The organism is Streptomyces sp. NPDC002276 (assembly GCF_053891435.1).
In genome coordinates, this window is record NZ_JBSFCQ010000014.1 from 1 (window position 1) to 222683 (window position 222683).

The following is a 222683-nucleotide window of genomic DNA, read 5'->3' on the forward strand; positions in this document are numbered from 1 at the left end:
GGGGTTTCCGTTGCGGGGGTGTTTGGCTTCGGGGGGGGGGGGAGGGGTTGGGGGTCCGGGACTTTTTTCGCCCCCGCCGCCCCTACCCGTCCCGTCACTGGGGGCTGCCGCCCCCAGACCCCCGCTTCGGCCTGGACGGCCTCGTCCTCAAACGCCGGACGGGCTGGTTTCGCCGACCGGCGTGGAGAGGTGCCGGGCGGGCTGGGTGATGCGGGCCGGTATCCAGAAGTGCCGGGCGGACTGGGCGGTGCCGACCGGCGTTGGAGAGGTGCCGGACGGGCTGAAAGTGCCCGTCCGGCGCTAGGTGCGAGGTCAGCCGCAGTGGCCCGAGTCGCCGGCCTTGGCTGTGCCGATTACGCCGTACCAGATGGCGCAGTAGCCGCGGGCGGACATGTAGACGGGGCCGGCGTACGACGTGTACTGGCCGCTGTCGACGACCGGGTTGTGCTCGTAGTTGACGTCGATGTTCAGCTCGACGGCCATGTGGATCTTCGCGCCGGGGGTGTTGCGGATGGTCACGGCGCAGTTCTTGCCGGTCGACTCGTTCCAGGTGAGGAAGACCTTGCCGACGTTGCCTACCGGCGTGGAGTCGATGACCTTGTAGCCGGTGCCGCAGGCGCCGTTGTAGGTGGCGGTGGCTGTCGCTGCTTTTGTGGTGGTGGCCGCGGACGCGGGAGCCGTGGCTGCGATCGTGCCGGCCAGCGCCAGGGTGCCGAGGGCGGTGGCGGTCGTGGTGCGGCGGGACAGCTTCGTGTTCATCTTCATTGTGGTGATCCCCCTGTTGGCGTGCGTGCTGGTCAACTTGCTTGGGACGGTTGGTCGTTCCGTCCACGCAGAGTGAGACCCGGGGAGCCGTACGACAGTTGTGGGGGCTTTTGTCACTGTTCTGTCACCGGTGTTACGCCAACGGTGCGGTGTTTCAGGGGTTCCGGCAGTCGGTGGTGCCCGGGGGCGTCACCATCGGGCTCGTGTTGACCACCGGCGCGCTCCGCGCGCATCTGCTGGCCGCTCGGCTGGCCGGACCCGTGGCCACCTCGCGGGAGGAGAGCCTGCGGAGTTATCGGGCTTTTGCTGCCCGTGATCCCCGGGTGTTGATCGGGCTCGATCCCGAATGGACATGGGGGCAAGGGGATTTGATCGGTCTCATGGCGGACAAGTGTGGGGTTTCGGCCGACCCGCGACATGTTTCCGGGCATGATGTGATCGACCCGGAGCGGACTTTGAGCGCTCTGGACGCCTTCGCGGACCGGCTGGGTGCGGTGGCGGAGCGCAACGGACCCGTGCTGCTCGGTACCGGGCACCCGCACCGGCTGCTCGGGTTCTACGCCGCGTTGGCGGACGCGTTGTCGGCGGCGGGATGTGCTGTTCTCACCCCTGCGCATGGTCGCTGTATCGACATAACGACCCGGTTCGGTCTACGCACGTACAACCTCGCCTACGTACGAGGCGTCGCCCTCGTCCGTGATCCGGGCCCCGAACGCCCCGGTTGTGAGCCCGGCGCACACACGCACTCACCGCTCCCGGTTCGTACCGTGCTGGGTGCGGCGGCGGAGGCCGGCGGGGTGCTTCCGGAGCTGGTGATCGGGGACCACGGATGGGTCTGCGGGGCAGGTCAGCTGGGGTTCGAGGCGATTGGTCTTGCCGATACCGACGACCCCGCGCTGTTCGTGGGGGAGGCCGAGGGGTCGGTGTCCGTGGCAGTTCCACTTGATGACGCCGTGCGGTCCGATTACTACCGCCCGCTTACCCGCTACGTACTCAATCGAGCGTGTCTGTCACAGTAGGCCGCCGATGGGTGCACCTCTTCCCCACTCGCATCACCCGCCCCTACATTGGGGAGTGAGCACGCAACGACGAAGAGTCACCGGAAGGGGAAGCCGGTGACCGTCGAGTGCGGAAGGTTCAGGTGTGTCATGGCTGCAGCTGGCGAGAGGCCTCTGAACGAGGTTCAGTTCCTTACCGTGGCGGAGGTCGCCTCGGTGATGCGAGTGTCGAAGATGACCGTGTACCGGTTGGTGCACAGCGGTCATCTGCCCGCTATCCGGGTGGGGCGGTCCTTCCGCGTCCCCGAGCAAGCGGTACACGAGTACCTTCGCGAGAGTTATGTGGGGGTGGAGACCGCCTGAGGCGAACCCTCGATTACGACCTCAGCGCTCGGACGGGTAGGCTGGCCCCTTGTAGGTCGTATGGGCCCATGATGCCCAGCACCGAGTGATGAGAAGTGAGCGAGGGTAGTCGTGGGCTCTGTTATCAAGAAGCGGCGCAAGCGGATGGCTAAGAAGAAGCACCGCAAGCTGCTGAAGCGCACGCGCGTGCAGCGTCGTAACAAGAAGTAGGCGACGCGGCGCCGCGAGAGCGTCTCCTGTGGCCCCCCATCGGTATCCGGTGGGGGGCCACAGTTATGTTCCCGGCATGTGCCCGTTTGCGTGTACTCGTGACTTCGTGCGTCAGGCGGTCATCACAGCGCAACACCTAACCGCTAGGTTGGCCGCACACGGGTAACTCGGAAGGAAGGCGCTGATCTTGGGGAAGGTCGTGCTCGTGACCGGAGTGGCCCGCCAGCTGGGGGGCCGGTTCGTACGACGCATTCAGCGTGACCCGGAAGTGGACCGGGTGATCGCCGTGGACGCGGTGCAGCCCGGGCATCATCTGGGGGGCGCGGAGTTCGTCCAGGCCGACATCCGGCAGCCCACCATCGCGCGGGTGCTCGCCGAGTCGGGCGCCGACACGGTCGTCCACATGGACGTGACGGGCACCGCGCTGGGCAGCGGCAGCCGGACCACGGTCAAGGAGACCAACGTCATCGGCACCATGCAGCTCCTCGGCGCCTGCCAGAAGTCGCCGGTCGTCAAGCGCCTGGTGGTGAAGTCCAGCACCAACGTCTACGGCTCCGCCCCGCGCGACCCGGCCGTTTTCACCGAGACGACCCCGCCGAAGTCCCTGCCGAGCGGCGGCTTCGCCAAGGACACCGTCGAGGTCGAGGGGTATGTGCGCGGCTTCGCCCGGCGGCGGCCCGATGTCGCCGTGTGCGTGCTGCGGTTCGCCAACATCCTTGGTCCTACGGCGGATTCGCCGCTCGCCTCGTACTTCTCGCTGCCGGTCCTGCCGACCGTGTTCGGCTACGACCCGCGGTTGCAGTTCGCGCACGAGGACGATGTGATCGAGGTGCTGCGGATCGCCTCGCACGAACCGGAGCGCGGCACGCTGAACAGCGGCACCTTCAACATCGCCGGGGAAGGCGTCCTGCTGCTCTCCCAGTGCTCGCGGCGGCTGGGGCGGCCGACCGTGCCGTTGCTGCTGCCCGCGGTCACCTGGGCCGGTTCCCTGGTGCGGACGCTGGGGATGACGGACTTCTCCCCGGAGCAGATCCGGCTGCTCACCCACGGCCGGGTCGTGTCGACGGTGCAGATGCGCGAGACATTGGGGTACCAGCCCAAGTACACGACCGCCGAGACCTTCGCGGACTTCGCGCGGAGTCAGGGTCCGGGGCTGCTGCCGCCGGAGGCTCTCGCGGGGGCCGTCGACCGGATCGCCGCGCTGTCCCGGCCGGACAGTGGCCACCCCCCGACGCCGAGCGCCAACTGAGGAGCGCATCAACGATGGCGGATGCCAAGGTCATTCCGTTCGACGACGACCGGTCCCGCGCGGGTGCCGTGCAGCGGCCACAGCGGCGCCGTAGCGCGGGAAGCCGGCGCAAGAACGGCGAACCCGCGCTGTTCCGTGAGGTCCAGCCCCTGCCGGGCCGGGGCTTCGCGCAGGATGATGTTCCTGTGACACGTGAGGAGCAGGAGCCGGAGCGGCCGCGGAACGAGGGCGGCGAGGTGGGCGAGAGCGGCCAGGGCGACCAGGGGGGCCTGGAGCGCCGTATCGCTCATGGCCTGTCCTTCCTGCGCCGCCGGCTGACCGGGGACTACGAGGTCGACGACTTCGGCTACGACGAGGAGCTGACCGACGAGGTCCTCATGCCGGCGTTGCGCCCGCTGTACGAGAAGTACTTCCGGGTCGAGGTCAAGGGCATCGAGAACATCCCGGCGGACGGTGGCGCGCTGATCGTCGCCAACCACTCCGGGACGATTCCGCTGGACGGCGTGATGATGCAGATCGCCGTCCACGACAACCACCCCGCGAACCGCCATCTCCGTCTCCTCGCGGCGGACCTGGTGTTCATGCTGCCGGTCGCCAACGAGCTGGCCCGCAAGGCCGGTCACACGCTCGCGTGCGCGGAGGACGCGGAACGGCTGCTGGGGCGCGGTGAGTTGGTGGGTGTGATGCCGGAGGGCTTCAAGGGCATCGGCAAGCCGTTCAGCGAGCGCTACAAGCTCCAGCGGTTCGGGCGGGGCGGGTTTGTCTCGACGGCTCTTCGCAAGGGCGTGCCGATCATCCCCTGCTCGATCGTCGGGGCGGAGGAGATCTACCCGATGATCGGCAACTCCAAGACGCTGGCCCGGATCCTGGGCTTCCCGTACTTCCCGATCACGCCGACGTTCCCGTGGCTTGGCCCGCTCGGCGCGATCCCGCTCCCCACGAAGTGGACCATCCAGTTCGGCGAGCCGATCCCCACGGACGGCTACCCGCCGGAGGCGGCCGAGGACCCGATGCTGATGTTCAACCTCACGGACCAGGTGCGGGAGCAGATCCAGCACACGCTGTACAAGTTGCTGGTGCAGCGGCGGTCGGTGTTCTTCTGAGGGCGAAGGTTTTTTCGCGGGCTTCGTCTGAGAAAGCTGACATGCACCTGTGGGGCTACGGGGAACTCCCCGTAGCCCCACAGGTGTTGATCGTCTAGTTCGCGTCCTCGCTGTCGATGCCCAAGCCGGGCAACAGGCCCGGCAGGAGCGGTGGGAGTGTGACGTCCGGTGCGGGGATCGACGGCTTGCCCGTGGTCGGGGAAGCCGTGCCGGAGGACTTCGGGGGGTCCAGGAGGCCGCCCGTGTTGCCGCCGAGGAGGCCGTCGCCGTCGGTCGCGGACTCGGTGGGGGAGCTGGAGTGGCTGCCCTTGCTCTCGGGGGAGTCCGCCGAGGTGCTCGGGGTCGTCGAGCGGTGCGAACCCGTGGAGCCGGTGGACCCCGTGTCGGGAGCGCGGTGCCTGCCGGTGCCGCCGCCGGTCTTGGCCGGGGGCTGCGGGAGCAGCGACTGGAGCGGGGCGACCTCTTCGTCTATGGCGTCGAAGACCGAGGAGACCTGGTCGCTGACGTCGCCGAGCTGGACCGGCAGACGGTCGCGCAGCGCGCCCCAGGCCTCGCGGTGCGAGCGGGAGAACGCGGAGAGGGCCTGGATGGGGCCCAGCGAGTTCGGGTCCTGCTCGTAGGCCTGGTGCAGCAGCCGGTGGCCCTCGGACGCGTCGTGCGTCATCCCGGCGAGCGTGCGGCGGATCTCGCCGAGCTGCTCGTGGTCGAGGTGGCCGCCGCGGTCCCGCTCGATCAGCCGGCGTGCCTCGCTCAGGCGGTTGGACGCCTGGTCGAGGTAGGACACTCCGCGCTGGTCGTCGCCGTCGGACAGGTAGTTGAGCTTGAAGTCCTCGATGCCGCGCTTCAGGCCGTACAGCCCGTCGCCGGGCAGGGCGTCCGAGCTGGCGGCGGCGACTCCGCCGAAGGCTCCGGCGGCGACTCCGACGCTCAGGCCGCCGGCCGCGAGGCCCTTGCTGAGCCGGGACCGGGGTCGCAGTTTGCCCAGTCCGGTGGCCCGGTGGGTGCCCCGGGACCGGTGGGATCGCTGCTCCGGTACCGAAGGTTGTGGTGCCTCGCCTCCTTGCAGCATGGCCTCGAACGCGGCGACCAGCTGAGCCCGCTGGACGACCTTGACCTCAGGGTCCAGCACGGGTTTGGGCAGCTCGCCGAGACCGGTGGCGAAGGCCAGCATGCGGCCCTGCTCGGTCTGTTCCGCAGCAGCCGGGGCCGGTGCCGGTCCTTCGGACTGCTCGGCCGCCGTGCCCCGGTCGGACTGCTCCTCTTCCAGGGCCTGGGCGAAGGCGTTCGCCCGCCGGTGCGCCGATACGTTCGCGATCACTGGCGGCACCTCCTCTCGTCATGACGGTCGACTCCCCAGGGGGTCCTGAGGGTTGCACCTCCTGACCGCATCCACACGATCGAGTGATCGGAGAGGGTCAGGGTGTGACCACAGGGAGCCTGTATCCCGCACAACGAGTGGCGCGGCACTTGGGTTACGGACGACGGATGATCCGACCGCGAACTCAACGGACTTTCACTGAGCGCGAGTTGGGCGTTACCGAGCGTGTGCCGTCAGCGGGCGTCGTCCGGCAGAAGCCGGGCGAGCGTGCGCACGGCGCGGTACTGGAGGGTCTTGATCGCGCCCTCGTTCTTGCCCATCACCCGGGCGGTCTCCGCGACGGAGAGGCCCTGGAGGAAGCGGAGCGTGACGCACTCCTGCTGCTGGGGGTTGAGCCGTCGTACGGCGTCGAGGAGTGCGGCGTTCGAGAGGGACTCCAGGACGGAGTCCTCGGGGGAGCGGGCGACCTCGTTGGCGTCGAGCATCTCGCCGGTGGTCACTTCCAGCCGGAAGCGGCTCGACTTGAAGTGGTCGGCGACCAGGTTGCGGGCGATCGTCACGAGCCAGGCGCCGAAGTCCCGACCCTGATAGGTGAATGTGCCGATGCGGCGCAGGGCGCGCAGAAAGGTCTCGCTGGTGAGGTCCTCGGCGGTGGCTTTGCCTCCCACTCGGTAGTAGATGTACCGGTACACAGTGTCGCTGTACTGGTCGTAGAGGCGGCCGAAGGCGTCGGCTTCGCCGGCCTGGGCACGCTCCACGAGGTCCATCATCCGGGCGCTGTCGCTGTCAGCGGCCGGACGTCGTGCGGTGGCGGCGCCGGCCGAGCGCCCTCGTCTGCCAACAGCGGCGCCGCCGTCGGCCAGTGCGTAGCACGGACCGACGGGTGCGGTGGTGGCGAAGGCGGCGGGGACGGCGTACGCGGTGGGGACGAAGCCGCGCAACAGGTCTTGGACCGTTGCGCGCAGCGTAGCCAGGCCCGAGGCGTCAACCCCGACGTGTGGGTACACGGGACTCCCAGAGGCAGAGCTTCCATCACGTGCAGTACCGGAACGTTCACCCGTCGTAGCGACAGAGAGGTGCCGGATTGCGTCTGAGGAGAATAACGCTTCGTGCAGGCGCTGCTACACCCAGTTGCTCAAATCATCGATTACGTCGCTTCTGTAACCGATTGACGCTCGATCAAGTACCGCAGAGTGAACGGTTGTTGATCAGAACGGTCCGAATTCAGTCAGGGAGCAGGGCGTGTTGTGGCCGTGTGCAGCCAACGTGACTGGACAGGCGGTTACGCGGGTACGACCCGTGGATTGGCTGCGTTTACCGCGTCACCGGCGTCGGCGATGCAATGCGATCGCCGCGGCCGTGCCACCCGCCACCGCGCCCACGCCGGCCGCCGCCGGGATGCCTACCTTGGCCGCCTTGCGGGCCGTGCGGTAGTCGCGCAGCCGCCAGTCCAACTGCCGGGCGTGCTTGCGCAGCTTGGAGTCCGGGTTGATGGCGTAGGGGTGCCCGACCAGCGAGAGCATCGGGATGTCGTTGTGCGAGTCGCTGTAGGCGGCGCACCGGGAGAGGTCCAGGCCCTCCGCCGCGGCCAGTGCCTTGACCGCCTCCGCCTTGGCGGGGCCGTGCAGCGGTTCGCCGACCAACTTGCCGGTGTAGACGCCGTCGACGGACTCGGCGACCGTGCCGAGCGCGCCGGTCAGGCCGAGGCGGCGGGCGATCACGTTGGCGATCTCCACCGGCGCCGCTGTGACGAGCCACACCTTCTGGCCCGCGGCGAGGTGCGCCTCGGCGAGGGCGCGGGTGCCGGGCCAGATGCGCTCGGCCATGTACTCGTCGTAGATCTCCTCGCCGATCGACTGGAGTTCGGCGACGCGGTGGCCCTTGACGATGGACAGCGCGGAGTCGCGCGCCTCCTGCATGTGCTCGGGGTCCTCGGAGCCGGCGAGCCTGAAATAGGCCTGCTGCCAGGCGAACTTGAGGAGGTCGCGGGTCTCGAAGAACTTCCGTTTGTGCAGGCCCCGGCCGAAGTGGAAGATCGACGCGCCCTGCATGACGGTGTTGTCGAGGTCGAAGAAGGCCGCGGCTCTGTCGTCGCCGAGGACCGGGAACTCCGGTTCCTGTGTTGCCTCTTCCGCGAGGGCGTCCTCTATGTCCTGGACATCCTGCGACGACTTGCGCGCTGCCTCCGCAGAGGCCTCGCCTGCCAACACGCTCCGCGCCGTGGCGGAGCGCCTACGGGGAGTGAGCCATCCGAGAGCGGCCATGTCGTGAGCATAGCCAGTTTGTTCGGTGGTTCCGGAGCCGAGAGGTTCGGAGGCTGTGAACTCTCCGCGACCTGGCCGTTAAAGAAGTGGCCTGAGGGCGTGAGAATGGGGTGCATGAGTCATCTCGTCACCCTCATCGGGAAGCCCGGCTGCCATCTGTGCGAGGACGCGCAGCTCGTCGTGGAGAAGGTCTGCGCCGACCTCGGGGTCCCCTGGGAACAGAAGGACATCACCGTGGACCAGCGGCTGCACGACGAGTACTGGGAGCAGATCCCGGTGGTCCTGGTGGATGGGAAACAGCACACTTTCTGGCGGGTGGACGAGGGCCGTCTGCGCCGGGAACTGACCAAGTAGTTCAACGCGCACCCGAACGTCGCTTAGGATCGACGGCGGTTTGGTCTCGGGGGCGGGAATTACGAGGAGTGTGGCGGTTTTGCCCCCTGGAATGCGTCGGGAACGCGTGTGCGTGACCCCGGTCACGTTGGGTGGGCAAATCGGACACCATCTTTGTGCACGCGTTCACAAAGACATAGCCTGCTTCCGACGGGGCGGTCTGGGTTCGTGTGACCGCCCACAGCCCCGCTCTACCCGCAGGAGCACCGTGGCAACTGGCCGAACTCACCGACCGGCGACCCGTAGCCGAGGGATTCCCGAGGCCACCGTCGCCCGTCTCCCGCTGTACCTCCGCGCGCTGACCGGACTCTCGGAGCGCTCGGTACCCACGGTCTCCTCCGAGGAGCTGGCCGCCGCCGCGGGCGTCAACTCCGCGAAGCTGCGCAAGGACTTCTCCTACCTCGGCTCCTACGGCACCCGTGGTGTGGGCTACGACGTCGAGTACCTCGTGTACCAGATCTCCCGCGAACTGGGTCTGACCCAGGACTGGCCGGTCGTGATCGTCGGTATCGGAAACCTCGGCGCCGCCCTCGCCAACTACGGCGGGTTCGCCTCGCGCGGATTCCGCGTCGCCGCCCTCATCGACGCCGACCCGGCGATGGCCGGCAAGCCCGTCGCGGGCATCCCGGTGCAGCACTCGGACGAGCTGGAAAAGATCATCAGCGAGAACGGCGTCTCCATCGGCGTCATCGCGACCCCGGCCGGTGCCGCCCAGCCCGTCTGCGACCGGCTCGTGGCCGCCGGTGTCACCTCCATCCTGAACTTCGCGCCGACCGTGCTGACCGTCCCGGACGGCGTCGACGTCCGCAAGGTCGACCTCTCCATCGAGCTCCAGATCCTCGCCTTCCACGAGCAGCGCAAGGCCGGCGAGGAGGCCGCGGCGGCCGACGGCGCGCACCCGGCCGCCAAGCGCCGCGCCGACTCCACCGAGCAGGGCCCTGACGGGGACGTCCCCGCCGTGATGCCGGCATGAGTCTCCTCGTCGTCGGGCTGAGCCACCGCAGCGCCCCGGTCAGCGTCCTGGAGCGGGCCACGCTGAACGAGGACGCCCAGATCAAGCTCCTCCAGGACACGGTCGCCGCCGAACCGGCCACCGAGGCCGCCGTGTTGGCCACCTGCAACCGCATCGAGCTGTACGCCGACGTGGACAAGTTCCACGCGGGCGTCGCCGAACTCTCCACCCTGCTCGCCCAGCACAGCGGCGTCGGCCTGGACGAACTCACTCCTTATCTCTACGTGCACTACGAGGACCGGGCCGTCCACCACCTCTTCTCGGTGGCCTGCGGCCTCGACTCGATGGTGGTGGGCGAGGGCCAGATCCTCGGCCAGATCAAGGACTCCCTCGCCAAGGCGCAGGAACTGCACTCCGCCGGGCGGCTGTTGAACGACCTGTTCCAGCAGGCCCTCAGAGTCGGCAAGCGCGCCCACTCCGAGACCGGCATCGACCGCGCGGGCCAGTCCCTGGTCACCTTCGGCCTTCAACAGCTCTCTTCCGGTACGGCAGTCGAGGCCTGGGCGAAGGGGAAACGCGCCCTGGTCATCGGCGCGGGCTCCATGTCGTCGCTGGCCGCCGCGACCCTCGCGCGTGCCGGGGTCGCCGAGATCGTCGTCGCCAACCGCACCTCCGACCGCGCCGAGCGGCTCGCCCAGATCATCACCGAGAGCCCCGAAACGGACGTGTCGGCCCGCGCGGTACCGATGGATTCGTTGCCGTTCGAGCTGACACGTGCCGATGTCACCGTGTCCTGCACGGGAGCCACGGGCCTGGTCCTGACGGCGGACGCGGTGGCCGAGGCGATGGCGGGCCGGGTGTCGCAGGACGCGACGACAGGTCGTACGGCCGCGCGGGACGTCGTACGCGAAGAGCTTCCGCCGACCTCCGTCGGGGCCGAGGACGGCTGTCCGCTGGACCTTTCCGCGGTGCAGGGCTCGACCGGCTTCTCCGTGATGGGGGACGCCGCCGTGGCCGGGCTGGACGCGGCGGCGCTGGAGCAGCACGCGGCCTGGGTCGCCGGGGCCGGTGTCGACCGGCGCGAGAGCGGCCGTCGTACGCCCGAGGCGGAGGCGGAACTCATCGCCGAACTCGCCACCATGGCCGTGACCGTGGGCCGGATCCCCGAGCGCCGCAGGCCCGAGCCGCTCGCCCAAGTCCCGCGCCCCGCACCGGTGTTGTCGGTCCTCGACCTCGCGATGCCGCGTGACGTGGACGCCGCCGTGCACCGGCTGGCCGGGGTGCGGCTCGTCGACATCGAGACGCTGGCCGAGGCCTCGGCGGACGCTCCGATGGCGGCCGACGTGGACGCGGTACGGCGTATCGTCTCCGACGAGGTCGCGGCCTTCGGGGCAGCCCTGCGGGCCGCGCACATCACGCCGACCGTGGTCGCCCTGCGCGCCATGGCCGCCGAGGTCGTCGCGGGCGAGATCGCCCGGCTCGACGGACGGCTGCCCGGCCTCGACGACAAGCACCGCGCCGAGATCACGCAGACCGTACGACGGGTCGTCGACAAGCTGCTGCACGCGCCGACCGTGCGGGTCAAGCAGCTCGCGGCCGAGCCCGGCGGCGCCGGGTACGCGGACGCGCTGCGCACCCTGTTCGACCTCGACCAGGAGACGGTGGCCTCCGTCTCCCGGGCCGAAGAAGACTCTGAGAACGAGATCAGCAAGAACCGAGGGCCCGCATGAGTAGCAAGGCACTGAGACTGGGGACAAGGCGGAGCAGACTCGCCCTGGCCCAGTCCGGGTTGGTGGCGGACGCCGTGAGACAGGTGACCGGACGGCCCGTCGAACTGGTCGAGATCACCACCTACGGCGACACCTCCCGCGAGCACCTCGCCCAGATCGGCGGCACGGGAGTCTTCGTGACCGCGCTGCGGGACGCGCTGCTCGGCGGTGAGGTCGACTTCGCGGTTCATTCGCTGAAGGACCTGCCGACCGCGCAGCCCGAGGGGCTCGTCCTCGCCGCCGTACCCGAGCGCGAGGACCCGCGGGACGTGCTCGTCGCGCGTGACGCCCTGAAGTTCACCGACCTGCCCCGCGGGGCGCGCATCGGTACGGGCTCCCCGCGGCGCACGGCCCAGCTGAACGCGTACGCGCGCGGCCACGGCCTCGACATCGAGACGGTCCCGATCCGGGGCAACGTCGACACCCGGATCGGCTTCGTGCGGGACGGTGAGCTGGACGCCGTCGTCCTGGCCGCCGCCGGACTGAGCCGGATCGGCCGCCTCGACGAAGTGACCGACTTCCTGTCGGTCGACACTGTTCTGCCCGCCCCCGGCCAGGGGGCCCTGGCGATCGAATGTGCCGCGGACAACGCGGACCTGATCGCGGCACTCGGCGAACTCGACGATCCGTTCACGCGGATCGCCGTGACCGCCGAAAGGTCCCTGCTCGCCGCCCTGGAGGCCGGCTGCTCCGCCCCTGTGGGCGCGCTGGCCGACCTTCTGGCCGACGGGCAGATTGTCAAGGAAATGCGCCTGCGCGGAATAGTCGGCACGACCGACGGTTCGCGTACGGTGCAGCTGTCCACCACCGGTCCCGTGCCCGAGACGCATGACCAAGCACTGACGCTCGGTCGCGAACTCGCCGCCGAGATGCTAGCCCAGGGCGCGGCCGGTCTCATGGGGGAGCAAGCCAAGTGAGCCCCACCACTCTTCCCGCCGCCGGTCCGGAACACGGGCACGTCACCTTCCTGGGTGCCGGACCCGGAGATCCGGGACTGCTCACACTGCGCGCCGTAGAGGCGCTCGCGAACGCGGACGTACTCGTCGCCGAGCACGAGGTGCTCGACGTCGTACGTGCGCACGCCCGATCGGGCGTGGCCGTCGTGCACCCGGATCCGAGTCCTTCTTCGGGCTCGCTCCCGGGCACAGGCACGCCTCAACTAACGGTTGTCGACGGTGCGTCAACAACCGTTGGCCTACCCGCTGTGCGGGATGCGGCACATCTTGTCATGGAGGCCGCGCGGGGCGGCAGGCGGGTCGTACGTGCGGTGTCCGGGGACCCCGGACTAGATACGTACGCCGCCGAGGAAATGCTCGCCTGTGTCGCCGCGGGTGTGCCTTTCGAGGTCGTCCCGGGTGTCGCCGCGGCCGTCGGCGTGCCCGCGTACGCCGGTGTCCCGCTGCGGGACGCGCAGGGCGCGGACGTCCGCTTCGTGGACGCCCGCACCGCGTCGGACCGCTGCTGGACGGAGGTGGGGGCGTCGGACGGCACGGTGGTCGTGTCGACGTCGCTGGACTCGGTCGCTTCGGCCGCGGGCGAACTGGTGGCGGCGGGCCGTAAGCCCGACACCCCCATGACGGTCACAGTGGCTGGTACGACCACTCGTCAGCGGACCTGGTCCGCGACGCTCGGCACGATCGCGCAGACGCTGAAGCAGGCGAAGGTGCTGCCGTCCCCGGACGGTGGTCGGCCGGTGATAGCCGTGGTCGGTGAGCGTTCCGCCGCCGCCCAGCGCGACCAGTTGTCGTGGTTCGAGTCCAAGCCGCTGTTCGGCTGGAAGGTCCTCGTCCCGCGCACGAAGGAGCAGGCGGCCTCGCTCTCCGACCAACTCCGGTCCTACGGCGCCGTTCCGCACGAGGTGCCGACGATCGCCGTCGAACCGCCGCGGACGCCCCAGCAGATGGAGCGGGCGGTCAAGGGCCTCGTCACCGGCCGCTACGAGTGGATCGCCTTCACGTCGGTCAACGCGGTGAAGGCCGTGAGTGAGAAGTTCGAGGAGTACGGGCTCGACGCGCGTGCCTTCGCGGGCATCAAGGTCGCGGCGGTCGGCGAACAGACCGCGAAGGCGCTGATCGCGTTCGGTGTGAAGCCGGACCTGGTCCCGAGCGGTGAGCAGTCGGCGGCCGGTCTGCTGGAGGACTGGCCTCCTTACGACCCCGTCTTCGACCCGATCGACCGGGTGTTCCTGCCGCGTGCCGACATCGCTACGGAGACGTTGGTCGCCGGGCTGATCGAGCTGGGCTGGGAGGTCGACGACGTCACCGCCTACCGGACGGTGCGGGCGTCGCCGCCGCCGGCGGACACGCGCGAGGCGATCAAGGGGGGTGGCTTCGACGCCGTTCTCTTCACGTCGTCGTCCACGGTGCGGAACCTGGTCGGCATCGCGGGCAAGCCGCACAACGTGACCGTGATCGCGTGCATCGGTCCCGCCACGGCGAAGACGGCCGAGGAGCACGGGCTGCGGGTGGATGTGATGGCTCCGGAGCCGTCCGTGCACAAGTTGGCCGAGGCGTTGGCGAACTTCGGGTTGCGGAGGCGCGCGGCGGCGGAGGAGGCCGGGGATCCGGTTACTCGGCCGAGTGAGCGTCGGCCTGGGGCTCGGCGTCGTCGTACGACCTGAGGTTGAGTGTCGGCTTGAGGTGAGTGGGGGCGGGCGTCCGTGGGGCGCTGCGCCCCCACACCCCCGCTTCGGCCCCGAAAGGGCCTCGTCCTCAAACGCCGGACGGGCTGGATATTGGCGGCCTACGTTGGGAAGACACCGCACAGGCTGAGGACAGGCGGCCCGGGTCGCCGCAGTTCAGCTCGCGCTCGGCATTCTGATCTCTCTGGCGGCTAAGAACGCCGGTCGCACCATCCCAGCCCGTCCGGCCGCCCTCACTCACCGCAAGGCGAAATGCGCACCGACTCACCGTCGGCAAAGGTGCCCCTGGGGCGGGCGTAGCGTAGACGGCATGACGACGTACGGATCCTTCCCCGGCTCGCGCCCGCGGCGGCTGCGGACCACCCCCGTCATGCGGCGGATGGTGGCCGAGACTCGCTTGCACCCGGCCGACTTCATTCTCCCGGCATTCGTGCGGGAGGGGATCGGTGAGCCGGTGCCGATCGCGGCCATGCCCGGGGTTGTGCAGCACACGCGGGACAGTCTGCGGAAGGCCGCCGCCGAGGCCGTGGCCGCCGGGATCTCCGGGATCATGCTGTTCGGGGTGCCGGAGGAGAGCAAGAAGGACGCGCTCGGGACGCCGGGGACGGATCCGGACGGGATTCTCCAGGTCGCGTTGCGGGATGTGCGGGCCGAGGTCGGGGACGAACTCCTCGTCATGTCCGATCTTTGTCTCGACGAGACCACCGATCATGGGCATTGTGGCGTGCTTGATGACCAGGGGCGCGTCGACAATGACGCCACCCTTGAGCGGTATGCCGAGATGGCTCAGGTGCAGGCCGACGCCGGGGCTCATGTCGTCGGGCCCAGCGGGATGATGGACGGGCAGATCGGGGTCGTACGGGACGCGCTCGATCAGATCGGGCGGGAGGATGTCGCCATCCTCGCGTACACCGCCAAGTACTCGTCCGCGTTCTACGGGCCGTTCCGCGAGGCCGTCGGGTCCTCGCTCAAGGGGGACCGCAAGACGTACCAGCAGGACCCTGCCAACGCCCGTGACGCGATGCGGGAGTTGGCGCTCGATCTCGAAGAGGGCGCCGACATGGTGATGGTCAAGCCGGCCGGGCCCTATCTCGACATCCTCGCCAAGGTCGCCGAGGTCTCGGACGTTCCCGTCGCCGCCTATCAGATCTCCGGCGAGTACTCGATGGTCGAGGCCGCCGCCGAGAAGGGCTGGCTGGACCGGGACCGGGCGATTTTCGAGACGCTGACCGGGATCAAGCGGGCCGGGGCGCGGAACATCCTGACCTACTGGGCGGTCGAGGCAGCCCTTAAGCTGCGCGACTGAGGGAATGGCGAGAGCGGGATCACCCGGGCGGGCAGGGGGCGGCTGTGCACTGGTTCGTTGAGGCGATGCGGAAGTACGCCGACTTCGGCGGGCGCGCGCGGCGCCTGGAGTACTGGGTGTTCGTGGCGTTCGTCTACGTCGGCTACGTCCTGCTGGTCGGGTTCGGCGCCGCGGGGAGGTCGCCCGTGCTCGTCGCCATCGCGTTCGTCTTCAGCGTGATGCTTCTGCTGCCGGGGCTGGCGGTGACCGTCCGGCGGCTGCACGACACGGACCGTTCGGGGTGGTGGGTGCTCGTCGGGCTCGTGCCGTTCGTCGGGACCGTCGTGATGCTGATCTTCACGCTGACGGAGAGCGAGCCGGGCGAGAACCGGTTCGGTCCGTGTCCGAAGCGGATCCCGGCGCACGCCTGACCGCCCTCAACGCGAGGACTGGGTGGGGGTCGTGCCCGACGGGCCCTCGTCGCGTACGCCCATGCCGTCCTTGCAGCCCGTGAGCAGCAGCGCGGCGAGCACGGCCGCCGTCGCGGAGACGGCCAGGCGGCGGACGCGGATCGTGCGGACGGGCATGGGTCCCCCTGTCGGAACGAAGTGTTGGTGCGTGCAGCTTGGGCGGTCCGGCCCCGCCCGCGCTACGGCTGCTGCCGGATTCGGGACGACTGGATCGTCCCGCCCTCGCTGACCTGCGAGGACGCCGTCCCTCCCGGGCGCGGTACGGGACGCCGGGAGCATCCCGGGACCCTTCCTCCCACTTGGGCACCATCAAGTCCCGCCGGGAGTTAGGTTGTTGACCACTGCACTGAGCACTGCTCCGGTTGTCCTTCGCATGACCCACTCTCCTGGGAGACACGCATGTCCGGCGACGCCCTCAGCCAAGATCCCGCCGAGCTGAGAAGGAGGATCGACACCACCAAGGCGCACCCGGCCCGCGTCTACGACGTCTTCCTCGGCGGCAAGGACAACTACCCCGTCGACCGCGAGGCAGCCGCCGCCGCGCTCGCCCACAACCCGCGCGGCTATCTCGACGTCCGGCACAACCGCGACTTCATGCGCCGCGCGGTGACCCGGCTGTCGCAGGAGCACGGGGTCCGCCAGTTCCTCGACATCGGCACCGGGCTGCCCACCGCGGAGAACGTGCACCAGATCGCCCAGGGCATCGCCCCCGAGTCGCGGATCGTGTACGTCGACAACGACCCGGTGGTCCTGGCGCACGCCCGCGCGCTGCTCACCAGCACGGACGAGGGCCGTACCGACTACATCGACGCCGACCTGCGCCGCCCGGACGACATCCTCGAACAGGCCGCCAAGACCCTCGACTTCAACCAGCCGATCGCGCTGCTGCTGGTGGCGATCCTGCACTTCGTCGAGGACGAGGAGGCGTATCCGCTGGTGCGCGAGCTGGTGGACGTGCTGCCGTCCGGCAGTCATGTCGTGCTCAGCCATCTCACCGACGAGATCCACCCGATCCCGACCCGCGCGGTCCAACGGACGTACACGGAGCGGGGGTTCACCTTCGTGTTCCGTACGAAGGACGAGGTCGAGCGGTTCTTCACCGAGACCCCGGGGCTGACCCTGGACGAGCCCGGTGTGATCCCCGCCCACCAGTGGCACCCCGGCCCGGCGCCCGCGCCTCCGGTCGTGGAGCAGGCGTACTTCGACAGCCTCGACGACATCGAGAAGATCACCTACCGGGACATCAACGATGTGACGGACGACGACATCAACGTGTACGGGGCGACGGGCAGGAAAGCCTGACCGGGGCGACGGGCACGAAGGCCTGACCGGGGCAAGGGCGACCGTCCGGATCGCGGAAACCTGTTTGTAGGCGGCAGGTACTTTTCTACGCTGCCGGACATGGCCATCACCGAGTCAGTCCCCGCCTCCCTCTCCCTTGCCCCGCTTCCGCCGCTCGCCGCGCGGGCCCGTGCGATCGGCGGTTCGCCGGTGCGGGACATCCTCGCCGTCACGGCCCGCCCCGAGGTGATCAACTTCGCGGGCGGGCTCCCGGCCCCCGAACTCTTCGACGCCACCGGTATCGCGGCGGCCTATCAGGCGGTGCTCACCGAGACGCCGGCGCGGGCGTTGCAGTACGCGACGACCGAGGGCGAGCCGGTGCTGCGGGCCGCGCTCGCCGGGCGGACCTCCGTCCGCGGGCTGCCCACCGACGCCGACGACCTGCTCGTCACCACCGGTTCGCAGCAGGCGCTGTCGCTGCTGGCGACCGCGCTGCTGGAGCCGGGGGACGTGGTGCTGGTCGAACGGCCCTGTTATCTGGCGGCACTTCAGGTGTTCGCGTTCGCCGGAGCGCGGATCGTCGCCGTGCCGGGGGACGAGGAGGGCATCGATCCCGAGGCGCTGGACGAACTCGTCGTCCGTGAGCGGCCCAAGCTGTTCTACACCGTGCCGACCTTCCAGAACCCCACCGGCCGCACCCTGCCCGCCGCCCGCCGGGCCGCGGTCGCCGCCGTCGCCGCGCGGCGCGGGCTGTGGATCGTGGAGGACGATCCCTACGGCGAACTCCGCTTCGAGGGCGAGCGGTTGCCGTGGATCGCGGCCCACGAGGGCGCGGCGGACCGTACGGTCCTGCTCGGCTCCTTCTCCAAGGTGATGGCGCCGGGGCTGCGGCTGGGCTGGCTGCGGGCGCCAAGGGACCTGCTGCGGGCGTGTGTTGTCGCCAAGCAGGCCGCCGACCTGCACACCCCGACCGTCAACCAGCTCGCCGCGGCACGGTACTTGGCGGACAACGACCTCGACGCGCATGTGGCGGGGGTGGCCGCCGTCTACCGGGAGCGGCGGGACGCCATGCTCGGGGGGCTTGCCAATTCGCTTCCGGAGGGGTCGAGTTGGGAGCGGCCCGAGGGTGGCATGTTCCTGTGGGCGCGGCTTCCGGAGTCGTACGACACGACGGAGCTGCTGGCGCGGGTGGTGCGGCAGGACGTGGCCTATGTGCCGGGGGCACCCTTCTACGCCGGGGAGCCCGACCGTTCGACGATGCGGTTGTGCTTTGTGACGCAGACGCCGGGGGAGATCCGGGAGGGGCTGAGGAGGCTGGGGGAGGGATTGAGGGCTGGTGCCTGAATTCCCTTGGTAACGGGTCGAGTTGGGCTCTGGAATACTTGATCACGCAAGAATAGAGTCGATTGTCACAGCGCTGCTGATGTCATCACCCGTGAAAATCCTGGTGATCCAGGAACTCCTGGAAGGAAGTGCCATGGCACCGGTGCTCGTCGGACGCGAAGGCCTGCTCGCGGGAGAGCGCATCCCGATCGTCGACACCCGCGTCACCTTCGGACGCAACGCGGGGAACACGGTCGCCATCGCCAGCCCGAGTGTCTCGCGCTTCCATGCGGAGATCGTCTTCGACCAGGACACGGGATACGTCCTGAGCGACCTCGGCAGCAGCAACGGCACGCAGGTCAACGGCGAGGAGATCGAGTCCCGGCTGCTCCAGGCGGGGGACGAAATCACCATCGGGGACCAGGAGTTCCGCTTCGAGGTCGCGGACGCCATGCAGACCCTCATGGCGCTCAACCTGCCCCGCTCGGTGACCCACCCGGAGGAGAGCGACGGCTCGGAGCTGCGGGTCACCGTCGTCGGCGGGGGCCCGGTCGGTCTCTCCATGGCGCTGCTGCTTGAGCACTTCCTCGGCGCCCAGGTCAAGATCACCGTGTTCGAGGGCCGTTGGCGCAGGCAGGGCCGTACCGTCGTCTGGAAGGGCGCGGACGAGGGCAACGTGCGGCGCCAGCAGGTGGTGACCGTGCAGAGCCGGCAGTACCTCGCCTGGCCGCAGTACGTGCAGGACCGGCTCTTCGACCCCGAGAACTACACCGAGATGTGGCCGTCGGGCCCGGACTCGATCGGCGACCACCACCCGCGCAACATGCGGATCGCCTACATCGAGGACAAGCTGCTGGAGCTGGCGAACGAGAAGCGGGACCGAATACGGCTGATCCCCGCCAAGTTCGACCCGGCGGAGCAGCGTGACGAGCTGGCCTCGCAGCATGTGCTCGCCATCTGCGACGGCGGCCGGTCGCGCACGCGCGAGCACTTCGCGGCCCGCTTCGGCAAGGCCGACGAGTCGATCTACTCCCTCGACGGGGTCCATCTGCGGGACGTCGTCCTCGGGCTGAGGGTGAAGTCGGAACTGCCGGACCCCATGGCGATCCTGCTGACGGTCGCTCAGAACCGTTTCCTGCTCAACTCGTTGCGTGGCGAGGGCTTCCTCAACATGCGGCTGACGGACTCCGAGTTGACGGAGGTCATCGGCATCGACCCGGTCCGCCGGGTCTTCGAGGAGTGCATCGCCTCCCGCCCGTGTCTGATGAACCGCGACGAGCACGGCGACTTCCAGTGCGCCACCCACGGCACGCTGTTCCTGCCCGCCCTCATCAAGGGCTCGCCCCTGTGGAAGCGGGTGCACGAGGGGCTGCGGCTGTTCAACGTTCAGGACGGGGACCTGAGCGCGGTCACGAGTTTCCGCCTCGACATGGTCCAACGCCCGCGCTTCTCGGCCGAGTTGCTGCCCCCGACCGTCAACACCCCCGGCACGTACGGCTTCCTGCTCGGTGACGCGGCCAACTCCATCCACTTCTGGCCCGGCCGTGGTCTCAACAGCGGTCTGGCGTCCGCGATTTCACTGGCCCGCTCCCTCAACAGCGCCTGGAACGGCCGTCCGTTCCGCGACGCGGACTTCCTGCGGCACGAAGCGGCCATGTCGATGCTCCAGTACCGGCACAAGAGCCGCGCCTGGAAGGCGATGGTCACCACCGACGACCAGGGCGTCACCTGGGCCATCAAGGACATCATCGACCACGGCATCGACGGCATCGCCGAGGAACCCGACCGCGAGGCGGACACGGCGACGCTGCTGGCACGCATGGCGGCGATCCGGGACAGGCTGGCGCCCCGCCTGGCCGGCATGCCGGACGACGAGGCGATCCTCGAACGCCTCGCGACCCTGGAGGACCGCACCCTGCGCATGCTGGTCCTCAGCGGCGCGTGGGACACCCTGACCATGGGCGGCGAGGAGGTCGACATCGACATCTTCTACGGCCCCGACTCCTCGGCCGCCGCTGCGGCGGTGGAAGCGCTGGAGCCGGCCACGCAGCAGTGAGCGGAGGGATCCGTCGTGTTGCCTAGGCTGGGCGCATGTCCGACAGTGATGGCTTCGACCTCGACGCATACCTCGCGCACCTCGGGTGGGCGGGGGAGCGGCGGCCCGACACGGCGACGCTGAAGGGGGTGCACCTCGCGCATATGCGGGGCATCCCCTTCGAGAACCTCGACGCGCTCCGCCGTACCGCTCCCTCCCTCGAACTGCCCGATCTGACGGCCAAGTTGCTGCGGAGCAGGCGCGGTGGCTACTGCTACGAGCAGAACACGCTGCTCGCCACCGCGCTGCGGGCGCTCGGCTTCGGGGTGACCCTGCTGACGGCGCGGGTCGTCGTGGGAGCGGACCGGATCGAGAGCCGCCCGCGCACCCATATGACACTCCGGGTCGAAGTGCCGGGCGATCCGCAGCCCTATCTGGCCGACGTCGGGTTCGGGGCGATCGGGGCGCTGCTGGAACCGGTGCCGCTGGTGCTCGGCGGGGAGTTCGAGGACGCGGGGCGTCGGCACAGGTTCGTGCGGGTGCCGCACCGGGGGCCGTTGGACATGTGGATGCTGGAGGCCCACGGCGCCGACGGATCCTGGCAGGCGCAGTACGCCTTCACCCTGGAGCCCTTCGAGCACGTCGACTTCGAGGTCATCAACTGGCACATCGCCACGAACCCGCGCTCCCCCTTCACGCAGCGCCTGTTCGTCCAGCGGGTCGCCCCCGACCGCCATCTCCTGCTCCACGGAAGCCTGTTGACGGAGACGCGGGCCGACGGGCAGGTGCACAAGCGGGAGTTGGCCGACGAGGGTGACGTGCGGCGGCTGCTGGACGAGGAGTTCGGGATCGAGGCGCCGGAGGGGATGAAGCTGCTGACCTGAACGGTCAACGGTCACGGTCAACGGTCATTGGGGCAGCAGTTGTTGACCGCCGTCGATGTCGTAGGCCGCGCCCGTCAGGGCCTCGTTGCGCATGATGTGTACGGCCAGGGCGGCGACGTCCGCCGGGCCGACGACCCGGCGGATGGGGAGTGAGGCGCGGAGTTCTTCCCGGCGCGCTTCGAGCCGGTCGCCCAGGAGTGAGGCCGACAGCGGGGTGTCGACGAATCCGGGGGCGATGACGTTCACCCGGACCGGGGCCAGTTCGAGGGCCAGGTTGGCGGTGAGGGCGGGGAGGGAGGCGGTCATCGCGGCGATGACGGACATGCCGACGCCGGGGCGGCGACCGCCCGTGCCGCCGATGAACAGCAGCGTGCCCCTGTCCCGGACCTTGCCCCGCCCGTACTTGGCGATCCCGAGCACCATGGCGATGCGTTCGCCGAAGTACCGGCCGGTCTCCGCCAGGTCCAGGTCGTCCAGGGGCCCGTACAAGGGGCCGCCGACGGTCGACAGGACGTGGTCGACGGGATGGGGAAGGTCGCCGAAGAACTCCTGGAGCCGGTCCGGGTCGGTGGCGTCGAGGATCGCCGTGCTCAGCGGACGGATCTCCTCGGCGGCTCGCTCCAGTCGCTGCGGATCCCGCGCGGCCATGATGACCTGGCCACCGGCGGCACGGACCTGGCGGGCGGTTTCGAGCCCGATGCCCGAGCTGGCGCCGATCACGACGACGGTCTGACCGGCCAGCTCCCGCGGCCGGTCCGGCTCGCTTCCGCTCATCACAGCCTCCGGTGGGCGACAAAAGGGACGGGCCTCCCGAACCTATCCCGGGCCGCGGGCCCCCACCACCGGAGTGCGGTGACGCCTCAGGCCCGGGTCAGTCCCACCAGAAGTACCAGACCAGTTGGCCGAGCACCTCCTGCCGGGCGTACGAGCGCAGCGTCTCGACGTCGCCCTCGGTGATGTTGTCGGGGCAGAAGGCGAAGTGCTCGGCGGCCACGGCCTCGGCCTGTTCCGGTGTGGTCGGCGGGGCCGCGACCGACAGCACCAGCCGGTCGAAGGTCAGGGCCACGACCCGTATGCCGAAGCGGTCCTCCCAGGAGCGCAGCACGGCGCACAGACGTGCCACGTCGCCCTCGTAGTTGACCGGACCGCTCCAGCCGATCGCCGCCGGGATGTCCGCGCTGCGGCGGGCCGGTACCAGCGCGAGGTGCGGCTCCTTGAGCGGCGACTCGTCCTCCGCGAGGAAGTCGGCGATCTCGGTGGCGCGGTCGTCCGGGTCGGCGTCCGGTTCCGTGGCGGGCGCGAGCCCCGGCCACTCGGCGTCGTACGGCGCGACCGTCTCGTCGCGCAGCGCCTCCTCGCCGAAGAGTGGGCCGACGGCCTCGACGGCGGCCTGTCTGGCGGCGGGGTCCTGGGCCGGGGCGAGTTCGTCGGCCGCGTACTCCTCCCAGAACTCCTCCAGCACCTCTTCGGCGTCGTGGTCCCCGGGATACGACACCTCGTCGGGCCGCAACTCCCAGTTGTCCAGGCCGCCTTGGGCGCTGCCGAGGTCCAGCAGCACCGGCAGCAGTCCCGCGGCCCGGCGCGCGGGCTGGAGCACGGCCCAGTCGCCGGGCTTCGCCGGATCGTCCGCGCACCACAACAACGGTTCGTCCGACGGGACTTCGGCCGTCACGTCGAACAGTCTCCCGGGAGGGAGTTCAAGCCCGAACGAGCTGCCGCTCGGGTCGGCCGCCAGCTTCGGCAGCGGGTTGGGAAGAGTCGCCATGCCGGAGACTTTAGAGGCGGCCACTGACAGCCGGGACCGGCCCTTCGCCGAAGCCCTTCCGGAGGGGACCTGCTCCGTGGAAGTGTGACGGTTTGGGGGTGGAGTGTCATCGTTTGGCGGGTGGTGGGGGTGTCGGGCGGGGTGGGTTCCGGGGTCAGTTTCCGAAGGCCGGATATCCCGGCAGCGGAGCCACCCCCCCCCCAGCCTCCGGCGACCTGACCCACCAACAACCGCATCGTCTCCGCGAACGCCGGGAACTCCTCCAGCGTGCTCGCCATCTCCCAGCGGTGGCGCAGCACTTGACGCCTCGTCGGGACCGGGCGCCGGGTCCGGTGCAGCGGTTCGTCCTCCGCGGTGCGGGGCAGCATCCGCACGGTCGCGTCCACCGTCCAGACCGCCACGGCCTGCCGCATGCCGGCCTGCCGCACCTCGTCATCGGCCAGTTCCGGGTACACCCCGACGACCTGCGCGCGATACGTCCGCTCGATCTCCGCGGCCGTCAGGAACACCGACTGGTAGCAGGCCGCCTCGAAGTCGATCAGCCGCAGCCCCTGTGCGGCGAGCAGGTTGTTGTCGGGGCAGGTGTCACCGGGAGTGAAGGCCGGATACGTCTCCCCACCCGCCGTCCCGATCCGGTCCAACTCCCCTGCCAGGCCTGCCGGAACCGCGATTCCGGCGCCGTCGAGCAGCACGAGCAGCACGAGCAGTTGGGCGGCCCGCCGCGCGATCCAGGGTTCGTCGCCCCACGACAACATGCCCTTGTCGTACCGCGACCACAGCCGCGCGAGATCGGCACGCCGGTCCACCGACACGGCGGCCAGCCGCCCGAGCCCCCGTGCCCAGTGCAGCAACCCGCGCTCCGCGACCACCGGATCACTCCCGAGCAGAACGTCCGCCAGGGTAGGGGCGTCGCCCAGATCCGCCATCACCAGCAGCGGAACCTCGGGGTCCACCCCCAGCACCTCGGGACCGGCGATCCCGAGCGACAGCCCGGCGGCCTCGGCGGTGAAACCCCGCAGGGACTCCGGCTCGTTGCCGAACGCCTTGACGATCACACTGCCGCCACCGGCTGTCGCACACCGCAACACAGTGCTGCGCGAACTGCCCCGCCGACTAACGGCTTGCGGTGAACGCGGCCCAGGCGGAGGGCGCGAGTTGGAGCGTGGGGCCGGTGTCCGCCGGGTTCTTGGAGTCGCGGATGTGGATGGTGTGGGGGCAGGTGGCGACCTCGACGCACTGCCCGCCCTCCTCGCTGCTGTAGCTCGACTTCCGCCAGGCGTAGGCGACTTCGAGGCAGGCGCCGCCTTCGCTGCCGCTGTAGCTCGACTTGAACCACTGAAGTGCGGTGCTCATTGGTCTCCTAGGAGGCTGCTGAGTGCGTTGTGAAGGCGGTCCAGGCGGTGGGCGAGACGGTGAGGGTGGGGCTGGTGTCTGCGGGGTTCTTGGAGTCGCGGATGTGGATGGTGTGGGGGCAGGTGGCGACCTCGACGCATTGACCGCCTTCGCCGCTGCTGTAGCTCGACTTCCGCCAGGCGTAGGCGACTTCGAGGCAGGCGCCGCCTTCGCCGCTGCTGTAGCTCGACTTGAACCACTGAAGTCCGGTGCTCATTGCTCTCCTAGCAGACGGTCCAGCAGGCTTCGTGAGTCCTCGATTGTGAGGGCCTCCGTCCGCAGCATCGCATATTTGCGGGTCAGGATGGATACCTCATCCGCGTCGGAGACCCACTGACTGCCGCGCTGCGACTCCGTGTAGGCGAGGTGCTGGTGATCAGGTGTCTCCAGGAGAATGAAGGAGCCTGCCTCCCCCGCGTGGGATGTCCGGTTCAGCGGGTGGATCTGGAAGGACAGGCCCGGGAGTTCGGAGTACTCGCGCAGTGCGTGCAGTTGCTCGCGATGCACTTCGCGGCCTCCGTTGGGCCACAGCAGCGCGGGCTCCCAGACGACGAAGCTCATCGTCGGCGGAACCTTGCGTTGCAGGATCTCCTGGCGGCTGATGCGGCCCGCCAGGAGCGTCTCCAACTCGTCCTCGTCGTACGCCGGAAGGCGACTGCTCAGCAGCCCGCGGGCGTACTCCTCGGTCTGGAGGAGGCCAGGGACGACCAGCGCGTCGTACCAGGACAGGGCGATGGCATCCCGCTCGTGCAGCATGTACTCCTCTGCGAACAGCGGATATTGGTCGATGTCCGGCAGATTGTCGACCCCCGCCGCCAACGTGCCCTTCGTGTCGAGGATCAGATCCAACGTCTTGGCCAGCCCGATCATGAGCCGTCGCCTGCCCTGCTCGATCGACGCGATGGTCTCCTCGTCGACCATGGCCCGTTCGGCGAGTTGACGCTGTGTCAGACCTGCGGCCATGCGCGCCGCTTTGACCTGTGAGCCCAGTAGCCGCATCGTCGAGCGGTTCTTCTTGGAGTTCATGCTGTGGTGCTCCCCACATCCACCCGTTTCGGACCCCGCACCGACCCGTACTCCGCCCGTACAAAAACGGATCCAGGCCTCACGCCCTGTCAACAGTAGTGACGCTCAGCAACTCTTGTCTCGTGAACCCGAGTCAGAAGTTCTTCCGGCGCGAACGCCGGTCCGTTCCCGCCGCCAGGCGCTTCGCGCACGCGTTCCTCGCCGAGTGCGGGCTCGCGGGGGCCGAGCGCGGCGGTGATGTGCTGTTGTGCGTCAGTGAGTTGGCGACCAACGCGTTGGTGCACGGGGTGCCGCCGGGACGGCAGTTCCGGGTGTTCCTGTGCTACGACGGCCACCTGCTGCGGGTCGAGGTGCACGACAGCGGGGGGCGGTGTCCCGCACGTGGACGAGGCCGACGACGGCGACGAGGGCGGGCGCGGGCTGTTACTCGTCGCCGCGCTGGCCGACAAGTGGGGCGTGGGGGAACGGGACTTGGGCAAGGTGGTGTGGGCGGAGTTCGGATGCGATGCCACGCTGTCCGCCGGAGTGGGAACCGCGGAGAGATAGGCGTCGGGCGTGGGATACGAGGGATCGTTCTCCGGGCTTGAACCGGCTGAACTGCTCAGCTTCGTCAGGAGCCGGGCGCGCGATGCGCTCGGTGGTGAAGGGAACGCCTGGATCCGGCTGGTGGACGTCGCCGCGGCCGGTATGAGAAGGAGCCCGCGGGCTGAGGACCGTGCGCTCTACGCGGAGGCGGCGATCGGTGCGCTTGACGGGATGCGGGTTTCTTCAGCGGTTCCGGACGAGAGATGGGCGGTCATGGCGGTCAAGGTCCGCGTGGACTGGACTCTGCTGTCCGACCGTCCGGACCCGGAGAAGAATCTCGACGCGTCCGCCGCATACGACATCGCGCTGGGGCGGTCGCATGCGCCCGACATCAAGCGCATGGCAGTACAGCTTGCCCGCGTGGAGGAGCATCTGACGGCTGAGCAGCGTGAAACGGTCAGGACTTGGGCTGATCCGTGAGGCGGTAGTCGGATCGCGTGGTTCCGTGCGGATCACGGGAGACGAGGCATGTGTATTCGATGCCGAGCAGTGAACCGGCGTCTGTTCCGAGGTTGGTGGCGAGGACCCGAGTGGGCAGTGGATGCTGGTCGTTCGGATCGTCGACCGCGACCGAGTCGGCCAGAATGCCGCGAATTCTGACTACCTTGTATCTGACCTCCATGTTCCCGATGCTATCCGCGAGCGCTGGGTGCAAGGGGCGACGAGGGCGAGCGCGTGCTGTCGCTCGCCCCCGCCGCCCCGAGGTCAGTTGGCGAGGCTGAAGTCGCCGCCCACCGGTGCGGCGATCTTGTCGACGCCGGTCAGGGCCGTGAGCGTGGTGACCGGGGTGCTGCTGTCGGTGGTGGTGCCGCTACCGAGCTGACCGGAGCCGTTGGCGCCCCAGGAGCGGACCGTGTTGTCGCCGAGCAGGGCCATGGTGTGTTCCCGGCCGCCGGCCACCAACTGGACGCCCCTCACGCCCGGCACCGTGACCGGAGTGATCCGGTAGTCGGTCGTGCCGTCGCCGAGTTGACCGGACGTGTTCTGGCCCCACGCCTTGAGCTTGTTGTCGGTGTCGGTCACGGCCAGGCTGTGGTTGCAGCCCGCCGCGATCTGCGAGACCCCGCCGGTCCAGATGCCCTGGGTGTCGACCGGGGCGTAGCGGCTGATCGTGCTGTTGTCGCCGAGCTGGCCGGTGGCGTTGTAGCCCCACGCCTTCACCGCGTTGCCGACGAGGGCGAGGTTGTGGTTGCAGCCCGCCGCGATGCGGGTGACTCCGGTCAGGTTCGTGACCTGGGAGGGGACGTTACGACTCGCCGAAGTCCCGTCCCCCAGCTGGCCGTTGATGTTGTAGCCCCAGGCCCACACCGTGCCGTCCTCGCGCAGCGCGAGGCTGTGGTTGAGGCCCGCCGCGATCGCGATCACCTTGTTGAGGCCCTCGACCCGGACCGGGACGCTGCTGTCGTAGTTGGTGCCGTTGCCGAGCTGGCCGTAGTTGTTGCGGCCCCAGGCGACCACGGTCTGATCGGCCAGCAGGGCGAGACTGTGCGCGCCGCCCGCCGCGATGTCGGTGGCGTTGGACAGGTTCACCACCTGGCCGGGAGCGTTGTGCGAGAACACCGAGCCGTCACCGAGCTGGCCCGAGCCGTTCGCGCCCCAGGACTGCACGGTCCGGTCGGTCAGCAGGGCCAGCCCGTGCCCGTTGGTCGGACCGGCTCCGCCTGCCGCGATCTTCACCACCTCGGCGCTGGTCAGCCCGAGCACGGTCGTCGCCGTGGTCCGGAAGTCGGTCCAGGTGCCGTCACCGAGCTGCCCGGAACGGTTGTTGCCCCACGACTTCAGCCGCTTCTCCTGCTTGGCCTGGGCCTGGGCCTGGGCCTGAGCTTGGGCCTGGGCCTGGGCCTGGGCCTTGTGGGGAGCCGCCGCGTGCGCGCTGAGCGGGACGAGGAGTACGGCGAGCGAGCAGAGCGCGGCGGCGAGTTTGTGCCGGGTACGAAGGGGGTGCAAGGACAGCTCCATCCGGGGATTCCGAGGATCACGAGATTCCGACGATCATGAATCGGTTCGTGATCTTCGTAGCCGCCCTCGACCCGGACCGGGGCGCGGCTCGGCAGCCGTGTCACCCGGTCGGCTCGGAGAGGTAGGGGAAGTGGTCCATGAGTGGCCCGTGTTGGAGGCCCGCGCCGTGGGGAAGCGGTGGGGGCCGTGGCCGTAGGTTCCACCGGCCTCGACGACCGCCCCGATGTTGTCCCTGACCTGGCCCCAGATCCCCGAGGCGGGGGCGGTCGCGGGGTGGGCGGGCCTGCCCTTGAGGTCGTCCGTGGGGACGCTCGCGTTGTAGTCGACGTGCGCCGAACCGCCCGCGAAGTCGAAGAACGTGGTCATGACCACATCCGCCCTGCGCGGCAGGTGAACCCTCAGCGCCCCAACAACCGCCGTACCCGCCGCACTTGACGGTTGTCCGCCACCGCGTCGAGGAACCGCCGCCCACCGGCCGCCTCGTACGCCGGGCCCTCCACCCGGAGCACCGTGCCGTCGCCGACGACCGCGTACGCGAGCGGCTTGGCGGTGTTCGGGAGGTTGACCGGGTGGCGGCCGGAGGGGAGCTTCAGGCGGGCGGGGAGGCGGAGTCGGGCCGTGTCGGTGCCGGGGGTCGGGAGCAGTTCCGCCTGTACTCCCAGCGTGCCCACGGTGACTTTGACGCCGACGGGCGCGCTGTCGGCCGTAGCGGAGACGTATGGCAGCGGGAGTGAACTGCCCTCGCCGCGAACGGAGTTGGTCGCGGCCACCGTCGACGTGTCCTGGCCCAGTTTGCGCTGGCGCTGGTCCACGTCGAGGGCCAGCTGGCCGCTGCCGGTCCAGTACGGGAGGGACAGCCTGCCGCCGGTCAGTGCGGGGCCGGCGGCCGGGGTGCCCGGCGTGGCCTCGCCCGTCACGCGCACCATCCGGTCCACGCCCAGGAGTTGGACGTAGGCCCACACATCGTGCACCCCGCGCTCCAGCGGACGTCCGCCCGCCAGCCGCTCCGGGTCGAGGAACAGCCGTCCGGAGGCGACCAGTTGGGCGCGGCCCTCGCCGAGCGGTCGTAGGCGAAGGTCGAGGTCGCCCTCCGGGTACCACCAGTCCTCGCGGTCGCGGTCCTTGACGATCAACTCCGCGTACGCCAGGCGGAAGGGGTCCGGGACCTCCCAGCCGTCCGCCGTGCCCGGGACGTCGGCGAGCAGGTCCGGGTCCAGCCACTGCTTGCCGTCGCGCTCGACCAGGGTCAGGGGTTCGCCGTCGCCGCGCAGGAGTTCCAGCGTGATGTCGGCGACCAACCGGCCGTTCTCCCAACGGGGTTCGCCGACCGTGGTGCGGGGCTTGATCTCGCGGACGCGCTCGGCGAGCGTCACCGCGCCGTCGAAGTCACCCGCCTCCAGCAGCTCCGCCCGCAGGCGTGAGACGGCGGGCAGGCCCTCGCGGACCGCCGCCGGGAACTCCTCCACCGCCACCTCCCGCGCCGCCTCGAAACGCTGCCGCTGCTCCGTGGGGTCCTCGCGCAGGATCTCGGGCTCGCGGGTCCGGGAGAGGACCTCTACGTGGTACAGGCGGTGGAGGAGACGGTTCTGGAGGCCGTCGATGTCGTCGGAGGCAGGGGTGCCGTCCTTGATCTGGCGGGCGATCGTGCGGGTGTTGGCCCAGAAACCGTGCCGGGGGTCGAAACGGTGCTGGGTGTTGTTGCCGCCGTCGTCGCGCTTCATCCAGTAGTAGACCGGATAGTCGGCGAGGATCGCGATCCGCTCCGCCCTGAGGTACGCGGCGCTCACGAACGCCAGGTCCTCCAGGATCCACGGCCCCTCGGGGAACCGCAGCCCGTGCTCCTCGACGAACGCCCGCCGGAACATCTTGTGCGGCGACATGCTCTGCATCAGCTCGTCGTTCTCGATCGTGCAGGCGTCCACCGTGTGCCGGAACAGCCGCCTCGGCCGCACCATCGTGCTGGACATCTTGCCGAGGACGACATCGGCGTCGGTGCGCTTCGCGTGCTCGTACAGCCGCTCCAGCGCCTCCGGCCCCAACTTGTCGTCATGGTCGACGAATTGGATGTACTCGCCCTGCGCGTGCCGCATACCGAGATTGCGCGGGGCGCCCGGCCAGCCCGAGTTGGGCCGCGTGTGCACCTGGACGTTGGGGTGCTCGGCCGCGATCTTCTCCAGGCGGCTCAATGTGTCGTCGGTCGAGCCGTCGTCGACGTAGACGACCTCGTACTCGTCGGCGGGCAGACTCTGCCCCAGCAGCGATGGCGCGCACTCGTCGACGTACTTCCCGGTGTTGTAGACGGGAACGATCACACTGACCTTGACTCTGGGCATTCAAGGACACTACACAGCTACGTCACACGCCCGTCAAAGCACTCCCTTTTTCCCGACCCGGTGGATTTCCCCGACCCGGTGGATTTCCCCGACCCGGTGGATTTCCCCGACCCGGTGGATTTCCCCGACCCGGAAGATTTCCCCGACCCAGAGGATTTTCCCGGCCCGGGGGATTTCTTCGTGCCCGTCGGCAGGAAGCAGGCGCGGACCAAGGTTCCGGGGCGGGTCACGGTCATCATCGTGTAGACGTACGTGTCCGCCTCCTCCGACGTCCTGACCCGCGTACCCCGGACCGCGCCCGCCCGGTCGGCCACATCCAGCTCGATCCGGTCGCCGATCCGCCCGCCCCACATCCGCGCCCAACTCGTCCCGCACTCGCCGCTGTGCCGCAACTGCACCCACGCCCCCGTGGCCGTCCGATGCGTGACCAGGGTGTCCGGCTGGGCGGCGCAGCGCATGGTCAGCGGGCTCCGGCCCTCGCAGCCCGCCCCGAGGCACCGCGGGCCGCCGACGACGCCGGACGAGGACGAGGACGGGAGCGTGGAGGAGGAGGTGGTGGAGGTGGAGGCGGTGTGGTGGGGGAGGAGGAGCAGGGCGACCGCCACGCCCCCGACCGCCACGGCACAGACCGAGCCGAGCACGGCCAGGACGGCCATGCCCCGGCGATGTCCGGCTTCCACGGCCTCCGAGACGTCCGCCGCAGGGGGCGGCGGGGGTGGCGTGGACGGCGCGGTCGGGGTCCCGCCCTCCGACAGGCCGCGTCCGCTCGCCTCCGCCTCCGCGATCTCCCACAGCGCGACGCACCGGCCCACCGGCTCCCCGGCCAGTCGGCACAGCTCCTCCACCGCCTCCCGCGGCGGCAGCGTCCTGCCGTTGAGATACCGCTCCCACGACGACTTGCTGTACGTCGTCTTCGCGGCCAGCCCCACCAGACTCAGCCCGGTGCGCGCCTTCAACTCCCGCAGCGAGGAGGCAAGTTGGTTCATCTCCGGAGGGCTTTCCAGGTCTGCGGCCCGATCATCCCGTCGCCGCGCAGCCCCGCGTGCCGCTGGAGCGCCCTGACCGCGCCCAGGGTCAGCGGACCGAAGTCCCCGTCGATCCCGCCCGGCGAGAACCCCGCCCGCCGCAGCAGACACTGCGCCTCGGCCACCTCCACCCCCTTGTTGCCGTACGCCACGGCGTCCTCCCGGGTGCGGCTGTTCCCCGCGTACCAGAGGCCGTCGACCCGCTTCAGACGGCAGGTGTACGACAGTTGCGGCGGCGCGGGTGTGAGGGTGGCCGGGGCGGCGAGCGGGGCGGTGGAGGCGGTGGCGCTGCCGCCGGTGTCGGCGTTCGGGTCGCCGCCGTCGCCGTCGTTCATGATCCGTACGGTGATGAGGACCGCCGAGGAGACGGCCAGCACGAGGGTCACCGCGCCCGCGATGAGGGCGATGAGGAGAGAACGCCCGGGAGAGGCTGGGCTGTTGGCGTCGGACCTGGCCGGGAGGAGTTCCATGCCGGACTCGGACTCGGACCCGGACTCGGACCCGGACCCGGGCACCGGCTCGGCGGCCGGGCGCGGTGGTGCCGCCCACCCTTCCGCCGCGACCTCGCGCAGTGCGAGGAGCCGGGTCGGATCGGCGTCGCCCGCGATCCGGGCCAGGGCCTCGACGGCCGCCGGGGGTGGCAGGGTCCGGCCGCTCAGATAGCGCTCCCAGGACTTCGGGCTGTACCCCGTCCTCGCCGCGAGCTGACGGATGCTCAGTCCGCCGTGGTCCTTCAGCCGACGCAGTTGGATCACCAACTGCCGTACACGCGGGTCGAGTTCAGCGGGCAGTTTCTTCCAACGCGACATGTATCCCCCACTCGCGTTCAGTTCAGGGCGACTGCGGTCAACAGCCCCTGTTCCCCGTCGCATTGTGCACGAGCAACGGCGGGTCGCGGTTCCCGCGCCGGTCGGGAACCGGCCACCTCGCGTCCCGCCCGTCCCGCCGTACCGTCCCGGCGCACCGCGTCCCCGCAGGCCGGAGGAGGGGACGTCCCGCGCGGGCGTCACTTCGGCGGCGACTGTGGCCGCCCCCGCTGCCCGGCCCGCATGGTCATGTCGTCACCCGGCGCCGACACCGTCCGGCGCCGATCCACGACCCGAGGGGGAACAATGCGATCCAGTACTGTCGCGAAGGCGCTCGTCAGCGTCACCGCCGTCGTCGGCATCGCCGTCGGCAGCCTGGCCGGTGCGAGCGGGGCCTTCGCCGCCACGGACACCACGAAGCCGGCCGCGATCACCCAGCCTGTCCAGATCCAGGCGACCGTCAACCTCGGTCTGAGCATCGCCCAGGCCAAGGGCGTCCAGCACTGGCTGGCGCAGAACTACCAGTACACCGACACCATCGACGGCCAGCTCGGCACCCACAGCTGGCAGGCCATGCAGCGCTTTCTGAAGGCGCACCACGGCTACACGGGGAACATCGACGGCATCGTCGGCGGCGGCACGGTGTCCGCGCTCCAGCGCTTCCTGCGGGACAACGGCTGGGGCTACACGGGCAACATCGACGGCATCGCGGGCTCCGGCACCCAGGCGGCGTTCGCGACCTTCGCCAACTGGTGCGTGAGCGTCTACGGAAGCTGACGGGAGTCGACCGACAGACCGAGGCCCGTCCTTCCCTCGGGGAGGACGGGCCTCGGCCTGTGTGTCCACGGGCGCGTCTAGAGCTTGTCCGGCGTCCGGATGCCCAGCAGGGCCATGCCCCGGTGCAGGGTGCGGGCCGTGAGGTCCACCAGCAGCAGACGGTTCTCCTGCTGCTCGGGCGTATCGGCCTTCAGGACCGGACACTGGTCGTAGAACGTCGTGAGCAGGGACGCCAGTTGGTACAGGTACGCCGTCAGCTTGTGCGGGGCGTACTCCTTCGCCGCGTCCGCCACGACCTCGCTGAACTGGTCCAGGTGCAGGCCCAACGCCCGCTCCGCAGCGGTCAGTTCCAGCTCCGGGTGAGCCAGCGGCCGGGCCTCGCCCGCCTTGCGCAGGATCGACTGGATACGGGCGTACGCGTACTGGAGGTACACCGACGTGTCACCGCTCAGCGACACCATCTGGTCCAGGTCGAACTTGTAGTCCCGCACGGCGGACGTCGACAGGTCGGCGTACTTCACGGCGCCGATCCCGACGTACCGCCCGTTCTCGACGATCTCCTCCTCCGTCAGGCCCACCTTCTCGGCCTTCTCCCGGACGACCGCGGTCGCCCGCTGCACCGCCTCGTCGAGCAGGTCCTCCAGCTTCACCGACACGCCCTCACGCGTCTTGAACGGCTTGCCGTCCTTGCCGAGGATCGTGCCGAACGCCAGCTGGAACGCCGACACGTCGTCGTTCAGCCAGCCCGCCCGCCGCGCGGTCTCGAAGACCATCTTGAAGTGCAGGGACTGCCGGACGTCGACCACGTACAGCAGGCTGGTCGCCTTCAGGTTGAAGACCCGGTCCCTGATCGCGGACAGGTCCGTCGCCGCGTAGCCGTAGCCGCCGTCGGACTTGCGGACGATCAGCGGGGTCCGGTTGCCGTCCGGGCCCTTGATGTCGTCGAAGAACACGCACAGCGCGCCGTCCGAGATCTCCGCGACCCCGGACTCCTCCAGCAGCCGGCAGGTCTCGTCCAGCATGTCGTTGTAACCCGACTCGCCGACGATGTCCGCGTCCCGGATCTCCATGTCCAGCTTCTCGAAGACGGAGAAGAAGTAGATCTTCGACTCGTCCACGAACTTCTGCCACGCGGCGAGGGTCTGCGGCTCTCCCGCCTGAAGGTCCACGACCCTGCGCCGGGCCCGCGTCTTGAACTCCTCGTCGGAGTCGAAGAGTTTGCGCGCCGCCTTGTAGAGGCGGTCGAGGTTCGACATCGCCTCCTCGCCGGAGACCTGCGCGTCGCCGTGGTCCAACTCGCCCGGGTGCTCGTCCAGATACTGGATCAGCATCCCGAACTGCGTTCCCCAGTCGCCGATGTGGTGCCGCCGGACCACCGACTCGCCGGTGAACTCCAGGAGTTGGACGAGGGCGTCGCCGATCACCGCGGAACGGAGGTGGCCTACGTGCATCTCCTTCGCCACGTTCGGCTGCGCGTAGTCGATGACCGTCGTGCCCGGGTGCTCGGCCATGGGCACGCCGAGGCGGGCCTCGTCCGCGTAGCGCGCGGCCAGGTTCTCGGTGATCGCCCTGTCGCCGACCGTGATGTTCAGGAAGCCGGGGCCGGAGACCTCGACGTCCTGGATCACATCGCCGGTCGTGATGTGCGAGACGACCTGCGTCGCCAGCTCCCGGGGGTTGGCCTTGGCCTTCTTGGCGAGGGCGAGGATGCCGTTCGCCTGGAAGTCCGCGCGGTCGCTACGTCGCAGCAACGGGTCCGCGTCCGCGTCCGCCTCCGGCAGGGTGGCCGAGAGGGCGTTCGCGAGGCGCTGGTGGACTAGGTCGGTGAGCGACGTGACCGGAGCCATGGGGTGGGAGCCGTTCTCCTCGTGGGTTTGGTAGACACGGTCAGTATCCCACGGGGGGTAAAGCGAGTTTCTCGGGCGCGGGCCCGGTGGGGGTTGGCCGCGCAGTTCCCCGCGCCCCTAGGAGGCGGCTGCGCCGCTGTCCAAGCCTCTTCGGGCTCCGCGCGCCTGGGAGGCGGGTGCGCCGCCGTCCAAGGGGCGTGGGGGCTGGGGTCTGGACGGCGGCGGAGCCGCCTCTCAGGGGCGCGGGGAACTGCGCGGCCAGCCCCCACCGGGCCGCGGTCAAAAAACCGCCACCCCCCGGGCCAGCCCCGCGCTTCAGAGTCACGGTCTTGGAAAAGCCGTTTTCGTGGATGTCGGGTCGCCTGGGACAATGGCAGGGTCAGTCGTGCGACCGTACCGGCTGCCCGTGCAGAACTGTCAGAAAAAGAGGACGTGCCGATCGTGGCTCAGAGCACCGAGACCACCGACTGGGTCTCCCGTTTCGCGGATGAGGTCATCGAGGAGTCGGAGCGTCGGGCCCCGGGCAAACCGGTCGTCGTCGCGTCCGGGCTGTCCCCGTCGGGGCCCATCCACCTCGGCAATCTGCGTGAGGTGATGACTCCGCACCTCGTCGCCGACGAGATTCGTCGGCGGGGGCACGAAGTGCGGCACCTCATCTCCTGGGACGACTACGACCGGTACCGCAAGGTGCCGAACGGGGTCGAGGGGACCGACGGCAGTTGGGCCGAGCACATCGGCAAGCCGTTGACCTCCGTGCCCGCCCCGGCCGGATCGGCGTACCCGAACTGGGCCGAGCACTTCAAGGCCGCCATGATCGCCTCGCTCGCCGAACTGGGCGTCGAGTTCGACGGGATCAGCCAGACCGCCCAGTACACCTCCGGCGTGTACCGCGAGCAGATCCTGCACGCCATGAAGCACCGCGGCGACATCGACGCCATCCTTGAGCAGTACCGCACCAAGAAGGCCCCGCCCAAGAAGCAGCAGCAGAAGGCCGTCGACGCCGCCGAGCTGGAGGCCGAGGAGGGCTCGGGGGCCGCCGAAGAGGACGACGGCAGCTCCGGGTCCGCCGGATACTTCCCGTACAAGCCCTTCTGCGGCGCCTGCGGCAAGGACCTCACCACGGTCACGGCCTACGACGACGACACCACCGAGCTGACATACGTCTGCACCGAGGACGGTTTCACCGAGACCGTCCTGCTGAGCGAGTTCAACCGCGGCAAGCTGGTCTGGAAGGTCGACTGGCCGATGCGCTGGGCCTATGAGGGCGTGATCTTCGAGCCCTCCGGTGTCGATCACTCGTCCCCCGGGTCCTCCTTCCAGGTCGGTGGCCAGATCGTCGGGATCTTCGGCGGCGAGCGGCCCATCGGGCCCATGTACGCCTTCGTCGGCATCAGCGGCATGGCCAAGATGTCCAGCAGCAAGGGCGGGGTCCCCACCCCGGCCGACGCGCTCCAGATCATGGAACCGCAGCTCCTGCGCTGGCTCTACGCCCGCCGCCGCCCCAACCAGTCCTTCAAGATCGCCTTCGACCAGGAGATCCAGCGCCTCTACGACGAGTGGGACAAGCTCGACGGGAAGGTCGAGGACGGCTCCGCGCTGCCCGCCGACCTCGCCGCGCACGCGCGTGCCGTGCGCACCGCCGCCGGTGAACTGCCCCGCACACCCCGCCCGTTGCCGTACCGGACCCTCGCGTCCGTCGCCGACATCACCGCCGGGGCCGAGGACCAGACGCTGCGCATCCTCGGCGAACTCGACCCCGCCAACCCCCTGTCCACCCTCGACGAGGTCCGCCCCCGGCTGGACAAGGCCGAGGCGTGGATCAACACGCACGTACCCGCCGACCAGCGGACCATCGTGCGCGACGAACCCGACATCGACCTCCTCAAGTCCCTCGACGAGCCCGCCCGCCAGTCCCTGCGACTGCTCACCGACGGACTCGCCGACCACTGGTCCCTGGACGGCCTGAGCCACCTCGTCTACGGCGTCCCGAAGGTCCAGGCCGGCTTCTCCGCCGACGCGACCGCGAAGGAACTCCCGCCGGAGATCAAGACCGCCCAGCGGACCTTCTTCGCCCTCCTCTACCACCTGCTCGTCAGCCGCGACACCGGCCCGCGCCTGCCCACGCTGCTCCTCGCGGTGGGACAGGAACGGGTGCGGAGCCTGCTCGGCGAGTAAGCGGCCGTTCTACGACGAAGGGCCCTCTTGCGAGGGCCCTTCGTTCGTTTCGCCGCTCAGGCGATGTGGTCCTCCTGGAGCTCCGCCGTGTGACGGTTCGTGAAACGGTTGACCATCCGGTCCGCCTCGCGCTGCGGGAGCGTGACGCCGTACGTGGCCTCCACGTCACCCCGGAACTGGCCCGAGGTCGGATAGCTGCCGTCTATCGACTTCTTGAAGACCAGGTAGTAGTCCTCCTCGGACAGCTCCGTACCGCCGCCCGCACCCATCTCTCGGGTACGGCCAGGACCGGCCGGGATCGGGAACGTACCGGTGTCCTCCGGCGAGGGCTCGGGCTCCGGCTGCTGCTCCTCGTACCGCTGCTGCTGTTGCGGGAACTGCTGCTGCTCCTGGAACTGCCGCTGCTCGAACCGCCGTTGCTGCGCGAACTGCTGCTGTTCTTCCTCGTACTGCTGGAACTGCTCGGCCTGCGGCTCTTCCTCGTACCACCCGGAGTACACAGGCTCCGGTTCGTACGTCGGGTCGTAGCCGCCCTGGTACGCCACCGCCTGGGGATCGCGCGCCTGGAGCCACTGGCTCTGCGGCTCGACGTACTCCGGCTGTTGCTGTTGCTGTTGCTGTTGTTGCGGCTGCTGGGGCTGCTCGTTCGCCGCGGGGGCCGGGAGCTGCTGGACCGGTGCCGGGTTCTGCACGGCCGCAGGCGTCGGCTCCGGCTCCCGCGCCGGCTCCAACTGCGGGGCGGGGGGCAGCAGTACGGGCTCGATGCCCGCCGCCGCCAGACCCGAGGGGGCCGTCTGCGCGAGCGGGACGCCGTAGCGGGCCAGGCGCAGCGGCATGATGGACTCCACCGGGGCCTTGCGGCGCCACGCGCGGCCGAAGCGGGAGTGCAGCCGCGCCTGATAGACGAGGCGGTCCTGCTCCAGCTTGATGACCTGCTCGTAGGAGCGCAGCTCCCACAGCTTCATCCGGCGCCACAGAAGGAACGTCGGGATGGGCGAGAGCAGCCAGCGGGTGAGGCGGACGCCCTCCATGTGCTTGTCGGCCGTGATGTCGGCGATCCGGCCGATCGCGTGCCGGGCCGCCTCCACGGAGACCACGAACAGGATCGGGATCACCGCGTGCATACCGACACCGAGCGGGTCGGGCCAGGCCGCCGCGCCGTTGAACGCGATCGTCGCGACCGTCAGCAGCCACGCCGTCTGGCGCAGCAACGGGAAGGGAATCCTGATCCAGGTCAGGAGCAGGTCCAGGGCGAGCAGGACGCAGATACCCGCGTCGATACCGACCGGGAAGACATACGCGAAGTTGCCGAAGCCCTTCTTCAGGGCGAGTTCGCGTACGGCGGCGTACGAACCGGCGAAGCCGATACCGGCGATGACCATCGCACCGGAGACGACCACGCCGATGAGCACCCGGTGCATACGTGTGAGCTGAATGGGCGCGGACACCCGTACTCCCCTCCCCTTGCATGGTGTTGCGCGGAACAGGGTGGCACATGTGTGCGGCGTCCCGGGTGCCGGTCCGACAGGAGTCCGGCACCCGGGAGGGGCCGGACTCCGTCAAAAGGCTTGGCTGACCTGCGAGTTGAGGGTCAAGAACGGTGTGGATGTGACGGTCAGCTCTTCTTGCTCGCGGAGGGTGAGGGAGAGGCCTTGGACGCCGTCTTGGAGGGCGACGCGGAGGGAGACGCCGACTTGGAAGGGGCCTTCGACGCGGACGCGGAGGGTGCGGCGCCGCTGTCACCGCTCCCGCTGCCGTTGGCCGACGTGACCGCCGCCACGACCTCCTTCACGGCCTTCTCCGCCGCCTTCGTCAACGCGGCGGCGTCCGGCGTCTTGTCGCCCGCCAGACCGGCGCCGTTGTAGTCGATCGTGACGACCACGTTCTCGACCCGCGCCACCACCGTCTGCTGCCTGAAGGCGCCTTCCTTCTTCTTCAGGTCGTAGCGCACCGCCGTCGCCTGCGCGCCCGCTCCCGCGACCGGCTCCAACTTGACGTTCTTCGCGCCGGTGACCGACTGCGCCTCCTGCACCTGCTTCGTGAAGTACGACGCCGCCAGCTGGTCGCCCTCGCCCTGCGTCTGCGAGGAGTCGAACCGCAGCAACGACACGTTCAGCCAGCGGAACTGCGAACCCTTGACCCCGTTGTTGTCCAGGCTCGTCCAGGAGCAACTGCTCCGCGCCGCCGTGTCGCTCGACGTACCCTCCTTGCCCGATTTGGCCCCCTCCGGGACCAGATCGGTCAACGTCTTCTTCGACAGCACCGCACACGGCTCCGGCAACTTCTTGTACGCCGCCGCCTGCACCGTCGGAGCGGCCGTCGCGTCGGCGGAGGTCGTCGCGCCGGGACCGCTCGTGTCCTTGCCCGCGCTGTCCCCCGAACCGGAGTCCGAGGAGCAGCCGGCCGCGATCAGCATCACCGGGACCGCCGCCGCGCAGACAAGGACGCGGTGAAGACGCTTCGCTCGCTGGTGGTCCCGCCGGTCGCGCTGTGCTGGTTGATGCATGGTTCCTTCACTCATGACGCTCGTGGTTCCTGCCGTCGGATCGGGTCCGAGGGGCCACGGTACGCGGTGAGTCAGCTGTGCGGTCTCCGTTCACGGGCTTTGAACGGGGGCTCGGAAGCGGCCGTCCGAGCCCCTAACCGTTGAGCGAGTCGGCCAGTTGCGAGGCCAGTTTCCGCGCCCTGTCCTGCATCTTCTGGCTGTCCGGGACCACCCCGACCGTCGCCGGCTGCTCCTCGTACTCGATGGTCACAATGACGTTGGACGTGCGAAACACCACAGTCACCGTCCGCTGCTTGGCCGTCGAACCGGAGCTGCTCAACGCGTCGTCGACGAACGCCTCGTCACCGAGATCGGAGAGCGTGCGGGGCTGGAGGGCGGTCGGGGTGGTGGAGGCGGAGGAGGACGCGGAGGACGACGAGGAAGAAGAAGAGGTGGGGGTGGCCGAGGGAGTCGCGGAGCCGGAGGTCGAAGGGGTCGCCGAGTCCGACGCGGTGTTGGTGCCGGTGCTCGTGCTCGCGCTGGCGGCCGGTTCCGGGAGATCCGCCGCCAACTCCTTCGTCGCGAAGATCGTCTTCGCCTCGCTGTCGTCGCTCACCGCGTTGTCGTACGACACCACCCGCTCGAAATCGACCAGCAGATGGTCGGTCGCGTCCGTGGACTCCACCTTCCAACGGCAGCCCACCTTGCGGTCCGTGTCGAACGTCAGGGTCGCCTCGCCCGCGTAGGCGGCCGCGCGCTGGTCCGCGTCCGTGATCAGCTTGATGCCGGGGAGCAGGGAGTCCAGCGTGCCCTGGCCGACGGCACCGCAGGGCTCCGGAAGCGTGCGGTACTTGCCCGGCTGGGCCACCGCGGTCGCCGTACCGGCCTCGCCCGGGTTCGCGTCGTCCGTGGTACCACCATCGCCCGAACCGCTCGTACAGCCGGCCAGCAGCGCCACGAGGAGCGCGGCGGCGCCGGGTACGTATGCCTTCCGCTGCACGGTCGGGTTCCTCTCGACGACGATCAAGGGTCCTGGACGATGATCAAGGGTCCTGCCAGTGTCCCCGCTGGTTAATCGCTTGCCGCACCGGGGGACCCCCTGGAGACAATGTGTATCGCACGCACAGCCGTGAACGCCGGTCCGCTGTCCCTTTCGTTGACCTTGGCGCCGGTTTTGCGATTTTAGACTTCTGTTGTTTTCCGGGGGAATGAGGACGAAATGTCATACGTAGAGATACCGGGGGCGAAGGTCCCCATCCGCATGTGGACCGACCCGGCGTCGGTCGAGGAGGGCGCGCTCCAGCAGCTCCGCAACGTGGCCACCCTCCCCTGGATCAAGGGCCTCGCCGTCATGCCCGACGTCCACTACGGCAAGGGCGCGACGGTCGGCTCGGTCATCGCGATGCGGGGCGCGGTCTGCCCGGCGGCGGTGGGCGTCGACATCGGCTGCGGAATGTCCGCGGTCAAGACCTCCCTCACGGCCAACGACCTCCCCGGCGACCTGTCCCGCCTGCGCTCGAAGATCGAGCAGGCGATTCCGGTGGGGCGGGGGATGCATGACAGTCCGGTCGAGCCTGGGCGGATGCACGGGTTCGCGACTGCGGGGTGGGACGAGTTCTGGGGGCGGTTCGAAGGGGTCGCCGAATCGGTCAAATTCCGTCACGAGCGCGCACAAAAGCAGATGGGAACGCTCGGATCCGGAAACCACTTCACGGAAATTTGCATCGACGGCGACAGTTCGGTGTGGCTCATGCTCCACTCCGGATCCCGCAACATCGGCAAGGAACTGGCCGAGCACCACATCGGCACGGCCCAGAAGCTCCCGCACAACCAGGGCCTGGTCGACCGCGACCTCGCCGTATTCATCGCGGACACCCCGCAGATGGCGGCGTACCGCAACGACCTCTTCTGGGCGCAGGAGTACGCGAAGTACAACCGCACGATCATGATGGCGCTCCTGAAGGACGTGATCCGCAAGGAGTTCAAGAAGGCGAAGCCGACCTTCGAGCCGGAGATCTCGTGCCACCACAACTACGTGAGCGAGGAGCGGTACGAGGGCATGGACCTGCTCGTCACCCGCAAGGGAGCGATCCGCGCCGGCTCCGGCGAGTACGGGATCATCCCGGGCTCGATGGGCACGGGTTCGTACATCGTGAAGGGCCTCGGCAACGAGAAGTCCTTCAACTCGGCCTCGCACGGCGCCGGTCGGCGCATGAGCCGCAACGCGGCCAAGCGCCGCTTCTCGACCAAGGACCTGGAGGAGCAGACGCGGGGTGTGGAGTGCCGCAAGGACTCCGGTGTCGTGGACGAGATCCCGGGTGCGTACAAGCCGATCGAGCAGGTCATCGATCAGCAGCGGGACCTCGTGGAGGTCGTGGCCAAGCTGAAGCAGGTTGTGTGCGTGAAGGGTTGAGAAGTCAGTGTCAATGCGCCGGCCGCTCTGAAATCCTTCTGAGATCGCTGTGAATTCGAGCCCTATTTCTGTGAATTCCAGCGGTTGGCGCATTTCAATTGGTGTGCCGTTTGTGAAAGCATTGGTTGCGCACGTTCCTTATTGCTGGCCTCGAATTTCGCTGTGATGCTGCCTGGGTGTTTCGCCAAACCCACCCGCAGCGTCTCGGAGGACAGCACATGTCTGAGCGGTACCAGAATCAGAATCGGAGCGAGTTGAGTCGGCGCGCCGTCGTGGCCGCCGGTGCGGTGACCGCACTCGCGGGGACCGTGGTCGGCGGGGCCACCTCGGCCCAGGCAGCTACCGGCACGAAGGCGGCGGCCGGGCTCAAGGTCGGCGCCGGAAAGGCCGCGTTCACCCCTGCGGCCTCGCTCCTGCCGCTGGACAACTTCACCGCCGTGCACGACGACCTCAACGTCCGTGTCCTGCTGGTGGAGTCCGGCTCCCGCCGGATCGCCCTGGCCGTGCTGGACCTGACCTCGATCAGCGCGGAGGCGATCGCGCTGATGCGGACCGCCATCACCGCGGCCAGCGGTGTCACCGCCGCGAACATCATGGTCACCGTCACGCACTGCTTCTCCGCGCCGCACGTGCAGGCGAGTTCGTCCTCGGCCGGTGCCGCCGCCTACGTGCAGAACATCGTCGCCGCGACCAAGTCCGCCGTCGCGGACGCCGTCAAGAACCTTCAGGACGCCGAGGTCGGCTACGGCACCGGCCGTTCCGACGTCAACGTCAACCGCAACGTCTCCACCGCCGACGGCTACTGGCTCGGCGTCAACGAGCAACTCCCCTCCGACAAGGGCGTGTACGTCGCCCGCTTCAACGATCTCGACGGCAACCCGATCGCCGTCCTGACCAACTACAACGTCCAGTCCTGCGTGATGCAGGACTCCGTCATGGCCGACGGCACCCTGCCGATCACCGCCGACCTCGCGGGCGCGGCCGCCGCGCACGTCGAGACCCAGTACCCCGGCGCCGTCGGCTTCTGGCTGGTCGGCGCGTGCGGCGACCAGTTCCCGGCCTACCGTTCGAAGCGGTACACGATCGACAAGGACAAGGGCTGGACCTACGGCGTCGATCTGCACGACGCCGGCTTCGCGCTGCTCACCGCGCAGGGCGAGCGGCTCGGCAACGAGATCGTGCGGGTCGCCCAGGGGATCACCAAGTACGAGAGTGGCAAGAAGGTCGCGGTGCGGCTGGTCACCGACGACATCACCACCACCCAGGTCACGGGACCGCAGGCCGGCGCGCCGACCAAGACCGTCACCTTCACCCCCACCGGCTCCGCCCAGGTACCGATCTGGGTCTTCCAGGTCGGCAAGGGCGTCTTCGCCGGTGTGGAACCGGAGTTGTCCACGACCACCGCGAACGCGATCCGCGAGAATTCGTCGTTCTCCAGCACTTTCGTCATGTCGATGTTCGAGGGCGGCGCCAAGAACATGCCCGACAAATGGAATTTCGACCACGTCACCTACGAAGCGGTCGACGGCTTCTACATCCAGGGCACCGCGGAGAAGGCCGCCACTCGTATCGGGCGCATTATCAAGTCCCTGAACTGAGGTGGGGAAAATGACGACAAGGCGTGCATTCTTAGCGCGGGTTGTGGGGGTGGGGACAACAGCGGTGGTCGCCGTGTCGGGCCTCGCGGCCTGCGATTCCGACAGTGACAGTGACAGTGACGGCGACAGCGACAGCGGCAGTAGCAGTAGCAGTGGTGGCGGGCAGGTGAAGAGCGCCACCGCCATCACCCAGGTCTACGGCGACGGGCAGAAGTTCGTCGCCGTTGCTGTCGAGTACGACACCGCGATCGACACGTCCGCGCTCACGAAGACGTCGTTCACCGTCGAGGGGCGGACCGTCACCAAGGTCTACGCCAACACCGGCGCGGCCCTCGCCGACGAGGGCGAGGACGGGCCGTACGTCGTCGTGGAGCTGTCCCCGGACGACGACGGCGCGTTGTTGTGGGGAGGCGTGGGCGGGGGCGGGAACCCGGCGGGGACCACTCAGCCGTCGGCGTCCGCCTCCGGAAGCCCCTACGTCATCCCCGGCCCCCAAGTCGGCTCGACCGGCGGCCCGGCCACCATCAAGGCGGCGAAGGGCACGGTCGTCCAGTCCGGCACCGTCACGACCACCGGAGGCACCCGCTACGCCGCCGCGGCCGGCACCAAGGTCGCCACCGGACACACCGTGAACCTGATCGTCGACGACTTCCAGCAGTTCACGTACAAGGACCCGAGGACCGGCAGGTCGCTGCCGTACAACCTCTACGTCCCGAAGGGCTACGACCGGACCAAGTCCTATCCGCTGGTCCTCTTCATGCATGACGCGAGCCTGATCAGCACGACCGTGCGGGCGACGCTGGTGCAGGGGCTCGGCGCGGTGTGCTGGGCCGCTCCCGAGGAGCAGGCGGAGCGGCCGGCGTTCGTGCTGGCGCCGCAGTACCCGGAGGTGGTCGTGGGCGACGACTACAAGCCGACGTCGCTCTTCGACACCACCGCCGACCTGGTCCGGGAGTTGACCGGCAAGTACAGCATCGACACCGGACGGCTGTACTCCACCGGCCAGTCCATGGGGGCGATGATGACCCTCGGCCTGAACATCAAGTACCCCGATCTCTTCGCCGCTTCGTGGGTCGTCGCCGGGCAGTGGCCCGCCGCCCAGGCCGCGCCGCTGGCGAAGAAGAACCTCTGGGTCACCGTCTCGCAGGGCGACACGAAGGCCTATCCCGGGGAGAACGCCATCATGGCCGCCGTCGAGAAGGCCGGGACGAAGGTGAGCCGCGCGGTCTGGGACGGGCAGTCCACGGCGGCGGAGTTCGCCGCGGACGTCACGGCCATGGCGGCCAGGGGCACCACGGTCAACTACGCGACGTTCAGGAAGGGTTCGACCCTGGCCGGAGGCCTGGCCAACGCGCACGGCGTCGAGCACAACTCCACCTGGCCGATCGCGTACACCATCGAAGGCGTCCGGGAGTGGATCTTCCGCCAGCGCAAATAGCCCCCCGGCCAGGGCAGTTGATCTGGTTCAGCCGCCGAGCCGCTTCTCCATCAGCGTCACCGCGTACGGGCTCCCCAACCCGCCGTCCTTCGCCCGCTGTTCGCCTACGACGGCGTAGCCCGCCGACTCGTAGTAGGCGCGCAGGCGGGTGTTGGCGGCGAGACAGTCGAGGCGGGCGTACGGGCGGCCCGTCGCGGTGATACGGGACTCCGCCCGCGCGAGCAGTCGGCGTCCCGTGCCGGGCGGTGCCGTGTGCGGGGTCGTCATCAGGCGGTGGACGTAGCCCGCGTCGGGCGGGCGCGGGCCCCAGGCTGCGGGGTCGTTCCACCAGAGTTCGCAGGCACCGGCCAGGGTCCCGTCGGCGTACGCCAGCCACACCTCGCCCTCGCCCTCGTCCTCGCGCACGCGCCGCAGGAAGTGGGCCTCGTCCTTCTCGCCCGGCTTCCACTGGTCGATGCCCCGGGCGAGTTGCCACAGGGCCGCGCTGTCCCGGAGGCGGACGAGCGTGACGGCATCCGCCTCGACGGCCTTGCGGTACGTCAACTCCGGCCAGGCGGTGGGCTGTTCCTCAAGCAGCTTGTCGCGCAGGGTGGTTGAGAGGGCGGTGACGTCCAAGGGCAGGGCCTTGGTCACATAGCCCTCGACCGAGCCGTAGCGGCTGGCCAGTCCGGCGAGGAACAGGCGCATGACCGCTGCCGGGGCGTGGCCCCAGGACGGCCAGGCCGGGCTACGGCCGCCGTTGCGGGCCCGCCAGGCCAACAGGAGTGCGGGGGTGGCGAGTTCGGTGAGGGTGAAGTCCTCGACGATCGTCTCCTCGGGGACGCCGAGCAGGCCGAGGACCAGTGCGGCGAGCAGGCCGGTGCGGTCCTTGCCGGACGCGCAGTGGAAGACGAGGGGGTGTGCCGCTCGGCCGCCTCCGCGATTCCTCACTTGTTCGGTGCGTGCTTCACCGCGTAGATCATCACGAACGCGACGATGTGGATGCCGAAGAGGAAGTAGGCGAGGAAGTACCAGACCTTGCGCTCGTTCCTGGTCTCCTCGGCCAACCGGCGCTTGTCCAGGGCCTCTTGGGAGTTGTCCGGGTCGCCCTCCGCGTCCGGCATCACAGCTCCCGGTGGACCTTGGTGTTCGAGGCCTGGGCGCGCGGGCGGACGACGAGCAGGTCGATGTTGACGTGGCTGGGGCGGGTGACCGCCCAGGAGATCGTGTCGGCCACGTCGTCCGCCGTGAGCGGTTCGGCGACGCCCGCGTAGACCTTCGCCGCCTTCTCCGCGTCCCCGCCGAACCGGGTCAGCGCGAACTCGTCCGTCTTGACCATGCCGGGCGCGACCTCGATGACCCGGACCGGGGTGCCGACGATCTCCAGGCGCAGCGTCTCGGCGAGGACGTGGGCGCCGTGCTTGGCGGCGACGTAGCCCGCGCCGCCCTCGTACGTGCCGTGGCCCGCCGTGGAGGAGACGACCACGACCGTGCCGTCGCCGCTCGCGGTGAGGGCGGGGAGCAGGGCCTGGGTGACGTTCAGCGTGCCGAGGACGTTCGTCTCGTACATCGTGCGCCAGTCGGCGGGGTCGCCGGTCGCGACCGGGTCGGCGCCGAGCGCGCCGCCCGCGTTGTTGATCAGCACGCCGATCGTCTTGAAGGCGGTCGCGAACTCGTCGACCGCGGCCCGGTCGGTGACGTCGAGTTCGTACGCCGTCGCCTTGTGGCCCGCCTTGTTGATCTCCTCGGCCAGCGCCTCGATGCGGTCCTTGCGGCGGGCGGTGAGGACGACGCGGTAACCGGCCGCGGCGAGCCTGCGGGCCGTGGCGGCGCCGATGCCGCCGCTCGCCCCGGTGACGACCGCGATACGGGAGGCGGCGGACGGTGCGGCGGTGGCCATGGACTGCTCCTCGGGAGGGATCAACTGGTTCGTGCGTACGACTCGGTGCGTACGACTCGGTGCGTACAACTCCGTGCGTAAGGCTCCGTCCAGGATAGGCGGGCCCGGCGGCGGCTCAGTTTCCGCGCGGTGCCCACATGATCACGGCCATCCCGGCCAGGCAGATCAGGGCGCCGGTGATGTCCCAGCGGTCGGGCCGGTAGCCGTCCGCGACCGCGCCCCAGGCCAGCGAACCGGCGACGAAGATCCCGCCGTACGCCGCGAGGATGCGGCCGAAGTGGGCGTCGGGCTGGAAGGTGGCGACGAAGCCGTAGACGCCGAGGGCCATGACCCCGCCGCCGATCCAGAGCCAGCCGCGGTGTTCGCGCACCCCCTGCCAGACCAGCCAGGCGCCGCCGATCTCGAAGACGGCGGCGAGGACGAAGAGGGCCGCGGAGCGCAGTACGAGCATGACGGCCACCCCATCACACGGGTGCCGCCCGATCACACGGGTGTCACCTGATGGACGGCGCCTGTCGCGGGCTCCGCGTGGGATACATCCGTACGACCCCAGCGGTGGTGCTCGGGCGTACAGAGGAGTGGATGGCATGCGAGCAGTCGTACGGGTACTACGGGTACTACGGGTACTACGGGTCGGCGCCGTAGTGGGTGCCGCGTTCGCGGTGATGGGCGCGGCGCCCGGGCTTCCCGGCTCGTCGGCTCCGGAGGCGGACCTCTCCTACCACGGCTCCGTCGCGATGACCGGCGGCCAGGTCGACGTGCGGTTCACCCCGCGCAACCACGGCCCGTCCGCCGTCCCCGACGCGACCGTACGGCTGCGCTGGTCGAAGCCGCTCGCGAACCGGCAGACGTTGCCGGAGGGGTGCGCGCGGTCGGGGGAGCGGGCGGTGGTGTGCCGGACGGGGGCGCTCGCGGCGGACGAGGTGGGCGAGCGGATCGAGCTGCGGGCAGTGCTGCGGGACGCGTCCTCCGAGGTGCTGCTGGAGCTGGACACGGTGTGGGGCGGCGGCGCGGTGGACGGGAACCGGGCCAACGACCAGCAGCGGGTGCTCGTCCTGGACACCGGTGACACCTACTACTTCTGAGCCACGCCCGTAGTACCCCTGAGCCACGCGGCCGACCTCGTCGTACGATCTCGATCTCCGCACGGCACAGGCGACGAGGGGTACGACATGTCCGGGAACGCGCGGGCGCGGCTGCTGGACGAGTTGTCCACCGTCTCGCGCCGGTACATGGCGTCGTACGCCCTGTTCAACCAGGCCGTCGCCGACCGCCTCGGGCTGCACCCCACCGATCTGCAATGTCTGAACCTGCTCACGCTGGAGGCGGGGCCGGTGACGACGGGCCGGATCGCCGAGCTGACCGGGCTGACGACCGGGTCGGCGACGCGGCTCGTGGACCGGCTGGAGCGGGCGGGGTACGTCGTCCGGGAGCGGGACGCGGAGGACCGGCGGCGGGTGCTGGTGGCCACCGTCCCGGAGAAGATCACCGAGTTCGGCCGGATGTGGAACCGGCTGGGCGGCGGCTGGTTCACGCTCTTCGACGACCTCGCCGACGCCGAACTCGCCGTGATCGTCGGGCACATGAGGCGGACGGTGGAGTTCAGCGGCAAGCAGATCGCCCGGTTGCGGGCGGGCGAGGTCTAGGGCCTGCCCGGTCGGGAGAGCCCAGGCGGCCGCGTCGTCACTCGTCCCCGTCGTAGCGCCCCCGCGCCTCGTGGACCTCCTCGATGTGGGTCTCCGCCCAGTCCTTCACGGCGAGCAGGAGCATGCTCAGGCTGGTGCCGAGCGGGGTGAGTTCGTAGTCGACGCGGACCGGGACGGACGGGGTGACCGTGCGGGAGAGGATGCCGTCGCGTTCCAGTGAACGGAGCGTCTGCGTCAGCATCTTGGGGCTGACGCCGGCGATCTTGCGGGCGAGGTCGCTGTAGCGCATCGGGCCCGAGGCCAGGGCGGCGACGACCAGGCTGACCCACTTGTCGCTGATGCGGTCCAGCAGTTGGTTGGTGGGGCAGCTGCGGATGAACGCGTCGTACTCGACACGTGCCTGTTCGCGCCGCTGGGCCGCTGTCATGGTCGCCATGGGCCGTGGCCTCCGTTCGTTTCCGCCTGGTCGCGCTCACTTGCGGGGTAGGTACGCACCTACAGGTAACTACTTCCCGTTGGATAGTAGCTCTTCCTAGGGTTGTCGACAGCTGAGGAGATACCGAAGCGAACACCCCATACGAGGAGCTGTCCGGCATGCGTGCTGTAGTGGTGACGACGTTCGGCGGGCCCGACGCGGTTCGGGTCGTGGAGACGGAAATTCCCGAGCCGGGCGCCCGGCAGGTGCGGATCAAGGTCGCGGCGGCCGCGCTCAACCCGGTGGACGCCGGAGTGCGCGCGGGCGCGTTCGGGGGCGCGGGCAAGCGGCTCGGATTCGGCTGGGACGTAGCCGGGACGGTGGACGCGACCGGCGTCGCCACCGCGTGGCAGCCCGGCGACGAGGTGGTCGCCCTGCACTACGGCATGGTCAAGCCGCTGGGCACGCACGCCGAGTACGTCGTCGTCGACGCGGACGCGGTGGCGAAGGCGCCGGAGGGCGTGGACGCGGTGCACGCCGCCACCCTCCCGCTGAACGCCCTGACCGCCGTACAGGCCCTGGATCTACTGGAGTTGACGCCGGGTCAGACGCTGTTGGTGACCGGTGCGGCGGGGGCCGTCGGCGGCTTCGCCGTCCAACTCGCGGCGCAGCGCGGGGTGTTGGTGACCGGGCTCGCCCGCGCCGGTGACGAGGAGTTCGTACGGGCCCTGGGCGCCGCCGAGTTCACGAGCGAGGGCGTGCCGCCGGGGAGCGTCGACGCGGTGCTGGACGCGGCGGTCCTCGGGGAACGGGCGCTGGCGTGGGTGCGGGACGGGGGCGTGTTCACCGGGGTGATTCCGCAGGCCGCGCCGGTCCCGGAGCGCGGGGTGCGGACCGGGGCGGTGGAGGTGAGCGCGGACGGCGCCCGGCTCGCCGAGCTGGTCGCCCTGGTGGAGAAGGGCGTACTGACGCTGCGGGTGGCGGACACGTACCCCCTCGCGGACGCGTCCGGGGCGCACGCGCGACTCGCGGAGGGCGGGGTGCGGGGGCGGCTGGTGCTGGTGCCGTAGGGGATTCGGTCCGGGATTCGGTCCGGGATCTGGTTCGGGGTCTGGTTCGGGATTCGGTCCGGGATCCGGTTCGGGATTCGGTCCCCATGGTCTCCGTGCGGTGCCCGGTCCGGGATTCGGTCCCGATGGTTTCCGTGCGGTGTCCGGCGTCCGGTGTTCGTCTCCTCGTTCCCTGGCACCCGGCCCCCGAGTTGCCCCTAGGGGAAGGCTCCACCCTGCGTCTCCACCCGGATTTCCACCCGTGGGTCCGGGAGCTTTTCCGGTTTCGGCGGGAGAGTCGATCTCAGAAAACGCGTGGCGGGGCGACCGCCGGAGACCGAGGAGTGGGACGTCATGACGGACATGGAGCAGGCGCTGACGATCAGCGGGGGCATCTTCGCGGTGATGATGCTGACGCAGTACGGGCGCCGGAAGTACGACCTGCACAAGGTGCTGATGCCGATCGGCACGGTGTCCGCGGTCGGCTACTTCTATCTGAAGGGGACGCCCACCCAGACCGTCGACATCGTGGTCTATCTGGTGGGTGCCGCGATCGGGCTCGCCTGCGGTGTCGTCGCCACGTTCACCACCGGTGTGGAGCGCGACCCGGCCTCGGGCAAGGTCCACACCCGCTGCGGCGCGGGTTTCGTGGCGATCTGGACGGCGGTGGTCGGCCTGCGCATAGCCTTCATCTACCTCGCCGAGCACAACACCTGGTTCCGCGACCACCTCGGCACGTTCATGGCGGAGCACCACATAGTCCAGGACGCCATCGCACCGTTCTTCGTCATCATGGCGCTGGCCATGGTCCTCACCCGGGTGTTCCTGCTCCTGGCCCGCGTACGCCTCCTGGCACCGGCCAGGGCCCAGGGGCCGGCCCTCACCCGGGTGTCTTGACCAGTCCGTGGATGAACGCGTACTTCACGGCATGCGCCCGGTCCCGCAGATGAGCCTTGGAGAAGAGGTTGTTGATATGGGTCTTCACCGTGGCCTCGCTCACCACCAGCCGCTCGGCGATGCCCCGGTTGGTGAGCCCCTCACCGATCAGCGTGAGCACCTCCACCTCCCGGGGGGTGAGGTCCGGGGCGAGTCCGCTGCCCGGCCGCTCGACGGGGGCACCGCCCCGCGCGGCGGCGGCGACGAGCCGGTCCCGTACGGCGGGGTCGAGCACGGACTGCCCGGCCGCCGCGGCCCGCACCGCGCGGGTGATGTCCTCCCGGCCGGACTCCTTGGTCAGGTAACCGCGGGCACCGGCACCGAGCGCGGCGAGGATGTACTCCTCGTCGGCGAAGGTGGTGAGCACCACCACGGCGACCCCGGGGAAGCGCTCGCCGATCAGCCGGGTGGCCTCCACCCCGTCCATCCGGGGCATGTTGAGATCCATCAGGATCACATCGGGCGCGTGCTCCTCGGCCGCCCGCACGGCCTCCCCGCCGTCCCTGGCGGTCGCCACGACCTCCACACCGGACTGAAGATCCAGCACGGTCGCCAGCGCCTCGCGCACGGCGGTCTGATCGTCGGCCACAACTACCCTTACCGTGGGCTGCCGTTCGCCCGGTCCCGGTCCCTGCATCTGCCCCTGCCGCTCGTCGCTCATCCCGGGATCACCACGCGCACTCGCCAGCCTCCACTGTCGTCGCCGTCCACGATCGGCCCGGCCGTCACCGTGCCGCCCACCAGGTCGAGCCGCTCACGCATCCCGACAAGACCCATCCCGCTCCCCGCCCCGGCCAACGGCCGCGAGCCCTCCGGCGGCGCGGAGTTCACCACTTCGAAGACGATCCCCTCGGGCCGCTGTACCGGCTGTGCCGACTGTTCCGGCCGCTCCGGATACTCCAGGCGCATACGGACCGGGGCGCCGGGCGCGTACTTGTGCGCGTTGGTCAGCGCCTCCTGGGCGCAGCGCACGATCACCTGGGCGAGGCGGACGGGCAGTTCACGCCGCGTCCCGTCGACGGTCAGCGTACCGGCGTCGGAGGCGGACGCGAGCAGCGAGCGCAGGGTCTCCACCAGCGGCAGCGCGTCCTCGCGCAGGTCCCCGACCGTGCGCTGCACCTCGGTCAGCCCCGAGCGGACCAGGCTCTGCGCCCGCTGGGCCGCCTGCCGGGCCCGGTCGATGTCACCGGACTCCAACAGGGCGTCGGTGACCTCCAGTTGCATGTTCACCCCGGCCAGCGAGTGGGCCAGTACGTCGTGCACGTCCCGGGCGATCCGGGCCCGCTCGGCGAGCGCCTCCGCCCGTGCCTCGGCCCGCGCGGCCAGCTCGGCCTGCTCGGCGGCGGCCCGCGCGGAGCGCAACGCGTCGGTGTGGGCGCGGTTGGAGATACCGACCAGCACGCTGACACCGGTGAAGGCGCCCACGATCCACGAGGTGCCGTGGGCGCCCCACGGCAGCAGCAGTACACCGGCGCACAGGGCGCTGGTGGCCGCCGCGAAGGGCAGTGAGCGGCGGCTGTCGAGGCGGTATCCGGCGTGGCCGGTGGCGAAGTACGCGAACAGCGCCGAGGCCCCCGAGCGGTCCAGGCCCATCAGCGCGGCGGCCCCCGCCGACCAGGCGCACAGCACCGCGAGCTGTACGCCCGGTGAGAACCGGCCCTCGGGGATGAGCCGGGTGCACAGCAGCAGCGACACCAGGACGAGCAGACACAGCACGGCGAGCCCGGTACCGGACGTCCCGGTCGGGCGCACGGTGACCGCGCCGACGGTGACGGCGGCCGCGGTGCCGAAGATCTGGACGGGGTTGTTGTCCGCGGTGGACCAGCGGACCAGGGCCTGAGTTCGTTTCACCGCGGCTCTCTTCTCCCTCCCGTCCGGATCGCTTTCCGCTGCTGTCCGGCCGCTGCGAAAGCTACCAGCGTGCGGGTGCGCCCGTCGGCGGTCAGTGACCATGGTCCTCCGGCGCGGTGCGGGGCAGCAGCCGTACGAGACACAGGCACAGGGCGACGGCCGCGCCGACCACGGCGAGGCTCACGAGCAGGGCATGCGTGGCACCGCCGCCGACCGCCTTGAAATACACGGTCGTCACCGCCGCCGCCCCGATCGCGTTGGCCAGCTGCTGCACCGCGTTGAGGGAACCGCTCGCGCTGCCCGCCTCGGCCGGTTCGATGTCGCCGATGGTGACGTCGTAGACCGTGCCGAAGCAGGTGCCCATACCGAGCCCGACAAGAAGGAGAGGCGGCACGAGAGCCCAACCACCCAACCCCGTCCCGTAGTTGGCGACCAGTGCGGCGAGGCAGCCGCAGCCCGCCAGGATGATCAGGAGTCCCGTGGCGGCGAGCCGGCGGCCGAAGCGGTGGACGAGCCGGTAGCAGGCGATCGACGCGACGACGATTCCGGCGGAGAGGGGGATCAGGCCGAGCGCGGTGCCCGCGGGGGAGCGGCCGAGGCCCTGTTGGAGGTAGAGGGAGATGACGTAGAGGAGTCCGGCGACCGCGGCGAAGACGACGACACCGAGGAGCAGGCCGGTGGTGAAGCCCCGGTTGTGGAGGAGCGAGGGCCTGATGAGCGGTTGGGGTGCGGTGCGCTGGCGGTGGCAGAACCCGGCGAACAGGGCGAGGCCGAGCAGCAGGAGGGCGGGGGCGCGTCCCGTCCAGCCGTGCTGCGAGCCGTCGATGAGCCCGCCGAGCAGACCGAGCATCGCACCGGCGATCAGTGCCGAGCCCGGGCCGTCGACGGGGGCGGTGCCCTCGCCGGAGTCGCGGGGGAGGAGTCGTAGGGCGGCGAGCAGGGCGGCGCCGCCGAGGAGGAGGTTGATGAGGAACATGGACCGCCAGCCGAGGCCGCCGATGTCGGCGTCCACGAGAAACCCGGCGAGGACGGGCCCGCCCACCGCCGACAGCCCCATCACCGGCCCGAACAGGCTGAACGCCTCGCCGATCTGGTCCCGGGGCCAGCTCGCGCCGAGGATGCCGAAGCCCTGCGGGATCACCAGCGCCCCGAAGGCGCCCTGGATCAGCCGGGCGACCACGAGACAGGCGGGACCGGGGGCGAGCCCGCAGGCCAGGGAGGCGGCGACGAACCCGGCGAGCCCGACGAGGAAGAGCCGCCGCCGGCCGTACCGGTCGCCGAGCCGTCCGCCGGGGACGAGGAGCACACCGAGAGCGAGGGCGTAGGAGGCGCCGAGCCACTGGACGAGGCCGGGGCCGCCGCCCAGGTCCCGGGTGATGGTCGGGGCGGCGATGTTGGTGATCGTCGAGTCGAGGAGGTCCAGGACGTCGGCGGCGAGGACCACGGCGAGGATCGCCCAGCGGGTGCGGGCGGGGAGGTGTTGGGCATCAGTTGTGTTGCGCAGTATCTGTGTCACGCAGATAAATATCCGAGAGGCGGCCCGCGCCGGTCAACCGGATAAAGGGGGAGACGAGGTCAGCGCACGCCCTGCACGCCCTGCGCGCCCTGTGCGTACGCCGTCGGAGACACGCCGACCGTCGTCGTGAAGTCGCGGACCAGGTGGGCCTGGTCGGCGTAGCCCAGGTCGGCGGCGAGGCCCGCCCAGTCCACGGGCTCGTCGGCGCCCGCGCGCTCCAGGGCCTCGTGGATGCGGTAGCGCAGGATGACCCACTTGGGGCCGACGCCGACGTAGGCGGCGAAGAGGCGCTGGAGCAGTCGCACGGACAGGCCCTCGGCGCGGGCGAAGTCGGTGACGCGGCGGATCGTGCGGTCGGTGCGGATGCGGTCGACGAGGGTGGTGGCCAGTTCGGCCTGCGGGTCCGGGCGTGGGTCGAGGGCCAGCAGGAAGGTGTCGAGCGCGGCGACGCGGGCGGTGTCGTCGGCGAGGTCGAGGACGGTGGCGGGGTCCGTTTCCGGGAACACCTCGGGCTGCCGTACCCGCGCGCCCGTCCACTCCGACACCGGGCGGTCGGGGGCGACGGCGACGGCCCGGAAGGCGCCGGGGCGGAACTTGATGCCGCAGACCCGTCCCCGTCCCTCCAGTTTCTGGGCGAAGAGGCCGTGGGGGATGCCCGCGATCTCGACGAAGGCGTCCTCGCCGGCCAGTCGCTGGAAGACGATGTGCACGGCCGGGTGCGGGACGACGTGGGAGACGTAGGGCTCGATGAGGTCCCAGTCGATCAGCCAGTAGTGCTCGACGTAGGGGCGGAGGGGCGGGGCCGGTTCGGGGCGGCGGAAGCGGACGCGCGTGAGGAGTTCGGCGGGGTCGACGATTCCTCGGGTGTCACGGCGTGCGGCGGCCATGTACGGATCGTAGAACCGCCCACTGACAGTGCGCGGAATATGTGTGAGGGGGTGGCCGTTGGGGGGTATAGTTGAATAATCAACAACCTGGAGGGTGAACGACCATGCAGTTCGGGATCTTCAGCGTCGGCGACGTCACACCGGACCCGACCACCGGACGGACGCCGACCGAGCGTGAGCGCATCAAGGCCATGGTCGCCATCGCGCTGAAGGCCGAGGAGGTCGGACTCGACGTCTTCGCGACCGGCGAGCACCACAACCCGCCCTTCGTGCCCTCGTCCCCGACGACGATGCTCGGCTACATCGCCGCGCGGACCGAGAAGCTGATCCTCTCCACCTCCACCACCCTCATCACCACCAACGACCCGGTGAAGATCGCCGAGGACTTCGCGATGCTCCAGCACCTGGCCGACGGCCGGGTCGACCTGATGATGGGCCGCGGCAACACCGGCCCGGTCTACCCCTGGTTCGGGCAGGACATCCGCCAGGGCATCAACCTCGCCATCGAGAACTACGCCCTGCTGCGCCGCCTGTGGCGCGAGGACGTCGTGAACTGGGAGGGCAAGTTCCGCTCGCCGCTCCAGGGCTTCACGTCCACGCCCCGCCCGCTGGACGACGTACCGCCGTTCGTCTGGCACGGCTCGATCCGCAGCCCCGAGATCGCCGAACAGGCGGCCTTCTACGGCGACGGCTTCTTCCACAACAACATCTTCTGGCCGGCCGACCACACCAAGCGGATGGTCGAGCTGTACCGGGAGCGGTACGCGCACTACGGCCACGGCACGGCGGAACAGGCCATCGTCGGGCTCGGCGGCCAGGTCTTCATGCGGCGCAACTCCCAGGACGCGGTGCGCGAGTTCCGCCCGTACTTCGACAACGCGCCGGTCTACGGCCACGGGCCCTCCCTGGAGGACTTCACCGACCAGACCCCGCTGACGGTCGGCTCCCCGCAGGAGGTCATCGAGAAGACCCTCGCGTTCCGGGAGTACGCCGGTGACTACCAGCGCCAGCTGTTCCTGCTCGACCACGCCGGGCTGCCGCTCAAGACCGTCCTGGAGCAGCTCGACCTGCTGGGCGAGGAGGTCGTACCGGTGCTGCGCAAGGAGTTCGCGGTGAACCGCCCGGCGGACGTGCCGGAGGCGCCGACCCATCAGTCGCTGAAGTCGGCCAAGGCCGCCGCATCGGAAGAGGTGACCGTCGCATGAAGCTCGTAGTCGTCTCGGCGGGGCTGAGCGTCCCGTCGTCCACGAGGCTGCTGGCCGACCGGCTGGCGGCGGCGGTGGACCGCAGGGCCCCCGTCGACATCCAGGTCGTGGAACTGCGCGACCTCGCCGTGGAGATAGCGCACAACTTCACCAACGGCTTCCCCGGCCGTTCCCTCGCCGCCGCGCTGGACGCGGTGACGGAGGCGGACGGGCTGATCGCCGTCACCCCGGTGTTCTCGGCGTCGTACAGCGGGCTGTTCAAGTCGTTCTTCGACGTCCTCGACAAGGACGCGCTGGCCGGAAAGCCGGTGCTGATCGCGGCGACGGGCGGCAGCGCGCGCCACTCCCTGGTACTCGAACACGCCCTCCGCCCGCTCTTCGCCCACCTCCGGGCCGTGGTCGTCCCGACCGGGGTCTACGCCGCCTTCGAGGACTGGGGCGCGGAGGGCCTGCCGGAGCGGATCGACCGGGCGGCGGGGGAGCTGGGGGCGTTGATGACGGGCCTGTCGACGCCCCGCCCGGCGAGCAAGCCGACGGTCGTCCCGTTCACCGATCAACTAGCGGCACTGAATATCAGCCCGTCCGGCGTTTGAGGACGGCGGGGCACCCGACCGTGAGAAGACGGTAGGAGCTAAACCCAGGTTGCGTCCACCACGGTGAGAGCCAGGTAAAAAGGGTGATCGTAGACCTGCCCCCACCGGTCAACCGCCGGAGGCCTTGGCACACTGGGGGACGTGCCCCAGACTGTGCTGCTCGCCGAAGACGACCGTGCCATCCGTCATGCCCTGGAGCGGGCCCTGACCCTGGAGGGCTACCAGGTGACCGCGGTCGCCGACGGTGTCGAGGCGCTCGCGCAGGCCCACCGCACGCCACCGGACGTGCTGCTTCTCGACGTGATGATGCCCGGCATCGACGGCCTCCAGGTCTGCCGGGTCCTGCGCGCCGAGGGCGACCGCACCCCGATCCTGATGCTGACCGCCCTCGTGGAGACCGCCGACCGCATCGCGGGCCTGGACGCGGGCGCCGACGACTACGTGGTGAAGCCCTTCGACGTCGAGGAGGTCTTCGCGAGGCTGCGCGCCCTGCTCCGCCGCACCAGCCCGGTCCCGGCGAACGGCGTCCCGGGACCGTCCGGCGGCCTGGGCGCGTCCGGCACCTCCGCCGACGTACTCAAGGGGGACCCGCAGTCGTCGCCGTTCGCCGCCTCCGACAAGCAGATCTCGGCGGCCGGTCTGCGCATGGACCTCCAGGCCCGCCGCGTCTGGCGCGCGGAGCGTGAACTGGAGCTGACCCGGACCGAGTTCGAGCTCCTCGAACTGCTGGTCCGCAACGCGGGCATCGTCCTCGACCACTCCACCATCTACGACCGCATCTGGGGCTACGACTTCGGCCCCGGCTCCAAGAACCTCGCCGTCTACGTCGGCTATCTGCGCCGCAAGCTCGACGAGCCCGGCGCACCGCAGCTGATCCACACGGTGCGTGGCGTGGGTTACGTGCTGCGGGAGGACTGAGTGGGCCGCCTGCGGCGGCTGGTCGCCGCCCGGCGGCCGAGACTTGCCTCGCTCCGTACGACCTTCGTGCTGTCCTTCGCGGCGGTGACCGCGGCCGTCACCCTCCTCGTCGGCGTGCTGTCCTACGGCGCGGCGGCCCGGCTGGTCCGTGTCGACCAGGAGTCCGTGTTCGACCAGGTCGTACAGGACTTGCAGGACGAGGTGCGCACGCACCAGATGACGCCCGACGACTTCTCCTCCTCCGCGCCGGGCCACGACATCGTGCGCCCGGCCCGTACGGATGTGCAGGTGCTCGGGCCGGCCGGCGGTGTCCTCGACAGCGGCAGCCCCGCGCTGCCCGTCACCGGTGACGACCGGGCCGTAGCGGGCGAGAAGGTGGCCGGGAAGACGGTCGAGCACAAGGACGTCGCCGTCGCCGAGGACGTGTACCGCATCGCGACCGTGTCGCTGGGCCGCGGGCAGGGGGCGGTGCAGGTGGCGCAGGAGTTCAGCGACACCGAGGATCTGCTGCGGGCGCTGCAACAGCGGACGTTCGTGCTGATGGCGGCGGTCGTGGTGCTGGCCGGGCTGTGCGGCTGGTGGCTGGCCCGGCGCATCACCCGGCGCCTGATCATCCTCACGGCGGCGGCCGAGGACGTGGCCCGCACCCGCCGCCTCGGCGTGCAGGTCCCGGTCACCGGCTACGACGAAGTCGGCCGCCTGGGCCGGGCGTTCGACCGGATGCTCGGCCGGCTCGCGCAGTCGGAGGAGGACCAGCGCCGCCTGATCCAGGACGCGGGCCACGAACTCCGCACCCCCCTCACGTCGTTGCGCACGAACATCTCCCTGCTCCGCCGCATGGACGAACTGCCGCCCGGGACCCGCGAGGAACTGGTCGCCGACCTCTCGCAGGAGGCCCGCGAACTCACCGACCTGGTCAACGAGTTGGTGGACCTGGCGGCGGGCCAGTCCGACACCGAACCGCCCCAGCAGGTCGACCTCGCGGACATCGCGGAGGACGTGGCGGTGCTGGCCCGCCGCCGTACCGGCCGCGACATCACCGTCCGCGCGAGCGGCGACACGACCACCGACGGCCGCCCCGGCATGCTCCAGCGCGCGATCTCCAACCTGGTCGAGAACGCGGCCAAGTTCGACCGCGCGGGCCAGACCCCGATCGAGATCGCGGTCTCCGGCCCCGCCCGCCCCGGCACGGTCCGAGTCGAAGTCCTCGACCGGGGCCCCGGAGTCTCCGAAACCGACCTCTTCCGCATCTTCGACCGCTTCTACCGCGCCGCCGACGCCCGTTCCCTCCCCGGCTCGGGCCTCGGCCTCTCCATCGTCCGCGAGGTGGCCCTCGCCCACGCCGGAGCCCCCTTCGCGCTACGACGGGAGGGCGGCGGCGCGGTCATCGGATTCACGGTCGGGGGAGTGGTCGAACCGCGTGCGGGAGCGGGCGTACGTGGCCGGGGCTGACGGGCTTCCCGGCGACGCCGCCGGCCATCTGCTCTGGGCCGCACAACTCCGCCCCGACGGCCGCCCCGGCCCCGGCGTCCGCGTCTTCCGGCACCGCTCGGCGACCGCCGTGGCCAGCCCCGGACTGTCCGGGCGGGACCGGATCGCGGTCGACGGGGAGGCGGACGACGCGATCGTTCTCGTACGGGACGGAGTGCTGGCGGAGGTCGGGCCGGGCCACCGCCCGTTCGGGGACGCGGAGTTGATCGACGCGGTGGTCCGGGGGACACCCGGGCTCGTGGCCGCCGGTGGCCCCGGGTTCCTGTGGATGGAGACGGCGGAGCCGCCCCAGCCCGCTGTCCCGGAGGGCGTGCGGTGGCTCGACGCGGCGGGGGAGCGGGCGGCGGCGGCCCTCTTCGAGGACTCGTTCCCCGGCTCGTACGCCCGCCCCGGCCGTCCCGGAGTCCGCCGCTGGGCCGGTGTCCACGACCAAGACCCGGACGGTACTGGTGAGTTGCTCGCGGTCGCCGGGGACGCCTGGTCCGGGGCCGGGTGCGGCTTCATGGCCGGGGTCGTGACCCGGCCGGAGGCGCGGGGGCGTGGGCTGGGCGTGGCCGTGGCACGGTTCGTCGTCGACGCGCTGGTACGGGAGTACGGGCGGGCCGCGCTGATGGTGGACGCCGACAACCCGGCCGCGATCGCCGCGTACCGGCGGGCCGGGATGCGGGGCCGGGAGTTCGCGGCGGCGGCCCGCGCCTGGGGGAGCGCGGGGCCGTGACAGGGCTGATACCGATGGTGGTGTCGGCGTTGCTCAGCCGTTGGAGGGCGTGCGGCCGAAGCAGCGCTCCAGCTCGTTCAGGTCGTAGAACTTGCTGCCCTTCGAGACGGGACGGCAGCCCGCCTTGAACGCGGTCTCCTTCTCGTTGTAGAGCATGCGTACGAGGTAGGTGTTGCCCTTGCGGTAGACGTCCCACTGGATGTTCGAGCCGAGCGGGGCGACGGCGGCACCGCGCCAGGAGTTGGAGGCGTAGGTGTACGGCTTGGCCGTGGTGACGCCCTGCGTGCTGCCCGGCAGGCCCATCAGCGCGGCCAGCGGGATGATCTCCTCGGCGTGCGTGAACCGGAGTTCGGCGCCCAGGTCGCTCGTGCCGTCGCGCTTGGCCTCGACCTTCTTGAAGAAGTCGTCGAGCAGGACACCGGCCATCTTGTACGTGATGTCGCTGTCCGCGAAGCCCGGTCCCTTCTCGTAGAAGTCCTCGGCGTCGGAGATGTACCCGAACCAGTCGGCGTCGGCCGCCGAGATGTACCGCTCCATGCCCCAGCCCTTGCCGCCCGGGCTCTCCTCGCTCATCGCGGGGGCGATGGCGTACAGGTTGTAGACGGCGGTGGCGGCCTCGACGTCCGTGCCGATCGACGCGAACTCGCCCGCCGTGATCCGGTCCACGAACGCCGGCTTGAACAGCTTCTTCAGTACGTCACGGGCGGCGCGGTGGGTCTTCGGCTGGTCCGTGATGGAGGTCAGGGTGGTGGCGAGACGCTGGTCGTTGGCGATGTAGTCGCGGTAGGCGGCACCGCCGGCGGCCTTGTGGAAGTAGAGGAGGTCCTTGTCGGTACGGGTCGTACCGATGAGGGAGGTGAGGTCGGGGTCGGTCTGGGCGAGGGCGGCGCCGTAGAGGTTGGCGCTGTCGACGGCCCGCCCCTGCCCCGAACTGACGACGTCGATGGGCTCCTTCTTCTCCGCGATCGTCGCGAAGAGGCTCGGCAGCCGCTTCTCCATCCGGGTGGCGGTGGCCTGGATCTCCGCCTTGCCGCGCGCGCTGAGGTTGCCGTAGCCGATCGTGCTCATGGCGGCTTCGAGGGCCTGCGTCTTGGGCCCGAACTCCCGCCCCTTCGCGGTGAGTTGGCCCTCCGCCTCGGCCTTGTTCCACAGCGCGAGGATGAGGTCGCCGTCCGAACTGTCGGTCGCGGAACGGGACCCGTGCCGGGACACGTTCTCGGTGAAGACGGGGGTGAAACCGGCCGGGGCCTTCTGGTACGAGCGGGAGTTCTGCTCCGGCGTGTACACGGCCTTCGTACCGTAGCTGTCGGTGTGGGCGTTGCCGCCGGGAGCGGCCTGGGCGGCGAACGGGGTGGCCAGCAGCGCGGCCGTGCCGAGGACCGCGGCGAGGGTGACACGTCTCATGAGCCGCATGTTTCGCGGGGGACGTGAACGCCGGGTGCACTGGGAGTGACGTCGGGTTCAGGGCCGTACGGCGCTCTCGGCACTCTCGACCGGGGCGAACAGGTGGGCCATCGCCTGCCAGAGGGGCATGACGCGGGGAGCGGAGCGCGGGGTCCGCCGGGGAGCGGCCGCCGACGGCTGGCCGGTGCGGGTGTTCTTCGTGAGGGAGACGGCGGTGGTGTGCGGCATGGCGGGTTCCTTCCAGCGTCGGTGGGCCGTTGACCTCGGCCCTGGCTCTGACCTTGGCTCTGGCCTTGGCTTTGAGCTTGGCTTTGAGCTTGGCTTTGAGCTTGGCTCTGGCCTTCTGAGATCTACGATCCCGCCGACGGGCCGCCGCCACGAGGGGGTGGGCTGCCGGGTCGGGGGTGTAGGTGGCTCCACCGTCCCGCCCGCGGACGAGGAGGAGGACCGGACCCCGGACGAACCCCCCGTCGTGCAGAATGCACCGCATGTTCGGACCCGCGCCGCTCCAACGCCTGTCCCTGCCCGAGGAGTTCGCCCTGTTGTCGTACGGGGAGAACGGCAGGGTGCCCAACTCCCGTCAGACCGCGGCCGGTTGCGCGGCGGCGGAACTCGGTGAACTGGCCCTGCGGAGAAGACTGTTGGTCAGGCCGAGGAAGACCAGGAAACTAGGCGTCGACATCTACCAGCTCCGCGGCGAGATAGAGCTGTTTCCCAACACACCCCGCATGGGCCTGACTTGGGCGGATGGTCTGCTGGCCGCCCTGTGGACCCGCACCACTGCCCTCACCCCTCGCCCCCTCACGGTGACCCGTTGGCTCAGGGAACGCGGCCGGGAAGCACTCGCACTGCACACGAGTGCCCTCGTCGAGCGAGGCGTACTACGCCAGGGACCCGGCACCCTGCTCACCAGAACACGCCATCGCCCGGACACCGCCCTCCGCACCGCCCTGATCGACGGCGTCCGCGCCGTCCGCGCCGAACGGGTGCCGCTGGACGAACACATGCTGTTCCTCTGTGACTTGCTGGACGGCGCCGACCTGACGAAGGACTTCGGCCTCACCATGACCCGCCCCCAACGCCTCGAACGCGCCCGGGGCATCGGCGCGGCCGGAGCCCTCCCGGAAGCCCTGCGCGACACGAGTACCGTGCTGGGCTTCTCACTGCCGGCCCGGGAGGGCCGGACGATCACAGTCGGCGACTGACTGTCCCTCAACTCCCCTTGCGGGCCACTCCGCCGTAGATGCCGATCGGCGGGGCGTCCGGGTTCGGGGTCTGGTCCGGGCGCCAGTGGGTGACGCGGACCAGGCCCGGGTCCACGAGGGTGAAGTCGCCGAAGAAGTCCAGGACTTGGGCGTGGGTGCGGAGGTTCAGGGTGGCGGTGGCCCGGTTGTAGACGGACGCCGCCTCCTCGCGCTGGTCCTCGTGGACGTCACCGGTGGCGTGCGACAGCACGAGATAGGAACCGGCCGGCAACGCGTCGCGCAGGGTGGCGACGATGCCGTACGGATCCCCGTCGTCGGCGAGGAAGTGCACGACCGCCACCAGCAGTACGGCCACCGGCTGGTCGAAGTCGATGGCCTTGCGGACCTCGGGGTGGTCGAGGATGGCGCGGGGATCGCGCAGGTCGGCCAGGATGACGGAGGTGTCGGTGCCCTCCATGAGGGCCATCGAGTGGGTGCTGACGATCGGGTCGTTGTCGACGTAGACGATCCGGGTGTCCGGGGCGACGGCGTGCGCGATCTGATGCACGTTGGGTTCGGTGGGCAGCCCGGTCCCGATGTCGAGGATCTGCCGCACCCCGCCCTCTTCCACGACGTGCCGGACGGCCCGGTGCATGAAGCGCCGGTTGGCCCGGACACCCTCCCGCACCTCGGGAGCGGCCTTGATGAACTGCTCGGCGGCGTCCCGGTCGACCGGGTAGTTGTCCTTCCCCCCGAGGAAGTAGTCGTACATCCGCGCCGGGTGGGGCTTGCTGGTGTCGATGATCAGTGGCTGGGCGCCACTGCCGTCCCCGCTGGGAGAGGTCATGAGGCCAGGCTCCGTCTTGGTGAGTGGCTGTCAGATCATCATCCTGACACGCCCGCCGACGTCCGGGCGACGACTCGGTCGGATCGGCTCGGACCGGGAATTGACAAAACGGATTTCGATATGTCCTCGATGGATTTCCGGAACCCGCTGCTGTTTCTCTTGAAACAATTGACAGAGGGGGGTCGGTATGGTCCTCGTAACTCCCTCCGGGCATACGGCGGTTCATGGGGAATGGGAATTGACAGAGGTCTGTTGTTTCTCTACGGTCCAGGCGTCAGCGGTTCTTTTATCGAGCGCACCCGAGGTCGTTTCTCCGTGCAGGCTACGTATCTTCCCGACCGGCACATGTTCGCCCTGTGGAACTGGTCGGGACGGGCATCGGCCGCCGCCTCGCCCGCCGAAGCCGCCGATGCCGTCGAGGCCATCGCCCTGGTCGTCCCGACTCCGGGCCTCGACGGGTTCGAGGTCACCGACGTCGACTGCGAGCTGGTCGAACCGGACCGGCTCGCCGACGCGTTCCTCGACGCGCCCGGCCGTTCGGTGGCCGCCTGGCGGCAGCTGCTCGCGGGCGGCGACGCGGCCCTGCCGATCGCGGCGCACGCCGTCCCCGACGCCACCGGTGTCGCCGTGACGTCCGCGGAGCACGCCGTGGCCGTCTTCCGCCACACCCGCGCCGTCGCCACCGAACTGCGCGCCGCCCTCACCGCCGCGCTACGGCCGTACCAGGTGCGCGGGGTGAGCTGGCTGCGGGAGACCGTCGACGCGCACGGCGGCGCGGTGCTCGCCGACGAGATGGGGCTCGGCAAGACGCTCCAGGCCATCGGCTACCTCACCGGGCGGGCCGCGGAAGGACCCCAACTGGTCGTGTGCCCAACGTCGTTGGTGGGGAACTGGGCCCATGAGATCGAGCGGTTCGCCCCCGCCCTGCGGACGACGACCTGGCGCGGCGGCCCGCTGGAGACGGTGGACGCCGGCACGGTCGTCCTCACCGGCTACCCGACACTGCGCCTCCACGGCCCCGCCCTGACGGAACAGCGGTGGATCACCGCCGTATTCGACGAGGCACAGGTACTGAAGAACCCCCGCACCCAGGTGTCGAAAGCCGCGCGGACCATCGCCACCGACACCCGGATCGCCCTGACCGGAACGCCCGTGGAAAACCATCTCGAAGAACTCTGGGCACTGCTCAACCTGGTCGCACCGCACCAGTTCGGAAACCGGACGCAATTCCGCCGCCGTTTCGTGCGGCCGATCGCGGAAGGTTCCGTCGCCGCGGCGGCCCGACTGCGCGGGGTGATCGAACCGGTCGTCCTCGCGCGGAAGAAGGCCCAGGTCGCCGGATCGCTCCCGGCCAAGATCCACGCCGACCTGATCTGCGACCTCACGGAGGAACAGCGGCAGGCCTACGACCGTGTCCTGGACCAGGTCGTCGACGACGGCTTCGGCAGCGGGGCGCGGCGCCGGACCAAGGTGCTGGCGGCCCTGACCGCGCTCAAACAGGTCTGCAACCATCCGGCGTTGCTCACGGACGGCTTGGACGGCTTGGACGGCTTGGACGGCTTGGGCGAATCAGGTGACTTGGGCGGCCGGGGCGAGCTGGCGGGCAGGTCGGGAAAGCTCGACCTCTGCACCGACATCGTGGCCAACAACCTCGAAACCGGCTCACCCACCCTGATCTTCACCCAGTACATGCGGACCGGTGAGCTGCTGGTACGGCACTGCGCGGAACAGTTCGGGATTGAAGTGCCTTTCTTCCACGGCGGTTTGCGACAGGACCAACGCTCCGACCTCGTACGCCGCTTCCAGGCCCCCGACGGCCCGCAGGTGATGGTGCTCAGCCTGAAAGCCGGCGGCACCGGGCTCACGCTCACCCGCGCGGCCGACGTCATCCACTTCGACCGCTGGTGGAATCCGGCCGTGGAGGCGCAGGCCTCCGACCGGGTCCACCGGATCGGGCAGACCCGCACCGTCACCATCACCACACTGACCACCGGGACCACGGTCGAGGAGCACATCGCGGCCATGCACGCACGAAAATCCGCGCTCTCGGAGGTCACCGACATGGCCGGAGTCGCGCAACTGGCACTCCTGGACGACGACCGCCTCATCGAGGTCCTGCGCCGGAAGCGGGCCAACTGACCATGCCCAACAGCGACTTCGGATACACGGCATGGGGCAAGGACTGGGTACGGCTCGCCGAGCCCCTGCGCCAGACCCGCCCCGACCCGCAACTCCCGCGGGCACGCGGACTCGCCCGCGACGGCAAGGTCGAGATCACGGTCGAGGGCCGTACCGTACGGGCCGTCGTCCACCACGGCCGCACCGTCTTCGCGGCGAGCATCGAACTCGCGCCGATGCCCCGCGAGACGACCGCCGGCATCTCCCGCCGCCTCTCCGGCGCCCGCCCCGTCCTCACCGACGACCTGTACCGCACCCTGACCGACGACGGCCACCGACCCGCACCCCACGTCACCGCCATCGCCTGCGCCTGCCCGGCCGACACTCCCCGATGCGTCCATGTGCTGGCCGTCTACTACGAGATGGCCCGGCGCGTCGACGACGACCCCCGGATCGCGCTCGACGTGCAGGACTTCTTCCGCGCCGCGTCGCAGGGCGCCGACGTGACGGCCACCGCGACACCGCGGCGATGGATCGCGCTCAACGCGCTGAAGCCGGACGACTACTTCTGAGATCGACGGCGACTGTCGCTCGGGTCGGCGTCGGGGACGGGGTCGGGGACGGGGACGGGGACGGGGTCAGGCGTCGGTGAGCCGGTGGGAGACGTCCATCAGGTGCCGGGTGGTCGTGGCGTCCAGGACGATCGGGGTGCGCTGTTCGAAGCGGCCCGGTTTGCCCCAGTAGACGGGGGAGTCCCAGTCGTCGTACCGGGCGGCTTCCACGACGTTGTGGGCGGAGGTCCTGAGGGAGTCGAAGACGAGCGGCCCGAGGACCTTGGCGCCTGCCCGCACGTACCAGGGGGCGATGCGCATGATGTCGGTCTTCGCGGAGCCCGCGTTGACGACGCCTGCGGCGAGGCCGGGTTCGGAACGGGTGAGGTGGGCGGCGTAGTGGTGGTTGCCGAGCTGGACCGCCTTGCGGTCGCGGCCGAAGCCGAAGGGCGCGAACTCGGGGAACCGGGCGAAGTCGATGTCGTCGGTCGGCGGGATCGCCGCGGTCATCATGAGCACGACCGGCCGCTCGGCCTGCCGCAGGGCGGGCAGGAGGAGCTGGGTGAGGTGGTAGCGGCTGAGGTAGTTGACCGCGAAGAACGGGTGGAGCCCGTCGGCCGTGCGGCTCTCCTGGAACATGAACACGCCGGTCGTGTGCACGAGGGCGTCGATGCGGTCGTGTTGGCCGAGGACCCGCCGGGCGGCGTCGCGGACGCCGTCGTGGGTGGACAGGTCGGCGGCCAGGAAGGACGCCCGGTCGCCGTCGCTGCCGGAGGAGGCGAGGGCGGCTTCCCCCTTGTGCGGGTCACGGCCCAGCAGGACGAGCCGGTGGCCGTGGGCGAGGAGGTCGCGGGCGGCTCGGAGACCGATGCCACTGTTGCCGCCGGCGATGAGGATCGTCTTCATGGTGCTCCTGGGGGGGGGAGTTGATCGTCACCGGTGTACTGCGGTCGGTCGGCCGCCGATGAAGTGCTCGGTGAGAAGGCGCTCGGTCTCGGTGAGAGGGCGCTCGGTGAGAGGGTGCGCGGCGCGGGGTCAGTCCCGGTCGGTGGGCGGGGTGGCCGTGGGCGCCGCCCAGTCGGTGGGCCGCGGCGCCTTCAGGGCGTCGAGCATGCGCTGGGAGACGGCGCCGAGTTGACGCTGCTGCGCTTTGGACAGCGGGTCGAAGACCAGCCGGCGCACCGCGTCGAGATGGCAGGGAGCCGCGGCGACAACCTTGTCCATGCCGTCGTCGGTGAGGGTGACCAGGGTGGCGCGACCGTCCGCGGGGTCGGGGTGCCGGCGCGTCCAGCCGCGCTTCTCCAGCCGGATGACCACGTTGGACAGCCTGGAGAGCGTGCTTCCGGCGTACTGGGCCAGCTCACTCATCCGCAGGGTGCGGTCCGGAGCCATCGACAGCGTCGACATCGCCATGTACTCGAAGTGGGCGATGCCCGCGTCCCGCTGCATCCGCGCCTCCAGCGCGGCCGGCAACTGGGTCAGCACATAGGCGAACGCGTACCACTGCTGCTGCTCGTCGCCGTCGAGCCACCGCGGCTCGGCGGCCTCCTGTTCCTCTTCCATGCACCCAACATACTCCAAGCGTGGAGTAAAGAGCCAAGCGATATGCTCTTAGCTTGAACCAACTCGGTGGTACGGTCGGACCAATCTCGGAGTGACGGACAGGGCGCGGCGAGGGTGGGTCGCGACCATCCTGGTACCGGCAGACCCGGCAGACCCGGCAGACCTGGCCGACGATCCGGCCGGCCCGACCCGAAGGACCGCCCATGAACAACACCGTCGCCGACCTGATGCGCCGCAACCTCCTCGACGTCTTCAACGAGCCGGACCCCGAGCGCCGCGGCGTGGCCATCGCCCAGACCTACGCCGAGGACGTCGTGTGGCACGAACCCGACGGCGTCGTACGAGGCCGCGAGGCCCTCGCCGAACGTGCCGCGGAACTGCGTGCGGGGACCCCGGACTGGGTCTTCCGCCCCGCCGGCCCGGTCTCCGTCAACGACGACCTCGGCCACCTCGCCTTCCACTACGGCCCGGCCGGCCAACCACCCGTCGCGACCGGAATGGACATCGCCCACTGCAAGGACGGCGTCATCGTCGAGCTCTACACGATCGTGACCGGAACCGGTCAGCCCGCGGCTGATGCCCCGCCTCATGCGGCCGAGGGCTGAAGTCCTGCCATTCGCACGGCAGTTGGACCGGGTGCGCCACACGAACGCTGTGGTGCACCCGGCCACGGTCACCGCGCTATGCGTCCGGGCCGAGTGACGCCAGGTCGAAAGCGTTACTGATACCGCTGTAACCGTCCGCGGTCAGATTGACGTGGTCGCCGGAGTCGAAGTCCGCCGGGGCCACGTCGTTGCCCAGTTTCAGGGCCTGCGGGTCCGCTGTACTCGCGGTGTCGGTGACCGCCACGATCGCCTCCGCGTCGACGTAGCTCACCGTGGGTGAGGTGAAGTCGAGTTGGTCGGTGATCCAGGTGTCACCCTCAAGACCGGCGCCACCAGCGCCGACGGCGTGCGCTACACCTCCATCGCCGGTGAGACGGTGGCCACCCACTCCTTGCTTCGGCGGAGTTCGGTATCTGGGACAGGCTGACTCCGGGCATGCTCCTGTGCATGGCCCTCTGCGTCGCCGTGGCTGACGACCCGGCGTTCGCCGATGAGATCGCGGAGTCGGGCGACACACTGTTGGCCGGGTTGGTCTCGGGAGATTTCCGCGCGATCGAACTGGGCGTCGAGGACGCGGCCAAGAGTTGGGAACAGGTGGTGGCGCGGCTCGTGGAGTACGTCCGGCGCCCCAATGCGTCGGAGGGCACCCTCGACGTTCTGCTGTCGGAGACGGAAGACCTCTGGTCCGATGTGCTTGATTCCGGCGACTGGAGCGGTTCGACTACGGCGTGTTGAGGGTGCCGCGACTGGAGGGTGCGCGCATGCATCCGCTGATGGCCCACGGGCGACCCGTCGGGGTGATCGTCTCCCTCGGTGATCATGCCTTCAGCCTCCAGGCGTTCCGGGTTCCTGTGGGGCCGGTCCGGAGGAAGACTCTCCCGAAGATCATCCAAGGTATCCGGGATCAGGGCGGTGCGGCGGAGGAGGCCGAGAGCGGTCTCGGATTCGAGGTCCGCGCGCGGATCTTTGTCGTGAAGGACGAGCAGAGGCTGCTTCAGCCGACGCGGATCGTAGGGTGCGACGGGCCGGGACGGCTGCTGCGTGGGGGCTACGGCGGGCCAGCGGCACTGACGGACTTGATGGACCCGCGGGCCCGTCACCTCTTCACCCAGACAGTGGTCGACTTCCCGGAAGCCGTCTGCGCCTCTGCGCCTCTGCGCCTCTGGAGTCGGACGACTACATCACCTACCGGCGGTTTGCGTGGCGCTTACGAGCGTCTCCTGGGCGCCGGCTTCGACGGTGGATCGTCCTCGACGACGTTCAGTCCGCGCACCGCGACCACCAGGCGTTGCTCGTCGAGAGGCCGTCTCCGTGGAATCCCGGCTCTGCGCGGCCGGTGATGGTCCCTCCGGCGCCCTCAATTCTGCCCTGACCCTCTTGACGCCCCCGCCCCCGCCCCCGCCCCCTCCCCGGCACCAAAAAGGGCGAGGCCCGAAGACCCCGCCCGATCCGCAAGAACCCCCGGCTCATGGCCAGACAAGGCAGTACGGCTGATGCCCCGCCTCATGCAGCCGGTGGCTGAAGTCCTGCCATTCGTGCAGCAGTTGGTACACGTTGAACGCGTCCCGTGGGCCGCCCCGGTCCGGGACCGTCGACCAGATGAACGCCGCCGCGCCCACCGCCTCCTCGCCGATTCCGCGGAGCGGGTCGACGACCGTCATCGGGAGTTTGACGACGGCGTAGTCGGGGTGGAGGACGACCAGTTCCAGCGGGGGCACCTTGTTGAGGGGGACGCCCTCGATGCCGGTGAGGACCATCGCGGCCATCGTCTCCGGCTTGATCTTGGTGAACATGCCGTTCATCCCGAGTTCGTCGCCGCCGAGTTCCTCGGGGCGCATCGAGATCGGGACGCGGGCCGCGGTCGCGCCGTCGGGCGCGCCGAAGTATTTGTAGGTCACCCCCACCCGACCACCATTCCTGCTCCCCGCCCGCAACTGATCGATCCGACGTTCGATACGTCGCTCGTCGCGATCCGACTCATCCGAACCCACACCGGATCCAGCGGATCCAGCCGATCCACTGGATCCGGGACCGCCCTGCCGTGCCGCCTCGGCGGCCTCCTCCGCGTCGCGTCGGTGCTTCCCCCGCCGGGCACGCCGAGGACCCAGATCGTCAGTCCCCTCGCCCAGTCCGCCACCGCGATGCATATCTCCACCCGACTGCTTTTCTAGGACGCGTGGCCCCAGCCGCGCAACCCGATCATCGTGTCAGTGACCTCCCCCACGGCCGCCCGCCGAAACGTGCGCTGAAACACCTGTCCGCAGGATCTGCGCAAGCCCTGTACACCGGCGCCCGCATGAGCTGTGTGTCTGTGTGTATCACCTCCCAGTCTCGCAGATGGGTGGGGGCTCGTGCCCGCGCTCCCGCCGCCTACCCTGAGGAGGTAACTGAGGTCCCGGAGTCCGAGAAGTCGGAGAAGTCGCAGGTCATGAGCCAAACGCCCAGCGGAACGCCCAGCGAACCGGCAGGTGTACTGCCCAGCACACCGCCCTATCCCTACGAAGCACCCGTCTCGCAGGCTCTTTTCGACCGTGCGTCGGTCGTCACACCGGGCGGTGTGAACTCCCCGGTGCGCGCCTTCCGCGCGGTCGGCGGCACGCCCCGGTTCATGGTGTCCGGCAACGGCCCCTATCTGACGGACGCGGACGGGCGCGAGTACGTCGACCTCGTCTGTTCCTGGGGGCCGATGATCCTCGGGCACTCCCAGCCCGACGTGATCGCCGCCGTCCAGGACGCCGTCTCGCGCGGGACCTCCTTCGGGACCCCCGGTGAGGGCGAGGTCGCGCTCGCCGAGGAGATCGTCGCCCGGGTCGGGCCCGTGCAGCAGGTGCGGCTCGTCAGCAGCGGTACCGAGGCGACCATGTCCGCGATCCGGCTCGCCCGCGGGTTCACCGGGCGGCCCAAGGTCATCAAGTTCGCCGGGTGTTACCACGGTCACGTCGACGCGCTCCTCGCCGCCGCGGGCAGTGGCGTCGCCACCTTCGCGCTGCCCGACACCCCCGGCGTCACCGGCGCCCAGGCCGGCGACACGATCGTCCTGCCGTACAACGATCTCGAAGCCGTCAACGAGGCCTTCCACCGGCATCCCGGTGAGATCGCGTGCGTCATCACCGAGGCTTCGCCGGGGAACATGGGCGTCGTGCCGCCCGGCCCCGGGTTCAACCAGGGGCTCAAGGACGCCTGCTCGAAGAACGGTGCCCTCTTCATTTCCGACGAGGTCATGACCGGGTTCCGGACCAGCCGCGCCGGATGGTTCGGGATCGACGGGGTCGTCCCCGATCTCATGACCTTCGGGAAGGTGATGGGCGGCGGTTTCCCCGCCGCCGCGTTCGGCGGGCGCGCCGACATCATGGGGCACCTCGCTCCCGCCGGGCCCGTCTACCAGGCCGGCACCCTCTCCGGTAACCCCGTCGCCACCGCCGCCGGTCTCGCCCAGCTGCGGCTCCTCGACGACGCGGCCTACGAGACGGTGGACGCCGTATCGGCGCGGATCCAGGCGCTCGTCACCGAGGCGCTCAGCAAGGAGGGTGTCGCGCACCGGCTACAGAACGCCTCCAACATGTTCTCCGTGTTCTTCACCGACCGGAGCGTGCGCAACTACGAGGACGCCAAGGCGCAGGAGTCGTACCGCTTCACCGCCTTCTTCCAGTCGATGCTGGCGCAGGGTGTCTATCTGCCCCCCTCGTCCTTCGAGTCCTGGTTCGTTTCCACGGCCCACGACGAACGGGCCATCCAGCGGATCGCCGACGCCCTTCCGGCGGCGGCCAGAGCGGCGGCGGAGGCCACCGAATGAGCAGCAGTGACAGCGACATCACCGTCGTCCACGTGATGCGGCACGGCGAAGTCGCCAACCCCGAAGGGGTGTTGTACGGCCGTCTCCCCGGCTACCACCTCTCCGAACTGGGCCGCCAGATGGCCGACCGGGTCGCCGAGCACCTCTCCTCCCGCGATGTCACGCACGTCGTCGCCTCCCCGTTGGAGCGGGCGCAGGAGACGGCCACGCCGATCGCCAAGGCGCACGGGCTCGACCTCGCGACCGACGGGCGGCTCATCGAGGCCGACAACGTCTTCCAGGGCAAGACCTTCGGCGTCGGCGACGGCGCGCTGAAGAAGCCCGACAACTGGAAGTACCTGGTCAATCCGTTCAAGCCGTCCTGGGGCGAGCCCTACGTCGACCAGGTGGTGCGGATGATGGGGGCGCTGGACGCCGCCAAGGACGCCGCCCGTGGACATGAGGCCGTACTGGTCAGCCATCAGCTGCCGATCTGGATCGTGCGGTCCTACGTGGAGCGGCGGCGGCTGTGGCACGACCCGCGCAAGCGGCAGTGCACGCTCGCGTCGCTGACGACCTTCACCTACCGCGGCGACAAGATCGTGTCCGTCGGCTACACCGAACCGGCCCGTGATCTCGTCCCGGCACATCTCCTCGCGGGCGCGAAGCCGGTGAAGGGGAAGGACAAGGCGTTCGGCGCCTGAAAATCGCGGATGTCGCGGATGTCGTAGCTATCACGATCCGGTCACCCGTCAGGGCCAGTTGTCGAGACAGGCCTGTGACATTTGTTGCGGAACCCAGATGGTTCCTGGCGAACTTTCCCGTCCGTCGCGTCCTCTCACAGGTAGACCACAGAGGATGCGACGGATGGGGAAGCGATGCGGAGTCTCACGCGACGGGGAGTGCTCGGGGCCGGTGTCGGCGCCGCGGCAGCCGTAGGGCTCGCGGGGTGCGGCACGCAGGGGGCGGACCCCTTCGGCGATTCCGGGAAGGGCGGGAAGGGCGGCAAGGGCCACTCCGGCGGCCCCACCAAGTCGATGGAGCCCCGCACCAAGCCCATCGGTGACGGCTCCACGTCCTTCACCGGCGCCCAGCCCAAGCAGCCCGCCAAGCCCGTGCCGATGGAGGCGGGGGAGACTCCGCCGCAGTTCGTGATCTTCTCCTGGGACGGCGCGGGCGAGGTCGGCAACGGACTGTTCCCGCGCTTCCTCGACCTCGCCAAGCAGCACGGCGCGAGCATGACCTTCTTCCTCTCCGGCCTCTATCTGCTGCCCGAGTCGAAGAAGCGCCTGTACAACCCGCCGAACAACCCGCGCGGCGCCTCCGACATCGGCTACCTCACCGACGAACACGTCAAGGCGACCCTCACCAACGTCCGGCGCGCCTGGCTTGAGGGCCACGAGATAGGCACCCACTTCAACGGTCACTTCTGCTCCGGCTACGGCACCGTCGCCAACTGGACGCCCCAGCAGTGGCAGAGCGAGATCGACCAGGCCAAGTCCTTCGTGAAGGAGTGGCGCACCAACACCGGCTGGCACGACCTGCCGGCGCTGCCCTTCGACTACGACAAGGAACTCGTCGGCGGCCGTACGCCCTGTCTCCTGGGCCAGAACCAGCTGCTGCCCACCGCCCGTTCGCTCGGCTGGCGCTACGACGCCTCCTCGCCCGGCGGCCGGCAGGTCTGGCCCGACAAGAAGAACGGCGTGTGGGACTTCCCCCTCCAGGCCGTCCCGTTCCCCGGGCACAGCTTCGAGGTCCTCTCGATGGACTACAACATGCTGGCCAACCAGTCGGTCAACTCCACCAACGCGCCCGCCTCCAACTACCCGGGCTGGCGTACCCAGGCCGCGCAGGCCTACATCTCCGGCTTCCAGCGGGCGTACGAGTCGAACCGCGCGCCCTTCTTCATCGGCAACCACTTCGAGCACTGGAACGGCGGCATCTACATGGACGCCGTCGAGCAGGCCTTCAAGCACATAGCCGCGGAGAAGGAGAAGGGCGCCGACGTCCGGATGGTCTCCTTCAAGCAGTTCACCGACTGGATCGACGTGCAGAAGCCCGAGGTGCTCGCCAAGCTGCGCGGCCTCGACGTCGGCCAGGCACCGGCCGGCGGCTGGAAGTCGTACCTGGCCGCGAGCCCGACCGCCTCTTCCACGGCCACCGGGGACGCCGCCTGAAATGCGGGTTTCCGCCCGCGAGGCGCCCTTGAGGGGGGCGCGCAAGATCCCCAGAACGGGCATGCGAAACTTTTCACATGAGTGCCGCCAGTCGCGCCCGTAGCCGCGCCGTCCTGTCGACCGCCGGCGTTGCCGTCGCCGCGTTGGTGCTTTCCGCGTGCAGTTCCGGGGGTACCTCCGGAGGCTCCGGCAACACCAACTTCATCACCGGCTCCGACGGCATCGCGACCGTCAAGAAGGGCGACCGCCAGGCCGCCCCCGACCTGTCCGGCAAGACCATCGACGGCAAGACGCTCGACACCGCCGACTACAAGGGCAAGGTCCTCGTCGTCAACGTGTGGGGCTCCTGGTGCTCCCCGTGCCGCGCCGAGGCGGACAACCTGGTCCAGGTCGCCAAGGCCACCGCGGACAAGGACGTCCAGTTCGTCGGCCTCAACACCCGCGACACCAGCACCGAACCGGCCGTAGCCTTCGAGAAGAAGTACGCCGTCCCCTACCCCAGCCTGTACGACCCGACGGGCAAGCTGATGCTCCGGTTCAAGAAGGGCACCCTCAACCCGCAGGCCATCCCCTCCACGATCGTCATCGACCGGGACGGCAAGATCGCGGCGCGCGCCCTCCAGGCACTCAGCGAGGAGAAGCTGCGCGAGATGCTCGACCCGGTCATCGCGGAGAAGTGAGCTGACGTGCTGCTCGCCGCCGCCGCCCTGCCGGGCCAGAACGAGACGGTCTACAGCGGGGCCCTGCTGCTCGCCCTGCCGATCGCCGTACTCGGCGGGCTCGTCTCCTTCTTCTCCCCCTGCGTCCTGCCCCTCGTCCCCGGCTACCTCTCCTACGTCACCGGCGTCAGCGGCACCGACCTGGGCGACGCCCGGCGCGGCCGGATGGTCGCGGGGGCCTCCCTGTTCGTCCTCGGCTTCACCGTCGTGTTCGTGTCCGGCGGGGCCCTGTTCGGCTACTTCGGGCAGACGCTCCAGGAGAACAAGGACGTCCTGTCCGAGACGCTCGGTGTGCTCATGATCGCCATGGGCGTGTTCTTCATGGGCCTGATGCCCTGGCTGACCCAGCGTGAGTTCCGCTTCCACAAGCGGCCGACGACCGGGCTGATAGGAGCACCGCTGCTCGGCGCGCTGTTCGGCATCGGCTGGACCCCGTGCATCGGACCGACCCTCGCCTCCGTCCAGGCCCTCTCGATGAATCAGGCCAGTGCCGGTCGCGGCGCCATACTGACCGTCGCGTACTGTCTCGGCCTGGGTGTCCCCTTCGTCCTCACCGCGGTCGCGTTCCGCAAGGCCCTCGGTGCCTTCGGCTGGGTCAAGCGCCACTACGTCTGGGTGATGCGCGTCGGCGGCACCATGATGATCGTGACCGGCGTGCTGCTGCTCACCGGCGCGTGGGACGCGCTGGTGCAGGACATGCAGAGCTGGTCCGACGGCTTCACTGTAGGGATCTGATCGATGAGCAAGACGACCACCGACACGTCCGCCGCCGAGGAGCAGGACCTCGGCGCCGCAGGCTCCCAGCTCTCCACCGCCCCCGTCGAGACCGCGATGCCCGGCTCCTTCGGCGGCAACCGGAAGCCCGGCCTGACCGGCTGGCTCGCGTGGACCGGCCGTGAAGTGCTCGGCTGGGCGCGCTGGTTCTGGCGGCAGCTGACCTCGATGCGGGTCGCGCTGATGCTGCTGTTCCTGCTGTCGCTGGGCGCGGTCCCCGGCTCGCTGATCCCGCAGTCCGGCACCGACGCGCTGAAGGTGTCCGAGTTCCAGGCCGCCCACAAGACGCTCGGCCCGATCTACCAGAAGCTCGGTCTCTTCCACGTCTACGGCTCCGCCTGGTTCGGCGCGATCTACGTCCTCCTGTTCGTTTCCCTCATCGGCTGCATCATCCCCCGCACCTGGCAGTTCGTCGGCCAGCTCCGCGGCCGCCCGCCGGGTGCCCCCAAACGCCTCAACCGCCTTCCCGCGTACGCCACTTGGCGCACCGCCGCCGAACCCGAGCAGGTCCGCGAGGTCGCCCTCCAGGCGCTCAAGAAGCGGCGCTTCCGCGCCCACGTCGCCGGGGACGCCGTAGCCGCCGAGAAGGGCTATCTGCGCGAGACCGGCAACCTGCTCTTCCACCTCGCGCTGATCGTGATGCTGATCGCCTTCGCCTGGGGCCAGCTCTTCAAGTCCGAGGGCGACAAACTGGTCGTCGAGGGCGACGGCTTCTCCAACACCCTCACCCAGTACGACGACTTCAAGTCCGGGAACCTCTTCAGCGACGACGACCTCGTCCCCTTCAGCTTCAACCTGAAGAACTTCGTCGGCACCTACGAGCGCACCGGCCCCAACCGGGGCACCCCGCGTACCTTCCAGGCCGACATCACCTACAGCGTCGGCGCCTACGGCAAGTCCAAGAAGCACACCATCAAGGTCAACGAGCCGCTGGAGATCGGCGACTCGAAGGTCTACCTGGTCAGCCACGGCTACGCCCCCGTCGTCACCGTCCGGGACGGCAAGGGCAACGTGGTCTTCCACCAGGCCGTGCCGATGCTGCCGATCGACTCCAACGTCACCTCGCAGGGCGCGATCAAGGTCCTCGACGGCTACAAGAACGCGCAGGGCGTCGCCGAACAGCTCGGTTTCGTGGCCGTGTTCGTGCCGACGTACGCCAAGAGCAGCGGCACGATGTTCTCCCAGTTCCCCGGCCTCGACTACCCGGTGCTCAACGTCACCGGCTACCACGGCGACCTGGGCGTCAACGCGGGCATCCCGCAGAACGTGTACCAGCTGGAGACCAAGAACCTGAAGCAGTTCAAGGACTCCAAGGGCACCATCCTCAAGCAGCAGCTGCTGCCCGGCGAGACGATGACCCTGCCGAACGGCGCCGGGTCGATCACCTTCGACAAGCAGATCAAGGAATGGGCGGGCTTCCAGGTCGTCCAGCAGCCCGGCACCGACTGGGCGCTGGCCGGCGCGCTCACCGCGATCTTCGGTCTGGCCGGCTCCCTGTTCATCCAGCGCCGCCGCGTCTGGGTGCGCGCCACCACCGGCGACGACGGCAGCACCGTCGTCGAGATGGCCGGGCTCGGCCGCAGCGAGTCCGCGAAACTCCCCGAGGAACTCGGCGACCTGGCGGCACTCGTGCACGACCGGGCCCCGACGAAGACCGACGACGAACCCTCCGTACCCCCCGAAGGGGCTGAGCAGCAGTGAACATCGCCGCCGCCACCAACGAGCACCTGGCCAACGTCAGCAACACGCTGATCTACTCCTCGATGGCCGTCTACACCCTGGCCTTCCTGGCGTACATCGCCGAGTGGACCTTCGGCAGCCGCAGCAAGATCGGCCGTACGGCCGCCGCGCTGACCGGTGCCGCCGCGAAGAAGGCGGACGCGCCCGCCGTCACCGTGCAGAACGCCGGTGGCACCACCGTCCTGGAGCGGCCGAAGGTCGTCGTCCGGGCCGCGTCCGGCTCCCGCGACGTGCCGGACGGTCCCGGCGCGCACGGCGGGGACGAACAGGGCGACCTCTTCGGCCGTATCGCCGTGTCCCTCACGGTGCTCGCGTTCCTCGTCGAGCTGTCCGGGGTCCTCGCCCGCGCGGCCTCGGTGGAGCGGGCGCCCTGGGGCAACATGTACGAGTTCAACATCACCTTCTCCACGGTCGCCGTCGGCGTGTACCTCACGCTGCTGCTGCTCAAGAAGAACGTGCGCTGGCTCGGCCTGTTCCTGGTCACGACGGTCCTCCTCGACCTCGGTATCGCCGTCACCGTCCTGTACACCGCGAGCGACCAGCTGGTCCCGGCCCTCCACTCGTACTGGCTGTACATCCACGTCTCCACCGCGATCATCTGCGGCGCGGTCTTCTACGTGGGCGCGGTGGGCACGCTCCTCTACCTCTTCAAGGACTCGTACGAGAGCAAGCTCGCGAACGGCGGCAAGCCCGGCGCCTTCGCCACCTCCGTGATGGAGCGGCTGCCCGCCTCGGCGAACCTCGACAAGTTCTCCTACCGCGTCAACGCGGCCGTCTTCCCGCTGTGGACGTTCACGATCATCGCGGGCTCGATCTGGGCCGAGTCCGCGTGGGGCCGCTACTGGGGCTGGGACCCGAAGGAGACCTGGGCGTTCATCACCTGGGTCGCCTACGCCTGCTACCTGCACGCCCGCGCCACGGCCGGCTGGAAGGGCCGCAAGGCCGCCTACCTGGCCCTGATCGCCTTCGGCTGCTGGATCTTCAACTACTACGGCGTCAACATCTTCGTCGGCGGCAAGCACTCCTACGCCGGCGTCTGAAGTCCCCTACGGCGAAGGCCGGTTCCATGTGACGGGGGTCACTGGAACCGGCCTTCGCCGTGCGGACAGGTAGAGGGGTGTGGATACGCATCTGAGGCTGAGGAAACGCATCCGCGCGGGGGACCACGACGCCTTCGGCGATCTCTTCGACGCGTACGCACGCTCCGTCTACAACCATGCCTTCCGGCTCACGGGAGACTGGGCACAGGCCGAGGACATCGTGTCCCTGGCCTTCCTGGACGCCTGGCGGCTGCGCGACACGGTCGACGAGGAGGGCGGTTCGCTACGGCCCTGGCTGCTGGGCATCGCCACCAACGTCACGCGCAACACCCGCCGCGCGGCCCGAAGACACGCGGCGGCCGTCTCCCGGCTGCCCCCTGCCGAGGCCGAGCGCGACTTCGCCGACGAGGTCGCCGCCCGCCTCGACGACGCGGCCGAACTCGCCCTCGTGCAGACCGCGTTGACCACCCTGCGGCGCGCCGAACGCGAGGTGCTGGCCCTGTGCGTGTGGTCCGGCCTCGACTACCGGGCCGCCGCCGAGGCGCTCGGGGTGCCTGTCGGGACCGTACGCTCACGGCTTTCGCGAGCCCGCACAAAACTCGCGAAACATGTCAAAAGCGTGGAACTCCCCACGGGGGACGGACAGATGAAAGGTGACCGCAGTCCTGCGGTCGGGCCCCTGAGGGAGGACAAGCGATGAACCAGCTCCCGGAACTCCCCGAGAGAGACCTTCCGCCGGGCCGTCACCGACTCCTCAAGGAGCGTCTGATGACCGAGATCCGGCACGAGCAGCCCGCGCCCGCGCGGGGCCGATGGCTGCGGCCCGCGCTCGCCGCGACCGCCGTCGCCACCGCGGCGGCCGTCGCCTTCGTGGTCCTGCCGTCGTCCGACTCCGCTCCGGCCGCCCGGCCGCCGAGCAGTTCCACGGTCGCCCTCCTGGAGGACATCGCGCTGGCGGCCGAGCACGAGAAGTCCTACGGCACGGTCCGCGACGACCAGTTCGTGTACGTGGAGAGCAAGGTGTCGTACTCGGCGTCCGAGGAGGGCAAGAAGACCACGATCCAGCCGTTGCACCGGCTGGAGGTGTGGATGTCCGTGGACGGCCTGCACGTCGGGATGGTACGGGAGGTGGGCCGGAAGCCCTTCTCCATCCCGGTCGACGTGAAGCCGGGCGAGGCCGGCTGGGACGTCTCCGCCTTCTACAACCATCTGAAGACGCTCCCGACCGACACCGACGCGATGTACGACTACCTGGTCGAGAACGGCCCGAAGAACAGCGGCCAGGAGAAGTACCAGGCGATGTTCGTGCTGGTCGGCGATCTGCTCCACGACTCGATCGTGCCGCCGGAGCAGGGCGCGGCGCTCTTCCGGGCCGTGGCCAGGATCCCCGGTGTGACGGCGGCCAAGGACGTGGTGGACGCGGCCGGACGCCCCGGTGTCGCCATCGGCCGCGACGACTCCGACAACTCGACCCGGGACGAATGGATCTTCGACGCGAAGACCTACGAGTTCCTCGGCGAGCGTGAGGTGGCCACCAAGGACCACGCCGGAGTGAAGAAGGGCACGGTCACCGCCAACACGGCAGTCCTGCGCCGGGCCGTGGTCGACAGGGCGGGCGAACGGCCGTAGGAATCAGCGGTGTTCAGGCCGGGGGCAGGCACTCCTTCGACGGGGGCCTGCCCTCGGGCCAGGCGAGTCTCACGAAGCGGGCGGCGCCCTTCGGGGTGAGTTCCACGATCGGTACGGCCTTGTCGTACGGGTTGCCGTGGACGTCCAGGCAGATCCAGCCGCTCGCCCCGCTCACCCGCAACGAGCCCTTGACCTGCGGCCATTGGAGGCCGACGTCGGACAGCGGCGGGATCTTCTTCTGGGCCGGGGTGGCCTCGCGGACGCCGTGGACGGCGAGTCGCATCGCGTCGTAGGCGATGATCGCCTGTCCGTCGGCGAGGGCGACCGTGCCGAGCGGGCCGACCGGCGCGGTCTTCGCGGCGGCCAGCAGTCTGTCGAGTTCCTGCGAGTCCTGGGCCGAACCCCCGGTCGCCGGGGCGTTCTTGAGCCAGGCGTCCGGGTGCGCGAGGGCGGTGAAGCGGACGGAGACCCCGTGCTGGAGGGCACTGGCGTCGAGCTGGCTGTCGCCGGTCAGGTAGGAGCCCTCGTCGCCGGTGAGCACCGTGAACTTCCGTGACTGGCAGCCGCGGCGGCCCAACGCGTTGATGAACTGGCGCAGTTGGGTGTGCCGCCCGGCGAAGAACACGGTGTCCAGCTTCGCGTCCGTGTCGCAGACGAGATCGGTGATCTGCCGGAACGTGTTGGGCGTACTGCCCTCCTGGCTGCGGTCCGCGGGCGGCGTGAACGGCCAGGACCCGTACGGCGATCCCTTCAGCAGCGTGGTGAAGGCCTGTTGCAGTGTCTTCGTGTACGGGTCGCCCGGCTTGTCGTAGACGAGCAGCGCCCGGTCCGCCGTCACCTTGGCGAAGGAGGCCAGCGCGCGGGCCTCGTCGGTGTTGGTGGGGGAGACCCGGGCGAGACCGGGGTAAGGGTCCTTGCCCCGCTGCCCGTTGGCGAGGTCGTCGGCGGTGATGGAGGAGCCGACCACCGGAACGCCAAGCTTGGTCAGCTTCGCCACGGCCTTCTTGTTGTTGTCGGTGCTCGTCCCTATCCCGGTGACCGCCCGCAGCCGGTCCGCCGACGTCGTCATCGCCACGATCCGGTCCACCGCCTGCTCCCAATGGGTGCCCGTGGCACCGGGGTTGGCGAGCACCAGCCGGATGTACGGGGTCTCGCCGTTGTCGTCGTGGTTGGCCGCGTACTGCGCGAGATAGGCGCCCTGCAACTCGTGCAGCACGTCGTTCATCGTGTCGGTGTCGGTCGCGGTGAACGGCTCGTAGAGCGCGACCGAGACATAAGTCCCCGCTTTCAGGCGGCTGTTCTCGCGGGCCACCGCCCTGATGGTGTCGGCGAGCCGCCGCTGACCGAAGTCGAACGCCGACGTAGACACCCCCACACACTCGTCGCTGCCCTCGGGACGGGCCACCCCGGCCGCGCAGGACCGGTCCTCGTGCAGGGCCGTACGGACCAGCACGACCAGCCCGGCGACCAGGACGGCCGCCACCACCAGGGCCGTGTACCGGTAGACCGGGATGGTCCGGATCTCCTCGAACAGTTCACGCAGCCGTCGCCTCACCGCGGACCCCCGCTTCCGTCGTCGCCGTCCGCCCCCGCGGGCACCCGCAGCGCACGCCCCGCCAACGCGTCCTCCGGCCACCGCTGCGCGGCCCGGTACAACAGCTCGCTCCCGGCCGGCCAGACCGTCGACAGCTGCTCCAGATCGAAGTGCATCCGGTCCGCGACCTCCCCGTCCGGCAGCACCAGCGGATCCGTCACCTGCCACACCGCGTGCAGCAGCCGCCGTACCGTCAGATGCAGGACCGGATCCACGCCCTCCGGCGGCCGCTCCTCCGCGTCCGTACGCGCGAGCGCGACGGCCTTGCGGTGGTCGCCGGGCGCGCCGATGTCCCGGCCGTGCGGATCGTGCGCGTGGTAGTAGGGCGCCGCGGTGACGAACAGCAGCGTCTCCAGCCAGGCCCGCGGCGGGATGAGACGGAAGTTGTCCCGCAGGTACTCCACCGCGTCCGCCGTGTCGCCGAGCGCGAGTTCGTGGTGCAGCCGGTAGCGGGCGCGGGACGGGGCGTCCGGGCTGCCGGGCAGCCCCTCGTAGTGCGAGAGCAGCGAACGGTGCACCGCCCGCCACCGCCCGTGGTCCGCGTCGTCCAGATGCAGCCGCAGCAGGAGCAGCGTGCGCAGGAACGGATCGCCCACGAAATAGCCCGCCGCAGGCGGCAGACCCTCCGAAGTGAGCTGCGTACGCAGCCGGTTGACCCCCGACGCGCCGAAACTGTCCCGCAGCCGCCGCCCCTGCGCCAGCGCCCGCGCCGAGTCCCCGTCGTGCGCGGTGGCGAGCACGGCCAGCTCCTCCGCGATCCCGGGCGCCACCAGCCGGTCCAGCAACTCCCGGTACACGGGCCGCGGATCACTCGCCGCGTCCCCCTCCGGCTTCAGCCCCGCCGTCAGCAACTCCCCGGGACTCACCGCCCCCACCGGCCGGGTCTGCCGTACCGCCTCCCCGAGCAGCGCCGCCCCCAGCGGGCTGCCGGCCGTCAACCGGTGGATGGCGTACGGAAGTTGGGGCGGCACCTCGACCCGGATCGGCTCGGTCGCGCACACGTCCGCGATGACCCGCCGGGTCTCCTCCGGAGTGAGCGGCGGCAGCGTCACCAGCAGCGCACGCGAGGACGGCGAAGCCCCCGGCACCCAGCCGCTGGCCCGCCCCACCTCCGGCAGCGGATGACGCACCGCGTCCGGCAGATCGGGGTGCCGGTCCCCGCGCAGCGCGGCGAAGAAGGCCACCTGGTCGCCGACACCGTCCGAACGTTCCTTCAGTACGGCCTTCATCAGCCCCGGCCCCGGCCCCGACTGCACGTTGTCGACGAGCACGACCGGCCGCCCGACCCGGCGCATCCGCTCCCACCGCCGCCGGTAGGTGTCGCCCAGGTCGGCCAACAGCGCGCGCAGCAGCCAGCGTTCGGCGTCCGTGCGGGAGGTGCCGTCGGCGCGGAAGTCCCGGGCGATCTCGATCAGCCCGCGCTTGGGGTCACCGCTCGCGCCCGGATAGTCGCGGTACCACTCGGCGCCCGCCTTCAGCAGCCCGTTCGGCGTCCACACCAGGTCGAAGAGGGTGTCGAGGGTCGCCTCGATGAAGGCCTGCCCGACCGGACCCGTACCGGACACATTGGCGATCAGCCGGGAGGCGACCTTCGTGGCCCAGCCCTGAGCGATCACCGACCAGCGCCGGGCCGGATCGCTCAGCAGCAGGATCCGCCGGGCCTCCTCACGGGCACTGTCCTCGTCCCGCGCGTCCCAGCCGGTGGCGCACACCGCGAGCAGCCCGGCCTCCAGACGCGGGAAGTCGATGGCGCCGGCGCCGTGCACCACCGGCTCCCGCAACTGCTCCGCGACCGTGGTCAGCGCCTGCCACACCGGGGACCAGGTCGCGGCGGGCCGCCCGTCCGGCAGCCTGGTCAGCCGGTCGGCCTCGCAGTCGATCAGCGCGACCGGTGTGTGCCCGCGGTACGCGGTCCGCAACTCGGCCAGCACCGTGCTCTTGCCGAGGCCGCGCGCGCCCGCGAGCACCACGAAGGGCGGTTCCGGGTGTTCGTACGGCGTGGTGAGCAGCTGGTAGGGGCGCAGCCCGGTCAGGCGCGAGGCGAGACCTGGCGGCTGTGCCTCGAACAGCGCTCCGCGGCCGTGCAGCCCTCTACCCACCGCATCTCCCCCTGAGCGGTCGCCCTGCACACCGGACCTGTTTATCAACACCAGGGTAAATAGGGGGAGTTGGTTCGGACTAGGGCATGTGGTGTCCGTTGAGTTACGAAAATGTCGGAACGGCGGCCGGTCGGGTCGACGACCTATTCGACGGTGATCGAGTCCAGTTTCTCCCGCAGATAGACATGCGAGTCGACGGCCTCGTACGCCACCCGCCCGACCGGCGCGGGCACCGACTCCACGAGCGTGCCCGGGGTGCACTCGCCGAAGTACACCAGCGACATCAGCTCCTCGGCGGGCGCGTCGGCGGGCGGCGGCAGCACCCGGTGCCGCCCCGAACGCCACCGGTCACCGGTCCAACGGGCCATCAGATCACCGATGTTGATGGTGAAGGCCTCCGCATCGAACGGCGCGTCCTCCCAGCCCCCCTCGTCGGTGAAGACCTGAAGTCCCCCCTTCCCGGCCTGCCGGTCGAGGATCGTCACCGTCCCGAAGTCGGTGTGCGGCCCGATCCGGAACTGCCCCGGCTCCGGCTCCCCGACGACCTCCACGCCCGGATACCAGTTGATGTTGAACCCGTACGTCGGATGGTCCATGTGCCGCGAGAAGAAGTCGGGTTCGAGCCCGAGGGCGACCCCGAGCAGCGACAGCAGCTGCTTCTCCAGCTCGCCCATCCGGTCGAGGTACTCCTCGCACAGCTCCTGGAGCCCGGCGATCTCCGTCGGCCACACATTGGGCGCATACCACTCCGCGTTGACCACCGGGTCCTCGAACGGCCGGTGCGTGGCGAAGGTCAGCGACTCCTTCAGATCGGGCGGGGTCTCGGTCCCCTCCGAGTACCCGTTCGCCTCGGCGCCGGGCCCGAGCCACCCGCGCCCGCCGACCTTGGCGGAGTACGGCTCCTTGACATCGACAGGCAGTGCGAAGAAGGCGCGCGCGGCCTCCCGGATCCGGGACCGCAGCGCCGGATCGACACCATGCCCGGTGACGAGCAGGAACCCGGCCGTCTGAAGGGCGCTGTCGACGGTACGGGCGATGTCCTTGCGGGTCTCGTCGTCCCCGTCGACCCAGGGACGCAGATCGATCGTGGGAATGCGGGGCTCAGTCACCGATGTCCTCGTTCCAGAGTGCAGGGTTGTTCTTGATGAAGTCGCGCATCAGCTGGGTGCACTCGGCATCGTCGAGGAGAACGATCTCCACACCGTGCTCGGCGAGCCAGTCGTGCCCGCCGTGGAAGGTGGCGGCCTCACCGACGACGACCCGAGAGATCCCGAACTGCCGCACCAGCCCCGAGCAGTACCAGCAGGGCGAGAGGGTCGTGACCATGGTCGTGCCTCGGTACGACCGCTGCCGCCCCGCCGCCCGGAAGGCGGCCGTCTCCGCGTGCATCGAGGGGTCGTCGTCCTGGACGCGCCGGTTGTGGCCGCGCCCCAGCAGGATGCCGTCGGCGCCGTAGAGCGCGGCACCGATCGGGATGCCGCCCTCGCCGAGCCCGGCGCGGGCCTCCTCGACGGCGGTGGCGAGCCAGGCGCTCGCTTGTGCCTGATCCAAAGGCTTCATGTGCTCACTCTCCAGCGGCCGAAACACGAGGGCAACGTGCGGAAAGTACTCTCCCCGCAACCCGTACCCGGACGAAGTGTCCGCGCCTCTGGAGGTTCCCGTGCCCGCACTCACCCTCCGCGAGGTCCTGGCCCTCGACCCGGTCCGCGCCTCCGAGCCCGAACTCCTGGCCGGGGAGGCGGCCCTCGACCGCCCCGTGCGCTGGGTGCACTCCAGCGAGGTCTACGAGGGCGCGAACTTCCTCGACGGCGGCGAACTCCTCCTCACCAACGGCTTCGGCCTCACCGACACCGCCGCCGAGATCCGCCGCCGCTACGTCCGCGAACTGGCGGCCCGGGGCGCGTCCGGCCTGGCGGTGGAGATCGGCCGCTCCCTGCCGACGATGCCGCCGGAGGTGACGGACGAGGCCCGCCGCCTGGGCCTCCCGCTCCTGGCCCTCCACCGGGTCGTCCCCTTCGTACGGATCACCGAGGCCGCCAACCGGGCGATCGTCGCCCGGGGCCTGTCCGGCCGCTCCGTCGTACGACCCTGGGGCGACGACCACACCGCCGCGCTCCTGGCCGACCTCGCGGACCGGGCCGCGCTGAACCAGCCCGAGGTCGAGGCACGGTCCGCGCTCGCCGGCTTCCACCCCGGCCCCGGCGCGCGTCTGATCGGGGTCTCGGTGCACGGCGCGCGCGAGGTCTCCTCCGTCGACCGGGCGGTACGGCTGCTGGGCGGGGCGAGTGTCCTGCGGGCGGCGTTCCCGGGTGACGTACTGGCGCTGCTCGCGCTTCCGAGCGCCGTCTCCGGCGACCCGATCCGCGCCGTCCAGGAGGCATTCCGTACGGCCGCGGACCCCGGGCTGACCGTCGCGGTCGGGCATGTGGTCGACGCGAGCAGCGGCTGGCTCCGCTGGAGCGACACCCTGCGGGCGGCCCGTACGACGCTGGAACTCGCGCTGACCGTCCCGGCCGCCGAACCCGCCGTACCGGGAGGCCCGTTGGTGACATCGGCGCGGGCACTGGCGCTGGAACGGGAGCTGACGCGCGGCGGCATCGACGCGAACCGCGACCGCCTGGCCCGGCTCGTGCAGCACGCGCTGGGCCCGCTGTTGGCGTGGGAGGCGGCCCATCCCAGCGACCTGGTACGGACGTTGGAGGTCCATCTACGGCACGGCTGCTCACCCACCCGCACAGCGGCGCTCCTGCACATAGGCCGCCAGTCGCTCTACCAACGCCTGGAACGCATCGAGTCGTTGCTCGGCCTGGAGATCGACGACCCCGATCTGCTGGGGGAGTTGCTGGCGGCGGTGTGCGCGCATCGGGTGGTACGGGGGATGGGAGCGGCTCAGGTACGGGGGCTGCGAACCGTGGCTTAGCCAGAAGCTGTTGTCTTTACGATCCCGCGGCGGGCCGACTGGGCACCGGCGCGACCTTGTCGAGGCGTCGTCGGGTGTCGTCCGCGTCGAGGGGTCCGCCATGGCCGGGGAGCAGGCGCCGCGGTTGGCGGTCGAGTTCGGTCGTGAGCGCCCTGCGCACTCCGGCGGCGTTCTCGGTGAAGAAATGGCGCTTCGGGCTCTGCCGGCGCAGCACGCCACCGCGGACCAGGTCGCCGACGAGTGTGTCGTCGCCGACGCGGACGACGAGCGAGCCGGGTGTGTGGCCGCCGAACCGCTCGGCGTGCGCGTCGACGCCGTAGGGACTCAGGTCGAACTTGTCCTCCACCAGGATGTCGGCTTCGACCGGCTGGGCCTTCACGCGGAGGACCATGGGCCGCAATATCGCACCGGCTGGATGACTGATCGGGAGTGCGCCGATGCGGCCGGTACGCAGGAGTTGTTCGTCACCCAGGCCGACCGCGATCGGAACGCCGGCCTCCGCGAACAACGCCGCCGTGCCGCTGTGGTCGTTGTGGCCGTGGGTCAGCAGGACCAGGGCGATGTCCCGAGGCTGAAGGCCCTGCGCGGACAGCGCGTCGCGCAGGCGGTCACCGTCCTCCGGCCCGCCCGTGTCCACGAGGACCGCTTGCTCGCCACGCAGGAGGTAGGCGTTGCTGTTGCCCATGGAGAGCGGGGTGACGGTCGTGGCGTCCATGCTCATCTTCCTTCGCGCTATCCCTGTAACCTTACGACCGTAAGTAGAGCATGAGAACTTACGGCTGTAAAGTCATCGGCATGGCTCCATCGGCAGCACGCAGACGCAACCCCCGAGGTCAGGGAGGGCAGCTCCGCGACGAGATCCTGACCGCAGCCCGCGAGCTGCTGGTCGAGACCGGATCGGACAGCGCGGTGACCTTGCGGGCGATCGCCCGCAAGGTCGGCATCGCGCCACCGTCGATCTACGCGCACTTCGACACACCCGACCAGATCGTGGAGGCCGTGGTCAGCGAAACCCGCTCACTGCTGGTGCGTCATCTGGAGACCGCCCGGGCGGGAGCGGACGGCGCGCGTGAACGACTTCTGGCCGACTGCCACGCCTATCTCGTCTTCGGCGCGGAACAGCCCGAGCTCTACGCCCTGCTCTTCTCCCGGCCGCGGCCCAGAGGCAGCAGCACCACGGAAGAACGCGTTGACCAGGCGGTACGCCAGCTCGCGCCCATTGTCGGCGAGATCGTCGCGAGTCAGCTCGCTCCCGCCGAAGCGTTCTCGATACTTCTGCGCGACGTCGCCGACGCGATGCACGACGGCACGTCCCGTGGGGAGGATGCCTTCGCCACGGCGACCGCTCTCTGGGCGGCCCTGCACGGCCTCATTCTGCTCCGCGCTCGCATTCCCCGATTCCCGTGGCCGCCGCCCGGTCCACTGGAGGACGAGATCATCAGTCGGCTCGCCTTCCCGCACGGCCCCGCACTCGGATGACCGCTTGCTCGGTGCGACAACGCAGGGTCACTCGGCTCGGCCCGTTGAAGGGGGCGTAGCAGGTCACCGTCGGCGGGGTGCGCAGGATGTCGTCCTCGGTGAACAGTTTCCGTACGGCGTCGAAGGAGACCTCGCCGCTGACCACCGGGGCGACACGGTCGTAGAAGAGGCGTGACGGCTCCGGCAACGGCTCACCCGGCTTGCCCTCGTCCTCGCTCCACACGTCCCAGAGCAGGGTCTCGACCTTGTTGAGGGCGGCGAGGTCGAGGCGGATGTTGCCCGCGACGAACCGTTCGCCCCAGAACGGGCCGTCCTCCGGCGGGTGCAGTCCGAAGGTCGTCGGGTCGGCGCCGCCCGTGCGGATGGCCTGCCAGGCCTCGCCCGCTACGAGGAAGCGGTCGCGGGGTACGTCCATCGGGTCGAAGTCGATGTTCCAGTAGTCCCTGATCACGGGGTCGGTGAGCTGGGAGTCGGCGAGGAGCCAGCCGTGGTCGTCGTGCCAGTACTCCGTGACGACGTGATCGCTGTGGAAACGGGCGGAGTCGTTCTCGCTGAAGTAGTCGGCGAAGCCCGAACGGATACGGGCCGGTATGCCCAGGTGCCGCAGGAACGAGCAGTGCAGCAGCGAGAAGTCCCGGCAGGTCCCGACGAACCGGTCGCCCGGTGCGCGTCGTTGGGTGAGCGGTTCGTCGTTCCGGTCGACGAGGATGCGGAGGATGTCGTCGATGTAGCGGGTCTCGGCGTCGTTGTGCAGGCGGTCGGTGGGGTGGACGTGGTCGTAGAAGTCGGCTTCCAGGCGGTGGACGATCAAGTCGCGCGTGATGCGGGCGAGTTGGGTGGGGTCGTGGGGGATCTCGGCGTAGCGGGAGGCGAGGGCGCCGGGGTCGGAGTAGGTGCTCTGAGTGGAGTAGAAGGTGCGGAAGTCGAGGGGCATGACACCGAACCGTGTCAAAATTCGCCCCGGATTGTCCAGAGTTCAGGGATGGGGCTTCACAAGTCACCGTTGGGCCACTCGCTTCTTTGCCAGTGTCGGGCTTCCACGGCCCGAGTAAAGGGCGCTGCGCGTCGCCTTCGGCGATTCCGCTGCGCTCCACCCTTGACTCGGTCCGCTCCAGCCCGTCTTAGAAGCGAGCGAGCGGCCCGGAGGAATGGGGGGCCCGGGTCCGTCACCCCTTACGTCGGCTGCGTCCGCAACCAGCGGAGCGGATGCGCGTCCGCGCCTCGCCAGCACGCCGCGCCGGCTTAGCGGCCAACCGCCGGTGGGGGAGGAAGGAGGAAGGAGGAGGGAGGAGGGAGCAGGGGGCTCGGGTGGGGGTGGGGGTGGAGGGTCTCCAGAAGCTGTGTGCCAGACTAACCATTCTCACCCATCATGACAGGTTAGAAAACACCCCAGCCTACGGAGGGTGGCGGGTGGGGAGCAGGCTGAGCAGTCCGCCCGGGGGCGAGGAAATGGGTAGATCCGGGCCGCCGCCCGGACCGTAACCCCACTCCGCCCCCACCACCACACGACCATCTACCGCCGCCACCCTCGCCCTTGTCCCCCGATGCAGGTGGGGTGGTCCACCGGCGGTTGGCCGCTAAGCCGACCCGGCGTGCTGGCGAGATGCGAACGCGCCCCGCAACCCCGGCCCGCGACGCAGCCCACCCGACGGGCTATCTGCCTGGGCCACCCATCCCTCGTGGCCGCTCGCTCGCTTCTAAGACGGGCTGGAGCGGACCTAGTCAAGGGTGACCCGAAGGGTCATCGGCGCAGCCGACGCGTAGCGAAGCGAAGCGCCCTTTACTCGGGCCGTGGAAGCCCGACACTGGCAAAGAAGCGGGCGGCCCGACGTTCAGGTATCGGCACGCGCCCACCCCACCGACCCCCGGCCGGCCTCGACATCCCCAAGTAAGCGAATCCCGACCCCGGCGCGTATAGGGAGTGTGAAGGAGCTGGAGTTCGCGGAGTTCTACAGCAGTAGCCGGGACGTGTGCCTCAGGGCCGTGCTCGCCGGTGTGGGGGAGCGGCAGCTCGCCGAGGATCTGGTGGCCGAGGCGTTCACCCGGGCGTGGGTGGCCTGGCCGAAAGTCGGGCGGCATCCGGCGCCCCGGGCATGGGTCGTGCGTACGGCGTTCAACGCGCGTGTCTCGTGGTGGCGGCGGAGACGGCGCGAGGTGGCTCTCGACGATGCCGGGCACGACCGGGCCGCACCCGCGGTCGCCGAGGCCGGCCTCGATCCCGCGCTGCTCGTCCTGCTGTGCCAACTGCCGCGCCGGCAGCGGGAGGTGATCGCCTTCCGGGTCTTCCTGGACCTCGACACCGAGGCGACGGCAAAGGCCCTGGGGATCGCGCCCGGCACTGTCACCGCCCACCTGTCACGGGCCGTCGCGACCCTGCGCGGCCATCTCGTCACCCCGGAGGCCGGACCATGACCGAACACGACACGGACGTAACCGACGTACTCGACGCGCTGCGGACCTCGTTCGCCGACGTCACTCTCGACACCCCCGTCGAGCGGATCGTCGCCACCGGGCGTGCGCGGCGGAGCAGGCGGCGCGTCGTCGCCCTGGTGGGCGCGGTGGCCGTGACCGGGCTGGCGCTGGGTGTGTCCACCTACGGCAACCCGTCCACGGCACCCCCGTCGGACGAACTCGCCACCGGCGCGGGCACCGTGCACATCCACACCGCCGCCTACGCCGTCGACAGCCTCAAGAACGGTTCCGTCAGGGTGAGTTGGGACAAGCAGGCCTACTTCGACGATCACGCGGGGCTGGAACGGGCGCTGGACGCGGCGGGGTTCCCGGTGCTCATCAAGGTGGGCGAGTTCTGTCGGGGAGTCGATGACCCGGCGACGCTTGACCGGCATGGCTCCGGGCCCGGCGTCGAGAAGGTGCGCACCGCCCATCGGGAGGCTGACAACCGGGTCGTCTTCGACTTCCATCCCGCCGCCGTGCCCACCGGGAAGCAGTTCTTCATCGGTTACCTGTCGGCCGCTCAGCTGAAGATCACCGACGGCCGGCCTGGTTCCGTCGAGCGCATCGTCCCTAAGGACACGGGTCAGTTGACCTGCTCCAGCGACCTGCCGAAGTTCGGCTGACCTGAGGACAGCCTTAGGGCTGCGGTTCAAGCACCGCGTAGTCCGCGAAGCTGCGGCGGTAGCGGGTGTGCCGGGTCGCTTGGGTGTGGCTGCGCTGCCACTCCTCTACGGACGCCGGGTCTCCACACGGTCCGGACGCGGCACCGCAGTCGTCCTTGTCGCCGGAGACGCAACGGGCCTCGTACTCCGGTTCCGCGCCCGGGTCCTGCACGATCGCGTACGGCACGAACCGGAAGATCCGCCGGTGCCGGATGTCGTGGTCGCGGTGCTGGTGCCGGCGCAGCAGGACGTTCGCGTCGGTCTCGGCGGTGCCGTCGGCGCGGGCGCGGGCGTCGTCCCGGAGTGCGGCGAGGTCGGCGCAGGACGGGCAGTCGGGGACGGGGGAGGGGGGCGTACTGATGTCGTACGGCACGGAATTCCCTTCGGCGGAACGGGAGTTGGCCGCTCTGACGCTCGCGCTCAGTCGTTCCTCCGGAGTCGCTGGACGTACGGACCCCGGGGCAGCCTCCCACTCCCGGCCGCCGCCGACCGGGCGCAGCATCGCGTAGGGGCCCGCCTTGCCCCGGTACTCACCCACCTTGTTCGTACTGGCGTCGTAAACGAGCGTTCCTTGTTCGATCCGCTTCGAGATCGGCTCAACCATGTTCACTCCGGGGCCACTTCATCACTCTGGGTGTACTGAGAGTCGCCCAGGGGAACAGTGCGTATCAATGCTTGACGCGTGCCACTGGGCCATTGCCACGGAGGGGAGGCGGGTTCTGTGACCCAGCGAAATGCGGAGGCCACGGGCGGAGTCAGTAACGCGGTGCTCTTCGGTGACTTACTCCGCTTCTATCGCGAGGCCGAGTTGCTCACTCAGGAGGCGTTGGCCAGGCAGATCCCTTGCGATCGTTCCCATGTGGCCAAGGTCGAGGCGGGGACACGGGTTCCACAGGAGTCGTTTGCGAAGAAGTGCGACGAAATCCTGGGCACGGGGGGCGCGTTGCTCCGCATGTGGCGCCAGATCGACTGGTATCCGGAAGTGCAACACCCCGATTGGTTCGAGCGCCGGGCTGAGATGGATGGGCAGGCCACGGCACTCCGCGAGTATCAAGAGCGTGTGATTCCAGGCTTGTTGCAGACGCCCGGCTATGCGCACGCGCTGTTCTCGCAGATCGCCAGCGGCGAGGAGGTGGAGGAGCGTGTCCGGGCCAGGCTCAGTCGTCAACCGCGCTTCTTCACCGATGACGGACCCCTGTACATCGCTGTCCTGGACGAGAGTTGTCTGCGTAACGCGGTAGGGAGTCCGCAGGCCATGCGGGACCAGTGCGCGCATCTGCTGGACGTCGGGCGGCGCCCCAACATCCGTATCCAGGTGGCCCCTTCGGGACTCTTCGGGCTCATCCGCCCCCGCAACTCATTCTCGCTGATCAAGCTGCCCGACGGGCATGACTGGGTGTACTCGGAGTCGCTGGACCGTGGGCATTTCAACGACGATCCGGCCATCTTCGGGCGCCACAGTCAGGCCTATGATGTGCTCAGGGCGGACATCCCGTCAGCCCGCGAATCCGCCGCTCTGATCAGCGACGCGATGGAGGGTTACGAGCACCATGGACACGCACGAGCTCGGCGCGGCGACCTGGATCAAGAGCAGCTACAGCGACAACAACGGCGGCAACTGCGTGGAAATCGCCCCCGGTTTCCCCGCCGTGGTTCCGGTGCGTGACAGCAAGCTCTCCGAGGGCCCGGTGCTGATGCTCACCCGCTCAACGTGGTCGGCCTTCGTATCGACCATCCGCGACAACGGCTCCGGCTGCTGAACAGGGGCGAGTGAAGCGCCCCTTCAGGGGCGCGGGGAACTGCGCGACCAGCCCCCACCGGGCCCGCAGCGTACAACCCTCATCGGCCCACCCTGAGCAGTAGCTTCCCCGTACTCGTCCGCGCCCCCATCACCCGATGCGCCTCCGCCGCCTCCGACAGTCCGAACTCCGCCGTCACCGGCAACGACACCGTGGCGTCGACCACCGTCGCGAACGCCCGCTCGGTCAGGGCTCGTAGCGCCACCGGGTCGGTCTTCGCGAGGGTGAGGATCGAGAAGCCGGAGATGGACAGGGCGCCGGGGTACAGGTCGGGCTGGCCCACCTGCCACGGTGCCGCCGAGCTCGCGTTGCCGAAGGAGACCAGGCGGCCGTAGGTCGCGAGGGAGGCCAGACCGGCGCGCAAAGTGTCGCCGCCTACCGGGTCCAGCGCGAGGTCCACCCCACATCCGCCCGTCGCCACCCGCACCGGCGCCTCGAACTCGCCCACGAACACCGCGTCGTAGCCGAATCCCCGCGCGAACTCCGCCTTCCCTGCGCTCGATACGACCCCGAACACGGACCCGGCACCCGCCGCCTTCGCCAACTGCCCCACCACCGTGCCGACTCCGCCCGCCGCGCCCTGCACGAGCACCGTCTCGCCGGGTTGCAGCCGGCCCACGGTGTGGACGAGGGCGTACGCGGTCGGCAGGACCGTGGGGAGGGTGGCCGCCGTGGGCAGGTCGATGCCGTGGGGGAGCGGGAAGACGGTCACCGCCTCGGCCACGGCCACGTCCGCGTAGGCGCCGCCCTCCGTCAGCGCGGCCACCTCCTGGCCGACGGTGAGGTCTTCGACGCCGGCGCCGACCTCCCGGATGCGGCCCGAGACCTCAAGTCCCGGTACGAAAGGGAGACTTGGCACCCGGTACCCCTCGGCGCGCGCCTTGAGGTCGGCGAAGTTCACCCCGGTGTAGGCCACGTCGATGCTCACCTGTCCCGGGCCGGGGTGCGGGATCTCCGCCTCAACGACCTTCAGGACCTCGGGACCGCCGTACTCCTGGAACTCGACTGCGCGCATGCCGTGCACACTCCCCGCTCGACTGTTCAATGAAAAGCGAACACTCGCGAGTGTATGGTTTTCATCGAACACTCGGCAAGTGGGAGGCCAGCGTGGCGCAGCGAGACGGCAGCACCGGAAGTCACCGGGCCGCCCCCGAACACACCCACCCCGACGACGTCCCCATGCAGAACGCACTCGCCGCGCTTGCCGACCCCGTACGCCTCACCCTCGTAAGGGAGTTGGCGGGGTCGGCCGAGTGGTCGCGCAGTTGCGGGAGCTTCGATGTGCCGGTGGGCAAGGCCGCGCTGAGTCATCACTTCGCCGTGCTGCGGGGCGCCGGGATCGTGGAACAGCGGGACGAGGGACCCAAGCGGGTCAACCGGCTACGGAGGGAAGAGTTCGGTGCCCGGTTCCCGGGGCTGCTGGAACTCGTACTGCGGGCAGAATGAATCGGGTCATGTGCTGAACAAAGGCCCGTCGTACCTCCTCCAGGCAAGGAAGACCCCATGACCTCCCCGAAGACGGTTCTGATCACCGGTACGTCCTCCGGCATCGGCCTGGCCACAGCCGTCGGCACCGCACAGGCGGGCTGGACGACCATCGCCACCATGCGCGACACCGGCAAGGCGGACGCCCTGCTCAAGGCAGCCGCCGAGGCGGGCGTCGCCAACCGCGTCCAGGTCAGGCGCCTGGACGTGACCGACACCGCCGGCCTCACCGCCTGCCTGGACGAGGTCGTCGCCGAGCACGGCCGCCTGGACGCGCTGGTCAACAACGCCGGCGCGGCCCAGGTCGGCACCATCGAGCAGAGCAGCGTCGAGGACGTCCGCGCGGCCATGGAGGTCAACTTCTTCGGAGTGGTGGCGATGACCCGGGCCGCCCTGCCGCACCTCCGCGCGTCGAAGGGCCGGGTGATCACCGTCAGCAGCGTCGGCGGCGCCGTCGGCCAGCCGTTCAACGAGGCTTACTGCGCGGCCAAGTTCGCCGTCGAGGGCTTCATGCAGTCGCTCGCGCCGGTCGCCGCGACCGTCGGCGTCTACGTCACCGTGGTCGAACCGGGCGCGGTGGCAAGCGAGTTCGTCGCCAACCTCGGCCTGGACGTCCCGGCCCTGCTCGCCGCAGCCGGTCCCTACGCCCCGGCGCTCCAGGCCTACATCGCCCGCACCCAGCAGTCGTTCGGCAACGCCCAGACGCCGGCCGAGGCGGCCGCCCCGATCGTCGACGCCCTGACCGCCGCGCACCCGCCCTTCCGCGTCCAGACCTCGCAGTGGGCCCGCGACTTCGTCGCCACGACCCTCGCCGACGGCGACGGCTCCGCCGTCCAGGCCCTCACCGGCAGCTGGGTGCGCTGACCCCGCCGGGCACCGCGGCAAAGGGGACTGAACGCCTCCGGCCGCCTCCGCGTCACAGTTCCGAGTGGAGCGTAGAGGGGACTTCGGCGTGAAGAAGCACCTGAAGAAGTACCTGTGGATCTCCGTGGTCGTCGCGATCGTCGCTGTGACGGTCCTGGCCGCCGTGGCCGTGCGCGGGCTCATGAATCTGGGTGCCGACGACAGGACCGTGAGCGGCGCCCGGCCGAAGGCCGACACCGGCACCGACACGGGTGTCGATCGCGAGTGCGTCGGCACCCGCCCCGTCGACAGCCTCCCCCACGCCTACGACGACGACTCCCCCCTCGAACCCCTCGAACGCGTCGTCGCCCGCATCGACAAGCTCGCCCACGCCCACCGCTACGCCGCCGTCTACACCGGCCTCTCCCTCGACGAGGACAGCAAGAGCGTGGACGTGTGGCGCGTGCCCTCGGCCGCCTTCGACGACGACGTCTGCGGGGGCGTGGTGAAAGGCGTGACCGTGCGGCTGCGCGGCAGCGACGTCGACCGGCGCACGCTCGACGCGCTGGCCGAGCGGATCGGCGACGACATGAGCCGCTGGGACGGCACCTTCCAGATGCGTGAAGTCGGCGTGGACGAGCGGGGGTTCGTCCAGGTCGGGGTCGACGACCCCGACCAGGCCGAACCGATCATCAAGAAGGCGTACGGGGCGAAGAACGCCCGGTACATCGAGGTCGAGCACGTGGATCAGGCGTCGGCCCTGGTCGGCTGAGGCTGAACCCGGCCGCCCTTCAGCCCCGGAACCGAACGCAGCACCACGTACAGCACCGCGCTCAGCACGAACCCCACGATCGGCGTGCTGTCGCCGAACGACGGCCAGTGCTTCGGGACGTAGCCGACGTAGTCCTCCTGGTTGGAGAAGAGCGGGACCGAGACCCCGATGCCGATCAACAGGGCTGCCAGGCCCGGCCAGTTGGTGAAGGTCGGGTCGGTGAGGCGGGGGGCCAGTTCCTCGGTGGGCGTGCGGGACTGGAACCAGCGCTCCACCAGGACCACGCCAAGCCAGGGCGCCACCCAGTACGCGATGACGAGCAGGAACGCCTCGTACGCCGAGCCCGCGTCGGACAGGGACGCCCACGCCGCCGCCGTACCGGCCACGCCCGAAACCACCACCAGGACACTGCGGTTGAGCCACGCGGGGAGCTTCAGGCCCAGCGCGGTGAGGGAGATCGCGCCGGAGTAGACGTTGAGGGCGTTCGCCGAGATCGCGCCGAGGATGATCGCGATCAGCACCAAGTCGCCCAGCCAGCCGGGGAGATGACCGGTGAAGGCCGCCGTCGGGGTCGCGTCCTTGGGGGCCAGCAGCGTTGCCGAGGCCGCGCCCATCACCGCCACGAACGTCACCGACACGAACAGGCCGACCGCCGGGTAGAGGATGGTCTTGAACTTGTTCGCCGTGCGCGGGAGATAGCGCGAGTAGTCCGTGGCGTACGGGTTCCAGCCCGCCGCGTAGCCCCAGGCCGCGGAGAACGCGAGCAGGAAGCCGCCCATGCCGCCGCCCGTGCCGCCCCCGCCCAGGTGCGCGTCCTTGAAGGTCCACACGCCGGCCAGCAGGAAGATCAGCGCGAGCGCGGGGAACGCGTACTTCTCGAAGGTGTGCACGAAGTTGTGGCCGATGAAGCCGATCAGGATCTCCGCCACCACCACGAGCAACAGCGACGGCAGGGGTCGTAGGCCCGTCAGGGTGTTCAGGGCGAAGGCCGCGCTCACGCTGTTCACCGCGAACCAACCGACGCCCGCCACCAGGCCGTTGGCCGCCGACGGGAGGATGTTGCCGCGGAAGCCGAAGGAGAAGCGGCCGATCACCATCTGCGGGACGCCGAAGCGCGGGCCGTCCAGCGAGAGGAAACCCTGCGTGATCGCGCCGAGGCCGGTGCCCAGGACGATCGCCGCGGTCGCCTGCCAGAAGCTCAGGCCGAAGAAGAGGACCGAGATCACGCCGATGTAGACGGTCGCGAACTCGATGTTCGGGGAGGCCCAGGTCCAGAGCAACTGGAGCGGGCTGCCGTGCCGTTCGGCGTCGGGGATGGGCTCGGCACCCGCCGTCTCTACGGCGATGACCTTGTCACCGTATTCGGGGGCGAGGGTGCCGGCGGTGTCGGCGGGAGCAGTCGTCATGCGAGGTAAGTGTCCGGTTCCTGCCAGTCCGGGCACAGAGGCGCAATGTCCGTACCGGGCCGCTCACCGGCGTACAACCTGCACGTATCACTCGGCCTTGGGGTCGTCCTTGAGGTCGTCCTTGTTCAGGGACTTCAGGAACTCGGGGTTGTCGTCCGGCGCGATCCACCGGCCCTCCGCGGCCGTCGCCCCGTCCGGGGTGCGCCGCGCCCGGCCCGCGATCAGCCACGCGACCGGACCGACCAGGACCTCGCCGAAGAGCAGGATCACGAACACCCACGCCAGCTTCGGCATGCCCCGCACGTCCTCCTCGGGCGTGTTCAGGCAGTCCACGAAGGCGTAGATCCACAGGGCCAGGACCAGCAGGAAGGGCAGATACCTGAGCATGGCGGCGAGATTCTCCTGAGTGGTGTGGCGGCCCCGGTGACGGGGTCAGGTTAGCGGGTGGCCGATACTTGGACACATGGCTTACGACGATCTTCGCTCCCTGCTCAGGGCACTGGAGCGCGAGGGAGACCTCAAGCGCATCAAGGCCGAGGTGGACCCGTACCTGGAGGTCGGGGAGATCGTCGACCGGGTCCAGAAGGCCGGTGGGCCCGCGCTCCTCTTCGAGAAGGTGAAGGGGTCCTCCATGCCCCTCGCCATGAACGTCTTCGGGACCGACCGGCGGCTACTGAAGGCCCTCGGGCTGAAGTCGTACGGCGACATCTCCGACAAGATCGGCGGGCTGCTGCGGCCCGAGCTGCCGCAGGGGTTCGTGGGGGTGCGGGACGCCTTCGGGAAACTCGGGTCGATGACCCACGTACCGCCGAAGAAGGTCAAGGACGCGCCCGTGCAGGAGGTCGTGCTCACGGGCGACGACGTCGATCTCGACGCGCTGCCGGCGCTCTTCACCTGGCCGCAGGACGGCGGGTCCTTCTTCAACCTCGGGCTCACGCACACCAAGGACCCGGAGAGCGGGATCCGCAACCTCGGGCTCTACCGGCTCCAGCGGCACGACAAGCGCACCATCGGCATGCACTGGCAGATCCACAAGGACAGCCGGAACCACTACCAGGTCGCGGCCAGGCGCGGGGAGCGGCTGCCGGTCGCGATCGCCTTCGGGTGTCCGCCCGCCGTGACCTACGCCTCCACCGCGCCCCTCCCCGGTGACATCGACGAGTACCTCTTCGCCGGGTTCATCGCGGGCAAGCGGATCGAGATGGTCGACTGCAAGACCGTGCCGTTGCAGGTGCCGGCGCAGGCCGAGGTCGTCATCGAGGGGTGGCTGGAGCCCGGCGAGATGCTGCCGGAGGGGCCGTTCGGGGATCACACCGGGTTCTACACGCCGCAGGAGCCCTTCCCGGCCCTCACCATCGACTGCGTGACGATGCGGAAGCGGCCGTTGCTTCAGTCGATCGTCGTAGGCCGCCCTCCGACGGAGGACGGACCGCTGGGACGGGCGACGGAGCGCTTCTTCCTCCCCCTGCTGAAGATCATCGTGCCGGACATCGTGGACTACCACCTGCCCGAAGCGGGCGGATTCCACAACTGCGCGATCGTCTCCATCGACAAGAAGTACCCGAAGCACGCGCAGAAGGTGATGCACGCGGTCTGGGGTGCGCACATGATGTCCCTGACCAAGCTGATCGTGGTCGTCGACGCCGACTGCGACGTCCACGATCTGCACGAGGTCGCGTGGCGGGCCCTCGGCAACACGGACTACGCCCGCGACCTCTCGGTCGTGGAAGGACCCGTCGATCATCTCGACCATGCCTCCTACCAGCAGTTCTGGGGCGGCAAGGCGGGGATCGACGCGACCAGGAAGTGGCCCGAGGAGGGCTACACGCGGGACGGCGGCTGGCCCGAGATGGTGCTGTCCGACCCGGAGACGGCGGCGAAGGTCGACCGCCGGTGGAAGGAGTACGGACTTTCGTGAGCAGCGCATCAGCCGCGATCCCGCAGCCGGGGCGCACCAAGGCGTTCCTACGCCTCGTCATGATCGAGCACTCCGTCTTCGCCCTGCCCTTCGCCTACATCGCGGCGCTGACCGCGATGTTCCAGTGGGACAAGAACATCCACTGGGGGCGGCTGCTGCTGGTCACCATCTGCATGGTGGGGCTGCGGACGTTCGCGATGGCGGTGAACCGGATCATCGACCGGGAGATCGACGCCCGTAATCCGCGCACGGCACACCGTGAGCTGGTGACCGGCGCGATGACGGTCAAGCACGCGTGGACGGGCGCGCTCGTCGCCCTGGTCGTCTTCCTCGGCTCGGCCGCGCTCCTGAACCCCCTCTGCCTGGCGCTGGCCCCCATCGCGGTGATCCCGATGGTGATCTACCCCTACGGCAAGCGGTTCACGAACTTCCCGCAGGCCATCCTCGGTCTCGCCCAGGCGATGGGCCCGGTCGGCGGCTGGCTGGCGATCACCGGCGAGTGGTCCTGGGACGCGGTGATCCTCGGCCTCGCCGTCGGCATCTGGATCGGCGGCTTCGACCTGATCTACGCCTGCCAGGACATCGAGACCGACCGCGAGACCGGTGTGATGTCGGTCCCGGCCCGCTTCGGCATCCCGGCGTCCATCTGGGCCGCGCGAGCCTGCCACGCCATCACCACGGTTCTCCTCATCGGGTACGGCGTGGCAACCGGCGCCGGTGCCTTCTACCGGTTCGGCCTGCTGATCGTCGCGAGCGCGTTCGTGTACGAGCACTCGATCGTGCGCCCCCATGACCTGTCCCGCCTCAACCGCGCGTTCTTCAGCGTCAACGGCTTCATCGGCATTGCCCTGTTCGTGTGTGCGCTTCTCGATCTTCTGGTTCGGGGTCTGACCGTGTGAGTAGCGTGCGGTTCATGAACCGTCTGCACGCGCAGCTCTCTCGTTTCGAGGACGCGTTTCCCGGTTTTCTGACAGAGATCGTCGAGGGCAGCGTGATGGCAACACCGGTCACACCGCACCACGGGCGCACGATTCAGCAGTTGTGGGCCGCCGTCGAGGGGCAGCTGTCGTCGGACTGGGGCCTGGTGAGCGATGTGGCCTTTCCGTTCGACGACGCCAATGAGTTCTGCCCGGACCTCGCGGTCATCCCCGCTACGGCGGGGGCCGAGAACCGCGGTGCGTATCCGCCGGACCTCATCGAGTTCGTGGCCGAGGTGGTGTCGCAAGGGAGCATCCACCGCGACTACGAGGTCAAGCCCCGCTGGTATGCCTCGCGAGGTATCGCCAACTACCTGATCTTCGACTCCCTCAAGGGCCATTGCGTCACGATGTGGAACCCGGGATCTGACGGCTACCGCGGCCGCGACACCCTCCCCTACGGCCCCGACATCATCGTCCACTCCCCCCTGGGCAAGCTGACGATCCCCACCGCTCGCCTCCCGGTGGACCCGAAAGCCCGCTCTCAGGCCTGAAGCGTCGGCCTCTGCTGTGCGGGCCGCCGGAACGCGAACGCCGACCCCACCCCCGCCGCCAGCCCGATCAGATGCGCCTGCCAGCTGACCCCCGACTGCGTGGGCGCGAGGCCGAGCAGGATCGACGTGCCCCAGACCGTGCCGATCAGCAGGCCCACCGCGATGCCCAGCGGGCGGTGCTCCACGAAGCCGGTGATCAGCAGGAAGCCGAAGAGGCCGAAGATCAGGCCGGAGGCGCCCGCCGTGTTGGTGTGGGCCGGGGATATGAGCCAGACCCCGAGACCGTCCGCGACGATGATCAGCGCGCAGATCGCCGCGAACCTGCGGATGCCGCCCAGCGCCGCCAGGAAGCCGAACACCAGCAGCGGCACACTGTTCGCCGCCACATGGGCGAAGCCGAAGTGGATGAACGCGGCGGGCACGATGTCGATCAGCTGGGACGGCTCGCGCGGCACGATCCCGAGGCTGTCGAGCGCGTGGCCGGACACCACGTCCACCACTTCGAGCAGCCACAACAGCGCGACCCAGCCCACCATCAGCTTGGCCGCGGCCTTCGCGCGGTCGCCCCGCGACCACTCCAACTCCGTACCGGACATGGCACCCCCCACGGTCCACTCGTCCCCACAGAAGAACGCCCCGGCCCCCTTGGCCGGTTCCCGTTCCGCGACGCCAGCTAGGCTCGGTCCCGTGAACCCAGTCAAGCCAGGAGAGACGCCGCGTACGCCTTGGATCGTAGGGGTGTCCGGCGCTTCCGGCACCCCATACGCGGCTGCGGTGCTCCGCGGGCTCCTCGACGCGGGCGAGAGTGTCGACCTCGTCGTGTCCCGGGCGTCCCGGCTCACCCTCCTCGACGAGACGGGGATCTCCTTCAGGGACGCGCACTGGCAGGACGACCTGCGCGAATGGCTGGCCCGCGGCGCCGACGGCAAGCCCGGCACCTTCCAGCCCGACATCACCGCCGTACGGCACTGGGGCGCGGGCGACCTCGCGGCGGGGCCGTCCTCGGGGTCGTACCCCTCGAAGGGGATGCTGATCGTGCCCGCGTCGACCGCGTGTGTCGCCGGGGTCGCCCTCGGGCTCAGCAAGGACCTGTTGCAGCGCGCGGCGAGCGTGACCCTCAAGGAGCGCCGCAGGCTGGTGGTGTCCATACGCGAGACGCCGTTGAACGGGCAGACGCTGCGGCATCTCGTGACCCTGGACGACCTGGGCGCGGCCGTGGTGCCGGCCTCGCCCGGTTTCTACGCCGGCGCCACCCACATCCAGGACCTGGTGGACTTCGTCGCCGGGCGGGTCCTGGACGCGGCGGGTGTCGAGCACGATCTGTACCGCCGGTGGCAGGGTGACCTCGGGGGTTCCCGCACCACCGACAACTGACCTACGGCACCCAGCAATTCATCCTCATCGTCATCACCGGAAGGCAATCGATCGCATGGACGCGGTGGACAGGCAGCTCATCCAGGCCCTGAGAGAGAACGGCCGGGCCTCCTACGCGGAGCTGGGGCGCCTCGTCGGCCTGTCGGGACCCAGCGTCACCGACCGCATCAACCGGCTGGAGGCGGCCGGTGTCATCACCGGCTACCGCGCGACCGTCGACTCGGCCTCCCTCGGCCTCGGCGTGATCGCCCTGATCGGCATCTCCCTCTCGGACGCCGCCGACCACGAGGACGTGGCGGCCCGGCTGAAGGACCTCAGCGAGATCGAGGACTGCTGGTTCATCGCGGGCGAGGACTCGTTCATGCTCAAGGTGCGGGCACCGGACGTGGACGGCCTGGAGAAGACCATCCGGCGGCTCAGCGGGACCAAGGGCGTGTCCCGTACCCGTACGACCATCGTGCTCTCCACGAAGTGGGAGAACCGGGTCGGAGAGCTGCCGGAAGAGTCGTAGGCGTACCGTTCTAGAAGTCTGTCTTAGGAAGAGGTATGGGCATGGATGTCGGGCTCAAGCGTGAGCTGGAGCAGAAGGTCCGCTCCGGTGAGCGGCTGTCCCGCGAGGACGGCGTCGCGCTCTACGAGTCGGACGACCTGGCCTGGCTCGGCGGGCTGGCGCACGAGGTGCGGACGCGGAAGAACGGCGACGTCGTCCACTTCAACGTCAACCGCCACCTCAACATGACCAACGTGTGCACCGCGTCCTGCGCCTACTGCTCGTTCCAGCGCAAGCCGGGCGAGAAGGACGCGTACACGATGCGCATCGAGGAGGCCGTCCGCCTCGCCAAGGCGATGGAGGGCGAGAACCTCACCGAGCTGCACATCGTCAACGGGCTCCATCCCAACCTCCCCTGGCGGTACTACCCCCGGTCCCTGAGCGAGCTGAAGAAGGCCCTCCCGAACGTCTCGCTGAAGGCCTTCACGGCGACGGAGATCCATCACTTCGAGACCATCTCGGGGCTGTCCGCCTCCGAGATCCTCGACGAACTCATCGACGCCGGTCTCGAATCCCTCACCGGCGGTGGCGCGGAGATCTTCGACTGGGAGGTCCGCCAGCACATCGTGGACCACCGCACGCACTGGGAGGACTGGTCGCGCATCCACCGGCTGGCGCACGAGAAGGGGCTCAAGACCCCGTGCACCATGCTCTACGGCCACATCGAGGAGCCGCGCCACCGCGTGGACCACGTGCTGCGGCTGCGTGAACTCCAGGACGAGACCGGCGGTTTCCAGGTCTTCATCCCGCTGCGCTACCAGCACGACTTCGTGGACATGAAGGACGGGAAGGTCCGGAACCGCCTTCAGGCGCGGACCCAAATGGCCACCGGTGCCGAGGCGTTGAAGACCTTCGCGGTCTCGCGGCTGTTGTTCGACAACGTGCCGCATGTCAAGGTCTTCTGGGTCATGCACGGCGTCCAGACCGCCCAACTCGCCCTCCAGCACGGCGCGGACGACATGGACGGCTCGGTCGTCGAGTACAAGATCACGCACGACGCCGACAACTACGGCACCCCGAACAAGCTCACCCGCGACGACCTCCTCGACCTGATCCGCGACGCCGGTTTCCAGCCGGTCGAGCGGAACACGCGCTACGAGATCATCCGCGAGTACGACGGCCCGGACCCGGCGCGGCGCGAGTCCCCGCAGCCGATGCGAGTGTGACCGCACGACGATGGCGCTCACTTTCGAACTGGACCCCGCGATAACCCCTGCCCTCCGCGAGGAGATCCTCACCCTCTGGGCGGACGTCTCCAACGCGGGCGGCTCGGTCGGCTTCGTCGCGCCGGTCACGGTGGACGAGATACGGCCCGAGCTGATCAAGCACTTCGTCTCCATGGCGGAGGGCCGCACCCGGCTGCTGGTCGGCCGGGACGAGACGGGCACGGTCGCCGCGACCGTGTTCCTCGCGTTCAACACGCACCGGCTGATGCTGCACTGGCTGTGGCTCTACACGGTGATGGTCCACCCCCGCCACCAGGGCAAGGGGTACGGGCGGGACCTGCTCGCCGCCGCCGAGCGGGCCGCCCGCGGCATCGACGGCATCGAGGCGCTACGGCTCACCTGCCGGGGCGGGCACGGCCTGGAGCGGTTCTACGGCTCCTGCGGCTACAAGGAGGTCGGCCGGGTGCCCGGCGCGATCCGCGTCGCCCCGGGGGACGACCGGGACGACATCTTCATGCTGCTGCCGCTGCTGTGATCGCCCTGCTGTGCCCCCCTGCTGTGACCCCCATGCAAGATCGGTGCGGCATCGTGCTTCACTGATTGATGCCCTTGTCCCGAATCGGAAGAGTGGATTGAGATGTTCCGCTACACACTGTGGCGCCTCGGGGTCTTCGCGGGCTGCCTCGGCGTCGTCTGGGGCCTCGTCTATCTCGGCGTCTTCCCGCGCGGCTTCGGTGAGTCCAACGGCATGTGGATCGTCCTGCTGGCGCTGGTGATCTCGGCGCCGATCAGCTTCGTGGTGCTGCGCGGGGTGCGCGACCGGGCCTCGGTGCAGATCGTCGAGCGGGTCGACCGGATGAAGGCGAACCTGGACGCCAACCGCAGCCAGGAGGACGAGACCGTGGACGCTGCCCAGCCGACGTCCCACCCCCAAGGTCAGACTTCCTAGCACCGGGGCCCAACTACCCTTGCCCCCATGGGTGCCGTGAAGACCAAGCGGATGCCGCGTGCGGTCCGCGAGCAGCAGATGCTCGACGCCGCCGTGCGGACCTTCGGACAGCGCGGCTACATGGCCGCGTCGATGGACGAGATAGCCGAACTCGCGGGCGTGTCCAAGCCGTTGGTGTATCTCTATCTGAACTCGAAGGAAGACCTGTTCACCGCGTGCATCCGGCGCGAGGGCCAGGCGCTCACCGAGGCGGTGCGGGCCGGGGTCGACACCCGCTCGCCCGCCGACCGCCAACTCTGGGACGGGCTGCGGGCGTTCTTCACCCACACCGCCCAGCACCCGGACGGCTGGTCCGTCCTGCATCTCCAGGCCCGTACCCACGGGGAGCCGTTCGCGGCCGAGGTGGCCGCGATGCGTGCCGAACTCGTCGCGTTCGTCACCGAGTTGATCGCGGTCACCGCCCGCGAGACGCACCGCGACCGCGATCCCGACCTCGCCGAGCGCGAGGTGGCCGGCCTCGCGGAGGCGCTGGTCGGTGCCGCCGAGTCGCTCGCCGCCTGGTCCAACGCCACCCCGGGCGTCACCGCGAAGCAGACGGCGGCGACCCTGATGAACTTCGCGTGGGCAGGCCTCGGCAACCTGGTGGAGGGGCGGCCCTGGACGCCGCCCACCGCCATCGGGGACCGCTAGAACGGTGTACCGCTCAGCTCACGTGGCCCCCCACTTGCGCAGGGTCGGCGCGACCCGCTGATAACCCACCCGGTAGACGGCCTTGGCGCCGCGTCGGGCGACACCTCGTACGGCCCTCTTCACGCGGCCCGAGCCTGCGGCGCCCAGCGGGACGGCCAGCGGGCGGCCCTTCTCGTCGAAGCCGTTGCGGGTCAGCAGGCCGTCGAGGTAGATGCCCGCGCGCTGCGGCGAGTAGTAGGGGCGCAGCATCGGCAGCGGACCGGCGGCGCGCAGTGCGGCGACTCGGGTGCGGGCGGCGGCGTACGGGTCGCTCTTGCCGATGCCCTGTGCGGCCGCCCAGGTGGGGTCGGGCAGGGGCTGGGCGCCGGCGTCGAGGTCGTCCCAGGAGGCCAGGCAGCCGGAGTGGATGAAGTAGTGGTTGCCGTGCGCCTCGCGGACGCCGAAGTCGGTGAGGATCGCGGTGGGTATGCGGCGGTGCATCGACTCCAGGGCGGCCGTGGAACTGACGGTCGCCAGCAGGTCGGTGCGGTCGAGGACCTCGCCCATGTTGCCGTAGACCAACTGGAGGTTGGCGGGCGCGGGCTCGGCCAGTTCCTGGATGAGGAGCTGGTAGGGGTCGGCCTCGACGTGGGTGGTGTGTTCGCCGGGGAGGCTGCGCAGTTTGATCAGGACTTCGCGGTCGGGGTGGCGCCGGGCGTGTGCGGCGGCCCGCTCCAGGAGCCGTAGCCGGTCCTGCTTGCTCTTGGGCACGGACGGCTGGACGGCGAAGGTGAGGGTGAACGGCCGCTCGTCGGACGGCTGGTAGGGCTCGCCGCCGAGGAACGGCAGCGCGCACTCCACCACCGACTCCGGGTCGACACCGACGCTCGCGAACGCGGAGCTGAACCGGGCCGCGTCGTAGGCGGAGTTGGCGAGGACGATGTCGCTCCCGGCGCGGGTCATCAGTCCGTCGACCATCTTCTCGTAGACGACGCCGACGTATCCGGTGACGGTGATGGGCCGGTGCTCGCGACCCGCCCAGGCCAGGCCGAGGCTGTGGGTGAGGGCGAGGACCGTGCCGCCCACGAGGGCCATGACGACGATGTCGGCGTTCGCCAGGTCCGCGTCGTCGACCAGTTCGGTGGCGCTGAGTTCGCGCCGGCTGTCGGGCTCGATGCCGATCTCGGCGAGCTGCCGCTCGGTGGGTGTCGACCGGCCGCGCAGGAAGTACGCGTCGAGGGCGTGCCCGGGAGCGATCTGCTGGGCCACGGACGCGCCCCACTTCCAGCGGGTGTCCGAGTCGGCGAGTACGGCGATGCGTCTGGGGGGCATGGCTCAGGGGCCCTTCCTGGCGGGTCCGGCGAAGTGAGCCGAGGGTAAGAAGGAAGCCTGAGGAATGCATGAGTGATCGCTTGAAAGAGCCTTGGGTGAGCTGGGGTTTTCCTGTGTGGAATGCTCAACGGCCCTTTGTTCGCCTGGAGTTTCGCGATCGCCCGAAAGGGGGCGGACATGTTTTGTTCGCCCATTGTTCATGGGTGTTCAGACAACGGGCGGGCGGACGAACCCCTCCACGTGTATCCGCCCGGCCGGGTCCCGCAGGGCGAAGCGGTCGTCGAGGGCCGCGTACTCCACGGTTCCCGGCAGTAGCACCGGCGCCCTGAACTCGGCCCGTACCAGCGCGCGTTCGGGGGTTCCGTGGGCGGCGAGGCAGCGGGCCGCCGTCCACATGCCGTGCGCGATGGCGCGGGGGAAGCCGAACAGGCGGGCGGTGAGCGGGTGGAGGTGGATGGGGTTGCGGTCGCCGGACGCGGCTCCGTAGCGGCGGCCCACGTCCTCGCCGAGCCGCCACTCGGCGACGGTGGGCAGCGGCGGCGGTTCCTCGGTCGCCCTGGGAGCCCGCGCCTCGGTGCGGTGCCGGGCGAGATAGGTGCTCCGTGACTCCCAGACGAGTGCGTCGCCGGTCCGCATCTCCGTCGTGACCGTCGCCTCCGTGCCCCGGCGGTGCGGGGCCAACTCGTCGACGTACACCGTGAGTTCGTACTCGCCGGTGGCGGGGATCGCGGTGTGCCGGGTGATCTCCACCGAGGTGTGCACCAGGCCGAGCAGCGGCAGCGGGAAGGCGCGGCAGCTCATCAGGCGCATGGCCAGCGGGAAGCCGAGGACGTGCGGATAGGTGACGGGGAGGGCGTCGTCGCCGGTGGGGAAGCCGCAGACGCGTTCGTAGGCGGCCAGCTTGGCCAGGTCCACGCGGACGCCGGGCAGGACGAGGCGGGTGCGGGGGAAGTCGGCGTCGGCGCGGGGCCGTTTGAAGGGGGAGAGGAGGGCGCCGCGGAGGAGGAGCGGGGTGAGCGCGGGGGTGTCGGTGAGGGGTGGATAGGGGTTGGCCATGTCCCACTCCCGGGTGGTGTCCTGGGCGGCTCTTTTCGGCTTACTTCGGAGTAAGGTTACCGCAGGTAAGGCCAAGTGGGGCGAGCCGGACGAGGAGCTGGACGGCGAGCTGGACAACGGGCTGGACGACGAGCCGGGCGTCCATGGCGGGTGCATGGGTGACGCACCGGCAGCACAAGGCCCGCACATGGCCGACAAAACCCTGCGAACCCGCCGAGGTTGCACAGGCCCGGCTCCGTACCACCCCCGAAACCGCACCAAGTCCCCACGAGAGGCCCGTACGATCTGCGACCTGACCCGAGGTAACACCCTGCCCCGGGCCCGGATGAACGCCTCGGTACGCGCCATGCGTACCTAATGCAGCAGAGCGGTACAAGCTGCGCGCCTCAGGAGCTGCCATGTCCCTCGCCTACCCGTCCGGCTACGACTACGACGGCGCGCCCGTACTCGTGGAGCCCGAGATACGGCGGCTGGACGGCGTGGTCCGCGAGGTGTCCGTACCGCCGCTGGTGGCGCCGGCCACGCACGGCTCGCTCGCCGACGTGCCGTTCGAGAACGCGGCGGCGGCCCCCGACCACCTGGTCCTCAGCAGGCAGGCGGAGGACGGGAGTTGGGCGGACGTCACGGCGGCCGAGTTCGCCGAGCAGGTGCAGGCCGTGGCCAAGGGGCTGATCGCGGAGGGCCTCGCGCCGGGCGACCGGATCGCGGTCATGGCGCGCACGTCGTACGAGTGGACGCTCCTCGACTTCGCCGCGTGGGCGGCCGGTCTGGTCACCGTCCCCATCTACCCGACCTCCTCCCTCTTCCAGATCCGCTGGATCCTCCAGGACACGGGCGCGGTGGCGATGGCCGCCGAGACCGTCGCGCAGGCCTCGTCGCTCGGCCCGGAGACGCCACGCCTCCCCGACCTGCGCCACATGTGGGTCTTCGAGAAGGGCCACCTGGACCGGCTGGCCGAGCTCGGCCGGGGCGTCCCGGACCAGGAAGTCGCCGTACGGCGTGGGGTGTTGCTGCCCGACACGCTCGCCACCGTCATCTACACCTCGGGCACCACCGGCCGCCCCAAGGGCTGCGCGATCACCCACGGCAACTTCCTCGCCGAGGTCGACAACGCGATCGAACTCCTCTACGGCGTCTTCAAGAACAAGCCGAACGAAGAACCCTCCACGCTCCTCTTCCTCCCCTACTCCCATGTCTTCGGCCGGATGGTCGCCGTCGCCTGCATCCGCGCCCGGGTCCGCCTCGGCCACGCCGCGAGCCTCAAGTCCGAGGACCTGCTCGCCGACCTGGCCAGCTTCCAGCCCACCTTCCTGCTGGCCATCCCGTACATGCTGGAGAAGGTCTTCAACAACGCGCGGGCGAAGGCCGAGAGGGGCGGCCGGGGCAAGGTCTTCGACCGCGCGACCAACGCGGCCGTCCGCTACGGCGAGGCCCTGGAGACCCGCCAGTCCGGCAAGGGCTCCGGCCCGAGCGGCCCGCTGCGGACGGCCCGCGCCTTCTACGACCCGCTCGTCTACCGCAAGATCCGCAACGCCCTTGGCGGCAAGCTCCGTTACGTCATCTGCGGCGGCTCCCCACTGGGCCGCCGCCTCGCCGCGTTCTACGCGGGCGCGGGCATCGAGATCTTCGAGGGCTACGGCCTGACCGAGACCACGGCCGCGGCCACCTGCACACCGCCCCTCAAACCCCGCCTGGGGACGGTGGGTTGGCCCATGCCCGGCACCAAGGTCCGCATCGCCTCCGACGGCGAGATCCTGCTCGCCGGCGGCCAGGTCTTCCGCGGCTACTGGGACCCGCACGGCGAGGGGGTCGCCTCCGCGTCCCAGGACGGCTGGCTCGCCACCGGCGACATCGGCCGCCTCGACGACGAGGGCTATCTCACCATCACCGGCCGCAAGAAGGAGATCCTGATCACCGCGGGCGGCAAGAACGTGGCCCCGGCCCCGCTGGAGAACTGGCTGCGCGCCCACCCCCTGATCGGCCATTGCATCGTCGTCGGCGACCGCCGCCCCTACGTCGCCGCCCTCATCACCCTCGACCTCGACGGCATCACCCACTGGCGCCAGATGAACGGCAAGCATCCGGTACCGGCCGAACTCCTCGTCGACGACGACGAGTTGAGATCGGTCCTGCAACGCGCCGTCGACGACGCCAACAAGCTCGTCTCCCGCCCCGAGTCCATCCGCCGCTTCAGCGTCCTCCCCGTCGACTTCACCGAGGCGGCGGGACATCTGACGCCGTCGATGAAGCTGCGGCGCGAGGTCGTCATGCGGGACTTCGCCAAGGACATCGAGGCGCTGTACGCGAACTGAGCGCGGTTTGCGGACCTGAACGCGAACTAAGCGCTGTTCAGGGTGATTTGGTGTTTTGGTGTGGACCTGGTTATTGACTTCACAAGACCCCCGCGCGACATTCCCAGCCCATTTCCCGTCGGGCTGGAGCGGCCATGACCCCGAGCACGGACGCACATGCGGAACTCCCGCGCAGAAGAAGCGTGTTGGCCGGTGGTGCGGTCGCCGCGCTCGCCGTCGCCGGAGTCTCCTCCTCGGCCCACGCGGCCGACCTTCCCCTCCTCGGCACCTACGACGTCGTGGTGATCGGGTCGGGCGCGGCCGGGATGACCGCCGCACTGACCGCCGCCAAACAGGGCCTGAGCTGTGTCGTGGTCGAGAAGGCGCCCACCTTCGGCGGCTCGGCGGCCCGCTCGGGCGCCGGGATCTGGATCCCCAACAACCCCGTCATCCTGGCCGCCGGAGTCCCCGACACCCCTGCCAAGGCGGCCACTTACCTCGCCGCGGTCGTCGGCGCCGACGTCCCCGCCGACCGCCAGCAGTCCTTCCTCGCCCACGGCCCCGCCATGATCTCCTTCGTCATGGCCAACAGCCCGCTGCGCTTCCGCTGGATGGAGGGATACAGCGACTACTACCCGGAGTTGCCGGGCGGCCTCCCCAACGGCCGTTCCATAGAACCCGATCAGCTCGACGGCAACATCCTCGGCACCGAACTCGCCCACCTCAACCCGCCGTACCTGGCCGTCCCGTCCGGCATGGTCGTCTTCAGCGCCGACTACAAGTGGCTCGACCTGGCCGCGGTCAACGCCAAGGGCGCCGCCGTAGCGACCGCGTGTCTGGCGCGGGGGACGCAGGCGGCGCTGCTCGGGCAGAAGCCGCTCACCATGGGGCAGTCGCTCGCCGCCGGACTGCGCGCCGGACTCCAGTCCGCGCAGGTGCCGGTGTGGCTCAACACCCCTTTGACCGACCTGTACTTGGAGAGCGGTGCCGTCACCGGAGCCGTCGTCACCCGCGACGGGACCGCCGGACTGGTCCGCGCCCGGCGCGGTGTCGTCGTCGGCTCCGGCGGCTTCGAGCACAACGCGGCCATGCGCGCCCAGTACCAGCGCCAGCCCATCGGCACGGACTGGACCGTCGGCGCGAAGGAGAACACGGGCGACGGCATCCAGGCGGGGCAGAGGGTGGGCGCCTCGCTCGCGCTGATGGACGACGCCTGGTGGGGTCCGGCCATCCCGCTCCCCGCCGACCCGTACTTCTGCCTCGCCGAACGCACCCTCCCCGGCGGCCTGTTGGTCAACCAGGCCGGTTCCCGCTTCGTCAACGAGGCCGCCCCCTACAGCGACGTCGTCCACACGATGTACGACCGCAATCCCGCCGCCCCTGACATCCCGGCCTGGCTGATCGTCGACCAGAACTACCGCAACCGCTACCTCTTCCGGGACATCCTGCCGACGCTCCCCTTCCCCGACGCCTGGTACAACTCGGGCGCGGCCTACAAGGCGTGGACGTGGGACGCCCTCGCCACCTCCATCGGCGTCCCGGCGGCGGCCCTCCGCTCCACCGTCACCCGCTTCAACTCCCTTGCGGCGAGCGGCAAGGACACCGACTTCGGGCGCGGCGACAGCACCTACGACCACTACTACACGGACCCCGCGATCCTCCCCAACTCCTGCCTCGCCCCGCTCTGGCTGCCCCCGTACTACGCCCTGCGCATCGTCCCCGGCGACCTCGGCACCAAGGGCGGCATGCGCACGGACGCACGGGCGCGGGTGCTGCGGGCGGACGGTTCGGTGATCCCCGGCCTGTACGCGGCGGGCAACGCGAGCGCGGCGGTGATGGGCCATAGCTACGCGGGCGCCGGCTCGACGATCGGCCCGGCGATGACGTTCGGGTATGTGGCGGCGCTGGATCTGGCGGGGGCGCTGTAGCGGTCGTAGAGCTGTGGGTCCGGCCTGGTCATCACGGGGTCAAGGGATGACCAGGCCGACCCCAAGCGGCCGTATGCATTGCGCATGCAACGGGTCGGCAGGGCGGACATAGCCGGATTTGGGCCCTCGGTCGGTGGCTACTGTGATGGCGCGAACACGTCCACAGCGACGATCACGACCTACGGGGATGAGGAGACGGCGGTGGGGGAGCCGAACCGTTCACGCCTTCTTGAGTACGTGCAGGGGCCGACGGCGGGGGAGGTGCCGGAGGTGCGCCGGTCGAGCCTGCTCGACTACGTGGAGGCGACACCGCCACCGGGGGCTTCGGCGGCCGGGCGGCCGGGGCCGCGGCCCGGGGTGCCGCCGTACGAGACGCCCGTCTTCGTGCCCGCCCATCCCCGTTACGTCGACGCCGTGGACGACGACGGGCGGCCGGTCCGCGTGCCGTTCGTCGCCTACGAACTCTTCGCGCATCCCACCGACGCGACCGGGACCGTGGCCTTCGCCTTCACGACCCTGGAGAAGCTGGTCGAGGCGCTCGGCGACGCCCAGCCGTGGGTCGCGACCTCGCTGGGGCCGCTGGCCGAGGGGCTGGTCGGGCGGGGAGCGACCGTACTGCTCGACCCACGGGTCGCCGCCGGACAACGGAACTGGGAGCCGGTCGATCTGGCCGCCTACGCGCGGGAGGTGCGCTGATGTCGGCCGACTTCAAGGCGGTCATGAGCGACCTGACCTCGATGGCCTCGACCTTCCACGACCAGGCCACGGACTACCGGAAGCTGCACGACCAGGTGGCGCCGCCCGTGGTGAGCGGCGGGGACGCGGGTCTCGACCACGCCATCAAGGAGGTCGCCGATCTTATCGTCGCCCTCCACATCGGCTTCGCCGACCGGCTGGACGACCGGGGCGACAAGGTCGCGTACGCCCGCGACTCCTTCCACCGGCACGACGTCGACGTCCACGGTGTGTTCGAAGACCTGATGGCGGAATGAGGGGCCGATGACCGACAGCTGGGTCGGTGGCGACATCGGCGGGCTCCGCACGATGGCCACGACGTACAAGAACGCCAAGGACAAGCTCGACGACGTCATCACTCCGCTCACGCGCGCGGTGGACGCCCTGGTCGACGACGCGGGCTGGAAGGGCGAGTCGGCGGAGTCCTTCCGCGCCACCTACACCGAGGACGCGGTGACCGCCGGGGCCTTCGCCGGTCTGGTGCACTCCGCCGGAGAGATCCTCGACACCCTCGCCGACGCGCTCTCCGCGTGCGAGACGGCGCTCCAGAACGCCGAGCACGTCGCCACGGGCAAGGGCGTTCCGATGGGGGACAAGGGTGTGCCGCTGGCCATGGTCACGGCGGATCCGCCGAGCGCGGCGGACCAGAAGGCGATCTCCGCGATGACCGAGTACGACACGGTCCGCAAGGAGGTCCTGCACACCGCCCAGCAGGCCCGGCTGGTGGCCGCGGACCGGCTCACAGGGCTGTACGAGCAGGTGACCGCGGCGGTGTCGACCGGCGACAAGGTCACCGTCGCGGACTACCTGCGGGGCCTGTACGCGTTCGACGCCGAGGACACCCGGGTCGACGGCGCCAAGGCACGTACCAAGATCGACGACGCCAAGTCCGAGGCGCAGGAGGCCAAGAAGGAACTCCGCGTGGAACGCAAGGCGTTCCAGAAGGCGGGCCGCGCACTGCCCAAGGATCTCCCGGCCAAGGGGGCCTACGCGGACGCGGTCGCCAAGGTGCGGTCCCTGGAGGACGACATCGCCGCCGCGGACAACGGCAGCACGAAGCTGCCCTACGACCGCGCCCTCAACGTCAAACTGGGCGACGCCGCCGACGCGTTGCGCACGGGCGAGAGCCTGGACAAGCTGCCGGACTTCCTCAAGGAGATTCCGGTCCTGGATGTCGCCGCGGCCGGCGCCTGCGGGCTCCTGGAGGCATCCGACGATCACGACAAGGGCTGGTCCTGGCAGCACTCGGTCGCCGTGGACGGCGGTGCCAACGTGGCGGGGCTCGTCGCCGGTGCGGCCATCACGGCCGGTCTGGTGGCCGCCGCACCCTTCGAAGCGCCCGCGATCGTCGTGGCCGGGGTGGGCGGCGCGATCGTCGTCGGGGCGACCGGAGTCATCGACCACGCCTTCCACGAGCACTGGAGCGAGGACATCCACGACCACGGGGTCGTCGGCGGTGTGCTGCACGGAGCGGGCAACGTCATGACGGAGACCGGGCATGACTTCAAACGACTGAAGGACGACGTCTGGCATGGCATCAAAAGCATCTTCTAAGGGCGCCGCTCCTGGTAAGGGCGCCGCTTCCGGAACCCCGGCCCGGATTCCCGCCCTCCCCGGGCTCGGCACCACCTGGTACGCGCGGGGCACCCGATACTGGCTGCGCCGGGCTTCCGGCGCCCTCCTCTGGTTCGCGGTGCTGGCCTTCTTCTGCTACATCGCGCTCGTCCTCTACGGGAGTTTCCGCACCAGCCTGCCGCCCACCGTGCGCACCGTGTGGGACTGGGCGCAGGCCGTGCTGTCCGTCGTGGCCCTTGCCTGGGGGTGGCGGGTGCAGCGGCGGGACCTCCACAAGAAGCTGCTCGACCCGCCCACGCCCGGCGAAGCCCGTCGGGCCAAGCGGGACGAGACCCGGCGCTCCACCGGACTGGCCGTCGCGGGCCGCGCCCTCTGGCTGGTCGCGGCACCGGTCGCCCCGGCCCTCGTGGCGGGCTGCGTCGGCTGGGTGGTCGCCGCGTTCGCGGTCCGTGAATACCCCAGCGAGGTCGGCGCCCGCCGCTGGCTCCAGGAGCACCCGTCCGGAACATGATCCCCTCAGACGTTCCCAAGATCCCCGGCCTTGGCCGAAGCTGGTACAAGCGCGGCGCGGGCTACTGGCTGCGGCGGGCCTCCAGCGCGCTGCTCTGGTTCGTGCTGATGGCGATGATGTGCGGTGTCGTCGTCGAGGTGTACCAGTCGTTCCGCGTCCACCTGCCCCCGCTCCCGCGCATGCTGTGGGACTGGACGCAGATCGCCGCGTCCTGCGTGGCCCTGGTGTGGGGGTGGGTGAAGCAGCACCGGGAGATCCGCGAGAAGATGCTCGACCCGCCGACTCCCAAGCAGGCCTGGATCGAGAAGCGGTACGGGACGCAACGCGGCCAGAACCTGGGCCGTGCCCTGTTCCTCCCCGCGCTGCTCGTGCTCCCGGTCGTGCCGTCGCTCTTCGCCTGGTGCGTCGGCACGGTGATCGCCGCCTTCACCGTCCGTGTGTACCCGAGCGAGGTCGGCGCCCGCCGGGCCCTAGAACAAAGCCGCAGTCTCGCGGATGGCGGTCAGAAACGCCTGCGGTGACGACTCGCCGAGTTCGGTGTTCGCCTCCCGTACGGTCCGTGACCGCAGCGCGAACCCCGCCGCCTCCAGCAGCCCGGCGATCGTCTCCGGTCGCCGCCGTTCGAAGTCCAGGCGGACCGGGTGGCCGAAGGGCCGGTCGAGGGTGAGGGGCTGGTCGCCCGCCTGGAAGGCGATCAGGAGATGGCCGCCGGGTGCCAGGACACGGTGGAACTCCGCGAAGAGGGACGGGAGTTCATCCACCGGGGTGTGGATGGACGAGTACCAGGAGACGGCTCCCGCGAGCGCCCCGTCGGGGATGTCCAGGTCCAGCATCGAACCCTGCCGGAAGGTCAGGTCCGGGTTCTCGCGGCGCGCGATCGCGAGCATCGACCCGGACAGGTCGAGGCCGAGGACGTCCAGGCCGAGGGAGGCGAGATACGCGGTCGTACGGCCCGGCCCGCAGCCCAGGTCGGCCACCTGGCCGCCCCTTCCGCCACGGTTCACCAGCTCGGCGAAGTCGGCCAGTACGGTGCCGTCCCGCGGCCCGGTGCGTTCTCCGGCGAACATCTCCGCGTAGTCCTCGGCGACCGCGTCGTAGAAGGTCCGGGTGGTGGTCACGAAGGCGGCTTCGGCGGATGGCGTCGGTGGTGTCGATGTCATGGGCGGGGACCATACCGACGCCCACTGACAGCCCGCCCAACCGCCGGAGGCAAAGGCAGGAGCCCCGTCGCCTTGCGGCACGGGGCTCCTTGGGTACTGCTATCTGTTCCGGATCAAAGCACCAGGCTCCGAGACCGAATAACTACGATCGTGCGACTCAGACGGGGGTGACGTTCTCCGCCTGCGGGCCCTTCGGACCCTGGGTCACGTCGAAGGAGACCTGCTGGTTCTCCTCCAGCGAACGGAAGCCGCTCGCGTTGATCGCGGAGTAGTGAACGAAGACGTCGGGGCCGCCGCCTTCTTGGGCGATGAAGCCAAAGCCCTTTTCGGCGTTGAACCACTTCACGGTTCCGGTAGCCATAAGCCCTCCTTGGGCCCAAAGGGTTGCCCTGCTCCAGAACCCTGCAAGTGTGAAAACAAGTCCCGCACTACTGCATACGTCTGAAAACGACTAGAGCCTGCGGTTACATGCTCCGCAGGCTCTGTACTGCAAGGGAAACCAAACTGCAACTTGGCGGCGAGCCTAGCATGTGGGCAGCCGAAAGCAATAGAGGCCAAGATCACATCACTCGGACGTTTGAAGATCGCCAGAGGCTTGACTGTGGGGCCGAAGTATGGAGCGTACCTCATGAGGTCTAGCCTCACGTTGTGGACAATTCTCGCACCCGGCCGCGCGTCGGCCACATTCAGTTCCTGAACTGCCTCCCCCTGTACTGGGGGCTCGCGAGGACGGGCACGCTCCTGGACATCGAGCTGACGAAGGACACCCCGGACAAGCTCAACGAGCTGCTGGTGCGGGGGGACCTCGACATCGGGCCCATCGCCACCGCCGAGTTCCTCAAGCACGCCGACGACTTGGTCGTCTTCCCGGACATCGCCGTCGGCTGCGACGGCCCGGTGATGTCCTGCGTGATCGTCTCGCAGGTCCCGCTGGACCAGCTGGACGGCCGCCGGGTCGCGCTGGGCTCGACCTCGCGGACCTCCGTCCGGCTCGCCCGGCTGCTCCTCGCCGACCGCTACGGCGTCCAGCCCGAGTACTACACGTGCCCGCCCGACCTGAGCCTGATGATGCAGGAGGCCGACGCGGCCGTCCTCATCGGCGACGCGGCGCTGCGCGCCTACATGGTCGACGGCCCCCGCTTCGGGCTCGACGTGCACGACCTCGGCGCGCTCTGGAAGGAGTGGACCGGACTGCCCTTCGTCTTCGCCGTGTGGGCCGCCCGCCGCGACTACCTGGAGCGCGAGCCGGACATCACCCGCCAGGTCCACGAGGCCTTCCTCGCCTCCCGCAACCTCTCCCTCGAAGAGGTCGGCAAGGTCGCCGAACAGGCCGCCCGCTGGGAGGACTTCGACGAGGAGGTCCTGGAGCGGTACTTCACCACCCTCGACTTCAGCTTCGGCGCACCCCAACTGGCCGCGGTCACCGAGTTCTCCCGCAGACTGGGAACGGCGAACGGTTTCCCCGCCGAACTGAAGGTGGATCTCCTCCAGCCGTAGGAACCGAAGGGGCGCGGCGCACTACCCTGCTGGAAGTCGTACGGGGGAGGGGTGGACGGCATGCAACCGCTCGGCAGCGACGAACCCACGGTCGTGGGGCCCTACCGGCTGCTCGGACGGCTCGGCTCCGGCGGGATGGGGCGCGTCTATCTCGGGCGCAGCGCGGGCGGTCGTACGGTCGCGGTCAAGATCGTGCATCCGCACTTCGCGCTCGACGAGGAGTTCCGCGCCCGCTTCCGCCGCGAGGTCGACGCCGCGCGCCGGGTGGGCGGCGCCTGGACGGCCCCCGTGCTGGACGCGGACCCCGCGGCCGCCGTGCCATGGGTGGCCACGGCCTACGCCGCCGGGCCCTCCCTCTCCGCCGCCGTCACGGGCGGCGGGCCACTGCCCACCGCTTCCGTACGGGCCCTGGGCGCGGGGCTCGCCGAGGCGCTGACGGCCGTCCACGAACTGGGGCTCGTGCACCGGGACGTGAAACCGTCCAACGTGCTCCTCACCCTCGACGGCCCCCTCCTCATCGACTTCGGGATCGCCCGCGCCACGGACGGCACCGCCTCCCTCACCTCCACCGGCGTCTCCGTCGGCTCGCCCGGCTACATGGCCCCCGAGCAGATCCTCGGGAAGGGCGCGACGGGCGCGTCCGACGTCTTCTCCCTGGGCGCCGTGCTGGTCTACGCGGCCACGGGCGAGTCGCCCTTCCGCGGCGACTCCTCGGCCGCGCTGCTCTACAAGGTCGTCCACGAGGAACCCGAACTGGGGGATCTGGGCGGCGAGTTGCGGGAGCTGGCCGTGGCCTGCCTCGCCAAGGACCCTTCCTCGCGGCCGAGTCCGGGCGAGGTGTCCCGGCGGCTCGCCCCGGAAGGTGCCGCCCGGCTGGTCGCCGGTGGCTGGCTGCCGGGGGCGCTGGTCGAGCAGGTCAGCCGAAGTGCCGTACAGCTGCTGAACCTTGAGGCGGCGGGGGTGGCCGAGGGGATGCCCTCGGGGCCGGTGGGGTTCAGCAGTCCCTCGGTGGGGGCGGGGGTCGGCACGGCCGAGGCGGGGGTGTTCGGGCCGGCCGCAGGGGCAGGGGCCGGGGCCGGGGCCGGGGCCGGAGCGTTCGGGCCGGCGCCGGTGATGCCGATGGGCGCGCCCACCGTGCCGCCCTTCGCCGTGCCCGAACCGCGTGACGCTCTCCCGCACGAAACGCTTCCCCCGGATTCCGGTCATCGCCCGGGGAAGGTCTCCGTCTCCCTCGCCGCCACGGCCGCTCCGGGAGCCAACGGCCGTGGGCGCAGGGTCAGTTGCACCCTCGCTCTCGCCGTCGCCGGGGCGCTCGCGGCGGTGACCGTGGGGTCGGTCTTCCTGTACCGGATGGCGCCGGGCGACAACGGCACGGACAACTCCGCGGGCTCGGCCCCCACCGCGACCTCGACCGGCGGGCCGGGCAACGCGTCCAGCGGCGAACCGAGCGGCGCGACGAGCACCGCGTCCACCAAGGAGCCCAGCAGCGGGCCGAGTTCACCCGCGCCCACCCCGCTGCAGTCCGTCCCCGCCGCCTACCTCGGCACCTGGGAGGGCGAGGGCACCGCGCTCGGCGGCACCCTCCCGGACGGGACCTTCCGGCTCACGGTCGCCAAGGCGAGCGTCGGCCAACAGGTGGGCGTCCTCCGGCAGACCGACCAGCTCGGCGGGGTCTGCGACGACGTACTGACCCTGAAGCAGGTGACCAAGACCCGGCTCGTCGCGAGCGCCGCGGGCGCCAAGACCAACCGAGACGTGTGCAACCAGGCCGCCCACACCGTCACCCTCACCCCCACCGGCGACGACCTCACCTACGCGTCGGACAGCTCCGCCGAGGGCTCCCCGACCGCCCGGCTGTCCAAGGTCGGGTAGCCGCCCCATGGACTACGACCATCTGCTCATCGCCCTCGCGGGAGTGTGGGGCGCCGGTGCGGGCGCGGTGGTCGCGCGGGCCGGGCGGCGCGGTGCCGGTACCGCGCTCCTCGTGGTCCTGGTGTGCGTCGCCCTCGCCGTCGCCACCGGGATCAGACCCGAGCTGGCGGTCTGGCTGCTGCTCGCGCCGCTCGCGCTGCTGCCCGCCGTCACCGCCCTGGCGCTCCCCGCCGCGGGGGTCGCCCTCGCCCTCCTCGGCGTCGCCGCCGTCCTGCCCGAGCACGCCGGTCACTGGACGACCGCACTGCGCGGGGCGCTCGCGCTCGGCGCCGGGTACTTCGCGCTGTCCCGCCTCGACCCCGGCGGCGGTGGCCTGGGCGCCGGGGAGGTGAGACTCGCGGTCGGCGCGGGCGTCGTCCTCGGGTGGTACGGGTGGCCGACGCTGATGCTGGGCGCGTTCGCGGGGTTCGTGCTGCGGGGGTTGTACGGGGGTGTCGTCGGCCGGAGGCGGCGGGCCGGTGTCCGTTTCGGCCCGTTTCTGCTCGCGGGCGCGTTCCTCGGGTTGCTGGTCGGGGCGTACACGGCCTGAGGTCGGGCTGCGTGCCGCCTGAGGTCGGGCTGCGATATGCGCTGGCGTAGGCTGGCAAGGTCCGCAAGCAACCCTTGCCCGCCCGCAACCCTTGACGAAAGGGACCTCCCGGTGACCGAGAAGGCCGAGCTCCAGTCCGTCCTCGACCGTGCCGCCGAGGGTGGGCGCATCACCCCCGAAGAGGCGCTCGACCTCTACCGCGACGCCCCGCTGCACGCGCTCGGCGCCGCCGCCGACGCCGTACGCAAGCGGCGGTACGCGGGTACGGAGCACATCGCGACGTACATCATCGAGCGCAACATCAACTACACGAACGTGTGCGTCACGGCGTGCAAGTTCTGCGCCTTCTACGCGGCCCCCAAGGACACCGCCAAGGGCTGGACGCGTGACCTCGACGACATCCTGCGCCGCTGCGCGGAGACCGTCGAACTCGGCGGCACGCAGATCATGTTCCAGGGCGGACACCACCCGGACTTCGGCGTCGAGTACTACGAGACGCACTTCGCCGCGATCAAGGCCGCGTACCCCCAGCTGGTCATCCACTCCCTCGGCGCGTCCGAGGTCGAGCACATGGCCCGGATCTCGAAGGTCTCCGTCGAGGAGGCCATCTCGCGCATCCACGCGGCCGGTCTCGACTCCTTCGCGGGCGCCGGAGCGGAGCTGCTCCCCGCCCGCCCCCGCAAGGCGATCGCGCCGCTCAAGGAGTCCGGCGAGCGCTGGCTGGAGATCATGGAGGCGGCGCACAACCTGGGCGTCGAGTCCACGTCGACCATGCTCATGGGCACCGGCGAGACCAACGCCGAGCGCATCGAGCACCTGCGGATGATCCGTGACGTCCAGGACCGGACGGGCGGCTTCCGGGCCTTCATCCCGTACACCTACCAGCCCGAGAACAACCACCTGAAGGGTCGCACGCAGGCCACGCTCTTCGAGTACCTGCGGATGATCGCCATCGCCCGGCTCTTCATGGACAACATCGCCCACATCCAGGGCAGTTGGCTCACCACCGGCAAGGAGGTCGGCCAACTCTCCCTGCACTACGGCGCGGACGACCTCGGCTCGATCATGCTGGAGGAGAACGTCGTCTCCAGCGCCGGCGCGAAGCACCGCTCCAACCGCCTGGAGATCATCGACCTGATCCGCAAGGCGGGCCGCGTCCCCGCCCAACGGACCACCACCTACGAGCACATCGTCGTCCACGACGACCCGGCGAACGACCCCGTCGACGAGCGGGTCATGTCCCACATCTCGTCCACGGCGATCGAAGGCGGCACGGCCCACCCCGAGTTGAAGCTCCTGTCCGCCAACTAGGGCTGCCGTGCTGACGATTCACACGGCGGACGAGGGCGGGGCCGTCGCCGTCGAGGGCGCCCGGATCGCGGGCACGGGGACGCTGTCGGAACTCCAGCAGCGCTTTCCCGGCGCACGGGTGCGGAGTTGGCCGGGCGTCCTGGGCCCGGCCCGCATCCACGAGGGCCCCCTCCCGGACGCCCCGAGCCCACGGGAGCGGATCCACGCGGTCCTCAAATCGGGCGCGACGGCTGTCTTGGAGCAGTACGTCGACTCACCCGAACTCCGTTCGGCGGCACACCGGAACGACGTCCAGATCCTCGCCCACCCAACCGCTACCGACGAGGGCCGAGCCGACCTGGCCGTATTCGACGAGACCGGCGAGTGCATCGCAACGGTGTGTGCAGGGCGGCTCCTTCACAGACGCCGCTAGGTGTGGGTCTTTTAAGTCTTTAGGGGCGCGGGGCTGTGACATTTGCGGCTCCGCCGCGTGGGAGCGCCCAGCCACAACGCACCGGTCACCCGGCAAACGCTTCCCCGAACGCCCCCGAAGTCTGTGTCACCCCACTGCAATCAGTAGCAGCGTCGTCATCCGAACTCCCGCTCTCACACTGCTGATCCCGAAACGTCGACCACATCGACACCCACGCGATCTCCTTCTCCTCGGCGAACTTCCGCACCTGAGCCGCGTCCGACAATGAAAACGTCTCGCCCGACACATCGTTGACGCCGGCCATCGAGGTCAGCGCCATCCCCTGCCATGCCCCCGCGTCGGACAACCCGAACACCTTCTTCAACTGGGTGTGCGTGGCCGTGGCGGACGTGATCGCGTAGTCGCCCATGTCCCCGGTGTAGGACTCGCCGTAGTTCATGGTCATGATGTTGACCGTGGAGACCTGGACCGCGTTGTCGTTCGCGGACTCCAGCAGCGCCAGGCTGTCGGAGTCGAGACCGGACGGCATCACGGGCAGCGTGAAGGACACCTTGAGGTCGGTGCGTTCCTTCTGGAGTACGGCTATCGCCTTCGAACGCAGGGCGACCGACGCCGAGTCGGTGAGCGTGTCGCCCTCGATGTCGAAGTCGGCCTGGGTCGACCCCGCCGCGTCCAGTGCCTCGCCGTAGGCCTTCGCGAGCGCGGTGACACTCGTGCAGGTCTCGGCCAGTTCCTTCCCGGACGCCCCGCCGAAGGAGACGCGTACGGTCGCGCCGGACGTCTTGAGCGCCGCGATCCTGGATTTCACGGCCGCGTTGTCGATCGCGGTCGTACCGTTCCACTTCGGCGTGCAGCTGCTGCCGGAGGCGATCGCGAAGGCGAGGTTGTACGTCGTCGGCGACCCCGAACCGTCCATGTCGGAAGCGGTGGTGACGCTGACGTACGGGGCGTAGGACGTGCTCGACGACGAAGCCGAGGGCGACGGAGAGGCGCTTTCGGAGGGGGTGGTCTCGGCCTTCTCCGTCGCTTTGGGTGCCGCATCCGACGAGTCACCGGAGCTGGAGGAGCAGCCGGTGACCGTCAGGGCAAACAAGCAGGTGAGCCCGGCCGCCGGTTTCAGGAAACTCCTCATTGAGCATGCACCCTTTCCGCGTGGGGACGGTGATTTCTGTCTCAGGATGGAAACAGAGTCGGTTTCCGCAGCCTAAATGAAGCACATGGGGCTGTGTCTTACGAAGACAGAGAAAACATAGGAAACCCACGGGTATCGTTGCTCGAATCGGTCAATTCGGGCGACGAAGCGGAAGATTGAGGACACTACTGACACCGGCCGCTCATAAGGCATTTCCTGGGTTCTCTAAGGAAAGGCACAGGTTGCGGAGTTTTTCTTGGCGGGCTCACAAGAGAACCAGAGTTTTGGTCACATAAAGGCGGCCTAATGTCTGGGGAATGCAATCCGAGTCCGCCATCGATAACCGCGCCTCTGCGCGAGGTAGCCGCCGCAAACGCGGCAACGGGTCCGCAGAAGGTCCCGTGTTCGTTGACAACTCCGGCCGCCGGTCCAAGGTGCTGCGCCGGATCGGCCTCCTCATGGGCACCGTCTGCCTCGGGTACGCGTTCGTACTCGGCATGGCGTTCATGGGCTGGGGCATCTCGATCAACCCCTCCTCGCTGCTGCCCTTCGGCGGCGGTCAGGCCGGTTCGGCCCCCGGGGGCGGCTACGGCCCCAACGGTGGCAGAGGCGGCGTAGCGCCCTCCGGTGTTCCGACCGGCGCTCCGACCGACATCCCCTCGGGCGCCCCCACGGGTGCGGCCCCGTCCTCCTCAGCCACCGCACACTGACCGGAGCGCCACCGCAGCCATGACTACGACGACTCCCTCGCGTGGGCGCCGACGCGCCCCCACTCGGATGGAGCGCGCGGCCGGCAAGGCCGCCGCGCTCCAACGGCCCCGAGTGATCCTCGCCCTGCTGCTTCTCCTCGGCCTCACCTGCGTGATGCTGCTCGACGGCTACCTGCGCGCGGAAGTCGGCGGCGACCAGCGCGTCCGGGACGGCGCGAGCGCCAGCAAGGTCCCCGACAAGGTGCTCAACGGCGGCCCCATCCTGACCTTCCGGAACGGCAAGCCGGTCACGCAGACCATCCCGAAGAAGACGATCGTCCTCACCTTCGACGACGGCCCGAACCCCACCTACACGCCCACGGTCCTGAAGATCCTCAAGAAGTACGACGTGCCGGGCACGTTCTTCCTGGTGGGCTCGATGGTCTCGCGCTATCCGAGCATCGTGAAGCAGATGGTCGCGCAGGGCAACGAGGTGGGCATCCACACGTTCACCCACGTCGACCTCTCCTACCAGAGCGACGCCCGCATCAAGCGGGAGATGGAACAGACGCAGCTCGCGCTCGCGGGCGCGGCAGGCATCACGACGACGCTGTTCCGCGCGCCGTACTCCTCGGAGACGGACGCCATCGACAACTACAGTTACCCCGTCTACAAGAAGCTCGGCGCGTCCGGCTACACCAGCGTCTTCGTCGACACCGACAGCGACGACTGGAAGCAGCCCGGCGTCGCGAAGATCATCAAGTGGGCGACGCCGTCCGGGACTTCGGGTTCCTCGGTGCTCTTCCACGACGCCGGTGGCGTGCGCTCGCAGACCATGAAGGCGCTGCCCACGTACATCGAGAAGATGAAGGCGAAGGGCTACTCGTTCACCACGGTGAGCGGCGCCATCGCCAAGAACGCCTCCGCCGAGCGGGCGGCGAACGGCACGGGCACGGGTGCGGGCACCGGTGCCGCCGCCGGTACGGGCACCGGCACGGTCGAGGCGGGCGCGCAGCCCTCCGCGGCACCCACCGGAGCGCCCGGTGGCACGACCCCCAGCGGCACGACCCCCGGCGGCCAGGCGGTCGGCTCGGCCGTCGGCGGCACGGGCGGCACCCAGAACGGCACCCGCAGGACCTCGGTCCTCCAGGGCGCCCACCGCGAGGCCACCGGCATGACCCTCTACGAGGGCAAGGCGCTCATCTACGCCGTCACGGTCGCCGAGTGGGTGGTGCCGGGACTCGCGGCGGGCCTCACGGTGGTCGGTATCGCCGTGATGAGCCGCTTCGGGATGATGCTGATCCTCGCCCGGCGCCACTACAGACAGCGCAACAAACGCCGGTTCAGCTGGGGACCGACCGTCACCCGCCCGGTGACCGTCATCGTCCCGGCGTACAACGAGAAGGAGTGCATCGCCAACACCCTTGAGTCGCTGGCGAAGAGCACCCACCCGATCGAGGTCATCGTCGTCGACGACGGCTCCTCGGACGGCACCTCCGAGATCGCCCGCGAGGCGGCCCGCTCCTTCGGCATGACGAACGTCCGGGTCATCCGCCAGGAGAACGCCGGCAAGCCCGCCGCCCTCAACAACGGAGTGCGCAGCGCGAGTTACGACATCGTCGTGATGATGGACGGCGACACCGTCTTCGAACCCGACACCGTACGACAGCTCGTCCAGCCCTTCGCCGACCCCGAGGTCGGCGCGGTCGCGGGCAACGCCAAGGTCGGCAACCGCAACACGGTCATCGGCGCCTGGCAGCACATCGAGTACGTGATGGGCTTCAACCTCGACCGCCGCATGTACGACCTGCTGCGCTGCATGCCCACCATCCCGGGCGCGATCGGCGCGTTCCGCCGCGAGGCGGTGCTCCAGGTCGGCGGCATGAGCGAGGACACCCTCGCCGAGGACACCGACATCACCATCGCCATGCACCGCGAGGGCTGGCGGGTCGTCTACCAGGAGCACGCCAGGGCCTGGACCGAGGCCCCGGCCTCCCTCAAGCAGCTCTGGTCGCAGCGCTACCGCTGGTCCTACGGCACCATGCAGGCGCTGTGGAAGCACCGCAAGTCCCTTACGGACAAGGGTCCTTCGGGCCGCTTCGGCCGGGTCGGCATGCCCCTGGTGGTGATCTTCCAGATCATCACGCCGGTCTTCGCCCCGCTGATCGACGTCTTCACCGTCTACTCGATGATCTTCGTCGACTTCTGGGCGTCCCTCGCGATGTGGTTCGCGGTCCTCGGCATCCAACTCCTGTGCGCGGCCTACGCGTTCAGGCTGGACAAGGAGAAGTACCGCTATCTGCTGATGATGCCGCTGCAACAACTGGCCTACCGCCAGATGATGTACCTCGTCCTCATCCACTCCTCCATCACCGCCCTGACCGGCGGCCGACTGCGCTGGCAGAAACTCAAGCGCACCGGCGAGGTCGGCACACCGGCGGGGGCGAGCTGATGACCTGGGAGCAGCAGCAGGGATACGGGGGTGGGTACGGCCCACCCCAACAGCCCCAGCAACCTCAGTACCCCCAACAGCCGTACGGCTACGACGCGTATGGCCAGCCCCAGCCGTACGGCCAGCCGCAGCAGCCGTACCCCTATCAGCCGCAGCAGCAACAGGCTCCGCAGTACGTGGACTACGGGCAGCAGCCGGTGTACGCCACGGCGCCTCTTCCCGTCGTAGAACCGGAGTTGGAGCCGGAGCCCGAGCCGGAGCCGGTGGCCGAGGAAGCTGTCGAGGAGCCCACGCCCGCGCCCCAACCGGTGGGCCGGGACCGGTACTTCGACACTCTGCGGGCCGTCGCGCTGATCCGCGTCGTGACCTACCACACCTTCGGGTGGGCCTGGTGCGGGATGGTGTTCCCCTCGATGGGGATCATGTTCGGGCTGGCCGGGACGCTGATGGCGAAGTCGCTGGAGCGGCCCGCGTTCAAGGTGGTCAAGAGCCGGATGCGGAGGCTGCTGCCGCCGTTCTGGTTCTGGGGCTTCTTCGTGGTCGTGGCGATGATGATCCACGACTGGATGCCGGGCTGGCAGATCATCTTCTGGGTGGTGCCGGTCGGGGATCCGCCGGGCAACGCCTGGGGGCTCCAGGCCTGGGAGATCCTCTGGTACCTGCGGACGTATCTGTGGTTCGTGCTGCTGTCGCCGGCGCTGCTGTGGATCTTCCGCAAGGCGCCGATCCCGGTGCTGCTGCTGACGCTGGTGCCGATCGTGGTCCTGAAGTTCGTGTGGTCGGGGCCGGACAACCGCTTCGGCAACGCCCTGTGGGACCTGTCGACGTACCTCTTCTGCTGGATCCTCGGCTTCGCCCACCGCGACGGGGTGCTCCAGAGGCTGAAGCCGTTCCTGGTGGTGACCCTGTCGGTCGCCGCGATCGTGTTCGGCGGCTGGTACGCCTTCACGCACCAGGCCGAGGCGGGCGGCACCTACGACCTGGACGAGAGCCCGCTCGCCCAGACCTACTGGTCCGCCGGTTACGTCATGCTGCTGATGTGGGCCAAGGCCTACTTCAACATCGACTTCGCCTGGCTGACCCGCTTCAAGCGCCTCGACCGGGTCGTCACGATCTTCAACTCCCGGGCCGTGACGATCTATCTCTGGCACGAGATCGCGCTCGTGCTCGCGGTGCCGCTGACCGACCAGTTCTGGAAGGTGCCCGCCTTCGAGAAGTGGCTGCCGCTGGGGAGCCAGTGGTTCATGTTCGGCATCGGCTGGATTCTCATCGCGCTCTTCATCGTGCTGTGCGGCTGGGTGGAGGACGTGGCGGCGAAGAAGAAACCGAGGCTGTTGCCGTCGTAAGTCTCTCGGCTTCGGGCCGGGCGCCTTCGGGGTGTCCGGCCCGTACTGCCACAATGGGCCCGTGACCCGCGCATCCCTGGACAAGCAGCCGCACGAAGTCGCCTCGATGTTCGACGACGTGGCGGAACGGTACGACCTCACCAACGACGTGCTGTCGCTCGGCCAGGACCGCCGATGGCGCAAGGAGGTCACCAAGGCGGTCGACGCCCGCCCCGCGCAGAAGGTCCTGGACCTGGCCGCCGGTACGGCCACCTCCTCGCTGCCGTTCGCGCGGAGTGGTGCCTATGTCGTTCCGTGCGACTTCTCCCTCGGCATGCTCCAGGTCGGCAAGAAGCGCCACCCCTGGCTGCCGCTCACGGCCGGCGACGCGACCAAGCTGCCGTTCAAGGACGACACGTTCGACGCCGTGACGATCTCCTTCGGGCTGCGCAACGTGCAGGACACCGACACCGCGCTGCGCGAGCTGTACCGGGTGACCAAGCCCGGCGGCCGGGTGGTGATCTGCGAGTTCTCGCACCCGACCTGGGCGCCCTTCCGCACGGTCTACACCGAGTACCTGATGCGCGCGCTGCCCCCGGTCGCCCGCGCGGTCTCCTCGAACCCCGACGCCTACGTCTATCTCGCCGAGTCCATCCGCGCCTGGCCCGACCAGCCCGCGCTGGCCGAACGCCTGCGCAAGGCCGGCTGGTCGAAGGTCGCGTATCGCAACCTGAGCGGCGGAATCGTGGCCCTGCACCGGGGCTTCAAGGGCTCCGGGGAACTCTGAGCGCTCGGCGGCTCCGCTAGCTGAACACCGTCGCGAAGAACGTGTCGCCCGGCGGCTCGTCCAGCTCGCGCTGCATCCCGCCGCTCGGCGGCCTCGGGATCCGCGGCTCGCGCATACCGCCCCCGCCGTCCCCCTCACCGAAGTCGAACCACACGTAGACCATGGAGTCCCGCGGCACCTCCGCATCGGGCTGCGGGTACTGCCGTACGACGTAGTCGACGACGGCGAGATGGAAGTCGGGCCGGTCCGGCGCGTTGATGAACAGGCCGCGGGCCTGGGCTGTCTCGCGCGCGTCCACGGCCATCAGGCCGACGAGCCGCGGTACGCGCACTTCAGGTGTTTTGGGCGTTAAGCGCACAGATGTCACCCCCAGCGGTACCGGAAGGGTAACCCCGGTCCGGTCCCGACCGGAAGCGTCAAGTGTCGTTCTGTAGCTGTTGGTTACTCCCAGTTACAGTACGAGCCGGTAGCAGTGCCCCTCCTCCTTGCGGGTGGGCGTGGTGAAGACCTCGGCGAGGTGCATGCCCAGCCGCTTGGTCACCGCGATGGACCGGGTGTTGCGGGCCAGCACCATCGCCACCACGCTCGGCACCCCGGCCGCCCGCACCCGCTCCAGGGTCGCCTCCGCCGCCGCGGTGGCATACCCGCGGCCCCAGAACTCCCTTCCCAGTCGCCAGCCGATCTCGATCTCGCCCTGGGGCCCCCAGTCCTGCGGCCACGGCTGGGCACCGGTGAAGCCGATGACGCGGTCCTCGTCGTCGAGCATCGTCCACAGGCAGAAACCGCGTTCCGCGTCGTGCCTGCGCTGGCGGGCGGTCAGCTCCTCGTAGACGGACAGTTCCGCGGGCCTGCCGCCGTGGAACTCCATGACGTCCGGGTGGTCGAAGACCCGGTGCCAGGCCACGGCGTCCTCGTCGGTCGGGACGCGCAGCCGTACTGCGGGGAGAGCTCGGTTCACGGGGCAGCCCTTCAGCCTGGTGATCAGCGACGCTGAATAGACTGCCCATGTCCAGTGCCGGTCGGCACGCAGATTCCGAACTTGGGGAGATCCCGCCGTGACCGAGCCCCTCTCCGAAAACACCGCCGACGTGATCGTCGTCGGCGCGGGGCCAGCCGGCTCCGCCACCGCCTACCACCTCGCCAAGTCCGGACTCGACGTCCTCCTCCTGGAGAAGACCGAGTTCCCGCGCGAGAAGGTCTGCGGCGACGGCCTCACCCCGCGCGCCACCAAGCAGCTCGTGGCCATGGGCATCGACATCTCCGAGGAGGCCGGCTGGCTGCGCAACAAGGGCCTGCGCATCATCGGCGGAGGGGTGCGCCTCCAGCTGGACTGGCCGGAACTCGCCTCCTTCCCGGACTACGGCCTCGTCCGCAAGCGCGACGACTTCGACGAACAGCTCGCCCGCAACGCCCAGAAGGCGGGCGCCCGCCTCTACGAGCGCTGCAACGTCGGCGCCCCGATCATCGACGAGCGCACCGGCCACATCACCGGCGTCAACGCCAAGCTCGGCGAGGAGAAACGCGAAGTCACCTTCCACGCGCCCCTGGTGGTCGCCGCCGACGGCAACTCCACCCGCCTCTCCCTCGCGATGGGCCTGCACCGCCGCGAGGACCGCCCGATGGGCGTGGCGGTGCGGACCTATTTCGAAAGCCCCCGCCACAAGGACGACTACCTGGAGTCCTGGCTGGAACTGTGGGACCGCCGCGGCGCCGAGGACCGTCTCCTGCCGGGCTACGGCTGGATCTTCGGCATGGGCGACGGCACCTCCAACGTCGGCCTCGGGGTCCTCAACACCTCAGACTCCTTCAAGGAGTTGGACTGGCGCGAGGTGCTGAAGGCGTGGTGCGCGTCCATGCCCGAGGACTGGGGCTACACCCCCGAAAACATGACCGGCCCGATCCGCGGCGCCGCCCTTCCCATGGCCTTCAACCGTCAACCCCACTACACGAAGGGGTTGTTGCTGGTCGGCGACGCCGGCGGCCTGGTGAACCCCTTCAACGGCGAGGGCATCGCCTACGCCATGGAGTCCGGCCAGATCGCCGCCGACGTCATCGTCCAGGCCCACGCCCGCCCCACCACCGCGAGCCGTGAACTGGCCCTGCGCCGCTACCCGCAGGTCCTCAAGGACACCTACGGCGGCTACTACACGCTGGGCCGCGCCTTCGTGAAGCTCATCGGCAACCCGAAGGTCATGAAGATCGCGGCCCAGCGCGGCCTGACGCACCCCCTGCTGATGAAGTTCACCCTGAAGATGCTGGCCAACCTCACCGACCCCACGGGCGGCGACGCGATGGACCGCATCATCAACGGGCTGAGCAAGGTGGCGCCGAAGGCGTGAGCGCAGGCGTGATCAGTCGCTGAGCGCGGCCGTCTTGGCGGCCCGGCGGGCGAACACCTCGTCCCGCCGGTCCGCCACCTGCCGCAGCGCCTCCTTGCGGTCCCGCTTGGAGAGCCGGTCCAGATAGACCTGGCCGTTGACGTGGTCGGTCTCATGGGCGAGGCAGCGCGCGAAGTAGCCTGTGCCCTCGATCACAAGCGCGGTGCCGTCCTTGTCGAGCCCGCGCACCACGGCCCGGTCCGGACGCGGTACGTCCATCACCGCGCCCGGCACCGAGAGGCACCCCTCGCCCTCGTCGAGCAGCCGGCGTCCGGCCGGGGTGAGCGGGTCGAGCACCGGGTTGACGATGTGTCCGACATGTCGGACACCGTCATCGTCAAAGCAGTCGTACACGAACAGGCGCAGATCCACGCCCACTTGGTTGGCCGCGAGGCCGGCCCCGTCGGCGACGTACATGGTGAGGAACATGTCGTCGATGAGCGCGGCGAGATCGGGCCCGAACTCGGTGACGTCCCGGCTCGGCCGGTGCAGGACCTCTTCGCCGACCTCGGTGACGCGGCGCACGGAGCCGCGCCCGGCCTCGGGTGCGGGGTGGGGGTAGGAGTCGACGGGACGTCCCTGGACGAAGACACGTGGCATGACTTGCTCTCCTCGGGTTTGGCGTCCGGCTGTCGGGTTAGCCGAACTGAAGAACCTTGAGAGAAGAGCTTTCCAGGGAGACCGTGAACTCCGGTAGTGGGTACGCCCGGAGAGAGTTCGACGGCATCCGGGTACGCCGAGGGGACCGTCGCCCCCGAGGCAACGGTCCCATGCTCACGGCGTCGTGCGCGGGCTCAGAGCACCCGCACCGCGCCCGTCGGCGGGTCGTAGGACAGCGGCCGCTCCACGATGCCGGTGGAGGGGTTCTGCGCACCGACGAACATGCCGTCACCCACGTACACGGCGACGTGGTACGCGCTGCCCGCGCTGCCCCAGTACAGGATGTCGCCGACCTGAAGGTTGCTCAGGGACACCTGAGTACCGGCGGTCGACTGGTCCTGGGAGACGCGCGGCAGGCTGATGCCGACCTGCTTGAAGGCGGCACCGACGAGCCCCGAGCAGTCGTAGGCGCTGGGGCCGGTGGCGCCCAGGACGTAGGACTTGCCGATCTGCGCCTTCACGAAGGCCACGACGGCCGCGGCCGAACCCGTGGCCGTAGAAGAGCTCGTGGAGGTGCTGGTGCCCGTGGAGGCGGCCAGGGTGGTCCGCTCGGTGCTCCGCGACGTGGCGCGCTCCGCGGCGGCCTTACGGGCGTCCTCCTGGGCCTTCTTCTTTGCCTCCGCCTTCTTCTGGGCGTCCGCGAGGTCCGCCTTGGCCTGCTTCGCGGCGTTTGCGGCGGCCGCGTCACGCTCGGCGCGCAGCTGGTAGTTCGCCGCGGCCTGCTGGGTGGCCTCGGCGGACTGTGCGACCTGGGTGGACAGATCGGCCGTCAGGGTGGGCAGTTGCAGGGTCTGCGTCGTCTCGGCCGCGTTGGCCGAGGCCGCGCCCGCCGCCGCCATGCTGAGAACGCCACCGGCAACTCCGGCACGCACGGCGATGTTCGTCGTCGCGCTGCGGCGGGGTTTCCGGTGGCTGCGTATGTGAGCGGTGTGGGACATGAGACCAACCGGTATCAGGGACTCCTCCATACCTTCAAGAAACGTGTGCTGCGCCACAATTGTTCAACGGACACCTCGAACTTCGGGTGTGTCGTTCTTTATTGACGCCGTAACGGACATTGCGGACCTGCCCGATCAGGCCGGTGATCACGGTCTTTCGTCGTTACGTCCGAATTGCCTGACGACTACCACTGGTTGGGACAGGTGGCCAAGCCCGGTTCTCATCCGTCTCTCATGAGTGTGGTGCAGGTCACGGAACGGTTACCGGAATGCTCGCGTCTCGCGTGGGTACCGCGAGCGGGTCGTCGGACGGTCGACTTCGTGAACGCGTGCACGCGTCCACACCGTGCCGACCGACTCCTTCCGACGTGTGAACGGGCTCCCACTATCAAGCGGCCGCGTCCAACTCCAATTTGCATGCAAGAGAAGTCTCTTGATATTGAGACGCCGCTCGCCGCCTGCGGTGACGAGCGCATATGTCACGTCAGGTGATCGCCCGGGCGCTTCGCGTGTGAAGATCACCGCTCACTCGACGTGATGATCGTTCGTCAGGTGGTGGAGATCACAAAGCTTGTGTAATACCCCGTGTCGCAGATCACAGAGCGACGGGCATAAGATGCGGAGCGGTTGGGCTTGTGACCTGCTTCACATGTTCGCGATCTTCGCCGGGACGGGCGGGAGTTGCCGAGTGTGTGAGGTGGGTGTGAGTGAGTCCGACGCCATCGCCAGCAGTCAGTGCCGACTGAGAGGAGCGAGGAGCGGTGAACGCGTATGCGCCCATCCTCGTACTGGGAGCCCTCGGGGCAGGCTTTGCGATCTTCTCCGTGGTCATGGCCACGCTGATCGGTCCGAAGCGTTACAACCGGGCCAAGCTCGAAGCGTACGAGTGCGGCATCGAGCCGACCCCCACGCCGGCCGGCGGCGGGCGCTTCCCCATCAAGTACTACCTGACGGCGATGCTCTTCATCGTCTTCGACATCGAGATCGTCTTCCTCTACCCCTGGGCCGTCACCTTCGACGCCCTGGGTGTTTTCGGGCTCGTGGAGATGCTGCTCTTCGTGCTCACCGTCTTCGTCGCGTACGCGTACGTATGGCGGCGCGGCGGCCTGGAATGGGACTGAGGGGCCTTTAACTCATGGGACTCGAAGAAAAGCTGCCGAGCGGCTTCCTGCTCACCACCGTCGAGCAGGCCGCGGGCTGGGTGCGCAAGGCGTCCGTCTTCCCGGCCACGTTCGGACTCGCCTGCTGCGCCATCGAGATGATGACGACCGGCGCCGGACGGTACGACCTGGCGCGCTTCGGCATGGAGGTCTTCCGCGGCTCACCCCGCCAGGCGGACCTGATGATCGTCGCGGGCCGGGTCAGCCAGAAGATGGCGCCGGTGCTGCGGCAGGTCTACGACCAGATGCCGAACCCCAAGTGGGTGATCTCCATGGGCGTTTGCGCCTCGTCGGGCGGCATGTTCAACAACTACGCGATCGTGCAGGGCGTCGACCACATCGTCCCGGTCGACATCTATCTCCCGGGCTGTCCGCCACGGCCCGAGATGCTGATGGACGCGATCCTCAAGCTCCACCAGAAGATCCAGTCCTCCAAGCTCGGCGTGAACGCCGAGGAGGCGGCCCGCGAGGCGGAGGAGGCGGCGCTCAAGGCACTGCCCACCATCGAGATGAAGGGCCTGCTGCGGTGAGCGACGCGAACGGCACCAACGGAGCCGCCCCGGAGCAGGATCCGGGCGCCTCCAACCTCCCCGGCCAGCGCGGTGAGGGCGAGGAGATCCGCGTCCAGCGCGGCATGTTCGGCGCCAACAACGGCGGCGACACCTCCGGTTACGGCGGCCTGGTCCGCTCGGTCCGCCTGCCGGGAGCCGCGAGCCGGCCCTACGGCGGCTGGTTCGACGAGGTCGCCGATGAACTGGAGGGCGCCCTGGAGGAACAGGGACTGCTGCCGGACAACGCGATCGAGAAGACGATCGTCGACCGCGGTGAAGTCACCTTCCACATCGAACGCGAGCACCTGCTCCGCGTCGCCCGCACCCTGCGCGACGACCCGGCCCTGCGCTTCGAACTCTGCACGGGTGTCAGCGCGGTGCACTACCCGCACGACAAGGGCCGCGAGCTGCACGCCGTCTACCACCTGCGCTCGATCACCCACAACCGGCTGATCCGCCTCGAAGTCAGCGCCCCGGACAGCGATCCGCACATCCCGTCGCTGGTCGCGGTCTATCCGACCAACGACTGGCACGAGCGCGAGACCTACGACTTCTTCGGCATCGTCTTCGACGGCCACCCGGCGCTGACGCGGATCATGATGCCGGACGACTGGCCGGGCCACCCGCAGCGCAAGGACTACCCCCTCGGCGGCATCGCCGTCGAGTACAAGGGCGCCCAGATCCCGGCTCCGGACCAGCGGAGGTCGTACTCGTGAGTACATCCCAGGCATCCCCTCGCGAGACCACCGAGGGCACCGTATATACGGTCACCGGTGGCGACTGGGACGAGGTCGTCCAGTCCGCGGCCCGGGCCGACGACGAGCGCATCGTCGTCAACATGGGGCCCCAGCACCCCTCCACGCACGGTGTGCTCCGTCTCATCCTGGAGATCGACGGGGAGACGGTCACCGAGGCCCGCTGCGGCATCGGCTACCTGCACACAGGTATCGAGAAGAACCTCGAATACCGCACGTGGACGCAGGGCACCACGTTCGTGACGCGCATGGACTATCTGACGTCCTTCTTCAACGAGACCGCCTACTGTCTCGCCGTCGAGAAACTCCTCGGCGTCGAGGAGCAGATCACCGAGCGGGCGAAGATCATCCGGGTGCTCCTGATGGAGTTGAACCGAATGTCCTCCCACCTGGTGTGCATCGCCACCGGTGGGATGGAACTCGGCGCCACCACGATCATGATCTACGGATTCCGTGATCGTGAAATGATTCTCGACATCTACGAGCTCATCACGGGCCTGCGGATGAACCACGCGTACATCCGCCCCGGCGGACTCGCCCAGGACCTGCCGCCCGGCGCGGTGGACCAGATCCGCGAGTTCGTGAAGAAGATGAAGAAGAACCTCCCGGAGTACGACAAGCTCGCCACCGGGAACCCCATCTTCAAGGCCCGTATGCAGGACGTCGGTTACCTCGACCTGGCCGGCTGCATGGCCCTCGGTGCCACCGGCCCGATCCTGCGCTCCACCGGTCTCCCGCACGACCTGCGCAAGACGCAGCCGTACTGCGACTACGAGACGTACGACTTCGACGTCCCGACCGCCGACACCTGCGACTCCTACGGCCGCTTCCTCATCCGCCTTGAGGAGATGCGCCAGTCGCTCAGGATCGTCGAGCAGTGCCTGGACCGGCTCCAGCCGGGACCGGTCATGGTCGCCGACAAGAAGATCGCCTGGCCTGCCCAACTCGCGCTCGGTCCTGACGGGTTGGGCAACTCGCTCGACCACATCAAGAAGATCATGGGTACCTCCATGGAGGCCCTGATCCACCACTTCAAGCTGGTGACCGAGGGCTTCCGCGTCCCGCCGGGACAGGCGTACGCGGCGGTCGAGTCGCCCAAGGGCGAACTCGGGGTGCACGCCGTTTCCGACGGAGGCACCCGCCCCTACCGGGTCCACTTCAGGGACCCGTCCTTCACCAACCTTCAGGCCATGGCGGCGATGTGCGAGGGCGGCCAGGTCGCCGACGTCATCGTCGCCGTCGCGTCCATCGACCCCGTGATGGGAGGCGTCGACCGGTGACCACCAGTTCCTCGGAGCAGGGCGTCAGCCTGGGCATGCCCCAACTGCCCGCGCCCGCTTACCCGGACGACGTCCGGGCCCGGCTGGAGGCCGACGGGCGGGAGATCATCGCCCGCTACCCGGACTCCCGCTCGGCCCTCCTGCCGTTGCTGCATCTCGTGCAGGCGGAGGAAGGCCATGTCACGCGCACGGGGCAGCAGTTCTGCGCGGACCTGCTGGAGCTGACCACGGCCGAGGTCGCCGCCGTCGCGACCTTCTACACGATGTACCGGCGCCGCCCGAGCGGCGACTACCAGGTCGGGGTCTGCACCAACACCCTGTGTGCGGTGATGGGCGGCGACGCCATCTTCGAGTCCCTCCAGGAGCACCTGGGCGTCGGCAACGGTGAGACCACCGACGACGGCAAGGTCACCCTGGAGCACATCGAGTGCAACGCGGCCTGCGACTTCGCGCCGGTGGTGATGGTCAACTGGGAGTTCTTCGACAACCAGACCCCCGCCAGCGCCCGGCGCCTCGTCGACGACCTGCGCACGGGCGCACCCGTGGAGCCCACGCGCGGGGCACCGATGTGCACCTTCAAGGAGACCGCGCGGATCCTCGCCGGCTTCCCCGACGAGCGGCCCGGGGCCGTCGAGGCGAGCGGCGGTGCGGGACCCGCGTCGCTGGTGGGCCTCCGCCTGGCCAGGGGAGAGACCGCACCCGCGCGCGTGGTCCATCCGCGCGGCTCCGGAGCGCCGCAGGACCAGTCGCCGACCGAGCACCTCAGTTCGCACGATGCGCCGCAGGACACGTCGGCCTCCGACCCCGCCCACCCGGCGGGGCCTGTCGCCGAGGAGGGGGAGTGATGACCTTGGCACCCGAACTGAAAGACCACAGCCCCGAGAAGCTGCTCGCACCCGTGCTGTCGGCCTTCTGGGACGAGGACGAGTCCTGGACTCTGGACACGTACCGAAGGCACGAGGGATACGAGGGGCTCCGCAAGGCGCTCGCCATGTCGCCGGACGACCTCATCGCGTATGTGAAGGACTCCGGTCTGCGCGGTCGCGGTGGCGCCGGCTTCCCCACCGGAATGAAATGGCAATTCATTCCCCAAGGGGATGGAAAACCACACTATCTAGTTGTCAACGCCGACGAGTCGGAGCCTGGAACCTGTAAGGACATCCCGCTCCTCTTCGCGAACCCGCACAGCCTCATCGAGGGCATTGTCATCGCGTGTTACGCCATCAGGTCTTCGCATGCCTTCATCTATCTGCGTGGTGAAGTCGTCCCCGTATTGCGGCGGTTGCACGAGGCCGTGCGTGAGGCCTACGCGGCGGGCTACCTCGGCGAGAACGTCCTGGGCAGTGGCCTGGACCTGCAGCTCACCGTGCACGCGGGCGCCGGCGCGTACATCTGCGGTGAGGAGACCGCACTGCTCGACTCGCTCGAAGGCCGCCGTGGTCAACCGCGGCTCCGTCCCCCTTTCCCTGCCGTCGCGGGCCTCTATGCGTGCCCGACTGTCGTGAATAACGTCGAGTCGATCGCGTCAGTTCCCGCGATTCTGCAAAAAGGCAAGGAATGGTTCAGGTCGATGGGCAGCGAGAAGTCTCCGGGCTTCACGCTCTACTCGCTCAGCGGCCATGTCACCAGTCCAGGTCAGTACGAGGCGCCGCTCGGCATCACACTCCGCCAACTGCTCGACATGAGCGGCGGGATGCGCGCCGGGCACCGCCTCAAGTTCTGGACGCCTGGCGGGTCCTCCACGCCGATGTTCACCGAGGAGCACCTCGACGTCCCTCTTGATTACGAAGGAGTGGGTGCCGCGGGTTCCATGCTCGGCACAAAAGCACTCCAGTGTTTCGACGAGACGACTTGCGTCGTGCGTGCCGTCACCCGCTGGACCGAGTTCTACGCCCACGAGTCCTGCGGCAAGTGCACACCGTGCCGCGAAGGGACGTACTGGCTCGTGCAGTTGCTGCGCGACATCGAGGCCGGCAAGGGCGCGATGTCCGACCTCGACAAGCTGAACGACATCGCCGACAACATCAACGGCAAGTCCTTCTGCGCCCTCGGCGACGGCGCCGCCTCGCCGATCTTCTCCTCGCTCAAGTACTTCCGCGAGGAGTACGAGCAGCACATCACGGGCCGGGGCTGCCCCTTCGACCCGGCCAAGTCCACGGCCTGGGCCGACCGCACGGAGGTGAACGCATGACGGTGACCACGAGCGCTCCCTCCGGTGGAGGGGAGGCGGCGGTCCCGCCGGAAGATCTCGTCTCGCTGACGATCGACGGCGCCGAGATCAGTGTGCCCAAGGGCACCCTGGTCATCCGCGCCGCCGAGCAACTCGGTATCGAGATCCCCCGGTTCTGCGACCACCCTCTCCTCGACCCGGCCGGCGCCTGCCGTCAGTGCATCGTCGAGGTCGAGGGCCAGCGCAAACCGATGGCGTCCTGCACGATCACGTGCACGGACGGCATGGTCGTCAAGACCCAGCTCAGCTCGCCCGTGGCCGAGAAGGCCCAGCACGGTGTGATGGAGCTGCTCCTCATCAACCACCCGCTGGACTGCCCGGTCTGCGACAAGGGCGGCGAGTGCCCCCTGCAGAACCAGGCGATGTCCCACGGCCAGGCGGACTCCCGCTTCGAGGGCCGGAAGCGGACCTACGAGAAGCCCGTCCCGATCTCCACCCAGGTGCTGCTGGACCGCGAGCGGTGCGTGCTGTGCGCCCGCTGCACCCGGTTCTCCAACCAGATCGCGGGCGACCCGATGATCGAGCTGCTGGAGCGCGGCGCGCTGCAACAGGTCGGCACCGGTGAGGGCGACCCCTTCGAGTCGTACTTCTCCGGGAACACCATCCAGATCTGCCCGGTGGGCGCGCTGACCTCGGCGGCGTACCGATTCCGCTCCCGCCCCTTCGACCTGGTCTCCACGCCCTCCGTGTGCGAGCACTGCTCCGGGGGCTGCGCGACCCGCACCGACCACCGGCGCGGCAAGGTCATGCGGCGCCTGGCGGCCGTCGACCCCGAGGTCAACGAGGAGTGGATCTGCGACAAGGGGCGCTTCGGCTTCCGGTACGCGCAGCAGCGCGACCGGCTGGAGACGCCGCTGATCCGCAACCCCGAGGGTGAACTCGTCCCCGCCTCCTGGCCGGAGGCGCTCCAGATCGCCGCCCAGGGGCTGCTCGCCTCGCGGGGCCGCACCGGTGTCCTGACCGGCGGTCGGCTCACCATCGAGGACGCCTACGCGTACAGCAAGTTCGCGCGCGTGGCGCTCGACACGAACGACATCGACTTCCGCGCGCGCGTGCACAGCAGCGAGGAGGCCGACTTCCTGGCCGCCCGGGTCGCGGGCCGCGGCCGGGACCTCGACGGTACGGGTGTCACGTACACCTCCCTGGAGAAGGCGCCCGCCGTACTGCTGGTCGGCTTCGAGTCAGAGGAGGAGGCGCCCGGCGTCTTCCTGCGGCTGCGCAAGGCCTCACGCACGCACGGGCAGCGGGTGTTCTCGCTGGCCACGTTCGCCACGCGCGGACTGGAGAAGGCGGGCGGCACCCTGCTGCCGGCCGCTCCCGGCACCGAGACCGAGTGGCTGGACGCGCTCGCGAGCGGGGTCGGCCTGGAGGATGACGGAGCCCGCGCCTCCGAGGCGCTGCGCACCGAGGGCGCGGTCATCGTCGTAGGAGAGCGGCTGGCCGCCGTCGCCGGGGGCCTCACCGCCGCCGTACGGGCCGCGTCCGCGACCGGTGCACGGCTGGTGTGGATTCCGCGCCGGGCCGGGGAACGCGGCTCCGTCGAGGCGGGGGCGCTGCCGTCGCTGCTGCCGGGCGGGCGTCCGGCGACCGATCCACGCGCGCGTGAGGAGGTCGCCGTCGCCTGGGGTGTCGCCGAACTCCCGCACCGCTACGGCCGCGACGCCGGCCAGATCGTCGAGGCCGCCGCCGGTGGTGAACTGCGGGCGCTGCTCGTCGCGGGTGTGGAGCCGGGCGACCTGCCCGATCCGGCACGCACGCGTGCGGCACTCGACGAAGTGGGCTTCCTGGTGTCGCTCGAACTGCGGCCCAGTGAGATCACCCAGCACGCGGATGTGGTTCTTCCGGTCGCGGCGGTCGCCGAGAAGGCGGGCGCCTTCCTCAACTGGGAGGGCAGGGTCCGCTTCTTCGACGCGGCGCTCAAGCCCGACCAGATGACCCGCACCCTCGCGCCCACCGACGCGCGCGTGCTGCACATGCTGGCCGACGCCATGGACGTCCACCTGGGACTGCCCGATCTGCGCACCGCGCGCGCGGAGTTGGACCGGCTCGGCGCCTGGGACGGGCCGCGGGCCACCGAACCGCTGGAGACCGCGGGCGTACTGCCCCGGCCCGCCGCCGGGGAGGCCGTGCTCGCCGGGCACCGACTGCTGCTCGACCAAGGCGCCCTCCAGGAGGGCGACGAAGCGCTCGCCGGCACCCGGCACGCCGCCCACGCGCGCGTGTCGGCTGCGACGGCCGCCGAGGCGGGCGTCAAGGACGGCGACGCCCTCGCCGTGACCGGCGCCTCCGGAACCGTCGAACTCCCGCTGTGGATCACGGAGATGCCCGACCGCGTGGTCTGGCTCCCGCTGAACTCCACCGGCGGGGGCGTCGCCTCCGACACCGGGGCGCTGCCCGGCGCACTCGTCCGCATCGGCCCGGCCACGCTCGCGGGCGAGGCCCCCAAGGAGGTGGAGGCATGAGCAATCTGTACCTCGCCGCGGAAGACCTCTCGATGTTCGGCCGCGACCCCTGGTGGCTGGTCGTCGTCAAGGCGGTGTTCTGCTTCGCCTTTCTGATGATCACCGTGCTGTTCTCGATCGTCTGGGAACGCAAGGTCGTCGCCTGGATGCAGCTGCGCATCGGCCCCAACCGGCACGGCCCCTGGGGCATGCTCCAGTCGCTCGCCGACGGCGTGAAGCTGATGCTCAAGGAAGACCTGATCGTCAAGCGCGCCGACAAGGTGGTCTACATCCTGGCGCCGATCGTCGCGGCCATCCCGGCCTTCATGGCGATCGCGGTCATCCCCTTCGGGCCGGCCGACAACGAGGTGTCGATCTTCGGCCACCGCACCACGATGCAGCTCACCGACCTCCCGATCGCGATGCTCTACATCCTCGCGGTCGCCTCGGTCGGCATCTACGGCATCGTCCTGGCGGGCTGGAGCTCCGGCTCCACCTATCCGCTGCTCGGCGGCCTGCGCTCCTGTGCCCAGATGATTTCCTACGAGATCGCCATGGGTGCCGCGTTCGCCTCGGTGTTCCTCTACTCCGGGTCGATGTCGACCTCGACGATCGTTGAACAACAGCACGACCGCTGGTACATCGTCCTGCTGCCGGTCTCCTTCATCATCTACGTCATCACGATGGTCGGCGAGACGAACCGCGCCCCCTTCGACATGCCGGAGTCCGAGGGCGACCTGGTCGGCGGCTTCAACACCGAGTACTCGTCCATCAAGTTCGCGCTCTTCATGCTCGCCGAGTACGTGAACATGGTGACGGTCTCCGCGGTGTCGACCACGCTCTTCCTGGGCGGCTGGCGGGCCCCGTGGCCGATCAGCTCCTTCTGGGAGGGCGCGAACCACGGCTGGTGGCCGATGCTCTGGTTCGTCGTCAAGGTCCAGCTGCTGCTGTTCTTCTTCATCTGGCTCCGCGGCACCCTCCCGCGCGTGCGCTACGACCAGTTGATGAAGCTCGGCTGGAAGGTCCTCATCCCGGTCTCCGTGGTCTGGCTGATGCTCGTCGCGACCGTACGGACCCTCAGGAACCAGAACTACGACTTCGCCGACATCGCCCTCTACATCGGCGGCGGCGTACTCGCCCTGCTGTTGCTGTCCTTCATCGCGGACATGTTCCGCCAGAAGGCCAAGGACGACGCGCGACTGGCCGAGGAACCCGCCGGGTTCGACGCGATGGCGGGCGGATTCCCCGTACCGCCGCTGCCGGGACAGGAGTTGCCACCGGTGCCTCGGCGCCCCTCGCGACGCGAGCGGGAGCTGATTGTCAGTGGTGGCTCGGATACTGGCAGTGACGGATCTCTGGATGGAAAGGAGGCGTCCGATGGCTGAGGAGCCCAAGGAGACCACACCCGGTTTCCAGAACCCCGTGGCCGGCTTCGGCGTGACCTTCAAGGCCATGTTCAAGAAGCGGCTGACCGAGCAGTACCCGGAGCAGCAGAAGACCACAGCCCCCCGGTTCCACGGACGGCACCAGCTCAACCGCCATCCGGACGGCCTGGAGAAGTGCGTCGGCTGCGAGCTGTGCGCCTGGGCCTGCCCCGCCGACGCCATCTATGTGGAGGGCGCCGACAACACCGACGAGGAGCGCTACTCGCCGGGCGAGCGGTACGGCCGCGTCTACCAGATCAACTACGCCCGCTGCATCCTGTGCGGCCTGTGCATCGAGGCGTGCCCCACGCGCGCGTTGACGATGACCAACGAGTTCGAGCTGGCCGACAGCAGCCGCGCCAACCTGATCTACACCAAGGAACAGCTGCTGGCCGGCCTCGACGACACCATGGTCGATAGCCCGCACGCCATCTACCCGGGGATGACCGAACAGGACTACTACCGGGGCCTGGTGACGGAGGCCGCACCCGGCACGGTGCCCCAAGTCGCCGTCTCCAAGGGCGAGAAGCCCACCGAAGAGGGGGTGGAGGCATGAGCGCGCAGTTCACCGCCGCCGCCTACTCCACCTCCACCGGCGAGGCCTTCCAGTTCTGGGTCCTCGGCACGGTCGCGGTGATCGGCGCCCTGTCCACCATCCTCATGAAGAGGGCCGTGCACAGCGCTCTCTCCCTCGCCGGGACCATGATCATCCTGGCGGTGTTCTACCTCGCCAACGGCGCCTACTTCCTGGGCGTCGTACAGATCGTTGTCTACACCGGCGCGATCATGATGCTGTTCCTCTTCGTGGTGATGCTGGTCGGCGTCACGGCCGCCGACTCCCTGACGGAGACCATCAAGGGCCAGCGCTGGCTGGCCCTTCTCTGTGGGCTCGGCTTCGGCATCCTGCTGGTCGCGGGCATCGGCAACGCCTCGCTCAACCAGTTCGACGGCCTGAGCACGGCCAACGCGAACGGCAACGTACAGGGCCTGGCCGCCCTCATCTTCACCAAGTACGTCTTCGCCTTCGAAATCACCGGCGCCCTGCTGATCACGGCCGCCGTCGGCGCCATGGTGCTCACGCACCGCGAGCGCACCGAGCGGCCCAAGACCCAGCGCGAGCTGTCCGAGCAGCGCGTCCGCGAGGGCAAGCACGTCCCGCCGCTCCCGGCCCCCGGTGTCTACGCCCGGCACAACGCGGTGGACGTCCAGGGCCTGCTGCCCGACGGCACCCCGTCCGAGCTCACGGTCAGCAAGACGCTCCGTGACCGCGGTCAGATCCGTGACGTGTCCAGCGAGGCGCTGAGCGATCTGCGGGCTCTGGAGCAGCGCGCCGAGGAACGCCTGGAGCGCACCGAGATCGCGCCGGCGAACCTCAAGCGGACCGAGGAGGCGTCGAAGTGAACCCCGTCAACTACCTCTATCTCTCGGCCCTGTTGTTCACGATCGGCGCCACCGGCGTGCTGATCAGGCGGAACGCGATCGTCGTGTTCATGTGCGTCGAGCTGATGCTCAACGCCTGCAACCTCGCGTTCGTCACCTTCTCCCGGATGCACGGCAATCTCGACGGTCAGGTCATCGCCTTCTTCACGATGGTCGTCGCCGCCGCGGAGGTCGTGGTCGGGCTCGCGATCATCGTGTCGCTGTTCCGTTCCCGCCACTCGGCCTCGGTCGACGACGCCAGCCTGATGAAGCTCTGAGGGGTCGCTGAATCGTGGAGAACCTGATTGCGCTGCTGGTAGCGGCGCCTCTGCTCGGAGCGGTCGTACTGCTGTGCGGCGGCCGGCGGCTGGATGCCGTCGGCCACTGGATCGGCACGCTCCTGTCGTCCGCCTCCTTCGTGATCGGTGTCGTCCTCTTCACCGACCTGCTGGGGAAGAACGCCGAGCACCGGACGCTCATGCAGCACCTGTGGACCTGGGTCCCCGTCGAGGGCTTCCAGGCGGACGTCACCTTCCGCCTCGACCAGCTGTCGATGACCTTCGTCCTGCTGATCACCGGTGTCGGCTCGCTCATCCACCTGTACTCGGTCGGGTACATGGAGCACGACGAGCGCCGCCGCCGCTTCTTCGGCTATCTGAACCTGTTCCTCGCGGCGATGCTGATCCTCGTCCTCGCCGACAACTACCTGCTGCTGTACGTCGGTTGGGAAGGCGTCGGTCTCGCCTCCTACCTGCTGATCGGCTTCTGGCAGCACAAGCCCAGCGCGGCGACCGCCGCGAAGAAGGCCTTCCTGGTCAACCGGGTCGGCGACATGGGCCTGTCGATCGCCATCATGCTGATGTTCACGACGTTCGGGACCTTCGCCTTCGGGCCGGTCCTCAGCCACGTCGGTGACGCCTCCGAGGGCAAGCTCACGGGCATCGCGCTGATGCTGCTGCTCGCCGCCTGTGGCAAGTCCGCCCAGGTGCCGCTCCAGTCCTGGCTCGGCGACGCGATGGAGGGCCCGACCCCGGTCTCGGCCCTCATCCACGCGGCGACCATGGTGACCGCGGGCGTGTACCTGATCGTCCGCTCCGGAGCGATCTTCAACGCGGCCCCGGACGCACAACTCGTCGTCACTGTGGTCGGCGCCGTCACGCTCCTGTTCGGTGCGATCGTCGGTTGCGCGAAGGACGACATTAAGAAGGCCCTCGCCGGCTCGACGATGTCGCAGATCGGCTACATGGTGCTCGCCGCCGGACTCGGCCCCATCGGCTACGTCTTCGCGATCATGCACCTGGTGACGCACGGCTTCTTCAAGGCCGGGCTCTTCCTCGGCGCCGGTTCGGTCATGCACGGCATGAACGACGAGGTCGACATGAGGAAGTACGGCGGCCTCAGGAAGTACATGCCGGTCACGTTCATCACCTTCGGCCTCGGCTACCTCGCCATCATCGGCTTCCCGGGCCTGTCCGGCTTCTTCTCCAAGGACAAGATCATCGAGGCGGCCTTCGCCAAGGGCGGCACCGAGGGCTGGATCCTCGGCGGCGCGGCCCTGCTGGGCGCGGCCATCACGGCGTTCTACATGACGCGCGTGATGCTGATGACGTTCTTCGGGGAGAAGCGCTGGCAGCCCGACGAGAACGGCAACGAGCCGCACCCGCACGAGTCCCCGAGGACGATGACGATCCCGATGATCGTGCTGGCCTTCGGATCGGTCTTCGCGGGCGGCATCTTCGGCATCGGTGACCGCTTCCTGCACTGGCTGGAGCCCATCACCGGCCACGAGGAGGGCAACTCCCCGGTCAGCGCCCTGACGGTCACCCTGGCCACCATGGTCGTGCTCGTCATCGGCGTCGGGATCGCCTGGGCGCAGTACGGGCGCCGTCCGGTCCCGGCCGTCGCCCCGCGCGGTTCGCTGCTCACCCGGGCCGCCCGCCGCGACCTCCTCCAGGACGACTTCAACCACGTCGTCCTGGTGCGCGGCGGCGAGCACCTCACCCGCTCCCTGGTCTACGTCGACCACACCCTGGTCGACGGCGTCGTCAACGGCACGGCGGCCTCCATGGGCGGCCTCTCCGGAAGGCTGCGCAAGCTCCAGAACGGCTACGCGCGGTCGTACGCGGTCTCGATGTTCGGCGGTGCGGCCATCCTCGTCGCCGCGACCCTGCTGATGAGGGCGGTCTGATACCGATGTCCTTTCCCCTCCTGACAGCGACGGCGGCGCTGCCGGCCCTCGGGGCGGTGGCCACGGCCGCCGTCCCGGCCGCCCGGCGCACCGCCGCGAAATGGCTGGCGCTGCTCGTCTCGCTGGCGACGCTTGCGCTGGGCATCGTCGTCCTGGTGCGCTTCGACCCGGGCGGCGACCGCTACCAACTCACCGAGTCCCACGCCTGGATCGCGGACTTCGGGGTCCGCTACGAGCTGGGTGTGGACGGCATCGCGGTCGCGCTCATCGCGCTCACCGCCCTGCTGATCCCGTTCGTGATCCTGGCCGGCTGGCACGACGCCGACCCCCTGGAGACCGGCAGCAAGCGCTGGCGGCCCACCCAGGGCTTCTTCGCCCTCATCCTTGCGGTGGAGGCGATGGTGATCATCTCCTTCGAGGCCACCGACGTCTTCCTCTTCTACATCTTCTTCGAAGCCATGCTGATCCCGATGTACTTCCTCATCGGCGGCTTCGGGGACCGGGCCCACGAGCACGGCGACGAGGCGGCGGCCACCCAACGGTCGTACGCGGCGGTCAAGTTCCTGCTCTACAACCTGGTCGGCGGGCTCATCATGCTGGCGGCCGTGATCGGCCTCTACGTAGTGGCCGGGAACTTCTCGCTCGCGGAGATCGCGCAGGCGCGGGCCAACGGCACGCTGCACATGGCGACCAACACCGAACGCTGGCTGTTCCTGGGCTTCTTCTTCGCCTTCGCGGTGAAGGCGCCGCTGTGGCCGCTGCACACCTGGCTGCCCAACGCCATGCAGGAGTCCACCGCGCCGGTCGCCGTACTGATCACGGCAGTTGTCGACAAGGTCGGCACCTTCGCGATGCTCCGCTTCTGCCTCCAGCTCTTCCCGGAGGCCAGCAAGTGGGCGACGCCCGTCATCCTCGTCCTCGCCCTGATCAGCATCATCTACGGGGCGCTGCTCGCGGTCGGACAGCGGGACATCAAGCGGCTGGTGGCGTACGCGTCGATCTCGCACTTCGGGTTCATCGTCCTGGGCATCTTCGCGATGACCAGCCAGGGCCAGTCCGGGGCGACGCTCTACATGGTCAACCACGGTATTTCCACGGCCGCGTTGATGCTGGTCGCCGGATTCCTGATCTCGCGGCGCGGCTCGCGTCTGATCGCCGACTACGGAGGGGTGCAGAAAGTGGCCCCGGTGCTCGCCGGCACCTTCCTGATCGGCGGTCTGGCCACCCTGTCGCTGCCCGGACTCGCGCCCTTCGTGAGCGAGTTCCTGGTCCTGGTGGGCACGTTCTCGCGCTACCCGGCGATCGGGATCATCGCCACCTTCGGCATCGTCCTCGCCGCGCTGTACACCCTCGTCCTCTACCAGCGGACGATGACCGGCCCGGTGAAGCCCGAGGTCGCCTCGATGCCGGACCTGCGACCGCGTGAACTCCTGGTCGTCGCCCCGCTGATCGTGCTGCTGATCTTCCTGGGCGTCTACCCGAAGCCGATCACGGACATCGTGAACCCGTCGGTCAAGCAGACCCTGTCCGACGTACACAAGAAGGATCCCAAGCCCTCGGTGGAGGCGGCCAAGTGAGCGCAACAGCCGTCCACAGCCTGTGGACAACGGCGGCAGCCGCGAACCCGATTCCGAAGATCCCCACGCCGAAGATCGAGTACGGGCAATTGTCGCCCACCTTGATCATCCTCGGCGCGGCGCTCATCGGGGTACTGGTCGAGGCGTTCGTCCCGCGCAAGTCCCGTTACTACGCCCAGGTGTTCGTGTCCGTCGTGGCGCTCTGCGCCGCCTTCGCGGCGGTCGTGGCGCTCGCGGCGGACGGGTACGGCACCACCAAGGCGCACATCGCCGCCATGGGCGCGATCGCGGTCGACGGACCGTCCCTGTTCCTCCAGGGCGTGATCCTGCTCTCCGGACTGGTCGGCCTGTTCACCTTCGCCGAGCGGCGCCTCGACCCCGAGGCGCACGGCAACCGCGTCGACTCCTTCGCCGCACAGGGCGCGTCCGTGCCCGGCAGCGACAGCGAGAAGGCCGCCGTCAAGGCCGGGTTCACCACCACGGAGGTGTTCCCGCTCCTGCTCTTCGCGGTCTCCGGAATGCTCGTGTTCCCGTCCGCCAACGACCTGTTGACCCTGTTCGTGGCCCTGGAGGTCTTCTCCCTCCCGCTCTACCTCCTGTGCGCCCTGGCCCGCCGCAAGCGGCTCCTCTCGCAGGAGGCCGCGGTCAAGTACTTCCTCCTCGGTGCCTTCGCCTCCGCGTTCACCCTCTTCGGCATCGCGCTGCTCTACGGCTACGCGGGCTCCATGTCGTACGCCACGATCGCGCAGGTCGTCGACGGCTCCATCACCAACATCAACCCCGCCCTCGCGGACACCATGGGCAACGACGCGCTGCTGCTCATCGGCGGCGCGATGATCGTCATGGGGCTGCTGTTCAAGGTGGGCGCGGTGCCGTTCCACATGTGGACGCCCGACGTCTACCAGGGTGCGCCGACCCCGGTCACCGGCTTCATGGCCGCCGCGACCAAGGTGGCCGCCTTCGGAGCGCTGCTCCGGCTCCTCTACGTCGTGCTGCCGGGCCTGCGCTGGGACTGGCGGCCCGTCATGTGGGGCGTCGCGATCATCACGATGCTGGGCGGCGCGATCGTCGCGATCACGCAGACCGACATCAAGCGGCTCCTGGCGTACTCGTCGATCGCGCACGCGGGCTTCATCCTCGCGGGCGTCATCGCGACCACCCGGGACGGCGTCTCGTCCGTGCTCTTCTACCTGGGCGCGTACTCGTTCGTGACGATCGGAGCCTTCGCGGTCGTCACCCTCGTCCGGGACGCGGGCGGCGAGGCGACGCACCTGTCGAAGTGGGCGGGGCTCGGGCGGAGATCACCGCTGGTCGCGGCGGTGTTCGCCGTGTTCCTGCTGTCCTTCGCTGGCATTCCGCTGACGGCCGGCTTCGCGGGGAAGTTCGCCGTGTTCAAGGCGGCGGCGGCCGGTGGCGCGGCCCCGCTGGTCGTGGTCGGTGTGCTCTCCTCCGCCATCGCGGCGTTCTTCTACATCCGCGTGATCGTGCTCATGTTCTTCAGCGAGCCGAGGCCCGACGGCCCCACCGTCGCGGTCCCCTCCCCGCTGACCATGGCGACGATCGGGATCGGCGTGGCCGTCACGCTCGTCCTCGGTGTGGCCCCGCAGTACTTCCTGGACCTGGCGAACCAGGCGGGGATCTTCGCCCGCTGAGGCCGAGTACGGCCGAAGGCCCCGGTTCCCCTCGTGGGGCCGGGGCCTTCGTGCGTGTGGGTCAGACCTTCGGGCAGACGACCTCGGGGTTCCAGGGTGCGAACAGGCCCTTGGGATTGGGCTTGTAGATCCAGGCGTGGAGGGTGAAGTAGCCGAGTTCCGGGTCCTTCTGGAAGGCCTGCCCGAACAGCGTCGGCGCGGTCGTCTGGCCCGTGTCCGTCACCATCCACTCGACCGCGACCAGGCGGCGCCCTTCGACGAAGTCGGACCCGTCCGCGTACAGCAGGGCCGCCGGTTTCGCCGGATCGAGTGAATCGATATTCGCCTTGTTGACATAGTGGTAACCCATGCCCCCCTCGGGCGGGTTGGCGGCGCAGTCGTCGGAGCGTTGGTATCCGGCGGTGGCGGCGACCGCGAACGCCTCGTACCCGTACTTCGAGGTGGCCTGGTACGTCTTGCTCAGCGTGGTCCACACGGACGGGTCGGGATCGTCGGACGCGGCGTGGGCCGGGGCGGCGGTCAGCGCGAAGGCCGCGGCAGTCGCCACCGCGACGGCGGTTTTGACGGCGCCCGGCAGGGACCGAGAGGACATGGTGGGGCTCCTTGACTTCGGGAGGCGTCCGCTCATACGGCGCGCGCCGTCCGTTCGGTGGCGTGGCGGACCTCCCCCGGCCCGCCCGAGCAGCATGTTCCGGCCGTACCGTCCGCGCCATGTGACGGGAGCCATTCGACTGACCACACCCGGTCACCGCCACCGGCCTGTGGATAACTCCGACGCTGTCAGCGCGGAGCCCTATCGTGGACGCAGTGGTCGAGGGACGACGTACGGGGGACGAGCGATGCACGGGATGGGCGGGACGGTTGTGACGACCGAAGCACGGACGCCGACGACACACGGCGAGAGCGAGGCACTGGCCACGCTCCACCGCGTCTTCGGCTACGACAGCTTCCGCGGCGCGCAGGAAGAGGTCATCGAGCATGTGGTGGCCGGCGGCGACGCCGTGGTCCTCATGCCGACCGGCGGCGGCAAGTCGCTGTGCTACCAGATTCCGTCCCTGGTCAGACCCGGTACGGGCGTTGTCGTCTCCCCGCTCATCGCGCTGATGCAGGACCAGGTGGACGCGCTGCGGGCGCTCGGTGTGCGCGCCGGGTTCATGAACTCGACGCAGGACTTCGACGAGCGGCGCGTGGTCGAGGCCGAGTTCCTCGCCGGCGAGCTGGACCTCATCTATCTCGCGCCGGAGCGGCTGCGGCTCGACGCCACGCTGAACCTGCTGTCGCGCGGCAAGATCTCGGTGTTCGCGATCGACGAGGCGCACTGTGTGTCCTCGTGGGGCCACGACTTCCGCCCCGACTACCTGTCCCTCTCCGTGCTCGGCGAGCGCTGGCCCGACGTGCCGCGGATCGCCCTCACGGCGACGGCCACGGACGCCACGCACAAGGAGATCACCCAGCGGCTGAAGATGCCGGACGCCCGGCACTTCGTGGCCAGCTTCGACCGGCCCAACATCCAGTACCGGATCGTGCCGAAGGCCGACCCCAAGAAGCAGCTGCTGAGCTTCCTGCGCGAGGAGCACGCGGGCGACGCGGGCATCGTGTACTGCCTCTCGCGCAAGTCCGTCGAGACGACCGCCGAGTTCCTGTCCCGCAACGGCATCGAGGCGGTGCCGTACCACGCGGGCCTCGACTCGGGCACCCGCGCGACACACCAGTCCCGGTTCCTGCGCGAGGACGGCCTGATCGTCGTCGCGACCATCGCCTTCGGCATGGGCATCGACAAGCCGGACGTACGGTTCGTCGCCCACCTCGACCTGCCCAAGTCGGTGGAGGGCTACTACCAGGAGACGGGGCGCGCGGGGCGTGACGGATCACCCTCCACGGCCTGGATGGCGTACGGCCTGAACGACGTCATACAGCAGCGCAAGATGATCCAGTCCAGCGAGGGAGACGAGGCGTTCCGCCGCCGCGCCGCCGCCCACCTGGAGGCCATGCTCGCGCTCTGCGAGACGGCACAGTGCCGACGCGGCCAACTGCTCGCCTACTTCGGACAGGACCCGGACGCGGCGGCCTGCGGCAACTGCGACACCTGCCTCACCCCGCCGGAGACCTGGGACGGCACGGTCGCCGCGCAGAAGGTGCTGTCGACGGTGGTACGGCTCCAGCGCGAGCGGGGCCAGAAGTTCGGAGCCGTGCAGATCGTCGACATCCTCATGGGGCGCCGGACCGCCAAGGTGATCCAGTTCGACCACGACCAACTGTCCGTGTTCGGCATCGGCGAGGACCTGGCCGAGGGCGAATGGCGGGGCGTCGTACGGCAGTTGCTGGCACAGGGGCTGCTCGCGGTCGAAGGGGAGTACGGCACTCTGGTGCTCACTGAGGCGAGCGGCACGGTGTTGCGGCGCGAGCGGGAGGTGCCGCTGCGCAAGGAGCCGAAGAAGCCGACGGCCTCGCGGTCGTCGTCCTCCGGCCGGGGCGAGCGCAAGGCCAAGGCCGCGGCGGTCGAACTGCCCGAGTCGTTGCAGCCCGCCTTCGAGGCCCTGCGCGCCTGGCGCGCCGAACAGGCCCGTGAGCAAGGAGTACCGGCCTACGTCATCTTCCACGACGCCACGCTGAGGGAGATCGCGACGGTGTGGCCCACGTCCGTGGGGCAGTTGGGGGAGATCAGCGGGGTCGGCGAGAAGAAGCTGGCGACGTACGGGGAGGGCGTGATCGGGGTGCTGGATTCGCTGGGCGGGGCACCGGCCGCGGCGGAGGTGCCCGCGCAAGCGCAGGCGTCGGCACCCGCACCGGGCCGGGCGGCGAAGGATGTCGACCCCGGTGCGGACTACTGGCCCGAGATGGATGCGGAGCCGGAGCCCGAGGACTGGATATAGGGAACTGGCCCGTAGGGGCGGCGGCCCCTACAGCGCGCGGGTCGCGTATGCCCTGACGTCCGCGTCCGAGTCGGTGGTCGCCGTGGCGAGGGCCGCGCGGGCGTCGGTCGTGCGGTGCCGGGTCAGCGCGAGGACGGCTGCTTTGCGTACGTCGGCGTTCGGGTCGGCCAGGGCCTTGGCCAGGGCGGGGACCGCGGTTTCTGGGTCGGCGGCGGACAGCGCGGTCGCGGCACCGGCCCGGACCTGCCAGGCCGGGTCGGCCAGGGCCGCGACGGCACGGGCCGTGAGCGGCGCCGGGCAGCCGGTGGTGCCCAGGGCACCGTAGGCGGCGGCGCGGACCAGGGCGTCGGGGTCGTCGGCGAGGGCGGAGAGGGCTGACTCGGTGCCGGTGCCGGTGCCGGTGCCGGTGTCGGACGCGGCCTCTCCGAGGTCCCCTAGACGCCCCGCCGCCACCGTCCCCAGCGCCTTGGCGAAGGTGACGCGGACCTCGCGGGACGGGTCCGACGGTGCCGCGTGGGCCAACTCGCCGATGGCGTCGACCGAGACGAGGGCACGGACGGCCTCGATGCGGACGGCGGTGTCGGGGTCGGTGAGGGAGCGGGCGAAGAGTTCGACATCGCCGAGGTGTAGCGCGCGCAGGACGTCGAGGGCCGCCGCGCGGACGACGGGGTCGGGCTCGGTCAAGGCGTCGGCGAGGCCGTCGCGGAGGGCGGGTGAGGGCGGCAGCGTCTCCACCAGCTCGCGCAGTGAGGCCGCGGCGGCTGTGCGGACCTCGGCGGCGGGGTCACGGAGGGCCTCGGCGAGTGCGGGACCTGTGCCGGGCGGGAGGGTCTCCGTCAGGACGGTGACCGCCTCACGGCGGACGGACGCGGCCGGGTCGGTCAAGTAGGGCCGCAGGGCGTCGAGTTCGGGCTCTTCCTCGGCGAGGGCGACGAGTTCGAGGAGACGGGAGGAGGACTGTCCGGGGGAGGGAGCCGGAGCTGTTGTGGGGGAGTACGTCGGCTGCGGTTCGGCGGGGGACACGAGCGGGGCGACCTCCCGCGAGCCCGCCGTGGCGACGTTCTCGGGATGGACCTCGCCGAGTCGGCGGGAGGGACCGCCGGTCGGGGTGAAGTCCTCGATCGGAACCAGGTAGGGGGCCACGGGTCGGGCCGTGAACTCCATCGCACCGGAGGGGGACTTGTGCAGGTCGAGGTGGTGGAACCAAGAGACGTCGTCGCGCGCCGGATGGTCGAGACGGTCGTGGTAGAGGCCCCAGCGGGACTCCGTGCGGGCCAGGGAGGCGCGCGCGGCCATCTCCGCGCAGTCGCGGATGAAGGAGACCTCGGCGCAGCGCATCAGTTCGTGCGGGGTGCGGGCGCCCATCTCGGCGATGTCCGCGCGCATCCGCTCGAACGCCTCCAGGGCGAGCGACAGTCGGGCGCCGGACTTCGGCGGGGCCACGTAGTCGTTCACGAAGCGGCGCAGTTTGTACTCGACCTGGGGCTGCGGCGGGCCGTCCGGGTTGCGCAGCGGGCGGTAGATCAGCTCGTGCGCGTCACGGAGCTGGGAAAGCGGCAACTCGCCCTCGTACGCGGTGTATTGGGCCGCGTCCGCGCCCGCCAGGTCGCCGAAGACGAACGCGCCGATCATGTAATTGTGCGGGACGCAGGCCAGGTCGCCGGCGGCGTAGAGGCGGGGGACGGTCGTACGGGCGTGGTCGTCGACCCGTACTCCCGAGGCCGAATGGCCGCCGCACAGGCCGATTTCGGAGATGTGCATCTCGACGTCGTGGGTGCGGTAGTCGTGGCCGCGGCCCTCGTGGAAGGTCCCGCGGGTGGGCCGTTCCGTGGAGTGAAGGATGGACTCCAGGGCGGAGATCGACTCCTCCGGGAGGTGGCTCAGCTTCAGGTACACGGGCCCGCGGTCGCTCGCCACCTCGGCCGCGAACTCGGCCATCATCTGGCCGGACCAGTAGTCGGAGTCGACGAAGCGTTCGCCGTGCCGGTTGACCTGGTAGCCGCCGAAGGGGTTGGCGACGTAGGCGCAGGCGGGGCCGTTGTAGTCCTTGATCAGCGGGTTGATCTGGAAGCACTCGATGCCGGTGAGTTCGGCGCCCGCGTGGTAGGCCATCGCGTAGCCGTCGCCCGCGTTCGTCGGGTTCTCGTACGTGCCGTACAGGTAGCCGGAGGCGGGCAGGCCGAGTCGGCCGCAGGCGCCCGTCGCGAGGATCACGGCGCCCGCGCGGACCGAAACGAAGCCGCCCGTACGGGTATTGAAGCCCGCGGCGCCCACCGCGCGCCCGTCGGCGGTGAGTACGCGCACCGGCATGACCCGGTTCTCGATGCGGATCCGCTCCCGCATCTCGCGCCGCCGCAGTTGTCGGTACAGGACCTTCTTGACGTCCTTGCCCTCCGGCATCGGCAGCACGTACGAGCCCGAGCGGTGGACCTGGCGGACCGCGTACTCGCCGTGCTCGTCCTTCTCGAACTTCACGCCGTACGACTCCAGTCGCTGCACCATCGCGAAGCCGCGGGTGGCGGTCTGGCGGACGGTGGACTGGTCGACGATGCCGTCGTTGGCGCGGGTGATCTCGGCGACGTAGTCGTCGGGCTCGGCGCGGCCGGGGATGACCGCGTTGTTGACGCCGTCCATGCCCATGGCGAGCGCGCCGGAGTGACGGACGTGGGCCTTCTCAAGGAGGAGGACGTTCGCGCCGTGCTCGGCGGCGGTCAGGGCCGCCATCGTTCCGGCCGTGCCGCCGCCGATGACCAGGACGTCGCAGGTCAGCTCTTCGGCCTCGGCGAGCGAGGGGATCTCCAGGGGAGTGTTCACGGAGGTGGTCACCAGGGGGCCTTTCAGGTACCTCAGGTACCGAGCGAGGTCAGGACGTCGCGGCGCAGCGCCACGCGCGCGGGATCGTCGTGCGCGGCACGGTCCCGTGGACGCGGCACGTCGCGTACGGCGACGAGTCGGCCGGCGCCGAGGAGGGCGACTCGGTCGCCGAGGTACAGGGCCTCGTCCACGTCGTGGGTGACGAAGACGACGGTCGCGCCCGTGCCGCGCAACACCTCGACCAGGAGGTCCTGCATGCCCGCGCGGGTCTGGGCGTCGAGGGCGCCGAAGGGTTCGTCCATCAGGACGGCGCGGGGCGCTCCGGCGAGGGCGCGGGCGAGTTGGGCGCGCTGGCGTTGTCCGCCGGAGACGCGGTGGGGCAACTGCCGTGTCTGCGCGGCGAGTCCGACCCGGTCGAGCCAGGCCTCCGCCTGGGTCCTGCGCTCGGCGCGCGGCAACTTCTTGATGGCCAGCGGGAGTTCGACGTTGGCGCGCAGACTGCGCCAGGGCAGGAGGGCGTCGTCCTGGAAGATCAGGGCGCGGTCGGCGCCGGGACCGGTCAGCGGGCGGCCGTCCTGGGTGACCTCACCGGAGAGCGGCGACAGCAGCCCGGCGAGCGTACGCAACAGCGTCGACTTGCCGCAGCCCGAGGGGCCTACGACGGTGAGGATCTCGCCGGGGGAGACGTTGATGTCGACGTCGTCCAGGACGGGGGCGCCGGGGCGGCCCAGCGTGGCGGAGCGCAGCGCCAGGGCCGCGCCGGTACGGGAGTTGGCCTCGGGGTCGGCCCAGGAACCGGTCCGGTGCTCGGCCCAGGAGTCGGTCCGGGGGCCGGGCTGCGGGGCGGTCGGGGTGCCGGTTCCGGGGGTGGGTCGGGCGGGGGTCCGGCCGTCGGTCTCGGGGGTGGGCTGGGCATCGGTCTGGCCGTTGTTCCCGGGAGTTGTCCGGGCATCAGTGCGGCCGTGGGTCTTGGGGGTGAGGTGGGCGCTGGTTGGGGCGTGGGTCTCGGGGGCGGGTCGGGCATCGGCCTGGCCGTTGCTCCCGGGAGCGAACCGGGCATCGGTCCGGCCGTCGGTCCCGGAGGTGGGCCGGGCGTCGGTGCCCGCAACTGTGCCTGCGACTGTGCCCGCCACTGCTCCCGCGTCGGCTCCCGTGGCGGAGCCCAAGTCGCCCCCGGAGACGGCCCTTTCCCCGCCACCGAGGCCGGTCCTCGCCTCGCTCCCGGAGGCGGACGTTGCCGTGCTCCCGGAGGCGGACCGGACCTCGCTCCCGGGATCCGTCCCGGACGGTGATCTGACCTCAGACGAGCTGTTCATGGGGCACGCCCTCCTGGGGTGTGGGGGTCGCCGGTACGGCAGGTGTGGCACCGCCGGCCCGGCGCGGAACGCGGGCGACCGGGACGTACGACGTGCGCGGCAGCCAGTGGGTGAGGCGGCGGCCGAGGAGTTCGACGGCCGTGGACGTGAGCCAGCCGAGCAGGCCGATCGTGACCATGCCGACGAAGACGCCCGGGTAGTCGACGACCGTGTAGTCCTGCCAGGTGCGGTAACCGACGCCGTACTGGCCGGAGATCATCTCGGCGGAGATCACGCAGATCCACGAGACGCCGATGCCGACCGACAGGCCGCCGAAGATGCCGGGCAGCGCGCCCGGCAGGACCACCGAGAAGAGGATCCGCCACCGGCCGCCGCCCATCGTGCGAACCGCCTCCTCCCACACGGGAGTCAGCGCGCGGATGGCGTGACGGGCGGAGACCAGCACGGGGAAGAAGGCGGCTGTGCAGGTGATGAAGACGATGCCCTGTTCGTTGGAGGGGAACAGGAGGATTGCGACAGGGACCAGGGCGATCGCGGGGATCGGGCGCAGGACCTCGACGAGCGGGCCGAGCAGGTCCTCGGCGAGGCGCGAGCGGGCCACGAGCACGCCCGCCGCCACGCCCAGGACAGCAGCCAGGGCGAAACCGGTGAGGATGCGGGTGAGGCTGTCGGTGAGGTCCGTCCAGTAGTCGTCGCCGGTGACCCGGTCGGCGAAGGCGCGGGCCACGTCGGCGACCGTGGGGAACTGCGAGAAGCGCACCCACAGATCGACGTTCAGGCTGGTCAGCAGCTGCCAGATGCCCAGGGCGGCGGCCAGCGAGCCGAGCCGGAGCGCGTAGCGGCCCGCCCGCCCCGGATACCGGGTCACGACGCTGCCTCCAGAGCCTCGGCATACGTCACGACTCGCGCACCCCCGTGGGCGGCGACGTACGCCTGCGCGGTCGCCGGTGCCACGAACGGCAGCAACTCTGCCCCGTCGCTCACCCATACCGCCTTGTCCGCGAACCACAGCGTGCCCGTGGTGGCGTCGGGGGCGTAGGCGGCGCGGGTGGTGGTGCCGTGGGCGGCAATGTAACTCAGCAGCTCCGTAGGGGACTTGAAGGTGAGGGTCTTCTCGGAGCCCTTGGGCCATGCCTCGCTCGCCGCCGTCGGTGGTGCCGCGGCGAGTTGCTTGGCGTAGGCCGTCGCGCCCAGGGCCCGCCTCACGTACTGGTCGTCTACGAAGGAGTCGACGTCGACGTTCCCGACGAGTTTCGCCGACTTCAGGACCGTGACGTCCTGCTTGAGGGCGGAGACGAGTTGGGGCTTGAGGGCCGGGTCGAAGGTGGCTATGCCGTGGGCGCCGTTGTAGAGGTACACGACCTCGGCGGGCAGGCCGGTGGCCTTGGCGACCTTCTCGGCGGCGGTCACCGGGTGGCCGGTGAGGTAGTCGGTCGCCTGGGCCTGGGCCTTGAGGAACGCGTCGAGTACGGAGGGGTGTTGCTTCGCGAAGTTCTCGCGGGCGGTGACGCCGTGGAAGGTGGGGAGGTCGAGTTGGGCACCGTCGTAGAGGGCCTTCGCCCGGCCCTGATAGGTGAGCAGGCCGGGCCAGGCGACGAACTGGGAGAGCGCGTCCGCGCTGCCGGCCGTGAGGGCCGAAGCGCCCACCGCGGGCTGCTGGTTGAGCTTCTCGATGCCCTTGTCGGGGTCGATGCCGGCGCGTTGCAGGGCGCGGACGAGGGTGCCGTCGGCGGCGGAGCCGACGCTCGTGGAGACCTTCTTGCCCTTGAGGTCCTTGAGGGAGGTGAGCTTCGAACTCGGCGCGGTGACGATGGTGTTGAGGCCGCCGCGCAGGTTGTAACCGGTGACGGAGACGAGGCGGGTGGGCTGGCCGAGTTGTTTGCCGCGGGCCGCGTTGATGAGGAGCGGGAAGTCGCCCATCGAGCCGATGTCGATCTTCCCGGCGGTCATCTGCGCGGTGATGGGGGCGCCGGTCGCGTAGTCCTGCCAGTCGACCTTGTAGGTGTGGCCGTCGTGCAGGGCATTGAGCTGCTGTTCGAAGTAGCCGAGGGAGCGCAGGAGGGTGCCGGCGGTGACGGTGTTGATGGTCTTGGACTGGTAGCCGACGGTGACCGTGATCGTCGACGCGCTACCGGCCTCCGCGCTGCCGCCGCAGCCGGACAGGGTCAGCGACAGGGCGACCGCGGACAGGGCAACTGCCGTGCGTTTCATGGGAGTTCGGGCCTCTCACCGGAGCAGATAGGGCATGTTGACCGTGACGGCTCCGGTGGGACAGCGGGCCGCGCACGGGCCGCAGTACCAGCACTCGTCGACGTGCATGTAGGCCTTGCCGTTGCTCTCGTCGATGGCCAGGGAGTCCAGCGGGCACATGTCGACGCACAGGGTGCAGCCGTCGATGCACTTCGACTCGTCGATGGTCACGGGCACGTCGGCCCGCTGGGGCGCCAAGGGCATGGCTGTCTCCAGGGAGGTACAGGCAGGAGGTGAGTTCAGAGGGAGCGGTGCAGCAGGCCGCTCATGGTGATGCGGTCGCCGCGGAAGCGGATGAACTCCAGGTCGACCGGGCGGCCGTCGGCGAGGTGGGTGAGGCGTTCGAGCATCAGGACGGCGGCGCCGCGCGGGGCTTCGAGTACGGCGGCGGAGTGTGCGTCCGCGTTGACGGCCTCCAGGGTGATCTCGGCGTGGCCGAGGCCCTGGCCGGTGACGGACTCCAGGAGGCGGAAGACGTCGGTGTTCTCCAGGTCGGCGTCGAGCAGCGCGGTGCCGATGTCGAGCGGGAGGTAGGTGAGGTCGAGGGAGAGGGGGATGCCGTTGAGGCGGCGCAGGCGTTCGATGTAGAGGACGTCGGTGCCGGGCTGGACGTGGAGGCGTTCGGCGACGGGGGCCGGTGCGGGGGCGGGGCCCAGGGTGCGGACCTCGTTGGTGACTTGGCCGTGTTCGCGCAGGGTTTCCGCGAGGCCCATCAACTGGTCGAGGCCGTGCGGGTACTTCCGGGCGACGACGACCGTGCCGACGCCGGGGAGCCGGTCGACGAGGCCTTCCGCGCGGAGCAGGTCCAGGGCCTGGCGGACCGTGTTGCGGGAGGCGCCGTACTCGGTGGCGAGGGTGGTCTCGTGCGGGAGGGTGCCGTCCGGGAAGCTGTCGGCGAGGAGTTCGTGGCGCAGCAGATCGGCGAGTTGCCGGGCCTGGTCGGCCCGCAGTCGGCGCCGCGCGCGGTGGGCGGCGACGGTGGTCGCGCCCTGTCCGGCGTGGTCGCGGATGCGGTCCGTGGGTGGCATGTTTCGAACCATAGCGAGCAGGTAGGGAATGCGGTGTTGCGGGAGTGTTGCGCCACCGGGGCCGCCGGCGGTGGGGTGGTTGAGCTGGGCGGATGGTTACAGATGGGGGAGATCTGCCACGTTCGCCGGTGCGTGGTGGCGGGCCGGGGAGGTCGGGTCACGGGCGCCGACCCGCCATCGCCAACACAGCGCCCAAGCCCCAAGCAAGCCTCCCCCGGCGTGCCGTCAGCCCAGCGCCGTCGGCCCAGCGCCGTCGGCCCAGCGCCGTCAGCTCAGCGCCGTCAGCCCCGGCGCGAACACGATCAGCAGTGGCAGCAGGGGGATCAGGGCAGCCACCGTCGTCGTCAGGGCGCGGCGGCGGCGGCCCAGGCGGGGGCGGGGGTCCAGGAGGCGGTCGACGCGTTCGCCGAGGAGGCGGTGGCTGGAGGCGCAGGAGAGGACACCGCGGTGGTTGTTCAGCTCGATCAGTGCCAACGCGGTGGTCAGATGGCCGCACTGGCGGGACGCGGTGTCGTCGGCGGCGAGTTCCACCAGCCGGTGGGTCTGGTCGCAGAAGTGGGCGAACAGCGGGACGTGCGGAAAACCGGAGGCCAGCGCGGTCGACAGATGCAGCAGCCAGTCGTGGTGGGCGCGGGCGTGACCGCGTTCGTGGGTGAGGACCGCGTCGAGCTGGTGGCCGGTGAGGCGGTGCAACGCGCCTGTGGTGACGACCAGTTGGGGCGGATGACCCGGCATCCACCAGGCGTCCGGGTACTCGTCCTCCAGGACGAGGAGAGGCCCCCGTGCCGGGGGCAGCCCGGCGGGCAGGTCCGGGGCGCGCTCGCGCAGCAGGGCGCGGGCCAGGCCGCGCCGACGGCGGGCCTCGGCGAGTTCGCGGGCCAGCATCGCCGTCGTCCAGGCCGCGCCGCACGCCAGCGACAGCGTGAGGGCGACGGCCCAGACGGGGGCGGCGGAGAGGTCGTAGGCCGCGGTGACGGCGGGCGGGGCCGGGGCGAAGACATGGTCGCGGACGGTGTGGAAGACGGCCGCCGCGCCGAGCACGAGGGCGCCGAGACAGCACAGCAGGACCGTGGCGACCAGGCACTGCCACACCCACAGGCCGACCACGGGTTCCCGCTCGGGCCACACGGCCCGGGTCAGCGCGCGCGGAACCGGCACGGCGGCCGAGAGGGCGACGACGCTCAGCAGGAGCAGGCAGACAGTCATGCCACGGGCTCCGGATCCTGGTCAACGGCACAGACAGAGGGCAGAAGGGGGGTGCGGGTGCGGCTGTACCCGAGGGCGAGCGCACGAGGTGTGGGCCCGTCCGCCGTCAGTATGACGGTCCGGGCGGCCGGAGTCAGGTGTACGGCGAGCACCGGACGCACCCGCGACCACCCCGACTCCGGCCCGCGAGCCGCCTCACGCCTCGCCCGCGACCGCACCGACTCCGACCCGCGAGCCGCCTCACGCCTCGCCCGCGACCGCACCGACTCCGGCCCGTGAGTCGCCTCACCCCTCCCGCCCGCACCTCACGTCAGGCCCGCCCCACGATCCGCCCGGTGACCTCGCCGAGTCCCACCCGGGTCCCGTTCGCGCCCGGTGCCCAGGCCGACAGGGTCACGACGTCGCCGTCCTCCAGGAACGTCCGCTTGCCGTCCGGGAGTTCGAGGGCGTCGCGCCCGTTCCAGGTCAGCTCCAGCAGCGAACCGCGCTCGCGTTCCGCCGGTCCGCTGACCGTGCCGGAGCCGTACAGGTCGCCGGTGCGCAGGGAGGCGCCGTTGACCGTCATCTGGGCGAGTTGCTGGGCGGCCGTCCAGTACATGGTGGAGAACGGCGGCTCGGAGACGACGTGGCCGTTGATCGCGACCGCGATGCGGAGGTCGTAGCCTCCGGGTTCCTCCGCCGAGTCGTCCAGATAGGGGAGGAGTTCGTGCGTGCGCTCCGGTGGTGCCACCCGCGAGTCCTCCAGCGCGTCCAGCGGGGTGATCCACGCCGACACCGAGGTGGCGAAGGACTTGCCGAGGAACGGGCCGAGGGGGACGTACTCCCAGGCCTGGATGTCGCGCGCGGACCAGTCGTTGAGGAGGCACAGGCCGAAGACGTGTTCGCGGAAGTCGGCGAGGGCGACCGGCTCGCCCATCCGCGACGGCGTGCCGACCACGAAGCCGACCTCCGCCTCGATGTCCAGGCGGATCGACGGGCCGAAGACGGGCGCGGGGTCGGACGGGGACTTGCGCTGCCCGGACGGTCGTACGACATCCGTGTCCGAGACCACGATCGTGCCCGAGCGGCCGTGGTAACCGATGGGCAGATGCTTCCAGTTGAGGGTCAGGGAGTCGGGCGCGTCGGGGCGGAAGATGCGGCCGACGTTCCGGGCGTGGTTCTCGGAGGAGTAGAAGTCGACGTAGTCCGCGACCTCGAACGGGAGGTGCAGGGTCACCGCGGAGAGCGGGTGGAGGAAGGGGGCGATCGTCTCCTGATGGGACGGCACCGTCACCCACGCGGTCAGCGCGCGCCGGACGTCCGACCAGGCCGTACGGCCCGCGGTGAGCAGCGGGCCGAGCGTGGGGTGCGCGAGGAGGGAGACGTACGGCGAGCCGAGCGCGGCGGCGGCGGCGCCCGCGTCGAGCACCTGGTCGCCGTACCGGACGCCGACGGTCCGTTCGTCCGAGCCGAGGGGCGAGAAGACGCCGTAGGGAAGGTTGTGCGGGCCGAAGGGATCGCCCTCGGGAAGATCGAAGGGGGGCATGGCGTGCTGCCTCACTCTCGTACGTACTCGCATGTGGCCGCGCCACACGTTACGGGTGAGTTGCGGGGACCGGCAGTGTCTAAAGAGTTCGCAATGTCCGAATAGGCCTTGTCGGAGGAGGTAATTCCGGCTTAGCGTCCTTTGGGGACATGGACGGGGTGGGTCCGGTCCGTAGGGGGGACACGTGGGGGGACCCGTGGCCAAACGCACCAGCGTGCCTTTCGAGGCCGACCGCGAGGTGCCGGGCCTGATCGTGAAATTCGGTGCCTATCCGCTGCATCACGGCGGGGTGGGCGCGATCCGCAGTCTGGGCCGCCTCGGCGTGCCGATGTATGCGATCACGGAGGACCGTTACACACCGGCCGCGGTATCCCGTTATCTGGAACGTGCGTTCGTCTGGCCGACGACCGGCACCGAGGAACCCGAACGACTGGTCGAGGGACTGCTGCGCATCGGCCGCCGCATCGACCGTCCCACCGTCCTCATTCCCACCGATGAGGAGGCCGCGGTCCTGATCGCCGAGCACCAGGACGCGCTGACCGACCGCTTCCTGTTACCGCGCGTCGATCCGAAGCTGCCGCGCCACCTCGCCAGCAAACAGGGGTTGCACGAACTCTGCGCGGAACACGGCATCCCCAGCCCCGCGGCCGCCTTCCCGCAGTCCTACGACGACATCGTCGACTTCGCGGAGAAGGCACGCTTCCCGATCGTGGCCAAGAACCGGGAGGCGTTCGTACGACGCTCCCGGCCCGCGGTGAACGGGACGACGAAGATCGCCACCCGCGAGGGACTGCTCGCGCTCGCCCGTGACTGGGGCGAGCATCCCGGCGTGATCCTCCAGGAGTACCTGCCGCGGGAGGAGGCCGAGGACTGGATCGTGCACGCCTACTTCGACCAGGACTCCACCCCGCTCGCCATGTTCACCGGCGTCAAGGTGCGCTCCTGGCCGCCGCACGCGGGAATGACGGCGAATGCGTACGTCGTCGACAATCCGGAACTCTCGGACCTCGCCGCCCGTTTCATCAAACAGATCGGCTTCACCGGAATCATCGACCTCGACCTGCGCTTCGACCGGCGCGACGGTCAGTACAAACTGCTCGACTTCAACCCCCGCATGGGCGCCCAGTTCCGACTCTTCGAGAACGAGTCGGGGGTGGACGTCGTCCGCGCCATGCACCTCGACCTGACCGGCCGCCCCGTCCCGGAGGGGGAACAGCGCGCCGGCCACCGGTACATCGTGGAGAACATCGACCTGCCCGCCCTCCTCGCCTATCGCCGCAGCGGCTATACGACGCCGCACGCGCCGGCGAAGGCGAGCGGGACCGAGCTGGCCTGGCTCGCGGGTGACGACCTGCGGCCGTTCTTCACGATGCTCGCTCGCTTCGTGCGGCCGGGCGCGAAGCACCTGTATCAGCTGTGGCGCACCAACCGGCGCGGCAGCGGCACCAGTAGCGGCAGCCAGCAGTAGCCCAGGGGCCCAGTGACCCAGTAGGCAGAGGCAGTTGGCGGCAGCTTCAGCACGAAGTGGCGAAATGACGTCCTGGGGAGGGACTTCGTGATTCAACCGGTAGCAATCATCGGCGCCGGCCCGTTCGGCCTGTCCACCGCCGCGCATCTGCGCGCCCGCGGCATCCCGGTCCGTGTCTTCGGCGAGCCCATGGTCAGTTGGCGTGACCACATGCCGGCCGGAATGCTCCTGAAGTCGACCCCGGCCGCCTCCAACTTCGACGCCCCGCAGCCCGGCCACAACCTCGTCGACTACTGCGACGCGGCCGGCATCCCCCGGCTGGTCACCGACGAGGACATCATCCCCGTCGAGACCTTCATCGGCTACGGCGAGTGGTTCCAGCAGAAGCTGGTGCCCGAGCTGGAGCGGGTACGGGTCGTGTCGGTGGACCGGAACGTCGACCGGAACAAGGGCGGTGGCTTCGAACTCAAGCTGGATTCGGGGGAGTTGTTCACGGCCCGGGCGGTCGTGGTGGCGACCGGCCTCTACGGCCTGGCCCACCTCCCGCCCGAGCTGGCCGCGGCGGCGGCCGACGGCCCCGCACCCACCGGCCCCGTCTCGCACAGTTCCCAGCACCACGACCTGAGCGGGTTCAAGGGCAAGGAGCTGATCGTCGTCGGCGCGGGCCAGTCCGCGCTGGAGACGGCGGTACTCGCGGCGGAGGCGGGCGCGCAGGTGCGGATCGTCTCGCGCGGGCGTGGCCGGGTCGCGTTCGGCGCGGCCCCCTGGGACCAGCCGAAGCTGCGCCCGGAGTCCCCGTTCGGGCGCGCCTGGTCGCTGTGGGCGCTGAGTTACTACCCGCAGCCGTACCGCTATCTCCCCGAGGGGACCCGCCACTACCTGGTCCGTCGGGTGCTCGGTCCGCTCGGCGCGTGGTGGCTGCGCGAGCGGTTCGAGGGGAAGGTGCAGGTCAGCGAGGTCGACCGGATCGTACGGGCGGACGCGGAGGCGGGCAGTCCGGTCCTGACGGTCGGCACGCACGGCGGCGGTACCGAGCAGCTCACCGCCGACCACGTCATATCGGCGACGGGCTATCGGGTCGACATCGCGGCGATGGACTTTCTGGGGCATGAGTTGCGTACGCAGTTGGCAGTGAGCCGGGGTACGCCGAAGCTCGGTGCCGGGTATGTGTCCTCCGTGCCGGGGGTGTACTTCACGGGGCTTCCCGCCGCGTCGTCGTACGGGCCGGTGATGCGGTTCGTGTGCGGGACGGAGTTCGCGTCACCGCGGCTGGCTAAGCATCTGGCGGCGGCTCATGGGTAGTTGACGAGCTGTCAGCTATTTGTCAGTTCCTTGTGGTTGACGATCGGGCGACGCGGAAGCCCACGTCGTCGACGCGGAAGGTCGGGTGGCTTCGACGGCGTACCGAGGCACGGCAGCTCCAGTGCTCGTCGAACCATCCGCCGCCGCGCAGTACCCGATACGTGCCGTAGACCTCCGGGTCGTAGAGGTCCCAGCACCACTCCCACACATTGCCCAGCATGTCGTGCAGGCCCCACGGGTTGGGCAGTCGGCCGCCGGGTTCATGGGGGCGCTCCTCGGAGTTGCCGCGGTGCCAGGCGATGTCGTCGAGCGGCCCGTAGCGGGGGCCGGTTGTTCCGGCGCGGCAGGCGTACTCCCACTCGGCCTCGGTGGGGAGACGGTAGCCGTCGGCGGAGGGGTCGGGTACGACGGCCTCGCCCTGGATGTCGTACGCGGGAGTCAACTCCTCTGTCTTTGAGAGAGAGTTGCAGAAGAGTACGGCGTCCAGCCAGGACACGGTTTCGACGGGGAGACGGTCGTTGCCGGGTGCGGTGCTGGGGTGTTCGCCGGTGACCTGGGCGTACTGGGCCTGGGTGACGGGGAGGGTGCCGAGCGAGAAGGCGGCGAGGTCGACCGTCCAACTGCGTTCCGTGCGGCGGTCGGAGAGGGTGACCTGCCCGGACGGTACAGGGGTCAGCTCGATGTGCGGGGTGGTGCCCATGCGTTACGTCAGCTCCAGGAGCATCGGGCGGAGGCGGTTCGCCAACTCCGGTGCGGAAAGGTCCAGTTCGGCCGTGGCCGCGGTGACCTCGTCCGGGCGGAGGTGGGCGCCCTTCGAGTAGGTGGTGGGGAGGTCAAGTCGTAGACAGGCGAGGGCGATCAGCTGGTCGCGCAGGGCGCGGTGCCAGGCGAAGCCGATGAGGGTGTTGCGGTCGGGTGGGGCGAACGGCGGCTGCGCGTGCGGGGTGCCGAAGACCGTCCGCCACCGCGGGCCCCGGGCGCCGAACTCCTCGTAGATCCATGCGGTCCACCGTTGCGCGGCTTCGGCGCGGGGGAGGAGTCGGGCGCGGGTGCGGTCGCGTTGTTCGGGGGTGAACATGCCTAGATGATGCATGCCGAGGGCTGTGGGTTCGGGGCGCTGTCCGCCACGGTCGGGGTCCTGGTCGGGGCCGGTGTGTCAGTGGTGCCGGTTATGTTGGTGGGCATGACGAGTTGGATCCGCTGTGGCGTCCTCGCGTGGGTGGATGACGCGCGGTACCGGGAAGACGAGACCGTCCTGGTCTACTTCAAGGGGACCAGCCTGGCCGCCATGACCGAAGGCCTGTCCTCGCGGCAACGGCCGCCGTTCGCCTACGGCAACGACACGGCACCCGGCGGCTGGGGCGTGATCGTGCACCACATGTTCGGCCTCGACGACTACGACGAGATCGACCACCGCGAACTGTGCCCTCCGGGCGCCGAGTTGATGGTGTTCGTGCCCAACCCGTGCGTTGCCAAGGTCCACGGCCCCAAGGCATACCACTACAAGGACGGCCAGACATCGTCCTGCATCGACTACGAGGCCCCCGAACACGCCGGCGAGTACTGGCCGAACAAGATGGCCCCCCTCATCACGGCGGCCGGACTGGACCATCGGAACGGGACCTACGAGGAGCAGTTGACCCAGCTGATCTGCGACCACCTGGGATTGCCCGCACTGAACCGCGACACCATCACGGTGGACCGCGACCTGGTGGCCGCCTACTACTAGGAGACCTCGTCGGCGCGCGCAGGGCGCGGCCTTGGGGTGGCCTCGGGGAAGTGTGACACTTCGGGGGTGGAGTGTCACACTTTTTGGGGAGGGGTGGGGTGGGGGTGGGTCAGGGGGTGGAGGCGTACGTCACGAAGTTCGTCCAAGCGGCGGCGGTGACGGCGAATCGGGGTCCCCGAGTGTCGTGCTTCGAGTCACGGACGTGGACGCTGGCGGGGGTGGCGGCCACTTCGACGCAGGAGTCACCTTCGGATCCGCTGCTGTAGCTGCTCTTGAACCAGGCCAGTTCGGGCTTACGGATCATTCCCCTCCCGTCAGTTGCAGGAAGTCCGTCCACGCGGCAGCCGTGACGGCAAAGCGGGGGCCCTGGGCGTTGTGCTTGGAGTCGCGGATGTGGATCGTGCCGGGGGCCGTGGCTACCTCGACGCAGTCGTTCGGATCGTTGGTGTCGCTGAAGCTGCTCTTGAACCAGTGCAGTTCGGAAGCGTCTCCGGCGGGGGCCTTGCGGATCATGTCTCTCCCAGCAGTTGCTCGATGAAGGCCTGTGACTCCCGTGTGGTCAGGGCCTCCGCTCGGATAATCCCATAGCGCAGCTCAAGGATCCGCAACTGTTTCAGGTCGGAGACAGGGCGCCCGCCATACCCGTCATCCTTGCGACCAATTGCTGTACCGTCCTTGAACTTGAGCACCTGGATCCGTCCGCCCATGCCAGGGTGGTCCCAGCGGTCCGTCGGTATCACTTGGATTTGGACGTTCCGCAACTGACCCATTTCTACGAGGTGTTCAAGCTGTTTGCGGAACACGATCCTGCCGCCGACCGGGCGCCTTAACGTCGCTTCTTCCAGCACGAAGCTGAGTTCAGGGGCAGGTTCGCGGTGGAAGATTTTCTTCCGGGCCATGCGCCCGGCCACCGCCTGCTCCAGCTCGTTGTCCGTAAGTGCGGGTCGCTGAGACCCGAGCAGCTCCCACATGAACTCCTTCGTCTGGAGCAGGCCATGGAGGGCGTAGCTGCCGTACGAGAGCAGTTCGACCGCTTTGGCCTCCAACGTCGTCAAGATCCGCACCGTTTTCGGGTACCGGACTTTCTCCACGTCCTCTTTCATCGCGGAGATCAGCCCATCGGCCCTCAATACTTCCTCCGCCTTGTCCAGATACTCGGGCCGGGGAATTCGCTTCCCGCCCTCGACCTTGTAGACCAAGTCCTCCCCGTACCCGATCGCCACCGCGAATTCCGGCACGCGCATCCCCGCCGCCTCGCGCCGCAGCCTCAGTTGACGGCCTACCGTCGCGAGGACCGCCAACCCCCAGTCGTCGTTCGCGTCCACCTCCCAACCCGGTTCGTCCACTTCGTTGTTCACGCTCATCCCGTGACCCTCCGTCGTACGGCCATGCCGCAAACGCCCCTACCCGTACGGCCCTGTCGACAGCCTGGACATCACTGGACAAGCACCGGACAGTCACCGTACGGGTTGGACTCGTCACGGGTGGGCATTACGACCGGTAACGGCCCAGCGTCCGCAACCCCGGCAGCGCCTTGTCGTCGAAGTCGAACAACGCCAGGTTCTCCCACGCGTTGCCGGACATCGGGTCGGTCGGGTCCCAGCCGTCACCGGCCCGGTACGTCCACACGCCTTCCCAATAGCAGTAGCCCAGCCCCTTGTTGCCGGGAACGTTCGCCATCAGGTCCGCCACCGTCCGCAGCCACGCCGACTGGCCCGCCGGGGTCGCCGGGTAGCCCGGGGTCAGCTGCGAGGGGTCGTACATGATGTCGTTCGTCGCGTCCTCGCTCTCCAGCGTGAACGGATACGCCGTCTCCGCGATCAGCACCGGCTTGTTGTAACGCGCCGCCAGATCCGCCAAGTTGGCCGCCGCCGCTGCCGGGGCGCCGTGCCAGAACGGGTAGTACGACTGGGCGATGATGTCGAAGTCGACCCCGTCGGCCACCACGTTGTCGTACCACCAACGCGACGTCCCGTTGTCGCCGCCCGACGCGATGTGGAGCATCGTGCGGATGCGGGGCGTGGTGTCGCGCGCCGCCGTCAGACCCGCCTTCAGGAACGTCGTCAGGTTGCCCCAACCCCCGGCGTCGTCACCCCAGTTCTTGCCGGTGGGCCAGAGCAGGCCGCCGTTGATCTCGTTGCCGATCTGCACCAGGTCCGCCGGAGTGCCCTGGCGGCGCAACGCGCCCAGCACGTCGGCGGTGTGGTCGTAGACCGCCCTCGTCAGGCCCGCCACATCCAGGTCCGCCCAGGCGGCCGGCTTGGTCTGGTGGGACGGGTCCGCCCAGGTGTCGGAGTAGTGGAAGTCGACCCAGATGCCGATCCCGGCCCGCCGCAAGCGCTTCGCCAACGGCAGGATGTGCTTCTTGTTGTTGTAGCCGTCGGCCGGGTTCACCCAGACCTTGAGGCGGGCGTGGGTGACCCCCGCGTCGGCCAGGATGCGGATCGGATCGTCCCTGCGGCCGTCCGCCCGGCGGTACACCGCGCCGTACGCCTCGTCCTTGGGGAGCGACGAGATGTCCATCCCCCGGATCTCCAACCGGCGCCGGTCCGCGGCGACCGCCGGCGTCGCGGCCAGCAGCGGTACCGAGAGTGCCGCCGCACCCGCCGTAAGAACACTGCGTCTGCGCATCACAAGACTTCCCTTCACCAAGTAACCAAAGAAACAAGCGAGTTGAGCCCAGATTCAGCGCGGGTCGCGGAAGACCTCCACCCCGCCCGCCGGTACCGCCGCCCGACTCCCGTCCGGCAGCACCACCTTCACCTCGCTCCCGGTGTGGTTCACCGCGAAGCGGAACGTCCCCGACTCGCCCTCCCGCACGACGAGTTCGACATCGCGGGGCAGGTCCACCGGGGTGATCCCGGCGTCCGCGAGGGCCAGGTCCACCACGGCGGCCAGGTCCGCGCCGGTCAGCCGCGTCGCCAGGTACCACGCCGCCCCCGACCCCATCGCGTGCCGCGTCAGCGCCGCCCCGCCCGCCGTACGACCGTCCGCGAACACCGCGACCGTCTCGCAGCCCGCACCCGGGATCACGACCTCCGACCACAGATCCGCCTCGTACAGCGCGCCGTCCGTCCCCCGAACCGACACCACCTCACCCGGCAGCAACGGGTCGAACTCCTCGACGGTCAGGCCGAGTACGTCCCGCAGCGCCCCCGGATACGCGCCCGGATGCAGCGTGTCGTTCTCGTCGACGATCCCGGAGAAGAAGGAGACCAGCAGCGTTCCGCCCCGCGACACGTACCGCTCCAGGTCGGCGCCGACCCCCGCCGGAGCGGAGTACAACTGCGGTACCACCAGCAGCGGATACCGTGCCGGGTCCAGGTCCCCCAACCCCGTCGGCGGCAGGAAGTCCACCGTCAAGTGCCGGTCGTACAGCGCCTCGTAGAAGGAATCCAACCGTTCCCGCGCGTCCAGGTCCTGGCTCGGCCGCCACTCCAGGCTCTGCGCCCACCAGGAGTCCCACGACCACACCATCGCCACGTCACCCCGGGTCCGCGTGCCCCTCAGGTCGGCGAGGCCCGCGACGCGTCGCCCGAGTTCCGTCACCTCACGCCAACCCCGGTTGTCCGTACCGGAGTTCGCCAGCATCGCCGTATGGAACTTCTCCGCGCCCGACTGCGACTGCCGCCACTGGAAGAACATCGCCCCCTCGGAGCCCCGGGCCACATGCCCGAGCGAGTTGCGCGCCATCTCACCGGGACGCTTCGCGGGGTTGTACGGCTGCCAGTTGACCCCGGACGTCGCGTGTTCCAGCAGCAGCCACGGACCCCCGCCCGCGACCGAGCGCGTCAAGTCCGCGGCCAGCGCCAGATTCACGTGCGTACGGCGGCCGTCGGTCATCAGGTAGTGGTCGTTGGTGACGAGGTCGACCTCCTTCGCCCAGGCCCAGTAGTCGACGGTCTGGCCCTGGCTCGGCGCGACCATGAAGTTGGTGGTGACGGGGACGCCGGGGGAGAGGCGGTGCAGGATGTCCCGCTCGGCGACGAAGTTGGCGCGGGCCTGCGCGTCGGCGAAGCGGTGGTAGTCGAGTTGCTGGGTGGGATTGCATACGGACGGGGTCGCGCGCGGCGGGGTGATCTCCGCCCAGTCGCCGTACTGCTGGCCCCAGAACGCCGTTCCCCAGGCGTGGTTGAGGGCGTCGAGAGTGTCGTAGCGCGCCCGCAGCCACCCCCGGAAAGCCGCCGCGCAGACGTCGCAGTAGCAGGCGAGGACCGGGGCGCCGTACTCGTTGTGGACGTGCCACAGGACGACGGCCGGGTGGCTGCCGTAGCGCTCGGCCAGCGCCCGCGTGATCGTCGTCGCCGCCGCCCGGTACTCGGGGTTCGAGTGGCAGATCGCGCCGCGCGAGCCGAAGGCGAGGCGCACGCCCTCCCGCGTCACCGGCAGAGCGGAGGGGTGCGATCGGTAGAACCACGCCGGCGGTACGACGGTCGGCGTGCCGAGGTTCACCGCGATGCCCGCCCCGTGCAGCAGGTCCATCACCGTGTCCAGCCATTCCCAGTCGTACGCACCCGGTCGCGGCTCAAGACGGGCCCAGGAGAACACGCCGAGCGAGACCGCCGTGACCCCGGCCTCCCGCATCAGCCGTACGTCCTCCTCCCAGACCTCCCGCGGCCACTGCTCGGGGTTGTAGTCACCACCGAAGGCGAGCGGCAGACGGTCGTGCGGGGCGGGGGACGGCATGGGTTCACTCCCGAAGGTGGACGGTAAAACTCGGCTGTTTCTGTGATCGTGCACATGAATGCTCGCGGCTCGCACCCATCAGCAACAAGTAGGTAACCCCAGGCAACACCCATTGACAAGGGTCCGAAACAATTCTCTACTGTGCACGGTCACAGAGCCGTGCGGAGCATGCGGGACGTCCGATGGGACGTCGGAGGCCGGCTCGCACTCAGTCAGGGGAGATGAACATGTCGATCTACCGCCACCAGTTGAGCAGGCGCGGCATCCTTGCCGGGGCAGCAGCCGTCGGCCTCACCGGCACCCTCGCCGCCTGCGGCGGTTCCGACGACGACTCCGGCAAGAGCAGCGGGCCCGTCAAGCTGACCTACTGGTCCTGGGCGCCGAACATGGACAAGGTCGCCGCGATCTGGAACAAGAAGAACCCGGACATCACGGTCACCGTGTCCAAGCAGGCCGCCGGCCACGACATCCTCTCCAAGCTGATCACCGCGAAGAAGGCGGGCAACGCCCCCGACCTGATCCAGGTCGAGTACCAGTCGCTGCCGACGCTGGTCTCCAACGACGTGCTCGCCGACATCTCGAAGTACGCGAAGTCCGTCAAGTCCGAGTTCGCCGAAGGCCTTTGGGGCATGGTCACGCTCGGCACCGACGCCGTGTACGCGATACCGCAGGACTCCGGGCCGCTGATGTTCTTCTACCGCGAGGACCTGTTCAAGCAGCACAACCTGACCGTCCCCACCACCTGGGACGACTTCGCCAAGACCGCCCGCGCCGCCAAGAAGGCACTTCCGGACGCCTACTTGACGACGTTCTCGTCCAACGACCCCGGTCTGTTCGCCGGGTTGGCGCAGCAGGCCGGTGCCAAGTGGTGGACCGTGCAGAGCGGCGGCAAGTGGACCGTCGGCATCGACGACGCGGCGACGAAGAAGGTCTCCGACTTCTGGGGCGGGCTCGTCCAGGAGGGCGTGATCGACAACCAGCCCATGTACACGCCGGCTTGGAACAACGCGCTGAACAAGGGCACCAACATCGCCTGGGTCTCCGCCGTGTGGGCGCCCGGTGTGCTGGTCAGCTCGGCCCCCGACACCAAGGGCAAGTGGCGGATGGCCCCGCTGCCGCAGTGGAGCGCGGGCGAGGACGTCACCGGCAGCTGGGGCGGCTCCTCCACCGGTGTCTCCACCGACTCCAAGCACGCCGAGGCCGCGGCCAAGTTCGCGACCTGGCTGAACACCGACCCGGAGGCGCTGGCCGCCCTGGTCAAGGAGGTCGCCATCTACCCGGCGGCCACCAAGGGCCAGTCCGGCTCGGTGCTCACCCCGCCCGCGTTCTTCCCGAACCAGACCGACTTCTACGACACCGCCGCGAAGATCGCCGCCACCACGGCCGCCTCCGCCTGGGGCCCGAACGTCCAGGTCGCCTACGACACCTTCAGCGACGCCTTCGGCAAGGCCACCAAGGCGAAGAAGGCCGCCCAGTTCGACACCGCGCTCGCCACCATGCAGTCGGCGACCTTCACCGACATGAAGAAGCAGGGCTTCAAGGTGACCGAGGCATGACCGCCACTCCGCTCAAGGGCTCCGGCCGCACGACGGCCGGGCCCTTGGCGGACGGCACCGCCACCACCGTCCGCCCCCGCCGCATCCGCCGCCGTGGCCGCAGCGCGCCGTACTGGTTCCTGGTACCGGCCGTGCTCCTGTTCGCCGCCTTCACCGTCGTACCGATCGGGTACGCGGTGTGGCTCAGTCTCCACAAGGTCCAGGTCAAGGGCATCGGCCTCGGCAAGGGCGCCCGTCAGCAGGTGTGGAACGGCCTCGGCAACTACACCGACGTCCTGAACGACTCCGAGTTCGGCCACAGCGTCCTGCGCGCCTTCGGCTACGGCCTGATCGTCATCCCCACGATGCTCGGTCTGGCCCTGGTCTTCGCGCTGATGCTGGACACCCCGCGGGCGCGCAGCGCCAAGTTCGCCCGCCTCGCGATCTTCCTGCCGTACGCCGTCCCCGGCATCATCGCCGCCCTCATGTGGGGCTTCCTCTACCTCCCGACGGTCAGCCCCTTCTACTACCTGCTGCGCGAGTTCAACCTCCCGCAGCCCGACCTGTTCGACGGCGGCAACCTGTACCTGTCCTTCGCGAACATCGCGGTGTGGGGCGGCACCGGCTTCAACATGATCGTGATCTACACGGCCCTGCGGTCGATCCCGCAGGAGATCTACGAGGCCGCCCGCATCGACGGCGCCTCCGACCTGAAGATCGCCCTGCGCATCAAGATCCCGATCGTGATGCCCTCCCTCGTGCTCACGTTCTTCTTCTCGGTCATCGCCACCCTCCAGGTCTTCACCGAGCCCATGGCGCTCAGGCCACTCACCAACGGCCTCTCCAGTTCCTGGAGTCCGCTGATGGCCATCTACGACGCCGCCTTCCTCAGGTCGGACATCTACGGCGCCTCCGCCACCGCGGTGGTCCTGGCCCTGGCGACCTTCCTGGTCTCCTTCACGCTGCTGCGCGTCTCCGACCGCTACACCCGGGAGGACCGGGCATGACCCCCCTCACCCTCACCGCCGCCGACACCAAGCCCAAGCGCACCGCGTGGGTTCCGACCCTGGTGCTGATCCTCGGCTCCCTGTACTGCCTGATCCCCGTGGCCTGGGTGGTGATCGCGGCGAGCAAGGGCCAGGGCGAACTCTTCTCCACCTTCACCTTCGCCCCCGGCACCGGCTTCCTCGACAACCTCAAGGAGCTGAGCTCCTACCGGGACGGCATCTACTGGGAGTGGATGGTCAACTCCCTCCTCTACGCGGGCGGCGGCGCCCTGCTGTCGGCCGCGGTCTCGGCCGCGGGCGGCTACGCGCTGGGCCGATTCGCCTTCAGGGGACGGGAGTTCATCTTCAAGCTGATGCTGGCCGGCGTCCTCGTCCCGAGCATCGTGCTGACCGTCCCGCAGTACCTGCTCCTCTCCAAGACGGGCCTGGCCGACTCGTACTGGTCGATGCTCCTGCCGTCGATCCTCTCTCCCTACGGCGTCTACCTCGTCCGGATCTACGCGGCCGCCGCCGTGCCCGCCGAACTCCTCGAAGCGGCCCGCATGGACGGCGCGAGCGAGTGGCGGATCTTCTCGCGGATCGCGGTCCCGATGATGATGCCGGGGCTCATCACGGTGTTCCTGTTCCAGTTCGTCGCCATCTGGAACAACTTCCTGCTGCCGTACGTGATGCTCGCGGACGACACCAAGTTCCCGCTCACGCTGGGCCTTTACACCCTGCTGGCCCAGGGCGCCTCCCAACCGGCGCTCTACACGCTGGTCATCATGGGCTGCTTCCTCGCGATCCTGCCGCTGATCGCGCTCTTCCTGGTGATCCAGCGGTTCTGGTCCCTGGACCTGCTGAGCGGCTCGGTCAAGGCGTGAGAAGCATGTAGCGAGTACCTCCCCCCACCGCACTGAACCGGCAGAACGAGGACCATGACCACCAGTCCGAACGGACGCCGTAAACCGCCCACCATCCACGACGTGGCCCGGGAGGCAGGCGTCTCCCGGGGGACCGTCTCCCGCTTCCTCAACGGCGGCCACTACGTCTCACCGGCCGCCCGCACCGCCGTGGAGACGGCGATCAGGAAGACGGGCTACGTCGTCAACCGGCACGCCCGCTCCCTGAGCACCGGACGGTCGGACTCGGTGGCGTTCCTCCTCACCGAACCGCAGGAGAAGTTCTTCGAGGACCCCAACTTCAATGTCCTGCTGCGGGGTTGCACCGAACACCTGGCCCGCCACGACATCCCGCTGCTCCTGATGCTGGCCTCCTCCCGGGACGACCGCCGCCGCCTCACCCGCTACATCACCTCGGGCCACGTGGACGGCGTCCTCCTCGTCTCCAACCACAGCGGCGACCCGGTGGCGGCCGAACTCCGCGACGCCGGCATCCCGTTGGTGGCCTGCGGCAAACCCCTGGGCACGGCCTCCAAATACAGCTACGTGGCAGCGGCCGACCGGGACGGCGCCCAGGAGATGGTCCGTCACCTCATCGCACGGGGCCGCCGCCGCATCGCCATGGTCACCGGCCCGCTCGACGCACCGGGCGGCCCCGACCGCCTGGCCGGCTACCGCGACGTCCTCACCGAAGCGGGGCTGCCCCACGACCCGACCCTCGTGGTCGAGGGCGACTACCGCCGCACGGGCGGCGAGGAAGCGGCGCGGCGCCTCCTCGCCCAGGCCCCCGACATAGACGCGGTGTTCGTAGCCTCCGACCTCATGGCCCTGGGAGTCGTCAACACCCTTCAGCAATCCGGCCGTTCGGTCCCGGATGACATCGCTGTCGGAGGCTTCGACGACTCGGCGGCGGCCACGGCGATCACCCCCGCCCTCACGACCATGCGCCAGCCCTACGACCGCATCAGCGCCGAGATGGTCCGCATGCTGCTCGCGCAGATCGCCGGCGAGGACACGGCGGGCGTGATCCTGCCCACCGAACTGGTGATCCGGGAGTCGGCATAACCGCCGTAACTGTCAAACCAACCGGAACTCGGGTCAACGGATGTGAAGGCAGCAGCCGTCCGGTTCGTGTCGAGTCGGTGGGGCGTTCCATCCGTATTCTCTGATCATGGCCGCACCCCTCGCATATGCACTGATCGCCACCGACCTGGACGGAACGCTGCTGCGCGGCGACGACACACTCTCCGACCGGTCCCGCAACGCACTCGCGAGGGCGGCGGCGGCCGGCGCCCGGCACCTGGTCGTCACCGGCAGGCCCGCCCCGAGAGTGCGCCCGCTCCTCGAAGACCTCGGCAGCAGGGGGCTCGCGGTGTGCGGACAGGGCGCCCAGTTGTACGACGCCGGTGCGGACCGTCTGCTCTGGTCGGTCACCCTGGACCGTGAGCTGGCGGAGACCGCGCTCGGCAAGATCGAGGCGGAAGTGGGCCAGGTCTACGCGGCGGTCGACCAGGACGGAGTGGACGGCCTCACGCTCATCGAGCCCGGCTACCTGATGCCCCACCCCACGCTCCCCGCGGTGCGTGTGGGGAAGCGCGACGACCTGTGGTGCGAACCGATCAGCAAGGTGTTGCTCCGTCACCCGGCCCTGGAGGACGACGAGTTGGCGTCCACGGCGCGCTCGGTGGTCGGTTCCCTGGCCTCGGTCACCATGTCCGGCCCCGGCACCGTCGAACTCCAGCCACTCGGCATCACCAAGGCGACGGGCCTCGCCCTGGCGGCCCACCACTTGGGCCTGACCCCGTCCGACACCATTGCCTTCGGCGACATGCCGAACGACATCCCGATGTTCGACTGGGCAGCACATGGAGTGGCGATGGCCAACGCCCACCCGGAGTTGAAGGCAGTAGCCGATGAGGTAACGCTGTCGAACGAGAACGACGGCATCGCGCTGGTACTTGAAAGACTCTTCAGCTGAAGGTCTTCAGGGGCGCGGGGCTGTGTCAATTTGCGGCTCCGCCGCGCGGGCGCGACCAGCCACGACGGCGGTGCCACTCAAAACACAACCCGTCATGGCTGGTCCACGTTTCTAGTAAGCCCCGTAAACGTTGTCGATCGACCCATAAACCGCCGCAGCGTAATTGCACGCAGCCGTGATGTTCGCAACCGGGTCATAAGGATCAAACGCAGTCCCGGCAACGTGATACGCGTTGAACGTCGGGTCGATCACCTGGAGCAGCCCCTTCGACGGCGTACCCGCCGCCGCGTTGGAGTCCCAGTTGTTGATCGCGTACGGGTTGCCGGACGACTCACGGATCACGTTCCGGTAGATCCCGTTGTACGTCCCCGGAATCCCCTTCTGCGCCATGATCGCGAGCGACTCGCGGATCCACCCGTCAAGGGTGTTGGGGTACCCGGCGGCGGTGGTCGAGGCGGTGGTGGCCGCGGACGCGGTGGTCGCCCCGACGACGGGCAGCGCGAGGATCGCGACACCGGTACCGGCGACAACGACACGGCGGACAAGGCGGGCGCGGCGGGACTGAGCGGATGCAGGCATGACGAGGTTCCTCTCCGTCGCCTGCGAGGTGAGCTGTCGGGTTCGGGCTGGGAGGTGCCCGGCCACGCCCTCACGGACGTGACTTAACCCCAAGCCGTCCCGGTCGTGCTGACCGGTCCGGCGACTTACCTGGGTCCCCCGCTCCTGCCGTGCGAGAAGTTCGTGACTGGGATGCCGGGCGGCGGCAGGATTCGGCGTTCCGCTCGACAGGCCCGGAAACTATGCGAGAGCACATGTCCGGAACAAGTGGCGGAATCACACCTAACCCCTATTGACCTTGATCTGAGGCGTATGGGGCACTTGATCCTTTGCGTAAGCCAAGGTTCAACTGTCAATCGCCACAAGGGGAAACGCGAACACACGGGACCACAGGTCACGCACAGAAACGCGTGACCCAACTCACGGCAGGATTAAGAACGGCAAATCGGGCATTCGCCCTCAACTGGCAGTTCTCGGAATCCTTTTCTCCCAAGTGCGGTGAAAGATCACTTCGCCGCCCTCGGTGCAGATCACCTCATTCGAGGTAATAAAGTCCGTTTCGTCGCAAGTAATCTCCGACCGCGTGCGCACGGTCGTGTCCCATCCCAGCTCCGGCCGATGCAGCCGGATCGTCCAGTCGGACCGCGTACGGGCGGACAACGGTTCCGCCTCGTCGATCGTGTACGTCTCCAGCGCGTCCTCGGTGAACTCAAGCCCGTCCGGATACACCCGCGTGCCCCCCGTACCGGGGGTCCACCTCCAGCCGCCACTCGCCCTTCGCCACATCCCGTACGACCAGCCGCTCGGGCCGCGGCTCGTCCAGCGTGGCGGGGTAGTTGACCCCGATCGGCGCGGCCTCCTCGGGCTCGTCGAAGCGAATAACAGGCCCCAACTCCTGCTCCCGAACCGGGAGTTCCATCGCACTCCCCTCCGGGTCCAGCGTGAACCCCGCCGCCGACTCCGGCTGCGGCCAGATCCACGGCCAGTACGCCGACGACACCGCGAGCCGGATCCGATGCCCCGGCGGGAACGCGTGCCCGATCCCGTTCAGCTCGAAGGTCACGTCCTCCGTGGCACCCGGCGTCCAGGGCACCGCCCGGTCTCGCCCGAACCGCGCCGACAGATTCAGCACACCCCGGGTGACCAGCGTCGAGGAACCGTCCGGGGCGACATCGCACAGCCGCGCGGTCACTTGCCCGCGCTCCACCCCACTCGTCAGCCGCAGCCGCACCCTCGGCCGCCCCAGCACCCACGTCTCGGCCGGCACCTCGAACTCGAAGCACGCCGACCGCGCGTCCTCGTCCCGCTGGTCCGGCGGCAGATCGGCGTCGTTCCCGAAGGGGAAGAAACGGCCTGCGTCCACCCCGGTGTGCATGGGAGAGCGGACGATCACGGGCGCGCCCCGGAGGCCGTACGTCGTCGTCTTCACGTGCGGCGAGGGCCACGCGGGCTCGCCGACCCAACGGCCCGGCAGGGTGTCGTAGACCGTGGCCGGAGGATGCGAGTCGCTGACGTAGGCGCGCAGGAGTGGGTCGGCCGTCACGCCTGTGTCCTCGCCCTTCAGCCAGTGGTCCCACCAGCGGAGGGTCTCCTACATGAGCAAGGCTCCCGCGCCGAAGCCCGATCCCGACCGGCCGGGTGCGTTCCTGCCCAACGGGGCGGCGGCGAAGGCCGGGCTCAACCGCTCGATCACCGATGCCGGTTGGGGGGTGTTCCTGACGATCCTGCACGCCAAGGCTGAAAACGCCGGACGGGAAGTGATCGCCGTGGACCCCCGCAACACCTCCCGGCGGTGCCCCCAATGCGGGCACACCGCCAAGGAGAACCGGCCCACTCAGGAGAAGTTCCACTGCGTCTCGTGCGGCCATCACGCGCATGCGGACACGGTGGGAGCGATCAACGTTCTACGGGCCGGGCTGGTCCGTCGCGAAGCCCAACCGGCATAGCGAGAAGCCACCCTCTTCAGGGGGTGGAGGAGTCACGTAGTAGAGCGCGAAACCAACCAACCCCACCACCGGACCGACCGAACCGACCGAACCGGACACCGAGCCGAACCGGCGTCCCGGCGGTCGTCGTCGGTGCGGTAGAGCTTGCCGACCATGGTGGCCACGTTGGGTTTGAGCAGGCCGGTACCGGCGCTGATCAGGCCGAGGCCCACCCAGGTCATCGTGCCCGTGGGGACCGCCATCGCGTAGTGCCCGCAGGCGATCAGGATCCCGCCCCACAGCACCGCGCGGTACGAGCCGAGGATGCGGTCGGCGAGCCAGCCGCCCGCGACCGAGACGAGATAGACCAGGGTTCCGTAGGCTGCGGATACGGATGCGGCCGTTCCGGACGACATGCCCATGCCGCCGTGCGCGACGGTATCCGCGAAGTAGAGGACGAGGATGGCCTGCATGCCCAGGAACGAGAAACGCTCCCAGACCTCAAGACCGGAGAGCGTGAGCAGGCCCTTGGGCTGCCCGAGGAAGGCGGTGTCGTCCTCGGGGGGCGGCTGGTCGGCGGGCTCGGCTTCGAGTGCGGTTCGGGACGCCATCCGCGGCTTCCACCTAAATAGATAGTTATCCGTTCTTATCAGGTGATCAAAAACATACCGGTCGTGATCCGATACCGCCCGGCCTGCACTGTGGTGGGTGGCACCTGTGATCGAAAGCCGACCGGATACGCTGACTTGAGTGAAGGCAGCGACCTATCGACAATCCGTGTGACCGCCCAGGGACACCAGCAGACAGGAGACCCCTCGTGACCGTCGTCGGGCCGTTCGGGCTGAGCGTGCGGGACCAGGCTCTGGAAGCCGATGTCCAGGCCGGAATGGCGGCAGTCGAGGAGGGTCTGCTCGAAGCTACCAAGAGCGAGGTGCCCTTCATCACGGAGGCCGCCCAGCATCTCGTGCGCGCGGGCGGGAAGCGGTTCAGGCCGCTCCTCGTGATGCTCGCCGCACAGTTCGGCGATCCCTACGCGCCGGGTGTCGTGCCCTCGGCCGTCGTCGTCGAACTGACCCACCTCGCCACGCTCTACCACGACGACGTGATGGACGAGGCGGGCGTACGGCGCGGGGTGGAGAGCGCCAACACCCGCTGGGGCAACTCGGTCGCGGTCCTCACCGGCGACTTCCTCTTCGCGCGCGCGTCGCACACCCTGGCCGACCTCGGGCCCGAGGCGGTGCGCGTGCAGGCCGAGGCGTTCGAACGGCTGGTCACCGGCCAGATCCTGGAGACCGCGGGGCCCTCCGACGGGCGCGACCCGGTCGAGCACTACCTCGACGTGCTCGGCGGCAAGACCGGCTCCCTGGTCGCGGTCGCCTGCCGCTTCGGCGCGATGATGTCCGGCTGCGACGAGACCGTCGTCGACGTCCTCACCCAGTACGGCGAGCGGCTCGGCGTCGCCTTCCAGCTCGCCGACGACGTCCTGGACATCGCCTCCGACGGCCACGAGTCCGGCAAGACCCCCGGCACGGACCTGCGCGAGGGCATCCCCACCCTGCCGGTGCTACGGCTCCGGGAGCGGGCGGACCGCCTCGGGCTCGCCGAGGACATCGCCCTGTGCGAACTGCTCGACTCCGACCTCACGGACGACGACCGCCTCGCCGAGGCCATCTCCCGGCTCCGCGACCACCCGGCCCTGGAGCAGGCCCGCCGCGACACCGTCCGCTACGCGGAGGACGCCCGCGCGGCCCTCGCCCCGCTCCCCGAGTGCGACGCCAAGGTCGCCCTCCTGGAGATGTGCGACGCGGTGGTGCACCGGGCGGGCTGAGCCCGTTCAGTAGCCACCGCCTCCCGTGTTGTTTCCTGTGCTGCCGGAGGTGGTGGCTGACGTGGCCTTCGCTCCGGTGGGCGTCACCGCCCACCACGTGCCGTCCACGCCCTGACCGTGGGCCTCCTTGGGCTTGTGGTCGTCGGCGTACCGGTACAAGGGCCAGCCGGCCAGGGTGAGCTGTGAGGTCCCGTCCGAGCGCTTGACCGTCGAGACGAGCTTCTTGTCGATGCCCTTGACGGTCACGGAGCCCTTCGCGGTCACGGAGCCCTTGACGGTCGCCGCGGGCCAGACCACGGCGCAGGTGCCGTAGCAGGTGACCTTCGTCGGGTGGACCGAGTCGGCGTCGAAGCGGTAGAGGACGTACCCCTTGCCGTCGGTCACGACGGTCCCCACCTTGCCGACCTTGGCGGTCATGAGGGTCGTCGACGTGGTGACGGCGGCGGCCGGAGCGCCGGCCGAGCCGCCGTTTCCACTGCTGCCGCTGCCGCTGCTTCCGCATCCGGCGAGTGCGAGCGCGAGGATCGCGGCGCCCGTGGCCGCGTATCCGGTGAGGTGCTGGGTGGCGTGCATGGCGACCCCTTCGGTCGATGCGGTGTGCTGCCACCCATATGTACGGATTCGGTGCGGTTTCTGCTCGATACCGGTCAACTGCCCTGTGCGGGCGGCGCCTTCCCCCTAGGGGTTCGAGGAGGCGCCGCCTCCGTGTGTCATACCCCAGACGTACGCGGAGTTGGCTCCCCGGTCTGACGCTTGTTCCTCGCGGATTTGGTCAGATGGAGAACACGGAAATCACCACTCCTCACCGATTCGGGTGAGAATGGCGGCGCAGGGTGGGACACGCAGAAGACGGACCGGCCGCCGCCGACGACGGAGGTAAGGCAGACATGGCACCGTACGAAACCGACGACAGCACGGACACCGGAGAGCGCGACGAGCTCCGGTCCGGGCGGCGCAGGGCGGCGCGGTACATCGTCCCGGTCACCGTGGTGGGGGTCGCGGCGGCGACGATCGGGCTGGTCCCGGCGCTGGCCGACTCCGGCGACCCGAATCTCCCGAAGATCACCGCACAGCAGCTCCTCGACAAGGTCGCCAAGTCGGACGTCCAGCAGCTGTCCGGCACGGTCAAGATCAGCACGGACCTGGGCCTGCCCGACCTCGGCGGCCTGGAGAGCGGCATGCTGTCCGGCGCCACCAAGTCCGGCGACGGCTCCTCCGCCGACCCGAGCGCCAAGCTCACCGAGCTGGCCTCCGGCAGCCACACCCTGCGCGTCGCGGCCGACGGCCCCGACAAGCAGAAGGTCTCCCTCCTGGAGAACGCGGCGGAGTACAGCCTCATCCACAACGGCAAGGACGTCTGGGGCTACGACAGCCAGTCGAACGAGGTCTACCACGCCACGACCGCCGCCGACACGTCCAAGAGCGACGAGACCCGGGCCACGCCCAAGGGCCTCACCGACGAGGCGCTGAAGTCGGTCGACGACACCACCTCGGTCACCGTCGACGGCACCGAGCACGTCGCGGGCCGCGACGCCTACAAGCTGCTGATCAAGCCCAAGCAGTCCGGCACGACGGTCGGCACCATCAGCATCGCGGTGGACGCGAAGACCGGCCTGCCGCTCAAGTTCACGCTCACCCCGGCGAGCGGCGGCGCGGCCGTCGTGGACGTCGGCTTCACCCAGCTCAGCCTCGCCAAGCCGGCCGCCTCCACCTTCGACTTCAAGGTGCCCAAGGGCGCCAAGGTCACCACGGAGGACAGCACCGAGAAGGCCGTCCCGGCTCCGGAGCACTCCGCCCCGTCCGGCAAGGGCCTCGGCAAGGGCTCCGACGACCCGACGGTCCTCGGCAAGGGCTGGAACTCCATCGCCGTCTTCGAGACCGGCGGCCAGGGCATCCCGACCGGCGGTTCCTCGTCCGGCGGCGGCGACCTCGGCGGCTTCCTCAGCTCGCTCGGCGACCAGGTGAAGGGCTCGTTCGGTTCGGGCACGGTCTACTCGACCCGGCTGATCAACGCCCTGGTCACCGACGACGGCAAGGTCTACGTCGGCGCGGTCACCAAGAGCGCGCTGGTGAAGGCGGCCGACGCGGCGAAGTAAGCAAGTACCTTGTGGAGCACGGGAATTGAGGGAGCCGATGGACGAACCGTCCGCTGCGGAGACGGAATCACGGCAGGTGGTGGACGCGGGTGACGGCATCATCGCCACCCGCGGCCTCACCAAGCGCTTCCGCGGCGGACAGCTCGCCGTCGACGGTCTCGACCTGACCGTCCCGGTGGGCAGCGTCTTCGGCTTCCTCGGTCCCAACGGCTCCGGCAAGACCACCACCATCCGCATGCTGATGGGCCTGATCGAACCCACCTCCGGCACGGCCCGCGTCCTCGGCCGCCCCATGCCGAGATCCGTCCGCACGGTCCTGCCGCAGGTCGGCGCCCTGATCGAGGGCCCCGCCCTCTACGGCTTCCTCTCCGGCCGCGACAACCTCCTGCGCTACGACGCCGCCGACCCGACCGCCGACCCGCGCACCCGGCGGACCCGCGTCGCCGCCGCCCTCGACCGGGTCGGCCTGACCGCGGCCTCCGGCAAGAAGGCCAAGGCCTACTCCCTGGGCATGAAGCAGCGCCTCGGCCTCGCCTCCGCACTGCTCCAGCCCCGCAAGCTGCTCGTCCTGGACGAGCCGACCAACGGCCTCGACCCGCAGGGCATGCGCGAAATCCGTTCCCTGATCCGGGAGTTGGCGTCCGACGGCACGACGGTCTTCCTCTCCTCCCACCTCCTGGACGAGATCGAGCAGGTCTGCACCCACGCGGCGGTCATGGCCCAGGGCAGACTGATCACCCAGGGCTCGGTGACCGAGCTGGCGGCGGGGACGCGGGGTCGGCTGTTCGTCGCGACGCCCGACACCGGCGACGCGGCACGCGTGCTGAAGGAACAGGGGCTGGCGGACGTGGTCGTGGCCGAGGAGCGGGTGACGGCCGAGCCGCCGGACCGTGAACTGGCCGAGGTGAACAAGGCGTTGGTGACCGCCGGGGTCCGCGTCCGCGGCTTCGGCGTCGAACGCGCCTCCCTGGAGGACGCGTTCGTGGCGCTCACGGGGGAGGGCTTCGATGTCGCAGGCTGACCTCGCCGTACGGGCGCCGCGCCTGGTGTGGACCTTCGGACTGCTGCGCAGCGAGCTGGTGACGACGTTCCGGCGCTGGCGCACGCTCGCGCTGCTCGGCGTCCTGGCCGCCGTACCGATCCTGGTCGGCATCGCGGTCAAACTGGAGACCCAGGACGGGTCCGGGCCCGGCCGCGGGGACGGCGGGGGAGGACCGGCGTTCATCGCCCAGATCACCAACAACGGCCTGTTCCTGGTGTTCACCGCCTTGGCCGCGACCCTCCCGTTCTTCCTGCCCATGGCGATCGGGGTCGTCGCGGGCGACGCGATCGCGGGCGAGGCCAGCGGCGGCACCCTGCGCTACCTCCTGGTGGCCCCGGCGGGCCGCACCCGACTGCTGCTCACCAAGTACGCGACGGTGATGACGTTCTGCGTGGTCGCCACGCTCGTGGTGGCGCTCTCGGCGCTTACGGTCGGGGCGCTGCTCTTCCCACTCGGCGACCTGACGACGATCTCCGGCACCCAGATCAGTTTCGCGGACGGCCTCGGCCGGGCGTTGCTGATCGCGCTGGTGGTCGCCGCCTCCCTCATCGGCATAGCGGCCCTGGGGCTCTTCATCTCGACGATGACGAGCAGCGGCATCGCGGCGATGGCGACGACCGTGGGCCTGCTGATCACCGTCCAGATCCTCGACCAGATCCCCCAACTGCACGCGCTCCAGCCGTACTTCTTCTCCCACTACTGGCTGTCCTTCGCCGACCTCATGCGCGACCCGGTCTACTGGGACGACCTCGTGAAGAACCTCGGCCTCCAGGTCCTCTACGCGGCGGTGTTCGGCTCGGCGGCCTGGGCGAGGTTCACGGCGAAGGACATCACGGCGTAGGGCAGCACGGCGTAGGGCGTCACGACGTGGGGCCGGGTCAGCTCTCGGTCTCGTGCGGGAAGCGTGCGAGGGCCGCGTCCTGTGCGAAGAACGTCTTCGCGCGGGACAGCGCCCGCTCGTCCTTCAGTACGTCGCCGCGGGCGCTGCCGTTGCCCAGCAGGACCCCGCCGAAGCGCATCTTCATGTACGCGGCCGAGTTGTTGAGCGTGCCGACCAGCGGATCGGCGACCACCTCTTCCTCCTCGGCGAGGACGGAGACGCCCCAGAGGGTGCGGCCGGCCATCGTCGCCTTGAAGTCGGCGCCGGGGACGCGCAGCCAGTCGGACCAGTAGTCCAGGTAGCGCTTGGTGAGGCCGGACACGGAGTACCAGTAGACCGGCGAGGCGATCACGACGTCGGTCGCGGCGAGGGTGGCGTCGAGGAGCCGCCTGACGGTGTCGTCGCTGGGCGCGTGGACCACGCCGTCGTGCCGGATGTCCACGAAGTCGGGGAGCGGGTGCTCGGCGAGGCGTATCCACTCCTGCTCGACGTCCGGGGGCAGTTGTTCGGCGGCCCGGCGGGCGAGCAGCTCGGTGTTGCCGTCGGTGCGGGCGCTGCCCAGGACGAAGAGGAAACGGCGGGTCATGGGTCCCCCAGAGATAGTCGGCGCACGATTGTTATAGCCGTCTGCATTATATGCGCGCGCAATTACTTGTCCATGGGGTGGGGATGCGGGTGTGAGTGCGAGTGCGGGCGCGGGTGTGGGTGCTGGGGTCGGTCCGCCCCCGTGAGCCGGACGAGGGCCTCGGTCTCGCGGGGCGGCTCACCGCTCAGGTCGCCGAGCCGCCAGGCCTGCACCCAGGGCACCCGGTACACGTCGATCACCGACTCGATCGCCCTGACGTGCGCGGCCAGCTGGCGCGGCAGCCGCCCCGGCGCGTCCGCGACGAGGACCACCGCGTCGAGGTCGAGACCGGCCGGCGCCGCACCGCGCCGGAACATCTCCACGGCCCGCGAGACGGACGCCAGCCCGGCTGCGTGCGTACGGGCGACGAACAGCACCGACGGCGGGTCCTCGGGCCCGGGCCAGTCGCGTCCGCAGTCCTGGCCGCCGTAGACCGTGGTGAGGGTGGTGACGCCGGCGCCGCCGTGGGTGGCGACCCAGGAGAAGCGGCGCGGGGAGACGGGGACAGGGGAGACGGGGGCAGGGGTGGCGGGGATACTGGAGGCGCGCTCGGGTGCCGCAGGTGTGCCCGTGCGTGGACCGTCGTCCACCGGTCCGCGGAGCCAGATCTCCGGCCCTCGCCGTCCACCTGTCTGCATGACCGAGCTCCTCCCTCGTGGCCCCCGCCGGATCCTCACGGCCTCCGAACGGGCGCGACGGGTCCGGGGACTCCTGGGACGAGGCTGTGACGTCGCGGTGACCTGAGAACCGGAAGGGAACGGCGAGACTCAACAGTACGCGTACGAACGGATCTTGACGCTGGGGAGCGCCGGCCGGCTCCCCGGCGCATGCGAGTGAGGGAACCGATGTCTCGACTCAGCCGCGAGAAGAAGCGGGAACAGAAGCGAGCGGCACGCTCGGCACCCGCGGCGTCACCCTTCGAGGTACGCGTCCCCGTGGACGGCCCGGGCGCGGGCGGCGCGTCGATCGGCGGAGTGCCGGTCACCGTGCCTCCCGGCGAGGAGATCCAGCAGGTCGTCCTGACCCACCTCCACCGCATCGCCACGGCCACCGGCCACCCCGTCCACGCCACGATCCACGACGACCGCATCGGTTATGTCGTCCCCCTCCAGATAGACCTCGACGGCTCCACGCACTTCACGGCGGAGCCGCGGGCGACGGGGGGCGCGGCGGGGGTGGGCGAGATCGGGGCGGCGCCCTCGGGTGCGGGGGCTCCGGTCGGCTTTCCGCCACCGCCGCCGCAGCAGCCCGCGCTTCCGCCCGCGTCTCCGCGTGCGCTTCCGCCCGCACTCCCACTCGCGCTCCCGCCCGCGGTTCCTGAGGACCGTCGGCCGGGCGGTGACCCGGTGACGCATCGGCTGCGGGCGGTGCCGGTGTCCGAGCGCGAGGGAGGGGCGGCGGGGCAGGTGGTCCCGACCTTCCCGTTGCGGGCGGTGCCCGAGTCGGCGGGGGAGACGGCGCCGACGTTCCCGTTGTCCGCCGTACCGGAGTCGGCGTCACAGACCGGCACACCGCTCGGCTCGGTCCAGGCCCCGACGGGGCAGTTCGGCCCGCCACCGAGCATGGACGCGCCACCGGGGGCCATCGCTACGTCCGCACCCAGTCCTAGCCCCAGTCCCAGCCTCGCGCCAGTATCCGCACCCGCCCCCACCCCCACTCCCGCCCCGATCCCCGACCTGGTGCTCACCGCCCCCGAGCCGGATCCCAAGCCGACGCCCGCCCGTGGGTTCGACGCGGTGGCCGAGGCCGTGCTTGGGGACGATCCGATGGTGACCGCCGGAGAGGGCGTCGCGTTTCTCGCGGAGCCGATGGCGCGGATCAACGAGGCCGTGAAGGCGGGACGCATCGAGGAGGCGGCGGGGCTCGCGGAACGGACCGTGGACGAGGCCGCCGGCGCCCTCGGGCCCGACCACTCCGAAGTACTGCGGCTGCGCGAACTCACCGCCTACATCGCCTACTTGGCCGGTGACCCGGTCCGCTCCTTCCACCTCTCCCTCGACCTCGCCCACATCCGCCACCGCGCCCACGACGCGGAGGGCGCCTACGGCAGCGTCCAGAGCGCGGCCACCGCCTGGCGTGCCGTACGCGACCCCGGGCAGGGCCTGTCCCTCGGCCGCGCTCTGATCGACCTGTGGACCGAACTCGCCAACGAGGACGGTCCCGCCGTCGAGGACATCGAGCAACTGGAGTCCGCCCGCGCCCGGATGGGCCGCCTCACCGAACGCGCCCGCCGGGCCACCGACTGAACCCCGTCGCGGGAAAGGCTGCGGGAAGGACTGCCGGAAGGGCTTTATGACACGCAGAACTCGTTGCCCTCCGGGTCCGCCATCACCACCCACGCGCCGGCGGGCTCCGACACCTGGCGCAGCACGCTCGCGCCCAGCCCCGTCAGCCGTGCCACCTCGGCCTCCCGCCGTCCCTCGCCCGGATGCAGATCGATGTGCAGCCGGTTCTTGACGGTCTTCGCCTCCGGCACCCGCTGGAACAGCAGCCGCCGCCCGAGCCCGGTGCCGCGCTCCTTGTCGTACGGGTCGTCGGGATGCCGTACGGCCATCAGGTCGCGGAAGGCCGGGCGGCCGTGGAAGTCGACGGTCGCGGCGGCGGGCAACGCGCCCAGTTCCAGGAGCCGTTCGACGAGCGCGCTGTTGTCCTCGGCCTCGTAGCGCAGCGCGGCGGCCCAGAAGTCCGCCTGCGCGTGCGGGTCGGCGGCGTCGATGACTAGCTTCCAGTGGACGGGGGCGGGGGCGGGGGCGCCGGTCGGCTCGGGAGTCTGTGTCATGCCATTCACTGTGGCACCCGCCACTGACAGTCGCCCCCGACCGGGGTGTGTCCGCCGGACTACGCCTCGACCGGGTTCACCGGGTTCGGGTCCCGCAGGGCTGTGACCACCGTTGCCGCTGCCGCTGCCGCCCTGCCCTTCCGTGCCGTGCGCCACGCGTCCGTCGTCAGCAGGACCAGTGCCAGCCACACCAGTGCGAAGCCCGCCCAGCGTGCGGGTGGCATGGACTCGTGGAAGTAGAGGATGCCGAGGAGGAACTGGAAGACCGGTGCCAGGTACTGGAGCAGGCCCAGCGTGGACAGCGGGACCCGGATCGCCGCCGCGCCGAAGCAGACGAGGGGGAGTGCGGTGACGATGCCGGTGGAGGCGAGGAGGGTGGCGTGGCCGATGCCTTCCTGGGCGAAGGTCGCCTTGCCGTGCGCGCCGAGCCACAGCAGGTAGCCGAGCGCGGGCAGGAACTGGATCGCGGTCTCCGCGGCCAGCGACTCGATGCCGCCGAGGTTGACCTTCTTCTTCACCAGGCCGTAGGTCGCGAAGGAGAAGGCGAGGCAGAGGGAGATCCAGGGCGGCTGCCCGTAGCCGACGGTCAGCACGATCACGGCGGCGGCGCCGACGCCGACCGCGGCCCACTGCGCCGGGCGCAGCCGTTCCTTCAGGAGCAGGACGCCGATCGCGATGGTGACGAGGGGGTTGATGAAGTAGCCGAGCGAGGCCTCGACGACATGGCCGCTGTTGACGGCCCAGATATAGACGCCCCAGTTGACGGTGATGAAGCCCGCGGCGATCGTGACGAGCCCCAACTTGCGCGGCTGGCGCAGCAGTTCGCCGATCCAGGCCCAGCGCCTGACCACGAGCAGCGCCACGGTGACGAAGGCGAGCGACCACACCATCCGGTGGGCGAGGATCTCGGCGGCGCCGGCCGGCTTGAGCAGCGGCCAGAACAGCGGGACCAGGCCCCACATGCCGTAGGCCGCGAAGCCGTTCAGCAGTCCTGTGCGGTGCTGTTCGCCCTTCGGCCTCCCGCTCGGCTTCCCGCTCACGGGCCCCTCCTTCGCGCGCCACGCCCCGGCCGCGTCGGTGCAGCCTGCACGAAGGTAGCGCCGAGCGCCCCCGTCTGTCATGCCCGTATCGCCATACGGTCATGACAGACGGGGGCGCTCCCGCGCGCGGGCGGTGTCAGCCCTTGAGCGCGAGTGCGATCGACTCGGCGATCGGCGTGGTCGGACGGCCGGAGAGGCGGGACAGGTCGCCGGTCGCGACGACCAGTTCGCCCTTCTCGATGGAGGCGTCGACACCGGCGAGGATCGCGGCGAACGGCTCGGGCAGTCCGGCGCCGGTGAGGATGCCGACGAGGACCTCGCCGGGGACGTTGTTGTGGGCGATCTCCTTGCCGGTCTGCCGGCTCAGCTCGGCCGCGTACTCGGCGAAGCCCCAGGCCTCGTCGCCGCCCAGTTCGTACGTCTGGTTCTCGTGGCCCTCGCCGGTCAGTACGGCGACGGCGGCGGCGGCGTAGTCGGCGCGGGAGGCGGAGGAGACGCGGCCGTCACCGGCGGCGTTCACGACGGCGCTGTGCTCCAGGACCGGGGCCAGCTGCTCGGTGTAGTTCTCGTTGTACCAGCCGTTGCGCAGCAGGGCGTACGGCAGACCGGAGGCGAGCAGCGCCTCCTCGGTGCCGCGGTGGTCGTCGGCCAGGGCGGCGGTGAGAGAGCCCGGGGCGCTGGTGTACGCGAGCAGCGCCACATCGGCGGCCTTCGCGGCCTCGATGACGACCTTGTGCTGCTCGACGCGGCCCTTGTCGAACTCGTTGCCGGAGATCAGCAGCACCTTGTCGCCGGCGGCGAAGGCGGAGTCGAAGGTCTCGGGGGTGTTGTAGTCGGCGACGACGATCTTCACGCCGCGCTCCGCGAAGTCGGCGGCCTTCTCCGGGGTGCGCACGACGGCGGTGATCCGGTCGGCCGGAACCTTCTCCAGCAGCTGTTCCACTACGTGACGGCCGAGGTGTCCGGTGGCTCCGGTGACGACGATGCTCATGATGACAACTCCTTGTGGGGTGCGATGGCACTAACCCTAGGAGGTGCGCTAACTCTGCGAAAGTACCCACTTTGAAGTAAGGTACGGGCATGACGGTAAGCATCGAGGTGACGGGCAAGGCGGCGGCCGAGGCGACGGGCAAGTACACCGTGGGCGCGGTGATGTGCCCGTACCGCCTGGTCCTGGAACACGTCACGTCCCGCTGGGGCGTCCTCGTCCTCATCGAACTCCTCGACCGCCCGTACCGCTTCAGCGAACTCCGCCGGGCGATCGGCACCGTCAGCGAGAAGATGCTGACCCAGACCCTCCAGACCCTGGAACGGGACGGCCTGGTCCACCGCGACGCGAAGCCGGTCATCCCGCCGAGGGTCGACTACTCCCTGACCGGCCTGGGCCGCGAGGCGGCCGAGCAGGTGCGGGCGCTGGCGCTGTGGACGGAGGCGCGGATGGCGGAGGTGGAGAAGGCGCGGGAGGTCTACGACGCGGCGAAGGGGCGGGGCTGAGCAGGAGCGATGTGGGGTGCCCCGGGCGACTTGGGGCATGTGCACGGCGCCAGGGGGCACACATGTGTCAGGGCGTTGGTCGACATGTGAGACCCAACCATCCATGCGCCCCCTCTCCGCCTCCCACGCCGCCTTGAGTTCCCGGGCACGCTTGGGGTGGGGTGCGCGACTGCTGTACCCAGCCCGCGTTCCCCCTGATCGGATCGCGGGCCGTCAGATCAGGGGGATGCCGTCACATGCCCACACGGAATTCGGCCGCGCGAAGTATCGGTTCTGCAATGGTGGCGGGGCTGGCCCGGCTGCGTTCTCCCTTCGCCCGCGGCACCCGGCGCAGGAATCAGGACGAGTTCTTCGCGGAACTTCTACGGCAATTGGCGCGTATGACCGAGGAGGTGCACCGCGCCAACCTGATCCAGGAATACCGCATCGCCATGGAGCAGATGGACCGGACGATCGACGACCCCTCGCTGGCCGATGCGCGGAGTACGCTGGGTGGGATCTCCGAGGCCAAGCGACGGCAGATGATCTTCGCCAACCGCCAGTACACGTCGCTCCTGCTGTCCTATCGCATAGGGACGTTCGACTGGCGGGAACTCCTCGGGCACCTGAGGATTCTCTGTAGGAATTCCCTTTTTGCGGAATATTGGGACCGGACGGGCGAGCATCGCAGAAGTCTTCCGGCGGACTCCCTGGAACGGCGGGTCGGTGAAGCCGTCGACAGCATTATGGAAGAACTCGCGGATGATCCAGATGAATGGTGGGTAGTGGGGCATTTAGGCGAGCCGCCGTGCCCCTGACGTGCGGCATCACCACTCGATGTGATGTGGCACAATTAAAATGGCCGGAAAAATATCCGTTCCGACCAAAAGAAGGCTCTCCGAGTGCTCAGCGAACATTACGCAGCTGCTATCATCCGTCGGCTCGGAGACCCGCCCCGTATGCGAGGTAGTCACACCAACGAGACCTGCCCCGACGTATTCGAACTCAATGACGGAAGTTTTGCCGTTATTGGTACGGATCGCACCGAAGAACTCGATGCCCTTCTCCCGGCCGATGCGGCCCGGGCGGACTATGAGCGAATCGTCGTCATCACCCGTGACACATTGCTCCGCGCGAAGCGGGACATCCCCGACGCGTGACCTGAACGGACAAAGGGCCTGGGCGTATCGCCCAGGCCCTCCCGCATGTCCGGAGCGGAACCGAACCGTCAGCCCACGACCGTCCAGGTGTCCCCGCCCGCGAGCAGCGCGGCGAGGTCGCCTTTTCCGTTCTGTTCGATGGCGGTGTCGAGCTGGTCGGCCATCTGTGTGTCGTAGACCGGTCGTTGTACGGATCGCAGGACGCCGATCGGTGTGTGGTGCAGGGTGTCGGGGTCGGCGAGGCGGGACAGTGCGAAGGCGGTGGTCGGGGACGTCGCGTGGGCGTCGTGGACGAGGATCCGGGACTCGTTGTCCGGGGTCACGTCGACCACCTTCAGATCGCCTGTCGTCGCGTCCCGTACGACTCCTCGCGCGCGGTCCGCGCCGAAGCGGATCGGCTGCCCGTGTTCGAGGCGGATCACCGCCTCCTCGGCCTGCTGGCGGTCCTTGAACGCGTCGAAGGCGCCGTCGTTGAAGATATTGCAGTTCTGGTAGATCTCGACCAGGGCCGTGCCGGAGTGGGCCGCCGCCTCGCGCAGGACCTGTGTGAGGTGCTTGCGGTCGGAGTCGATCGTGCGGGCCACGAAGGACGCCTCCGCGCCGATGGCCAGGGACACCGGGTTGAACGGGGCGTCCAGGGAGCCCATCGGCGTCGACTTGGTGATCTTCCCGACCTCGGAGGTCGGCGAGTACTGGCCCTTCGTCAGACCGTAGATCCGGTTGTTGAAGAGCAGGATCTTCAGGTTGACGTTGCGGCGCAGGGCGTGGATCAGATGGTTCCCGCCGATCGACAGCGCGTCGCCGTCGCCCGTGACCACCCACACGCTCAAGTCCCGCCTGGACGAGGCGAGTCCGGTCGCGATGGCGGGCGCGCGGCCGTGGATGGAGTGCATGCCGTACGTGTTCATGTAGTACGGGAAGCGGGAGGAGCAGCCGATGCCGGAGACGAAGACGATGTTCTCCTTGGCCAGGCCCAGTTCCGGCATGAAACCCTGAACCGCCGCGAGGATCGCGTAGTCACCGCAGCCGGGGCACCAGCGCACTTCCTGATCGGACTTGAAGTCCTTCATGGACTGCACTGCCTCGGCCTTGGGGACGAGTGAAAGCGCCTCGATCGTGCCCGTGCCTTCCGTGGACGTCTCAGCCATCGATGGCCTCCTTGAGAGCCGTGGCGAGCTGCTCAGCCTTGAACGGCATTCCGTTGACCTGGTTGTACGAGTGCGCGTCCACCAGGTACTTCGCCCGGACCAGCGTGGCGAGCTGGCCGAGGTTCATCTCGGGGATGACGACTCGGTCGTAGCGCTTGAGGACCGTGCCGAGGTTCCGGGGGAAGGGGTTGAGGTGGCGCAGGTGCGCCTGGGCGATGGACTCGCCGGACGCGCGCAGACGCCGTACCGCCGCCGTGATCGGGCCGAACGTGGAGCCCCAGCCGAGGACCAGCGTGCGCGCGCCGTGCGGGTCGTCGACCTCCAGATCCGGTACGTCGATGCCGTCGATCTTGGCCTGCCGGGTGCGGACCATGAAGTCGTGGTTGGCGGGGTCGTAGGAGATGTTGCCCGTGCCGTCCTGCTTCTCGATGCCGCCGATGCGGTGTTCGAGGCCGGGCGTGCCGGGGATCGCCCAGGGGCGGGCGAGGGTGTGCGGGTCGCGTTTGTAGGGCCAGAAGACCTCGGTGCCGTCGTCCAGGGTGTGGTTCGGGCCCTGGGCGAACTGGACGGTGAGGTCCGGGAGTTCGTCGATGTCGGGGATGCGCCAGGGCTCGGAACCGTTGGCCAGGTAGCCGTCCGAGAGGAGCATCACCGGGGTGCGGTAGGTGAGTGCGATGCGGGCGGCCTCGATCGCCGCGTCGAAGCAGTCGGCCGGTGTGCACGGGGCGACGATCGGGACCGGCGCCTCGCCGTTGCGCCCGAACATCGCCTGGAGCAGGTCGGCCTGTTCGGTCTTGGTCGGCAGGCCGGTGGAGGGGCCGCCGCGCTGGATGTCGAGGATGAGGAGCGGGAGTTCGAGGGAGACGGCGAGGCCGATGGTCTCCGACTTGAGCGCCACGCCTGGGCCACTCGTCGTCGTCACCGCCAGCGAGCCGCCGAAGGCCGCGCCCAGGGCCGCGCCGATGCCGGCGATCTCGTCCTCGGCCTGGAAGGTCCGTACGCCGAAGTTCTTGTGCCGGCTCAGCTCGTGCAGGATGTCGGAGGCCGGGGTGATCGGGTACGAGCCCAGGAACAGCGGGAGGTCCGCCTGCTGGGACGCGGCGACCAGGCCGTAGGACAGGGCCAGGTTCCCGGAGATGTTGCGGTAGGTGCCGGTCGGGAACGCGGTGGCGGCCGGGGCGACCTCGTAGGAGACCGCGAAGTCCTCCGTCGTCTCGCCGAAGTTCCAACCCGCCCTGAACGCCGCGATGTTGGCCGCCGCGATCTCCGGCTTCTTGGCGAACTTGGACTTCAGGAACTTCTCGGTGCCCTCGGTCGGCCGGTGGTACATCCACGACAGCAGGCCCAGCGCGAACATGTTCTTGCTGCGCTCGGCCTCCTTGCGGGTCAGGCCGAAGTCCTTGAGCGCCTCCACGGTCAGGGTCGTGAGGGGGACGGGGTGGAGGCTGTAGCCGTCCAGCGAACCGTCGTCGAGGGGCGAGGCGGAGTAACCCACCTTCTGCAACGCCCGTTTGGTGAACTCGTCCGTGTTGACGATGATCTCCGCACCGCGTGGAACGTCGGCGATGTTCGCCTTCAGGGCGGCCGGATTCATCGCGACCAGCACGTTGGGCGCGTCGCCCGGGGTCAGGATGTCGTGGTCGGCGAAATGCAGCTGGAACGACGAAACCCCCGGCAGTGTGCCTGCGGGGGCGCGGATCTCGGCCGGGAAGTTCGGCAGGGTGGAGAGGTCGTTCCCGAAGGACGCCGTCTCCGAGGTGAAGCGGTCGCCGGTGAGCTGCATACCGTCACCCGAGTCACCCGCGAACCGGATGATCACCCGGTCCAGGCGGTGGACGTCTTTCACCCCCACCGGTTTGCGTTGTTCCCCGACCAACGTGCTGTCGGCTCCGTCGGCCTGTTCCGCTGGGCTACTGACCTGGCTGGTCACTGAACTGGACCTCCTCTTCGAGGACGCTCCGGGCATGGTCGAACCGCAGGCCCTCCCAGGATCAACCCTACGTCCGTAAGGGTCGCCTTCCTTGGGCCGTCTGCATGGTGGATGCTGTTTTGAGACAGCTTGACCACCTGACTTGTCATGATTTCTCGCCCCCCGGCGCTTCTGTTGAAGACGCTCCTCATGCATTGTCCGGTTCTGGACTCGACTAACGGCTGATGTCTGACACCGTGTCAGCCGTCAGGAGTTGAGGTAGGTGAGGACGGCCAGAACACGCCGGTGGTCCCCGTCACTGGGCGAAAGGCCCAGTTTCAAGAAGATATTGCTGACGTGCTTCTCGACCGCACCGTCGCTGACCACCAGCTGCCGGGCTATCGCGGAGTTCGTCCGCCCCTCCGCCATCAGCCCCAGCACCTCGCGCTCCCGCGGGGTGAGCCGCACCAGCACATCCTGCTTGCGGCTGCGCCCCAGCAACTGCGCGACCACCTCCGGGTCCAGCGCCGTACCCCCCGAGGCCACCCGCACCACCGCGTCGACGAACTCCCGTACCTCGGCCACCCGGTCCTTCAGCAGATAGCCGACACCATGCGTGGAACCGGCCAGCAGTTCGGTGGCGTAGCGCTCCTCCACGTACTGCGACAGCACCAGCACGCCAAGACCGGGATGCGCCTTGCGCAACTCCACCGCGGCCCGCACACCCTCGTCCGTGTGGGTCGGCGGCATCCGCACATCGGCCACGACCACGTCCGGCAGCGCGCCCTGGTCGGCCAGTTCGGTGATCGTCTTGACCAGCGCGTCCCCGTCGCCGACCCCGGCCACCACGTCGTGCCCGCGGTCGGTCAGCAACCGGGTCAGGCCCTCCCTCAGCAGCACTGAATCCTCGGCGATGACCACCCGCACCTTGTCCTCCACGATGTTCGGCCCCCCGTTAGCCCGCCATGCCCGTTCGTGCGACAAGTCCAGCATTCCAGTATTCGGATCGCGGTGCGTTCGGGCGAGTGGAATTCGGCCCGGGCACGCCCCCGGAGGACCGGAACAGGAACAGCAACGGGAACAGCAACAGGAACAGCAACAGGAACAGCAACAGGAACAGCAACAGGAACAGGACATCCCAGGTTCCGTTTCGCCGCACGACCTGGTCCCGATCACTGGGCGCGCGGGGTACCCGACACGGGGGAGCGAGCGCGGTCACGGTGATTGGTGGGCGGTGGCCCGTGGCCTGTGGCTGGTGGCTGGTGGCTGGTGATCGGTGGACCGGAGGTACTGCGCCTCGTGGAACTCCCCGAGCCCGAGCCGGGTCCCGCCGAGGTCCTCGTCCGCGTCGCCTACGTCGGCGTCAACCGCGGCGGGATACAGCAGCGCATCGGCGGCTTCGGCGGCTTCGGCGAACCGACAGGCGAGACAGTCCCGGACCTGGAGGCCTCCGGCCAGATGACGGCACCGGGCGAGGGCGTGACGGGGATCTTGATCGGCGATGCGGTGAGGGCGTATCTGCCGGACGGTGGGGGGGTACGCGGAGTAGGTGGTGGCCCCGGCGGCGTTCACGTTCGCGTTCGCGCTGGCGGGTGGTGTCGGGGGCGTGGCGGCGCACCTCGCAACCGAGGTCCTGGCCCCCTTCGGCCGCCTCGCGGTCTACGGCGAAGCGGACAGCGGGCGCGACTTCCGGCTCCTCGCCCGTCACGGAGGAGGCGCACCGGCTGTTGGGGGAGGGGCGGAACGGGGAGAAGGTGGTGCCGGTGGTGGGTGAACCGGCGTAGGCGCGTGCCGTGGGTCCCGTGTGTCCGGGGCCACGGCACGCTCGTGTGTGGGGGCGCTCAGCCTCGCCAGGGTAGTTCCGCCGTGATTCTGGTCGGTCCGCCCGCCGGTGAGTCGACCACCAGGATTCCGTCCACCGCGTCCAGGCGCCCGGCGAGACCGGCCAACCCGGAACCGCCGGAGGCATCCGCGCCGCCCACCCCGTTGTCCACGACCTGGAGCATCAGCCGGTTCTCCACCCGCCACACGTCCACCGCCGCCCATGTGGCCTTCGCGTGCTTGCTGATGTTCTGGAGCAGCTCGGAGACGGTGAAGTACGCGATGCCCTCGATGGCGGCCGCCGGGCGCGACGGCAGGTCCACGTCCACCTTCACCGGCACCGTGCAGCGCGAGGCGACGGAGGACAGGGCCGCGTCGAGGCCACGGTCGGTGAGTACGGCGGGGTGGATCCCGCGGGCGAGGTCCCGCAGCTCCTGCAACGCCGTCTTCACCTCGCCGTGCGCCTCGCCCACCATCCGCGCCGCCGCCTGCGGGTCCTCCGTCAACTTCTCCTTCGCCAGCCCCAGATCCATGGCCAGCGCCACCAGCCGGGCCTGCGCCCCGTCGTGCAGGTCGCGCTCGATCCGTCGTAGATCCGCCGCCGCCGTGTCGACCACGACACCCCGGTCCGACTCCAGTTCCACGACCCGCGTCGCCAGCTTCGACGGGCCCAGCAGCCCGTGCACCATCACCCGGTCCACCATCGTCAGCGCCCGCACGATCCACGGCGTGGCCAGCGTGAACAGCAGTCCCACCAGCGCGGTCACCGTGATCTCGAACGGGTTGTCGAGGTAGATCCGGTGCTGCCCGTCGCCGTAGAGCTGAAGGCCGCCCTGGCCGCCGTACATCGGGAACAGCCAGAACCACAGCGGGTAGGTCAGCAGGGCCCAGCCGTAGGCCCAGAAGTTGAGGGCGACGACGAAGGAGAAGACCGCCCAGGGGAAGTGCAGCACCGCGTAGAGGAGGTGGCGCCAGGACGTGCCGGACTTGAGGACGGCGCCCATCCAGGCCATCGGGCCGTTCTTCTTCATCCGCAGCGGCTCGGGGTCGGCGACGTCCAGGTCGAGCAGGCGGCGGGCCCGCGCCCGTTCCAGCGTGCCGAAGCCGCGGCAGCCGGCCAGGGCTCCGGCCAGGACCGGTACGCCGAGGAACGTGATCAGCAGGCCCGCGCCCAGCGCCACCATCGTGATCGCGTAGGTGAAGAGCATGATGCTGATCGGCAGGCTCAGCAGGACGTATCCGAACTCGCGCCAGCTGCGCGCCGCCAACGGTGCGCGCAGCGCGGCCGGCAGCCGGTGCCCCTCTTTGGCCGCCCTCCCGTGCATTCCGTACCCCTGCCCGTACTCCGTGGCCATTGACGTCGTCCCGTTCTACTCGTCTCGGCAACCGTGCCGCTGTATCTCCAGACTGCTCGGCGGCAGGTCCACGGGCCATGGAGTCCGTCGGCGTCCTCGGCGGGGGGTTTTCCCTACCACCCCACCTGCTTTCTCCTTGTCTCTGTCTCTGTCTCTTGTTGTTCTTGTTGTCTCTTGTTGTCTCTTGCTTTCTCCCTCAGCCCCGGCTTTTCTCCTTCAGCCCCGGCGCGGCTCGGCGGTCCGCTCCCGCCAGGGCAGCTCCGCGGTGACCGTCGTGGGGCCGCCGGGCGGGGAGTCGAGGATGAACAGGCCGTCCACGGCGCCCAGTCGCTCGGCGAGGCCACGCATACCCGTACCGCCGTCGAGGCGCGCGCCGCCGCGGCCGTCGTCCCACACCTGGATCAGCAGCCGGTCGTCCGCCCGCCACACGTCCACCGACGCGGTACGGGCGCCACTGTGCTTGCTGATGTTCTGGAGCAGCTCGGAGACGGTGAAGTACGCGATGCCCTCGATCGCCGCCGCCGGGCGCGCACCCAGCTCGGCCGTCACCTTCACCGGCACCGTGCAGCGCGAGGCGACGGAGGACAGGGCCGCGTCGAGGCCACGGTCGGTGAGGACGGCGGGATGGATCCCGCGGGCCAGGTCCCGCAACTCCTGGAGCGCGAGCTTCACCTCGCCGTGCGCCTCGTCGACCATCGCCGCGACATGCTCGTCCGCCTGGCCTTCGAGCAGCTTCTCCTTGGCCAACCCGAGACCCATGGCCAGATTCACCAGCCGGGCCTGCGCCCCGTCGTGCAGGTCGCGCTCGATCCGTCGTAGATCCGCCGCCGCCGTGTCGACCACGACACCCCGGTCCGACTCCAACTCGGCGATACGGCGCTCCAGTTCGTCGGAGGGGGAGAGGAGGCCGCGCACCATCGCCCGGTCCACGTTCGTCAGCCCCCGCGCGATGAACGGCAACACCGGCCACAGCACGAACAACGAGGTCAGCGTGATCACGAAGGTGGCGATGCCCCACGGCAACCGCATCCCGTCGTACAGCACCGTCCGCCAGCCCACCGGATCCTTCAGCGCCATCCACACCCGCTGCACCAGCCCGCCCCCCTTGCGCAACGGCAACGGGGTCGGCTCCTCGATCCGCACCCCGAGCAGCCGCCGGGCCCGGCGGCGCTCGAACTTCCCGATCAGCCGCGCGCCCATCAACCCCAGCGCGAGCAGCGGGAACCCGACCACGGTGACGGTCAGCCCGCCGCTGACGGACAGCATCGTCACCACATAGACGAAGCCGAACACCGACACCGGCAGATTCGCCAGGAGATGCGCGATCTCCTTCCAGGTGTGTCTGTCGTAGGCGAAGCGGGCCGGCGGCAACGGCTCGTCGAGCTTGTCGCCGTCGAAAGCCGCCGGGTTGGCGTAGGGGATGCGTACGGTCATATGGGCCAGCGTGCCGCGCGAGCGGCTCCGGCGCCATGAGGTCGGCCGCCCCGGTTCCCTGGGGAAAACCCCACCATCGCCTCCATCTCATCATTCCGACCGGATCTCAAGCCGCGACGGCTGCTTACCGTCCCTTTAACAGGGCCTAGACTCCCGTGCGTACACATCGTCGAACACAGAGTTCACATGGGTCACCGGGGCATCGGGGCACCAGGTCACCGGAGCATCGGGGCATCGGAGCAGGCCCGCAGCGGGTCTGTGGGGAAGAGGAGGGGGCGGACTTGCGGGAGATGGCGCAGGGGATCCTGCTGGACGGTTCGCCGGTGACCTCGCCGGTGACCTCGCCGGTGACCTGGCCGGTGACCTCATCGGTGGTCTCGCCGGTGGCCCTTCGGGAACCGGCCGTGGTCGTCGCGGCGGACTACTTCCAGTCCTACTCCGTCGTGGGACTGCTCACCGTCGTCGGCGTGCTCTTCGTCGCCGTGGCCTTCGGCGCCGGCCGCCTGCTGCGCCCGGTCGTCCCCACCCCCGAGAAACTCCTCACCTACGAGTGCGGCGTCGACCCCGTCGGCGAGGGCTGGGCCCACACCCAAGTCCGGTACTACGTCTACGCGTTCCTCTACGTCATCTTCGCCGTCGACTCGATCTTCCTCTTCCCCTGGGCCACGGTCTTCGCCGCCCCGGGCTACGGCGCGACCACCCTCGTCGAGATGTTCGTCTTCCTCGGCTTCCTCACCGTGGGCCTGCTGTACGCATACAAGAAGGGCGTCCTGACATGGACGTGACCCCTGAGTCCCGCGAGTCTCCTGAGTCCGCTGAGTTCCGCGAGCCCGTGCCGCTGCCGGAGCCGAAACGGCTGGGCACCCTCGCCCGCCTCGCCCCCGAGCCGATGAAGGTCGTCCTCAACTGGGGCCGCCGCTACTCCCTCTGGGTCTTCAACTTCGGCCTCGCCTGCTGCGCCATCGAGTTCATCGCCGCGTCCATGGCCCGCCACGACTTCATCCGCCTTGGTGTGATCCCCTTCGCCCCCGGCCCGCGCCAGGCCGACCTGATGGTCGTCTCCGGCACGGTCACGGACAAGATGGCCCCGGCCGTGAAACGCCTCTACGAGCAGATGCCGGAACCGAAATACGTCATCTCCTTCGGCGCCTGCTCCAACTGCGGCGGCCCCTACTGGGACTCCTACTCCGTCACCAAGGGCGTCGACCAGATCATCCCGGTCGACGTCTACGTCCCCGGCTGCCCACCCCGCCCCGAAGCCCTCCTCCAGGGCATCCTCAAACTCCAGGAGAAGATCGCCCGGGAGTCACTGGGCGAGCGGTACGGGGTGGCCGGCGCCCGGCCCTCGACCGCGGCACTGCAGAGCGGGTTGGTGACGGGGCCGGTGTCGGTGCCTTCGTCGGTGCCCGTTGGGAGCTCGGGCGCGGCTGGGGAGCCTCCCTCCGGCTCCGGCAATGGCCCGGGTAACGGCCCCGGCATCGGCCCCGGCTCGGACTCCAACTCCGGCTCAGGGGACGCCCGATGACCGCCGTCGGCTGGCTGCCCGCGCCCACCGAGGAACTCTTCGGTCCGGAGGCCACCGCCGAGGAGTCCTACGACCTCCTCACCGTCGACGTACCGCCCACCACCTGGCTCGCCGCCCTGCGCACCGCCCGCGACGACCTCGGCTGCACCTACTTCGACTGGCTGAGCGCGGTCGACGAACCCGGCACCGGCTTCCGCGTCTCGGCCCACGTCGTGGCGCTGTCACCGGTACGCCGTCTCCTCGTCCGTACAACGGTCCCGCACGAGACCCCGGCCCTCCCCACCGCCGTCGACATCTACGCGGGCGCCGCCTGGCACGAACGCGAGACGCATGAAATGTTCGGCGTTGACTTCGAAGGCCACCCGGCCCTGGACCACCTCCTTCTCCCGGAAACCTTCGAAGGCCACCCCCTCCGCAAGGACTTCGTCCTGGCGGCCCGCGTGGCGAAGGCCTGGCCCGGCGCGAAGGAACCGGGCGAGTCCGACCACGGCGGCCCGAAGCGCCGCCAGATGCTCCCGCCGGGCGTCCCCGACCCGAACGAGTGGGGCCCCCTGAAGGGCCAACTCCCACCCGCCCCCGCCCGCCCTGCCCGAGGCCCCGCCCGAACGGCGGGCGACCGCCCGGTGCGAGGTGCGGGCGGGGCGAGCGACCGCCCGGTGCGAGGAGAAGGCGGGGCAGGCGACCGCCCCGTGCGCGCGGCCGCGGGGGAGCGTCCGCCCCGAGCGGCGGGCGACCGGCCGGTGCGGCGCGCCCGTACGGCGTCGGAGGGCTCGGCGAGCCAGGCGACACCGGGTGGGAGCGAGGTGCCGCAGGCCGAGAGGGCGACGCCTGCGCAGGCGACAGCGCCAGAGAGTGCGGTGCCGTCCACCGAGGGCGGCCCTGTGGTGTCGTCGGCCGGGCCGCGCCGGGCGCGGAGCGCGAGCGAGGGTTCGGCGAGCCAGATCCGTGAGGCGGGGACTGGGAGTGGGACCGGGAGTGAGACTGGGACCGAGGCAGAGATCGGGGCAGAGACCGGGGCTGGGGCTGAGGTAGGGACCAAGGCTGGGGAACCTCCCTCGGGAACCCCGGCCACACCGCGCCGCGCCCGCAGCGCCTCAGAGGGCTCGGCCAGTCAACAGCCCACCGGCAGCACGGCAAGCCCTCGGCGTTCACGTAGCGCGAGCGATGGCTCAGCTTCACAGCAGGGCCCAGCACCGGTACCGGCACCGGCACGGGAGAACATCCCCGCCCAGCCCCCCACCGCACCCCGCAGCCCGGACGCACCGTGGCACCACGCCCGGCCGGCCTTCGACGAGCAGGCATCCCAATCGGAGTCCGAGCCGGAGCCAGAGTCGGAGTCGGAGCCGCAGCCCGTATCCGAGCCGGACTCCACCACGAGGCCGGCCAACGGACCGTCAGGCGAAGCTGAAACCGAAGCCGACCCGGCCGCAGCCGATTCAACTCCCGAAGGCCAAACCTCCGAAGGCCAAGCCCCCGAAGACCCAACCCCCGACACCCCCGCAGGAGGCCCGCAGTGAACGACGCGTTCGACGTCGCCCTGCGACTCCTCATCGTCTTTGTCGTCTTCCTCACCTTCCCCCTCATCGTCGGCCAGACCGAGCACAAGGTGATGGCCCACATGCAGGGCCGCCTCGGCCCGATGTACGCCGGTGGCTTCCACGGCTGGGCCCAACTCGTCGCGGATGGCGTGAAGTTCGCCCAGAAGGAAGACATCGTCCCGACGGGCGCGGATCGCCGTATCTTCCAACTCGCCCCCGCCGTCGCCCTCCTCCCGTACCTGCTCGTTCTCCTCGCCATCCCGATCGGCCCGAGCGAGGGCGCCGTCGGCCAGGTCCTGGACGCGGGTATCTTCTTCGTCCTCGCGGTGATGGGCGTGAGCGTCCTCGGCTCCCTCATGGCCGGCTGGGCCTCCGCCAACAAGTTCTCCCTCCTCGGCGGCCTCCGCACCGCCGCACAGCTCCTCGCCTACGAACTCCCCATGCTGCTCACCGCCGCCTCCGTGGCCATGGCAGCAGGCACGGTCTCCCTCCCCGGCATCCTCGACGCCTTCCACTGGTGGTGGCTGCCCTGGCAGATCGTCGGCGCGATCGTCTTCTTCGTGGCGGGCCTGGCCGAACTCCAGCGGCCCCCCTTCGACATGCCCGTCGCCGACTCCGAGATCATCTTCGGCGCCTACACCGAATACACCGGTCTCCGCTTCGCTCTCTTCCTCCTCGCCGAGTACGCCGGAATCGTCGTCCTGTGCAGCCTGACCACCGTCCTCTTCCTTGGCGGCTGGCACGGCCCGTGGGGCGCGGACGGACTCGGCTGGGTGTGGACCCTGCTGAAGACCGCGCTCCTCGCCTTCGTCGTCATCTGGCTCCGCGTCACCTACCCCCGGCTCCGCGAGGACCAGCTCCAGAAGCTCTCCTGGACCCTCCTCGTCCCCCTCTCCCTCGCTCAGATCGCCCTCACCGGCATCGTGAAGGTGGTGTTCCTCCAGTGACTCCGTTTCCCGGCTCCGGCCTGGCCAAGGGCCTGGCCGTCACCCTTCGCACGATGACGAAGAAGACCGTCACCGAGCAGTACCCGGACACCCAGCCCGACCTCCCGCCCCGCACCCGCGGAGTCATCGGCCTGTTCGAGGAGAACTGCACGGTCTGCATGCTCTGCGCCCGCGAGTGCCCCGACTGGTGCATCTACATCGACTCCCACAAGGAGACGGTGCCTGCGGCGGCCCCGGGTGGCCGCGAGCGCAGCCGCAACGTCCTCGACCGCTTCGCCATCGACTTCTCCCTGTGCATGTACTGCGGTATCTGCATCGAGGTCTGTCCTTTCGACGCCCTGTTCTGGTCCCCGGAGTTCGAGTACGCCGAGACCGACATCCACGAACTCACCCACGAACGCGACAAGCTCCGCGAGTGGATGTGGACCGTGCCGGCCCCACCCGCCCTCGACCCCGGCGCGGAGGAGCCCAAGGAGATCGCCGCCGCCCGCAAGACCGCCGAGAAACTGGCCGCGACTCAGGCTGCCGCGGAGGCGGCGGAGGCGGCCCAGGCCGCGGAGGTCACCGAGGCCGCGGAGGGTACCGGGGTCGCGCGGGCCGCGGAGGACCCCGGGGTCGCGGAGGGCACCGAGGTCGCGCTGACCGCGCCCGAGCCCGCCGAGCCCGCCGAGTCCGGCCACGTCGAGTCCGGTGACGTTGAGTCCGGCCACGCCGAGTCGGCCTCGCCCACCGACCCGTCGGAGGGACAGTCGTGACCCTCGCCGCCACTGCCACCGCCACGGCAACCCTCGCCGCCACCCACACCCACGGCTTCCTCTCCCCGACCGGCGTGGAGATCGCCTTCCTCCTCGTCGGCCTGGTCACCTTCGGCGCCGCCCTCGTCACCGTCACCACCAAGCAGCTGGTGCACGCCGCCCTGTGGCTCGTGGTGGCCCTCGGGGGCATCGCCGTCGAATACCTCCTGCTCACCGCCGAGTTCATCGCCTGGGTGCAGGTCCTGATCTATGTCGGTTCCGTCGTCGTCCTCCTTCTCTTCGGTCTGATGCTCACCAAAGCCCCCATCGGCCGCTCCCCGGACGCGGACTCCGGCAACCGCTGGGCCGCCCTCGCTGTGGCCGTCGCCGCCGCGGCGGCCCTGGTGTGGGTCGTCGTCGACGCCTTCCGCGCGACCTGGATGGACCTGGACGGTCCGGCCGCCGGCTCCACCGCGGTGACCGGCGCGAGCCTGTTCCAGAACTGGGTCCTCCCCTTCGAGGCCCTCTCCGTCCTTCTCCTCGCGGCCCTGGTCGGCGCGATCGTCCTGTCCCGCAAGTCGAAGGCGGAGTCGAGTTCTCCCCCTGTGAACTCCCGGCCCGCGACCGGTAGTTCCCCATCCGTCCCGGATTCCCGTAATCACACGATCGGGCGAAAAGGTGCGGTTGAGGGCAACGGTCCCACCGCCCGGAACACCCCGACCGAGCAGGAAGGAGCCCGCTGATGCACCTCGTCTATCCCGCCGTGCTCGCCGCTCTCCTCTTCTGCACAGGCGTCTACGGCGTCCTCGCCCGCCGCAACGCGATCCTTGTCCTGATGTCGGTCGAGCTGATGCTCAACGCCGTCAATCTGAACCTGGTCGCCTTCGACGTCTGGCTCAGCCGGACCGCCGAGGACAAGCTGCACTCCGGCCAGGCCCTGACGCTGTTTACCATCGCCATCGCCGCCGCCGAGATCGGCATCGGCCTGGCGATCGTCCTCGCCGTGTACCGAGCCCGCGGCACCTCGGACATCGACAAGCTCCGAGACACCGCCGAGGGCTACGAATCCGACGACCCCGAAGGCTCCGACGGCCACGACAGCGACCCCGCCGACAGCGACCGCACCGAGCCCCCCGCGGCCGAGAAGGCTGAGGCCACCGCGTGACCACGACCACCCTCGCCGTCCTCGTCCCTCTCCTCCCGTTCCTGGGGGCCGCGGCAGGCCTGCTCCTCGGCCGTACCGCCCCGGGCTTCGTCCGCCCGCTCGCCGTGCTGCCGACGCTCGCCGCGCTCGCGCTGGCCGCGATCGTCGCCGTACGGCAGGGTGGCGACGCGGCCGTCGACTCCGCCACCGAACTCACGCCCACCGGCTCGGTCCCCGTCGAACTCGCCCTGCACATCGACGGGTTCGCCGCCCTCGTCGCCGTCCTGGTCGCCTTCGTCGCCACCTGTGTGCAGATCTACTCGACGGGCTATCTGCGCGACGACCCGCGCTACCCCTCGTACGCCGCGCTCGTCTCCCTCTTCACCTCCGCGATGTTCCTGGTCGTCTATTCCGGCGACCTGATCGTGCTGCTGGTCGGCTGGGAAGTCATGGGCATCTGCTCCTACTTCCTCGTCGGCCACTACTGGGAGACCCCAGAGGCCCGCGCCGCCTCCATGAAGGCCTTGCTCGTCACCAAGCTCGGCGATGTCCCTTTCCTGATCGGCCTGTTCGCGCTCGCCACCGACGCCGGGTCCTTCCGCATCACCAAGGTCCTGAGCACCGTCGCGAGCGGCGGGCTGCACCACCCGACGCTGATCGCCCTGCTGCTCCTGGCAGGCGTGGCGGGCAAGTCGGCCCAGTTCCCGCTGCACACCTGGCTCCCCGACGCGATGGCGGGCCCGACCCCCGTCTCCGCGCTGATCCACGCCGCGACGATGGTCGCCGCCGGTGTCTACTTCATCGCCCGTCTCCTCCCGGTCTTCGAGGCCTCCTCGGCCGCGATGGTCGTCCTCGCCGTCATGGCCGCCGTGACGATGACCGGCTCGGGTCTCGCCGCGCTCGCCCAGGACGACATCAAGCGCGTCCTCGCCTACTCGACGATCGGTCAACTCGGCTACATGACCGGCGCCCTCGCCGTCGGCGACCGCGGCGCCGCCGTCTTCCATCTCCTGTCCCACGGCGCCTTCAAAGCGCTGCTCTTCCTCGCCGCCGGCGTGATCATCCACGCCTCCGGCACCAACTCACTGGCCGCCATGTCCCGCATGGGCAACCTGCGCGCCCGCGTCCCCGACGCCTTCTGGACGATGACCGTCGCGCTCCTCGCGCTCGCCGCGATCCCGCCGTTCAGCGGCTTCTTCTCCAAGGAGTCCGTCCTCGGCGCCGCCGAACACGCGGCCACCGAGCACACCTCGCACATCCCCGGCGCCGCGGGCTGGATCGTCCTCGTGGCAGGTCTGCTCGCCGCCCTGCTCACTGCCGCGTACGCGACGCGCCTGTGGCTGCTCGCCTTCAACGGCAGGGGAGTCGATGCCCCCGACCACGGCAGGCAGCCCGTCGCGATGAACGCCGTGCTGTGGGTGCTCGCCGTCCCGTCCCTCGCCCTCGGGGGACTCGCCTACCGCGTGCTCCCCGACTGGTTCGACGGCCACGACCTCACCCCGACGCTCACCACGTCAGTACTCGGCACGGGCGTCGCGCTCGTCGGCGGCATCGTCACCTACGGCGCCTGGCGGCACACCACGTCACTCGCGGCCGGTGCACCGATCGGCGCGGTCGCGGCCCACCCGGAGGGCGACGCCGGACTCGTCGAGGCGGAGGCCATCGCGAGCCACACGGCCGCCTACGGAGACGTGGCGTCGGCAGCCGACCCGGCGGACCCGGGCCGCCTGTTGCTCGGCCCGCTGCACCGCCACGCGGCCACCGGTTTCCACCTGGACGCCGTGTACGCGGCCCTGTTCGTCCGCCCGGTGATGGCGGCGGCGAGTCTCGTCCGGTTTCTCGACCGCGAGGTCGTCGACACCTACGTACGCGGCGCGGGCACCCTGCCCCGCCTCCTCGGAGCCGCCGTACGGCGCGCTCAGACCGGCAATCTGCAGACCTATGTGAGCGCGCTGCTCGCCGGCACCGTCGTCCTGACGGTCGCCGTCCTCCTCGTCGCCACGGGAGCGTGAGCAGGCGTGATCGATATCAACGAGTCCGTGATGCAGGTCCTTCTGGCGTTCGTCGTCGTAGGACCGCTCCTCGGCGCCGTCGCCGCTCTCCTGCCCGCCCCGCCCGGGCTGAAGGGAAAGTCGCCCGAGCAGGCCGTACTACGGCACGGCGTCACCGTGACCGGCGTGATCCTCATCGCCGCGATCGTCCTCGCGCTCGGCTTCGACCACGACCATCCGTCGAAGATGCAGGCCACGACCGACATCAGCTGGATCCCCGCACTCGACGTGCGCATCCACCTCGGCATCGACGGCATCTCCCTCCCCCTCCTGGTCTTGACCGCGCTGCTGACCTTCCTCTGCGCGCTCTACTCCTACTTCAAGATGCCCGCGGGCCCGTCCCCGAAGGCGTTCGTCGCCCTGATCCTCGTCCTGGAGTCCGGCACCCTCGCCACCTTCGCCGTCCTCGACCTGATCCTGTTCTTCCTCGCCTTCGAGACCGTCCTCATCCCGATGTACTTCCTCATCGCCCGCTGGGGCGGTGCCCAACGCACCCAGGCCGCCTGGAAGTTCATCCTCTTCACACTGCTCGGCTCCGTCGTCATGCTGCTCGGCCTGCTCCTGATCGGAATCAAGGCGGGCACATTCGACATGGTGGCACTCGCCACTGACAACGGCCGGTCGCTGACCACATCCGTGCAGGTCATCGCCGTTCTGGCGGTCGGGATCGGGCTCGCGGTCAAGACGCCGATGTGGCCGCTGCACAGCTGGCTGCCCGACGCCCACACCGCCGCCCCGACCGTCGGCTCGGTCCTGCTGGCTGGCGTGATGCTGAAGATGGGCACGTACGGGTTCGTCCGCATCCTGCTGCCGATCGCACCCGACGGCATGCACACCTTCGCGCCCTACCTCGCCGCCTTCGCCGTCGTCGGGATCATCTACGGCTCCCTGGCCTGCCTCGCCCTCGCGAAACAGGGCGCGAAGGGCGACCTCAAGCGCCTCATCGCCTACTCGTCCGTCGGTCACATGGGCTTCGTCCTGCTCGGCATCTCGACGATGACCCCGACCGGCGTGAACGGCGCCCTCTTCGCCAACATCGCCCACGGCCTCATCACCGGTCTGCTGTTCTTCCTCGTCGGCGCCCTCAAGGACCGTACGGGCACCACCGACCTGGACACCCTGGCCGAGGAGACCGGCGCCGCCCTCTACGGCAAGGCCCCGCGCCTCGGCGGCCTGCTCGCGTTCGCCGCAGTCGCCTCGCTCGGACTCCCCGGACTCGCCGGATTCTGGGGCGAGATGCTCGCGCTGTTCGGCGCGTTCAAGCCCGCCGCCGACCTCAGCCGCCCCGCGTTCCTCACCTTCATGGCGATCGCGGCCTTCGGCACCCTGCTGACCGCCGCCTACATGCTCGCCGTGGTCCGCCGCGTCTGCATGGGCGCCGTGGCGCAGGAGGCGCCGAAGCTCGCCGACGTCCAGACGTACGAGTTCGCCGCCTGGACCCCGCTCGTCGCCCTCACCGTGGCCGCCGGCCTGTGGCCGAAGGCACTCCTCGGCCTGACCGACCCGGCCGTCCAGCAGCTCCTCGCAGGAGGCACCCGATGAGCGCCCCGGCCCAGCCTCTCGCGGAGTCGATGGTCCAGTCCGTCGACTGGCTCACGATCGCACCGCCCACCATCACGGCGGTCGTCGGCCTGGTCGTCCTCGTCGCCGACCTGTTCCTCCAGGACGCCAAGAAGGCACTCCTGGGGTGGGTTTCGGTCGCGGGCCTCGCAGCCTCCGCGCTCATGCTGCTGCCCCTCCTGGACGGCGACCGCGCCACCTTCTGCCTCACCGGCGACACGACCGCGTGCAGCTATACGGCGGACCGCTTCACCCTGGTCATCCAGTTCCTGGTCCTCGGAGGCGCCCTCCTCGCGGCCCTCCTGTCGATCACCACCCTGAAGGACGCCGACAAGGCACTCCCCGAAGGGGAGTACTGGTTCCTGCTGCTGTCCTCCGCCGCGGGCGCCGCCCTCCTGCCCGCCTCCCGCGACCTCGCGACCCTGATCGTCGCCCTGGAGGTCGCCTCCCTGCCCGCCTTCGCCCTCGTCGGTATCCGGCACGGCGACAAGAAGTCCGCCGAAGCGGCCCTCAAGTTCTTCCTGTCCTCGGTCACCGCGACCGCGGTCAGCCTGATGGGCGTCAGCTTCGTCTACGCCACCACGGGCACTCTGTACCTGACCCGGATCGCCGACCGCATCCAGCACGTGGACGGTCAGTTCCACACCCTCGCCCAGACCGGCGTCGTCCTCACCCTCATCGGCTTCGCCTTCAAGACGGCCGCCGTCCCCTTCCACTTCTGGGTGCCCGACACCTACGTAGGGGCGCCCCTCCCGATCGCCGCCTACTTGTCGGTCGTCGGCAAGGCGGTCGGCTTCTCCGGGCTGATCCTCGTCACCGTCGTCGCGTTCCCGTCGTACGCCGACGTGTGGGGTCCCGCACTCGCCGCACTGGCCGCCCTCACCATGACGGTCGGCAACCTGGGCGCCCTGCGCCAACAGGCCACGCGCGCGTACAGCGCGGTACGGCTGCTCGCCTGGTCCTCCGTCGGCCAGGCCGGCTACCTCCTCGTGCCGATCGCCGCCGCCGCGTACTCCAAGGACGCCCAGAAGTCGATCGGCTCCACCGTCGCCTACGCCCTCATGTACGCGGCCGTGAACCTCGGCGCCTTCGCGGTGGCCGCCCTGGTGGGCCGTAGCAGAGCCCTGAACCGCGTCAGCGACTACCGCGGCCTGTACGCGTCGAACCCCCTGGCAGCCCTGCTCCTGGCCTTCTTCCTGCTCTGCCTCGCCGGACTGCCGCCCGGTGTCATCGGACTCTTCGCCAAGGTCACCGTCTTCTCGGCGGCCGTCGACGCGGGCCTGGGCTGGCTCGCGGTCGTCATGGCCGTCAACGTGGTGATCGCGCTCTTCTACTACCTCCAGTGGACGGCCCTGTTGTTCCGCGTCCCCGAAGGGGAGCACGACAAGCACCGCGTCCCGGCCCCTCTCACCGCCGCTCTCGCGCTCACCGGCGCCCTCGGAATCGCCCTCTCCGGAGCACCTCAACTGGTCCTGCGCTTCGCCGACACCGGACTCTTCTGAGCCACCGGCACATACCACCGTCCTCACCCGGACGGCCCACGCCCGGCGCCGTACGCACAAGGGAACTAGTGGCCCTCGCCTGGCGTTGACCAGTGCGGAAGGGTGCACTGGACGTGGCACCACGAGACCAGTGGCATCGGAGATCAGCAAGCAAAGGGTTCCCCCGCTGCACGATTTTGGAGGGCGTACCGTGCACCGCCGGCACAACGGGCTCAGGACCGCAGTTCTCCTAGGGGGACTGTCTGCACTCATCATCGTCATCGGCAGCTTCTTCGGCCGCATGGGGCTCGTCGTAGCTGTCGTGATCGCGCTGGGCACGAACGCGTACGCGTACTGGAACAGCGACAAACTGGCGCTACGCGCGATGCGCGCCCGCCCGGTGAGCGAGTTCGAGGCCCCCGCCCTGTACCGCATGGTCCGCGAGCTCTCCACCCAGGCTCGCCAGCCCATGCCGCGCCTGTACATCTCGCCCACGGAGGCCCCCAACGCCTTCGCGACGGGCCGCAACCCGCGCAACGCCGCCGTGTGCTGCACGGAAGGCATCCTGCGCATCCTGGACGAGCGCGAACTGCGCGGAGTCATCGGCCACGAACTGAGCCACGTCTACAACCGCGACATCCTGATCTCGTCGGTCGCCGGAGCCCTCGCCTCGGTGATCATGTTCCTGGTCAACTTCGCCTGGCTGATCCCGATCGGCCGCTCGAACGACGACGACGGACCCGGCATCCTGGGCATGCTGATGATCATGATCCTGGGACCCCTCGCGGCCAGCCTCATCCAGCTGGCCATCAGCCGCTCCAGGGAGTACGAGGCCGACGCGTCCGGCGCACAGCTCACCGGCGATCCTCTCGCTCTCGCGAGCGCCCTGCGCAAACTCGACGCGGGCACCAAGCAGCTTCCGTTGCCCCCAGAGCCCCGTATCGAGACCGCGAGCCACATGATGATCGCGAACCCCTTCCGCCCGGGCCAGGGACTGTCCAAGATGTTCTCGACGCATCCGCCGATGGCGGAGCGGATCGCCCGGCTCGAAAAGATGGCAGGTCGCCCTCAGTGAAAACCATCCTGAACGTCATTTGGCTCGTCCTGAGCGGCTTCTGGCTGTTCCTCGGGTACCTGCTCGCCGGCGCGCTGCTGTGCATCACGATCATCGGCATCCCGTTCGGCATCGCCGCGTTCCGTATCGGCGTCTACGCCCTGTGGCCCTTCGGGTACACCACGGTCGAGCGCCGTGACGCGGGCGCGGCGTCCTGCGTCGGCAACGTGCTGTGGCTGGTCCTCGCGGGCTGGTGGCTGGCCCTCGCGCACATCGTCACCGGCATCGCCATGTGCATCACGATCATCGGCATCCCGTTCGGCATCGCCAACTTCAAGCTGATCCCGGTCTCGTTGTTCCCCCTGGGCCGCGAAATCGTGCCCACGGACCAGCCGTTCGCCACTCGCTGACGGAGTCGACCGTGGTGGGGGCGCCGAAGTACGTCCTGTTGTCGTACGACGAAGCCTCCGAGTCCACCGGCGAGCACGGGTACGAGCAGACCTGGGCCCTGTGCCAGGACGCCGACGACCTCTTCGCCGACCCGCCCCCACTCATCCCGGAGACGTACGAACTGCTCGGCTGCGCACCCGAGGGTGAACTCGCTACAGCCCTCGCACGCGCGCGTGCCGATGGTTCGGCGCCACTCGGCCTGCTCACCCTGGAGATCCTCGACAAGACCGGCACCGGCGCGGGAACGGCCGGGGACTGGTGGCTGGAGGACGTACACGTGGTCGGCGACCGCCCCTGCGCGCGTGACCTGTCCCTGAGGGACGTCACCGTCGAGGGGCGACCGTCCGACGACAACCCCTACGACTACCCGCACTGCCCACCGCTCTCCCCGGGCTACCGGCTGCTCGGCCCGGACGGCGAACCCTGGGGCGGCTGCCGGGACTTGGCCCACCTTCAGGAGGACCGGCCCGAACCGCTGGACCCTCCCGTGCGCCTGCTGGGCTGTTCCCCGCGCGGCGCGCTGCGGGCGGCCATGGACAGCGGGGACGAGGACCTCGGCCACGCCAAGGTGTTGCGCGTCGACTCCTCGGGCCGACCCCTACAGCCCGCCACCGAGGGCGAGTTGCGGGCGTGGATCCCGTCCGCGCGCGGCCCCGGCCTGGTCGACCTCACCCTCGACCCCTGGGCGGAACGGCCACCGCTCGCGGCCCGCGAGGTGTGGGACCTGTGGGGCGAGGGGCGCCCCTCCGAGCCCGGCCGCTGGGCCGGTTGCGACACCGAGGGGCGCCGGTTCTGGCTCGGCACCGCGCTGGCGAACCACGCCCACGGCGCCCCGGACCGGCCGCCGGGCACCACCTACCACCTCGACGGCAGACACATCACCGACCCGCAGGGCTTCTTCTGCGCTCTCGGCGAGGCGGTGAACGGCCCCGGCGGATACTTCGGTCGGTGCGTCGACGCCCTGGACGACTGCCTGCGCGGTCGCTGGGGAGCCGCCCCGCCCTTCACCCTCGTCTGGCACGACGCGTCTGTCGCCCGCACCTGCCTCGGCCTCACCCCGCTCACGGGCCCACGCCCACCGACGTTCGAGGAACTGCTCGCCCTCTTCGCCGAAAGGCACGTCGACGTGCGCCTGGCCTGACCGCTCGTCACCGGGCCCTCGGGTGAACTGGTTCTCCACAACTCCCGGGTTGTCCACATCCGCCAGGTTGTCCACAGGCCGGCCCGATTGTCAGTGGCGCGTTGCACTATGAAGCCATGACCGAGAACGAGCAGCGACTGCTGACCCGGGTGGCCGCCGAGGCCCGCAACACCCTGCCGTGGGGCTGGACTTCACTCCCCGCCCCGGTGGACGAGGCCACGGTGACCCGCGCCGAGGCCACCCTGGGCTTCAGCCTGCCCCCACTGCTCGCGGCGCTCTACTCGCGCATAGGGGACGGTGGATTCGGCCCGGAGTACGGCCTGTTGCCCCTGCTCGACAGCCCGCCCGCCGGCGAGCCCGCCGCCGTCACGCAGTACCTCGCCAACCGCGAGAGCGGACGCAAGGACCCCGACTGGCCCTGGCCCGAGGGCGTCCTGCCGATATCCCACTGGGGCTGCGCGATGTACGCGTGCGTGGACTGCCGAACCCCGCAGGCCACCGTGCTGCTCTACGAACCGAACGCGGACGAGGCGGACCACGCGTGGTACGTGGACGCGCCCAGCCTCGCCGACTGGCTCCAGGGCTGGCTCGACGGCACGGGCTGGTACGTCGACGCCAACATCGGCATCGAGCCCGAGCCGTGGGACGACTTCCGCATACGCACGACACCGCAGGCGTCCTGACCGACACCCGGCACGGCCGACCACCCCGCCCCTCCCGGCACCACCCCGGCGATGCCTGCAACCACCACACGCATCCGTGACGTCCTGTTCATCGACACGGCGGAACATGCAGCGACAGGCCGTGGGCAAGGACCTACGAACACAGCCTGTCCGGGCGGAACTCACAGCTCCGGATCAGTGCGAGCACAGTGTGAAAGGGCAGGTTCACGGCATGGGCATCATCAGCTGGATCATCCTGGGACTGTTGGCCGGAGCCATCGCCAAATTCCTGCTGCCGGGCCGCGACCCGGGCGGCTTCATCGGTACGACCGTCATCGGCATCGCGGGCGCGTTCATCGGCGGCTGGATATCGGCCCGTTGGCTGGACCACCCGGTCGCGAAGAACTTCTACGACGGCGCCACCTGGGCCTCGGCGATAGGCGGCGCACTCGTCCTCCTGATCGCCTACCGCATCTTCTTCGGCAACTCGCGCAACTAGGACCTGTCTCAGCGCGCCCCCGTACCGCAGCCAGCAGAAGAGAAGGGTGGGTGCCGACGGGCACCCACCCTTCCTCGTACCGCGTAGTGCTGCGCGCCGGGCGCGCGAGCCATGGCCCTACCGGTAGTTGACGAACTGAAGCGCGAAGTCGAAGTCCTTGCCCTTGAGCAGGGCCTGCACGGCCTGGAGGTCGTCGCGGCTCTTCGAGCTGACCCGCAGTTCGTCGCCCTGCACCTGGGCCTTCACGCCCTTGGGACCCTCGTCGCGAATGATCTTCGCCACTTTCTTCGCGTTGTCCTGGGAGATGCCCTCCTCGATGGACGCGAAGATCTTGTACTCCTTGCCGGAGAGCTGAGGCTCACCGGCGTCCAGCGCCTTCAGCGAGATGCCGCGCTTGACCAGCTTGGACTGGAAGACATCGAGCACGGCCTTGACCCGCTCCTCGGAGTTCGCCTCCATGAGGATCTTCTCGGCGGACCATGCGATCGAGGCACCCACGCCCTTGAAGTCGTAGCGCTGCGAGATCTCCTTGGCGGCCTGGTTGAGGGCGTTGTCGACCTCCTGCCGCTCGACCTTCGAGACGATGTCGAAACTGGAGTCGGCCATGTCCTGTGGCTCCTTGTATCGGGGTGCGTATCGATGCGTGTCACTGCGTATCGGCGTGCGTGGGGACAGCCGCCGAGCCCGGTGTAGGCGCCGGGCCGCATCCGTATAAGCCTAGCCACCCGCTCCCCTCCGGGCGCCGATCTATCGGGTGGCGAAGCACCCCCACGCATCGGGTATCGTTTACGTCGTTGCCACGGAGCACCGCCGAAAAGCGGTAGGAGAGGCAGCAACCCCGGCGGTGTGCCCGAGCGGCCAAAGGGAGCAGACTGTAAATCTGCCGGCTACGCCTACCCAGGTTCGAACCCTGGCGCCGCCACATGTAGGTAGACCCCCTCTGATCTGTGGGAACGCAGACCGGAGGGGGTCTTTTCCTGTCCAGGGGCGATCTTTCGCGTGGGGTCGAAGCCAGGTGACCTCTCTCACGTTGTGACGCATGGACCCCGGGCTGATCAGGTCTTCCGGACCGTACGCAACCCAGGTCGAGGGGCCGACCTGTCGCGAGGACCAGCTCGGGTCGTCATCTGCGCGCCGGTGCGTCCGAGACTCATATGGACGAGATGCGGACGGCGTTGGGCGGGCGCACGCTGAGGGCATGACGGCCGGTGCTCCATCAGGGCCCCCGGAAGGCCCGCTGCGGCAGGGCGGGCGGCAGAGCAGCGCATCTCCTCGACCTCGGTGGGGGAGGTTGAGCAAGGGCGTCGTGACGCACGTCGTGGCCATCGTGATCGGCTTCGCGATCGGAGCCGTCGCAGGCCATGCCGGCGCCGACGGCTCGACGGACACTCCGGCGACGCCGAAGGTCACCGTCACGGAAACCTCCACCGCGACGGAGACCTCGTCGACCGAAAGCTCCGGCACTGCCCAGAAGGCGCGGTCCGGCGAGATTCCGGGAGACGGTACGTACGTGGTCGGCGAGGACATCGAACCTGGCACGTACCGCACGGACGGCCCGCAGGGCGGGCTCGTCCCCAACTGCTACTGGGCTCGTCTGAGCAGTACTTCCGGCGACTTGCGGGACATCATCGCCAACGGAAACACCAAGGGGCGGACGACGGTCACCATCGCGTCCACGGACAAGGCGTTCACCACCAGTGGCTGCAACAGGTGGACGAAGGCCGACTAGAGATCCTCAAGTCCGGGTCGCGGCAGCTGACTTGATCGAAGCGGGGCCGGTGCAAGGGCGTCACCGAAACCGCTGCGTCCGCCTGCTCGATGCCGCACGCCGGCGCAACTCGGAACCCCCGCCCTCCTGGTATGGACCAAAGTCTTGACGTGACCGTGCCACGGTCCTACTGTCGCGACATCGCGTTCATGTTGAAACACAAAGTTCATCTACATGAACAGGCATCGCCGCCAACCGAGTCCATCGAGCAGACAGGAAGGCACCCCCCATGCGCATGCGTACGCTGCTCACCTCCCTGGCCACCGTCACCGCCGTCACCGGCGGCCTGGCCCTTGCCGCTCCGGCCGCGTCGGGCAGTACCAACGTCACCGGCGCCATCGCCTCACCCCTCGCGGATCCGACCGTCGCGCCCGGCGGGAACTTCGACCTGGGGGTGTGGCAGCTCCAGGAGCCGGTGGGTTCCCCCGGCTCGCCCACGACCATCTCGTCGGCCCGCCTCCAGGGGGCCAACGGCTTCCAGGACTCGTACTTCTACACGGACACCCGTGACGGCGCGATGACCTTCTGGGCGCCGGAGAAGGGCGTCACCACGCCCAACTCGAACTACGCCCGCTCCGAACTGCGGGAGATGAACCGCAGCGGCAGCGCCGCCAACTGGTCGCTCAGCGGCACGCACACGATGAAGGCGACGCTACGGGTCGTCTCCGTCACCTCGAACGTCTGCGTGGGCCAGATCCACCTCGGCACGGGAGGCACGTCCACCAAGCCGCTGCTGGAGCTGTACTACCGGTCCAGCGGCGACATCGTCCTCGGCACGGAGAACTCGCCCGACGGCGGCCAGACGCTGCACACCGTCGGCAACGTGGCCGTCGGCAAGACGTGGAGCTACACGATCGGCGTCTCGGGCGGCAACACCATCAACCTGACGGTCAACGGGAGCACCACGCACTACGCCATCCCGTCGTCCTTCAACGCCTACAAGCAGTACTTCAAGGCCGGTTCGTACAACCAATCCTCCTCCGACAGCACCACCAAGGGTGCCCGGGTCGCCTTCTACGGGCTCACCGTCTCCCACAGCTGAGCGAGCCTCGACGGCCGACGCGGCCTGCGGCGGGGCAGACTGATCCCATGTCGTCACGCCGCAGGAGTTGCCCCGAGTGCCGTCGCGAGATCGCCGTCGTCGCTGGACGGTTCGCGCGACACGACCCGCCCGGCGCACGCGAGAGCGGCGAGCTCGTGTCGTGCCCCGGCTCGCGCCGGCAGGCGGAACTCGGGGCGGCCCAGCCCGCGTTGGACGGTTACGCGGTGCCGGACTTCCCGGGCCAGATGCCACTGTTCTAGTCAGCAGGAGAACGTCCGGCGGACAAGCTCAGTTCCCCGCCACCGACTTCACCGCCACCGACACCGGCGCGGACCCACCGATCAGCTCCAGCGTCAGGCCGGCCGTAGCCGGGGTCTCCACCAACTCCGCGAGTACGGCGGCCACATCGTCGCGCGGGATCGAACCGAGCCCGGTGTGGGCCTCCAGGCGGACCAGGCCCCGGCCGGCGTCGTTCGTGAGCGAACCGGGGCGCAGAATCGTCCAGTCCAGGGCATCCAGCCCGCGTACGTACGCGTCGGCCTCGCCCTTGGCCCGCAGGTACACGTCGAACACGCCGTCCCCGGGGTGCGCGGGATCCGCGCCCATCGAGGAGACGACGACATGACGTCGTACGCCCGCCAGGACCGCCGCGTCGGCGAACAGCACCGCCGAACCCCGGTCCACCGTGTCCTTCCGGGCCGTACCGCTCCCCGGGCCCGCGCCCGCCGCGAAGACCGCCGCGTCCGCACCCCGCAGCAGCGCCGCGACCTCTTCGACCGAGGCCGACTCCAGGTCGAGGACGAGCGGCTCGGCGCCGGCCGCCCGCAGATCGTCGCTCTGCCCGGCGTTGCGGATGATGCCCGCGACCTCTTCACCACGCGCGGCGAGCAGACGCTCCAGCCGCAGCGCGATCTGACCATGACCTCCAGCGATGACAATGCGCATGCCTTCGACCGTACGCCCGGACGGCCGCACGCGCCGCACGACTTCAGCCGCGTCCCGGCAGCACACCCCCGTGCCGCACGCGCCGGGCGCGCGAGCAGGGATGCGTGCGGGTCTTCGCGCCCCAGGCGCACGCCCCGGAGCGGCAGCGGGTCACGCCAAGCGGCTCACGCACCGCGCCCAGCCCCCGCTTCCGGTCCCGTCGAGCGGCTCACCGACCGCGCCCCGCTGCTGCCTTGAGCCACGTCGAGCAGCTCAGGCACCGCGCCCCGCCTCCGACCCGGCTCACGACAGCTCGCCGCGCCCCTGCCGCGGCAGCCCCAACTCCGCGCCCGCCGCCGTGTTGCAGTACTCCCGCACCGCGCTCGTCCGTGCCACCACGCGCCCCCGGTGCACCACGATCCGGCTGTACGCCAGCGAGAGCGCGCCCGCGAGCCGGTCGCCGCGCACCGCGAGCAGTTCGGCCGGAAATCCCGCCTCGACCCGCACCTCGGGCAGACCGAGCGCCGCCCGCGCCGACGAACTCACCGTGTCGTACGCGTCCTCGGGCCGCATCCCGTGCCGCGAGGCGAGCAGGTAGGCCGCCTCCAAGGGGTCACCGCGGCCCACGGGGTTGGACATGTCACGCAGGGCGCCGCTGCCCGCGGCCACCTGGACGCTGGCCGTGCGCAGCAGTCGTACGGGAGCCGTGCCCCGGCGGTCGACGCCGCCGCAGCCGCCCTGCGGCAGGCACACCACCGTCACGCCGGCCGCGGCCAGTTGGTCCGCGATCCGGGTGACCGTGTCCGCGGGCAGCCGCCCCAGGCCGCCGCACGGGCCGAGCGTCACCCCGGGGCGCATCCCGCCCGCGACCGCCGCCAGCCGCGCCAGGCGGGTCGGGTCGGCGGCGTCCGTGTGCAGGTCGACCGGACAGCCGTGCTCGGACGCGACCTCAAGGACCGCCTCCAGGTACCCCGTCGGATCGGGGTCCAGATCTGGACAACCGCCCACTACGGAGGCACCCATTTTCAGCGCGTCCCGCAGCATCGCGAGCCCGTCCGCCCCCGCCACCCCGGTCAGCAGCCGGGGCATCGCCACCGCCGTCAGCTCCGCCAGCCCGCGCAGCGCCCGCCGCGCCCGCAGTACGGCGGCCAGTGCGCTCAGCCCCTGGACGTCCCCCACGCGCACGTGTGCCCGCTGTGCGGTCGCCCCGTGGCCGAGTTGCAGCAACGCGGCCTCCGTGGCGCGGCGCTGGACGTCCTGGGGGTCGTAGGAGACCGGTCCGCCGTTCTCGGCCGACAGCGCGGTGTCGCTGTGCGCGTGCGGCTCGGCCGGGGCCGGGAGGAGGAGGTAGCCGCTGAGGTCCACGCGCGCGCCGCACGCGCGCGTGGCGTCCGTCGCCAGGCTGCCCGCCGTGCCGACCGCCTCGATGCGCCCGCCGCCCAGCCGTACGTCCACGGTCCTGCCGTCGGTCAGCCGGGCCCCGCACAGCAGGAGCGCGGCCGGGTCGGCCGGTCCCGACGAGCCCGACGAGCCCGACGACGAGTGGGACGGCTGGGGCTGGCTGTCGGGCATCGCGCTCCAGGGGCTCAGGGCTTCGCGGGCTCGGCTTCGGGGCTCATGGCGGGGGGCTGCGCAGAGGGGCGCAAGATCACGCAGAGTGAGTCGAGCCTAGGGCGGTGATCCGCTCGCGGCCGGGAGGAGCGCAATAGTCGTACCGGTGTGGTCCCCCGTACGGGAGGGGGTTCCGGGGCCGCTGGGAGGGCCGTGGAATCGGCTGGAGCGGTGCCGCGAAACGGATTTGGGTGAACGGCGGCGGAGCGTGTAATGTCTTCATCGCTCGCCCCAATAGCTCAGTCGGTAGAGCGTCTCCATGGTAAGGAGAAGGTCTGCGGTTCGATTCCGCATTGGGGCTCTGGTGTGAGAGGTTTCTGCCGCAAGGTGGGAACCAATCCCATCACAGCGGTGTAGCTCAGTCGGTAGAGCAAGCGGCTCATAATCGCTGTGTCACCGGTTCAAGTCCGGTCACCGCTACTGACAGTAGCCGATTGCGGGGTCGGTCCTTCGATCGGCTATTCTGTTATGCGTTCATAGTCCCATCCGTTCGTCAAGGAGCACTCCTGTGGCTGCCACCGACGTCCGCCCGAAGATCACGCTGGCCTGCGTGGAGTGCAAGGAGCGGAACTACATCACCAAGAAGAACCGGCGTAACAACCCGGACCGACTGGAGATGAAGAAGCACTGCCCGCGTTGCAATGCGCACACCGCGCACCGCGAAACGCGATAAATACAGGCTCGTACACGAGGCCGTCCCCGCACGTTGGGGGCGGCCTCGTGTCGTTATCAGCAGAGCAGACACATCAGGAGGTGCCGAGTCATGGCGCTCGACCAGTCCTTCGTGGGGCGGACCTACCCGCCCACCGACCCCTACGAGGTGGGCCGGGAGAAGATCCGTGAGTTCGCGGAAGCGGTGGGGGACGCCAACCCGGCATACACGGACCCGGAGGCCGCCAAGGCGCTCGGACACTCCGATGTGATCGCCCCGCCGACCTTCGTCTTCTCCATCACCTTCAAGGCCGCGGGACAGGTCGTCCAGGACCCGCAACTCGGCCTCGACTACAACCGCGTGGTGCACGGCGACCAGAAGTTCGTCTACGTCCGTCCCGTGCGCGCCGGTGACCGCCTGAGGGTCACCTCCACGATCGAGGCGATCAAGTCGATGGCGGGCAACGACATCCTGGACATCCGCGGCGAGGTCCACGACGAGGCCGGCGAGCACGTGGTGACCGCCTGGACCAAGCTCGTGTCCCGCGCGGCGGAGGGGAACTGACATGACGGCGAAGATCGCGTACGACGACATCGAGGTCGGCACCGAGCTGCCGGCCCAGAGCTTCCCCGTGACGCGCGCCGCCCTCGTCCAGTACGCGGGTGCCTCCGGGGACTTCAACCCGATCCACTGGAACGAGAAGTTCGCCAAGGAGGTCGGGCTCCCGGACGTCATCGCGCACGGCATGTTCACCATGGCCGAGGCGATCCGCGTGGTCACCGACTGGACCGGCGACCCGGGCGCGGTCGTCGAGTACGGCGTCCGCTTCACCAAGCCCGTCGTCGTCCCGAACGACGACCAGGGCGCGACCGTCGAGGTCAGCGCCAAGGTCGCGGCCAAGCTCGACGACAACACGGTCCGCGTGGACCTCGTGGCGACCAGCGCCGGCCAGAAGGTGCTCGGGATGTCACGAGCCGTCGTACGACTGGCGTGAACGTGAGCCGAGGTAAGGGGCGTCCGCCATTGCGGGCGCCCCTTACCTGTCGGTCGGCCTGGGCCGACTTGGTGACTTGCAGTGACACCGCGCGGTCCGCCCGTGTGCCGTGCCCCACACCCCTTGACCAAGTTAGTGATTGAGTACTAACTTTCTCGCATGGTCAGGATGAGCGCAGAAGAGAGGCGCGAGAGCGTCATCCGCGCGGCGATCACCGAGTTCGCGCAGCGGGGGTACTACGGCACCTCCACGGAGGCGATCGCCAAGCGCGTCGGTGTCTCGCAGCCGTATCTCTTCCGGCTCTTCCCGGGCAAGAAGGCGATGTTCGCGGCGGCGGCGATCAGGTGCGTCGAGGACGTGTGCCGGGTCATCGAGGAGTCGTCCAAGGGGCTGGAGGGCGAAGAGGCCGTGCACGCCATGGCCGACGCCTACGTGCGGCTCATCACGGAGCATCCCGAGAAGCTCCAGATGCAGATGCAGACGTACATCACGGTGGCCGCCGCCGAGGCGGAGGGCGACCACGAGTTCGGCGAGGCCGTACGCAAAGGCTGGATGCGGCTCTGGGACATCGTGCATCTGTCCATGGGTGCGGACGTGAACGACACCGCGACCTTCATGGCGCACGGAATGCTGATCAACACCCTTGCGGCCATGGGCTTCCCGCCCGAGCACAGGGTCTGGGAGGGGATGTACCCGGAGGCCCGTGTCACCGGTCGGCTGGAGAAGTCGTAGCGGCGGGCAAGGGGCGGATTCCGCGCCTTTTCATGAGCGTCAAAGTTAGTCATCAATAACTAATCATCGGTAGCGATCACCCACACTGGGGGAGCGATGTCAGAACAGACCGCACCGCGCGGGGGCATGGTCTGGGCCCTCGTCATCACCAGCGTCGCCGGATTCATGGCGGCCCTCGACAACCTCGTCGTCACCACCGCCCTGCCCTCCATCCGCAAGGACCTCGGAGGCGCGCTCGGCGACCTGGAGTGGACCGTGAGCGCCTACACGCTCACCTTCGCCGTCCTGCTGATGTTCGGCGCGGCCCTCGGTGACCGGTTCGGCCGCCGCCGGCTCTTCCTCGTCGGCATCACCATATTCACCGGCGCCTCCGCCGCCGCGGCCATGGCGACCGGCATCGACTCCCTGATCGCGGCCCGCGCGGTCCAGGGC

At 69.7% G+C, this 222683-nt stretch carries 225 protein-coding genes, 3 tRNA genes, 4 pseudogenes and 1 riboswitch (1 of these 233 running past the window's edge); of the genes and pseudogenes, 142 read left to right on the forward strand and 90 right to left on the reverse strand.

The genetic code is table 11. The features are described 5' to 3' along the window. Positions 1-312 precede the first annotated feature (312 nt). Positions 313-765, reverse strand: coding sequence for a spore-associated protein A (locus ACWIHT_RS30885; protein WP_456171565.1), 453 nt, complete (start codon positions 763-765; stop codon positions 313-315). A gap of 203 nt (positions 766-968) precedes the next feature. On the opposite strand from ACWIHT_RS30885, the gene ACWIHT_RS30890 reads away from it, so the two are divergent. The 5 genes from ACWIHT_RS30890 to ACWIHT_RS30910 all read left to right on the forward strand — a co-directional run bounded on the left by ACWIHT_RS30890 (position 969) and on the right by ACWIHT_RS30910 (position 4688). After that, positions 969-1784: a phosphatase gene (locus tag ACWIHT_RS30890; RefSeq protein ID WP_456171566.1), complete on the forward strand. Its 816-nt coding sequence runs from the start codon at positions 969-971 to the stop codon at positions 1782-1784. 129 nt (positions 1785-1913) lie between these two features. Continuing rightward, positions 1914-2126, forward strand: coding sequence for a helix-turn-helix domain-containing protein (locus ACWIHT_RS30895; protein ID WP_004984898.1), 213 nt, complete (start codon positions 1914-1916; stop codon positions 2124-2126). 111 nt (positions 2127-2237) lie between these two features. Further along, a complete protein-coding gene (locus ACWIHT_RS30900; protein WP_003948845.1) occupies positions 2238-2336 on the forward strand; it encodes a 30S ribosomal protein bS22 in 99 nt (32 codons plus the stop codon). A 187-nt stretch (positions 2337-2523) separates the two neighbouring features. Next, complete coding sequence (locus ACWIHT_RS30905) at positions 2524-3585, forward strand: NAD-dependent epimerase/dehydratase family protein (RefSeq protein WP_456171567.1); 1062 nt, start codon at positions 2524-2526, stop codon at positions 3583-3585. 14 nt (positions 3586-3599) lie between these two features. Further along, on the forward strand, positions 3600-4688 hold the full coding sequence (locus ACWIHT_RS30910) for a lysophospholipid acyltransferase family protein (RefSeq protein WP_456171568.1): 1089 nt from the start codon (positions 3600-3602) through the stop codon (positions 4686-4688). Positions 4689-4782: 94 nt separating this feature from the next. On the opposite strand, the gene ACWIHT_RS30915 is transcribed toward ACWIHT_RS30910, so the two are convergent. The 3 genes from ACWIHT_RS30915 to ACWIHT_RS30925 form a co-directional block, all read right to left on the reverse strand. Beyond that, positions 4783-6006: a DUF5667 domain-containing protein gene (locus ACWIHT_RS30915; RefSeq protein ID WP_456171569.1), complete on the reverse strand. Its 1224-nt coding sequence runs from the start codon at positions 6004-6006 to the stop codon at positions 4783-4785. 233 nt (positions 6007-6239) lie between these two features. Further along, a complete protein-coding gene (locus tag ACWIHT_RS30920; RefSeq protein WP_200712572.1) occupies positions 6240-7013 on the reverse strand; it encodes an ECF subfamily RNA polymerase sigma factor, BldN family in 774 nt (257 codons plus the stop codon). Positions 7014-7328: 315 nt separating this feature from the next. After that, positions 7329-8270, reverse strand: coding sequence for an HAD family hydrolase (locus ACWIHT_RS30925; RefSeq protein ID WP_456171570.1), 942 nt, complete (start codon positions 8268-8270; stop codon positions 7329-7331). 114 nt (positions 8271-8384) lie between these two features. On the opposite strand from ACWIHT_RS30925, the gene ACWIHT_RS30930 reads away from it, so the two are divergent. The 7 genes from ACWIHT_RS30930 to ACWIHT_RS30960 all read left to right on the forward strand — a co-directional run bounded on the left by ACWIHT_RS30930 (position 8385) and on the right by ACWIHT_RS30960 (position 15741). Then, positions 8385-8624, forward strand: a complete 240-nt coding sequence (locus ACWIHT_RS30930; RefSeq protein ID WP_234468516.1) for a glutaredoxin family protein — start codon at positions 8385-8387, stop codon at positions 8622-8624. 247 nt (positions 8625-8871) lie between these two features. After that, positions 8872-9636: a redox-sensing transcriptional repressor Rex gene (locus tag ACWIHT_RS30935; RefSeq protein ID WP_456171571.1), complete on the forward strand. Its 765-nt coding sequence runs from the start codon at positions 8872-8874 to the stop codon at positions 9634-9636. Beyond that, the gene (locus ACWIHT_RS30940; protein WP_456171572.1) at positions 9633-11345 is read left to right on the forward strand and encodes a glutamyl-tRNA reductase; all 1713 of its coding nucleotides are present in this window, start codon (positions 9633-9635) and stop codon (positions 11343-11345) included. Before ACWIHT_RS30935 ends, ACWIHT_RS30940 begins: the two co-directional genes overlap by 4 nt. After that, positions 11342-12301: a hydroxymethylbilane synthase gene (hemC, locus tag ACWIHT_RS30945; protein ID WP_456171573.1), complete on the forward strand. Its 960-nt coding sequence runs from the start codon at positions 11342-11344 to the stop codon at positions 12299-12301. Before ACWIHT_RS30940 ends, hemC begins: the two co-directional genes overlap by 4 nt. Next, complete coding sequence (locus ACWIHT_RS30950; protein ID WP_200712578.1) at positions 12298-14004, forward strand: bifunctional uroporphyrinogen-III C-methyltransferase/uroporphyrinogen-III synthase; 1707 nt, start codon at positions 12298-12300, stop codon at positions 14002-14004. The genes hemC and ACWIHT_RS30950 overlap by 4 nt, the downstream gene beginning before the upstream one ends. 331 nt (positions 14005-14335) lie before the next feature. Then, positions 14336-15331, forward strand: a complete 996-nt coding sequence (hemB, locus tag ACWIHT_RS30955; RefSeq protein ID WP_456171574.1) for a porphobilinogen synthase — start codon at positions 14336-14338, stop codon at positions 15329-15331. A 44-nt stretch (positions 15332-15375) separates the two neighbouring features. Further along, positions 15376-15741, forward strand: coding sequence for a DUF805 domain-containing protein (locus tag ACWIHT_RS30960; RefSeq protein ID WP_456171575.1), 366 nt, complete (start codon positions 15376-15378; stop codon positions 15739-15741). Between the two features lie 6 nt (positions 15742-15747). Here the strand turns inward: ACWIHT_RS30960 and ACWIHT_RS30965 are convergent, their stop codons facing one another. Then, positions 15748-15897 (reverse strand): hypothetical protein, encoded by a 150-nt coding sequence (locus ACWIHT_RS30965; protein WP_456171576.1) that lies wholly within the window; start codon positions 15895-15897, stop codon positions 15748-15750. Between the two features lie 282 nt (positions 15898-16179). Between ACWIHT_RS30965 and ACWIHT_RS30970 the strand changes: the two genes are divergently transcribed. The 4 genes from ACWIHT_RS30970 (at position 16180) to ACWIHT_RS30985 (ending at position 21303) form a co-directional block, all read left to right on the forward strand. Then, positions 16180-17082 (forward strand): SAM-dependent methyltransferase, encoded by a 903-nt coding sequence (locus ACWIHT_RS30970; RefSeq protein WP_456171577.1) that lies wholly within the window; start codon positions 16180-16182, stop codon positions 17080-17082. A 99-nt stretch (positions 17083-17181) separates the two neighbouring features. Further along, on the forward strand, positions 17182-18405 hold the full coding sequence (locus ACWIHT_RS30975; RefSeq protein ID WP_456171578.1) for an aminotransferase-like domain-containing protein: 1224 nt from the start codon (positions 17182-17184) through the stop codon (positions 18403-18405). Between the two features lie 79 nt (positions 18406-18484). Next, a complete protein-coding gene (locus tag ACWIHT_RS30980) occupies positions 18485-20440 on the forward strand; it encodes an FHA domain-containing protein (RefSeq protein ID WP_456171579.1) in 1956 nt (651 codons plus the stop codon). 35 nt (positions 20441-20475) lie between these two features. Continuing rightward, positions 20476-21303: an arylamine N-acetyltransferase family protein gene (locus ACWIHT_RS30985; protein ID WP_456171580.1), complete on the forward strand. Its 828-nt coding sequence runs from the start codon at positions 20476-20478 to the stop codon at positions 21301-21303. Positions 21304-21327: 24 nt separating this feature from the next. On the opposite strand, the gene ACWIHT_RS30990 is transcribed toward ACWIHT_RS30985, so the two are convergent. From ACWIHT_RS30990 to ACWIHT_RS31015, 6 genes are all read right to left on the reverse strand, one after another. Then, a complete protein-coding gene (locus ACWIHT_RS30990; RefSeq protein WP_456171581.1) occupies positions 21328-22077 on the reverse strand; it encodes an SDR family oxidoreductase in 750 nt (249 codons plus the stop codon). Between the two features lie 97 nt (positions 22078-22174). Continuing rightward, positions 22175-23068, reverse strand: a complete 894-nt coding sequence (locus tag ACWIHT_RS30995; protein WP_456171582.1) for a DUF4253 domain-containing protein — start codon at positions 23066-23068, stop codon at positions 22175-22177. After that, complete coding sequence (locus ACWIHT_RS31000) at positions 22972-24123, reverse strand: hypothetical protein (RefSeq protein ID WP_456171583.1); 1152 nt, start codon at positions 24121-24123, stop codon at positions 22972-22974. Before ACWIHT_RS31000 ends, ACWIHT_RS30995 begins: the two co-directional genes overlap by 97 nt. A 58-nt stretch (positions 24124-24181) precedes the next feature. Further along, the gene (locus tag ACWIHT_RS31005) at positions 24182-24421 is read right to left on the reverse strand and encodes a DUF397 domain-containing protein (RefSeq protein WP_456171584.1); all 240 of its coding nucleotides are present in this window, start codon (positions 24419-24421) and stop codon (positions 24182-24184) included. A 7-nt stretch (positions 24422-24428) separates the two neighbouring features. Next, positions 24429-24677 (reverse strand): DUF397 domain-containing protein, encoded by a 249-nt coding sequence (locus ACWIHT_RS31010; protein WP_456171585.1) that lies wholly within the window; start codon positions 24675-24677, stop codon positions 24429-24431. After that, a complete protein-coding gene (locus ACWIHT_RS31015; protein WP_456171586.1) occupies positions 24674-25486 on the reverse strand; it encodes a helix-turn-helix domain-containing protein in 813 nt (270 codons plus the stop codon). The genes ACWIHT_RS31010 and ACWIHT_RS31015 overlap by 4 nt, the downstream gene beginning before the upstream one ends. Before the next feature lie 122 nt (positions 25487-25608). Between ACWIHT_RS31015 and ACWIHT_RS31020 the strand changes: the two genes are divergently transcribed. Further along, positions 25609-26073 carry an ATP-binding protein gene (locus ACWIHT_RS31020; RefSeq protein ID WP_456171587.1) on the forward strand — a complete coding sequence of 155 codons (465 nt, stop codon included), beginning with the start codon at positions 25609-25611 and terminating at the stop codon, positions 26071-26073. Beyond that, positions 26042-26491, forward strand: a complete 450-nt coding sequence (locus ACWIHT_RS31025) for a hypothetical protein (protein ID WP_456171588.1) — start codon at positions 26042-26044, stop codon at positions 26489-26491. Before ACWIHT_RS31020 ends, ACWIHT_RS31025 begins: the two co-directional genes overlap by 32 nt. On the opposite strand, the gene ACWIHT_RS31030 is transcribed toward ACWIHT_RS31025, so the two are convergent. From ACWIHT_RS31030 to ACWIHT_RS31055, 6 genes are all read right to left on the reverse strand, one after another. Next, on the reverse strand, positions 26469-26693 hold the full coding sequence (locus ACWIHT_RS31030) for a hypothetical protein (RefSeq protein WP_456171589.1): 225 nt from the start codon (positions 26691-26693) through the stop codon (positions 26469-26471). The two genes, ACWIHT_RS31025 and ACWIHT_RS31030, sit on opposite strands and share 23 nt — an antisense overlap. Positions 26694-26776: 83 nt before the next feature. After that, on the reverse strand, positions 26777-28018 hold the full coding sequence (locus ACWIHT_RS31035; RefSeq protein ID WP_456171590.1) for an RCC1 domain-containing protein: 1242 nt from the start codon (positions 28016-28018) through the stop codon (positions 26777-26779). A 45-nt stretch (positions 28019-28063) separates the two neighbouring features. Beyond that, positions 28064-28396 carry a hypothetical protein gene (locus ACWIHT_RS31040; protein WP_456171591.1) on the reverse strand — a complete coding sequence of 111 codons (333 nt, stop codon included), beginning with the start codon at positions 28394-28396 and terminating at the stop codon, positions 28064-28066. Positions 28397-28428: 32 nt separating this feature from the next. Beyond that, positions 28429-30363, reverse strand: coding sequence for a glycosyltransferase family 2 protein (locus tag ACWIHT_RS31045; protein WP_456171592.1), 1935 nt, complete (start codon positions 30361-30363; stop codon positions 28429-28431). Positions 30364-30380: 17 nt separating this feature from the next. Then, the gene (locus tag ACWIHT_RS31050) at positions 30381-31349 is read right to left on the reverse strand and encodes a helix-turn-helix domain-containing protein (protein WP_456171593.1); all 969 of its coding nucleotides are present in this window, start codon (positions 31347-31349) and stop codon (positions 30381-30383) included. Next, positions 31346-32197, reverse strand: coding sequence for a peptidoglycan-binding protein (locus ACWIHT_RS31055; protein WP_456171594.1), 852 nt, complete (start codon positions 32195-32197; stop codon positions 31346-31348). Before ACWIHT_RS31055 ends, ACWIHT_RS31050 begins: the two co-directional genes overlap by 4 nt. 303 nt (positions 32198-32500) lie before the next feature. Between ACWIHT_RS31055 and ACWIHT_RS31060 the strand changes: the two genes are divergently transcribed. After that, positions 32501-32971, forward strand: a complete 471-nt coding sequence (locus tag ACWIHT_RS31060) for a peptidoglycan-binding domain-containing protein (RefSeq protein ID WP_456171595.1) — start codon at positions 32501-32503, stop codon at positions 32969-32971. A gap of 77 nt (positions 32972-33048) precedes the next feature. Here ACWIHT_RS31060 and argS read toward each other — a convergent pair whose 3' ends face one another. Continuing rightward, positions 33049-34818 (reverse strand): arginine--tRNA ligase, encoded by a 1770-nt coding sequence (argS, locus tag ACWIHT_RS31065; protein ID WP_456171596.1) that lies wholly within the window; start codon positions 34816-34818, stop codon positions 33049-33051. Positions 34819-35250: 432 nt separating this feature from the next. Here argS and lysS point away from each other — a divergent pair, with 432 nt between their 5' ends. Continuing rightward, complete coding sequence (lysS, locus tag ACWIHT_RS31070; RefSeq protein ID WP_456171597.1) at positions 35251-36993, forward strand: lysine--tRNA ligase; 1743 nt, start codon at positions 35251-35253, stop codon at positions 36991-36993. Between the two features lie 56 nt (positions 36994-37049). Here lysS and ACWIHT_RS31075 read toward each other — a convergent pair whose 3' ends face one another. The 3 genes from ACWIHT_RS31075 to ACWIHT_RS31085 form a co-directional block, all read right to left on the reverse strand. After that, entirely contained in the window at positions 37050-38414 is a 1365-nt protein-coding gene (locus ACWIHT_RS31075; protein WP_456171804.1) for a DUF2637 domain-containing protein, read from the reverse strand. Positions 38415-38608: 194 nt separating this feature from the next. Beyond that, positions 38609-39499, reverse strand: a complete 891-nt coding sequence (locus tag ACWIHT_RS31080) for a DUF3558 domain-containing protein (RefSeq protein WP_456171598.1) — start codon at positions 39497-39499, stop codon at positions 38609-38611. Between the two features lie 133 nt (positions 39500-39632). Then, positions 39633-40478: a DUF3558 domain-containing protein gene (locus ACWIHT_RS31085; protein WP_456171599.1), complete on the reverse strand. Its 846-nt coding sequence runs from the start codon at positions 40476-40478 to the stop codon at positions 39633-39635. A 219-nt stretch (positions 40479-40697) separates the two neighbouring features. Here ACWIHT_RS31085 and ACWIHT_RS31090 point away from each other — a divergent pair, with 219 nt between their 5' ends. From ACWIHT_RS31090 to ACWIHT_RS31100, 3 genes are all read left to right on the forward strand, one after another. Then, positions 40698-41891, forward strand: coding sequence for an RtcB family protein (locus tag ACWIHT_RS31090; protein ID WP_456171600.1), 1194 nt, complete (start codon positions 40698-40700; stop codon positions 41889-41891). A gap of 218 nt (positions 41892-42109) precedes the next feature. Further along, positions 42110-43489 carry a hypothetical protein gene (locus tag ACWIHT_RS31095; protein ID WP_456171601.1) on the forward strand — a complete coding sequence of 460 codons (1380 nt, stop codon included), beginning with the start codon at positions 42110-42112 and terminating at the stop codon, positions 43487-43489. Between the two features lie 49 nt (positions 43490-43538). Beyond that, positions 43539-44927, forward strand: coding sequence for a hypothetical protein (locus ACWIHT_RS31100; RefSeq protein WP_456171602.1), 1389 nt, complete (start codon positions 43539-43541; stop codon positions 44925-44927). 27 nt (positions 44928-44954) lie between these two features. Here the strand turns inward: ACWIHT_RS31100 and ACWIHT_RS31105 are convergent, their stop codons facing one another. From ACWIHT_RS31105 to ACWIHT_RS31120, 4 genes are all read right to left on the reverse strand, one after another. After that, on the reverse strand, positions 44955-45857 hold the full coding sequence (locus ACWIHT_RS31105) for a GNAT family N-acetyltransferase (protein ID WP_456171603.1): 903 nt from the start codon (positions 45855-45857) through the stop codon (positions 44955-44957). After that, positions 45854-46030, reverse strand: a complete 177-nt coding sequence (locus tag ACWIHT_RS31110; protein ID WP_456171604.1) for a hypothetical protein — start codon at positions 46028-46030, stop codon at positions 45854-45856. The genes ACWIHT_RS31105 and ACWIHT_RS31110 overlap by 4 nt, the downstream gene beginning before the upstream one ends. Next, positions 46030-46806, reverse strand: coding sequence for an SDR family NAD(P)-dependent oxidoreductase (locus ACWIHT_RS31115; RefSeq protein WP_201049937.1), 777 nt, complete (start codon positions 46804-46806; stop codon positions 46030-46032). Before ACWIHT_RS31115 ends, ACWIHT_RS31110 begins: the two co-directional genes overlap by 1 nt. Before the next feature lie 115 nt (positions 46807-46921). Beyond that, on the reverse strand, positions 46922-47257 hold the full coding sequence (locus ACWIHT_RS31120; protein ID WP_019075857.1) for a YnfA family protein: 336 nt from the start codon (positions 47255-47257) through the stop codon (positions 46922-46924). Between the two features lie 136 nt (positions 47258-47393). On the opposite strand from ACWIHT_RS31120, the gene ACWIHT_RS31125 reads away from it, so the two are divergent. Further along, positions 47394-47891, forward strand: a complete 498-nt coding sequence (locus ACWIHT_RS31125) for a hypothetical protein (RefSeq protein ID WP_456171605.1) — start codon at positions 47394-47396, stop codon at positions 47889-47891. Positions 47892-47978: 87 nt separating this feature from the next. After that, positions 47979-48452 (forward strand): MarR family winged helix-turn-helix transcriptional regulator, encoded by a 474-nt coding sequence (locus tag ACWIHT_RS31130; protein WP_200713903.1) that lies wholly within the window; start codon positions 47979-47981, stop codon positions 48450-48452. Positions 48453-48489: 37 nt separating this feature from the next. Here ACWIHT_RS31130 and ACWIHT_RS31135 read toward each other — a convergent pair whose 3' ends face one another. Then, positions 48490-48888, reverse strand: a complete 399-nt coding sequence (locus ACWIHT_RS31135; protein ID WP_456171606.1) for a winged helix-turn-helix transcriptional regulator — start codon at positions 48886-48888, stop codon at positions 48490-48492. Between the two features lie 158 nt (positions 48889-49046). Here ACWIHT_RS31135 and ACWIHT_RS31140 point away from each other — a divergent pair, with 158 nt between their 5' ends. Together ACWIHT_RS31140 and ACWIHT_RS31145 are read left to right on the forward strand one after the other, a co-directional pair. Continuing rightward, entirely contained in the window at positions 49047-49937 is an 891-nt protein-coding gene (locus tag ACWIHT_RS31140; protein WP_456171607.1) for an NADP-dependent oxidoreductase, read from the forward strand. Positions 49938-50270: 333 nt separating this feature from the next. Then, positions 50271-50813 carry a hypothetical protein gene (locus ACWIHT_RS31145; protein WP_456171608.1) on the forward strand — a complete coding sequence of 181 codons (543 nt, stop codon included), beginning with the start codon at positions 50271-50273 and terminating at the stop codon, positions 50811-50813. Here ACWIHT_RS31145 and ACWIHT_RS31150 read toward each other — a convergent pair. The 4 genes from ACWIHT_RS31150 to ACWIHT_RS31165 all read right to left on the reverse strand — a co-directional run bounded on the left by ACWIHT_RS31150 (position 50797) and on the right by ACWIHT_RS31165 (position 55106). Further along, positions 50797-51513, reverse strand: a complete 717-nt coding sequence (locus tag ACWIHT_RS31150; protein WP_456171609.1) for a response regulator transcription factor — start codon at positions 51511-51513, stop codon at positions 50797-50799. The two genes, ACWIHT_RS31145 and ACWIHT_RS31150, sit on opposite strands and share 17 nt — an antisense overlap. Further along, positions 51510-52703 (reverse strand): sensor histidine kinase, encoded by a 1194-nt coding sequence (locus tag ACWIHT_RS31155; RefSeq protein ID WP_456171610.1) that lies wholly within the window; start codon positions 52701-52703, stop codon positions 51510-51512. The genes ACWIHT_RS31150 and ACWIHT_RS31155 overlap by 4 nt, the downstream gene beginning before the upstream one ends. Positions 52704-52794: 91 nt before the next feature. Continuing rightward, positions 52795-54219: an MFS transporter gene (locus ACWIHT_RS31160; protein ID WP_456171611.1), complete on the reverse strand. Its 1425-nt coding sequence runs from the start codon at positions 54217-54219 to the stop codon at positions 52795-52797. A gap of 59 nt (positions 54220-54278) precedes the next feature. Further along, positions 54279-55106 (reverse strand): AraC family transcriptional regulator, encoded by an 828-nt coding sequence (locus tag ACWIHT_RS31165; RefSeq protein ID WP_456171612.1) that lies wholly within the window; start codon positions 55104-55106, stop codon positions 54279-54281. A gap of 104 nt (positions 55107-55210) precedes the next feature. On the opposite strand from ACWIHT_RS31165, the gene ACWIHT_RS31170 reads away from it, so the two are divergent. From ACWIHT_RS31170 to ACWIHT_RS31190, 5 genes are all read left to right on the forward strand, one after another. After that, the gene (locus ACWIHT_RS31170; protein ID WP_456171613.1) at positions 55211-56311 is read left to right on the forward strand and encodes an LLM class flavin-dependent oxidoreductase; all 1101 of its coding nucleotides are present in this window, start codon (positions 55211-55213) and stop codon (positions 56309-56311) included. Further along, complete coding sequence (locus ACWIHT_RS31175; RefSeq protein WP_456171614.1) at positions 56308-56904, forward strand: FMN reductase; 597 nt, start codon at positions 56308-56310, stop codon at positions 56902-56904. The genes ACWIHT_RS31170 and ACWIHT_RS31175 overlap by 4 nt, the downstream gene beginning before the upstream one ends. 141 nt (positions 56905-57045) lie before the next feature. Then, entirely contained in the window at positions 57046-57822 is a 777-nt protein-coding gene (locus tag ACWIHT_RS31180; RefSeq protein WP_456171615.1) for a response regulator transcription factor, read from the forward strand. Further along, positions 57823-59274 carry an ATP-binding protein gene (locus tag ACWIHT_RS31185; protein WP_456171616.1) on the forward strand — a complete coding sequence of 484 codons (1452 nt, stop codon included), beginning with the start codon at positions 57823-57825 and terminating at the stop codon, positions 59272-59274. It begins immediately after the preceding gene. Continuing rightward, positions 59261-60031, forward strand: coding sequence for a GNAT family N-acetyltransferase (locus ACWIHT_RS31190; RefSeq protein WP_456171618.1), 771 nt, complete (start codon positions 59261-59263; stop codon positions 60029-60031). The genes ACWIHT_RS31185 and ACWIHT_RS31190 overlap by 14 nt, the downstream gene beginning before the upstream one ends. Before the next feature lie 33 nt (positions 60032-60064). On the opposite strand, the gene ACWIHT_RS31195 is transcribed toward ACWIHT_RS31190, so the two are convergent. After that, positions 60065-61435 carry a histidine-type phosphatase gene (locus ACWIHT_RS31195; protein ID WP_456171619.1) on the reverse strand — a complete coding sequence of 457 codons (1371 nt, stop codon included), beginning with the start codon at positions 61433-61435 and terminating at the stop codon, positions 60065-60067. 57 nt (positions 61436-61492) lie between these two features. After that, complete coding sequence (locus ACWIHT_RS31200; RefSeq protein WP_456171620.1) at positions 61493-61663, reverse strand: hypothetical protein; 171 nt, start codon at positions 61661-61663, stop codon at positions 61493-61495. 260 nt (positions 61664-61923) lie between these two features. Between ACWIHT_RS31200 and ACWIHT_RS31205 the strand changes: the two genes are divergently transcribed. Then, positions 61924-62640, forward strand: a complete 717-nt coding sequence (locus ACWIHT_RS31205) for a GPP34 family phosphoprotein (RefSeq protein WP_456171621.1) — start codon at positions 61924-61926, stop codon at positions 62638-62640. A gap of 7 nt (positions 62641-62647) precedes the next feature. On the opposite strand, the gene ACWIHT_RS31210 is transcribed toward ACWIHT_RS31205, so the two are convergent. Continuing rightward, on the reverse strand, positions 62648-63466 hold the full coding sequence (locus tag ACWIHT_RS31210; RefSeq protein WP_456171622.1) for an SAM-dependent methyltransferase: 819 nt from the start codon (positions 63464-63466) through the stop codon (positions 62648-62650). Between the two features lie 315 nt (positions 63467-63781). Between ACWIHT_RS31210 and ACWIHT_RS31215 the strand changes: the two genes are divergently transcribed. Both ACWIHT_RS31215 and ACWIHT_RS31220 read left to right on the forward strand, forming a co-directional pair. Continuing rightward, positions 63782-65605, forward strand: a complete 1824-nt coding sequence (locus tag ACWIHT_RS31215) for a DEAD/DEAH box helicase (RefSeq protein ID WP_456171623.1) — start codon at positions 63782-63784, stop codon at positions 65603-65605. Between the two features lie 2 nt (positions 65606-65607). Then, positions 65608-66156 (forward strand): hypothetical protein, encoded by a 549-nt coding sequence (locus tag ACWIHT_RS31220; RefSeq protein WP_456171624.1) that lies wholly within the window; start codon positions 65608-65610, stop codon positions 66154-66156. A 66-nt stretch (positions 66157-66222) separates the two neighbouring features. Here ACWIHT_RS31220 and ACWIHT_RS31225 read toward each other — a convergent pair whose 3' ends face one another. Together ACWIHT_RS31225 and ACWIHT_RS31230 are read right to left on the reverse strand one after the other, a co-directional pair. Continuing rightward, complete coding sequence (locus tag ACWIHT_RS31225; RefSeq protein WP_456171625.1) at positions 66223-67041, reverse strand: SDR family NAD(P)-dependent oxidoreductase; 819 nt, start codon at positions 67039-67041, stop codon at positions 66223-66225. Positions 67042-67170: 129 nt separating this feature from the next. Continuing rightward, a complete protein-coding gene (locus tag ACWIHT_RS31230; protein ID WP_456171626.1) occupies positions 67171-67698 on the reverse strand; it encodes a MarR family winged helix-turn-helix transcriptional regulator in 528 nt (175 codons plus the stop codon). Between the two features lie 203 nt (positions 67699-67901). On the opposite strand from ACWIHT_RS31230, the gene ACWIHT_RS31235 reads away from it, so the two are divergent. Beyond that, on the forward strand, positions 67902-68303 hold the full coding sequence (locus ACWIHT_RS31235; protein WP_456171628.1) for a nuclear transport factor 2 family protein: 402 nt from the start codon (positions 67902-67904) through the stop codon (positions 68301-68303). Positions 68304-68379: 76 nt separating this feature from the next. On the opposite strand, the gene ACWIHT_RS31240 is transcribed toward ACWIHT_RS31235, so the two are convergent. Continuing rightward, positions 68380-68691: a hypothetical protein gene (locus ACWIHT_RS31240; RefSeq protein ID WP_456171629.1), complete on the reverse strand. Its 312-nt coding sequence runs from the start codon at positions 68689-68691 to the stop codon at positions 68380-68382. A 59-nt stretch (positions 68692-68750) separates the two neighbouring features. Between ACWIHT_RS31240 and ACWIHT_RS31245 the strand changes: the two genes are divergently transcribed. Beyond that, the gene (locus tag ACWIHT_RS31245) at positions 68751-69038 is read left to right on the forward strand and encodes a hypothetical protein (protein WP_456171630.1); all 288 of its coding nucleotides are present in this window, start codon (positions 68751-68753) and stop codon (positions 69036-69038) included. 26 nt (positions 69039-69064) lie between these two features. Further along, the gene (locus ACWIHT_RS31250) at positions 69065-69643 is read left to right on the forward strand and encodes a DUF3710 domain-containing protein (protein ID WP_456171631.1); all 579 of its coding nucleotides are present in this window, start codon (positions 69065-69067) and stop codon (positions 69641-69643) included. A gap of 126 nt (positions 69644-69769) precedes the next feature. On the opposite strand, the gene ACWIHT_RS31255 is transcribed toward ACWIHT_RS31250, so the two are convergent. Further along, entirely contained in the window at positions 69770-70450 is a 681-nt protein-coding gene (locus ACWIHT_RS31255; RefSeq protein ID WP_456171632.1) for a hypothetical protein, read from the reverse strand. Between the two features lie 281 nt (positions 70451-70731). Here ACWIHT_RS31255 and hemL point away from each other — a divergent pair, with 281 nt between their 5' ends. The 9 genes from hemL to ACWIHT_RS31300 all read left to right on the forward strand — a co-directional run bounded on the left by hemL (position 70732) and on the right by ACWIHT_RS31300 (position 80154). Then, positions 70732-72096, forward strand: a complete 1365-nt coding sequence (hemL, locus tag ACWIHT_RS31260) for a glutamate-1-semialdehyde 2,1-aminomutase (RefSeq protein WP_456171633.1) — start codon at positions 70732-70734, stop codon at positions 72094-72096. Beyond that, the gene (locus ACWIHT_RS31265; RefSeq protein WP_456171634.1) at positions 72093-72779 is read left to right on the forward strand and encodes a histidine phosphatase family protein; all 687 of its coding nucleotides are present in this window, start codon (positions 72093-72095) and stop codon (positions 72777-72779) included. Before hemL ends, ACWIHT_RS31265 begins: the two co-directional genes overlap by 4 nt. A 174-nt stretch (positions 72780-72953) precedes the next feature. Then, on the forward strand, positions 72954-74252 hold the full coding sequence (locus ACWIHT_RS31270) for a hypothetical protein (protein ID WP_456171635.1): 1299 nt from the start codon (positions 72954-72956) through the stop codon (positions 74250-74252). A gap of 77 nt (positions 74253-74329) precedes the next feature. Next, positions 74330-74932, forward strand: coding sequence for a TlpA family protein disulfide reductase (locus tag ACWIHT_RS31275; RefSeq protein ID WP_200715143.1), 603 nt, complete (start codon positions 74330-74332; stop codon positions 74930-74932). 6 nt (positions 74933-74938) lie between these two features. Further along, entirely contained in the window at positions 74939-75706 is a 768-nt protein-coding gene (locus tag ACWIHT_RS31280) for a cytochrome c biogenesis CcdA family protein (RefSeq protein ID WP_456171636.1), read from the forward strand. A 3-nt stretch (positions 75707-75709) separates the two neighbouring features. Further along, positions 75710-77446 (forward strand): cytochrome c biogenesis protein ResB, encoded by a 1737-nt coding sequence (gene resB / locus ACWIHT_RS31285; protein WP_456171637.1) that lies wholly within the window; start codon positions 75710-75712, stop codon positions 77444-77446. Next, positions 77443-78525 carry a c-type cytochrome biogenesis protein CcsB gene (gene ccsB, locus ACWIHT_RS31290; protein ID WP_456171638.1) on the forward strand — a complete coding sequence of 361 codons (1083 nt, stop codon included), beginning with the start codon at positions 77443-77445 and terminating at the stop codon, positions 78523-78525. Before resB ends, ccsB begins: the two co-directional genes overlap by 4 nt. Before the next feature lie 97 nt (positions 78526-78622). Then, on the forward strand, positions 78623-79225 hold the full coding sequence (locus tag ACWIHT_RS31295; RefSeq protein WP_456171805.1) for an RNA polymerase sigma factor: 603 nt from the start codon (positions 78623-78625) through the stop codon (positions 79223-79225). Continuing rightward, a complete protein-coding gene (locus tag ACWIHT_RS31300) occupies positions 79222-80154 on the forward strand; it encodes a CU044_5270 family protein (RefSeq protein WP_456171639.1) in 933 nt (310 codons plus the stop codon). Before ACWIHT_RS31295 ends, ACWIHT_RS31300 begins: the two co-directional genes overlap by 4 nt. Before the next feature lie 13 nt (positions 80155-80167). On the opposite strand, the gene ACWIHT_RS31305 is transcribed toward ACWIHT_RS31300, so the two are convergent. The 4 genes from ACWIHT_RS31305 to ACWIHT_RS31320 all read right to left on the reverse strand — a co-directional run bounded on the left by ACWIHT_RS31305 (position 80168) and on the right by ACWIHT_RS31320 (position 85407). Continuing rightward, positions 80168-81709, reverse strand: a complete 1542-nt coding sequence (locus ACWIHT_RS31305; protein ID WP_456171640.1) for a hypothetical protein — start codon at positions 81707-81709, stop codon at positions 80168-80170. After that, the gene (locus ACWIHT_RS31310) at positions 81706-83847 is read right to left on the reverse strand and encodes a hypothetical protein (protein WP_456171641.1); all 2142 of its coding nucleotides are present in this window, start codon (positions 83845-83847) and stop codon (positions 81706-81708) included. The genes ACWIHT_RS31305 and ACWIHT_RS31310 overlap by 4 nt, the downstream gene beginning before the upstream one ends. A 143-nt stretch (positions 83848-83990) precedes the next feature. Then, positions 83991-84956: an isopenicillin N synthase family dioxygenase gene (locus ACWIHT_RS31315; protein WP_456171642.1), complete on the reverse strand. Its 966-nt coding sequence runs from the start codon at positions 84954-84956 to the stop codon at positions 83991-83993. Further along, positions 84949-85407, reverse strand: coding sequence for a nucleoside deaminase (locus ACWIHT_RS31320; protein ID WP_456171643.1), 459 nt, complete (start codon positions 85405-85407; stop codon positions 84949-84951). Before ACWIHT_RS31320 ends, ACWIHT_RS31315 begins: the two co-directional genes overlap by 8 nt. A 100-nt stretch (positions 85408-85507) precedes the next feature. Here ACWIHT_RS31320 and ACWIHT_RS31325 point away from each other — a divergent pair, with 100 nt between their 5' ends. Continuing rightward, entirely contained in the window at positions 85508-86767 is a 1260-nt protein-coding gene (locus tag ACWIHT_RS31325) for a PucR family transcriptional regulator (protein WP_456171644.1), read from the forward strand. A gap of 16 nt (positions 86768-86783) precedes the next feature. Here ACWIHT_RS31325 and ACWIHT_RS31330 read toward each other — a convergent pair whose 3' ends face one another. Then, positions 86784-87482: an MBL fold metallo-hydrolase gene (locus ACWIHT_RS31330; protein ID WP_456171645.1), complete on the reverse strand. Its 699-nt coding sequence runs from the start codon at positions 87480-87482 to the stop codon at positions 86784-86786. Between the two features lie 80 nt (positions 87483-87562). Between ACWIHT_RS31330 and ACWIHT_RS31335 the strand changes: the two genes are divergently transcribed. After that, a complete protein-coding gene (locus tag ACWIHT_RS31335) occupies positions 87563-88246 on the forward strand; it encodes a TetR/AcrR family transcriptional regulator (protein WP_456171646.1) in 684 nt (227 codons plus the stop codon). Here ACWIHT_RS31335 and ACWIHT_RS31340 read toward each other — a convergent pair. Beyond that, a complete protein-coding gene (locus tag ACWIHT_RS31340) occupies positions 88206-89180 on the reverse strand; it encodes a transglutaminase-like domain-containing protein (protein ID WP_456171647.1) in 975 nt (324 codons plus the stop codon). The genes ACWIHT_RS31335 and ACWIHT_RS31340 overlap by 41 nt on opposite strands. A 989-nt stretch (positions 89181-90169) precedes the next feature. Here ACWIHT_RS31340 and ACWIHT_RS31345 point away from each other — a divergent pair. After that, the gene (locus tag ACWIHT_RS31345; protein ID WP_456171648.1) at positions 90170-90658 is read left to right on the forward strand and encodes a sigma-70 family RNA polymerase sigma factor; all 489 of its coding nucleotides are present in this window, start codon (positions 90170-90172) and stop codon (positions 90656-90658) included. Next, the gene (locus ACWIHT_RS31350) at positions 90655-91323 is read left to right on the forward strand and encodes a hypothetical protein (protein WP_456171649.1); all 669 of its coding nucleotides are present in this window, start codon (positions 90655-90657) and stop codon (positions 91321-91323) included. The genes ACWIHT_RS31345 and ACWIHT_RS31350 overlap by 4 nt, the downstream gene beginning before the upstream one ends. Before the next feature lie 13 nt (positions 91324-91336). Here ACWIHT_RS31350 and ACWIHT_RS31355 read toward each other — a convergent pair whose 3' ends face one another. Continuing rightward, the gene (locus ACWIHT_RS31355) at positions 91337-91966 is read right to left on the reverse strand and encodes a DUF7848 domain-containing protein (protein WP_456171650.1); all 630 of its coding nucleotides are present in this window, start codon (positions 91964-91966) and stop codon (positions 91337-91339) included. 117 nt (positions 91967-92083) lie between these two features. On the opposite strand from ACWIHT_RS31355, the gene ACWIHT_RS31360 reads away from it, so the two are divergent. Further along, a complete protein-coding gene (locus tag ACWIHT_RS31360; RefSeq protein WP_456171652.1) occupies positions 92084-93028 on the forward strand; it encodes a helix-turn-helix domain-containing protein in 945 nt (314 codons plus the stop codon). After that, positions 92985-93122 carry a DUF397 domain-containing protein gene (locus ACWIHT_RS31365; protein ID WP_456171653.1) on the forward strand — a complete coding sequence of 46 codons (138 nt, stop codon included), beginning with the start codon at positions 92985-92987 and terminating at the stop codon, positions 93120-93122. Before ACWIHT_RS31360 ends, ACWIHT_RS31365 begins: the two co-directional genes overlap by 44 nt. Positions 93123-93201: 79 nt before the next feature. On the opposite strand, the gene ACWIHT_RS31370 is transcribed toward ACWIHT_RS31365, so the two are convergent. Continuing rightward, complete coding sequence (locus ACWIHT_RS31370; protein WP_456171654.1) at positions 93202-94176, reverse strand: quinone oxidoreductase family protein; 975 nt, start codon at positions 94174-94176, stop codon at positions 93202-93204. Between the two features lie 92 nt (positions 94177-94268). Between ACWIHT_RS31370 and ACWIHT_RS31375 the strand changes: the two genes are divergently transcribed. The 3 genes from ACWIHT_RS31375 (at position 94269) to ACWIHT_RS31385 (ending at position 96261) form a co-directional block, all read left to right on the forward strand. Beyond that, complete coding sequence (locus ACWIHT_RS31375; RefSeq protein WP_456171655.1) at positions 94269-94607, forward strand: ArsR/SmtB family transcription factor; 339 nt, start codon at positions 94269-94271, stop codon at positions 94605-94607. Between the two features lie 57 nt (positions 94608-94664). Then, positions 94665-95510 carry an SDR family oxidoreductase gene (locus ACWIHT_RS31380; protein ID WP_456171656.1) on the forward strand — a complete coding sequence of 282 codons (846 nt, stop codon included), beginning with the start codon at positions 94665-94667 and terminating at the stop codon, positions 95508-95510. Between the two features lie 88 nt (positions 95511-95598). Continuing rightward, positions 95599-96261 carry a hypothetical protein gene (locus tag ACWIHT_RS31385; RefSeq protein ID WP_456171657.1) on the forward strand — a complete coding sequence of 221 codons (663 nt, stop codon included), beginning with the start codon at positions 95599-95601 and terminating at the stop codon, positions 96259-96261. Here the strand turns inward: ACWIHT_RS31385 and ACWIHT_RS31390 are convergent. Next, complete coding sequence (locus ACWIHT_RS31390; protein ID WP_456171658.1) at positions 96237-97667, reverse strand: purine-cytosine permease family protein; 1431 nt, start codon at positions 97665-97667, stop codon at positions 96237-96239. The genes ACWIHT_RS31385 and ACWIHT_RS31390 overlap by 25 nt on opposite strands. An 87-nt stretch (positions 97668-97754) precedes the next feature. Beyond that, positions 97755-98054: a PLD nuclease N-terminal domain-containing protein gene (locus ACWIHT_RS31395; protein WP_456171659.1), complete on the reverse strand. Its 300-nt coding sequence runs from the start codon at positions 98052-98054 to the stop codon at positions 97755-97757. Positions 98055-98130: 76 nt separating this feature from the next. On the opposite strand from ACWIHT_RS31395, the gene ACWIHT_RS31400 reads away from it, so the two are divergent. The 3 genes from ACWIHT_RS31400 to ACWIHT_RS31410 are packed head-to-tail and all read left to right on the forward strand — an operon-like array spanning position 98131 to position 101056. Continuing rightward, a complete protein-coding gene (locus tag ACWIHT_RS31400; protein WP_456171660.1) occupies positions 98131-99585 on the forward strand; it encodes a menaquinone biosynthesis decarboxylase in 1455 nt (484 codons plus the stop codon). Then, positions 99582-100484 carry a menaquinone biosynthesis prenyltransferase MqnP gene (mqnP, locus tag ACWIHT_RS31405; protein ID WP_456171662.1) on the forward strand — a complete coding sequence of 301 codons (903 nt, stop codon included), beginning with the start codon at positions 99582-99584 and terminating at the stop codon, positions 100482-100484. The genes ACWIHT_RS31400 and mqnP overlap by 4 nt, the downstream gene beginning before the upstream one ends. Before the next feature lie 14 nt (positions 100485-100498). After that, positions 100499-101056, forward strand: a complete 558-nt coding sequence (locus ACWIHT_RS31410; protein ID WP_456171663.1) for a Uma2 family endonuclease — start codon at positions 100499-100501, stop codon at positions 101054-101056. Here the strand turns inward: ACWIHT_RS31410 and ACWIHT_RS31415 are convergent. Then, positions 101047-101652 carry a rhomboid family intramembrane serine protease gene (locus ACWIHT_RS31415; protein ID WP_456171664.1) on the reverse strand — a complete coding sequence of 202 codons (606 nt, stop codon included), beginning with the start codon at positions 101650-101652 and terminating at the stop codon, positions 101047-101049. The two genes, ACWIHT_RS31410 and ACWIHT_RS31415, sit on opposite strands and share 10 nt — an antisense overlap. A 142-nt stretch (positions 101653-101794) precedes the next feature. On the opposite strand from ACWIHT_RS31415, the gene ACWIHT_RS31420 reads away from it, so the two are divergent. From ACWIHT_RS31420 to ACWIHT_RS31445, 6 genes are all read left to right on the forward strand, one after another. Further along, positions 101795-102430, forward strand: coding sequence for a UbiX family flavin prenyltransferase (locus ACWIHT_RS31420; protein WP_456171665.1), 636 nt, complete (start codon positions 101795-101797; stop codon positions 102428-102430). A gap of 55 nt (positions 102431-102485) precedes the next feature. Further along, a complete protein-coding gene (locus tag ACWIHT_RS31425) occupies positions 102486-102941 on the forward strand; it encodes an Lrp/AsnC family transcriptional regulator (RefSeq protein WP_019074324.1) in 456 nt (151 codons plus the stop codon). A gap of 41 nt (positions 102942-102982) precedes the next feature. Beyond that, positions 102983-104146 carry an aminofutalosine synthase MqnE gene (gene mqnE, locus ACWIHT_RS31430; protein ID WP_019074323.1) on the forward strand — a complete coding sequence of 388 codons (1164 nt, stop codon included), beginning with the start codon at positions 102983-102985 and terminating at the stop codon, positions 104144-104146. 10 nt (positions 104147-104156) lie between these two features. Next, positions 104157-104681: an N-acetyltransferase family protein gene (locus tag ACWIHT_RS31435; RefSeq protein ID WP_456171666.1), complete on the forward strand. Its 525-nt coding sequence runs from the start codon at positions 104157-104159 to the stop codon at positions 104679-104681. 102 nt (positions 104682-104783) lie between these two features. After that, on the forward strand, positions 104784-105095 hold the full coding sequence (locus ACWIHT_RS31440; RefSeq protein ID WP_201055011.1) for a DUF4229 domain-containing protein: 312 nt from the start codon (positions 104784-104786) through the stop codon (positions 105093-105095). A gap of 27 nt (positions 105096-105122) precedes the next feature. After that, positions 105123-105785, forward strand: coding sequence for a TetR/AcrR family transcriptional regulator (locus ACWIHT_RS31445; RefSeq protein WP_456171667.1), 663 nt, complete (start codon positions 105123-105125; stop codon positions 105783-105785). 18 nt (positions 105786-105803) lie between these two features. Here the strand turns inward: ACWIHT_RS31445 and ACWIHT_RS31450 are convergent, their stop codons facing one another. Both ACWIHT_RS31450 and ACWIHT_RS31455 read right to left on the reverse strand, forming a co-directional pair. Further along, complete coding sequence (locus ACWIHT_RS31450; protein ID WP_456171668.1) at positions 105804-107096, reverse strand: DUF6716 putative glycosyltransferase; 1293 nt, start codon at positions 107094-107096, stop codon at positions 105804-105806. 207 nt (positions 107097-107303) lie between these two features. After that, positions 107304-108152: a MaoC family dehydratase gene (locus ACWIHT_RS31455; protein ID WP_456171669.1), complete on the reverse strand. Its 849-nt coding sequence runs from the start codon at positions 108150-108152 to the stop codon at positions 107304-107306. Between the two features lie 398 nt (positions 108153-108550). Here ACWIHT_RS31455 and ACWIHT_RS31460 point away from each other — a divergent pair, with 398 nt between their 5' ends. From ACWIHT_RS31460 to ACWIHT_RS31490, 7 genes are all read left to right on the forward strand, one after another. Next, positions 108551-110464 (forward strand): AMP-dependent synthetase/ligase, encoded by a 1914-nt coding sequence (locus ACWIHT_RS31460; protein WP_456171670.1) that lies wholly within the window; start codon positions 108551-108553, stop codon positions 110462-110464. A gap of 134 nt (positions 110465-110598) precedes the next feature. Further along, complete coding sequence (gene kstD, locus ACWIHT_RS31465; RefSeq protein WP_456171671.1) at positions 110599-112371, forward strand: 3-oxosteroid 1-dehydrogenase; 1773 nt, start codon at positions 110599-110601, stop codon at positions 112369-112371. A gap of 201 nt (positions 112372-112572) precedes the next feature. Next, positions 112573-113067 carry a hypothetical protein gene (locus ACWIHT_RS31470; RefSeq protein ID WP_456171672.1) on the forward strand — a complete coding sequence of 165 codons (495 nt, stop codon included), beginning with the start codon at positions 112573-112575 and terminating at the stop codon, positions 113065-113067. Further along, positions 113067-113363: a DUF6317 family protein gene (locus tag ACWIHT_RS31475; RefSeq protein WP_456171673.1), complete on the forward strand. Its 297-nt coding sequence runs from the start codon at positions 113067-113069 to the stop codon at positions 113361-113363. Before ACWIHT_RS31470 ends, ACWIHT_RS31475 begins: the two co-directional genes overlap by 1 nt. A 7-nt stretch (positions 113364-113370) precedes the next feature. Further along, a complete protein-coding gene (locus ACWIHT_RS31480; protein WP_456171674.1) occupies positions 113371-114660 on the forward strand; it encodes a WXG100 family type VII secretion target in 1290 nt (429 codons plus the stop codon). Continuing rightward, the gene (locus ACWIHT_RS31485) at positions 114638-115192 is read left to right on the forward strand and encodes a hypothetical protein (RefSeq protein ID WP_456171675.1); all 555 of its coding nucleotides are present in this window, start codon (positions 114638-114640) and stop codon (positions 115190-115192) included. Before ACWIHT_RS31480 ends, ACWIHT_RS31485 begins: the two co-directional genes overlap by 23 nt. After that, complete coding sequence (locus ACWIHT_RS31490; RefSeq protein ID WP_456171676.1) at positions 115189-115713, forward strand: hypothetical protein; 525 nt, start codon at positions 115189-115191, stop codon at positions 115711-115713. The genes ACWIHT_RS31485 and ACWIHT_RS31490 overlap by 4 nt, the downstream gene beginning before the upstream one ends. Here the strand turns inward: ACWIHT_RS31490 and ACWIHT_RS31495 are convergent. Both ACWIHT_RS31495 and ACWIHT_RS31500 read right to left on the reverse strand, forming a co-directional pair. Beyond that, complete coding sequence (locus tag ACWIHT_RS31495) at positions 115663-116352, reverse strand: class I SAM-dependent methyltransferase (protein ID WP_456171677.1); 690 nt, start codon at positions 116350-116352, stop codon at positions 115663-115665. The genes ACWIHT_RS31490 and ACWIHT_RS31495 overlap by 51 nt on opposite strands. Positions 116353-116509: 157 nt before the next feature. Next, on the reverse strand, positions 116510-116713 hold the full coding sequence (locus tag ACWIHT_RS31500) for a cold-shock protein (RefSeq protein WP_003992177.1): 204 nt from the start codon (positions 116711-116713) through the stop codon (positions 116510-116512). A gap of 287 nt (positions 116714-117000) precedes the next feature. Between ACWIHT_RS31500 and ACWIHT_RS31505 the strand changes: the two genes are divergently transcribed. The 5 genes from ACWIHT_RS31505 (at position 117001) to ACWIHT_RS31525 (ending at position 122033) form a co-directional block, all read left to right on the forward strand. Next, the gene (locus ACWIHT_RS31505; protein WP_456171678.1) at positions 117001-117849 is read left to right on the forward strand and encodes a menaquinone biosynthetic enzyme MqnA/MqnD family protein; all 849 of its coding nucleotides are present in this window, start codon (positions 117001-117003) and stop codon (positions 117847-117849) included. 60 nt (positions 117850-117909) lie between these two features. Next, positions 117910-119721: a serine/threonine-protein kinase gene (locus ACWIHT_RS31510; RefSeq protein WP_456171679.1), complete on the forward strand. Its 1812-nt coding sequence runs from the start codon at positions 117910-117912 to the stop codon at positions 119719-119721. Between the two features lie 7 nt (positions 119722-119728). After that, positions 119729-120310 carry a hypothetical protein gene (locus tag ACWIHT_RS31515; RefSeq protein WP_456171680.1) on the forward strand — a complete coding sequence of 194 codons (582 nt, stop codon included), beginning with the start codon at positions 119729-119731 and terminating at the stop codon, positions 120308-120310. A gap of 111 nt (positions 120311-120421) precedes the next feature. After that, complete coding sequence (mqnC, locus tag ACWIHT_RS31520; RefSeq protein WP_403976836.1) at positions 120422-121621, forward strand: cyclic dehypoxanthinyl futalosine synthase; 1200 nt, start codon at positions 120422-120424, stop codon at positions 121619-121621. Between the two features lie 7 nt (positions 121622-121628). Then, positions 121629-122033 (forward strand): imidazolonepropionase-like domain-containing protein, encoded by a 405-nt coding sequence (locus ACWIHT_RS31525; protein WP_456171681.1) that lies wholly within the window; start codon positions 121629-121631, stop codon positions 122031-122033. A gap of 85 nt (positions 122034-122118) precedes the next feature. Here the strand turns inward: ACWIHT_RS31525 and ACWIHT_RS31530 are convergent, their stop codons facing one another. Continuing rightward, positions 122119-123165 carry a chitinase gene (locus ACWIHT_RS31530; RefSeq protein WP_456171682.1) on the reverse strand — a complete coding sequence of 349 codons (1047 nt, stop codon included), beginning with the start codon at positions 123163-123165 and terminating at the stop codon, positions 122119-122121. Between the two features lie 401 nt (positions 123166-123566). Here ACWIHT_RS31530 and ACWIHT_RS31535 point away from each other — a divergent pair, with 401 nt between their 5' ends. From ACWIHT_RS31535 to ACWIHT_RS31550, 4 genes are all read left to right on the forward strand, one after another. Further along, a complete protein-coding gene (locus tag ACWIHT_RS31535) occupies positions 123567-123875 on the forward strand; it encodes a hypothetical protein (RefSeq protein ID WP_405973524.1) in 309 nt (102 codons plus the stop codon). A 19-nt stretch (positions 123876-123894) separates the two neighbouring features. Beyond that, the gene (locus ACWIHT_RS31540) at positions 123895-126306 is read left to right on the forward strand and encodes a bifunctional polysaccharide deacetylase/glycosyltransferase family 2 protein (RefSeq protein ID WP_456171683.1); all 2412 of its coding nucleotides are present in this window, start codon (positions 123895-123897) and stop codon (positions 126304-126306) included. Then, positions 126306-127652: an acyltransferase family protein gene (locus ACWIHT_RS31545; protein WP_456171684.1), complete on the forward strand. Its 1347-nt coding sequence runs from the start codon at positions 126306-126308 to the stop codon at positions 127650-127652. Before ACWIHT_RS31540 ends, ACWIHT_RS31545 begins: the two co-directional genes overlap by 1 nt. A gap of 61 nt (positions 127653-127713) precedes the next feature. Beyond that, the gene (locus ACWIHT_RS31550) at positions 127714-128418 is read left to right on the forward strand and encodes a demethylmenaquinone methyltransferase (RefSeq protein ID WP_456171686.1); all 705 of its coding nucleotides are present in this window, start codon (positions 127714-127716) and stop codon (positions 128416-128418) included. 16 nt (positions 128419-128434) lie between these two features. On the opposite strand, the gene ACWIHT_RS31555 is transcribed toward ACWIHT_RS31550, so the two are convergent. Together ACWIHT_RS31555 and ACWIHT_RS31560 are read right to left on the reverse strand one after the other, a co-directional pair. Next, positions 128435-128749, reverse strand: coding sequence for a PASTA domain-containing protein (locus ACWIHT_RS31555; protein WP_456171687.1), 315 nt, complete (start codon positions 128747-128749; stop codon positions 128435-128437). Positions 128750-128869: 120 nt separating this feature from the next. After that, positions 128870-129376, reverse strand: a complete 507-nt coding sequence (locus tag ACWIHT_RS31560) for a GNAT family N-acetyltransferase (protein WP_456171688.1) — start codon at positions 129374-129376, stop codon at positions 128870-128872. A gap of 97 nt (positions 129377-129473) precedes the next feature. Between ACWIHT_RS31560 and ACWIHT_RS31565 the strand changes: the two genes are divergently transcribed. Next, complete coding sequence (locus ACWIHT_RS31565) at positions 129474-130757, forward strand: geranylgeranyl reductase family protein (protein ID WP_456171689.1); 1284 nt, start codon at positions 129474-129476, stop codon at positions 130755-130757. A 12-nt stretch (positions 130758-130769) separates the two neighbouring features. Here ACWIHT_RS31565 and def read toward each other — a convergent pair whose 3' ends face one another. Then, a complete protein-coding gene (gene def / locus ACWIHT_RS31570) occupies positions 130770-131396 on the reverse strand; it encodes a peptide deformylase (RefSeq protein ID WP_456171690.1) in 627 nt (208 codons plus the stop codon). A gap of 194 nt (positions 131397-131590) precedes the next feature. Next, on the reverse strand, positions 131591-132394 hold the full coding sequence (locus tag ACWIHT_RS31575) for a C40 family peptidase (RefSeq protein WP_456171691.1): 804 nt from the start codon (positions 132392-132394) through the stop codon (positions 131591-131593). Positions 132395-133155: 761 nt separating this feature from the next. Here ACWIHT_RS31575 and ACWIHT_RS31580 point away from each other — a divergent pair. Genes ACWIHT_RS31580 through nuoN form a run of 14 tightly spaced genes read left to right on the forward strand, consistent with a single transcriptional unit; the run spans position 133156 to position 149071 of the window. Then, entirely contained in the window at positions 133156-133515 is a 360-nt protein-coding gene (locus ACWIHT_RS31580; RefSeq protein WP_007383963.1) for an NADH-quinone oxidoreductase subunit A, read from the forward strand. A 14-nt stretch (positions 133516-133529) separates the two neighbouring features. Beyond that, positions 133530-134084, forward strand: coding sequence for a NuoB/complex I 20 kDa subunit family protein (locus ACWIHT_RS31585; protein ID WP_007383964.1), 555 nt, complete (start codon positions 133530-133532; stop codon positions 134082-134084). Further along, entirely contained in the window at positions 134081-134821 is a 741-nt protein-coding gene (locus ACWIHT_RS31590; protein WP_456171692.1) for an NADH-quinone oxidoreductase subunit C, read from the forward strand. The genes ACWIHT_RS31585 and ACWIHT_RS31590 overlap by 4 nt, the downstream gene beginning before the upstream one ends. Continuing rightward, complete coding sequence (locus tag ACWIHT_RS31595; RefSeq protein WP_456171693.1) at positions 134818-136140, forward strand: NADH-quinone oxidoreductase subunit D; 1323 nt, start codon at positions 134818-134820, stop codon at positions 136138-136140. Before ACWIHT_RS31590 ends, ACWIHT_RS31595 begins: the two co-directional genes overlap by 4 nt. Next, positions 136137-136985, forward strand: coding sequence for an NADH-quinone oxidoreductase subunit NuoE (gene nuoE, locus ACWIHT_RS31600; protein WP_456171694.1), 849 nt, complete (start codon positions 136137-136139; stop codon positions 136983-136985). The genes ACWIHT_RS31595 and nuoE overlap by 4 nt, the downstream gene beginning before the upstream one ends. Then, positions 136985-138331 (forward strand): NADH-quinone oxidoreductase subunit NuoF, encoded by a 1347-nt coding sequence (gene nuoF, locus ACWIHT_RS31605; RefSeq protein ID WP_456171695.1) that lies wholly within the window; start codon positions 136985-136987, stop codon positions 138329-138331. Before nuoE ends, nuoF begins: the two co-directional genes overlap by 1 nt. Then, positions 138328-140832 (forward strand): NADH-quinone oxidoreductase subunit G, encoded by a 2505-nt coding sequence (locus ACWIHT_RS31610; protein ID WP_456171696.1) that lies wholly within the window; start codon positions 138328-138330, stop codon positions 140830-140832. Before nuoF ends, ACWIHT_RS31610 begins: the two co-directional genes overlap by 4 nt. Continuing rightward, positions 140829-142196 carry an NADH-quinone oxidoreductase subunit NuoH gene (gene nuoH, locus ACWIHT_RS31615; RefSeq protein ID WP_456171697.1) on the forward strand — a complete coding sequence of 456 codons (1368 nt, stop codon included), beginning with the start codon at positions 140829-140831 and terminating at the stop codon, positions 142194-142196. The genes ACWIHT_RS31610 and nuoH overlap by 4 nt, the downstream gene beginning before the upstream one ends. Beyond that, positions 142189-142791 carry an NADH-quinone oxidoreductase subunit NuoI gene (nuoI, locus tag ACWIHT_RS31620; protein WP_388113626.1) on the forward strand — a complete coding sequence of 201 codons (603 nt, stop codon included), beginning with the start codon at positions 142189-142191 and terminating at the stop codon, positions 142789-142791. Before nuoH ends, nuoI begins: the two co-directional genes overlap by 8 nt. Then, positions 142788-143636, forward strand: coding sequence for an NADH-quinone oxidoreductase subunit J (locus ACWIHT_RS31625; protein WP_456171699.1), 849 nt, complete (start codon positions 142788-142790; stop codon positions 143634-143636). Before nuoI ends, ACWIHT_RS31625 begins: the two co-directional genes overlap by 4 nt. After that, positions 143633-143932 (forward strand): NADH-quinone oxidoreductase subunit NuoK, encoded by a 300-nt coding sequence (nuoK, locus tag ACWIHT_RS31630; RefSeq protein WP_019074282.1) that lies wholly within the window; start codon positions 143633-143635, stop codon positions 143930-143932. Before ACWIHT_RS31625 ends, nuoK (ACWIHT_RS31630) begins: the two co-directional genes overlap by 4 nt. A gap of 14 nt (positions 143933-143946) precedes the next feature. Then, positions 143947-145842 (forward strand): NADH-quinone oxidoreductase subunit L, encoded by a 1896-nt coding sequence (gene nuoL, locus ACWIHT_RS31635; protein ID WP_456171701.1) that lies wholly within the window; start codon positions 143947-143949, stop codon positions 145840-145842. Positions 145843-145847: 5 nt separating this feature from the next. After that, the gene (locus ACWIHT_RS31640) at positions 145848-147419 is read left to right on the forward strand and encodes an NADH-quinone oxidoreductase subunit M (protein WP_456171703.1); all 1572 of its coding nucleotides are present in this window, start codon (positions 145848-145850) and stop codon (positions 147417-147419) included. Next, positions 147416-149071 (forward strand): NADH-quinone oxidoreductase subunit NuoN, encoded by a 1656-nt coding sequence (nuoN, locus tag ACWIHT_RS31645; protein ID WP_456171705.1) that lies wholly within the window; start codon positions 147416-147418, stop codon positions 149069-149071. The genes ACWIHT_RS31640 and nuoN overlap by 4 nt, the downstream gene beginning before the upstream one ends. A 61-nt stretch (positions 149072-149132) precedes the next feature. On the opposite strand, the gene ACWIHT_RS31650 is transcribed toward nuoN, so the two are convergent. Beyond that, complete coding sequence (locus tag ACWIHT_RS31650; protein WP_456171707.1) at positions 149133-149663, reverse strand: hypothetical protein; 531 nt, start codon at positions 149661-149663, stop codon at positions 149133-149135. Between the two features lie 256 nt (positions 149664-149919). Here ACWIHT_RS31650 and recQ point away from each other — a divergent pair, with 256 nt between their 5' ends. Continuing rightward, positions 149920-151944, forward strand: a complete 2025-nt coding sequence (gene recQ, locus ACWIHT_RS31655; RefSeq protein WP_456171708.1) for a DNA helicase RecQ — start codon at positions 149920-149922, stop codon at positions 151942-151944. A 27-nt stretch (positions 151945-151971) separates the two neighbouring features. Here the strand turns inward: recQ and ACWIHT_RS31660 are convergent, their stop codons facing one another. From ACWIHT_RS31660 to ACWIHT_RS31690, 7 genes are all read right to left on the reverse strand, one after another. Next, a complete protein-coding gene (locus ACWIHT_RS31660) occupies positions 151972-154770 on the reverse strand; it encodes a fumarate reductase/succinate dehydrogenase flavoprotein subunit (protein ID WP_456171710.1) in 2799 nt (932 codons plus the stop codon). Positions 154771-154790: 20 nt separating this feature from the next. Continuing rightward, positions 154791-155510, reverse strand: coding sequence for an ABC transporter ATP-binding protein (locus ACWIHT_RS31665; protein WP_456171806.1), 720 nt, complete (start codon positions 155508-155510; stop codon positions 154791-154793). Positions 155511-156057: 547 nt separating this feature from the next. Further along, positions 156058-156942 (reverse strand): ABC transporter permease, encoded by an 885-nt coding sequence (locus ACWIHT_RS31670; protein ID WP_456171711.1) that lies wholly within the window; start codon positions 156940-156942, stop codon positions 156058-156060. After that, positions 156939-158285, reverse strand: coding sequence for an ABC transporter substrate-binding protein (locus ACWIHT_RS31675; protein ID WP_456171712.1), 1347 nt, complete (start codon positions 158283-158285; stop codon positions 156939-156941). The genes ACWIHT_RS31670 and ACWIHT_RS31675 overlap by 4 nt, the downstream gene beginning before the upstream one ends. A gap of 15 nt (positions 158286-158300) precedes the next feature. Continuing rightward, positions 158301-158528, reverse strand: coding sequence for a 4Fe-4S dicluster domain-containing protein (locus ACWIHT_RS31680; RefSeq protein WP_010986276.1), 228 nt, complete (start codon positions 158526-158528; stop codon positions 158301-158303). A gap of 35 nt (positions 158529-158563) precedes the next feature. Beyond that, positions 158564-159352: a GntR family transcriptional regulator gene (locus ACWIHT_RS31685; protein ID WP_456171713.1), complete on the reverse strand. Its 789-nt coding sequence runs from the start codon at positions 159350-159352 to the stop codon at positions 158564-158566. A 267-nt stretch (positions 159353-159619) separates the two neighbouring features. Further along, positions 159620-160558 (reverse strand): M56 family metallopeptidase, encoded by a 939-nt coding sequence (locus ACWIHT_RS31690; RefSeq protein ID WP_456171715.1) that lies wholly within the window; start codon positions 160556-160558, stop codon positions 159620-159622. 57 nt (positions 160559-160615) lie between these two features. On the opposite strand from ACWIHT_RS31690, the gene ACWIHT_RS31695 reads away from it, so the two are divergent. Continuing rightward, a complete protein-coding gene (locus ACWIHT_RS31695) occupies positions 160616-160837 on the forward strand; it encodes a hypothetical protein (protein WP_456171717.1) in 222 nt (73 codons plus the stop codon). 31 nt (positions 160838-160868) lie between these two features. On the opposite strand, the gene fahA is transcribed toward ACWIHT_RS31695, so the two are convergent. Continuing rightward, positions 160869-162083: a fumarylacetoacetase gene (fahA, locus tag ACWIHT_RS31700; RefSeq protein ID WP_456171718.1), complete on the reverse strand. Its 1215-nt coding sequence runs from the start codon at positions 162081-162083 to the stop codon at positions 160869-160871. Between the two features lie 214 nt (positions 162084-162297). Here fahA and ACWIHT_RS31705 point away from each other — a divergent pair, with 214 nt between their 5' ends. Together ACWIHT_RS31705 and ACWIHT_RS31710 are read left to right on the forward strand one after the other, a co-directional pair. Beyond that, a complete protein-coding gene (locus tag ACWIHT_RS31705) occupies positions 162298-163551 on the forward strand; it encodes a carboxylate--amine ligase (protein ID WP_456171807.1) in 1254 nt (417 codons plus the stop codon). An 87-nt stretch (positions 163552-163638) separates the two neighbouring features. Further along, complete coding sequence (locus ACWIHT_RS31710; RefSeq protein WP_456171720.1) at positions 163639-164853, forward strand: NAD(P)-binding domain-containing protein; 1215 nt, start codon at positions 163639-163641, stop codon at positions 164851-164853. Positions 164854-164875: 22 nt separating this feature from the next. Here ACWIHT_RS31710 and ACWIHT_RS31715 read toward each other — a convergent pair whose 3' ends face one another. Next, on the reverse strand, positions 164876-165553 hold the full coding sequence (locus ACWIHT_RS31715) for a formylglycine-generating enzyme family protein (protein ID WP_456171722.1): 678 nt from the start codon (positions 165551-165553) through the stop codon (positions 164876-164878). A gap of 3 nt (positions 165554-165556) precedes the next feature. Continuing rightward, the gene (locus tag ACWIHT_RS31720) at positions 165557-165931 is read right to left on the reverse strand and encodes a hypothetical protein (RefSeq protein ID WP_456171724.1); all 375 of its coding nucleotides are present in this window, start codon (positions 165929-165931) and stop codon (positions 165557-165559) included. 105 nt (positions 165932-166036) lie between these two features. Between ACWIHT_RS31720 and ACWIHT_RS31725 the strand changes: the two genes are divergently transcribed. Then, the gene (locus tag ACWIHT_RS31725) at positions 166037-166582 is read left to right on the forward strand and encodes a hypothetical protein (protein WP_456171725.1); all 546 of its coding nucleotides are present in this window, start codon (positions 166037-166039) and stop codon (positions 166580-166582) included. A 109-nt stretch (positions 166583-166691) separates the two neighbouring features. Here the strand turns inward: ACWIHT_RS31725 and ACWIHT_RS31730 are convergent, their stop codons facing one another. The 5 genes from ACWIHT_RS31730 to ACWIHT_RS31750 form a co-directional block, all read right to left on the reverse strand. Continuing rightward, positions 166692-166886 (reverse strand): DUF397 domain-containing protein, encoded by a 195-nt coding sequence (locus ACWIHT_RS31730; protein WP_456171726.1) that lies wholly within the window; start codon positions 166884-166886, stop codon positions 166692-166694. Further along, positions 166883-167095, reverse strand: coding sequence for a DUF397 domain-containing protein (locus ACWIHT_RS31735; RefSeq protein WP_456171727.1), 213 nt, complete (start codon positions 167093-167095; stop codon positions 166883-166885). The genes ACWIHT_RS31730 and ACWIHT_RS31735 overlap by 4 nt, the downstream gene beginning before the upstream one ends. Next, the gene (locus tag ACWIHT_RS31740; protein WP_456171728.1) at positions 167092-167946 is read right to left on the reverse strand and encodes a helix-turn-helix domain-containing protein; all 855 of its coding nucleotides are present in this window, start codon (positions 167944-167946) and stop codon (positions 167092-167094) included. Before ACWIHT_RS31740 ends, ACWIHT_RS31735 begins: the two co-directional genes overlap by 4 nt. A 127-nt stretch (positions 167947-168073) precedes the next feature. Continuing rightward, positions 168074-169213: a glycoside hydrolase family 53 protein gene (locus tag ACWIHT_RS31745; RefSeq protein WP_456171730.1), complete on the reverse strand. Its 1140-nt coding sequence runs from the start codon at positions 169211-169213 to the stop codon at positions 168074-168076. Positions 169214-169267: 54 nt separating this feature from the next. Then, complete coding sequence (locus tag ACWIHT_RS31750) at positions 169268-171268, reverse strand: beta-galactosidase (protein WP_456171731.1); 2001 nt, start codon at positions 171266-171268, stop codon at positions 169268-169270. 221 nt (positions 171269-171489) lie between these two features. Here ACWIHT_RS31750 and ACWIHT_RS31755 point away from each other — a divergent pair, with 221 nt between their 5' ends. The 5 genes from ACWIHT_RS31755 (at position 171490) to ACWIHT_RS31775 (ending at position 176669) form a co-directional block, all read left to right on the forward strand. Then, entirely contained in the window at positions 171490-172824 is a 1335-nt protein-coding gene (locus tag ACWIHT_RS31755; RefSeq protein ID WP_456171732.1) for an ABC transporter substrate-binding protein, read from the forward strand. Then, positions 172821-173810 carry a carbohydrate ABC transporter permease gene (locus ACWIHT_RS31760; RefSeq protein ID WP_456171733.1) on the forward strand — a complete coding sequence of 330 codons (990 nt, stop codon included), beginning with the start codon at positions 172821-172823 and terminating at the stop codon, positions 173808-173810. Before ACWIHT_RS31755 ends, ACWIHT_RS31760 begins: the two co-directional genes overlap by 4 nt. Further along, positions 173807-174673 carry a carbohydrate ABC transporter permease gene (locus ACWIHT_RS31765; protein ID WP_456171734.1) on the forward strand — a complete coding sequence of 289 codons (867 nt, stop codon included), beginning with the start codon at positions 173807-173809 and terminating at the stop codon, positions 174671-174673. The genes ACWIHT_RS31760 and ACWIHT_RS31765 overlap by 4 nt, the downstream gene beginning before the upstream one ends. A 54-nt stretch (positions 174674-174727) precedes the next feature. Then, positions 174728-175756 (forward strand): LacI family DNA-binding transcriptional regulator, encoded by a 1029-nt coding sequence (locus ACWIHT_RS31770; RefSeq protein ID WP_456171735.1) that lies wholly within the window; start codon positions 174728-174730, stop codon positions 175754-175756. 106 nt (positions 175757-175862) lie between these two features. Then, positions 175863-176669, forward strand: coding sequence for an HAD family hydrolase (locus tag ACWIHT_RS31775; RefSeq protein WP_456171736.1), 807 nt, complete (start codon positions 175863-175865; stop codon positions 176667-176669). Positions 176670-176780: 111 nt separating this feature from the next. Here ACWIHT_RS31775 and ACWIHT_RS31780 read toward each other — a convergent pair whose 3' ends face one another. Together ACWIHT_RS31780 and ACWIHT_RS31785 are read right to left on the reverse strand one after the other, a co-directional pair. Next, a complete protein-coding gene (locus ACWIHT_RS31780; RefSeq protein WP_456171737.1) occupies positions 176781-177248 on the reverse strand; it encodes a transglycosylase SLT domain-containing protein in 468 nt (155 codons plus the stop codon). Positions 177249-177251: 3 nt separating this feature from the next. Beyond that, a riboswitch (cyclic di-AMP (ydaO/yuaA leader) is annotated at positions 177252-177423 on the reverse strand. Positions 177424-177686: 263 nt separating this feature from the next. Continuing rightward, positions 177687-178818 (reverse strand): annotated as a pseudogene (locus ACWIHT_RS31785) (CocE/NonD family hydrolase C-terminal non-catalytic domain-containing protein); the annotation flags it as partial. 4 nt (positions 178819-178822) lie between these two features. Between ACWIHT_RS31785 and ACWIHT_RS31790 the strand changes: the two are divergent. Continuing rightward, positions 178823-179173 (forward strand): annotated as a pseudogene (locus ACWIHT_RS31790) (RNA-guided endonuclease InsQ/TnpB family protein); the annotation flags it as partial. Between the two features lie 101 nt (positions 179174-179274). Here ACWIHT_RS31790 and ACWIHT_RS31795 read toward each other — a convergent pair. After that, positions 179275-179763, reverse strand: a pseudogene (locus ACWIHT_RS31795) (oligopeptide:H+ symporter); the annotation flags it as partial. Between the two features lie 206 nt (positions 179764-179969). Here ACWIHT_RS31795 and ACWIHT_RS31800 point away from each other — a divergent pair. After that, positions 179970-180980: a polyprenyl synthetase family protein gene (locus ACWIHT_RS31800; protein WP_456171738.1), complete on the forward strand. Its 1011-nt coding sequence runs from the start codon at positions 179970-179972 to the stop codon at positions 180978-180980. A 6-nt stretch (positions 180981-180986) separates the two neighbouring features. Here ACWIHT_RS31800 and ACWIHT_RS31805 read toward each other — a convergent pair whose 3' ends face one another. Then, complete coding sequence (locus tag ACWIHT_RS31805) at positions 180987-181553, reverse strand: hypothetical protein (RefSeq protein ID WP_456171740.1); 567 nt, start codon at positions 181551-181553, stop codon at positions 180987-180989. A gap of 314 nt (positions 181554-181867) precedes the next feature. Between ACWIHT_RS31805 and ACWIHT_RS31810 the strand changes: the two genes are divergently transcribed. The 3 genes from ACWIHT_RS31810 to ACWIHT_RS31820 are packed head-to-tail and all read left to right on the forward strand — an operon-like array spanning position 181868 to position 184959. After that, on the forward strand, positions 181868-183076 hold the full coding sequence (locus ACWIHT_RS31810; protein ID WP_456171741.1) for a LolA family protein: 1209 nt from the start codon (positions 181868-181870) through the stop codon (positions 183074-183076). A 37-nt stretch (positions 183077-183113) separates the two neighbouring features. Continuing rightward, positions 183114-184097, forward strand: coding sequence for an ABC transporter ATP-binding protein (locus tag ACWIHT_RS31815; protein WP_456171742.1), 984 nt, complete (start codon positions 183114-183116; stop codon positions 184095-184097). Beyond that, on the forward strand, positions 184084-184959 hold the full coding sequence (locus ACWIHT_RS31820; RefSeq protein WP_456171743.1) for an ABC transporter permease: 876 nt from the start codon (positions 184084-184086) through the stop codon (positions 184957-184959). The genes ACWIHT_RS31815 and ACWIHT_RS31820 overlap by 14 nt, the downstream gene beginning before the upstream one ends. A 37-nt stretch (positions 184960-184996) precedes the next feature. Here ACWIHT_RS31820 and ACWIHT_RS31825 read toward each other — a convergent pair whose 3' ends face one another. Continuing rightward, complete coding sequence (locus ACWIHT_RS31825) at positions 184997-185584, reverse strand: flavodoxin family protein (protein WP_456171744.1); 588 nt, start codon at positions 185582-185584, stop codon at positions 184997-184999. Between the two features lie 62 nt (positions 185585-185646). Further along, entirely contained in the window at positions 185647-186261 is a 615-nt protein-coding gene (locus ACWIHT_RS31830; protein WP_456171745.1) for a DUF6668 family protein, read from the reverse strand. 207 nt (positions 186262-186468) lie between these two features. Between ACWIHT_RS31830 and ACWIHT_RS31835 the strand changes: the two genes are divergently transcribed. Further along, a complete protein-coding gene (locus ACWIHT_RS31835; protein WP_456171746.1) occupies positions 186469-187869 on the forward strand; it encodes a tetratricopeptide repeat protein in 1401 nt (466 codons plus the stop codon). A gap of 44 nt (positions 187870-187913) precedes the next feature. On the opposite strand, the gene ACWIHT_RS31840 is transcribed toward ACWIHT_RS31835, so the two are convergent. The 3 genes from ACWIHT_RS31840 to ACWIHT_RS31850 form a co-directional block, all read right to left on the reverse strand. Further along, positions 187914-188402 carry a VOC family protein gene (locus ACWIHT_RS31840; protein WP_456171747.1) on the reverse strand — a complete coding sequence of 163 codons (489 nt, stop codon included), beginning with the start codon at positions 188400-188402 and terminating at the stop codon, positions 187914-187916. A 59-nt stretch (positions 188403-188461) separates the two neighbouring features. Then, positions 188462-189442, reverse strand: a complete 981-nt coding sequence (gene rarD / locus ACWIHT_RS31845; protein ID WP_456171748.1) for an EamA family transporter RarD — start codon at positions 189440-189442, stop codon at positions 188462-188464. Positions 189443-189578: 136 nt separating this feature from the next. Beyond that, on the reverse strand, positions 189579-190433 hold the full coding sequence (locus tag ACWIHT_RS31850; protein WP_456171749.1) for an SDR family oxidoreductase: 855 nt from the start codon (positions 190431-190433) through the stop codon (positions 189579-189581). Positions 190434-190522: 89 nt separating this feature from the next. Between ACWIHT_RS31850 and ACWIHT_RS31855 the strand changes: the two genes are divergently transcribed. The 3 genes from ACWIHT_RS31855 to ACWIHT_RS31865 all read left to right on the forward strand — a co-directional run bounded on the left by ACWIHT_RS31855 (position 190523) and on the right by ACWIHT_RS31865 (position 192075). Then, complete coding sequence (locus ACWIHT_RS31855; protein ID WP_456171750.1) at positions 190523-190936, forward strand: winged helix-turn-helix transcriptional regulator; 414 nt, start codon at positions 190523-190525, stop codon at positions 190934-190936. A 236-nt stretch (positions 190937-191172) separates the two neighbouring features. Beyond that, positions 191173-191733: a DUF6082 family protein gene (locus ACWIHT_RS31860; protein ID WP_201048344.1), complete on the forward strand. Its 561-nt coding sequence runs from the start codon at positions 191173-191175 to the stop codon at positions 191731-191733. A gap of 141 nt (positions 191734-191874) precedes the next feature. Next, a complete protein-coding gene (locus tag ACWIHT_RS31865; RefSeq protein WP_201048367.1) occupies positions 191875-192075 on the forward strand; it encodes a hypothetical protein in 201 nt (66 codons plus the stop codon). A 68-nt stretch (positions 192076-192143) separates the two neighbouring features. Here the strand turns inward: ACWIHT_RS31865 and ACWIHT_RS31870 are convergent, their stop codons facing one another. The 3 genes from ACWIHT_RS31870 to ACWIHT_RS31880 all read right to left on the reverse strand — a co-directional run bounded on the left by ACWIHT_RS31870 (position 192144) and on the right by ACWIHT_RS31880 (position 196059). Continuing rightward, positions 192144-193223, reverse strand: a complete 1080-nt coding sequence (locus tag ACWIHT_RS31870) for a 2-oxoacid:ferredoxin oxidoreductase subunit beta (protein ID WP_456171751.1) — start codon at positions 193221-193223, stop codon at positions 192144-192146. Then, complete coding sequence (locus tag ACWIHT_RS31875) at positions 193216-195153, reverse strand: 2-oxoacid:acceptor oxidoreductase subunit alpha (RefSeq protein ID WP_456171752.1); 1938 nt, start codon at positions 195151-195153, stop codon at positions 193216-193218. Before ACWIHT_RS31875 ends, ACWIHT_RS31870 begins: the two co-directional genes overlap by 8 nt. 246 nt (positions 195154-195399) lie before the next feature. Continuing rightward, positions 195400-196059 (reverse strand): response regulator transcription factor, encoded by a 660-nt coding sequence (locus tag ACWIHT_RS31880; protein WP_026179104.1) that lies wholly within the window; start codon positions 196057-196059, stop codon positions 195400-195402. Between the two features lie 372 nt (positions 196060-196431). Between ACWIHT_RS31880 and ACWIHT_RS31885 the strand changes: the two are divergent. Continuing rightward, positions 196432-196584: pseudogene (locus ACWIHT_RS31885) on the forward strand (quinone oxidoreductase family protein); the annotation flags it as partial. Between the two features lie 389 nt (positions 196585-196973). Here the strand turns inward: ACWIHT_RS31885 and ACWIHT_RS31890 are convergent. Next, entirely contained in the window at positions 196974-198308 is a 1335-nt protein-coding gene (locus tag ACWIHT_RS31890) for a sensor histidine kinase (RefSeq protein ID WP_456171753.1), read from the reverse strand. Between the two features lie 216 nt (positions 198309-198524). Then, positions 198525-199742 (reverse strand): sensor histidine kinase, encoded by a 1218-nt coding sequence (locus ACWIHT_RS31895; RefSeq protein ID WP_456171754.1) that lies wholly within the window; start codon positions 199740-199742, stop codon positions 198525-198527. A 383-nt stretch (positions 199743-200125) separates the two neighbouring features. Here ACWIHT_RS31895 and ACWIHT_RS31900 point away from each other — a divergent pair, with 383 nt between their 5' ends. From ACWIHT_RS31900 to ACWIHT_RS31970, 15 genes are all read left to right on the forward strand, one after another. After that, positions 200126-200527 (forward strand): NADH-quinone oxidoreductase subunit A, encoded by a 402-nt coding sequence (locus tag ACWIHT_RS31900; RefSeq protein ID WP_456171808.1) that lies wholly within the window; start codon positions 200126-200128, stop codon positions 200525-200527. Further along, on the forward strand, positions 200518-201267 hold the full coding sequence (locus ACWIHT_RS31905; protein WP_456171755.1) for an NADH-quinone oxidoreductase subunit B: 750 nt from the start codon (positions 200518-200520) through the stop codon (positions 201265-201267). Before ACWIHT_RS31900 ends, ACWIHT_RS31905 begins: the two co-directional genes overlap by 10 nt. Continuing rightward, on the forward strand, positions 201264-202784 hold the full coding sequence (locus ACWIHT_RS31910) for an NADH-quinone oxidoreductase subunit C (protein WP_456171756.1): 1521 nt from the start codon (positions 201264-201266) through the stop codon (positions 202782-202784). The genes ACWIHT_RS31905 and ACWIHT_RS31910 overlap by 4 nt, the downstream gene beginning before the upstream one ends. Further along, the gene (locus ACWIHT_RS31915; RefSeq protein WP_456171757.1) at positions 202781-203752 is read left to right on the forward strand and encodes a complex I subunit 1/NuoH family protein; all 972 of its coding nucleotides are present in this window, start codon (positions 202781-202783) and stop codon (positions 203750-203752) included. The genes ACWIHT_RS31910 and ACWIHT_RS31915 overlap by 4 nt, the downstream gene beginning before the upstream one ends. Next, the gene (locus ACWIHT_RS31920; protein ID WP_456171758.1) at positions 203749-204507 is read left to right on the forward strand and encodes a NuoI/complex I 23 kDa subunit family protein; all 759 of its coding nucleotides are present in this window, start codon (positions 203749-203751) and stop codon (positions 204505-204507) included. Before ACWIHT_RS31915 ends, ACWIHT_RS31920 begins: the two co-directional genes overlap by 4 nt. Beyond that, the gene (locus ACWIHT_RS31925) at positions 204504-205229 is read left to right on the forward strand and encodes an NADH-quinone oxidoreductase subunit J family protein (protein ID WP_456171759.1); all 726 of its coding nucleotides are present in this window, start codon (positions 204504-204506) and stop codon (positions 205227-205229) included. The genes ACWIHT_RS31920 and ACWIHT_RS31925 overlap by 4 nt, the downstream gene beginning before the upstream one ends. Further along, the gene (nuoK, locus tag ACWIHT_RS31930) at positions 205229-205651 is read left to right on the forward strand and encodes an NADH-quinone oxidoreductase subunit NuoK (protein ID WP_456171761.1); all 423 of its coding nucleotides are present in this window, start codon (positions 205229-205231) and stop codon (positions 205649-205651) included. Before ACWIHT_RS31925 ends, nuoK (ACWIHT_RS31930) begins: the two co-directional genes overlap by 1 nt. Further along, on the forward strand, positions 205648-207642 hold the full coding sequence (locus ACWIHT_RS31935; protein WP_456171762.1) for an NADH-quinone oxidoreductase subunit 5 family protein: 1995 nt from the start codon (positions 205648-205650) through the stop codon (positions 207640-207642). Before nuoK (ACWIHT_RS31930) ends, ACWIHT_RS31935 begins: the two co-directional genes overlap by 4 nt. 6 nt (positions 207643-207648) lie before the next feature. After that, on the forward strand, positions 207649-209223 hold the full coding sequence (locus ACWIHT_RS31940) for a complex I subunit 4 family protein (RefSeq protein WP_456171763.1): 1575 nt from the start codon (positions 207649-207651) through the stop codon (positions 209221-209223). After that, positions 209220-210743 carry an NADH-quinone oxidoreductase subunit N gene (locus ACWIHT_RS31945; RefSeq protein ID WP_456171764.1) on the forward strand — a complete coding sequence of 508 codons (1524 nt, stop codon included), beginning with the start codon at positions 209220-209222 and terminating at the stop codon, positions 210741-210743. Before ACWIHT_RS31940 ends, ACWIHT_RS31945 begins: the two co-directional genes overlap by 4 nt. Positions 210744-210933: 190 nt before the next feature. Continuing rightward, the gene (gene htpX, locus ACWIHT_RS31950) at positions 210934-211797 is read left to right on the forward strand and encodes a zinc metalloprotease HtpX (protein ID WP_200715187.1); all 864 of its coding nucleotides are present in this window, start codon (positions 210934-210936) and stop codon (positions 211795-211797) included. Beyond that, entirely contained in the window at positions 211794-212186 is a 393-nt protein-coding gene (locus tag ACWIHT_RS31955) for a YccF domain-containing protein (RefSeq protein ID WP_200715186.1), read from the forward strand. The genes htpX and ACWIHT_RS31955 overlap by 4 nt, the downstream gene beginning before the upstream one ends. Positions 212187-212197: 11 nt before the next feature. Then, positions 212198-213367, forward strand: a complete 1170-nt coding sequence (locus ACWIHT_RS31960; RefSeq protein ID WP_456171765.1) for a barstar family protein — start codon at positions 212198-212200, stop codon at positions 213365-213367. Positions 213368-213483: 116 nt separating this feature from the next. Continuing rightward, positions 213484-214050, forward strand: a complete 567-nt coding sequence (locus ACWIHT_RS31965; protein WP_201051073.1) for an SMI1/KNR4 family protein — start codon at positions 213484-213486, stop codon at positions 214048-214050. A 211-nt stretch (positions 214051-214261) separates the two neighbouring features. Beyond that, complete coding sequence (locus ACWIHT_RS31970; RefSeq protein ID WP_200679136.1) at positions 214262-214528, forward strand: GlsB/YeaQ/YmgE family stress response membrane protein; 267 nt, start codon at positions 214262-214264, stop codon at positions 214526-214528. 117 nt (positions 214529-214645) lie between these two features. Here the strand turns inward: ACWIHT_RS31970 and ACWIHT_RS31975 are convergent, their stop codons facing one another. Continuing rightward, entirely contained in the window at positions 214646-215134 is a 489-nt protein-coding gene (locus ACWIHT_RS31975) for a YajQ family cyclic di-GMP-binding protein (protein ID WP_200715184.1), read from the reverse strand. 234 nt (positions 215135-215368) lie between these two features. On the opposite strand from ACWIHT_RS31975, the gene ACWIHT_RS31980 reads away from it, so the two are divergent. The 4 genes from ACWIHT_RS31980 (at position 215369) to ACWIHT_RS31995 (ending at position 217598) form a co-directional block, all read left to right on the forward strand. After that, positions 215369-215450 (forward strand) — tRNA-Tyr (locus ACWIHT_RS31980). 384 nt (positions 215451-215834) lie between these two features. After that, positions 215835-216257, forward strand: coding sequence for a hypothetical protein (locus tag ACWIHT_RS31985; RefSeq protein ID WP_456171766.1), 423 nt, complete (start codon positions 215835-215837; stop codon positions 216255-216257). A gap of 268 nt (positions 216258-216525) precedes the next feature. Next, complete coding sequence (locus tag ACWIHT_RS31990; protein WP_456171767.1) at positions 216526-217338, forward strand: polysaccharide lyase family 7 protein; 813 nt, start codon at positions 216526-216528, stop codon at positions 217336-217338. A 47-nt stretch (positions 217339-217385) separates the two neighbouring features. After that, positions 217386-217598 (forward strand): hypothetical protein, encoded by a 213-nt coding sequence (locus tag ACWIHT_RS31995; RefSeq protein ID WP_093627344.1) that lies wholly within the window; start codon positions 217386-217388, stop codon positions 217596-217598. Positions 217599-217626: 28 nt separating this feature from the next. On the opposite strand, the gene ACWIHT_RS32000 is transcribed toward ACWIHT_RS31995, so the two are convergent. Both ACWIHT_RS32000 and ACWIHT_RS32005 read right to left on the reverse strand, forming a co-directional pair. Then, complete coding sequence (locus ACWIHT_RS32000) at positions 217627-218283, reverse strand: NAD(P)H-binding protein (RefSeq protein WP_399118829.1); 657 nt, start codon at positions 218281-218283, stop codon at positions 217627-217629. A 282-nt stretch (positions 218284-218565) separates the two neighbouring features. Next, the gene (locus tag ACWIHT_RS32005) at positions 218566-219834 is read right to left on the reverse strand and encodes an amidohydrolase family protein (RefSeq protein WP_456171768.1); all 1269 of its coding nucleotides are present in this window, start codon (positions 219832-219834) and stop codon (positions 218566-218568) included. Between the two features lie 267 nt (positions 219835-220101). On the opposite strand from ACWIHT_RS32005, the gene ACWIHT_RS32010 reads away from it, so the two are divergent. The 7 genes from ACWIHT_RS32010 to ACWIHT_RS32040 form a co-directional block, all read left to right on the forward strand. Next, positions 220102-220174 (forward strand) — tRNA-Thr (locus ACWIHT_RS32010). Between the two features lie 46 nt (positions 220175-220220). After that, positions 220221-220293 (forward strand) — tRNA-Met (locus tag ACWIHT_RS32015). An 88-nt stretch (positions 220294-220381) separates the two neighbouring features. Continuing rightward, a complete protein-coding gene (gene rpmG / locus ACWIHT_RS32020; protein ID WP_003948671.1) occupies positions 220382-220546 on the forward strand; it encodes a 50S ribosomal protein L33 in 165 nt (54 codons plus the stop codon). 90 nt (positions 220547-220636) lie between these two features. Continuing rightward, the gene (locus ACWIHT_RS32025; protein WP_456171769.1) at positions 220637-221089 is read left to right on the forward strand and encodes an FAS1-like dehydratase domain-containing protein; all 453 of its coding nucleotides are present in this window, start codon (positions 220637-220639) and stop codon (positions 221087-221089) included. 1 nt (position 221090) lies between these two features. Continuing rightward, positions 221091-221519, forward strand: a complete 429-nt coding sequence (locus tag ACWIHT_RS32030; RefSeq protein WP_456171770.1) for a MaoC family dehydratase — start codon at positions 221091-221093, stop codon at positions 221517-221519. A gap of 159 nt (positions 221520-221678) precedes the next feature. After that, the gene (locus tag ACWIHT_RS32035) at positions 221679-222251 is read left to right on the forward strand and encodes a TetR/AcrR family transcriptional regulator (protein ID WP_456171771.1); all 573 of its coding nucleotides are present in this window, start codon (positions 221679-221681) and stop codon (positions 222249-222251) included. A 96-nt stretch (positions 222252-222347) separates the two neighbouring features. Further along, on the forward strand, positions 222348-222683 hold the 5' end (the start) of the coding sequence (locus ACWIHT_RS32040; RefSeq protein ID WP_456171772.1) for a DHA2 family efflux MFS transporter permease subunit. The gene runs 1119 nt beyond the window's last position; the window shows 336 of its 1455 coding nt (coding positions 1-336); it begins with the start codon at positions 222348-222350; the stop codon falls past the right edge of the window.

Coding starts and splice junctions, on each gene's coding strand:
- ACWIHT_RS30885 (WP_456171565.1), bottom strand. CDS start 765: ATGAAGATGAACACGAAGCTGTCCCGCCGCACCACGACCGCCACCGCC.
- ACWIHT_RS30895 (WP_004984898.1), top strand. CDS start 1,914: ATGGCTGCAGCTGGCGAGAGGCCTCTGAACGAGGTTCAGTTCCTTACC.
- ACWIHT_RS30910 (WP_456171568.1), top strand. CDS start 3,600: ATGGCGGATGCCAAGGTCATTCCGTTCGACGACGACCGGTCCCGCGCG.
- ACWIHT_RS30925 (WP_456171570.1), bottom strand. CDS start 8,270: ATGGCCGCTCTCGGATGGCTCACTCCCCGTAGGCGCTCCGCCACGGCG.
- ACWIHT_RS30930 (WP_234468516.1), top strand. CDS start 8,385: ATGAGTCATCTCGTCACCCTCATCGGGAAGCCCGGCTGCCATCTGTGC.
- ACWIHT_RS30940 (WP_456171572.1), top strand. CDS start 9,633: ATGAGTCTCCTCGTCGTCGGGCTGAGCCACCGCAGCGCCCCGGTCAGC.
- hemC (WP_456171573.1), top strand. CDS start 11,342: ATGAGTAGCAAGGCACTGAGACTGGGGACAAGGCGGAGCAGACTCGCC.
- hemB (WP_456171574.1), top strand. CDS start 14,336: ATGACGACGTACGGATCCTTCCCCGGCTCGCGCCCGCGGCGGCTGCGG.
- ACWIHT_RS30965 (WP_456171576.1), bottom strand. CDS start 15,897: ATGCCCGTCCGCACGATCCGCGTCCGCCGCCTGGCCGTCTCCGCGACG.
- ACWIHT_RS30970 (WP_456171577.1), top strand. CDS start 16,180: ATGTCCGGCGACGCCCTCAGCCAAGATCCCGCCGAGCTGAGAAGGAGG.
- ACWIHT_RS30975 (WP_456171578.1), top strand. CDS start 17,182: ATGGCCATCACCGAGTCAGTCCCCGCCTCCCTCTCCCTTGCCCCGCTT.
- ACWIHT_RS30980 (WP_456171579.1), top strand. CDS start 18,485: ATGTCATCACCCGTGAAAATCCTGGTGATCCAGGAACTCCTGGAAGGA.
- ACWIHT_RS30985 (WP_456171580.1), top strand. CDS start 20,476: ATGTCCGACAGTGATGGCTTCGACCTCGACGCATACCTCGCGCACCTC.
- ACWIHT_RS30990 (WP_456171581.1), bottom strand. CDS start 22,077: ATGAGCGGAAGCGAGCCGGACCGGCCGCGGGAGCTGGCCGGTCAGACC.
- ACWIHT_RS30995 (WP_456171582.1), bottom strand. CDS start 23,068: ATGGCGACTCTTCCCAACCCGCTGCCGAAGCTGGCGGCCGACCCGAGC.
- ACWIHT_RS31005 (WP_456171584.1), bottom strand. CDS start 24,421: ATGAGCACCGCACTTCAGTGGTTCAAGTCGAGCTACAGCGGCAGCGAA.
- ACWIHT_RS31010 (WP_456171585.1), bottom strand. CDS start 24,677: ATGAGCACCGGACTTCAGTGGTTCAAGTCGAGCTACAGCAGCGGCGAA.
- ACWIHT_RS31015 (WP_456171586.1), bottom strand. CDS start 25,486: ATGAACTCCAAGAAGAACCGCTCGACGATGCGGCTACTGGGCTCACAG.
- ACWIHT_RS31030 (WP_456171589.1), bottom strand. CDS start 26,693: ATGGAGGTCAGATACAAGGTAGTCAGAATTCGCGGCATTCTGGCCGAC.
- ACWIHT_RS31040 (WP_456171591.1), bottom strand. CDS start 28,396: ATGACCACGTTCTTCGACTTCGCGGGCGGTTCGGCGCACGTCGACTAC.
- ACWIHT_RS31045 (WP_456171592.1), bottom strand. CDS start 30,363: ATGCCCAGAGTCAAGGTCAGTGTGATCGTTCCCGTCTACAACACCGGG.
- ACWIHT_RS31050 (WP_456171593.1), bottom strand. CDS start 31,349: ATGAACCAACTTGCCTCCTCGCTGCGGGAGTTGAAGGCGCGCACCGGG.
- ACWIHT_RS31055 (WP_456171594.1), bottom strand. CDS start 32,197: ATGTCGCGTTGGAAGAAACTGCCCGCTGAACTCGACCCGCGTGTACGG.
- ACWIHT_RS31060 (WP_456171595.1), top strand. CDS start 32,501: ATGCGATCCAGTACTGTCGCGAAGGCGCTCGTCAGCGTCACCGCCGTC.
- argS (WP_456171596.1), bottom strand. CDS start 34,818: ATGGCTCCGGTCACGTCGCTCACCGACCTAGTCCACCAGCGCCTCGCG.
- ACWIHT_RS31075 (WP_456171804.1), bottom strand. CDS start 38,414: ATGCACCGGGTGCTCATCGGCGTGGTCGTCTCCGGTGCGATGGTCATC.
- ACWIHT_RS31080 (WP_456171598.1), bottom strand. CDS start 39,499: ATGCATCAACCAGCACAGCGCGACCGGCGGGACCACCAGCGAGCGAAG.
- ACWIHT_RS31090 (WP_456171600.1), top strand. CDS start 40,698: ATGTCATACGTAGAGATACCGGGGGCGAAGGTCCCCATCCGCATGTGG.
- ACWIHT_RS31095 (WP_456171601.1), top strand. CDS start 42,110: ATGTCTGAGCGGTACCAGAATCAGAATCGGAGCGAGTTGAGTCGGCGC.
- ACWIHT_RS31110 (WP_456171604.1), bottom strand. CDS start 46,030: ATGCCGGACGCGGAGGGCGACCCGGACAACTCCCAAGAGGCCCTGGAC.
- ACWIHT_RS31115 (WP_201049937.1), bottom strand. CDS start 46,806: ATGGCCACCGCCGCACCGTCCGCCGCCTCCCGTATCGCGGTCGTCACC.
- ACWIHT_RS31120 (WP_019075857.1), bottom strand. CDS start 47,257: ATGCTCGTACTGCGCTCCGCGGCCCTCTTCGTCCTCGCCGCCGTCTTC.
- ACWIHT_RS31125 (WP_456171605.1), top strand. CDS start 47,394: ATGCGAGCAGTCGTACGGGTACTACGGGTACTACGGGTACTACGGGTC.
- ACWIHT_RS31130 (WP_200713903.1), top strand. CDS start 47,979: ATGTCCGGGAACGCGCGGGCGCGGCTGCTGGACGAGTTGTCCACCGTC.
- ACWIHT_RS31135 (WP_456171606.1), bottom strand. CDS start 48,888: ATGGCGACCATGACAGCGGCCCAGCGGCGCGAACAGGCACGTGTCGAG.
- ACWIHT_RS31140 (WP_456171607.1), top strand. CDS start 49,047: ATGCGTGCTGTAGTGGTGACGACGTTCGGCGGGCCCGACGCGGTTCGG.
- ACWIHT_RS31145 (WP_456171608.1), top strand. CDS start 50,271: ATGACGGACATGGAGCAGGCGCTGACGATCAGCGGGGGCATCTTCGCG.
- ACWIHT_RS31150 (WP_456171609.1), bottom strand. CDS start 51,513: ATGAGCGACGAGCGGCAGGGGCAGATGCAGGGACCGGGACCGGGCGAA.
- ACWIHT_RS31165 (WP_456171612.1), bottom strand. CDS start 55,106: ATGGCCGCCGCACGCCGTGACACCCGAGGAATCGTCGACCCCGCCGAA.
- ACWIHT_RS31170 (WP_456171613.1), top strand. CDS start 55,211: ATGCAGTTCGGGATCTTCAGCGTCGGCGACGTCACACCGGACCCGACC.
- ACWIHT_RS31175 (WP_456171614.1), top strand. CDS start 56,308: ATGAAGCTCGTAGTCGTCTCGGCGGGGCTGAGCGTCCCGTCGTCCACG.
- ACWIHT_RS31195 (WP_456171619.1), bottom strand. CDS start 61,435: ATGAGACGTGTCACCCTCGCCGCGGTCCTCGGCACGGCCGCGCTGCTG.
- ACWIHT_RS31200 (WP_456171620.1), bottom strand. CDS start 61,663: ATGCCGCACACCACCGCCGTCTCCCTCACGAAGAACACCCGCACCGGC.
- ACWIHT_RS31205 (WP_456171621.1), top strand. CDS start 61,924: ATGTTCGGACCCGCGCCGCTCCAACGCCTGTCCCTGCCCGAGGAGTTC.
- ACWIHT_RS31210 (WP_456171622.1), bottom strand. CDS start 63,466: ATGACCTCTCCCAGCGGGGACGGCAGTGGCGCCCAGCCACTGATCATC.
- ACWIHT_RS31220 (WP_456171624.1), top strand. CDS start 65,608: ATGCCCAACAGCGACTTCGGATACACGGCATGGGGCAAGGACTGGGTA.
- ACWIHT_RS31225 (WP_456171625.1), bottom strand. CDS start 67,041: ATGAAGACGATCCTCATCGCCGGCGGCAACAGTGGCATCGGTCTCCGA.
- ACWIHT_RS31230 (WP_456171626.1), bottom strand. CDS start 67,698: ATGGAAGAGGAACAGGAGGCCGCCGAGCCGCGGTGGCTCGACGGCGAC.
- ACWIHT_RS31235 (WP_456171628.1), top strand. CDS start 67,902: ATGAACAACACCGTCGCCGACCTGATGCGCCGCAACCTCCTCGACGTC.
- ACWIHT_RS31245 (WP_456171630.1), top strand. CDS start 68,751: ATGGCCCTCTGCGTCGCCGTGGCTGACGACCCGGCGTTCGCCGATGAG.
- ACWIHT_RS31250 (WP_456171631.1), top strand. CDS start 69,065: ATGCATCCGCTGATGGCCCACGGGCGACCCGTCGGGGTGATCGTCTCC.
- ACWIHT_RS31255 (WP_456171632.1), bottom strand. CDS start 70,450: ATGCATCGCGGTGGCGGACTGGGCGAGGGGACTGACGATCTGGGTCCT.
- hemL (WP_456171633.1), top strand. CDS start 70,732: ATGAGCCAAACGCCCAGCGGAACGCCCAGCGAACCGGCAGGTGTACTG.
- ACWIHT_RS31265 (WP_456171634.1), top strand. CDS start 72,093: ATGAGCAGCAGTGACAGCGACATCACCGTCGTCCACGTGATGCGGCAC.
- ACWIHT_RS31270 (WP_456171635.1), top strand. CDS start 72,954: ATGCGGAGTCTCACGCGACGGGGAGTGCTCGGGGCCGGTGTCGGCGCC.
- ACWIHT_RS31275 (WP_200715143.1), top strand. CDS start 74,330: ATGAGTGCCGCCAGTCGCGCCCGTAGCCGCGCCGTCCTGTCGACCGCC.
- resB (WP_456171637.1), top strand. CDS start 75,710: ATGAGCAAGACGACCACCGACACGTCCGCCGCCGAGGAGCAGGACCTC.
- ACWIHT_RS31300 (WP_456171639.1), top strand. CDS start 79,222: ATGAACCAGCTCCCGGAACTCCCCGAGAGAGACCTTCCGCCGGGCCGT.
- ACWIHT_RS31320 (WP_456171643.1), bottom strand. CDS start 85,407: ATGAAGCCTTTGGATCAGGCACAAGCGAGCGCCTGGCTCGCCACCGCC.
- ACWIHT_RS31330 (WP_456171645.1), bottom strand. CDS start 87,482: ATGGACGCCACGACCGTCACCCCGCTCTCCATGGGCAACAGCAACGCC.
- ACWIHT_RS31335 (WP_456171646.1), top strand. CDS start 87,563: ATGGCTCCATCGGCAGCACGCAGACGCAACCCCCGAGGTCAGGGAGGG.
- ACWIHT_RS31340 (WP_456171647.1), bottom strand. CDS start 89,180: ATGCCCCTCGACTTCCGCACCTTCTACTCCACTCAGAGCACCTACTCC.
- ACWIHT_RS31350 (WP_456171649.1), top strand. CDS start 90,655: ATGACCGAACACGACACGGACGTAACCGACGTACTCGACGCGCTGCGG.
- ACWIHT_RS31355 (WP_456171650.1), bottom strand. CDS start 91,966: ATGGTTGAGCCGATCTCGAAGCGGATCGAACAAGGAACGCTCGTTTAC.
- ACWIHT_RS31370 (WP_456171654.1), bottom strand. CDS start 94,176: ATGCGCGCAGTCGAGTTCCAGGAGTACGGCGGTCCCGAGGTCCTGAAG.
- ACWIHT_RS31380 (WP_456171656.1), top strand. CDS start 94,665: ATGACCTCCCCGAAGACGGTTCTGATCACCGGTACGTCCTCCGGCATC.
- ACWIHT_RS31390 (WP_456171658.1), bottom strand. CDS start 97,667: ATGACGACTGCTCCCGCCGACACCGCCGGCACCCTCGCCCCCGAATAC.
- ACWIHT_RS31395 (WP_456171659.1), bottom strand. CDS start 98,054: ATGCTCAGGTATCTGCCCTTCCTGCTGGTCCTGGCCCTGTGGATCTAC.
- ACWIHT_RS31400 (WP_456171660.1), top strand. CDS start 98,131: ATGGCTTACGACGATCTTCGCTCCCTGCTCAGGGCACTGGAGCGCGAG.
- ACWIHT_RS31410 (WP_456171663.1), top strand. CDS start 100,499: ATGAACCGTCTGCACGCGCAGCTCTCTCGTTTCGAGGACGCGTTTCCC.
- ACWIHT_RS31415 (WP_456171664.1), bottom strand. CDS start 101,652: ATGTCCGGTACGGAGTTGGAGTGGTCGCGGGGCGACCGCGCGAAGGCC.
- ACWIHT_RS31425 (WP_019074324.1), top strand. CDS start 102,486: ATGGACGCGGTGGACAGGCAGCTCATCCAGGCCCTGAGAGAGAACGGC.
- mqnE (WP_019074323.1), top strand. CDS start 102,983: ATGGATGTCGGGCTCAAGCGTGAGCTGGAGCAGAAGGTCCGCTCCGGT.
- ACWIHT_RS31435 (WP_456171666.1), top strand. CDS start 104,157: ATGGCGCTCACTTTCGAACTGGACCCCGCGATAACCCCTGCCCTCCGC.
- ACWIHT_RS31440 (WP_201055011.1), top strand. CDS start 104,784: ATGTTCCGCTACACACTGTGGCGCCTCGGGGTCTTCGCGGGCTGCCTC.
- ACWIHT_RS31445 (WP_456171667.1), top strand. CDS start 105,123: ATGGGTGCCGTGAAGACCAAGCGGATGCCGCGTGCGGTCCGCGAGCAG.
- ACWIHT_RS31450 (WP_456171668.1), bottom strand. CDS start 107,096: ATGCCCCCCAGACGCATCGCCGTACTCGCCGACTCGGACACCCGCTGG.
- ACWIHT_RS31455 (WP_456171669.1), bottom strand. CDS start 108,152: ATGGCCAACCCCTATCCACCCCTCACCGACACCCCCGCGCTCACCCCG.
- ACWIHT_RS31460 (WP_456171670.1), top strand. CDS start 108,551: ATGTCCCTCGCCTACCCGTCCGGCTACGACTACGACGGCGCGCCCGTA.
- kstD (WP_456171671.1), top strand. CDS start 110,599: ATGACCCCGAGCACGGACGCACATGCGGAACTCCCGCGCAGAAGAAGC.
- ACWIHT_RS31475 (WP_456171673.1), top strand. CDS start 113,067: ATGTCGGCCGACTTCAAGGCGGTCATGAGCGACCTGACCTCGATGGCC.
- ACWIHT_RS31480 (WP_456171674.1), top strand. CDS start 113,371: ATGACCGACAGCTGGGTCGGTGGCGACATCGGCGGGCTCCGCACGATG.
- ACWIHT_RS31485 (WP_456171675.1), top strand. CDS start 114,638: ATGGCATCAAAAGCATCTTCTAAGGGCGCCGCTCCTGGTAAGGGCGCC.
- ACWIHT_RS31490 (WP_456171676.1), top strand. CDS start 115,189: ATGATCCCCTCAGACGTTCCCAAGATCCCCGGCCTTGGCCGAAGCTGG.
- ACWIHT_RS31495 (WP_456171677.1), bottom strand. CDS start 116,352: ATGACATCGACACCACCGACGCCATCCGCCGAAGCCGCCTTCGTGACC.
- ACWIHT_RS31500 (WP_003992177.1), bottom strand. CDS start 116,713: ATGGCTACCGGAACCGTGAAGTGGTTCAACGCCGAAAAGGGCTTTGGC.
- ACWIHT_RS31510 (WP_456171679.1), top strand. CDS start 117,910: ATGCAACCGCTCGGCAGCGACGAACCCACGGTCGTGGGGCCCTACCGG.
- ACWIHT_RS31515 (WP_456171680.1), top strand. CDS start 119,729: ATGGACTACGACCATCTGCTCATCGCCCTCGCGGGAGTGTGGGGCGCC.
- ACWIHT_RS31530 (WP_456171682.1), bottom strand. CDS start 123,165: ATGAGGAGTTTCCTGAAACCGGCGGCCGGGCTCACCTGCTTGTTTGCC.
- ACWIHT_RS31540 (WP_456171683.1), top strand. CDS start 123,895: ATGACTACGACGACTCCCTCGCGTGGGCGCCGACGCGCCCCCACTCGG.
- ACWIHT_RS31545 (WP_456171684.1), top strand. CDS start 126,306: ATGACCTGGGAGCAGCAGCAGGGATACGGGGGTGGGTACGGCCCACCC.
- def (WP_456171690.1), bottom strand. CDS start 131,396: ATGCCACGTGTCTTCGTCCAGGGACGTCCCGTCGACTCCTACCCCCAC.
- ACWIHT_RS31575 (WP_456171691.1), bottom strand. CDS start 132,394: ATGTCCCACACCGCTCACATACGCAGCCACCGGAAACCCCGCCGCAGC.
- ACWIHT_RS31585 (WP_007383964.1), top strand. CDS start 133,530: ATGGGACTCGAAGAAAAGCTGCCGAGCGGCTTCCTGCTCACCACCGTC.
- nuoF (WP_456171695.1), top strand. CDS start 136,985: ATGACCTTGGCACCCGAACTGAAAGACCACAGCCCCGAGAAGCTGCTC.
- ACWIHT_RS31610 (WP_456171696.1), top strand. CDS start 138,328: ATGACGGTGACCACGAGCGCTCCCTCCGGTGGAGGGGAGGCGGCGGTC.
- nuoH (WP_456171697.1), top strand. CDS start 140,829: ATGAGCAATCTGTACCTCGCCGCGGAAGACCTCTCGATGTTCGGCCGC.
- nuoI (WP_388113626.1), top strand. CDS start 142,189: ATGGCTGAGGAGCCCAAGGAGACCACACCCGGTTTCCAGAACCCCGTG.
- ACWIHT_RS31625 (WP_456171699.1), top strand. CDS start 142,788: ATGAGCGCGCAGTTCACCGCCGCCGCCTACTCCACCTCCACCGGCGAG.
- ACWIHT_RS31640 (WP_456171703.1), top strand. CDS start 145,848: ATGTCCTTTCCCCTCCTGACAGCGACGGCGGCGCTGCCGGCCCTCGGG.
- ACWIHT_RS31650 (WP_456171707.1), bottom strand. CDS start 149,663: ATGTCCTCTCGGTCCCTGCCGGGCGCCGTCAAAACCGCCGTCGCGGTG.
- recQ (WP_456171708.1), top strand. CDS start 149,920: ATGGGCGGGACGGTTGTGACGACCGAAGCACGGACGCCGACGACACAC.
- ACWIHT_RS31675 (WP_456171712.1), bottom strand. CDS start 158,285: ATGAAACGCACGGCAGTTGCCCTGTCCGCGGTCGCCCTGTCGCTGACC.
- ACWIHT_RS31680 (WP_010986276.1), bottom strand. CDS start 158,528: ATGCCCTTGGCGCCCCAGCGGGCCGACGTGCCCGTGACCATCGACGAG.
- ACWIHT_RS31685 (WP_456171713.1), bottom strand. CDS start 159,352: ATGCCACCCACGGACCGCATCCGCGACCACGCCGGACAGGGCGCGACC.
- ACWIHT_RS31690 (WP_456171715.1), bottom strand. CDS start 160,558: ATGACTGTCTGCCTGCTCCTGCTGAGCGTCGTCGCCCTCTCGGCCGCC.
- fahA (WP_456171718.1), bottom strand. CDS start 162,083: ATGCCCCCCTTCGATCTTCCCGAGGGCGATCCCTTCGGCCCGCACAAC.
- ACWIHT_RS31715 (WP_456171722.1), bottom strand. CDS start 165,553: ATGGGCACCACCCCGCACATCGAGCTGACCCCTGTACCGTCCGGGCAG.
- ACWIHT_RS31720 (WP_456171724.1), bottom strand. CDS start 165,931: ATGTTCACCCCCGAACAACGCGACCGCACCCGCGCCCGACTCCTCCCC.
- ACWIHT_RS31725 (WP_456171725.1), top strand. CDS start 166,037: ATGACGAGTTGGATCCGCTGTGGCGTCCTCGCGTGGGTGGATGACGCG.
- ACWIHT_RS31730 (WP_456171726.1), bottom strand. CDS start 166,886: ATGATCCGTAAGCCCGAACTGGCCTGGTTCAAGAGCAGCTACAGCAGC.
- ACWIHT_RS31735 (WP_456171727.1), bottom strand. CDS start 167,095: ATGATCCGCAAGGCCCCCGCCGGAGACGCTTCCGAACTGCACTGGTTC.
- ACWIHT_RS31740 (WP_456171728.1), bottom strand. CDS start 167,946: ATGAGCGTGAACAACGAAGTGGACGAACCGGGTTGGGAGGTGGACGCG.
- ACWIHT_RS31745 (WP_456171730.1), bottom strand. CDS start 169,213: ATGCGCAGACGCAGTGTTCTTACGGCGGGTGCGGCGGCACTCTCGGTA.
- ACWIHT_RS31750 (WP_456171731.1), bottom strand. CDS start 171,268: ATGCCGTCCCCCGCCCCGCACGACCGTCTGCCGCTCGCCTTCGGTGGT.
- ACWIHT_RS31755 (WP_456171732.1), top strand. CDS start 171,490: ATGAACATGTCGATCTACCGCCACCAGTTGAGCAGGCGCGGCATCCTT.
- ACWIHT_RS31760 (WP_456171733.1), top strand. CDS start 172,821: ATGACCGCCACTCCGCTCAAGGGCTCCGGCCGCACGACGGCCGGGCCC.
- ACWIHT_RS31765 (WP_456171734.1), top strand. CDS start 173,807: ATGACCCCCCTCACCCTCACCGCCGCCGACACCAAGCCCAAGCGCACC.
- ACWIHT_RS31770 (WP_456171735.1), top strand. CDS start 174,728: ATGACCACCAGTCCGAACGGACGCCGTAAACCGCCCACCATCCACGAC.
- ACWIHT_RS31775 (WP_456171736.1), top strand. CDS start 175,863: ATGGCCGCACCCCTCGCATATGCACTGATCGCCACCGACCTGGACGGA.
- ACWIHT_RS31780 (WP_456171737.1), bottom strand. CDS start 177,248: ATGCCTGCATCCGCTCAGTCCCGCCGCGCCCGCCTTGTCCGCCGTGTC.
- ACWIHT_RS31805 (WP_456171740.1), bottom strand. CDS start 181,553: ATGCACGCCACCCAGCACCTCACCGGATACGCGGCCACGGGCGCCGCG.
- ACWIHT_RS31810 (WP_456171741.1), top strand. CDS start 181,868: ATGGCACCGTACGAAACCGACGACAGCACGGACACCGGAGAGCGCGAC.
- ACWIHT_RS31815 (WP_456171742.1), top strand. CDS start 183,114: ATGGACGAACCGTCCGCTGCGGAGACGGAATCACGGCAGGTGGTGGAC.
- ACWIHT_RS31820 (WP_456171743.1), top strand. CDS start 184,084: ATGTCGCAGGCTGACCTCGCCGTACGGGCGCCGCGCCTGGTGTGGACC.
- ACWIHT_RS31825 (WP_456171744.1), bottom strand. CDS start 185,584: ATGACCCGCCGTTTCCTCTTCGTCCTGGGCAGCGCCCGCACCGACGGC.
- ACWIHT_RS31830 (WP_456171745.1), bottom strand. CDS start 186,261: ATGCAGACAGGTGGACGGCGAGGGCCGGAGATCTGGCTCCGCGGACCG.
- ACWIHT_RS31835 (WP_456171746.1), top strand. CDS start 186,469: ATGTCTCGACTCAGCCGCGAGAAGAAGCGGGAACAGAAGCGAGCGGCA.
- ACWIHT_RS31840 (WP_456171747.1), bottom strand. CDS start 188,402: ATGACACAGACTCCCGAGCCGACCGGCGCCCCCGCCCCCGCCCCCGTC.
- ACWIHT_RS31850 (WP_456171749.1), bottom strand. CDS start 190,433: ATGAGCATCGTCGTCACCGGAGCCACCGGACACCTCGGCCGTCACGTA.
- ACWIHT_RS31855 (WP_456171750.1), top strand. CDS start 190,523: ATGACGGTAAGCATCGAGGTGACGGGCAAGGCGGCGGCCGAGGCGACG.
- ACWIHT_RS31860 (WP_201048344.1), top strand. CDS start 191,173: ATGCCCACACGGAATTCGGCCGCGCGAAGTATCGGTTCTGCAATGGTG.
- ACWIHT_RS31865 (WP_201048367.1), top strand. CDS start 191,875: ATGCGAGGTAGTCACACCAACGAGACCTGCCCCGACGTATTCGAACTC.
- ACWIHT_RS31870 (WP_456171751.1), bottom strand. CDS start 193,223: ATGGCTGAGACGTCCACGGAAGGCACGGGCACGATCGAGGCGCTTTCA.
- ACWIHT_RS31890 (WP_456171753.1), bottom strand. CDS start 198,308: ATGGCCACGGAGTACGGGCAGGGGTACGGAATGCACGGGAGGGCGGCC.
- ACWIHT_RS31895 (WP_456171754.1), bottom strand. CDS start 199,742: ATGACCGTACGCATCCCCTACGCCAACCCGGCGGCTTTCGACGGCGAC.
- ACWIHT_RS31905 (WP_456171755.1), top strand. CDS start 200,518: ATGGACGTGACCCCTGAGTCCCGCGAGTCTCCTGAGTCCGCTGAGTTC.
- ACWIHT_RS31910 (WP_456171756.1), top strand. CDS start 201,264: ATGACCGCCGTCGGCTGGCTGCCCGCGCCCACCGAGGAACTCTTCGGT.
- nuoK (WP_456171761.1), top strand. CDS start 205,229: ATGCACCTCGTCTATCCCGCCGTGCTCGCCGCTCTCCTCTTCTGCACA.
- ACWIHT_RS31945 (WP_456171764.1), top strand. CDS start 209,220: ATGAGCGCCCCGGCCCAGCCTCTCGCGGAGTCGATGGTCCAGTCCGTC.
- ACWIHT_RS31965 (WP_201051073.1), top strand. CDS start 213,484: ATGACCGAGAACGAGCAGCGACTGCTGACCCGGGTGGCCGCCGAGGCC.
- ACWIHT_RS31970 (WP_200679136.1), top strand. CDS start 214,262: ATGGGCATCATCAGCTGGATCATCCTGGGACTGTTGGCCGGAGCCATC.
- ACWIHT_RS31975 (WP_200715184.1), bottom strand. CDS start 215,134: ATGGCCGACTCCAGTTTCGACATCGTCTCGAAGGTCGAGCGGCAGGAG.
- ACWIHT_RS31990 (WP_456171767.1), top strand. CDS start 216,526: ATGCGCATGCGTACGCTGCTCACCTCCCTGGCCACCGTCACCGCCGTC.
- ACWIHT_RS31995 (WP_093627344.1), top strand. CDS start 217,386: ATGTCGTCACGCCGCAGGAGTTGCCCCGAGTGCCGTCGCGAGATCGCC.
- ACWIHT_RS32000 (WP_399118829.1), bottom strand. CDS start 218,283: ATGCGCATTGTCATCGCTGGAGGTCATGGTCAGATCGCGCTGCGGCTG.
- ACWIHT_RS32005 (WP_456171768.1), bottom strand. CDS start 219,834: ATGCCCGACAGCCAGCCCCAGCCGTCCCACTCGTCGTCGGGCTCGTCG.
- ACWIHT_RS32025 (WP_456171769.1), top strand. CDS start 220,637: ATGGCGCTCGACCAGTCCTTCGTGGGGCGGACCTACCCGCCCACCGAC.
- ACWIHT_RS32030 (WP_456171770.1), top strand. CDS start 221,091: ATGACGGCGAAGATCGCGTACGACGACATCGAGGTCGGCACCGAGCTG.
- ACWIHT_RS32035 (WP_456171771.1), top strand. CDS start 221,679: ATGGTCAGGATGAGCGCAGAAGAGAGGCGCGAGAGCGTCATCCGCGCG.